Source organism: Flavobacterium reichenbachii (genome assembly GCF_002217435.1).
Lineage (GTDB): Bacteria > Bacteroidota > Bacteroidia > Flavobacteriales > Flavobacteriaceae > Flavobacterium > Flavobacterium reichenbachii.
Window position 1 is genome coordinate 1 of the sequence record NZ_MUHF01000003.1, and the last position, 230,686, is coordinate 230,686.

Here is a 230,686-nt window from a genome sequence, read left to right on the forward strand (position 1 = left end):
TTACTAAAACGTTTTAGTATGTTTGCTATGAATTAATATGTTAACATTACGAGTATATTTTTAACGATTGAATTTTGCCGGAACTTTTAATCGTTTAGAGAAAAATTTACAAGTATGTTTTAAAATATTTAATAAGGCTTTATAATCTTGAGAAGCCTTCATTAAACTTCAGTATTCAATTCAAAAAAGGCTAACTAACCAAAAATTTTCATGATGAAACAATCAAATTGCAGAAAGAAAAGGATGCTGTATATGCATTTTTTTCTCACAATTTTTCTCATTTGTGGCAGCTATCACCACCTTGCTGCCCAGAATCAAAAAACTCAAGTTACCGGAGTTGTTACTTCTCTCTCAGACCATTTGTCTCTTCCGGGAGTTTCTATTATTGATGTAAGCGATCCCAGAAATGCAGTTAATGCAGATTTTGACGGGCATTACTCCATATCGCTCAAAAACGGTAACACTACTTTACGATTTACTATGATTGGCTATAAACCAATGGAGGTAAAAGTGAATAACCGAAGTGTAATAAACCTCGCAATGGACTTAGATGTATCTGCTCTTGATGAGGTTGTTGTTGTGGGTTACGGAACCCAGAAAAAAAGAAAAGTCACCGGAGCAATAGACCAAGTGGCAAACGAAGCCTTTCAGGGAAGACCAAATGTAAATGCCACGCTGGCTTTGCAGGGAAAAGCACCGAGTTTGACCATTCAGCAGACCAACTCTGAGCCTGGTGCAGGATTAAACATTAATATTAGAGGTATAAGTACGTTAGGAAATAACAGTCCGCTGATTGTTATAGACGGTATTACAGGAGGTGATATTAACGCCTTAAATCCTGCTGATATCGAAAGCGTATCTGTATTAAAAGACGCTGGTAGTGCGGCTATTTATGGATCAAGAGCCAGTAATGGAGTAGTTCTTATTACCACCAGAAAAGGAAGTAAAAGCCTCCCAATGTCGGTTCAATACAGCAGTCTTACAGGATTTAATACTCCTAAATACTTTACTAAGCCCGTACACGGGTATGAAAATGCTATGCTGCGAAATGAAGCTGCATTTAATTCCGGTGAAACAACGGGTGTATTTACGACTGCTCAAATTGCAGATTTAAAAGCAAAAGGAGATACAGAATGGTTTGCAGAAGAAATTGTGAAACCGGCACTTCAGCTAAATCAAAACCTTTCGATTTCTGGCGGAAACGAAAACTCAACTTATTTAGTATCATTAGGATATTTAGATCAGGGAAGTACTTTTGTCGGACCTAAAAAAGGAATGGAGCGTTACAACTTTAGAATAAACCTTACCAATGAGTATGGCAAATTTAAACTTACATCGACTTTAGCTTATTCTAAACAATTAATTAATGATCACTCGTCAAACACCAGTACATTGATGGTGGATGCTTTTAGAGTTCCGTTATATTACAAGCAAAAAGACGAAAACGGCAACTTCCTTACCAACGATGTATTACAGCAGTTTAACTCGCTGGGAATTTTAGAAGAAGGTGGTTTTAGAAAATATGATAACGACGATGTATTTGGAGCTTTAAATGCCGAATTTAAAATCACAAAATCATTAAAAGCAAAAGGTGTTTTTGGAGGACGTTTATGGTCAGGTAATTTGTTTACTCGTGTGAAACAGGTTAATTTCCTTACGCAGGGAGTATACGGTGCAGATCGAGATACTAATGATGAATCTAAAAAAAGTCTTGACCTGAATACACAATTTATGTTAGAATATGCCAAAGCCTTTGGCAATCATAACGTAGGAGCATTACTTGGATATTCAAACGAAAATCACTCTGAAAGAAGATCTGCTTTATATACAAAATTTAATGATCCCGATTTAGGCACGCCGACTAGTGATACTGTAATCGGAAAAAATTCATATAATTCTAACGGAACAGATCCTGACGGTAATCCGGCTTCTTCAAAAAACAGTCTGAATTCGCTTTTTGGTCGTTTAACATACGATTATAATGATAAATATTTTGCAGAATTTAGTTTTAGATACGACGGTTCATCAAAGTTCAGCGAAGATTACAGATGGGGATTCTTTCCTTCTGGAACACTTGGTTATGCGTTGACAAAAGAAAATTTCATGGAAAGCTACAGCAATAATGTTGGTAATATTAAGCTGCGAACTTCTTACGGAATTCTTGGAAATCAAAACGTTGGAAACTATCAATATCAAACGACCTATTTTACTTTTCAAAATGCATATGGGTTTAACAATGCAAGTGTAAGCGGTACGGGATATAATTTCTCAAATCCGCAGATACAGTGGGAGAAAGCAGCAACTTTTAATGCAGGTATCGATGCAGATTTCTTTAAAGGTGCCTTGTCATTTTCATTCGATTATTTTGATAAAGTAACATCAGATATACTTGTGCCGCCACAGGTTCCGGGAGTTTTTGGTACGGCACTGCCTCGATTTAATGCAGCGAAAGTAGGCAATAAAGGATGGGAAATTACAGCTACTTACAGACATAGAGGAAAAGTATTAAATCATAGTCTGACCGTTAATTTTGGAGATTCTAAAAATAAAGTTCTGGACTACGACGGAGGAGATGAAAAATTAACAGGAGTTGAAGAGCTTCAGGTTATTCTTCGTGAAGGACTTCCTTTTAATTCATATGTTGGGTTAAAAAGAGATGGAATTTTTCAAAATCTGGAAGAAATACAGGGAGCTGCAGTTCCGGAAGGAATTACAGTACAGCCGGGAGACAATCGCTATGTTGATGTAAACAAAGACGGAAAAATTGACGATAAAGACAAGTTTATTTTTGGTAATCCATTTCCAAGATATACTTACGGAGCTACTTATAATTTAGATTATAAAAATTTCGACTTGAGTATTTTTATTCAGGGAGTCGGAAAAAGAACTATGATGATAAGAGGTGAGCTTGTAGAGCCATTTCATTACAATTATGGTATGACAATGTATACGCATCAATTAGATTACTGGACGCCACAAAATCCAGATGCAAGATATCCAAGACTTGCTAATAACGGTACACAGTCAAATACAAATAATTTTAGAAGAGGTTCTGATATGTATTTATACGATGGAGCTTATGCAAGGCTGAAAAATGTACAGATAGGGTATTCATTATCAGATGATGTTGCCAAAAGTTTAGGGATGAGTAAGTTCCGCATGTACATTTCAGGGCAGAACCTTTTTACGCTGTCTAAAGTGAAATTTGTCGATCCGGAACTTTCAGAATTCAACAACAGTATGGAAGTTAGAGGTGCTAACAGCGGAAGAGCTTTTCCAACGCAGGTTTATTACGGAATGGGTGTTGATATTACCTTTTAAAAAAAATGAAAATGAAAAATATATTCAATAAAATAAAATTCATACCAGTACTGCTCTTACTCTTAGTAAGCTGCGAAGATCTGGACCTGGCACCTGAAAATCAATTTACAGATTCGAACTATTGGACAAGTGTAGATAAGGCGCAGACTTTTTTGAACACCGCCTATTCGCAAATGCAGAAAAGCCAGTATTTCTTTTATAACGAAGCATTATCAGACAATGCTTATAACGGAAGAGGAGATAACGCCGGCGCAGCCTCGATTGCAGCGGGAATTTATGATCCATCTTTAGCAAGAATAAAAGAGGAGTGGAATGATCGATATGCCGGGATTAAAACCTGTAATCTTTTATTAGAAAACATAGATCGTGTGCCCAATGCAGATCCGGTTATAATTGCCAGAATGAAAGCAGAAACTCGTTTTTTAAGAGCATTTCAGCACTTTCAATTGACAACTTGGTTTGGAGATATTCCGCTTTTAAAGAAAGATCCCTCTTTAGAAGAAGCTTCAAAAATCAGCAGAACACCACATGCAGAAGTTGTTCAGTTTATATTGAGCGAATTGGATGCAATTATGCCGTCCTTACCAAAAAATACCCAATATGCTGCAGCAGACAGAGGTAGAATTACCGTAGGCGCTGCAGCTGCACTAAAAGCAAGAGTACTTTTGTATGAAGGCAGATGGGAAGAAGTGGCGCAGGTAACACAGCAATTTATGGCTTCTGCTTACGGAACATACAGCTTGTTTGCTTCTTACGAAGGTGTTTTTCTACAGCAGAATGAATACAGCAGCGAAGACATTTTAAGTTTACAATATGTACCGCAGTTTAGAATGTGGGGAGAATTCTTTGATATGGCACCGCTTTCTGCCGGAGCAAGATTAAATGCACTAGCTCCAACTCAGGAATTAGTGGACAGTTATTTAATGCTTAACGGAAAAAAAATAAACGAAGCAGGATCTGGATACAACGAAAATAATCCATATGTAAACAGAGATCCCAGACTTACTGGTACGGTAGTATACGATCAATACAATTGGAAAGAAGGAGACGGAAGTTCTCATATCATTTACATCAAACCTGGAACGTCGCAAGGAAGTGCGGCAGATGAATTTGTACAAGGATCATCATCAACATCTACAGGTTATTATACCCGTAAATATTATGATGTACAACATCAAACCTCTTTAAACTCAGGTCTAAATTTAATGTTGATTCGTTATGCTGATATATTGCTGATGCATGCAGAAGCTAAAAATGAGTTGAACCAAATGACCAGTGCAGTTTGGGATCAAACCATCAGGTTGTTAAGAAACCGTGCCGGGTTTACAGATGCAGCGGCTTTATCTTTTAATAGCACATTAGGACAAACAGGTCTGAGAGAAGTAATAAGAAATGAGCGCCGTACAGAACTTGGTATGGAAGGCTTAAGAATATTTGACATAAGAAGATGGAAAACAGCCGAAAATGTTTTGAATGGGTATGCCCACGGAGCAAAATTCGGAGTATTATCTGTAGACAATGGATATTTAAGAGTAAATCTAAGAACTTTTGATCCTGCCAAACATTATTTATGGCCAATACCAAGAGATGAACGCTTGATTAATACTAATTTATCTCAAAATCCAAATTGGTAAAAAGAACTAACTAACCTAAAAATAAAAACATGAAAAAGATATATTCAAAATTATTATTACTGCTATGTGCAGTAGTTCTAGTAAGTTGTGACAACGACGAAACAATGAGCCATACCAATGTAACCGCTGTAAATGCACTTTATTCTCCGGCAAACAACAAATTTTTTGATCTTGGTGCACAGAGTTCTGCCGTTTTTGAATGGGAAGGTGCTAAAGCAGAAGATAATGGAGTAGTGCTTTATGATGTGGTTTTTGACCGCGAAAGCGGCGATTTCTCTAAACCAATTTATGTAATGCCTTCTGATGGTAAAGGATTTCAAAGAACATTAAACATTTCTTTTACTGAGCTGAACAAAATTGCAGGTTTAGCAGGGATCGAGTCTCTGGCCATTGGAAAATTAAAATGGACAGTTTATTCGTCTAAAGGAATAAATGTTCAAAAATCGAGCGTTTCTGGAATAATCGAAGTACAGAGACCAGGCGGATTCCCGCCGCCAGATCAGTTGTTTATTACAGGTACAGGGTCTGAAACCGGAGAAACAGTGGCAGATGCACAAGCTTTTAAGAAAATAGGTACTTCAAAATTTGAAATCTATACGAAGTTAAAAGCAGGAACTTATAAGTTTATCACAAGAAAAAATGGTACTCCGGAAGTTTTTTACATTAACGAAGGAGATTTAAAAGAAGATGGTGCCTCGACTTATACAGGAGACAGCAAGGTCTATAAAATCAGCGTTGATTTTAGTGATGGCTCTACAAAGATGACCGAAATTAAAAAAATCGAATTATGGTTTCCTCCAAGAAGCGAATATCTTTTTGAATACACATATTCAGGTGGTGGAATCTGGAAAGCAGCAAATAAACAGATTGTATTTAAACAAGAATCGTGGGGAAGAGACGAGCGTTATAAATTTAAGTTTACAGTTGTAAATGGCGGCACAACCAGCGAAGAATGGTATGGCAGCGTAAACAGCGACAATAACAGACCAGACGGAAATGTGGCTGCTTCGTATTGGTACATGGTTCCCGTAAGCAGCGATTTTTGGGCTAATAGTTTCAAATTTGCCTCTGCGGTAGACAACAAAACGGTAAATGCAGAAATAAATTTTAGTGCAGCATCTCCGGCATATACTCACAGTTTTACAATACAATAAATAACCCATAACATCTCTTAAAGTGTTATTTAAGAGATGTTTATTAAATGAAATATATTATGAAAAAATTATTTTCAACACATTATACAATCTTATTGCTTTGCGTAGTAGGATTTGGGTTATTGACTGTTTCATGTGATGACGATCCAATTCCGCTGCGTGATCCAAATGCTGAGGTCGGACCAGAATTCAAATATACCTGGACGCAGACAGCCGATTCTTTACAGCTTTCAACCTATAATAATTACCTGGGATCAAACGGAACATTTGTACAAAACAATGCCGGAAACAGTACTTTTAATTATTGGCCCAATGCGCACGTTCTGGATGTTCTTGTAGACGGTTATTTAAGAACAGGCAGTGAAAATTATAAAACAAAAATGAAAGCCTTATTACAGGGCATCAAGGTAAAAAACGGAAATAATACCTATAATAATGTTTTTAATGACGATATGCTTTGGCTGGCAAATTCCTGTCTTCGAGCGTATAACGCAACAAACGATCAGGAATACAAAGATGCAGCCGATTTTTTATGGGAAAGAATAAAACTGAGCTGGAGTGATGTTTTTGGAGGTGGTATTACGTGGAAACAAAATACACCAAAACAAAAAAATGCAGTTTCAAATGCTCCGGCAGTAATTCTTGCCATGAGACTTTACGAAATAGACAAAGATGCAGATGATTTGGCATGGGCGAAGAAAATTTATGCATGGCAGAAAAGCAATCTTGTAGATCCGGTTTCGGGTGCCGTATGGGATAATATTTCAGAAGAAAACGGTGTTGTGGTTACCAATAAGGATTGGGTGTTTACCTATAATATGGGAACCTGGATTGGGGCTGGCATCAGACTATACAAAGCTACCAACGAGCAGACTTATCTCGACGACGCTGTAAAGTCAGGAAGAACAGTATTAACAAGCCCGAAATTAGTTTCTGAAGGAGTTCTAAAAGATGAAGGTCAGGGCGACGGCGGATTGTTTAAAGGAATTTTGGTACGCTATTTTACAGAACTGATCGAACAGCCCACTATTAATTCTACAGATAAAGAAAAATTTGCTGCATTTTTGAAATTCAATGCACAATCATTTTATAAAAAAGGAATTTTGAGACCTGCAATGCTTTCCGGAAACAATTGGAAAACAGCTCCGTCAGCCGGAGCAAGTGTAGATCTTACCACACAGTTAAGCGGTGTTATGCTGATAGAAGCAGCTGCAAAACTGGATAAAGAAGGATTTTTTGATTAATTAAGTTAGTAGTTTGTTTAGTAATTTTTGTAATACCTGAAGGAAATAAACAGCCTTCAGGTTTTATACTATTTAGCGGTTTGACAGAAATCATAAGCTGGAATTTCAAAAAACAATTGTAATGAAAAATAAAATCATAATTATACTTTTTCTCTTTGTATGCCTTAAATCGACTGCGCAATGGAAACCACAGGGAGATAAAATAAAAACAAAATGGGCAGAACAAGTAGATCCAAATCGTACGCTGCCGGAATATCCGAGGCCGATAATGGAAAGGAACCAATGGAAAAATCTTAATGGTTTATGGAACTATGCTATACAGCCCGCAGGACAAGCAGCGCCAAAAGTTTACGACGGAAAAATACTCGTTCCTTTTGCTGTTGAATCAAGCCTTTCTGGTGTAATGAAAAAAGCAGGATCAGAAAATGAACTGTGGTACGAAACCAATTTTACAATCGACAGCAGCTGGAAAAATAAAGATGTTTTATTGCATTTTGGTGCCGTAGACTGGAAAACAGAAGTTTGGATTAATGATGTGAAAATTGGCACACATACGGGAGGATTCGTCCCTTTTAGTTTTAATATCACCCCTTTCTTAAACAGTAAATCTCAAAAATTGGTTGTAAAAGTTTGGGATCCTACCAGCGACGGGACACAGCCAAGAGGAAAACAGTCTAAAAATCCTGAAAGTATCTGGTACACTCCAGTAACCGGAATCTGGCAGACCGTTTGGTTAGAACCAGTCAGCAAAAAGCACATTAATAACCTGCGAACCACACCAGATATTGATAGAAATACAATTAAAATAGCGGCAGAAGTTGAAGGAAGTACTGCTGGAGATATTGTCGAAATTACCGTATTTGACGGCAAAAAAATAGTGGCGTCTGAAAAAGCGGCCGCGGGTCAGTCTTTAGAAATTGTATTGAATGAACCAAAATTATGGTCGCCGGATTCGCCGTTTTTGTATGATATTAAAGTCAAATTAATCAGCAGTGGTAAAGTTAATGATGAGGTTAAAAGTTATTTTGCAATGCGAAAAATTTCTTCAAAAAGAGATGATAACGGCATTGTGAGAATTCAATTAAACAATAAAAATTGCTTTCAGTTTGGTCCTTTGGATCAGGGCTGGTGGCCCGACGGATTGTATACTGCTCCTACAGACGAAGCTTTGCAATATGATCTTATCAGAACAAAAGAGCTGGGTTTTAATATGATCAGGAAACACGTAAAAGTAGAGCCGGCAAGATGGTATACTCATTGTGATAAAATGGGTATCTTAGTATGGCAGGATATGCCAAACGGAGACGACGGACCAATTTGGCAGATGCACAAATATTTTGAAGGAACAGAGCTCAAACGAACTGCACAATCTGAAGAAACGTACAAAAAAGAATGGAGAGAGATTATGGATCATTTATATTCTTATCCAAGTATCGTGGTTTGGGTGCCGTTTAACGAAGCCTGGGGACAGTTTAAAACTGTAGAAATTACAGAATGGACCAAAAATCATGACCCAAGCCGATTGGTAAATTCTTCCAGTGGCGGCAATCATTTTCAAACAGGAGACATGTTAGATATTCACCATTATCCGGGTCCGGAATTAAAATTATACGATGCCCGAAGAATCACAGTTTTAGGAGAATACGGCGGAATTGGACTTCCGGTTGCCGGACATTTATGGCAGACAGATAAAAACTGGGGATATACACAGTTTAAAAACAATGACGAAACTACAGCCAAATACAAAGAATATGCAGAACAGCTCAAAACGCAGGCAAAAGCAGGATTTTCTGCAGCAGTTTATACTCAGACCACAGATGTTGAGGGCGAAGTAAACGGATTTATGACCTATGATCGTAAAATTGATAAAATGAACTTTTCTGAAGTAAACAAGATCAATAAAGAAGTAATTAATTCTATTAATAAATAACAAAGGGCTTCTGCCTTTAATTTTAAAATATACAACAATGCAAAGAAGAAGATTTATACAAAATGCAGCTTTATTTGGCAGTTTAGCCCTTATCGATCCTATGGAAATAATTGCAGGAACTAAAATGGTCAAAGATTTTCCTATCGTGAGAGTTGCAAAAGGTAAAAGAAATTTTGAAAGTGATTTTATTGAAAGAACAATTGCAGAGTTTCAAAAGAACGTAAAAGACAAAGAATTAGCTTGGTTATTCAACAACTGTTTCCCCAATACACTTGACACCACGGTAACCTATTCTCAAAAAAATGGAAGACCGGATACCTATGTAATTACGGGAGATATTGATGCAATGTGGCTCAGAGACAGTTCTGCCCAAGTATGGCCGTATATGGCTTTTGCAGGGAAAGATGTAAAACTAAAAAACCTGATTGCAGGCGTTATCAACAGGCAGACAGAATATATATTAAAAGATCCGTATGCAAATGCGTTTTACAACGATCCGAACAAAAAAGGCGAGTGGACCACAGATCATACCGATATGAAACCCGGAGTTCACGAAAGAAAATACGAAATAGATTCTCTTTGTTACCCAATCAGACTGGCGTATAATTACTGGAAAAATACTGGAGATACGGCTCCATTTGATGAAAATTGGGTAAAAGCTATTAAAACAACGCTAAAAGTATTTAGAGACCAGCAGCAGAAAAATGGTAAAAATCCGTATACTTTTCAACGAACAACTCAATTTGCCACAGATACAAGACCGCTAAAAGGATACGGATATCCTGTTAAACCAGTAGGTTTGGTTTGCTCCGCCTTTAGGCCAAGTGACGATGCAACCGTTTTTTCTTTTTTAATTCCGTCAAACTTCTTTATTGTAGCAAGTATGAAACAAGCGGCAGAAATGTTTGAAAACATTAAAAAAGATACTGCGACAGCCAAAGAATTAAAAGCTTTATCCGAAGAAGTAGACCAAGCAATTAAAGAACATGCAATTGTAAAGCACCCTAAATACGGAGATATTTTTGCTTTTGAAGTAGATGGTTTTGGCGGTCATCTGCTTATGGATGATTCTAATGTTCCAAGTTTATTAAGCCTGCCGTATTTAGATGCCATCGATGTCAATGACAAGATTTATCAAAACACCCGAAAATTTATACTTTCAGAAGACAATCCGTTTTTCTTTAAAGGAAAAGTAGCCGAAGGAGTCGGAGGTCCGCACGTAGGTATGGATATGATCTGGCCAATGTCGCTTGTTATGAGAGCTTACACGACATCAGACCAAAATGAAATAAAAGAATGTATCAAAATGCTTAAGGCTTCTCATGGTGATACCGGTTTTATGCATGAATCTTTTCACAAGGATGATGCTAAAAATTTCACAAGATCATGGTTTGCCTGGACCAATACATTATTTGGTGAACTATTGTGGGACACGTATCAAAAGCATCCAAAATTACTAGAACTGTAACTTATTTGTAACAAGTTTTAAATTTTTATAAAATGATAAAATTTAACAAGAATCTCGTTCTTGCAGCCCTTTCTATGTCAATTTTTGGCTTTAACATGGCGGCACAAAAATCTGGAGGCGGACTTGCAAAAGGAAAATATACCGCTTTGGTAAACCCATTTATAGGTACTGCACCTTTATTAGATACCAAGATAATTGGTTACACACCGCCATCAGATATGAGAGTTTGGGCAGGATTGGTTTTCCCGGGTTCATCAGTTCCAAATGCAATGGTGCAGTTAAGTCCAATGACAAAATACAGATCTGGTGCAGGATACGAATACGAAGACACCGAAATTTTAGGATTTACCCATACCAACAAAGGACATTGGAACCTTTGTCATATTCCGCTTTTGCCCGTTCCCGACGGAGCAGTATTTCCATACAAATCATCCTTTAGCCACGATCAGGAAAAAGCAAGTCCGGCGTATTATGAAGTATATTTAAAAGACTATAATGTACAGGTAAAATTAACTTCAACATTGCGTTGTGGTGTGCACGAATATACTTTTAAAAATAACAAAGCACGAAAAGTACTTTTTGATTTAGGAAGAGCAAACAATCATGTAGACGACTGGCAGATTAAGCAGGAAGGCACAAATGCCGTAAGCGGTTTTCAAAGAACCGGAGGCGAAAAAATATATTTCTACGCCGCATTAAGCAGTCCGATAGACAAGTTAGATATAAAAGATAGTGCAAAAAGCGGCGGTTATGCTTTGGTAAACATCAAAGATGGAGACATTAAACCCGTAACAGTAAAAATAGCTTTGTCTTTTGTGAGTGTAGAAAATGCAAAGGAAAATCTAAAAGCTGAGGTTGGAGATAAAAACCTTGCTAAAGTTTTTGAAGAAGGAAGCCTAAAATGGGAAAACCTGCTTTCTAAAATTCAGGTAAAAGGCGGTAACGAACAGCAGAACGTAATGTTTTACAGCATGTTGTACAGATCTTTTTTATGGCCGGCTTTACGAAGCGATGTAAACAAACAGTTTGTTGATGAAGCAGGAAAAATTCGAAAAGAAAATTACCATTATTATACACTTCCGTCTTTATGGGACGATTACAGAAATAAGCTTGTTTTGTTGAGCATTGTGTCACCAGATGTTACCAGCGATGTGATAAGTTCGATTATTAATGAAGGAGAAATTAAAGGTTTTATTCCAACATTCTTTCATGGAGATCACGCGGCATCATTTATTGCAGGTTCCTACATGAGAGGAATTAGAAATTACGATGTTAAAAAAGCATATCAATTATTATTAAATAATGCCTATAAAGAAGGCGGAACAAGACCTCATATTGCCGAATATATTGCAAAAGGATATGTACCGGAACAAGATATTAAAAATCCTGTAATAGAAACCAAAGCAAATGCCGGTGTTACAAAAACCCTGGAATATGCTTATGATGATCACGCACTTTCTTTATTAGCCAAAGAATTGAACGATACAGAACATTACAATGATTTGGTAAAACGTTCTAAAAACTATGCAAACGTATTTGATAAATCGACCACTTTTATGAGAGGAAAATTGGCAGATGGTTCGTGGGTTACGCCATTTAATCCAGAATTTCCGTATTACGAATACATGTACAGAGAAGCAAATGCATGGCAGGTATCATTTTTTGCACCACAAGATATGCCGGGATTAGTGCAGCTTTACGGAGGTGCAAAACCTTTTGAAGCAAAGCTGGATGAGTTCTTTACCAAACCATGGAATCCGAATTATATTGCCTGGAATATTTCTGGTTTTATCGGGCAGTACTGTCACGGAAATCAGCCCGATCATGAAGCGCCATTTTCCTATTATTTTGTAAATAAACCAGAGAAATCTCAAAAGAGAATCGACGAAATATTAGATACAATGTACGGAATCGGTCCAGAAAAACTGGCCATGTCCGGTATGGATGATGCGGGCGAAATGTCTTCCTGGTATGTATTTGGAGCACTTGGCTTGTATCCCTTATCTCCTGCAGATCCTGAATATATTGTAACGGTTCCTATTTTTAAAGAAGTTTCATGGACTACATCAGCGGGCAAAAAAGTAACGATTAAAAACCCGAATGGAAAAAGAAATCTGGAAACTATAAAAGTAAACGGTTCTAAAACTGACAGTTATTTTATTTCGCACGATTTGTTTAAAAATGGAGGTGAAATACAAGTGATAACAAAATAAAAAGAGTAGTAACTGCAGCAGCGTCCCGTTTTTATGGGACGCTGTTCATATAAAATCGATCGGAATGAAAACTATTAGATTATTGACAGGTTTACTTTTAGTATTAGGATGGAATAATTATGCCCAAAAGAAAAATTTTGAAGTTATTTCTCCCAATGGAGAGCTTAAAGTTTCGATTGTTTTAGACGATAAAATTTATTATTCCATACACATCAATAATGAAGAATTAACATCAAAAAATCATTTGGCATTACGTCTTAAAAATGAAATTTTAGGATTAAATCCCAAATTAACAGGCAGTAAATCAGGACACATAAAAGAAGTTATCAAACCTCTTGTTCCACTAAAATTTTCAACAGTTGCCAACGATTATAATTATCTGATTTTGAGTTTTAAATCAGGTTTTTCAGTTGAATTTCGGACTTTTAATGAAGGAATTGCGTATCGTTTTATAACTGCAAAAAAAGGGGAAATAGAAGTGCTTCAGGAAGATTTTGCAGTTCATTTTCCAGAAGATTACCTGCTCCATTTACAGCAGCCGGAAAATTTCAAAACCTCTTATGAAGAAGCCTATTCTCAGACAAAAGTAAAGGATTGGAAACCTTCTGATAGAATGTCGGAGCTTCCTGTTTTAGTAGATTCAAAAAAACAATACAAAATACTAATCAGCGAATCAGATCTTTCTGATTATCCCGGAATGTTTTTAAAAGGAACAGGAAATGGTATTGTATCGACTTTTCCAAAAGTGCCTTTAGAATTTGGTCCGGATGGCGACAGAAGTCTTAATATTTTAAAAGAAGCCAATTATATCGCTAAAACTACCGGAACAAGAAATTTTCCGTGGCGTTATTTTGTCATTACAAAAAATGACAAACAGCTCATAGAAAACACAATGACGTTAAAGCTTGCTCCCAAAAGCGAGCTAAAAGACGTGTCTTGGATAAAACCCGGACAAGCCAGCTGGGAGTGGTGGAATGGTGCATCTCCGTATGGTCCAGATGTTAATTTTGTTTCAGGATATAACTTAGATACGTATAAATATTATATCGATTTTGCCTCAAAATTTGGTGTAAAATATATCATTATGGATGAAGGCTGGGCAAAAAGTACAGAAGATCCATATTCACCGAATCCAAATGTAAATGTTCAGGAACTTATTCGTTACGGAAAAGAGAAAAAAGTAGGCATCGTTTTATGGCTTACGTGGCTTACCGTTGAAAAAAACATGGAACTTTTTAAAACCTTTAAAGAATGGGGAATTGCGGGCGTAAAAATTGACTTTATGGATCGCAGCGATCAGGTAATGGTAAATTATTATGAAAAGGTAGTAAAAGAAGCTGCTAAAAATCAAATCTTTGTCGATTTTCATGGCGCTTTTAAACCCGCTGGTCTGGAGTATAAATATCCTAATTTAATCTCCTACGAAGGCGTAAGAGGAATGGAACAAATGGACGGATGCAAACCGTATAATAGTTTGTTTCTTCCTTTTATACGCAATGCCGTCGGACCAATGGATTATACGCCCGGCGCCATGATCAGCATGCAGCCGGAAGTGTACCGATCGGAGCGGCCAAATTCGGCAAGTATTGGCACCAGAGCATATCAGATGGCTTTGTTTGTAGTTTTTGAAAGCGGTTTGCAGATGCTGGCAGATAATCCAACCAATTATTATCGGGAAAAAGAATGTACCGATTTTATAACTTCTGTTCCCACAACCTGGGACGAAACCAAAGCTTTAGAAGCTCAGACAGGACAATATGCTGTTGTAGCCAAAAGAAAAGGAACAAAATGGTTTATTGGAGGCATCACAAATAATAATCAAAAGGATAGATCTTTTGATATAAAACTAGATTTTCTAGCTGCAAAAAAATACAAAATGACATTTTTTGAAGATGGAATAAACGCAGGTTATCAGGCAATGGATTACAGAAAAAAAAGTGCAGTTGTTAGTAATCAGGATAATATCAAAATTAAAATGGTCCGAAATGGAGGATGGGCTGCAGTTTTAGAAGAAATTTAGAATATTAAAAAACGCTATTATGAATAAAATATTTTTATGGTCCATTACGGCAGCTCTGGCTGGATTTTTATTTGGTTTTGATACCGTTGTAATTTCTGGTGCCGATACCAAATTGCAGCAATTATGGCATACCTCAGATGTTTTTCATGGTTCTGTTGTTATGGCAATGGCATTGTGGGGAACAGTTGTAGGAGCACTTTTCGGCGGGATTCCAACGAATGCTTTAGGACGGAAAAAAACACTTCTTTTAATTGGAATTTTATTTTTAGTATCCGCAATAGGTTCAGCCTTTTCAAATGATCCTTGGACTTTTGCTTTTTTTCGTTTCCTGGGCGGATTAGGAATCGGGGCATCAACAATTGCAGCGCCGGCCTATGTGTCAGAAATTGCGCCGCCAAAAGACAGAGGACGATTGGTTTCTCTTTATCAATTTAATATTGTGTTCGGAATCCTGATGGCATTTTTATCCAATTATCTATTAAAAGATGCGGGCGAAAATGCATGGCGATGGATGGTTGGCGTAATGGCTTTTCCAGCTCTGTTTTACACCATAATTGTGTTGACAATTCCGGAAAGTCCAAGATGGCTGCTTTCTAAATCCAAAGTTGTTGAAGCCAAAGCTATTTTATCAAAAATTGATCCCGCAGCCAATATCGAAAATTTAATGCACGAACTTCACATCGGACAAAATGAAAATGAGAATCTAAAGAAAGAAACTATCTTTTTAAAGAAATATAGATTTCCATTAATGCTGGCATTTTTCATTGCGTTATTCAATCAATTTTCTGGTATAAATGCTTTTTTATATTACGCTCCAAGAATTTTTGCCGAAGCAGGTTTAGAAGAAAGTACTGCATTAATGAGCAGTGTCGGAATTGGTCTGACTAATTTAATTTTTACACTTATCGGTGTTTTTTTAATTGATGTTTTGGGGCGGAAAAAATTAATGTATATCGGCTCTATTGGTTACATTGTATCCTTAGGACTTGTGTCAATTGCCTTTTATCTAAAATGGCAGGGTATGCAGGTACCCATTTTTTTATTTTTATTTATTGCCTCGCATGCTGTAGGTCAAGGCGCTGTAATCTGGGTTTTTATATCAGAAATTTTTCCAAATCACCTAAGAGCAAGCGGTCAGGCATTTGGATCTTCAGTGCATTGGATTTTGGCAGCAATCATACCGTCAATGGTTCCTTTTTTATTTTCGACAATTGGACCAGGAACCGTATTCTTAATTTTTGCCGTGATGATGGTGTTTCAATTGCTTTTCGTAATTTTTATGATGCCCGAAACCAAAGGAAAATCCTTAGAAGAACTTCAGCAGACTATTTTAAATAAATAAGATTAGAATTAATAACGCATCATAGTCTATATTCAGTAATAAAATCTTTTGAGATTGAATTAAAATACATTCCTGATGATGCGTTGTTTATATAGTCATACTCTAAAATCTAAATCTAGCATCTAACATCTTGCATCTTGCATCTTTCCTCTAAAATCTAGCATCTATTCTCTAACATCTATTCTCTAACATCTTGTCTCTTGCCTCTTGTCTCTTCCCTCTAACATCTAAAAAAAACCACCCTCAATCCTTCAAATCCTTCCCTCCATTATTAATAAATTCAGAAGGCGACATCGAGAAGCTTTTCTGAAAATTTCTGCTGAAACTAGACTGCGAATTGTAACCCACTATTTCTGAAATTTCATAGACCTTATATTTGCCGGAAAGTAATAATGAAGCCGCCTTTTTTAAACGGGCATTATTAATAAGTTCGTTCGGACTTAAATTGGAGATATCCTTTATTTTTCGGTACAAAGTAGAACGGCTCATGTGCAGGATATCCGCTAACGAATCGACGCTTAAGTTCGTATCCGCCATATTCTGATCGATAATATCATCTAGCTTTTTAATAAAATCCTCATCGACTTTATTGTGAGCAATAGTTTTTAAATGAGAGAGAGGAGAGCTTGCATAAAACTCCATAACATGACGTCTGTTTGATAATAAATTATCAATCTGAGCCAGTATAAAGTCCATCGAAAAAGGTTTCGAGATATAAGCATCAGCCCCAGATTCCAGTCCCTTAATTCGGGATTGTACGGCACTTAAGGCTGTTAATAAAATTACCGGAATATGACTCGTTTCAATATTAGATTTAATGCGGCCGCATAATTCGATTCCATCCATTACAGGCATTGTAATATCACTGATTACAATGTGAATGGTCTGGTTATGAATTACTTTTAAAGCTTCTTCTCCATTCGCCGCTTTAAAAATTTTATACTCCTTGCTGAGTTCTTTGCTCATAAAATTAAGCAGTTCCAGATTATCTTCAACAATCAGAATCTGCGTTTTTATGTTTTTAGCTGTAATCTCACTTTCAAATTCTTCACTGGTTTCTTTTACAGTGTTTTCAGATGTGTCTTTATAAAGATGGAACTCACTTTGCTGGCGCAGTGGCAGCTGTAAAACAAAAGTATTCAGAGAATCGTCTAAAAACTGTAGTTTTAAAGTTCCGTTATGCAGTTCTGTTAATGAGTGCGCAAGTGATAATCCAATTCCGGTACCCGTCTGCGTTTCAGAACCTAATATTCTAAAGAAAGGCTCAAAGATTTTATTTTTAAGGTTTTTCGGAATCAAATTTCCATCATTCTTCACTATGAATTCCAACGAATTTTCATCTCGGAACAACGTTATAATCACTTTGCTTTTGGCATATTTTACAGCATTACTAATCAGATTACTTAGGATTTTTGTAATCGCTTCCTCATCAACAAAAGCATAAATGTCTCTTTCGCCCAATTCCAATTCAAAATCGATATTTTTTTCTTCTATTAAAGGCGTAAATTGAGATTGCAATTGTTTCACCAGCACCGAAATATTTGTTTCCACAAAAGTCAATCCCAAACCTTCAATTTCTGTTTTTCTAAAATCCAGCAGTTCATTAACCAAATTCAATAAGCGCGATGTATTTTTCTCCATTATCGATAAATTCTGCAGAATTTCCGGAGACTCATATGTTCTTTTGAGCAGACTTTCTAACGGACTTTTAATTAAAGTTAATGGAGTTCTGATTTCATGCGCAACATTCGTAAAGAATTCAAACTTAGCGTGATAAATTTCCTTCTCTTTCTCATTATTAAGAATAGCAATTTTTTGATTATTTTCCTTAATATTGATGTTGTGATACCTGCGTAAAAGCCAGTAAAGACAGCCGCTTATTATTAAAAAATAGAAGAAAAAAGCATAACTGCTGGCCCAAAACGGAGGTAGAATTGCAATGGCAACAACAGCTTCTCTGCTCCAGATTCCGTTGGCACTCAACGATTTTACTCTAAATTTATAATCACCCGACGGAAGTTCTGTAAAGAATACTTTATTGTTTTTGTTTAAGTAAACCCAGTCGTCATTAATACCGTCCAATTTGTACCAGTATTGTGTAAGTTCCGGCGCTGTGTAACTTAACGATGCAAAATCAATATTAAAATTAGATTGATAATTTTTTAAAGTAATCTTCTTGATATAAGAAACAGATTCATCAAGCGGAGAACCTTCATCATTTACTACAACATCCTGATTGTTTATTTGAAGTCCGGTAATAAATATGGGCGGATTATATCTATAGGTTCCGAAATTTTTAGGATTGAAACTAATCATGCCATTTAGATTTCCAAAATACATATCTCCATTAGAATCCTTAAAAGCCGAATTGTAATTAAATTGATCGCTCAGCAGACCGTTTGCGGTACTGAAGATTTTAACCGATTTCGCTTTATAATTAAATTTGACTAATCCTTTTGAAGTTGTAATGCACAGATTTTGTTTATCATCCTGCAGAATAGAATAAATCACATTACTGGGAAATCCATCTTTTGTAGTGAATTTGGTGAATTCTTTTTTTCGCGTATCAAATAAATTCAAACCATTTTCGGTAGCAATCCAAAGATTATGCTGTTGATCCTGGAAAATCGAAGTTATAAAGTCATTGCTAATACTTTTGTCATTATTAAAATCGTGTCTGTAAACTGCTTTTTCTTTAGTTTTTGAATTGTAATAAAAGAGTCCGTCACGATAAGATCCGGCCCAGAAATTTCCGTCCTTGTCTTTAAACATGCAGGTATAATGCGTAGTTTCAGAAAAATGATCAGAAATTTTAAAACTATCAGCTGCATCATCGTATAAATAAATTCCCAACGAAGTCACGACATATAATTTCTTTTCGGGAGTTTCGTAAAATGTCACAATAAAATCACTTCTTAAATTACTCGAAGTATGATCGTAATGTTTTACTACTTTTCCAGATGCGGCATCCATGATATCAAGGCCATGCTCAAAAGTTCCGATCCAGATTTTATTTTCTCTTGGCAGTACAGCATGGATATTGTAAAACGAAAGTCCTGATTTTGTTCCGTCGGGCTGAAAATTGATGAATTTCTTGGTCTGCAGATTAAATTTATTAATTCCTGCATCTTCGGTGCCAATCCAGAGATTTCCCTGATTGTCTTTATGAATTTCACGCACTGCACTTCCTACAATTGCATTTTCACTCTTTCGCGGAAAGTATTTTTTAAACTGGTCGTATTGTTTCTGATGGTAATTTACGCCGCCAAAGTAAGTTCCTATCCACACACCATTTTCTTTATCAATAGTAATGCAATATGCTGCATTGTCTGATATGGCATAAGGATCGCTCGGACTCTTTCGTAAATTTTTGATCCTTTTATCTTTTAAATTGTAAATAGAAACTCCCGATTCGCTGGCAATCCACAATTCATTTTTATTCTTTTTAAACTGTCTGATAAAAATTGGTCTTTCCGGACCGTTAATAAAAGTTGAGGTTTTTCTGCTCGGAATATCATATTTGTAAACCCCGTGGTCGCGTGTGCCAATTAAAATTGAATTTTCGTCTAAGGCATAAATAACAGAAATAGAAAAAGTGCTGTCAGGCAGTTGAACCGCAATTTTATCAAAACTTTGAGTAGCTTCAGAATAGCGGTACAAATCATCATAAGATGACGCCCAGATTACTCCGTTTTTATCGCAGGTTATAGAAGTGGCATAAAAGGAATTTCTGCCGTCGAACATTGTGGTTTGTTTTGTGTCTACATTATATTTGACTAATGTTCCGATAGAAATGAACCACAAATTATTTTTAAAATCGTTGTCTATATCATTAATACGATTATTAATTGCTTCGTTTAAAAAAGTAAATTTTTCTAATTTTTTATCATACGAATACAATCCTTTATCTGTTCCAACCCAAATAAAATTTTTGAATTCATGAAGCGACTGGATATAGTTTATTCCTAATGATGTTTTGGGATTGGCGCCGCTGCGGAATGTTTTAAAATGATATCCGTCAAAACGGTTCAAACCATCTTTGGTGCCAAACCATAAAAATCCATCTTTATCCTGAATCGAAGCCAAAACGGTATTGTTCGACATTCCGTTTTCTACCTTATAATGTTTGAAATAATATTCCTGGCTAAAAATTGTAGTCGACAAAAACAAAAGACAAACGAATGTCGCTAGTTTAAAAAAACGCTGCATGTAAATGTTTTTATTAATTTTTTATAAAAAAATAACTTCTTCAAATGTGTCATCAGAATACATTTTGATTTGTATTGCGGTATTGACAATGCTTTATGGGATGATTTGAATCATTTGAACACAATTGTGAAACAAAATGAGATTAAAATTATGTTGGCTATATCCTAATTTGGTCAAAAATTAAAATGATATTTTTTTAATATATAAATTATAGTATTGATAAAAAACAACCAAATTATTTTAATAGAAATCAAAATAAAGGCAAATTCAACCGATGCAATATTACTTATATTTTTAATAATACAATATGAAATTTTAAAAAGATATGTCTAAGTCTTAATAAGCTGTCTAATCTCAAAAACCAAGTTAAAAGTAAAACCAATGAAAAATAAATTACTAGCGATTGCTCTTTTTTCAGTGCTGCTAATGGGCTGTAACAAAAGCAAAAATGAACCAAAGCCAGTCGAAAATTCTGAAGTAGAAAGAACAGTCTGGACCAAAGAAAAAGCTAACGAATGGTATGGTAAACAACCATGGCTGGTTGGCGCCAATTTTACACCGGGAAGCGCCATAAACCAATTAGAAATGTGGCAGGCAGCTACTTTTGACCCAAAAAGAATTGATCAGGAATTAGGCTGGGCAGAAAGTATTGGAATGAATGTAATGCGGGTTTATCTTCATGATTTACTGCATAAAGAGGATCCTGAAGGATTTTATAAAAGGATAGATGAATATTTGACCATTGCAGATAAACATCACATTAAAACATTGTTCGTGTTATTTGATTCATGCTGGGATCCGTTTCCGAAATCCGGAAAACAAAGAGCGCCGCAACCCTTTGTACACAACTCAGGCTGGGTTCAGTCTCCGGGTCAGAAAGCACTTCTGAATGAAAAACAAACTCCGCGATTAGAAAAATACGTCAAAGAAACGGTAGCTCATTTTAAAAATGACAATAGAATTTTAGGCTGGGATGTTTGGAATGAGCCAGATAATATGACTGGACCTTCTTATGAAAAGGTTGAAATTGCCAATAAAGAAGAATTAGTTTACAAGTTGTTAGAAAAAGCGTTCAAATGGGCGCGTGCAGCTAATCCTTCACAGCCTTTAACTTCTGGAGTTTGGGCAGGCGACTGGTCAGAAAAAGGGATGAAACCTATTTTTAGGCTGCAGCTGGAACAATCGGATGTAATTTCTTTTCACTGTTATGATAAACCTGCCGATTTAATAAACAGAATAAACGAACTAAAACGTTACGGAAAACCATTATTGTGCACAGAATATATGGCGAGACCAAACGGAAGCACTTTTGAAGGCTTTTTGCCAATTGCCAAAGAAAATAAAGTAGCCATGATCAATTGGGGTTTAGTAGACGGAAAAACACAAACAAAATTTCCTTGGGACAGCTGGACGAAAAAATATACCGGAGCACCGCCCGTATGGTTTCATGAGGTATTCAATTCAGACGGAACACCTTATAAAAAATCAGAAACCGATTTTATAAAAAAAATTACCACAGAAGTAAATCAAAAAAAATAAAGACAATATCAAATTAAAGCAGAAATGAATAAATACCTAATAAAACAAACCCTGTTCCTGATCTTATTTTGTATTGGAAGTCCTGTTTTACTGGCACAGCAAACGTTTTCCAATCCAATTTTAGAATATGGTGCAGATCCTTACAGTACATACCATAATGGCTATTACTACTACACTCATACCATGCAGAATCATTTGGTTCTTTTTAAAACCAAAAATTTAGCCGATCTAAAAAATGCTGAAAAGAAAGTTATTTGGACGCCTCCAAAAAATACAGACTATTCTGCTGAAATCTGGGCACCGGAATTTCATTTTATTAATGGTAAATGGTACGTATATTTTGCAGCAGATAATGGTTCTAACAATACACACAGAATGTATGTTTTAGAAAACAGTTCCAAAAACCCGATGGAAGGCGAGTGGATTTTTAAAGGAAAAATCGCCTCAAAAACAGATAAATGGGCAATTGACGGTAATGTTTTTGCTTATAAAAAACAATTGTACATGATCTGGTCGGGCTGGGAAGGCGATACTAACGGGCAGCAGAATATTTATATTGCCAAGATGAAATCTCCCACCCAAATTGAAGGAGACAGAGTGCTTATTTCCAGTCCGTCAAAACCATGGGAACTTCATGGTGCATTGCACGACGATATAAATCCGGCGCAGGTAAATGTAAACGAAGGACCTCAATTTATTTCAAACAAAAAGAAAGCCTTTATAGTTTTTTCTGCAAGCGGCTGCTGGACGGATAATTATAGTTTGGGTTTGCTCACCTTTACAGGAAAAGATAATTTATTAGATCCTTTGGCATGGGTAAAATCAGACCAGCCAATTCTTGAACAATCGGATAAGAATAAGGTTTATGCTCCGGGGCATAATTCATTCTTTAAATCACCAAATGGCAAAGAAGACTGGATTTTATACCACGCAAATTCAAATCCCGGAGAAGGATGCGGCGAAAAAAGATCTCCCAGAATGCAGCAAATAAAATGGGATAATAACGGAAATCCTGTTATCGGAGATCCAATATCTGAAGGAACTGCGGCAACTATTCCAGCGATGTGATTAATATATAAATATTTATCATAAACGGCCCTTAATTGCATTTTTTATTAAAAATAAAGCAGTAATAAACGCAGTTAGCAAAATTATAACTAAAAAACACAAAATAAGTCAATATTTTTATTTTTATACTAAAACGTTTTAGTAGATTTGTGTGTATTGATTTATAATAGTTTGATAACATTAAAATTTTAATATGAATTTTAAAACTATATTATTTTCCATATTTTTTATTTCGCTGGGAATATCTAAATCCGCAGCTCAGGAAGTTCCATTGCTTAAAACCTCGTTGGTGGGCAGTAGAATTGTAGAATTTGTACCAAAAGGTTTTGATAAAAGCAAGACCCCATCATTAATACTTTCTTCAGAACCAAAATCTAAAGGGAAGATGCCTGCAGACTGGTCACTCATTCCGGAGTTTACATTCAAAAATAATAAAGCAAGTGCCGTTTTAAATCTCAAAGGAGAAATAAGTTTATACGGCGGAGGAGAGGTTACCGGACCACTTTTGCGCAACGGGCAATCTATAAAATTATGGAATACAGATACGGGAGCTTATAGTGTTGAGGGCGGTAAAAGGCTGTATCAGACGCATCCGTGGGTTATGGGTGTGCGTCAGGACGGTACTGCTTTTGGAATCATCTTTGACAGTACCTGGAAAGCAGAATTAATTACAAACTCAGATCAGATCATTTATAATTCTGAAGGCGCATTGTTTAAAGTTTACATAATTGATAGAAAATCGCCTCAGGAAGTAATAAAAGGGCTTTCGGAATTAACAGGAACAATAAAATTACCTCCGCGCTGGGCACTGGGATATCATCAATGCAGATTTTCTTATGACAGCGAAAAACGTGTTATGGAAATAGCAGACAACTTTAGAGAAAAGAAAATTCCATGCGACGTAATCTGGATGGATATTGACTACATGCAGGGTTACAGAGTATTTACTTTTGACAGTGTAAGATTCCCGAATCCTAAGATTTTAAACGACAATCTTCATAAAAAAGGTTTTCGCGCCGTTTATATGATCGATCCTGGTGTAAAAGTAGATAAAGAATATTCGGTTTATAAAACCGGAACAGAAAATGATGTCTGGGTAAAGAAAAATAACGGCCAGGAATATCATGGTAAAGTATGGCCGGGAGATTGTGCTTTTCCAGATTTTACAAATCCAAAATCGAGAAATTGGTGGGCGGGACTTTACAAAGATTTCTTAAGCACGGGAATTGACGGCGTTTGGAATGATATGAACGAACCTGCTGTAAATGATAATGATTTTCCCGAAGATAAACGATTAGGCACGATGCCATATGATACGCCGCACAAAGGCGGAGGAAATCTGCCTTCGGGTTCTCATTTGCTTTATCATAATGCATACGGCCGATTGATGGTAGAAGCATCTTATGATGGAATTTTAAAAACAAATTCAGCTAAGCGTCCTTTTCTTCTCACCAGATCTAATTTACTGGGAGGACAGCGTTATGCAGCAACCTGGACAGGCGATAACTATGCCGGATGGGATCATTTAAAACTTTCGGTACCCATGTCGCTGACCTTAGGATTATCGGGCCAGCCCTTTAGCGGTCCGGATATTGGAGGTTTCTTAGGAGATACAAGCGGCGATTTATGGGCAAACTGGCTTGGTTTTGGAGCGTTTATGCCTTTTGCACGCGGGCATGCATGTGCAGGTACAAATGATAAAGAACCTTGGGCATACGGAGAAGCAATAGAAAAAACGTCGCGAATAGCTTTAGAGAGACGTTATCGTCTGCTGCCGTATTTATATACACTTTTTTACGAATCCTCTAAAACCGGACTTCCGGTAATGGCACCCGTATTTTTTGCAGACAATAAAGATTTGCGCCTCAGAGCAGAAGAACAAGCCTTTTTACTGGGAGAAAATCTTTTGGTGGTGCCTGCATTTGCCAAAAATCCAGTTCTCCCTTCTGGTATTTGGGAAGAACTAAATCTTGTTGAAGGAGAAAAAGAGGATAAATATCAGGCTAAATTGAGCATAAAAGGCGGCAGTATTATTCCTGCCGGTAAGATTATTCAGAATGCAGGAGAGAATTCGTTTGATCCCTTAAGTCTTTTTGTTTGTCTTGATAAAGAGGGTAAAGCAAAAGGGGAACTCTATCTGGATTCTGGTGAAGGTTTTGGTTTTCAGAAAGGAGATTATGCCTTAATGACTTTTAGTGCTGAAAAAAAGAATAATGTTGTTATCGTAAGAGTTTCTGATACAACAGGTAAAAGAAATATCAAGGAGGAAATAAAAGAAATTAATGTAAATTTAGTCCTTGAAGGTAAAACATATAAAGGTTCTGGAACACTCAAAGATGGAATTTCGATTATTGTAAAGTAAATTTCAAAATAGTAAACCAGCAAATTGAATAATTAGATTTAGACATGAAAAACATTGTAGTAAAATTTTGTATCATCACATCCCTATGTTTATTTAGTATTACGGCTTTGAGTCAGAAAACGGTTAAAAAGTTTTCCGATTACGTAAAACCGAATATTGGAACAGCACACAGCCGCTGGTTTTTTTATACTCCCGGTGCAATGCCGTTTGGACTTGCAAAACTTGGCCCTTCGACCAACGGTCATCTGGGAAATGAGCAGGGATGGGAAGCCACTGGTTATGATGACAGAGATACTTCTATAGAAGGTTTTGCGTGTTTACATGAGTTTCAGATAGGAGGTATTGTGCTGGCACCGTCTGTTGGTAAACTGCAGACCATACCCGGCGCTCTCGATAAACCTGAAGAAGGCTACAGATCCCGATTTGATCGAAAGGATGAATATGCTTCAGCCGGATATTATTCAGTATTGCTTAAAGATTATAATATTAAAGCAGAACTTACAGCGACAAAAAGAGTAGGTTTTCAGCGATATACTTTTCCAAAATCAGCTCAGTCCAACATAATTTTTGATATTGGAAACAGACAAGGCGAGAGTGGCGCAGTTAAAGAATCAAAAGTTACTATTACAGAAGATGGAAGAATTGAAGGTTACGTTATTACAACGCCGGAATATGTAAAAAAATATCAGGCAGGTACCGAAGTGGCAATGTATTTCTCGGCCGTTTTAGACAAAAAGCCAAGTAGTTTTGGTGCATTTAATAAAAAAGGAATTCAGGCTGGTGCTAAAGAAATTGAAGGAGAAGGAGCTGGCATCTATCTCACTTTTGACACGCAGCAAAATGAAATGATTACGGTTAAAATTGGTTTGTCTTACACTTCTGTGGACAATGCAAGACTGAATCTTGATACCGAAGCAAAGAGTTTAAATTTCGCGGCAGCAGAAAAACAAAGTCTTGCTGTATGGAATGATTACCTTGGAAGGATAGCCGTAGAAGGTAAAAACGAAGCTGATAAAATTAAATTTTATACAGGTTTGTATCATGCTTTATTGGGTCGCGGGCTTGGCAGTGATGTCAACGGAGCATATCCTATGAATAATGGAAAAGTAGGCCAGATACCTCTGGATTCAAAAGGAAAGCCTCTGCATAACTATTACAATACAGATGCAATTTGGGGAGGATTCTGGAATCTAACTCAATTGTGGGCGCTTGCTTATCCGGAATATTATGCAGACTGGGTACAGGGACAATTGCTTGTATATAAAGATGCCGGCTGGCTGGGTGATGGTATTGCCAATAGTAAATATGTGTCTGGCGTGGGGACAAACTTTACAGGGCTTGCTATAGCATCGGCTTATAATTCGGGAATACGCAATTTTGATGTGGAAAAGGGATATGAAGCGGCGTTAAAAAACGAATTGGAATGGAAAAACAGAATTGAAGGCGCTGGAAAAATGGATGTTAAACAATTTGTAGAACTTGGTTATTCTCCTTATTTGGATAATATGGACTACAAGACTAATACAGAAGGTTCTGGATTTTCGGCTTCCCACACATTAGAATATTCTTATAGTGCTTATGCAGTCGCTCAGTTTGCAAAAGCATTGGGTAAAACTAAAGATTATGAAAAGCTTATGAAATTAGCCGATGGCTGGAAATTGCTTTATGATAAAGAAACAACATTTATAAGACCTAAATATGCTAACGGAACATTTATCAAAGATTTTGATCCGTCACAGCCATGGAGAGGATTTCAGGAAGGCAATGCATGGCAGTATACATTTTATGTGCCTCATAATGTAACTGAATTAGTAGCAACTCTTGGAAAAGATACTTTTAATAATCGTTTGGATGATATTTTTACAAAATCTCAAAAAAATGTTTTTGGAGGAGGAACTAAAATCGATGCTTTTGCCGGATTATCAGGTTTTTATAATCATGGTAATCAGCCAAACTTGCATATATCGTGGCTTTTTAATTTTTCAGGAAAACCGTATCTGACACAAAAATGGGTGCATGCAATCTGCGACGAATTTTATGGAACTGAAGGAATACACGGATACGGCTACGGTCAGGACGAAGATCAGGGACAATTGGGAGCGTGGTACGTTATGTCTTCAATAGGATTGTTTGATGTAAAGGGTTTGACCGATATTAATCCGTCATTTCAAATCGGAAGCCCGCTGTTTGACAAAATTACAATTAAGAAATTAGGAAAATCGCGCGATAAAAATTTTGTTATTGATGTAAAAAATAATTCTAAAACGAATGTTTACTTACAGGAAGTAAAACTAAATGATATTGATTTGAAACAGCTTTCGATAGAATTAGAAGCTGTTAAAAAAGGAGGTGTTTTAAAAATGAAAGTAGATGCGCAGCCCTCAACTTCCTGGTCAAATTAAATGATTTTTGTATGAAAAAAATCTTAATCTTTCTATTTGCTGTTTTTTGCTCAAAAGCAATTGCACAAACAGCAGTTTCTGATTCTTCAAAAAATAACAATCCTATTTTTAAAGGCTGGTATGCAGATCCTGAAGGAATTATATTTGACAAAACGTATTGGGTTTATCCCACTTTTTCTGCTCCTTATGAACAGCAGGTTTTTCTGGACGCTTTCTCTTCTAAAGATTTAACTCATTGGACAAAACATCCAAGAATTTTAGATACTGCAGCTGTAAAATGGGCAAAAATTGCAATGTGGGCGCCTTCGATCATTAAAAATAAAAATAAATATTTTTTGTTTTTTGGAGCAAATGACATTCAGAACAATGATGAGGTGGGTGGAATTGGTGTTGCCGTGGCTTCAAAACCCGAAGGTCCTTATAAAGATTATTTAGGAAAACCGCTGGTTGATAAATTCTATAATGGAGCACAGCCTATTGATCAATTTGTTTTTAGAGATAAAGATGGTCAGTGTTATTTAATTTACGGAGGATGGAAACATTGTAATATTGCAAAATTAAAGTCTGATTTTACTGGTTTTGTGCCTTTTGAAGATAAAACTGTTTTTAAAGAAATCACTCCTGAAAACTATGTAGAGGGACCATTTATGTTTATTAAAAACAACAAATATTACTTTATGTGGTCTGAAGGCGGATGGACTGGTCCTGATTATTGTGTGGCGTATGCTATTGCAGATTCTCCAATGGGACCCTTTAAAAGAATCGGCAAAATTCTGGAACAAAACCCTAAAATTGCAAAAGGAGCTGGACATCACTCCGTCATAAAAGCTCCTAATTCTGACAACTATTATATTGTGTATCACAGAAGACCACTCACTGAAACTCATGCAAACTCGAGAGAAACCTGCATAGAAGAGATGCATTTTGATGAAAATGGTTTTATAAAACCTGTTAACATAACTAACGAAGGAGTAAAAGCAGATTTTATAAAATAAGCAAAGCGGCTGTAAGTACTTAATAGTCCTGTGTTTTGGATTATTTTATTGTCTTACGGTCGTGTAACATTCTGTACTTCAGATAAAAACTGTTGTAAAACATTTTTCAGGGCTTCTTACTGTCAATCTTGATTGTCTCAATAGGAGATAAAAAATGTTATGCCTTTTACAACTGAGAAATTCTTTCTTGCGATCCTTTCAAAATAAACGATTTATGGATTAATCCGGTCTAAGCTATTCTTAAAGAATTGAGATTTATGCTGCCTTAAAATCAAAGATTATTCTTAAAAATAATGACGGTTGTTTTTATATGAAAGTTCTTTTTTTTTATGATCAACGAGATAATTTCCGCTTGTATTGGCTCTTTAATCTTTGAAAAAATTAAAGCCTGTTTCTGTGCAAAAACTAATTATTAAAGATGATGGAAAACTAATTTGCAATCTTAAAAATACGTGCGATTTAATCTTTTGTTTCAATAAGTTTTTCATCAGACTCACATTAAACAGCTGTTTTCTTTCATAATGCTTATTTACAGCGTTTTCGGAGGCTGAATGAATCATTTCAACATAATTTTGAAACAAAATGGGATTAAAATAATGTTATCATTACGCTAATTTGGTCAGAAATTAAAAGAGATTTTTTAAGGCATAAATTATAGAATCAATAAAAATAATATATAATTTTTTAGCATGTCTTAAAAATAACTGTATTAAATGCCATATCGATATTTACAGGATTGTTCTGAATGATGTTTAAAAAGTTCTTTAAGAGATCTTATTTAATTGAAAAAACTAACTAATAACCAACCAAAAAAAACTGAAATGAAAATTAAAACGACTTGGAAAACGTCATCCAGTCATCTGAGCTCATTTACATGGAGTAAATTAAAGTTCAGTACGAATGGATTGATTTGTTTATTGTTTCTAATGTTTTGTGCAGAAAGCAGTTATGCGCAGAACGATAATTCTGTGAAGATAACAGGAAACGTAATTGATACAAAAGGATTGTCATTGCCTAGCGCAACTGTACTAGAAAAAGGTACAAAAAATGCAGTTACAACAGACTTTGATGGAACTTTTACCATTACAGTATCTTCTCCTCAGGCGATACTTGTATTTAAGTTTATCGGAATGAAAGCAGTCGAAAGATCTTTAAACAATAATAAAAATATAACGGTAACCATGCAGGAAGAAACGAGTGATCTTCAGGCGGTTGTTGTTGTGGGGTATGGTACTCAGAAAAAAGCTTCGGTTGTTGGAGCCATTAGTACCATAAAGCCTTCGTTATTACAGGTAGGAACTTCTCGTACATTAAGCAACAACCTTGCGGGTCAGATAACCGGTGTGATGGCTGTGCAGCGATCTGGTGAACCGGGTTATGACCAGTCTGATATCAAAATTCGAGGCATCTCTACTTTTAAAGGAGGAACAAATCCGCTTGTATTGGTAGACGGAATTGAGCGAAACCTAAACGACCTTGATCCATCAGAAATTGAATCGTTTTCTGTTTTAAAAGATGCGGCCGCGAGCGCTGTGTATGGTGTTAGAGGTGCAAACGGAGTAATTTTGATTAATACCAAAAGAGGTTTTGTTGGCGCTCCGAGAATTCAGGTAAGAACAGAATATTCTATTCAGGAGCCTACCAAACTGCCAGAATTTATTGGTGCTGCTCCTTACATGACTTTACTGAATCAATTAGCCGCAGAACAGGGCAGACCACAATTGTATACAGAAGACCGAATTACAAAAACAGCCAGCAGATATGATCCTGATTTATATCCAGATGTAAATTGGGTCGATGCCATAACAAAAGATTATGCTTTTACGTCAAGATCTAATTTGAATGTTGCCGGAGGATCAGAGATTTTGAGATATGCATTGACTGCTTCCTACTATAGTGAAAACGGTATTATGTCTGCAGATCCAAAGCAGACTTACGATTCAGAAACAAGGTTAAACAGAGCTAATGTTCGTACAAACGTAGATGTAAACGTATCTAAAACTACTTTGTTAAGAGTAAATATTGGGGGTTTTTTGCAAAATCTTAATAAAGGAAACAGCAGCACCGATGATTTGTTTAACAAAGCTTTTGAAACCACTCCTTTTGTACATCCGGCTGTATACTCAGACGGAACTATTCCAAGAGTTTTTGCTCGCGAAAATCCATGGGCGATGAGCACGCAGCAAGGATATTATAAACAAGGCGGCAGCAAGATTGAAAGCCTGGTATCATTAGAACAAGATTTAAAAGGGATTACACCGGGATTAAAAGCCAAATTTACTTACTCGTTTGACTCCTATTCTGAAAACAAAGTGATACGCGGCAAATCACCGGATTATTATAACGTAGCGACTCAAAGAGATCTGGACGGAAGCTTAATACACGGCACTGTTCAGGCATATGGGCAGGAATATTTAGGATATAAAACGGAAGCCTCATTTGGAAACAGACGTATTTATCTGGAAGCAAATACCACTTATAACCGCACTTTTGGCAAACATGATCTGAGCGGTCTGTTTTTATATAATCAGGATAGTTATCAGGATGACAGGCCTCCGCAGGCTTTTAAACATCAGGGAATTGCCGGAAGAACCTCTTATACATTTGATCGAAAATATATAGGCGAATTTAATTTTGGGTACAACGGATCAGAAAATTTTGCTAAAGGAAACCGTTACGGATTTTTCCCGTCTGTCGCTATGGGCTGGATTGCATCTGAAGAAAAATTTATGGAACCTTTTAAAGATGTTTTTAATAAAATCAAATTTCGTGGTTCATATGGTTTAGTCGGAAATGATAACATTGGAGCCAATAGAAGATTTGCCTACTTAACAACAATTAGTGACAACAACAATTCTGATTACACATTTGGTACAGGAAATGGGGTAAAATTTGAAGGAATTGAAGAAGGTGAAATAGGAGTAAGCAATCTGACTTGGGAAAAAGTAGCAAAATTAGATTTTGGTGTAGAATTAGGATTATGGAATATGCTTGATTTGACAGTAGATATATTTCAGGAAAAAAGAAAGGATATTTTTATTTCAAGAAACACAGTTCCAACTCAGGCAGGATTTATTAATGCACCTTGGGCGAATTATGGAAAAATGGAAAACAAAGGAATTGAGGTAGCATTTAATTTGAATAAACAAGTAACTCCTGATTTCTTTATGAGCTGGCGTGCAAATTTCACTTTTGTTGAAAATAAAGTAACAGAAAGAGATGAACCAGACGCTGTAAAAGGAACATACCGTTCTGCAACAGGTATTCAAAATAATACATTGTGGGGGTATACCGCAACAGGATTATATACCAATGAAGATTTTACTTCGCCGGGTGTTTTAGCGCCGGGATTACCTGTACCAACGTTTGGAACTTCGCTGCGTCCCGGAGATATTAAATATCAAGACAGAAATAATGATGGAATTATAAGCGGATTAGACGAAGGTTTTATAGGCGGTACAACCGATCCTCAGATTATATACGGTTTTGGAACTAATTTGAAATACAAACAATTTGATTTGAGTTTTTTCTTTCAGGGAGTAGCAAAATCAGAACGAATAATAGGAGGTTCTAATTTTATTCCGGGAAGCGGCACAGGTACTTTAGGGAATATTTACAGCAACTACGAAGACCGCTGGACAGAACAAAATCAAAGTCAGGATGTTTTCTATCCGAGACTAAGCTATGGTCCAAATCTTAATAATTCTGTGGCATCAACCTGGTGGAAAAAAGACATGAGTTTTGGTCGTTTAAAGACTATGGAAGTAGGATACTCATTTGATAAAAAGTTACTGGAAAAGCTTTATTTACAAGGATTAAGAATTTATGTAAGTGGAAATAATTTATGGTATGCCTCTAAGTTTAAACTATGGGATCCGGAATTAGATACTGGAAATGGTTTAAGATATCCGTCAACAAGATCAGTTCTTTTTGGATTATCAATAGGGTTATAATTTTAAAAAATCTATTAAAATGAAAAATATATATATTAGATCGATATTCCTTTTTTTAGGATTATTACTATCATCATCCTGTTCTGATTATTTAGACAAAGAAAGCGATACCGAACTTACTTTGGATGGTGTTTTTGAGAGTAAAACGAAAACCGAGAATTGGCTGGCAGCCTGTTATTCGAGAATTCCTGATCCGACCTGGGGATATACCCGTAGTATAGGACAGGAAATTTTAGCCGACGATATGTCTCCGTCAGAGAGATGGCGTCAGTACGACTGGCAGGTAATACCATTTGCTCTGGGCGACTGGTCAGTGGGTTCACCATGGAGTCCAAGTTATTGGAATGGTTTACCGCAAAGAGTGAGAGAATGCAACATTCTTATAAAAAATATTAAGCCAATACCTGCACAAAATTTAACAGAAAATGAAGTTAGGTTAATGATTGCAGAATGTCGTTTTTTAAAAGCCTATTATTACTCCTTACTAATAAATACATACGGCCCGGTTCCTTTTAACCCTGACGAAATTACACCTGTAGACTATAACCTTCCGGACTTGCAGGTTGGTCAGACCCCATACGACGAAATCGTAAAATGGATCGATAAAGAATTGAGAGAAGTAGAACAGATTTTACCAGCATCTTATTCAGACGGAAGAAAATTTGGCAGAGCAACCTCTATTATGTGTAAAGCTGTCAGAGCCAGAATGCTTCTTTTTGCAGCAAGTCCGCTTGTTAATGGAAACTCAGAATATGCAGGTCATATTACAAAAGATGGGAAAGTATTATTTAACAGTACATACGATGCTAACAAATGGAAAATTGCTGCAGATGCAAGTAAGGATTTAATTCTAAATGCAGAAGCAGCAGGTCATAGATTGTATACAGAAATGAATGCTGCAGGAAAAATTGATCCTTTTTTATCGTGTCAAAATCTGCATCTTATAGAAGCAAGTAAAGGAAATGGAGAAGTACTTTTTGCCCGTGTAGCTGTTGAGTCTAAAGAATATGACAGACATACAGCGCCTACCGGAGCCGGAGGAGCTGGCGGATATGGAGTAACGCAGTCTTTGGTAGATGCTTTTTTTACAGCAAATGGTCTGCCAATAACAGATTCTAATTCCGGATATGTAGAAACAGGTTTCTCTACTCAGGACGGATACTGGCCCAACGGAATAACAAAATTTAATGAAGTAAAAAGCCCTGGACTTGTAACTCTTGCAGGAACCTACAACATGTACTGTAATCGTGAGCCAAGATTTTATCTGGCAGTAAATTTTGATGGAGCATGGTATACAGATGGTGACAATGCCGGAAAAGATAAAGGAAGAAAATTGGAGTTTTTTAATGGTAAAAAAGATAATAACGGTACTCATGATGCACCGCAAAATGGATATTTAGCAAGAAAAAGAACAGATCCGACACGAAATCCGATTAATGATTATTTTGCACCCCGTCACGGAATTTTATACAGATTAGGAGAAGCATATCTAAATTATGCAGAAGCACTTAACGAATCAGATCCAGGAAATGCTGAGGTGCTAATTTATATTAATAAAATTAGAGAAAGAGCAGGTGTGAGACCCTATACAACAGGTACGACAGATGCTCAAAATATACATGTAGACAATGATCAGGCAAGTTTGAGAAAAATAATCAGAATGGAACGAAGAGTCGAGCTTTGTACCGAAGGAATTCGTTATGATGATTTAAGAAGATGGAAACTAGCAGAAACCGTTCTGAATGGTCCTGTTTACGGAATGAATTTTAATGGTAAAGACGCATCCGAATTCTATAAAAGAACAGCGTATCAAACCAGAGTATATAGAAAATCCTTTTACTGGTTTCCTATTTACCTGGCAGAGATCGAAAAGAATCGCAATTTAATCCAGGCACCTTTCTGGGACAAATAATTAAATCAGAAAAAAAATGAAAAATATAAAAAATATTATCTCATTTATAATAATGAGTTTGATTCTTGTCTCTTGTGAAGACAAAGGACTTGAGAACGATGGCTGGCTTCAGGATCCTAATTTTCCGAATCCGTTAACTATAGATCTTTCAAAAAAAGAAGTTGTATTAGCAAAAGATAATGAGAACGCAAATGCCATAACTTTTACCTGGACAAAAGGAAATGACAGAGGAGCAGGAACAAGTCTGACCTACTTTTTCCGTATGGATATTCAAGGAAAAAATTTTAGCGAAGGTCTTACGCCAGATGAAACTACTGCAATTACAGAAGAAATTCCGGCGGGTGTTTTTACAAAATCTTACACTGTAAAAGAGTTAAATTCTCTGCTGCTGAAAAATTTTAAACGTCCGGGAGGTGTTGTCACCAATCTGGAAGTACAAATAATAGCAAGAGTTAATAATGGTGTGCAGTATCAAAAACCAGAAGTATCTACCTCTGGTTTTGCTGTAACAAGTTTTAGTCCGGGACCATTACCGCTTTTTATGGTTGGAGATGCAATAAGCGGCAGCTGGGATTATAGTACAGGTAAAATTCTGCCTGAAAAAACAGAAAGAACAATCTACAATTTCATTGGAGATTTTACAATTGGTTCATTCAAAGTTATCGAAAAACCAAGCAGCGAATTACCGTCTTACGATCCTATTGCTGGAAATAAAATCGTTTATAACGAAACCAGTCCAAGAACAGCCGATAATGTTTTTAAAGTAGCCGAAGCCGGCCGTCATTCCTTCTATTTGGATATTGATAAAGAAATCTATGCTTTTGGATATGTGCCTTACGAAAATGTCTATATGGTAGGAAACGCAATAACCGGCATTGGATGGGATATTGGAAAAGCGAAGCCAATGACATGGGATCCTAAAAATCCTGAAGTATTCATTTTTGCCGGACAATTTGATGCTGGCGAATTTAAACTTGCCTTAGATCTGGGGAACTGGGGAGGCAGATTTTTAATGCCTGCTGTAAATGGAACCGTAATAAAAGGAAATGCAAACGACAACACGACAGTACAATTAATGCCAAACGGATCGCCGGATAATAAATGGGTTATAGAAACCACTGGACAATATGAACTTACAGTCAATCCGGCGAAAATGACTATTGTGTTGAAAAAGCTTTAATAATACCATAATTGATTTTTTTCGAGGTAATTAAATTGCCAGCTAAATAAAAGAAGACAAAGCTTTTCAGTCCGCAAAGACTGAAGAGTTTTGGATTCTTTTTTCAAAAACTTTTTTATAGTTTTTTGAAAAGCATGGAGCAAAATCACCAAACGATTTATTAAAAAATAAGATCAAAAAACAGAAATTATGATACGAGTAAAAATACATAGTTATAATCTGATTGATAAATTGAGATTGCGTTTTGTAGTGTTTTTAATGTTTATAAGTTTTACTGCTCAGGCACAGCTCAGCGGTAATCCTCTGTTTACAGGCGCAGATCCCGAGATTCATTACTTTAACAATAAATATTACATTTATACTACCGCTATTTACGGCACACAGTTTCATGCGTATTCCTCAAATGATCTGACCAATTGGTACGACGAAGGTCTTATTTTCGATCTTTTTCCAGACAGTCCCTGGTCACAATATAACGGCTGGGCTCCCGCAGTTGTTTTTCGCAACAACAAATACTATTTCTATTATACTGCCGAAACCAAAATAGGTGTTGCAGTTGGCAATACGCCAATTGGTCCTTTTACAGATATAGGTGCGCCCCTTATCGGAACAGATCCTTATACCGATGATATTATCGATGCCAATGTTTTTATTGATGATGACGGACAAGCCTATATTTATTACGGAGGATCAGGAAAAAGCAGAATGGTAGTGCGTAAATTAAACGCCAATATGATTTCTTTGGCCACAGGACCAACAGATATAACACCGCAAAATTATACCGAAGCGCCTTATATGGTAAAACGCAAAGGAATTTATTATATGATGTATTCTAATGGATCTTGGTTTAATGATACCTATAATGTGCAGTATTCAACTTCCAATTCACCCATGGGACCCTGGACTTACAGAGGAAAAATATTGAGTTCGAATGTAGAAGATAAAGGTCCGGGACATCATGGCGTATTAAAAATGGGTAACTGCGATGAATATTACATCATTTACCATCGTTACGAAAATGGTACCTCAGGAGACAGAAAAGTTGCAATTGACAGAATGTATTTCAATGCCGCAGATTTAATTGAACCGATTAATATGACCAATTATGGTGTTGCACCCAGAATCCCAGATCAATCTTGTCCTACGCAAAGTGTTGTGTCGGGAGGGATTTATAAATTAACCCACAAAGGAACGAACCAATGTTTGGATGTTTTTAACAACGGAAGCCAGTCGGGAACCAATGTGCAGCAAAGTACAGACAACGGCAGTGATGCACAGCGCTGGGTTGTAACGCTCGAAGCAGATGGTTTTTATAAACTAACCCACAAAGGAACAAATCAATGTCTGGATGTTTTTCAAAACAGCAGTTTACAGGGAGCTAATGTCCAGCAATCGGCAGACAGCGGGAACGATGCGCAGCGCTGGAAAATCGAAATAATGTCAGACGGTTATGCAAAACTCACACATAAAGGAACTACTCAATGTCTGGATGTTGACAATAACAGCAGTCAGTCCGGTGCCAATGTTCAGCAATGGGCAGATTTAGGCACAGATGCACAGCGATGGAAACTGGATCTTATAGAAGTTCCAATTGTTTCCGGAGGAGTATATCGGCTGATTCATAAAGGAACTAGTCAAAGTCTTGATGTGAGCGGAGGAAGTACACAGCAAGGTGCCAATGTACAGCAATATACCAGTAATGAAACCGATGCACAGCGCTGGATTATTACAAAAGAATCCGATGGTTTTTATAAATTAACCCACAGAGGAACCAATCAATGTCTGGATGTTGATAACAACAGCAGTCAGGCTGGAGCCAATGTACAGCAGTGGAATGATTTGGGTACCGATGCACAGCGTTGGAAAATAGAACTGATGCCTGACGGCTATTTTAAACTGACTCACAAAAACACTAATTTATGTCTGGATGTAGTAAATAACCTTGCCGAGCCCGGAACAAATGTACACCAGTGGACCGATAATGGCAATGATGCACAACGCTGGAAACTCGATTTAGTAAAACCCACAACAAATTTAGCAACAGCCAAATTTTCTAAACCTTCATTAAAAAACGAAAACGAAACAGCTTTAAATATATATCCAAATCCGGTAAAAAACACCCTTTACTTTACTTCTGAAATGACAGGTATTCAAGTCAGTGTTTTTTCTGAAACAGGAAGCTTGGTTTTAAACCAAATCGTAAAAGCAAATAGTATTGACGTTTCAAGTTTGGCGACAGGAATTTATTTTACTGTTTTTGAGAAAGACGGAATGAAAATCACGAAACGATTTATTAAAAAATAAACATAAATAAAGAATATATACTTCAAATAGAATAATTAAAATGATATAAAATTCATGATTTTGATGAAATGATTTGAAGTATTTATTTTTAGATTAATTTTAAAGAGAATATGAAAACAAAAAAACTTTTAGTTGCAATTTTTTGTCTGGCTTCGGCAGCTTTAACTGCTCAGGAATACAAACCTGAAGCAAACCCAAAGGCAGTTGTAGTGTCAGGAAATGCCAGATTTACCGTGCTTTCGCCGCGCGTAATTCGTATGGAATGGAGTTCAGATGGTAAGTTTACAAACAATGCTTCGCTCACCTTTGTAAATCGAAACCTTCCGGTGCCGTCGTTTACTAAAAAAGAGACTAAAGGGGAATTGCAAATTACAACAGATGTAGTAAAACTTAAATATAAAACAGATTCTGGTAATTTTAATGACAAAAATCTAAGTGTAGATTTTATTGTAAACGGCAAACCAGTTTCCTGGAAACCCGGGTTAGCTAATACTAAAAATCTATTGGGAACAACCCGTACTCTTGACGGTGTTGACGGTCCTGCAAAAGAATTGGAAAAAGGTATAATTTCCCGCGATGGATGGTATTTAATAGACGACAGCGAGCGTCCGCTTTTTGACAATTCAGAGTGGCCTTGGGTGATGGCACGTCCGGGAGATAAACCTCAGGATTTATATCTTTTTGCTTATGATTCGGATTATAAAACGGCGCTAAAAGATTATACAGATATTGCCGGTAAAATAGCCATGCCTCCAAGATTTGCTTTTGGTGCCTGGTGGTCGCGATACAGAGAATATTCTGATACTGAATTTCGTGATCTTGTTGGCGAATTCAAAATGCACGATGTTCCTCTAGATGTATTTGTAATCGATATGGACTGGCACGTAAAATCACTGCCTGAATTTTTCAAAAACGGACAAAGACAAAGAGATCAGGCTGGAGAAGATGCAGGCTGGACAGGCTTTACATGGAATAAAAATTTATTTCCTTCTCCGGAAAAGTTTTTACAATGGACGAATGAACAACACCTTAAAACGTGTCTAAATTTGCATCCCGCTTCTGGAATACAGCCTTTTGAAGAAGTGTATCCTGAAATGGCAAACGCAATGGGAATTGATCCGGCTTCAAAAAAATATGTACCTTTTGATATTACCGATAAAAAATTTGCAACCAATTATATGAATCTGGTATTGCATCCGATAGAAAAAGCAGGTGTCGATTTTTGGTGGCTCGACTGGCAGCAATGGGGAAGTACCAATATTCCCGGCGTTAATCCAACGATCTACTTAAATTATGTTCATTACAGCGACATGGAGCGCCAAAACAAAGTGCGTCCGCTTATCTTTCACCGCTGGGGCGGACTCGGAAATCACAGATATCAAATCGGATTTTCGGGCGATACACACGTATCTTGGGAATCCTTAAATTATCAGCCTTATTTTACCGCTACTGCAGCCAATGTAGGATTCGGTTATTGGAGTCATGATATTGGCGGACATCAAGGTGATGCAGGTACTGCCGAATTGTACACAAGATGGATTCAGTGGGGTGTTTTTAGTCCAATATTCAGAACGCACGCTACCGCTGCGCCACAGCACGAAAGACGTATTTGGGCTTATCCGCTTGATAACTTTCTTATTATGAGAGAAGCTTATCTTACCCGATATTCTTTAGTTCCTTATTTATATAACGAAGCGCGCAATACGTATGAAACGGGAGTTTCTACCGTTCACCCCATGTATTACGATTATCCAAAAGAGGAAAACGCTTATGCTATACCCAACCAATATATGTTTGGTCGTGACATGATCGTGAATCCCATTACAAAACCAATCGAAAAAGGAAATGTATTTTTATCTCACCAAACCTGGCTTCCTGAAGGTAAATGGTTCGAATGCAGTACAGGAAGTATCATAAAAGGCGGTAAAAAAATTACGATGCCTTTTACATTAGGAGATATTCCGGTTTTTGTAAAAGAAGGCGCCATTATTCCGATGCAGCCAAAAGTAGAAAGAACAGATGAAAAACCTTTAAATCCGTTAATTCTTGCTTTTTATCCCGGCAAAAAAGGAACATTGAAACTGTATGAAGATGAAGGCAATAACAACAATTTTAAGAAAAATGCCTTTACTTACACGCCGGTAACTTCAGAGCAAAAAGGGAATAAGATGAATATTGTAATAGGAGCAGCAGAAGGATCATTTCCGGGAATGCTCACTTCCAGAGGTTATGAACTTCGTTTTCCGTGCTCATTTCCTCCGGCAGCAGTATCGGTTAACGGACAAAATATTCCTTATAGTGCAGAAGCTAAGGCTGGAAGCTGGTCTTATTCTGGAAACGATTTTGAAACACGCGTTTATTTGCCAGAATCTCCAACCAATACAAAAGTTTCGGTTGAGGTGCAATTCCCGGATTACGATCAACAGCTTCTTTCGGGTAAAAAAGGACAGATTAAATACATGAAAAATTTCGAAACATTTCGACTGTTAAACAGTTGGAATGATGGATTATACAGTCCTTTCGAAATCATGTCACTTTCTCAATTCGGCCAGAATCTGGAATATAATATTACAGATGTTAAAAAAGAAATTGATGGATTTGCTGACCGTTGGAACAATGCGCTTTTGACCATTCAATCTAGCAGCATAACAAATAAAGCATACAAACCGTATTATGAATTGCTTAAAATCTACGGTAAAATTGCCGAAAGACCTGAATTTAAAACCAATGAAAGTGTGTTGGAATCTGATGCAAAAGCAAAGGTTGAGTTCATTCAAAAAGACACCGATAAAATATATTATACAACAGACGGTTCTGTTCCAACACGTAATTCACAGCTTTACACAAAAGCATTTGAAGTTTCGGTTCCTGCACGCGTAAACGCTATCGCATGTCCTGAAGGCGACGGCTCTTGCAGCTCTGTTATTTCGAAAATATTTTATAATAAAAAAACAGGTTTAAATTATAGTTTGTACAAAGGAACGTGGAAGAAAATGCCCGATTTCAGTAAACTTTCTCCAGTAGAAAAAGGATATGCTCCAGATTTTGATCTGAACAAAATTAATCATGACGCCAATAATTACGGTTTGGTATATAATGGTTTTATAAATATTCCTGCAGATGGAAAATATACTTTTTATATAGCTTCTGATGACGGAAGTAAATTTTACATAAACGACCAATTGCTAATTGATAATGATGGATTACACGGTTTTGATGAGAAAAAATCTGAAATAACCTTAAAAAAAGGATTAGTGCCAATTCGGTTAGAATATTTTCAGGAAAGTTACGGCGAAGGACTTTCGGTTGAATTTTCATCAGACAAAATTGCTAAAACAAGTGTTTTTCCTTCTATTTAAATAACTAATATTTTAAATTAAAAACCTTCAAACCTTAATGGCTTTGAAGGTTTTTTTAGTTTTAAGCAAAAAAAGAAATCAATGATAAACTATTCCTGCTGCTGCTTCGGTATAGTTTCCTATACGCAGCTTAGAATCTATAAATGCATTAATTTCTAAATATTAATTATAAGTTGAGAGTATGGAATCAATAAATTAACAAGACTTCTTTTTCGTTTTTTAAGAATTTATCAAAGTATTTGAAATAAGAATGAAAATTCAATTAATAATTTTAGAAATTATTTAGTTTTGTACTGAAAACAACTCTTAAAAGCCGGAAATCTTTAATGAAAGATGAGAACAGAGATATTGATTTATGGAGTCAAATAAAAGAAGGAGATGTTCTGGCTTATCATAAACTCTATGATCGGTATATAGATATGCTTTTTACGTTTGGAATGCAATACACTAATGATGACGCTTTAGTGCAGGATGCCATACACGATATTTTTGTCGATCTTCATCGTTACCGCAATACCATTTCGTTAGACGTGGTGGTTAAATCCTATCTTTTTAAATCACTCCAAAATAATATTTTTAAAAAGCTGAAATCTCAGACCAAAATAGTTTCTCTGGATATTTTGGCAGAAGGCAATTATAAAACAGAATCTGCAGAAGACGATCTTATCATCAGCGAAACTGCCTTTACCAGAAATGCTGGTTTAGCTTTTGCGTTATCATCTCTGACCAAAAAACAGCGTTATGCACTTCATCTTCGTTTTAGCGAAGATTTGTCTTATGAGGAAATTTCTTCTACTTTAGAAATTAGTTTAGAATCCTGTAGAACTTTGATTTATAGATCATTAAGAGAACTTCGAGGCAAACTTTAAAAAAACTTTAAAAAAACATTATTTTTTTTGTCTATGTTTTGACCTTTTGATTCTTATAGAGATATAGAATCTAAATAAAAACATTTTGTACCCAAATTTCAAAATTTTATCAAAAAACAATAAAGCGGATTTAAAAGCTAGAATCGCAGAAAGTATTGCATTCGAAAAACAGCGTGTGCGAAGAAAAAGACTTCGTGTACTTTCGTGGAGTGCTGCTGCTGTGTTTTGCATTTTCTTAGGACTTGTAATTAGTTTTAAACAAGAACCGCAGTTTGTTACGGTTAGTTCGATTGAGCAATTTGCGATAAGTACTGAAAAAGATGGTTCTTTTGAAAAAAGTGATCAGGTTAAATTGGTACTGTCCAATCAGGAAGCCGTTACTATTGGCGACAGCACCACGATTGCTTATGATGCATCAGGAAATCGAATTCAGGTCAACAATAAGCAGATTAATCAAAAAAACAGTAAGGAAACACAGTACAATACCGTTTTGGTTCCTTACGGAAAAAGAGCGCATCTTAGCTTGGCAGACGGTACTTTGGTTTGGCTGAATTCAGGATCAAAATTAATTTATCCAACTGCTTTTAACACTGCACACAGAGAAGTATTTTTAGAAGGAGAAGGAATTTTTGATGTTGCTCATAATGCTGCAAAACCATTTTTTGTACGCGCTGCAAATAATTACAGTGTGCGTGTTTTGGGAACATTATTTAATGTAAGCTGTTACGCAGCAGATGCGAAAGTTTCGACAGCATTATTGCGCGGAAAAGTTCAGGTGGCATACGCTAAAAAAGGACTTTTTAGCAGCGATACAATTCAAACCATTCTTAAACCCGGAATGATAGCAGCTTTAGATAAAAAAAAGCAGAATATCGAGACCACTGTTCAGAATGTTGAACCTTTATTTTCTTGGAGAAAAGGATATTACGAATTTTCTAAAGAAAAACTGCCTTTGGTTTTAGACAAATTGACTCGTTACTATAATGTCAAATTTTTAATAAATAAACAAGTCAGCCAGCAAGAAACCTATTCTGGGGCTTTTAAACTTAATGATGATCTGGATAAAGTGGTAAAAACACTAGAAGCTACTACAGGTCTTGATTTTGTTTATGATACCGAAACCAGAGAAATTACTATTAACTAAATACAAATAACTAGAAATCAGGAAATGCCTATGATATAAGAGAAAAAATAGAATAATATAACTATAACCAACCAAAAAAAAACCAAAAGATGCTCGAACATCTTTTGGCTATGTAAAATTTTTAATTGCAGATGCAATTATTGAAATAACTAAAACAAAATTATGAATAAAAATCATGATATAGGCTTTCTATTGCCTAAAAAAATCATCAACCTTACTTTTATTTTATTTATGAGAGTATTCATTTTAGTTCTGTACTTAGGTCTAACCAGTATCTACGCCAATACCGCAAAAGCGCAAAATGAAATCTCTGTAAAAGTTCAGGGAGCCTCACTGCAAACGCTTTTTAATACGATTCAGCAAAAAAGTGATTATGTATTTTTTTACAATGATGATTTAATGTCGTCTACAAAAAAAATAAACGTAAATCAATACGGGACTGTAGAACAGATTTTAAACACTGCATTAGCCAATACTGGATTGTCTTACAGTATTATAGACAAGCAGATTGTCATTAAAAAAGCCAAAAAAATACAACAGGATCCATACGATATTACAGGTATCGTTACCGACAAAAGCGGGAATCCGCTGGTGGGAGTAAATGTAATTATAGTAAGTAATAAAGGCAATTGGGATATCACCCGCGAAAAAGGGGATTTCAGAATAAGAGTTATTGCTTCAGATTCTTTGCGTTTTGACTATTTAGGATATAAATCAAAAACCATTGCGGTAAATAACCAAAAATTCATAAAAGTAATTTTATCTCAAGATGTATTAGAATTGACTGGTGTTGAGGTTGTTGCTTCAAACGGTTATACAGATATTCCAAAAGAAAGAGTAACTGGATCTTTTGAAGTTATTGGAGCCAAAGAATTGGCACAAGTTCCAACTGTTGATGTTGCATCAAGATTAGAAGGAAAAATGGCAGGTGTAAGTGTTGATCCGAGAACAGGAACTATAACGGTTAGAGGAACTAATAGTTATGGAGCAACATCACCGCTTGTTGTAATTGACGGTTTTCCACAGCCAATAAACGATTTTAGTTTCAGCCAAAGAGGAGTTCCGGGAGCTTCTATTTTAAGTTACCTTAATCCTGATGATGTAGAAAGTATTACGGTTTTAAAAGATGCTGCTGCAGCTTCTATCTGGGGCTCTCGTGCTGCCAATGGCGTAATTGTAGTTGTGACTAAAAAAGGAAAAAAAGCAGAGCCTACCATTAATTTCAGCACTACCACTACAATTGGTGAAAAAATGGATTTAGGAAAACTGCGTGTAATGAATACGGCTCAATATATTGATTACGAAAAAGATTTAGTTGCAGGCGGATTTGTAGCAGACGACATTAGCAACTGGCAGGCAAAAAATCCGAGTGCTGCTCAGGAAATCATGTTTCAACAAAAAAGAGGTACTATTTCTATAGCAGAAAGAGATCAATTGTTAAATCAATTGGCTCAAAATGATAATCTGGGTCAGATCAATAAATATTTATTGAGAAATTCGGCCACCAGACAATATGATTTATCTGTAACCGGAGGAACTGACAAAAGTACCTATTACTTGTCTTTAGGTTATAATAAAGACGAAGCGGCAATGAGAAGCAACGAAGCTCAATCGTATAATATTACTTTAAACAACACTTTTCAACTTAAAAGTTTTTTAAAATTAAATACAGGGATCAATTACGTTTCTTCAAGTTTTCAAACCAATATGGTTGCCAATGAAGCTTTATCAAATGTCTCAAATTCTGCGCTGCGTCCTTATGATATGATTGCGGATGAAAACGGAAATGGTATTGACCGCTATATTCTTTTTAGACCAGAAGTAGCCAAAGGATTTGAAGCCAAAGGATATCTGCCTTTCAGCTACAATTATTTAGACGAATTGAATTATTCTAATGTAATTACAAAAGGGGCCAATATACGTTTAAATGCAAGTTTAACTGCGACTGTTACAAACTGGTTAAATTTTGAAGCCTCTGGAATGTATACTTCTATTGGCAACAAAACCAGATCGTTGAGTGAAGCAGATAGTTATTTTTCAAGAATTTATATTAACGAAGCAACTTCTGTAAATACTGCAGGAAAATTGGTTTATGGTGTGCCGGTAGGATCTTATTTGTATAATGCAAACGCTTCTAATGAATCGCAGAGCATGCGTATGCAGATGAATATCAATAAGAATTTTAATGAAAATAACAGCCTGCACTTTTTAGCCGGTTCAGAAATTAGAGAAGAAAGAAGAGAAAGTTCAAGCCAAAGATTTTATGGGTATAATACCGATACAAACTCAGGACAATCTGTAAATCCAACAACGTATTATACGACCATTTATGGATGGCAGACTTATATTGGAACGGCAGACAACAGCATCAGTAAATACAGAGACCGTTATTTATCGTATTACGGATTAGGATCTTATGATTTTATGAACAAATATCACGTATCTGGAAGTGTACGTTTTGATGATTATAATTTGCTAGGTGCTTCGAGAAAAAACAGAGCATTGCCACTTTGGTCTGTAGGAGGGAAGTGGGATATCAGCAAAGAGTTTTTCTTAAAACAGGTAAGCTGGTTAGACAATTTATCTGCAAGAGTAACTTATGGTAAATCAGGAAGTGCACCTGGAGGTGGTTTTGGAAGCCAAAGTGCTGTAATTTCGGTTGGATCTGTAGACTTTAATACACAATTGCCAACAGCTTCTATTTCGTTACCGGAAAACCCAGGCATTAAATGGGAAACAACAGCAACGCTGAATTTTGGTTTAGATTATGCTATTTTTAATAACCGTCTGCGCGGAAGTGCCGATTTGTACTATAAAAAATCAAAAGATATTTTAACCAATTTACCATACAACCCAACATACGGCTGGAGTTATTTGAACTATAATACAGCAACTCTAGAAGGGCATGGTATCGATCTTAATCTTTCTGGAACAATTATAAACTCAGGTTTTAAATGGAACAGCAGTTTTACTTTTGCGTACAATACAAATGAAGTAACCGATTCTCGTTTTAAAGCAACCGCTACAAACCAATATTTTGGATCATCACCAATAGTTGGTACAGCTTTAACAACAATTTACGCTTACAATTGGGCAGGTCTGGATGCAACAGGACAATCTACCATTTATAAAAAAGATGGTACAATTATCAATGCATCTCAAGGAATTGCAACAATTGACAAAGACGATTTGAAAAAAATGGGAACTACTGTTGCGCCTTATTTTGGTGGATTCATGAATGATTTCTCGTATAAGAATTTCAGAATGGGTGTTCAGATTACCTACTTTGCAGGGCATGTATTTAGAAATACAGTATTACAAAATTACCCATCGTATTCAGGAGTACAATATAGTGCTGTAGCAAAAGATGAACTTGTTGCAGATCGTTGGAGACAAGCAGGAGACGAAGCATTTACAAATGTTCCTGGTTTAGCCAACATTAGTTACAACAGTTTAAATCGCTACCAAAATGCAGATATTAATGTACTGCCGGCAGATAATATTCGATTACAGCAAATTTCTCTAGGTTATGATGTTCCTTCACAATATTTACAAAAGACTTTTATAAAGTCATTGAGTTTCAATTTTGCGGCTAGAAATTTAGGACTATTATGGGTTAAGAATGATTTGGGTATTGATCCTCAGTATTTGTCAAACAATAATTATAATACACTTGCACCGCAGCGTAATTATACTTTGCAGTTTAATTGTAGTTTTTAATTTTAAAAAATAGACTTTATGAAATTTCTAAAATTCACACTATATATCGTTCTTCCAATACTTCTTTTGAACTCTTGCAGAGATTATGTAGAAGTAGAACAGGTTGGAAACAACAGAGTTTTAAAATACACCTCAGATTACAGAGGTTTGGCAAATAATTATACAGATATGACATCTTCTGGCGGTATTCATTTGCTTGCCAGTGCCGATGTAGAATTTCCAACAACTTACCAAACAGGTGTTTCTACCATTTGGGGTAATAGTTATACCTGGCAGGAAAAAATTTATGATCCATCTCAGGGAGATGCAGATTGGAACGGTTTGTACAAAGCGATTTATTACAGCAATGTTATTCTCGATGGCGTAATGAGCAGCCAAGGCGGATCAGATGCCGAGAAAAAAGAAATTTATGCTGAGGCTTATGTTCACAGAGCCTTCGCATATTTGCAGTTGGTAAATGTTTACGGACCACAATTTGATCCGACTTCAGATAACGCAGCAAAAGCAGTTCCGTTATTGTTAAAACCAGAGTTATTTTCTTCTTTAGAAAGAAGTACGGTTGGACAAGTTTATGATCAAATTGTTTCTGATTTAAAAAGTTCCTTAGCAAATGACATTCAGGATACACCTCCGTTTAATGTTTTGCCATCTAGACGAGCGGCTTATGCATTATTAGCCAGAACATATCTATACATGGGATCGTATCAGCTAAGTTTAGACAATGCACAGAAAGCATTAAGTATGCAAAACACTTTAATCGATTTAAAAACATTTGCATCTGGTTACAGTTATCCAGTATTAATTCAGAATCCGGAAGTTATATTTTCTAAAACATTATTGCTTACTTATAATGGAGCTCCTTTGTCTCCGGAACTTTTAAATAGTTTTGAAACTAATGACCTTCGTTACAATTATTACACAGCGCCGGGCACAAGCTATTATCCAACTTATACCGGTAGAGGATTTGGTATCAATTTATACAGTTATACTAACGGAATTAATGTTGGAGTATCGGTTCCAGAAATGTATTTAATTTCGGCAGAATGTTATGCGAGATTAGGAAGTCCGGAAAAAGCAGTCGAAAATCTGAATATTCTGAGAGCAAAACGATATAAAACTGGTACGACTTATCAGGTTGCAGCGACAACAAATGCAGAAGCTTTGAATTTGGTATTGACGGAGAGACAAAAAGAACTTATCGGAAGAGGATTCCGCTGGTTTGATCAACGCAGATTAAATCTTGATCCGGCTTTTAAGAAAACATATACCAGAGTTTTTAAAGGACAAACGTATATTTTGGAACCAAACAGCGATGGTTACGTATTCCCAATCAATCAAAATTATATCGATTTAAACCCGGAATTGGGTAAATAAAAAACACCACAATGTTAAAAAAAATATCAAATATCAAATTACTGGTATTGGCTTTCTGCGCCTTTACCTTGCAAGTTACAAGTCAGGAAGTAAAGCAGAGATTAGCAGGAATGATCGATGTCCCTACACCGGGAACGGCTTTAAACATGACCTATGACGCAAAAGGCGGACCTTTGGAAAACATTAAAGAAATTAACGGTTATGCCTATGTTTTTAATGATTACAGATGGGAAATCGAAGATCTTAAGATGAAGAAAAACGGTGCGGTCTGGAATGTAAACTACACAGTTCCAAAAAACTGTGCCTTTATGGCTTTCAAATTTTATGGAAATACAGACAACGGTTTAGTAACCGATACAGGACAAGATACCGGTTATATTCTAGTAGTTTTTAAAGAGCCAAAAGTAAAAATGCCTGGTGCAGATTTGGCTTGGGCAACTTTTAGAAACAAAGATTTCAACAATCAGTTTGGCGGTTATTTTAAAGATTTTACAATTACAGGAGATGCAACAGAATATTGGCTGAAAAAAGAAGTTGCAGATCAAGGTCAGAATTTCCCGAAATTTATCGATACCTATATTAAAATATTAAAGGTTCAGAAACCAGAAAAATTTGACGAACTGGGACATCTTTTTTTAGGTGATTTTGTAAAGAAAATGAATGGTCTGCCAGAAGAGGTTTATGTAAAAGTGCACAATTTGTATTTATACGAACTTAAGGATAAAGCAAAAGGAGATTCTATTGAAACAGTAATTCAGAAACAATTTCCGAAAGGAGCTTTTATGCGCTTTAAAGCTTATCAAAAAATTGCTCCAATTGCAGATGCAGCAGAAAGAAATAAAGCTGTACAACAATTTTTAACTGATTTCCCATACACTTCAGAGGTGCCGGATTCTCAAAAATATTTTTACGATAATCTTGTAAAAATGCAGTTTGGATATTACTTCGAAAGTAAAGATTATAAGAGTATTTTGGCTATGATTCCAAAAATGAACTTCGCTAATCTAAACGACGCTTACCATCAGAATATATCTAAAGCATTGTATATTAAGTCTGTCGAGCCAGAAGTTATAGAAACTATGGCAGTGCCAATCATTCAGCAAATGCAGCAAAAAATAAATGATTTGTCGTACATGCAGGGAATTTACTGGTCGCCGAATCAAGCTGCAGAAAACGCAAAAGTGCAATTGAATAATGAGTTGGTAATTCAAATTCGTATGTACGATATTTTGAAAAAGCATAAAGAAGTTATCGAAACTTTTGAGCTGCTGCCATTTCAAAAACGTTATGAAAAAGCAAGTATAAACGACATTCATGTAAGAGCTTTAGAAGCATTGAATAAACCAACAATCGAGGTTTTAAAAAATGCTGCCAGGGCAAATGCTTTGTCAGAAGGATCAACGGCTAAGCTAAAAGAATTGTACTTAAAAGAAGGAAAAAAAGAAACTGATTTTCCTGCTTACCTCGAAAAATTAAAAAAAGAGAATAATTCAGAACAAAAAATTTTTTTGATGTCTCCGGTAAAAGCTCCCGCAATTAATGTGCAGACAGCAGACGGAAAACCAAAACAATTAGCTTTAGACAGCGGCAAAATTATAGTAATCGACTTTTGGGCAACTTGGTGCGGACCGTGTAAAAAAGCTTTTCCGGCAATGCAGCAATTAGTTACTAATTTTAAAGAAGACAAACAAGTTGAGTTTTATTTTATAAGTACCCAGGAAAACAAAGAAGGATATAAAAAAGAAGCTCTGGCTTATCTAAAAGAAAAAGGATTAAAGCTTGACACTTATTTTGATTTAGTAAAAAAAGGAGGCGGAACAAACAACGAATCATTTGCAAAATATGCAGCCCTTTTTAAATCAAGCGGTATTCCTAGAAAAGTCGTGATTAAAAACGGGCACATCAGATTTACATCTGAAGGATATTCTGGTAATCCGGGTCAGCTTGTAGACGAACTTACAGAAGTTATTAATGCTTTAAAAAAGGAATAATTTCCTTTTGAAAATCGAATCAATATGAAAAAAATAGTTTTACTGTGTATGCTCTCAATGGGCATACATAGTTTATCTGCACAAAAAAAAGCGGTTGACGATTCTGCTTACCAAACATGGAAAAGAATTAACAGCAAGTCTTTATCATACAATGGAAAATGGATGTCGTACAGCACTGTTTTTCAAGATGAGACAAAAGAAAACGAAAAGCAGATCATTATTCTGGAAACCCCAAAAGGGAAACGTTTGGTTTTTGACAAAGTCAATGACTTAAAGTTTATCGGAAAAAAAGACTGGATTCAGTATAGTAAAAATGACACTGTATTTTTGCAAAATCTAAAAACCGGCGTAAAAAAATTGTGGAAAACCAAGCACTATACCAATGCTCTTGAGGGAACAGATATTTTATATTATACACGTCCGGAAGCAGTAAAAGGGCAGTTTTTTCTACAGCGTTTGGTTTGTTATAATTTAGAAACCAATGACAGCGTATCTGTAAATAACATTAAATCGTCACGTTTTTTAAGAAACAAAGCGATTGTTTATGTGCAGATAGAAAAAGATAAAATATTTTTGAAACACGGTATTCCGGGTGGCAAACAACAAACCGTTTACAGTGGCAATGCAGCTGATTTTGGAGATTTTCAGTTAAATGGAAATGAAGATGGCGGAACTTTTACGCTTCGTGAAAATAATAATGCTGATTTTAACAGGGTTTATTATTTTAGTTTGAAAGATAATTCGGTTAAACCATTATTTAATTATGATGATGTAAAGCTGAATAATCCTGGATATTCCATTTCTAAAACAGCGTATGGATTAAATGAAAATTCTAACTTTATTCAGCTGCTGGTAAACTCAAATAAACGTCCTGAAAACACACAAATTGCAAAATCTGGAGTAGAAATCTGGAAATCAAATCAAGGAGCAATGGAGCGCAGACAGGAATTATTACGAAATTCGAAAACACTGCCAAGCGAACAAAAATTCCTTTATGATCTTAAAAATAACAAAGTTATTAAAGCAGCTTCCACAGGTGAGTTTGATCAGGTAGCGATACCAGAATCTGGTAATTTTAAAGGCGTTTTTGGTATTGATAAAAAACCGTATACAGTAGAGGTAGACTGGACATTTAATGAGCGTAATGATATATATTGGATTGACGCATCAACAGGAAAATCGACTAAAGTAGTATCAGGAGTTTTTGGTAATCCATCTTGGAATCCTCAGGGAACTTATGCTGTTATGTACGATGGAAAACAAAAAGCATGGATGGTTTTTGACAGTGCAGCAATGCAGTTTAAAAACATAAGTTCACAAATTCCTTTTCCAGTTTCTGATTCTAATGTAGATATGGCATCTGCCAACACGGCTTACGGAATCGCAGGCTGGCTGAATAACGGAAATACGATTGTACTTTACGATCAATTTGATATGTGGGCGATTGATCTTACCAATCAAAAAGCAGCCTACACGGTAACTAATGGTTTTGGAAGAAAGAATAAAATAGAACTCCGCTACAGCGAAAGCGGTTATATTGGCGATTTAGACCACAGAAAATCGATTACATTAATTGGTTTTGATATCGAACATAAATCTAAAGGCGTTTATAAATTAACCAATAATAATTCGGTTACTAAAGTATTTGCAAATCCGGATTATAATGTGAGAATAGAAGCTGTTTCCGGAGATAATACAAGTGTATTATTTACAAAGGAAAGTTATACTGTTTTTCAGGATCTTTGGTGGGCAACATCAAGTTTTGGATCACAGCAAAAGATGACGGATATCAATCCGCAGCAAAAAGAATATGCTTGGGGAACCTCAAAATTAGTAACTTGGACTTCCTTAAGCGGAAAAGAAAATCAAGGAAATTTATATCTTCCGGATCATTATGACAGTACAAAAACATATCCGGTAATTGTTCATTTTTACGAAAAACATACTGAGGATCTGAATGCGTATCAACTGCCGGAAGTCAGCACATCAAATATTAACATTCCATCTTATATAAGCAGAGGTTATATTGTTTTTCAGCCAGACGTGCATTACACCTACGGTGATCCAGGAAACAGTGTTTACAATGACGTAATAAGCGGTGTTGAATATTTAATTGCAAAAGGGATTACAGAAAAGGGTAAAATTGGAATTCAGGGACATAGTTTTGGCGGTTACGAAACGTCTTTTTTAATTACAAAATCAGATGTTTTCAGCTGTGCTATTGTCGGTTCAGGAGTAAGTAATTTTACTTCAAATTATCCTGTTATGCGTTCAAACGGTATTTCAACCATGTTTAAGTACGAAGCAGATCAATACCGTATGGGAAGTTCTCTATATGATAATTTGGATGGTTACATTAAAAACTCGCCTCTTTTTTCGGTTAAAAACATCAAAACTCCAGTGCTTATTTTTCACAATGAAAATGACCGTGCGGTGCCGTATCAAGAAGGACAGTCGTTGTTTTTTGCCCTTCGACGTTTAGGAAAACCTGCTTTATTGTTAAACTACAAAAAAGAAGGTCATACTTTAGAGGATGACGCAAATAAAAAAGACTGGACAATCAAAATGCAGCAATATTTTGATTACTATTTAAAAGGTGCAGCAAAACCAGATTGGATGTAATTCATAAAAAATAATTAAACACATAGAAACATAGATTTTCTGTTTTTCTTTAAAAAGATTAAAAAAGAAGCCAGCTTCCACACATAGCAGAATATGTGAATTTATAAAAGTGAAACGCCTTTTTTAGAATCTAAAATCTATGTTTCTATGTGTTAAAATCCTGCTTTTTAAATTTTTCTTATGAAACATTTAGAGAGACAGCAGGGAAATCCTATACCTTTTTCAAACTAAAAATCAATCAAAAAAAAGAAACAATAACGATCAGACAAGATGAAAGCAAAGATATTTTTAGTGCATTTTATGATCTTGGGTTTAGCTCAGGTATCCGCACAATTTAAAACCACAATTCCGCTGCGGAAAGACGTAGTACACGGAACTTTAAACAACGGCATGCAGTATTTTATTCTGCACAACGAATGGCCCAAAGAACGAGCAGATTTTTACTTTGTTCAGAATGTTGGAGCCATTTTAGAAGATGACAATCAAAACGGATTAGCACATTTTCTGGAACACATGGCTTTTAACGGAACAGAGCATTTTAAAGGAAAAGGCATTATCAATATGCTGGCAAAACACGGCGTAACTTTTGGGCGCGACATTAATGCGTATACAGCACACGATGAAACCGTTTATAATTTAAGTAATGTACCGGTTAAAAATCCTGCACTTTTAGATTCCTGTTTATATATTTTACACGACTGGTCTGGATTTTTATCGTTGAAAGATGCTGAAATTGATGCCGAAAGAGGCGTGATTCACGAAGAATGGCGTACCAGAAGAAATGCCGATCTAAGAATAGGATCGCAGTTGGAACCTGTCATTTACAATGGTTCGAAATACAGTAAAAGAGACGTTCTGGGCGATATGGATCTGATCGAAAATTTCAAATACAAACAATTAAGAGATTATTATAAAAAATGGTATCTGCCCAATCATCAGGCGGTGATTATTGTAGGAGATATTGATCCGGCAAAAATAGAACAGCAGGTTAAGAAAATAATGGGTTCAATTCCGATGCCTTCAAATCCTGCAGAACGCACGTACGAAAGTATTCCGGATAATGATAAATTGTTGTACAAACTGGCGGTAGACAAAGAAGCTCAGAAAACTTCTATTTCATTAAACTTTAAAAGAAACAAAACACTTGTTCAGGATCCTGCAGCTTTTGAAAACAGCATAACAGAACAATTAGCACTGCAAATGCTCAATAATCGTTTTAGAGAATATATCGTAAATAATGAAACTGCTTTATTATCTGCGGGAGTTAGTTATTCAAATTTAACGAGATTGTCTTCTTTTTTTACTTTAGAGGTAACTCCCAAAAACGGAAAATTACTAGAAGCTTTTCAGCAGGCGTATACAGAGTATGAACGCGCTATTCAAAATGGTTTTACTAAAGAAGAATTGGGCAGAGTAAAAGAAAACATGCTGAAAAATTTTGAAAACCAATTAAAAAACAAAGATAAAATCAGCAACGGAAACTGGGCTTCGCAATTGCAGAATTACTTTTTAGAAGCTTCTCCGGTAATGAGTTTAGAAGACGAATCTGAATTTGTAAAAAGAACTTTGGCAAAGGTTGATATCGAGCAGATCAATAAGGCATTCCGTGCACTTCCGACCGAAAAAAATCAGATTTTAACGGTTTCAGGACCCGAAAAAGAAGGCGTAATGTATCCAGCAGAAGCGGATTATACTGCCGTTATTAAAAAGGTAAAAGAACAAAAGTTAGCACCTTATACAGAAACTGTTAATAATGTGGCTTTGGTTACTGATAAATTGACCGTTAAGCCTATCACTAAAAAATTTGAAGTTAACGGAATAAAAGAAGCCAAAGGATATGTTTTAGAAAACGGAGCAAAAGTTATTATTTACCCAACGACTTTGTCTCAGGATCAGATTCTTTTTGCTGCTTTTAGTCCGGGAGGGAATTCTGTAGTGGCACAAAACGATTTGCCATCGGCTCAAATTGCCACTGTTTTGGCTAAAAATTCGGGATTGGGAGATTTTAAAGTTACTGATTTGCAAAAACAATTGGCAGGAAAATCAGTTAAGGTTGGTCCATATATTGGAGAATATTACGAAGGATTTAGCGGCAGTGCTGTAAAACAGGATTTAGAAACTTTATTGCAGCTGACCTATTTATATTTCAAACATCCAAGATTTGAAACTCAGGCTTACAAACGAATTATTGATCATTACAGCAATGCGCTAGAGAATGTAAACGATGATAACGGTAAGGTTTATGGCGACACCATAGCTTTGTTAGACACCAATCATAATAAACGCACATTCCTTTTAAGCAAAGAAAATTTGGCAGATTTAAACTTTGATACTGCTTCTAAAATTTTTCAGTCGCGTATTTCTAATGCCTCAGATTTTACTTTTGTTTTTGTGGGAAATATTGCGGAATCTGATATTGAAAACATCAATAAATATTTAGGAAACGTTTCAGGAAATCATACTCAGGAAAAATTTATTGATCATAAAATTGGAACTGCAAAAGGAGTTTCTAAAGAAAAATTAATCAGGAAAATGAGTGTTCCTAAAACGAGTATTTATGTTCATTACGAAAATAAAGACGTCGCTTTCTCAGATAAAAATCAAATCATGGCTTATATGTTGTCTCAATTGCTGGATAAACGTTATTTAGAAAAAATCAGGGAAGACGAGGGCGGAAGTTACGGTGTACAGACACAAAGTTCATTGTCTGAAAATCCGGCTCCGGTTTTCTCACTTCGCGTAAGCTTTGACTGTAATCCTGAAAAAGACAGTAAACTGCTTCAGATTGTGTACAACGAGTTACAAACCATTACCGTAAAAGATGTTGATGCAAAAGACTTATCAGACATTAAAGAAGATTTGGTAAAAAGCAATCAGCAAAATATAAAATCAAATTCGTACTGGTTAAGCACGATTACAAGTCAGCTGCAATCGGGTGATAAATATTTGAGCAGTGCGGCTTACGAAAAACTCATCAGAAGTGTTTCTGTGCAGGATATCAAAAAATATGCAGGCGAAGTGCTGCCAAAAGCCAATCAGGTTGAGGTTTTAATGCAGCCTAAAAAAGATTAATCCGTTTTAAAATAAGTCCAATCGATATACTTCTAAGAACGGCAATTCTTTACTGCAATTTTAATAGTCTTTAAAAGAAAAACCTGGTTTTTTTTAAAATTTTGAATTAGTACTGAAATTTGTAGACTAAAAAGAGCTGTCTTGCCGGACAGCTCTTTTGATTTTAAAATAGTTATATAAACTGTGAATCCGTTTCCAATCAGTATCCGCGCAGTCCAATACGATTTCTCGAATTAGAATTTTGAGACAATTATAACAATTATATCAATTTTTTTTTCGTTATATAGAGAAGATATTTTATAAAATAACTCGGAATAAAACAGATATAGCTTGGATCATAATATTGAAAGTATTCGGGAGTTAATTCTGGACTACATAGAACTCAGCGAACAAGAATGGGAGTATTGCTATCCGTTATTTAAGGTAGATCAAATTAATAAAAAAGAAATTGTTCATTTTCAGAATTCTGTCTGCAGAAATATTTTTTTTGTAGCAAAGGGACTTTTAAGAATTTATTTTGTCGATCATCGCGGCGAAGAAAGAACTTTTCATTTTTCTGTTGAAAAAACTTTTGCTACAGATTACGAAAGTTTTTTGAAACGTGTTCCGTCTAGTTATGCCATTCAGGCATTAGAAGATACAACAGTCATTACAATTACATTTGAAATGCTGCAGGATTTATATAAAAACCTTAGACATGGAGAAAAACTCGGCAGACTAATAGCAGAGGACTATTTTTTTATTATCAATGATAAAATAAAAGATCTATATGGACAGACGCCTCTGGAAAGATATAATAAGATGAACAAAAATTTTCCCAAAATATTACAGCGCATTCCCCAGCACTATATTGCTTCTTATCTTAATATTAGTTCTGTTCATTTAAGCAGATTAAAGTATACCAGTAAAGACTAATAAAAAACTGATAACATTTGTTATCAGTTAAAATAATTTTAGACCTTTTCTTTGCTTCATTAATAAGTTTGAAAAGTCTATTTTTCTAAAACTGAAAGATTTTGAAGGAAATTTTCAATTCTGTTGAGATTTCTGATATGTTCTGTTTAAGGATTAATGTTTGTGTAAAAGATTGACTTCAGACTTATTTGCAAAGTAATTTCAAATCAGTATTATTCTACAAAAATGACATCATACGCTATAAAAAACAACATTAAAAGTATCAGAGAGTTAAATAATTATACTCAGTATTACATGGCAGAAGAACTTGGAATAACACAAGCCGGTTACTGCAAATTAGAGAAAGGAAAAACAGATCTAAGTTTTGCTAAACTAGAAAAAATAGCCCAAATTCTGGAGTGTACGGTTGAGACTATTTTAAATTTTGATCATAAAGGATATGTAAACAGCTTTAAACAGGTTAAAAATAATGAAAGTATTCACCATCAAAATAGCAATGTGATGAAATTGTACGAAGATAAAATACAGCTTTTAGAATTACTGCTTAACAAGACAGACTTAGAATTGAAACTTTATAAAACTAAATACGGCAGATTATAGAGGAACTCGTTTTTGGCAAACTTTTTAATTTTTAGGCGGTAAAATATGTTTGGCTAAAATTTCAAAAGCCTGTTTCGCTTTATAAGATCCGTAATTTCCTTGGGTAAAAACAACGGTTAAGTTTAAGCGTTCTATTATAAAAATATATTGACCTCCATTACCAGATGCAAAGAGTACATTTTCTTCTATATTTTTGGTTTTTATAGTTTCGCGATACCAGTAATAACCATAATAAGCAGGCTGTGGAAATCCGACCTTACTTTTACTGGATTCCATATACGAAAAATCAGGAATTTTAATATTGCAGGCTGTAGATTGTTCAATCCATTTTTTTGAAATAATCTGTTTGCGGTTATAAACACCTTTATTTTCTACCAGCTGTCCAATTTTGAGCATATCCAGAGGTCTGAAATAAAATGAGCCGGCCGTCATAGCATTTCCGCTTGGATCAACGGTCCATCTATAAGAGGAAATACCCAGTGGATCAAAAAAGTATTTTTTTGCAAAATCCTTGACAGACATGCGGGTCGCTTTTTTTAAAATCCCGCTTAAAATCATCGGATTAACAGAGGTGTAAGCCCAGATTTCGCCAGGTTTATTTTTCATCGGAAGATTAAGCGAATATGCTACCCAGTCTTTGCTTAAACTCATAGTGTCTTCACAATCTTTGGTATCATTAAATTCTTCACAATCAAAACCCGACTTCATCTCAAGAAGATTTTTTATAGTCAAAAGCTTCTTCAGCGGATCCGTTTTAAGCGATGGATATTCGGGAAAAAATTCATACACCTTCTGGTTTATATTTTTAATAAAACCTTTGTCAACGGCTATTCCAACCAGAAGACTTGTGATAGATTTAAAAGAAGAACGAGAATCATGAAGAGAATCTTTTGTGTAACCATTAAAATACTGTTCATATATTAATTTATTATCTTTAGCAATAAGCAGACTATGAACTCCCTTGTAGCGATTATTTAATATAGAATCTGTCATTTGATCCAAACCAGAATCGTATTTTGTTTTCTGATTCTGTCCAGATATAATAAAGATATTGAGCATTACTACGATATAAGCAAAGTGAAATTTTTTCATATTTAACTTATTTTAAGTGATAAAATTTGATACGATGTATTGTAAAGACTGTAATTAGAAATTAAAGTTACAGTATCAAAATTTATGTATAACTCGTGTATCTATATTTCCTTTGTCAATCGATCCATTTCTTTTAGTAAAGTCGGAATTCTAAATTCGCCGGCCATACTTTCGACTTTTTCAAAAGCATCGTCCAAATCAATACCAATGGCCGTAACGTACAAAGGCTTTTTACTATCGCCTCTCACCAAAGCTTTTTTATCTTTCTCGATCGATGCAAAATTCGTTTTAGCAACGCCGATAATTGGAATTTCCTTATTTAATTTTTCATATAAATGTCCGCCCAAACCATATTTTTTATCATCATCCAGATAAACAAAACCATCTACAATAATAGCTTTAATGGTTTTTAAATCGATTTGATTTAACAAACTGAGAATACAAGGCAGCTCTCTGCGGTAAAATTCTCCGGGAATGTAGTCTTCGACATTCTCGATTATTTCAGTATGAACTTTATAATCTTTACTTTCATTCCAATTTAAAAATTCAAGACAAACAGTTTTGGCTTTTCCATCAAAATAATAAGTATCAAATGCCAGTATAGAAGAATTGTCGGTCATAATTTTTTTGGTTTAATAGTATCAGCTGTACTTAAGGAACTACTATTCTCAATAGGTTTTAGTGTCATTTATTTAGATATAAAGATAAAAATTAGGCTGCTGTACAATGCCAGGCAGTTTTTATATTGGCTAATATAAAAACTAATTTTAAGATCAGATAAATTATTTTGAGCCATACCATTTGATAATCTGCGAATAGCATCAAACCAAGGGCATCTATAAAATAAAACTCAGTAACAGTACGTCTTATTTAAATCGGGAAACAACGATATATCGTTGGTCTCAAAAAATGAAATTTCCTAATAATTTACTCCAATTTATCAATAACTTTGAAAATATTTTAATCCTTACAATTAATAGATGAAACCATCTGCCTGCACAGAATATTTTATCATTATACTTCTAATAATTGGTAATTCTTTAGGTATAAATGCCCAGATATCTTCGTATGCAGATAAAGAGATAAAAAATACCGAAAGTTACTTAACAGAAGTAGAAGGAATTGAAAAAATAAAGACTTTATTGAAATTAAGTGATCGGTATGAAACTCTTTATTTTAAGCCAAAAGAAATTCGAAAGGCATTTGACTTTGCAAACGAAGCCCTAAGACTTAGCCAGGCTTTGCATTCTGATATTTATGGAGGCAAAGCGTATCTGCAGCTTTCAATGCTTTATGAGCTGCAGAATAATGACGAGATGCTGGAAAGCTGTGCCAGAAATGCCATAGACTTATTAACCAAAACAGATCAGATAGATGATCTGGCAGAGGCTTGGGTAATGGTTTGGTCTGCCAAAATGCGAAGCAATGCACCACCAGAAGAGAAGTTTGTACCCATTAGTAAGGCTGCCGCTTTATTTAAATTGTCTGGAAACAATAAAAGGAGGAGTGACTGTTATAGAGAAATAGGAGCTTTATATTTTCGTTATAAAGATTTTCCTAAAGCCATGAGTTCGCTGGAAAAAGCAATGGTTCTATATAAGGCAGCAGATGTTGGAGAGAAAGATTATTATCCTGTTTCCTTCAGGCTGAATATCCTTTATGAAACAGAAAAAAAAAACAAGGATCTTATTATTCTTCGGAATAAAGCTTTATTGCAGCAAAACGAACTTAAAGCTGCCGCTTTTTTACGGAATTCCATGATCGTTTTTATGTTGCTTCTACTTATAATTTTTGGTTTATTATACAAGAGATTTAAGTTTAAGAAAGAAACAAGCAGGCTCTTGGAGATTCAGCAGGAGGAGATCAATCAAAAAAATATAACACTCCAGAATATGTTGATTGAAAAAGAATGGCTTTTGCGTGAAATTCATCACAGAGTAAAAAATAACCTCCATATGGTGGTGGGACTGCTTGCCAGCCAGGCTGAATTTTTGAAAAATGAAGAAGCAATTCAAGCGATCATAAGCAGTCAAAACCGAATTCATTCTATGTCATTGATTCATCAGAAATTGTATCAGTCAGAGGATTTATCCATAATTAATATGCCGTCCTATCTGTTGGAATTGTCAGAATATTTAAAAGATTCTTTTAACATTGGAAAATCAGTACGATTTATTCTGGATGTTGATAATTTTGATTTTCCGCTTTCTCATTCCATTCCAATTGGACTTATTATCAATGAAGCGGTAACGAATTCAATTAAATATGCTTTTCCATCTGTCTCTGAAGCAAGAATTGAGATCAGGCTTAAATCTGAGGATAATCATAAATTCATTTTAGTAATTCAGGATAATGGTATTGGACTTCCTTCGGATTTTGATCCTTACGATAACCCTTCATTGGGAGTAAAATTAATGCATGGACTTTCTGCAGATATCGGAGGAAAGTTTCTGATTACTAATTCAAATGGCACCAAAATAACTTTGGAATTTACTTTAAACGAAAATAATCTTCACTAATTTAATTCTGTAAAAATGGCAAAACCACTAAAAATTCTTATTGTTGAAGATCAGTTTGTTGAGGCAAATCATTTACGATTAATGCTGAAGAAAGCGGGACATTCTGTGATCGGAATGGCACGTTCTGTACCAGACGCTAAATATTATATTGCACAAGAAAGACCAGAACTGGTTCTTTTGGATATTTTTCTTTCCGGAAGAGAAACCGGTATTGATCTTGCCGAAATACTGAAAGAAGATAATATTCCATTTATCTATCTTTCTGCAAATTCTAACGAAGAAGTTCTCAGCAAAGCTAAATTGACACATCCTTATGGATTTTTGGTCAAACCTTTTAGAGAAAAAGATTTATTGGTAACAATTGAGATTGCAGAATATCATCAGGAACACGGAATTGAATCTTCTATTAGAAAAGAACTTTTATTTCAGAAACAATTAAAAACAATAATTACAAAAAACGGTACTTGGGACGACAGGGTTCTCAATATTATTACGTCTCTGCAGTCTCTTATTTCGTTTGATCTTGTAATGGCTGTTTTTTATTTGGACAATACGTTATCCAGCAGGGTTTTGGGATACGCAAGAACCGGTTTACACGAATATCAAAGAATAGGAATTGAAGAATTACAGAATATTACGGCCTTAAAAGAATCTGAAATAAATGAATTACGAAATAGAAGTAAAGTCGAAACCGAAGCCATTTTCTATAATGATCAGAATTTTATAAAAATATGCGATAAAACCCCCATTAAAAAGCTGATAGCCAATTCGATGAATATGAAGTCTAATTTCATGTTACCCGTTCCGCTTTCGCTCAGTGAAAACGGAGGATTGTATTTGTCTTTTTTCAGCAGGCAGTCTAATAATTACAATAAAAATCATTTAACGCTGTGCGAAAGACTTCAGGAACCTTTAATTTATGCCATCGAAAATTTAATCAGTCATGATAAAAAAATAGATCAAAAAAATACTTCACTAAATCATAATGCTGGAAAAAATATAAAAATATCAGGTTTTGAATCGATAATAGGAAAAAGCCCAATGCTGCTAAAACTATTTGATCATATTATACAAGTTGCCCCAGCCGACACAACGGTTTTAATTACCGGAGAAAGCGGGACAGGAAAAGAAAGTATTGCTCATAGCATCCAGCAGCTTTCGAATAGAAAAAATCAGCCTTTTGTAAAAATTAATTGTTCTGCACTGCCTCCAAGCCTTATAGAATCTGAGTTATTTGGACATGAAAAAGGATCTTTTACAGGCGCATCAGAAAGAAGAATCGGTAAGTTTGAACAAGCAGACAATGGTACTTTATTTCTGGACGAAATTGGTGATATGCCGTTAGAAATACAGGCAAAACTGCTTCGTGCGATTCAGGAAAAAGAAATTGAACGCGTTGGAGGAAATCTTCCCATAAAAGTAAATGTCCGCATTATTGCCGCAACAAATTGTAATCTCGAAAAAGAAGTAGCCGATGGTCGTTTTAGACTTGATCTTTATTACAGATTAAATGTATTTCCTATTCAGCTGCCTCCTTTACGAGAACGTAAGGAAGATATTGGTCTTCTGGCTCGTCATTTTATTGCAGTCTATAGTTCTAAAACGGGAAAAAATGTAACCGAAATAGCAGAAAGCGCTTTAAAAAGTCTTTTATCGTATCAATGGCCCGGGAATATTCGTGAACTCGAAAATCTTATTGAGAGAAGTATTCTTTTGGCAAAGAGTAACACAATTGAGCATATTCCGCTTCCTGTTATTGATGAAACTAAAATAAATAATAAGTCAAATGAGTGGTATTTTAAAACTATTCAGGAAAACGAAAGAGAGCATATTATCAATGTTTTGGAGAAATGCAACGGCAGAATACGAGGAACAGGCGGCGCATCAGAAATATTAGGACTTCCTCCTACAACATTAGCTTCCAGAATGCAAAAATTAGGAATAAAGAGAAGCCACTTTTAATTGTGAATTGTTAATTATGAATTGTAAATTTTATTTGTAAAAATTTAAAAGTGAATGAAATATTTATCTAAGTTTCTCCATTCACCATTTACAATTCACCATTTACAATTAAAAAGAACGATATTAAGTTGCTATATTTTCGTTGTACGACGAAATATAGTTCGTTTCAAATTATGTATTTTTATTTAAGTTATTAAAAATCAATAACTTGTAAATTAGGTTCGGTTTTAGTTTACACTTTGGCATAACATTAAAATATGTCTTATGCTAACTGAAAACCCTACTACAATACTTTTTATTACAGGTGCATTTGTCAGCAATAAATGCTGGGATGAATGGAAAGTCTTTTTTGAGAATAAAGGCTTTAAAACTCTGGCTCCGGCATGGCCATACAAAGACGCTCCGGCAACAGTTTTACGAGATCGTCATCCAGATCCTCAGATTGCTGGTTTGCGATTAACTCATTTAATCGAACATTTTGAGGATATCGCTAAAAACCTTCCTCAAAAACCTATTGTAATTGGGCACTCTATTGGCGGACTTACGGCGCAGATACTTTTACAGCGCAATTTGGCAGCAGCTGCAATTGCAATACATTCGGTTCCTCCACAGGGAATTATGACTTTTAAATTTTCTTTTTTAAAAGCCGGCTGGGGACCGCTTGGTTTTTTTACTTCAGCAAAAAAAACCTTTTTAATGAGTTTTAGCCAGTGGCAGTATGCGTTTACAAACGGAATGCCAGAAGAATGGCAGGACAAAGCCTATTGCGACTCTGTAGTTCCAGAATCAAAATTAATAGTTCGCGATACGATTACTTCAGCAGCAAAAGTAGATTTTCGCGCTCCGCATAAACCATTACTCTTAATTGCAGGATCAGCAGATCACACTATTCCCGAATCGCTCAATTATTCTAACTGCAAAAAATACACAGACAAAAATTCTATAACCGATTTTAAGGTTTTTCCAGAAAGAAATCATTTTGTTTTAAATCAGCCCGGCTGGCAGGAAATTGCAGTTTATATACAAGACTGGATTACAAAACTGCCTTCTTAAAAATATAATACCCCTTATTATTAACCAATTAAAAATTAATTATGAAAACGAATTTATTCAACACCGCTTTTTTTAACTTTAAAAGTAAAACAGCTCAGCTTTTAACCTTTAGTCTTTTACTATTGACTTTAATTTCCTGTAATAAAAAAACAGAAGAAACTCCTGCAGCAGTAACACCAGCCGAATCAGAAGAAACGGTTCAAACTGCACCCGCAAATCCGCCTGCTAATTTTAAACATGCCACTGCAGAGGTGAACGGAATCAAAATTCATTACGTTATCGGCGGTAAAGGAGATCCGCTTGTATTGGTGCATGGTTTTGGACAAAACTGGTATATGTGGAATCGTTTATTACCAGAACTTTCTAAACATTTTACAGTTATCGCTCCAGATTTAAGAGGAGTAGGCGAGTCTGATAAACCAGAAGGCGGTTATGACAAAAAAACAATGGCTTCTGATATTCATGAACTGGTAAAAAAATTAGGATACAATAATATCAATCTAGCTGGACATGATATCGGTCTTATGGTAGCGTATGCTTATGCTGCACAATACGGAAGCGAAGTTAAAAAAGTAGCGCTAATGGATGCCTTGCTTCCTGGAATTGAGCCGGTTTGGTCTCAAGTTTCGGCGTCTGCATGGTGGTTTGGATTTTTTGCATGGCCGGCTTCAGGAGACATTGTGAGTGGCAAAGAAAAAGAATTTTTAACGAGTTTTTGGCCTGTAGTTGGACATGTTAAAGATCCTTTTACAGCCGAAGAAACTGCAGAATTTATTAGAGCATATTCAGTTAAAGATGGTGCAAAATCAAGTTTCAAATGGTTTGGCGCTTTTCCACAAGACGGAAAAGACAATCTGGTTTTGGCAAAAACAAAACTAAAAATGCCTTTGCTTGCTATGGGAGGAGAATATTTTGCCGCAGCTTTCTTAAAAGACCACTCTAAATTGGTTGCCGAAAATGTTACAGAATCTAAAATTGCGGGTTCAGGCCACTGGTTAGTTCAGGAAAATACAGCTCAGGTGCAAAAAGATTTACTAGCTTTTTTTCTTGCTAAATAAATAACCCTTTGGGTAATTCATGTTTTTCTATTCAACACATAGCCAACTATGTTTATTTTAAAGAAGTGAAACACCTTTTTTAAACCTTCACAGAACTATGTTTCTATGTGTTGAAAAATAATTGCCCTCAACGGATTAAATAACTAAATCATGAAAAAACTACTGCTATCAGTATTGCTTTTTGCTGGACTTTTATCGCAAGCTCAGCAAAAAGCAGATCTGATTATTTACAACGGAAAAATTGCAACGATGCAGAAACAAGGCGAATTTGTTCAGGCAATTGCAATAAAAGACGGAATCATTCTGGACACTGGAACAGAGAAAACAATATTTTCTGCTTATAAAGCAACAGAAACAAAATTAATTGATGCTAAAGGAAAAACAGTAATTCCTGGACTTAATGACAGTCATATGCATGTCATTCGCGAAGGTTTAAACTATAATTCTGAATTGCGATGGGACGGTGTAAAAACCTTAAAACGCGCTATGGAAATGCTGAAAGAACAGGCAGCAAGAACGCCCGATGGTGTTTGGATTAAAGTAATTGGAGGCTGGAACGAATTTCAGTTTGAAGAAAAAAGACAGCCTACCATTGAAGAAATCAATGCTGCAGTTCCTGATAAACCTGTATTTATTACTTATTTGTACGGAAAAGCTTTCCTGAACAAAAAGGGAATTGAAGTTTTGGGATATACAAAAGATACTAAATACGAAGGAAGTGTTCTGGAACAGGATTCTAAAGGAAATTTAACGGGTTTAATGTATGCTAAAGAAACGCCAAAAGCTATTTACATGACGTTGGGGCTTACCACAAAACTAAGTCCGGAGGAACGTCTGAACAGCTCGATACAGTTTAATCATGAACTCAATCGTTTTGGACTTACGAGTATAATTGATGCAGCGGGCGGGAGCCAAAACTTTCCTGCAGATTATGTGACTTCACTGGAATTGGCAAAACAGAATAAATTGAGTCTTAGAATTTCCTATTACTTGTTTGCACAGCAAAAAGGCAGAGAGCTTCAAGATTATGAGAAATGGGTTGCAGAAACTCAAATCAATAAAAATGATAATCTGATAGTTGCAAATGGTTATGTAGAAGAAGGTGCCGGAGAAAATATAGTGGCTTCGGCAGCAGATTTTGAAAATTTTCTGGAACCGAGAATTGTGTTGTCTGATGAAATGGAAAAAGATCTTGAACCTATTATTCGGTTATTAGCAAAAAATAAATGGCCTTTTAGACTTCATGCGACGTATGGCGAATCTATTGACAGAATGCTAAATGTGTTTGAAAAAGTAAATAAGGAAATTCCGTTTAACGGATTACGATGGTTTTTTGATCATGCCGAAACTATTACAACACCAGAACTGGAACGTGTTAAGAAATTAGGCGGAGGTATTGCAGTGCAGTTTAGAATGTATTATCAGGGAGAATTGTATAATAAATTGTACGGAGCTCCAAAAACACAACTGCCTCCAATTAAAAAAATGCTCGAATTGGGGATTCCGGTTGGTGCAGGAACAGATGCAACCCGAATTTCAACTTACAATCCCTGGATGTCCTTGCATTGGTTATTGACAGGAAAAATAATTGGCGGTATGCAGTTCTGGCCTAAAGATCAGACTTTGGATAAATTCACAGCTTTACAACTGTATACTTCGGGAAGTGCATGGTTTTCTGGCGAAGAAAAAGATAAAGGAAAATTGATAAAAGGAATGTATGCTGATTTAACGGTTTTATCTGACGATTATTTTTCGCTTAAAGCGGATGATGTTAGAAAAATCGAATCGGTATTGACTGTCGTTAACGGCAAAATTGTTTTCGCTTCCGCGGAATATAAAGCGTTGAATCCAGAAATTCCTGCTGTAATTCCGGATTGGTCTCCGGTGAAATATTTTGGAGGTTATCAAAAATAATGGTGCACAGGTGACGCGGATTATACGGATTCGCTTTCGCGAAAACGCGGATTTAAACGGATTTTTTTATGCTCTCGTTTGAGCTGATTCCAAAAAAGCGATTTTTCTCCCTTTAGCCCTGATCGAAGCGGCATCCTTTGCTTTTTTCTTTAAAAAAGCAAAGATACAGCGAAGAGCAGGAACCATGAATCCAAAAAAGCCAAATGCATTTGCTCATAATAAAACTGAAAATTGATAAAAAATATACAATCATGAAAAAGAAAAACCACATCTTAATCAAGCTGCTATGTGTCATTGCATTTTTTGTAATGCACAGCACTTATGCACAAATGCCGATGCCGCCCGAAGTTCCAATTTGGGACGCGAATAAAGTGATCTTACAATTGCATAAAATATCCGATAATGTTTATGCCGTTTCGCCTTCAACAACTGAAACTGAAACCACAAAAGGAATTCCGCAGGCTACTTCTGCGGGGTTTATCGTGGGAGACAAAGGCGTTTTGTTAATAGAAACGATGCTGAGCAAAAGATTATACGACCAATTGTACAAATTGATTCGCTCTGTAACTCAAAAACCTATTGTATATGCAGTGAATACAAGTGATCACGGCGATCATTGTTTTGGAAATTACTTGCTTCCAAAAGAAACTATTTTGATACAAAATGAATTCTGCAAAGAAAACCTTGCTAAGAATTACGACGGAATTAAACAATTTATGATTATGCTTTTTGGAAAAGACCGCGGGATAGAGCAAAGTGTATATCGTCCCGCAGATCTTACTATTGCAGTAAATCAAAGTCTCAAACTAGATTTGGGCGGTGGCAAAATTGTAGAAATCATTAATGTAGGAACGGCACAGTCTCCGGCAGATTTATTTGTATTTCTTAAGGACTCGGACAAAAATGTATTATGGGCGGGAAATCCTTTTATAGCCGAAAGTCCGGCAATTCCATGGCTGTTTGACGGATATTTTTTAGAGCCGGTTCAAAACCTGAATAAGATTTACAACATGATTTCGGATAAGGATATTGTAGTTCCCGGACATGGAAGAATTACTAATAAAGCCGGAATTAAATATACTATAGATTATGTTACAGCTTTGCAGGCCAATGTAGAAAAGGCAGTAAAAAAAGGTTTGACTTTAGAAGAAACCAAAACTGCTGTAACTATGAAAGAATTCAACAAAGGCTATGTACTTTTTGACTGGCTGCATTTTAATTTCAATGTTCCAAATGCTTATAAAGATATTAAGCAAAACGGGGTTAAATAATTGATAATTGATAATTGATAATTTTTAGAATTACGCACAGCTATGTTGGTTTAAACAAGCGAAACGTTTTTGTTTAAAACTTTCAAAATCTATCCCGTCCCGAAGTTTCGGGATTAGGACTATGTGTTTAAATAATTATATCCAACGAATAGATAATTTAAAATTTGATTTATGAAAAACAAGATACTATTACTTGTTTTGTTGATTTCAATATCAGGATATGCACAACGGTATCCTGATTTTAAATCGCTTCGGTTTGATGAAAATTATAGTTTTCTTGAGAATGATACCGTAAGCAATGAGTGGTATAAAACAGTGAAATTCCTGCCGCTTTCTAGTTCTAAAAAAACATATGTCAGTTTTGGGGGCGACATACGGTTTCAGTACTTCTATGCTAAAAATGAAAATTGGGGCGATGGTCCGCAGGATAACGATGGTTATGTTTTGGGAAGATATTTATTTCATGCCGATTTTCATGCCGGCAAGTACTTTAGAACTTTTGTTCAGGTGCAGAGCAGCATGGCTGACGGGAGAATTGATCCAAGTCCTGTGGAACAAAACCCGCTCGAAGTACATCAGGCTTTTGCTGATATTAATATTGTAAATGATGGCAGTAAAAGACTTATTTTAAGAGCAGGAAGGCAGGAACTTACTTATGGATCGCAGCGTTTGGCTGCCGTTAGGGAAGGTCCTAACAACAGGCAGTCTTTTGATGGTGTGAAAGTAATGGTGTCAAAACAAAATTTTGCAGCTGATTTTTTTTACAGCCATTATGTAGTGGCACATGATGGTATTTTTGATGATGCATCCAATAAAGACAGACAATTTTGGGGAAGTTATCTGGTTTTTAATAAAACACCAATTATCAAAAATATCGATGTGTATTATTTAGGATACGAAAGAGCCAAAGCCGCTTTTAATGATGCAACAGGAAAAGAAAACCGACAATCGATAGGAACAAGAATCTGGGGAAAAACCGAGAATTGGCGATATGACGGAGAAGCAGTGTATCAATTTGGTGATGTCGCAGAGAAAAATATTACAGCCTGGACTGCTTCTATTAATGCTGGATATCGTTTTAATACGGTAAAGTTTCGTCCGGAAATTGGTTTTAAAGCAGAGGTAATAAGCGGAGATAAAAAGGAAGGAGACAATAGTCTGGAAACTTTTAATCCGCTTTTTCCAAGAGGCGCTTATTTTGGACTGGCATCGGTAATCGGACCTTCAAATTTAATTGATTTTCATCCTTCATTAAGTTTTGAAATTGCCAAAAATGTAGACTGGGTTATTGATTATGATATGTTTTGGAGGTACAGCAGCAAAGATGGTATTTATGCACCAAATACCTCATTGATCTATCCCGGAAATACTACAACGGAGAAAAAAATAGGGAATCAGTTAGAAAGTGAAATCATCTGGGAACCCAATCAATATGTTTATTTCAGGCTCGAAGCCACTTGGTTTCAGGCTGGAGATTATATCAAAGCATCGGGAACTGGTAAAAATATATTCTTTACAGGAATTACGATGCAGCTTCATTTTTAAGTTAGAAAAACATACGTTAAATTTAAAAAGAATAATATGAAACAAACTGTTATACAATCAAAAAGGAAAAAGGTACACTTAATAGCACTATTGCTGTTAATCAGTTTTTCAATACAGGCACAGGTAAATTCACAGGAAGAAATCAATACAAAGCAGACTGTAGATAAATTCTTTGGATATGTAGGAGCTAAAAACCCCGAAAAAATAGCCTCAATGGTTTCAGAAAATGTAGACTGGTACATTTTTGAATCTAAGTATATGCCATGGACAGGACACCGATCTAAGCGTGAAGAAATTTCAGAATTATTTAAAACCCTCTTTAGTTACTTTATTGACGGAAGCGAAAAACTCGAGGCGCAATCTATTTTAATACAAGGAAAAGAAGTAGCAGTTTTTGGTTTTGTCGAACGAACAGTGAAAAAAAATGGTAATCATTTTAAAATGCCTTTAGCAATTCATATAACAGTAGAAAATAATTTGATAAGCAAATTTTCACTCTATGAGGAAACTTTAATTATTGAAAAAGCGCTTAAATAAAATAAGAATAAAAGTATATGGAATCAGAGTCTTTTAATCTTATATGTGATTATCAGAATTTCGGCATTTATTAATCGCTGCTCTGTTTTTTGATAACTTTTAATGCTGTTACAATTCGTAAAATTAAAATTAAATACGTACATGAACGATAGAAGAACATTTATAAAACAAGCAGGTCTCGCTGGTCTTGCAGGCTTGCTTCCGGTAACCAAATTAGCATCAGGGAATTTAGCAGAGACATCAGACAATGATAAAAGTACTGCCGCAAAGTGGGCTGACGGCTCACGTTTGGTGGTATCGGTATCCATGCAGTTTGAAGCAGGAGGACAGCCTGTAAATGCTGAGAGTCCCTTTCCGCAGAATATGCAAAAAGGTTTTGTTGATCTTCCTAGTGAGACTTGGTATCAATATGGGTATAAAGAAGGAATTCCAAGAATGCTGGACAACTGGGATAAGCTGGGAATCAAAGTTACCTCGCACATGGTCGGTTCTGCAGTATTAAAGAATCCAGATCTTGCAAAGGAAATTGTCGCAAGAGGGCATGAAGCAGCAGCGCACGGTATGGATTGGGCAACACAATATTCTATGCCCTATGAAACTGAAAAAAAGTTTATTAAAGATGGAGCAGAAGCTATTAAAAAAATAACAGGTTTTGAACCTGTGGGCTATAATGCAAATTGGCTGAGACGCGGTACAAATACACTGGAAATTTTACAGGAGTTAGGTTTTAAATATCATATTGATGATTTAAGCCGCGACGAACCATTTTTGATAAAGGTAAAAGGGAATGATTTTGCGGTGGTTCCATATACAATTCGCTGTAATGATATTGTATTAATAGAAGGAAAAAATTTTAGTGCAGATCAGTTTGTGCGTCAGGTTATATTAGAATTTGACCAGCTTTATAAGGAATCTGAAAAAAAGCGCAGACAGATGTCAATTAGTTTCCATGATCGTATAGGAGGTACACCACAAATGGTTGCAGCAACTACAGAAATCATCTCGTACATTCAGAAACATAAAGGAGTCAGCTTTAGACGAAAAGACGAGATTGCTCAAATGGCTTATACGGATAAGAGCATCTTACGAGAATAATGATGCCGCCAAAAATAATTAACTGACTAATTTAAAAAGAGTAATCAAAAGTATAGTTCAACATAACAACAATTAAAATGAAGTATCAGAAACTATTTGAGCAGTACAATTTAAGCGGAAATCAATTAGAGAACCGTTTTTTAATGGCTCCAATGACTCGTTCAAGAGCTTCACAGCCAGGTGATATTCCAAATGCTTTAATGGCAGAATACTACGCCCAGAGAAGTACAGCCGGTTTGATAATTACAGAAGCCGTTCAGGTTTCTCTGCAGGGAAAAGGTTATGCTAAAACTCCCGGTATTTACAGTGAAAATCAAATTGAAAACTGGAAATTAATAACGGATGCGGTGCATGAAAATGGGAGTAAAATATTTCTTCAGTTATGGCATGTCGGTAGAGTAAGCAGTTCAAAAGTGAACGGATTACAGCCTATAGCCCCTTCTGCATTAACAGCCCAAAATACCAGTGTTTATATTTTTGATGGCGCTCCAAATGGAGATGCCACTTTTATTCCGGTAGAAGAACCTCGAGAAATGAACCAATCAGATATAGATACGGTAATTAAAGAATTTGTAAAAGGCGCTGAAAATGCAATCGAAGCCGGTTTTGACGGAGTTGAAATTCATGCGGCAAACGGTTATTTAATCGATCAGTTTTTACGCAGCAATAGCAATAAAAGAGAGGATGAATATGGCGGAACGAAGGAAAATAGAATTCGTTTACTGATTGAAATTTCGAGCGCAGTTGCCAATGCAGTCGGAAAAGAAAAAACGGGAATTAGACTATCGCCATTTATCAGCTTTAAGGATATGAATGATCCTGAAATTTTGCAGACTATAATGCTTGCAGCAACAGCATTAAACAAACTCGATGTTGCTTATATTCATCTTTGCGAGGCAGATTGGGATGACGCACCTCAGATTCCGATTGATTTTAGAATTAAACTTCGAGATGCATTTAAAAACACGATTATCGCGACAGGCAATAAAACTCCTGATGAGGGCGAGAAACTTCTTCAAGAAAACTTAGTCGATTTAATTGGCTTTGGAAGAAAGTTTTTAACCAATCCAGATTATCCTGCGAGGGTAAGACAAAATTTGAGCTTAAATGAAATTTCAGATAATCATACTTTATTTGGAGGAGGTGAAGCAAGAGGTTATACAGATTATTCTTTTCTGAGATAACGAAATAGATTTAATAATAAATACTCAAATCTTCTTTGATAAAGTCTGCACTTTTTCAAAGGTCTGTCAGAAAATCAAAAGCCTTTAAACGTCATTGTTTAAAGGCTTTTGATTTTTATAACTGTTCTCAATTTCAGTTCCTGTTTTTATCAGTTTTTATGTTTTTCAAATAGCCATTTTGGAATTTCCTCGGTTATTAAAAACGGAATCACAATGTTATCATGATTGAGATTACTTAAAGTTGTAAAAATCAAATTTTTGTTTGAAGATAATTTATTAAACAATTCAAAACTTCCGATATATGGATTCTCCTCGTCTTTTTCACCATGAATAAGCCATATATTTTTATTGCTAATTTTTTTTAGGTTTGAAAAATCAGGAACGGATGCAACAGAAACAGTCGCAGCAAATTTGTCTGGCATAATATTTAGTAAATTTTGTGCAGTTGAACCGCCCATAGAATAACCAATTAAGTAAATCCTGTTTTTATCAATATTTGGATATTCTTTTTCAATATTTTGAATTAACTTCAATAAGGCAAAAACATCTTTTGAAGGTTTTGAAATTTGAACCCCATCAATGTTTTTTTCATAATTTGAAGAACGGCTGTTAAATTGCGGTGCAATTACATAACATTGATATTTACTGTAAATTTCAGGTCTCAACCAAATTTTTGCAAAGGGTTCAAGTTGATTTTGATTATCATTTCCAATTCGGGTTGAGTTATGGAAAGTAATTACCAGAGGATATTTTTGACTCTTAATATTATTTTTCGGCGTTAGAAGTCTATAAGGAATTTGTATGTTTTCTTTAGTAAATATTTTTTTTGCAAAAACATCAGTATTTAAACTGTTTAATGTTTTTCTATTATTTACGAAAGTTAAACTGTCAACAGTCGTTTCTCGGAACTCTTTTTTCTGTGCAATAGCAAAATTTGCCGTTAAAGTCAAAAAAAGTATCGCTGGAATTTGTTGTAAATTTATTTTAAACATACGGTTTTTTATAAAGTTTTGGTTGACATTTAATGATCTTTAATTCCTAAAAAAAGTTCTTCCGTGATTTGTATTTTACTCAATGCTTTTTACGAGATGCTCTTTAAGAAATCTAAAAGCTGCATTTCTTTTTTAATTATTCTAACCATAATTAAACCGAACACTAGTAAAAAAACAAATCCGCTTGATACGACATAAAGGTAAAAACCTCTGGAGAAAGTTTCTTTAAAAATAGGCAATAGAAACGTAAATCCGGCAGTATACGTCAGGTAAATTATTGGTGTAAAAATATAGTGTATTTTTTTTCTCCATTGATAAAATTGGTTGGCCTGTTTACTATATTCAAGTAAGGTAACATCTGTTTTTAAGTTCTCTAATTTTTCCCCGCTAATCCACTCTAAAGCCACCCGTATTATTAACATTGTAATCATAATACATAATCCGAAACTAAATTGCGTTTGTTTGTAAGCACCTGCCCAAATATAATAAAAGATTAATATTATTACGGTTAAGCTCAAAATTGCTCTGGTCCAAAAATGATTGCGTTTAATTTTTTTAGTGTGTGCCTCTGCTTTTTCGATAACAGCTGCGGCGGCTGGTTTTGAATCGTATTCAGTCTGCTGATTCCAGATATTTTGTAAATCTTCAAATGTCTTCATTTTGTACACATTTAGTTAAAGTTTTTTTTATTCTATGGATTCTAACCCGAAGAGTCTCTTCGGTTATCCCGATTACTTCTGATATTTCGTTATATTCTATACCATCTAAGGTCATCAGGATGATCATTTTGTTGGTTTCTTCAAGCTTTTGTATACACTTATACATTTGTTGAAGCTGTTCTTCTTTTTCGTTAGAATAGATATCGGAAACAACTTGAGGCATTATAACTGTCCTGATTTCTTTTCTGGAAAATGATTTCCGCAAATAAAGAAGACAAGTGTTTACAGCAATTTTATAAATCCATGTGCTAATGCTGGATTCATTTCGGAAGGTGTCTAAATTTTCCCATACTTTGATAAAGATTTCCTGCGCAGCATCAGAAGCTAATGCAATATCTCCACAAAAATAACCTTTGCACAAACGAAACACTTTATTATAATGCTTGTTGTATATCTCGTTAAATTGGTTTTTTTTATCCACCTATTGTAATTCTAATTTTACTTTTTCCATAAACCACTTCGGTTGATCATACATTACAAAATGAGCCGAGTTGGCAGCATAATAAATTTTAACAGACGGTAGATTTTCATACTGCGCTTTATAGGTGTTTTGTACCGTGTTAAGATCTGGATTTGTTGCAGCTAAAATTACTACCGGAATTTTAATTCTAGCAATTTCTTTTCGTAAATCCAAATTAAGCATATCGATATAACCATAAACATAGGTTTTTCTATCGACAGTATTCATCCATTCAGTAATTGTTTTTTGCTTTTCTTTGTTTAGACACATGTACGAAATCGACTGAGAATTCATTGCATTAAATGCCTTTTGATCCATAGCCAGCATCATTTTACTCTGCGGATTGTCATAAGGAATTACTTCTCCTTTATAATTAGGAATCATTAAAGCTGCACTTGCCGGCAAAGCATCAACGATAATTAATTTTTTAAATAAATTAGTTTCTTCTGATGCCAGCCACAAACTTAAAGTCCCTCCCAAACTATGACCAATTAAGATAGCTTTCTTTAATTTTTTGTTTTTTACATATAAGATGACCTGCTCTTTTATCGTAGAAAGCCAAGGCCCTTCAATTGGAGCAACATTCCCAAATCCTGCAAAAGTAAAAATGTGACATTCGTAATTTTTAGAAAGTTCGGCTACAGTTTCATTCCATACCTCTCCTGTGCAGCCAAAACCAGGGAATAATAAAACAGGCGCTCCTTTACCTTTTACATCTACCTTAAAAGCAGTTTGAGAAATAACAGATTTTGAAACAAGAAGCATAAATAAGATAATTAAAATTGATTTTGTTTTCATGATGTTTAATTTTTTTAAAGTTTACCTTTTGATGCATTGCTCTATTATTTGTTACCTCTAAAAAAGCTTTTTTTAAATTTAATTTATAAATAACTGATTTTTAGTGATTTAAAATTAAAAGTAATATGGTATACTATCTGCTTGAAGTGAATTCATTTGAAATTGATATTAATCTCAGAGAAGCTTTAAAAAGAATCTTTCCGAAAAAGCCAGGATAATTCTGAGTATATTTATACTGTAAAGTTGATTTTAATTGCTGCTGAAAAAAACAATGAAAAGAAGACAGTGAAATAGACAATAGTTACTAAATTAGTATACAATATTTATATTTATGAGCGCAAAACATAACAACTTACACAGTAAATTAACGCTGGGAGGCTTATTTATAGCATTAGGTATAATTTACGGTGATATTGGCACTTCACCTTTATACGTAATGAAAGCCATAATTGGAATTCATAATATTGATAAAGATGTAGTTTTGGGAGGCGTATCAGCAGTACTTTGGACCTTGACTTTACAGGCAACCATAAAGTACATTTTCATTACACTAAGTGCTGATAATAATGGAGAAGGAGGGATTTTTGCACTTTATGCCTTAGTGCGACGAACTAAAGTAAAATGGTTAATCGTACCGGCAATTATTGGAGGAAGCGCTTTGCTTGCAGATGGAATTATAACCCCGCCAATGTCTGTATCTTCTGCAATTGAAGGAATGAGAACTTTATATCCTAAAATTGATACGGTACCTATTATTATTGCGATTTTAGCAGCACTTTTTGCCATTCAGCAATTTGGAACAAAGTTAGTCGGAAAATTTTTTGCGCCAATAATGCTTATTTGGTTTGGTATGCTGGCTGTCTTGGGAGTCATGCAAATAACCAATCATCCCGATGTTTTAAAAGCAGTAAATCCGTATTATGCCTATCATTTACTAAGAATTCATCCAGAAGGATTTTATGTTTTGGGGTTTGTTTTCCTTTGTACAACAGGAGCCGAAGCTTTATACTCTGACATGGGACATTGCGGTAGAAAAAACATTAGAATCAGCTGGATTTTTGTTAAAAGTGCATTGCTGCTGAATTATTTTGGACAAGCTGCGTATTTGATTCAGCATGAAGGAGAAACACTTTTTAGTCTTGGCGGAAAATATGCAAATCCTTTTTACTTAATGATGCCGGAATGGTTTATACCTGTCGGAATAGTAATTGCTACACTCGCAGCAGTTATTGCATCACAAGCTTTAATCAGCGGTTCATTTACTTTAATCAATGAAGCTATTAAACTGAACTTCTGGCCTAAAGTAAAAATCAAATATCCTACAGAACAAAAAGGACAATTGTACATTCCGTCTATTAACTGGCTCATGATGACGGGTTGTATCATGATCGTGCTTCATTTTAAGGAATCTCAAAAAATGGAAGCCGCTTACGGACTTGCAATCGTGTTGTGTATGATTATGACCACTTTGCTGCTTAATTATTATCTGATAATGAAAAGAATTCCGTGGTACATTATTTCAGCATCAATAACCATTTATATGGTAATCGAAATTAGTTTTTTAATTGCCAGTTTAAACAAATTCATGCATGGCGGATATGTTGCAGTATTTGTAGCCTTAATTCTGATTGCAGTTATGGCAACCTGGTGGAAAGCGAAATCTATCAGTAAAAGTTATACCAAATACGTCCCTATTGATGGCTATAAAAAAGTACTTTCTGAATTGAGTATCGATGAATCAATTCCTAAATATGCAACACATTTGGTTTACATGACCAACGCTGCAAGAACAACTGATATAGAGCAAAAAGTAATTTATTCTATCCTGCAGATTCGTCCCAAAAGAGCTGATATTTACTGGTTTATTCATATTAATATTGTCGATGAACCTTATAGAAGAGATTATAGAGTGACCGATATGATCAAAGATGATTTATATCGAATTGACTTTTACCTAGGATTTAGAGAACCGATGAAAACCAATTTAATGTTTAAGGAAGTGATTCGCGATATGGTGATAAAAAGAGAAGTAGACATAACAAGCCGTTACTTATCATTGAACAACAATAATATAATGGGAGATTTTAAGTTTGTACTATTTAAAAAAATACTCTCAATGGACAGCGATTTTACATGGTCTGAAAAACTAATTATGAACAGTTATTTTTTACTTAAGAAATTTAGTTTGTCCGAGGAAAAAGGTTTTGGATTGGATACCAGTTCTGTAAAAATTGAAAAGTTCCCGATGCTGCTGCATCTTCCGGGAGATTTTAAAATGACACGAATTTATAAGTAAGTTCTCAAACATAGAAAAATAAAAAAACCAGTAAGCTTGTATTTGCTTACTGGTTTAATTTTAATATAATTACATGCTGTTTTTAGTGACTTTCGCTATTTTCAAATCCAAGAATAGTGATCATATACGGTGTTTTTGAAACTTTTATTTTCTTTACAATTGCCATTGAAGTCAAATTAAGCTGCAATAATTCTCCTGTATTTGGAGAAGTAATGTATGCAAAATTCTCTGTTACTTGAATTTGCGGTTTCAAAGCGGCATCAGCTGCAGTTTCGGTAATAATTTTTCCTTCTTTTTCAGCCGTTAAAGTATTTAAGTTAAATAGTTTAAATTCACCAGAATGCAGTAAAATTCCAAGTTTGCTGTTATTGTAACTTACTTTACATTGCATAATCGTGGTACTTTGCAGAATTGGTTTAATTGTTCCGTTTACAACATCAATTAAATACGCCCCTTTTGCGGCAGTATATCCTACAAATTTTCCTTTTGTTGAAGTTTCTAAAATACTTCCAAACCACGCAGTTCCAAAATCTTCAGGAAGTGTAATTAATTTTTGTTTTCCTGAACTTTCCACAACAAGAACACCGCTTGCAGAACCAAAGACAGCATAAGTTCCGTCTGAAGCATTTCCATGAATTCCTTTAGTTTGTAATGTAGATTCAAAAAGTGTTTTGCCGGTATTGTCGATAATTTTTACTTTTTCAGGAAGTGTTCCGGTAATAGAATTATCTTTTTCTGTAATGGCATAAGTTCCGTTTGAAAAACTTGCCATTGCGCCGTGATGTGCCAAAAGTCCGGCATTTATTACTTTAAATTTAGCTCCAGCGGTCTTAATTTCAGATTCTTTTGCAACAGATAATGTACCATCGCCATCATTAAAAGTCATCAATTCGCCAATTTTACTTTTAAAATGTGTCGGCAAAAGTGACTGACCGATTAAAGCGCCAAATTGCGGAAGTCCGTCTACATCAACGTGGTCGCCATGACTTTCAAAACCGCTGTCAAAGGTTTCAACAGTATTGTCTGCTCTGTGAATAATTCCGGCGTATCGGCCAGATTCTGTCGTATAAAGCGCCGATTTTGCAAATTTCGCATTAAAAGAAGCAATTGTAGCATCGACTGGATTTACAAGTGTAATTTCGGTTGTTTTTTCGTCAGAAAGTAAAACTCTTAAGTATTTAAATTCTGAAAGAGTTTCCTCCGGAGTTTCAATAGTTGAATCGTCATCGTTGCTGCAAGAGATTACAAAAGTGGATAAAGCGAATAGGAAAATCAGTTTGAAATAATTGTTCTTCATTGTAAATGTATTTAAATTAATATTTGGGTTTAATTAGAAATTAATAGTAATTGGCATCGATTTATAGACGCTCAGGTTGTAGGTTGTGTTTTTATAAAGTATCACCCAATTGTATTGTCCCGACTGCCAGGATTTATCTGCAATTGTTGGTGTTGCAATAGCATCCTTATCTGCTCCAATGCTGATGCTTTCTCCGCCCCAAACCTCATTTATCTTTTGCAGCGTAGCAATTTTTGAAGCAGGAGCAAGGTCTTTATGTTCGACCTTAGAAATCACGATAACCTTTTTCAGATCCAGATTATCAATACTTTCAGGATGATAGTTGAGACTTTTTTTGATTAAAACAGAATATAAAATTCCGTCGCCCATAATCTGGCTGACTTGTGCATGCGCAGTAAGTAAGTCATTCTTTTTGAAGATTAATTCCGGCTCGACCCACGTTTCCATATAGTAAATCAGATCGTCATTTCGGGAAATCATATCTCTGCCAATTAAAGGATCAGCAGGCATGTTGGCGGGATCTAAAATGGTAATTTCTTCCTTAATTTCGAGTTGGCTTCCATTCTGATCTAAAACAATAAAATAGAAATCGAATTTGCCTTCCGGAGCATCAGCAGGAATAGTAAAATGTTTGTGTACATTGGTGTTTTTCGTTCCAATATATTCACTCCATTTCAATTCTAATTTCCAGTCTTTTTTATACGTTTCACCACTTTTTGGAAGTATTTTTAGCTGTACATCGGCAATTTTATCACCGGCAGTAACATCGGCATTAAAATGGAAATCACGACCTATTAAGGCTCGTTTATTATTTGCAGTTCCAATTTCAACATTTTCGGCTGTTGGTTTAGAAACTTCATTGTTCTCCTCATTATCACAAGCTGTAAATACAGTTGTGGCAGCAAAAAACAGAAGAAATAGTTTTAATTTTTTCATAAGGTTATAGAATTGATTAATTTGATTTATGGATTAAAAACGGAACTTTTAGAGACAGAATAATATTTCGGCTTGCTTCCGGAAGTTCTATTAATCTGTAGAAACTTGTGTGATTGAGGTATTTTGTATTCAACAGATTTTGAACCTGCAGGCTGATTATAAAATCCTGTTGTCCGGTTTTTAGTTTCGTTCCCAAAGCAAGATTAAAAATGTTACTGCTAGCGGTTTTCTTTTCGGGAGGAACAATTTGATTTTGCGCGGCGGTATAACGATAATCAAGTGAAAAATAAGTGTCTTTTAAATTCTTGATTTGCGGACTGTAATTTATCCCAAATAAAACCGATGCAGGCGGAGAAAAGGGTAGAGTATAGCCTTTTTTACTTCCTGATAATTGCTCCGAATAAAGATATTCTGCCAGAATTTCGACGCTAAGATTCTGTAGAAACTGATAACGTGTCTGCAATTCTCCTCCATAACGCATGACTTTACTTTGCTCATATTCAAACACCTGATTTCCTGCTCCATAATAAATATCATGTTGTGAAGTAGGATTCAGATAAATGTAATTTGGAAAATAATTAAAAAACGGACTCAGTTGAAAAGACCATTTATTGGCTTGCCAATCCATTCCAAGATCTAATTGATACGAACGCTCAGCGGCTAAATTTGGATCTCCTTTTTCAAATCTGAAGTAGTGATAATTAACGCCGTTTGAAGCCAGTTCTTTTGCAATTGGTATTCTAAAACTTGTTCCCAGATTGGCTTTTAAAGAAAGTTTTCCGGGTGTATAATTTACTCCCGCAGACCAGTTAAAACTATTGAAAGTTCGTGTCAAATCTTCTGAACGTTTTAAATATTGAGATGTTGTCTGACCATTTTCTGTAATTTCACTTGGAAACCAATCGTTGTATTGCTCCATTTCGATTTTGCCATAATCTAATCGAACAGCTCCATGAAGCAGCCATAATTCGTTGAGCTGCATTTTATCATAAGCAAATAATCCGGTATTAAACTGCGTAAAAGCTGGAATTAAAAAACTCCATCCATTAATGTCATTTTGTTGTTGTTCAGCATTAATTCCCACAGAAATCTGATGTTTGTTTAATGAAAATTCATCTTTAACAGCCACAGAAAAAACTTGTTTATCATACTGTCTTTCCAAATCTTTAGGCGCATACATAGCATCAGGATAGATTGGAGGCATAAAACCGTGATTGACATAATGGCTCCATTCGCGACGGAAATTCTTTTGAAAACCCAACTGCGTTTCCACTTGATGGTTTGCTAATTGAAAAGAGGTTGTATTACTAATTTTGGTATGCGTTACTTCCTGAAAAGGCATCAAAATATCACGGTTCGATTTGTCATGAAGTTCAGTATCAACATTACGCGGTTCGAGTCCGTGTGCATTGGCAAAAAAGCCGCTTTTACTGTAAACATTACTCACATAAAAAACCGATTTAAATTTTTCGGTCACATATCCCGTACTAGCGTGTAAATCCAGTTCCCGACCTGCTGTGTTTCGCAAATGATTTTTGTACAGCGAAACAGCATAATTGTAAACATGAACCGTATCTGTGGGAACACGATAATCGCCGTAATCCATAACCGTCATTCTGGTATCGAAAAACCATTTTTCATTGCGCCCAAAAAGATTGATTGATCCTCCAAATTGTTCGTTATTGCTTTTTCCGGTAAAATCAACGCTTCCGCCAAAAGTGTTTTTAGAAGGGGTGGGAATGGGTTTTATATTAACCGCACCGCCAATAGCATCAGATCCGTACATAAAAGAAGACGGGCCTTTGATAATTTCGACACGATTTACTGCATATTGATCAATTTCAAGTCCGTGATCTGCGCCCCATTGCTGGCCTTCGTGTTTAATACCGTTTTCGACGACAATAACCTGATTAAAACTCAAGCCGCGAATTAAGGGTTTTGAACCGCCGGAACCAATCGAAATAGTTTTTACGCCGGGAATTCTCTGCAGCGACTGCATAAGGCTTCCGCCGAGGTTTCTCTGGATAAAACTACTGTTTACGGTTTCGATATTGAGCGATTCCTCTTTTTTTCGGCGCAAGCCAAAATGATCTGTAATCACAACTTCTTGTAATTCTTTTATCTCCGGTTTTAGAAAAATATCAGGCAGTAAAATTGAAGTCTCATTTAGCGAAAGCTTCATTTCATAAGGTAAATAACCCGCATGATTTATCTTTAAAATCTTCGAATCTTTTGGAATATTATTAAAATAAAAATGGCCTTTTTTATCTGTAATTGTGGTTAAATTACCGGGCAAAATAATAACGGTAAGACCTTCCAGTGAACCCCATTCACTGGAAAGTACTTTACCTGATACACGAACTGATTGCGCTGCTATTTTTGAACCTATTATAAAACAAAAAAGCAGCGAACAAAAAATACGTAATCGATTTGATTTGGTTTTGTTCATCAAAATCAGTTTATAAAATTTTAATGCTTAAACCTTTAATAGTCTGCCAGCCTTCTTTATCCGTCAGGCGGATTAAAAAATGATAATCTCCCGGATCAATATCCTGCGGAATGTTGATTTCCTGAACGGCTTCATAACTTTTTTGTCCTGCCGGAATGGTAACAGAATTGATATAAAGCATCGGATTTATCGGCTTTTTAATAGGATCTGCCACACAATCATTGACTTCTGTACTATGTGTATGATGATCAAAATTGTGGTGAATGTCCAGACTGTAAGACCCCAATTCTGTATTATCTGTAAATTTTGTTCTGAACATTATTTTTTGTCCGCGAGTAATTTCACTGCATTGTACAGGAAATGTATTTACAGCCGAAATATCAATAACAGGATATTCGGTATCAATTTCCGGCGAATCACTGGAACAGGCTGTAAAGAAAAATGCCATTGAAATATGCAATAATGCAAGTTTTACTATTTTTATTGTTTTCATTTTTAATGAGATTTATGAATTAAAATTTCCGATTAAAGATTAATTGGAACCTCGATAGATTGTGAAAAATTGATGTTGTAAGTCGTGTTTTTGTAAACCACCATATAAACATACGTTCCAGATGCCCACGCTTTGGTTCCTGTTATGCCCTGAGCTGGTACATTGTTGTCTTTTTGTGCACCAATAAACAATTCAGGTATTTCTCTTAAAAAAGTATTATTGCTTGCGTTGAAAGGAACATTGGAGAAAGTCCCTACTTCGGCCATGTCTTTATGCTCATAAACATCATAAACAATCACTTTGGTAAAGTCGATTTGATCGACGCTTTCAGGCAGATGTTTTGCATTTTTATTGATTAATAACAAATACATAATTCCGTTTCCTTTTACTCCGGTAAGTGTAACCTGAGACATGACTTTATCTCCGGTCTTAAATGAATCTCCTTCTTTGTAATATTTTCCTTTTCTATAGAAAAAATCTTCATTTTTAAACAGCGTAAATGTGGAAGAAACGGGGTTTACAGGTAAATTTCCTGCAGCATAAATGTTTAGGGTTTTCTTTACTTCAAGCGTAGTTCCGTTTTGGTCCTTTATGATAATTATAAAATCGTATTTACCTTCTGGAGCATCTGTTGGAATATCAAAATGTTTGTGAATGGTTGTATTTTTTGCGCCTGTATATTGTGGCCAATTAATTTCATGCGACCATACTTTTGAATATTTTTCGGTACTTATTTGTGCAATTTTTATTTGCACACTTTCAATTTTATCTCCAGCAACAACTTCTGCATTAAAATGAAAATCTTCGCCAATAGTTCCAATTTCGTTGTTTCCCAATCCCAGTTCGATTTTATCGATCGTTGGTTTTTCTTTTTGAGCTTGTGTCTGATTATCATTGTCGTTGTCGCATGCTGTAAACGCAAAGGCGCTTATTAAAAAAGCCACCAGAATTTTTCTTGTTTTCATGTTCTTAGATCTGATTTTGATTGTATTCATAAATGTAAAATTGGGTTACTAGAGAAAATAATACAGATTAATAATGCACATCCATTTAGAAATGTAAATGGAAGCATTGACTGATTTTTATAAGGTTTTTGAATAGAATTATGCCCGAAAAGTATCTTGAGAAATAAGCTTTTTATTTTCGGAACTACAGAAGAATTCAATCCCAATTTAGGATTAGAATATATTCTGATTGTTTAAAAATGCAACGTACAGCATTTACCTAAAACAGTTTTAGGTTTTTATTTTGAATTGAATTTAGTATCGAATAATAAAAGCAAAACCAGCCTAAACAGACTTTATTAAAAAGCAAATAAATGCTTTTTAATAATTTTCAGTTACATTTTTGCAGCTGTATTAAAGACATGTTTTGCTGATGTTTTGTAATCTGAAATTAAATTTAGTACTAGCGAAATAATGAAAGAAATTAACTTTCAAAATAAATAAAGTGCTAAAAAAATAATCGGATTTTCGAAGGTTTTTAAATTCTAAATAAAAAATACGTTTACATTTCATAGTGAAATGACTGCTTATTTATTTAAATTCTGGGAGGTGCACGAAGCGCAAAAAGAGATCCTTTAAAAAAGGAAGAATAGGTTTTGAAATAAAAGTTAACATAGGGAGTAATGCTGTAACTTTTATAAAAATCAAAATGTATAAATGAAAAAGTACTAACCGGACTAAACTTAAAATGACAAATTGCACATTCTTCATTTGAATGATTGTGTATTTTAAATTCGGTTTTGTGAGTATGATTCTGAAAAGTAGTTTTATGATCAGAATTATGATTTTGAATGTGTTCGTAAGAATGTATCGCCGGAAATAGTATTGCAAATACTACCAGCAGCGGCATAAAAAGATTGATAAATTTAAATTTCTTTCCCATTTTTACAAATCAGCAAAAAGCTGAAGCAGGGCAAATATAAAATACTTATTTGTAAATGCAACATAGTTTCGTTAAATAATTATAAAAGGAAAGAACTTTTTACAGGGATTGTTGTATTTTAGATTCGATTGGTACTATTATCGTGCTCCAATTTTAAATATACTTTCTAATTTTCATAATGAATTGGATGGAGTCAGGCGAGTGATCCAATACTATAGAATTATATTTATTACCGTTTTGAATTTTGAGAAGTGAAAATTCTATAACACTTACACTATATGTTTTATGCTCCGTAAGCTTACATTTCCACATATAGCAAGCTTAAGCTGCTTGTACTAAGAAAGCTTTTGTTTAAATAATTCTTATAAAATATTAAAAATAGAATTTATAAACATAAATATGTATTATAAATTTTACTCCTAATTTTTATAGTTTTCTTTAAGTAATTTAAATTTTGGATGTCCCATTTGCCAGAAAGCAAATGCAAATTCATCGGCATAATCATTATATAATTGTAAATTTGAGCTATTTATTCCATGTCCAGCATCATAATTTACTGCAAAAAGAATTTTATTTGTAGAAGATGTAGTTTCAAGTTTAGCTACAAATTTGGCTGACATCCAAGGTGCAACTCTTGCATCGTTCATTCCGACAGAAATAAGGCAGGCAGGATAATTAACATCTCTTTTTAAATGATTAAAAGAATCAATTTCTGCTAACATATCATGTTCTTCTTTAATACTTGGATCACCTAACTCTTTCATATTGTTTGGGCCATTTGGCGCTTTATCAATTCTAAGTGGATTAAGATAACCATCATAACAAATCATTACTTTAAATAAGTCAGGGCGTTCAGTCATCGCTCTTCCTACCAGAATGCCTCCAGCACTTCCGCTTAAGATTCCAATTTTTTCTTTTTTAGTTATATTATTTTTGATTAAATATTCAGCAGTTGCAATAAGATCTTTCCAAGTGTTTGGCTTATTCTTTTTAAGACCACCTTCATGCCACATATCTCCTTTTTCTCCCCCACCTCTTACGTGTGGTACAACATAAACGCCTCCATTCATAACCCATGTTAAAACAATAGGCTGAAATCGTGGACTTTTTGAAATTCCATAAGCACCATATCCATCCATCATGATATAGTTTTCTTTATCTTTTTTTAAATTTTTGCTGTATATTAAACTAACTGGAACCAAAACTCCATCATGTGATGGAATTTCAATTTCCTTAACCTCTAAATCTTTAAATTCGGGATAGGAAATTATAGGATTGATTTTGTCTTCAACAAATTTATCTTTTGAAAGGTTATAGCTGAATCTTCTATTTGGGTCTAGCCATCCACTTGTGGTTATCCATAAGGCGGTACTATATTTGTCATTTGTAGATAGGGAAATATTGCCGGCTTGCACAGGTAAGTCAATAGACTTTATTTGTTTATTATTTTTAAAATATAATTTAGCCTCAACACCATTTTTTTTAGTTGTATAGAATATACCATTACTATTTACAACAAAATCATCAATAACTTCTTTTAAATTCTGTTCTACAATTATTTCAGGATTTTTAAAATCAGGATTATAAATTTTAGTTCTTATAATTTTATAATTTGATGCCTCATTTGAAGAAATACAATATAAATCATCATTAATTATTATAGGATCTAATAATCCGTCACTTTTTCTGTATAGTTCTTTCCATTCCATTTTCTGAGATTGCAAATCAGAAATAATGGCATAAAAATAGTCGAAATAATTTGTTGCTCCGCTTAATGCGGCTAAAATATATTTATCTTTTAAGTGTATTTTTTTTATTATTGGAAAATCAGCTCTGAGTATATTTAAATTGGGATTGTTTTTTTTTGAAAAAATCACAGTATGTTTTGTAGAAATATCTCCTATTCTGTAAATAACAGATTCCGTATCTAAAAGATAGTTAGGGTCTTTTGTGTTAATGACCGGAATGTTAACATAGATAATTCCACTATTATCAGGAAGCCAATTTATTCCTCCTAATTCTGAAGGCCATGAATTAGAAATAATTGTGGGTAATAAAGTTTTGTTTTTAACATTTAGAAATCCTATTTCCGCAATTTCCTCTCCATTTTTTGTAAAACTGAGAGCTATTACACTTTCATCCCAAGATGGTTTTATATAGGAAATTGCAAATACATTTCCAGTTTCTTTTTTATAATTGGCTGAGTCGAAAAGTAAAATTTCTTCTTGCCCTTCTTTTTTAAAATAAAGCTTATCAGAATTATCTCTGTCAGTCTTCTTTAAATAATAAAATGAATTATTTTCTGTAATTGTTAATAATGTTACACTAAAAGATTTTCTTTTTTCAAATTCAATAAATTGTTTGACAAATTCATTTCTGCCTGAAATATTATCTAATAAATCTCTAGCTCGATCATTATGTTGTTTAAACCATTTTTGTACTGAATCATTCTGTAAATTTTCTAAATATTGAAAATTATCCATGGTGTTTAGATTTGAATGTCTGGTACTTTTTGAATCTATGTTTAAATCTTGTGATAGAGCGGAAAAGGTAAAATTAAATATAAAGAATAGAGTGATTACTTTTTTCATTTAATGTAACATTATAAAATAATATTGACTCGAATGTTAATATTATAGACCTCTTACAGTTGGAGAAGTTGCTGGTGGATCTTGTTCACCAGGATAATTTCCTCCTGTGATGGCTTTTTTGTTTTTAATTTCTGCAATTTTAAATTTTTCTAAAGAAAGCTTCTTTTCGTTTGCTTTTTGATTTTTTTTCATTTTCAATAAATTTAGTAATTTTTAATATGTGCAAATGTATATTACCATAATAGTTTAAAACAGTACAAGCACTCGATATTTATAAATATCGACAAACTTTTAGCCTGATTGATTATAGTTTTCTTAATTTTCTTTTTCTTCAATTTTTTTTATAAAATATGAGGGCTGTATTCCGGTATTATTATAAAATGCTTTTGCAAATGATTCAGAATTGCTAAAACCAACTTCTTCAGAAATAGCTTTAATAGTATATTTTCTAAATTTTTTGTCATTTTTTAATCGATTTACAGCATGGTTTATTCGCATATCATTTATATATTGACTAAAATTTTTCCCTTTGTAAAAGTTAATGATCTTTGATAAATAGCTGCTATTAGTTGAAAATTCTCGAGCAAGATCTGTTTGTTTTAAATTTGGCAGTAGATATCCTTTATTGTTTTCAAATTCTGACAACTTGGCTAAAATCTGGTTCACCATCTCAAATGGCAAATCAATAGATTTTTCTTTTTCTTCTTGATCTTCTGCCTCATTTTTTAGATCAGTAATTTTTTGTTCATGTGATGTATTTTCTAAAAATTGATCATCCATTAACTCGCTAAAATTTTTCTCGAAAATTTTATTTCTATTTCTCACTTTTGCAGCATACAAAATACTGAATGTAAGTCCCATCATTAATAAAAATGAAATAGAACCGAAGAAATATTTTTCATTATTAATTTGTTTAATTAGATTTTCTTTTTCAGTTAATAAATTTGGTGTGTCATAACTATTGGTAATATTTTTTGTTAGAGTAATATTGTTGGCCTTAAAATAGTTATCAATTTCGATTAATCTATTTAAATAATGTAATTGCTTTTTTTCATTATTTTTCATCTTGCTAATCTCAATTAAGCGAATATAATTATCTCTTATATCACAAGAATATTGCTTTTTTTTAACTAGGATAGAATCGACTTTTTCAAAATAAAGCATTGCTTCATCAGTATTTTTATCGTGTTTAAAAATATTTTCTCCTTTATAATAATAGCAAATTGCTAAATTTAAAAAATCATCAGTCTTATCAATTATGCCTATGGCTTTTTCTAAGTATTTTTTACTTTGAACAAAATCTCCTTTAAGGTTTAAGCATATTCCTTTGTACATTATATAGTAAGGATAGTAAGGATTTGTGGTCTCAAGAGTTTTCAGTTCATTATCGATGAAGCTCAATGCCAAATCAACCTTATTTAATCTTATATAAATATCTGCTAATACCCATTTAATAAATATAACATCCAGTGTTTTATTTTTTTTGGTTTTAAAATAATCAAAGTTTTCTATAAATAGCGGCAAGGCTTCTTCTGGTCTTCCTAACTCAATCTTTATTAATCCAATATATCTTTTGATTAGTAAATTTTGTTCATAATTATTTCTGTTTTTAGAAAACTTCTCCGCAATTAATACATTTTTTAAGGCTTCATTTAAATTTAGATTTATTTGAAAATAATTAGCTTTTAGCATATATCCTCTTGCAGGATAAATAGAGTCTGGATTGTCTTTGGTAAGAGAAATTATTGAATCTGAATATTTTAATTGTACTGGTTTTCCAGCATAAATTAATGCTTTGGAATACATTGCATCTGAAATTTTATAGATATCACCAGATTCTTTTGCCTTTTTATAATATAAATCAGAGTAAAATATTTTTTCTTTTAAATTTAATGTAGAATTATTAATCTTTTCATCTAATTCTGCGAAACTTAAATTTTTGATCAATATTTTTTTTTGAGAATTATTTTGTTGGGAAAAAATTATTCCGGTAACAAAATAGAAAATCAATAGAGGAATTTTTTTCATTTTTTATATATAATATATTTATAGTACCTGCTCATAAAATCATAACATATCAGTTCATATTCTCTCTGCTTGGATCGAAATGTTCTATTGATATTCATATGAATAAATGATGCAATTAAATCTAAAATATAATTGTTATTAGTATTGGGTACATTATTTAAAATTTTTTTTATTGTTTTTATCTCTTCCAATTTAAACTTCACTATAGTATTAAGACCTTCCAAATATTGGGGATCACGGTGTTCTGTTAGAAGTAAAAAAAAATCTTGCTTATATATTGAAAATAATTTACCCATTTCCGCAACGTGTTCTTTTTTGATATCATGCTCCATTTTAAAATGCAAATGTCTTTCTGTTACAAACAACTTGCTTACATCAGTAGGGATTTCAAAATATTCTAACAAATTTGCAATCATATATAGCGAATTGAAAATTCTCGCAATTTCATCAAATTCAGGTGTCGTTTTACTAATCAATTCAACAATTTTTTTGCTATTATAGTAAAATAATTTTTCTGAATCGAGTATTGTATTTTCACCATATCGCTCTATTTCTCTTTTATAAGTTGGGAGGATAACATCATAAATAGTGTCATTTTTAAGTAATTTAGATAAATGAAATGTTATAATTTCGATTACTTCCGTAATAGCACTTAAATTAATTAGATGAAAACGTATTCTTAAGTGGAAGTCAGGGTCGTAATACCTTATAAAAAACCACTGATCAATAAGTTTCTTTTTAAATAATTTATTAACAATCGTTTCCACTTCGTTAATTAAAATTTTATCAGCGGTATAATTACCACAATAAATTTTATAATAGAGCCATTCTTCGCCTACAATAAAATTTCTTTTTATTTTACTCATTTTTTTAATTCATGTTTATAACATTTTAAACCAACTAAAAATTGATTTGAAAAGTGGCCATTTTTAGTTGTAATAATTTTTTTTGATGGAAATAAGAATTCCTCTAGTATAAACTTTTTTCGATTTTTAATAGTTGTAAATAACATTTGCAGACAAGTAATATTTTTCAGGTCTATTAACAAAGAGTTGTCTCCGTCTAATAATGACACATATTGAGGCAAAGAAATATTTTGTGCAGAAGAAAGCATATTGAAAGCAATGTAAGATGAATTTATATCATCAATTTTATATTCCTTATTTAAATAGTTAAAAAAACAGGAGTGTTGTTTTTCAGTAAATATCCATGTTGCTTTTGAAATTATGCAAATACCCGAGGTAATTCTGGGGAAATAATCATACAATATTTCTAAGTTTTTTTTATTTATTCCTATTGCAGATTTACAATTTTCAAATTGCATGTCACATAAAAAATTATAAATAGGGAGTGTTTTGTGTGAAAAGTTGTGAGCATTAGTTAATCTTGGTATGATTTCTTTATTGTGTTTTTTGCTCCACAAAATAAGACGGCCATAACGTATCTTTAAAATAATATCTTCAATAGTAATTTGTTTGGAAATCTCTAAATTTGATTGAGCTAAGTAAGGAATTTCATAATTCCTAAATGCTGGTCTTCGTAGAACATTCCCTGTTCTGGCTTCTGGCAAATGAATAATTTCAGCAATAAGTTTATCATCTAAATTTTCTGATTCATATTTTATAATTTCATTTGCAAAATCACTTATCTCTGAGCTGCCGTAACAAAATCTACCCAGCATATTTGCAGCGCTTGAACCTCCAATATGTTGAATAATAATCCATTCTTTTTCATTCTCTTCAACTATTTCAAAAATGCAGGAAAATGTGACTGCCAGGTTTTCATTTGAAAAGTTAACATCAGAAAAATCATTCGAAGTTATTTCAAAACTGTTTTTATTATTTATCAGTGCATTTTTTATTTTATTATGTATTATTTTTTCCGCATTATCTAAAATAATATTTTGTGAATTTGATTTACTTTTTATACCGATACTGTCTAGCAAAGGTGTTACATCAAAATCTTCATTTTCTGATCCATATCTAATACCAGTTTCAAAATCTAATGCTTTCACCAATGGTATTTCTTGCTCTTCATATCGTCTGCTAAATGATCTCTTGAAATTTTCTAAGGATGTTTTTTTTGGTTTTTCAGAGATCTGGTTCAAAAGCCTTATAGTTTTTAATAATTCACTTTTGTAATCTTCATCTAACTGAAATTTATTTGAATTTAAAAATAAATCTGTCTGAAATAGATATTTTTCATTAACAATAAGTTTGTTGTTTTTTAAAGTTTGAAGAATATTTTCATAATAATTATGCTGAAATCCTTTTTCATTGTCAATCTTTGACAGCTTATCGGATAATTTTTTCAGATTTAAGGATAAATCAGTTTGATGTAATTGATCGCCTATAACTTTTTTTGTTTTAGTTAAAGCAGACTCCTCTGTGTGGTTTTTTAAATTCTGTAAGTTTATTAGTCTATTAATAAAATCATCACCAGTAAGAGTTGTTTCTAATTCTGAAACCAATATCTGATGATCTATTAATTCTATAATAAAGTCTATTGCATCCGCTTCATCTATTTTTTTTGATGTTAAAATAGCAGCCAAATCTAATTTCGACACTCCATTGATTGATTTACTCAAAATCAAATCTAAATATGAATTTCGTTTAACTCCTTGAAGCGAATATTTTCGAACATCGAGATTTAGCGTGTAATGAATATATCTGTAAAAATTCCCCAATTGATATAAAGTTGTATTGGGATAAAAAAGTAATTCATTTTGAATTGATGAATTAGCTTGTATTTCATTTCCTAAATTTGCAAGGAACTGCATGTCAAAACGTGTTTTTCTATAGAAAGATCTTTCGGTATCAATATTGATTTTGGTTTGATTACCAAAAGTACCAGAACCACACGCAGAGAAAAGTCCAAATGGTGTACTTCTGGTCGACATACGAATTAGATACTTTAAAACCGAAAGTTTAAGTTTGTCATTTTTTTTAGGATTGTAATCATCAGTTATTATCCATTTAACTACTTCGTTGTAAAAGTCAGGCGATGCTAAATATAAAGCTTCACATATATTTTTGTCTTTTAATATTTCAACTATAACTTCACGTTCTATCGTCGTAGCCTCTGTAAGTTTAGTATAAAAATTAATAGGATATGATGGAGTTCTTACTACAAAAGAAGAAAAAAAACTATAACCTATTTCTGGCTTAGACATAAAATTAATATAAGAATCGGATGCCAAAAATAAATATTAATTTATCATTTTAGCAAGGTTTTTGGAAATATACTTGTTAATTTTAATAAAGAACGTTCAATTATAACAATAAATTGCGATTTAAAATTAAAAACCACTCTCTTTTAACATATTACAGTTACAAAAAAATATAATTCAGCTATTTATAAATCACGACTCGATATTTATAAATCTGGTTTAGCACTGTTTGGTTTGTTTATTTTCATGATATAGTTTTGGTTGCAGATAATTATAAAACCTTTTATGAGGATGCTTAAAACTTAGATTAAATTATATCTATTTCATTACATTCTTATAAATAAATGATATGGTCATGATATAAGTTTTTGAGAAAACCAGTATAGGGTGAAAATAATTAGAGCTAATATTAAAAATTAAAATGAAATATAAATTATCAAATTATTTAGTTTTTTCTCAACCAATAATTGCAAATAAGTTTGTTTTAGTATACTCTACTGTTTCAACTACAATGCTATTAATTCAATTTAGTTTGTATAATATTTTATTAAATAATTTTTTTACTGAAATCGATCCGGACGTATTAAAAGAATTAGTAAAAAACAAAATACTTGTTTTAGATAATTTTAATGAGCTAGAGTCTATAATTAAAGAAAACAAAGATGCCATTAAAAATGACGACCTTCTTTATCAGGTAATTTCACCATCTGCAAATTGTCAGCTCGGCTGTGGATACTGTGGGCAGGTACATACAAAAAATGGTTTGGATGAGGATTTAAACAAAAAAATTATTGAAAGGATTTCAATTAATTTAAAAGCAAAAGAATACAAACATTTAGGCATTAGTTGGTTTGGAGCTGAACCATTGATGGGCTTGATAAACATAAAAAAAATATCTGAAGAGTTAATAAAATTGGCGTTGAAAAACAATTGCAGTTATTCGGCTAAAATGATCACAAATGGATTGAGTTTAAAAAAGGATATATTTTTTGATTTAGTAGAGAACTATCACATAAAAGACTTTGAAATAACTCTTGACGGTACTGAAGAAAGTCATGATTTAAGAAGACATACTAAACTAAAAGAGAAAACTTTTGGATTGATTTTTAAAAATTTAAAAAATATAGTTCACGATCCAAAATTTGATCAATTAAACTGTGTTATAAAAATTCGCTGTAATGTAGACGAATCTAACTATAAGAGTGCGTTTGATTTAATTGAATTACTTGATAAAGAAAAAATTCTTGATAAAATATCATTTTATACTGCACCAATACATTCTTGGGGTAATGATGCACATTTAAATTCATTGTCACATGTTGATTATTCTAAGTTTCAAATTGAGGAGTATTTATTGTTAATGAAAAAAAATCATTCTATTAGAATTCTTCCTGGAAAGAAAACGAATATCGTTTGTACAAGTTTGCAGGAACATGCTGAGGTTTTTGATGCAGATGGTAACGTTTACAATTGTACAGAAATCTCGCAAGTTGATATGTATAGGAATGTCGATGCATTTAAGATGGGTAAACTTAATGACCAATCTTATGTTAATGCCAAAAGATCCTTTTCTTCATGGAACGATGATATTTTAAACGGGGAAGTTCCATGTACTACATGTCGCATACTGCCTATTTGTGGCGGCGCCTGCCCAAAATTATGGAAGGAAGGAATATCTCCCTGTCCAGCTATTAAGTATAATATTGAAGATAGGCTCTTGTTAGAATTTAGCAAAAGAAAAGAGGAATATTTATAATTGAACATATTGTTGTTGGTTAACATTAAAGGGGGGAAGTCGAAAAACCTAAAAAGAGTAGACAAATATTTAAATCATATAAACATGAGCGAATTCGAAAATTTGAAAAAAGAATTAGAAGTAATTGAACTTGAAGAAAGATTAGAAATGGTTCAATTATTTGCGGCAGATGGTCCGCAAAGTCCAAATGGCAACTCTAGTTGCTGCTTTTCATCAGGTCATTAAAATTTAATTCTAAGCACCTTTAAACAATTATAGTTTCTGAGGTGCTTAGGTTTTAACTATAATTGTTCTTAACAATACATTAGCAGAACTTTAAAAGAAAGTCATGCACAATGTTTTTAATATTTATGTTTAAAATCATCAGATTTATAATCTCTTACCGTAATCCATTTATATTGAAATTAGATATATGATAATGCCGCAGTCGTAGTAGTTGTTGCTTGTACTAAATATATTAATTGCTTAATAAACACCAAAAACAAAAATGTTGTAATATGGAGAATTACTTAAATATAATAAATGAAAAAGTAAATTCATTACAGTGGGAAGATGAATCTTCTGAAGCAAGAATTGAGTTTCTAAGAGTATCTGCGAATGGGATGAAGATAAAAGATATAGAAGAAGACTTATTTTTTAAAAATTACTCCATACAAAAAAGATTGACGATAAATGAAATTAATAATTTTTCAACATTATATAACGACGGAAAAATTAAGATTTACGGAGAAGAAAATTTAATTTTTAATGGCCCCGCTTTTTATGGATCATTTCATATTGGTCCATATATGACTATCCCCATTCTGTTAGCTTTGAAAAAAATTACTTTTTCAGTAGTGATGGACGACTATTCTTTTAAGAGAAAAGTTCGATATGAAAATCCTGATATTAATCCTAAAACATCCGGAATTGATTTAAATTTAAAAACAAATCCTGATTTTTTAAATGCTGAAGATACCAGATCAATTTTTAAAATGATAAAAAATATTAAGGAAAATAAGAGTCTTTTTTCTTATCTGGACGGAAATACAACAACAATTAATAATCAAAAACATTCTTTGAATGTAAAATGTATGAATGAGGAAATCAGTGCTCAAAAAGGGATTCCATATTTATGTCATTTACTTAAAATACCTTTAATTCCAATTTTTTCTTATAGAGAAGACAATCTCATTAAGGTGGTGATAAAGAAGCCTATTTATCCTTTAGAAGACAGAAATGCCTTTTGTGAGGAATCTTTAACTAAATGTTGGAGTATGTTTGAAAATGTTCTCAAAGAATTTACGGAGCAATATGAGTTTTTAAATAAAAATATTTTTGTGCCAAATGATAACATTTTAAAATTAAGTGAATTAGAATTCAAAGAAGCAGATTACAGGTATAAATTTAATTCTCAATTATATAATTTTTATATAAAAGGTGATGATTATCTCTTATTTAATAATGATTCATTGAATTCATTAAAAATCAATAAAGGAGTATACAATTTATTGAGAAAATTACATGATAAAAAAATAAGTATCAATGAGATGGAACTAATTGAGTTTATCCCGAACAAAAAATTTGTTGAAGCATTGATTCAAAATCAAATTTTGATTTAAAGAAAATTTTATTCAACATAAAAGCAATATTTTGATACAAAATGATAACCTATATGAAATTGAATTATTTAAAAATAATGAAAGTTATTTAATATTATTTGGTGAAAATTATTTTTCAATTAGTAAGTTATTCTATGAATTATTATATGAGCTGAAAAATAACAGTCATCAAAAAGAAAAATTCATTAAAGCTTATAAAATCAGCAACGAGGATTATGAGGAACTTTCATGCTTAGTAACGGATAAACTGGACCATATCGTAAGTGAAAAAAAAAGGAATAAGAGTTATATTAAATTGGCTGTCAAAATATTATCCGAAAAAAAAGTCATATATATATCTAAATATTTATCTTTTTTCTTTCAAAAATTAATTTTTAAGTTATTGTTTCCAATTACTGTTATCGCAGCAATTAGTTCTCAACTGATTCTTAATTTAAAATATCAAAATCATTCCTTGTTTGATATGTCATGGCGAGACTATCTATTTGTTTATTTTACTTTATCAACTATTTTATTTTTTCATGAACTAGGTCACTCATCTGCTAGTAAGTATTTTAAAGTTGAGCCCAAAGAAATTGGTTTTGGTTTTTATATAATATTTCCAGTTTTATATTCAAATGTAACGCGTATTTGGAAATTAAATAAAGCAGAAAAAATTATTGTTAATGTAGGAGGAATTTACTTTCAAGGACTGATAAATTGTTTTTTTTTGTTTTTTCTTATTATCAACAACAGCAATAATTTGCTTACTTATTTGATGCTTATTATAATTAAAACAAACCTATTCGTAATGCTTTATTCATTAATTCCATTTGTAAGAAATGATGGCTATTGGATAATTTCTGATTATTTTAATATAATCGATTTGAATAAAAAATCCTATAGTTATATTGGCGATGTAATGAAGGGCAAGGAAGAGCTCAAATATCCAATATTATTTTTTAGTGTTGGTCAGTATTTATTTTATACATACATATGTTACCATTTTTTAATAACTATCCCTCTTACAATGTCTAAGTTTATAATATATATTTTAAATAATAGTTTTTCAGCATTGCTTTCATCAAACATTGGATTATTATTTCATATGTTATTCTCACTATTTATTGTAGTTATATCTTTAATTGCATTCTACAAATTCATTAAAGCATTTATTAAAAAATGATGAAATACAAATTTTATTATTAATCTTTTTTAAATACATTATGATTATATTCTAAAGTATTCATTTTATTATTTAAAGAAAGAATATGATGTATGCTCCTTAAAAGACTCAATATTTTCGGAAAATTTTATAATGCATATTTTTTTATAAATGCAAACTCTTCTTTAATTTCAAAAGTCTGATCATTTTTTTTATCATATTTATACAGTGAGCATGTATTTTAATGTAATTCATATAATACTCACTTCTTTTTTAAGGTGTTGAAAAATAGATATTTGTACTTGTTCTTTTTGTCTTTTTATAAATATCGACACTATATTTATAAATGTCGATTACTTACGTTTGTTTACGATGACTCCTTCATCTAGTTTTGGTTTCCGTTACTTAAAATAATATATCATTCATGTATTGATTTTATTAAATAACACTTCTATTTGATTCTTTTAAATCGAAAAGGCGATGATTTGGGATTAATTGAATATGCAAAATATAAATAAAGTTAAGTTCAACCTATAATTAATTAATAATTTAATATGTTAAATTTATTAAATACATGGAGTCATGGGTATATTGTAATACCTGTGATTACTGCATTTCAAGATCACAAAGCATTTGAGATTTTATCTGATAAAATAATAGAAAAAGAAAATATAGGGCAGATACTAAATGGTAATGAAGGTTATTTAAAGGCTTCATTTCGAATACTAAAATCTTTAGGGTGGATAGAAGAAATTTCAAATAATGACAATAAGCTAATCCCCAGCAGAATTCAAGTTACCCCAAAAGGTCTGGTTGATCTAATTGCAAACGATAATACAAGTTCTAATGCAGAAATAGAACAAGTAGTAATCTTTAAAGATTTTTTACAGCAGCTTCGTGAAGGATGGGGAGTAGATGATCCGTTTTTTAGATCAATGCTTGATGGTATGTTATTAGCGCCGGTTTTTTTTTATTTGTACCACAAAAAAGAAAAGGGATCTCATAAATTTGATGAAAACTGGTTTCACTCTGTTATTAAACATGATCTGATTGATTTGTTTATAGAGAGGAATTGGTTAGTAATTGAGGAGGATCAGTTAGTGTTTTCTAGTTTTGGAAATGGATTTGTAGAGCGTAGCATGAATTTTGGAACTGTTATTTCATACAATTCCTTACTCCTTAATCTTGATAGTCTGATTTTTGATGATGCCAAAGAGGTTTTTAGCCATGATAAGGAAGGGCATGAAAATCATGTTGATCGTACCTTAAATGTTATTTCAAGTGGTTTTCAGCATAAAAAATATTTTGATGAAGTAGATAATATTATTATCAACCTATTTGATAATGAATTATTTTCAGAACAGCCCAAATACATTGCAGATATGGGTTGCGGTGATGGAACCTTTTTAAACAGAATTTATAATATTATAAAGAACCATACAAAAAGGGGGGAATTTCTAAATATTTATCCATTGACTCTCATTGGAATTGATTTTAATGAAAAGGCACTTATTGAAACACAAAAGACATTACAAAATATTCCCCATATAACTATTCACGGTGATATTGGTGCTCCGCAGAATATCCCCTCAGACTTAAAAAACTACATCACTGACCCTGAAAATATATTGCATGTTAGATCTTTTTTAGATCATGATCGTCCCTTTATTCCAGCCCGAAAAAAGATATATGAAGTCGATTCAGAAAGTTTCAGTATCGGTGATAAAGGTAGTTTGATAACACAGCACGAAAGTTTTGGAAGTTTGGTAGAGCATTTTGAAAGATGGGGATCTTTAGAATCAAAATTTGGAATGTTAATTCTCGAAGTACATTCACTTCCATCCAATATTGTAAGTAAATTTTTATCAGAATCTGAAAATTTGCATTTTGATGCTTATCATGCCTTTTCACATCAGCATCTAGTTGAGGCATCGACATTTATTTTGGCAGCAGCGGGAGCCGGATGGTTTGTAGATCGTGCTCAGTTTAAAAAATTTCCTGGACAATTACCTTACTCAAGGATAACCTTAAGCTATTTTAAAAAATACAATTATATAATCCGTACTTCAAATGCTCAAGATATAAAAGAGCTTTATGAGCTTGAAAAAAAGTGTTGGTCTCAAAATCTAAGGAAAAAGCAATCAATTATAAAGCAAAGGATTTTAAATAATCCCTTTAATCATCTTGTTGTCGTTATCGATAATAAAATAGTAGGAGCTGTATACACACAATTTATAGCTGATATAGATTTACTTAATGCTATTTCATTCGAAGAAATTGATCAATTGGCTGTTCAGAAATCACAAATTGTTCAATTGCTAAATTTAAATGTTGACCCAGAATATCAACACATGGCTTTGGGAGATCATTTGCTTAACTTTTTATTAGATCAGTTAAAATTAAAAAATAGTGTAACTCATGTAGTAGGGATAAGTCGTTGCAGAGATTTTAGTAAGCAGAAAGAATTAAAATTTGAGCAATACGTTTTTTCAAAAAATGACAAAGGAGAACCTGCAGATCCGATTTTGAAATTCCATGAATTGCACGGAGCGAGAATTGTAAAAGTGCTTGAGGGATATAGAAAGCTTGATATTGATAACATAGGAAACGGTATTTTGGTACAATATGATCTACGATCTGAAAATCAACGTAATGAAAATCAGTCAATAAAAGGAAATAAAATTTATTCTCAAAAAGAGATAACCAAAGATATTCAACTTAAAATACAAAAACTTTTAAGAAAAGAAGATCAATATCATATGACTTATCCATTAATGGAAATGGGGTTGGATTCTGCTGATCTAATGGAACTTGGTGTAATGATTGCAAATGATTACAAAATTGAAATAAGTCCGTCTTTCTTTTTTCAGTTTAATTCACCAAAAGCAATCATTGAAGAATTGATTAAAAATTTGGATTATCAAAATGAAATCACTTCTGAAGATAGAGAAGATAGAGAAAAACAAACTGAGTTAGAACATTCAAACGATGATATCGCTATAATTGGCTATCGTTTTCGATTTCCCCAAGCTTCCACTAAGGAAGAACTTTGGGAAATTTTATCTGAAGGAAAATCTGTTATTCAAACGATCCCTGAATCAAGGCTTAAATGGCCTGACTGGGTAGATGACCATCTTCAAAAAGGTCTAAAAATGGGTGGATTTATCGATGAAATTAAAACATTTGATCCTGCTTTTTTTAGAATAACTCCCAAAGAGGCAGAACTTATGGATCCTCAACAACGAATTTTACTTCAATTAACATGGGAATTGTTTGAGAATGCCGGTTACAAATCTTCTGATTTTAAAGGGAGTCAGACTGGAGTGTATATTGGAGCAAGTGGAAGTGATTACGAATTATTGTTAAGGGAAGATAAGGGAGAAGATTTATTAACAGGAACAGGTACATCCATGGCTTTATTAGCCAACAGATTGTCTTACTTTTTTGATCTTGAAGGACCTAGTATACAATTGGATACTGCTTGTTCTTCTTCATTGGTAGCGATTCATGAAGCTATAAAATCAATTAAATCCGGCGAATCTAAGCAAGTTATCGTTGGTGGAATAAATTTGATTTGTCATTCGGCTAGAAGCTTAGCATATCATAAAGCAAATATGCTGAGTGAAGATGCAAAATGTAGCACATTCGACAAAAATGCCAATGGTTTCGTAAGGGCTGAAGGTGCGGCTGTACTACTTTTAAAATCACTTCGCGATGCAATTGCCGATAAAGATGACATTAAGGGAGTTATAAAGGGCACCGCAATCAACCATGGTGGCTTGTCTGGTGGTTTAACTGTGCCAAATCCTGATAAGCAAAGAAAATTAGTAGAAAAAGCATATGAAAATGCTAAGATATCTATAGAAGATGTTAGCTACATCGAAGCACATGGAACAGGAACTAGTCTGGGAGATCCTGTGGAAATTTCAGGGTTAACACAGGCATTTAAAAACATGAAAAGCAAAGAGAATCGCTTTACTAGTTTTGCTGAAAAATTTTGTGGCATAGGTTCTATAAAAACTAATTTAGGACATTTAGAAGCGGCTTCAGGAATGGCAGGTATTGTAAAAGTACTGTTGTCGATGGAAAAAAGAATTTTGCCGCCCACAATTAATTTCAAAGATCTTAATCCAAAAATTGATCTTGGAAAGAGCCCTTTTTATATTACAGATACTTTAAAACCCTGGGAAGGAAAAGCAGGCAGCCAAAATGTTATAGCAGGAATAAGTAGTTTTGGTATTGGAGGCGCAAATGCACATGTAGTTTTAAAGAGTTATTATGGAGACAAAAAAAATCCTGTAAGGTCTGAAAGACAACTAGTTTTTATATTTTCGGCTAGAAACAACAACCAATTACGCGATTATGCAATAAAAATGAACTACTTTTTAAATAAAGAGGTTGATTTGTATAATCTTGCCTACACTTTGCAAGTTGCACGTGAAGAATTTGGCGTGCGTTTAGCGATTACATGTAGATCTATATCTGAATTGAAAGATGAACTTTTCGGCTTTCTTTCTGGTAAAACTTCTTCTTCTGTTCATTACGGAAAAGTGGCAGATAATATAGATATTGAGTCAGAAGTATTTAGTAGTGATCCAAATGAAATTGCCATAAAATGGACTAAAGGGTATAAAATTAACTGGAAAATTATTAATTCTGATGTAGAGCTTAAAAAAATTGAAATACCTAATTACCCTTTTTCGAAAGAAGAATACTGGATTCCTCAATTAGAGAGTACAACTCAAGATGAAAGCTTAAGACCTTTATTTTATCCTAAAAAAATGGATAATGAAGCAGGATTATTTTTGTCTGTTTTATCTGAAAATGAATCATTTTTAACGGATCATGTAATTAATGGCTCCAAAATTCTTCCTGGAGTTGTGTCTATTGAAATAGCGAGATATGCTGCTGAAATAGAGACTGGACGAAAAATAATGGGATTGAAGAATGTAAATTGGTTTAAACCTCATGTAGTAAATAGTCAACAAGAAATTTTCACAAAAATTTTTTCCGAGAATAATCAATTAAGTTTTGAAATTTTTACTGAAGGAGAGACTGAGATAAATTGCAGAGGATATTTTGATACGGGAGAATTATATTCTAATAAAACAATCAATATACAGGAGTTAAAACATAAACTTTCTGCACAGATACAAAAGGGATATTGCTATGATATTTTAGGTCAAAATAATTTTAAGTATGGTAAAACTTATTCCGTTATTGAAACTATTAATTACGGGATAACTGAAGCACTTTCTTTTATCTCTCTTAAAAACGAAGCTGGAGGAGAGGCATTACATCGTGTTGGCATTATGGATGCGGCACTTCAAACTTGTTTATTACAAAGCCTTTTGTCAGGTGCAGAAACAAATGTTGCTGTGCCTTACAGTGCTTCTAAGATAGAATTTTATAATATTATTCCGAATGATGCTTGGTGCTATGTACAAAAAAACAGCTCAACGGGCATTTTAAGTTACAATCTGCAGCTGTTTGACGCAAAAGGACATTGTCTGGCTGTTTTTAATGATTTAATTTTTCTTCAAACTAAAGTAAAACAAAATCAAATAAATCCACAAAAAATATTCTTTACTGAAACATGGAAGAGAATTCCAACTCAACATATTCAAAGTACTGATCATTTAAAAAGTGATATTCTCTTTAGCGGTGGAGAAAACTTAAAAATAACAGTAGAATTCGAAAAATTTCTTAAAAGTCAAGGTCATACTGTTATTCGTTGTAAAAAAGAAGAAGAAGAAAACTTTATAAATTTTGACGAAATTTATCTTTTTCAGGGAGTGGAAACAGAAAATAGAGTTCCTGAATTAAGCTTGTTTAAACAAATTAAATTCCTATTATCTAGCACTGCAAAAGAAAGAAATTTGGCGTTAACAGTATTCACGCAAAATACGCAACAGATATTTTCAAGTCAAAGAGTAAATAATCACGGAAGTGGTATTGTTGGAATAATAGGATCTCTTGCCAAAGAGGTGCCTCATTGGAAAATCCGATTAATAGATTTAGATATTCATCATACTGATTTTAATAGGCTTTATGAAGTTCCATTTAATGGACAAATAACAGCATTAAGAGAAAATAATGCATATCAACGCTTTTTAACTCCTTTGTCTTTAGTAAAACAACGTTCTTCTATTTTTGAAACCAAAAAAGTATACGTAATCCTCGGAGGTGCTGGTGGAATTGGTAAAACGACGACAAAGTATTTAGTGAAAAATTACCAGGCACAAATCATATGGTTGGGACGCAGTGCAGAAAATCAAAAGATTGTGGAAGAACTGGATTATATTGCTGAATTTGGTCCAAGACCATTTTACATACAATGTGATGCACGTGAACTCGATCAGGTAAAATATGCATATCAAATTATTAAAAGAAACTTTACTGCAGTTCATGGAATATTTCACTCGGCAATTGTTCTCAATGATAAATTGATTAAAAACATGAGTGAAAGTGATTTTGTAGATAATTTTTCTACAAAGAAAGCCACAAGTGAGAACCTGATAAAAGTTTTTAATAATGAACCTCTTGATTTTATCTGTTTTTACAGCTCTATTCAGTCTTATTGGACTGCTGTAGGGCAAGCCAACTATGCCGCTGGATGTACCTTCATAGATAGTTTTGCCAAAAGTCTGGATAACATAGTAGATTATCCCGTTTATGCTATAAATTGGGGATATTGGGGAGGCGTAGGTATCGTATCTGAAGAAAGTTACAGGCTTACTATGAATGCTAATGGTGTAGATAGTATTACAGAAGATGAGGGCATGCAGTTTTTAGAAATAATATTATCAAACAAAATTAAAAAAGTTGCAACGATCAAATTATTAACTGAAACTTCTCCGGTCATTGGGCCTTCTCTGTTTAACAATACAGGTACTATTGTTGATCAAAAAAGTCAAATATCTTATGTTAATCCTAAAAGAGAAGAATTTGCATTGAAAAAAAATATCAGAACCGATCTGGATAAAATTTGTTCCAAAGGAATTTTGCAGATTTTGTCAGGTATGGGGATCGAGAATATTCAACGTTCAGAAGAATCTTTAATGTTATGGGGATTTAGCAATAACAATCAATTCAAATATGAGAAGTTACTAACTGAGATTATCAGTAAGGCTATAGAATTTGGGCATGCATTTGAAGTTCAAAATAAATTAATACTAGATTACTCTGTTCGTGAAGAATTGATTCATTGGAATTGCATAAAGGAATTGGATTATTATGCTATTCAATATCCAGCCTTTACTGCTCATATTAATTTGTTAAAGCACTGCTTTGATTATTATGCAGCTATCTTTCAAAATAAAATAAGAGCTACAGATGTTATTTTTCCAAATGGCAGATTCGATCTTGTCAGTGATATTTACAAAAACAATTACCAATCCGATTATTTTAATGAATTATTAGGAGAAACTATTTATTCTATTATATCAAAAACAGGTCAAAAACAGCAACAGATAAATATTTTAGAAATAGGTGCCGGAACTGGCGGGTCGACAGATGCAATTTTTAGGAAAATAAACAATCTCAATAATAATTTAACATATTGTTTTACAGATATATCTAATAGCTTTTTGATAGATGCTCAAAACAAATATGGTAATGAAATGCCTTATTTGGAAATAAAAAGATTAGACATTGAAAAAGACATCCTTGAGCAAGGGTTTGATTACGGAACATTCGATATTATCTTAGGAACGAATGTGTTGCATGCCACTAGAAACATTACAAAAACACTATTTAATGTAAAATCTTTATTAAAGCAGGATGGTTTGCTGCTTCTTAATGAATTAACTGAATCCAATTTGTTTTTCACATCCACTTTTGGTCTTCTTGACGGATGGTGGCTTCATGAGGATGTTTACAGGCTGAAGGGAAGTCCTCTTTTATCTAAGGAATCCTGGCAACAGGTATTGTTGGAGACAGGATATGAAAATATTACTTTTTCAGCATCCTCTGAGGCAGGACAAGAGCTAATAGCAGCAAAAAGTAACGGTATTATTTTTTTAGAAAAAGAAGAAAATAAGGTTTTTAAACAAGAAATAAATAAAGAAAAAATACTTAAGACCAGCGAATACGGAAATGCAGAAGCATTTTTGAAAAAGATTTTTTCGAAGATATTAAAGATGAAAATCGACACTATCAATGAATTAATAAGCTTTGATCAGTTGGGGATTGATTCTATCTTGATTGGGAACCTGTCAAAAGAACTGGCGTTACATTTAGACAATATTACAACAACATTATTTTTTGAATATAGAAATTTAAGAGACTTGGCAACTCATTTATCGAATGTTTATCCTTCGTTTTTTGATTTGAGTACTACGGCTGACACAGCAAATTACCAAGCAGAAGGGCCAATTAAACTCCAGGAACCAAACATAGAAAAGACTGCTGTAAATGACATAGCTATTATTGGTATCGCAGGTAAATATCCTGGAGCAAAAAATCTAAATCAATTTTGGGATAATCTAAAATACGGAAAAAACAGTATATCAGAAATTCCTAAAGAAAGATGGGACAATGAAGTTTTTTTTAATGAAGAAAAAGGAAAAGAAGGTACGATAAATGGCAAATTTGGTGGATTTATAGAAGGTGTTGATGAATTTGACTCTTTGTTTTTTACAATTTCACCAAAAGAAGCAGAGCGGATGGATCCTCAGGAACGCCTTTTTCTACAAACTATTTTTGAAGCGATTGGAGAAGCAGGATATACTCCAGAGCAACTGTCTGCAAATGGAGATAAACCATTACAAACAGGTGTTTACGTAGGTGTAATGTATCAGGAATATCAGTTTTTGGGAATTGAGGAGAGTTTAAAAGGAACGCCGATTGCATTGGGAAAAACAGCTAGTAGCATAGCAAACAGGGTTTCTTACCAATACAATTTTACAGGACCTTCTATGGCAATTGATACTATGTGTTCCTCTTCATTAACTGCAATCCATTTGGCTTGTAACGATTTGTTATCAGGTACTTGCGATGTAGCTATTGCAGGTGGAGTAAATGTTAGTATTCATCCTAATAAATACCTGATGCTGAGTCAGGGAGCTTTTTTGTCATCAAAAGGAAGGTGTGAGAGTTTTGCTCAAGATGCAGATGGTTTCGTTCCTTCAGAAGGTGTTGGAGCAGTCCTGTTAAAACCATTGGATCAGGCAGTAAAAGATGGGGATCACATTCATGGTGTAATCAAAGCAACGACTTTAAATCATGGAGGAAAAGTTAATGGGTTTACAGTTCCCAATCCAGATGCTCAGGCGCAAGTTATAAAAAATGCAATTCACAAAGCCGGAATAAATCCGGAGGATATTAGTTATGTCGAAACGCACGGAACAGGAACCTCGTTAGGAGATCCAATAGAAATAAGAGGGCTGGTCAAAGCATATAATTCGCATAAAAAGCAATTTTGCAGTGTAGGATCTGTAAAGTCCAATATTGGACATTGCGAATCTGCGGCAGGTATAGCAGGATTAACAAAACTTCTTCTTCAATTTAAGCATGAGATGCTTGTACCATCGATTCATTCCGAAGATCTTAATTTAAATATTGATTTTAAAAATACACCGTTTAAAGTTCAGCAAAAACTGGAGCAATGGAAACGAAATAACAACAAGCCTTTAGTAGCAGGAGTGAGTGGTTTTGGTGCAGGAGGCAGTAATGCACATCTAATTATTCAGGAATATCGTGTAAACGAGCAATTTATAAATGCAGCAAAAACTGAACTTATCTTGTTATCAGCAAAAAATAAAGATCGATTATTAGCTGTTGTTTCAGACTTAAGGGAACATTTAGAAATATACCCTGATAGTAATCTGCAAGAAATTGCACATACACTTCAAAATGGAAGAGTGCATATGGAAAGCAGACTGGCTTTTTCAGTTCAGTCAGTAATGGAATTAAGGAATCTTTTGCAGCAGTTTTCAGAAGGTAATCTTTCTAATGTAATTGTAGGTGACTTAAAAAAGAAATCTTTTAACTTTTCAGGACATAAAACAGATAGATTGATTGTTTTAAGTCAAAACGAAGATTATGATGCAATTGCAAACTTATGGGTTCAAGGGGAACCAATAAGCTTTACTCAGTCAGAAATTTCAGAGAAACCACGCAAAGCGAGTTTGCCAACTTATGCATTTGAGAAAAAAAGATGCTGGATTACTATTTCCAAAAATGTAACAGATACGCCTCTCAACAATTCAGATAAAACTGCAGTATCTAGTCTCGAAGATCAAGTAAGAATAAAAATATTGGGTTGGATTAGTGAAATTTTAAAAATTGAACTGATTGATCTCGATACGGAGGAAGAGCTTGGAGAGTACGGATTTGATTCAGTTACATTAGTACAATTTTCAAATGCAATTAATCAGTTTTATGAATTAGAGCTTGTTCCGACAATTTTCTATAATTATCCAACTGTTGATCTTTTAACCTCATTTTTGATCAGGCAGTTTGGTGATGATTTAGTAAGAAATAATATTCAAACACAAGAAGTATTTTCAACGAAAAAAAGTTTAGAAGAGGAAAAAATAGATAATACCAACCACACGAATTTTAAAGAAGTAAGTACAAACGAAAATATTCAAGTAGCTGTTATTGGAATGAGTGCACGCTTTCCAGGATCATCGACAATTGATGAATTTTGGAAAAATCTAACAGAAAATAAAGATCTTATTTCTAAAATACCTTCTTCAAGATGGAAAGTAGCTGAAGGAGACATTCAATGGGGAGGATTTATTGAAGGCATAGATGAATTTGATCCGTTGTTCTTTAATATCTCTCCTGCAGAAGCTGAACTGATGGATCCACAACAAAGAATTACTTTGGAGACCGTTTTCAGAGCTTTGGAAGATGCAGGAATACAATCCAACAAAATAAAAGGAAGTGATACCGGTGTTTTTATTGGTTCCTCAAGTTCAGATTATGCGACTCTGATAAATAAGAACAGTAATGGTGAAGAGTATCAGGCACATTTTGCAACAGGAATAGCAAACTCAGTGCTAGCCAATAGGATATCATATTTGTTCGATTTTCATGGACCTAGCGAACCAGTGGATACCGCATGTTCTAGTTCTCTAATTGCTCTACATAAAGCTGTTCAAAATATCAAAAGCGGAGAATGTAAACTGGCAATTGCTGGCGGAGTTAATGCACTATTGTCTCCTGAGTTAAGTCGATCATTTAACAAAGCAGGAATGTTAAGTAAGGATGGCAGATGTAAAACATTTGATGAAAATGCCAACGGATATGTGAGAGGAGAAGGAGTGGGAATTGTGGTATTGAAATCGCTGGCAGATGCCCTTAAAGATGGTGATCAGATTTATGCCGTAATTGAAGGAAGTGCCGAAAATCATGGAGGAAAATCAAATACAATGACTTCTCCTAATCCAAATGCACAAAAAGATCTTTTAATAAAGGCATTTAATACTGCAAAAAAGTTGCCTAACCATATTAGTTATATTGAAGCTCATGGTACGGGAACACCACTGGGAGATCCAATAGAAACAGAAGGCTTAAAATTAGCTTTTGCAGAACTTTCAGTAAATCAAAACCATCAGGTAGAGCACGAATATTGTGCTTTGGGAAGCGTAAAAACAAATATAGGTCATCTGGAAGCCGCGGCAGGAATAGCAGGATTTATAAAATTAGTACTAGCAATTAAAAATAAAACAATTCCTGGTAATCCACATCTAAAAAAGCCAAATAAGTATCTCCAGTTAAAGGATACTCCCTTTTATTTGCAAAAAGAAACAGGCTATTGGAAAACCTCTCCAAATCTTCCAAGAGTTGGCGGAATAAGTAGTTTTGGTGCTGGTGGAAGTAATGCACATCTTTTGGTGTCTGAATACACGAATGAGAACAAAAAAACATATAGCGGAAGCCAAAAAGCAACTGTTGTTTTATCAGCGCAGAATAGAGAACGTTTAAAACAGAGAGCAACTGACCTCTGTTACTATATAGAGAATAATCCTTACGCAAATCTCCATGACATCGCATATACCTTACAGACTGGAAGGAATGAAATGGATGAACGTTTAGCAATAATTTCAGACAACATTCAGGAACTAAGCAATAAACTAAAGCATTTTATTAATGATGAAAATATAAACTTTGAAGAGGCAGAGATTTTTAGTACGAATCACACACAGAGTTTAAATAATGTAATATTTGATAATACAGACATTACAGAAATGATCAGACAGGATCGATTAGAATTAATTGCTGGCTATTGGGTTAATAAGAAGAAAATAGATTGGCAATTGCTTTATAAAGAAAACAAGCCCAATAAAATCAGTCTTCCAACTTATCCATTTGCAAAGGAGAAGTATTGGTTTCCAGTAAAGAATGAAAAACAAAATCAAAAAATGAACTTGCATCCACTATTGCATTTTGAAATAGAAGAATAAGTTAAGATCATAATCCAAGAACAAAACATTAGAATGAAAATAAGAAAATTTAAAAGTATTTTTTCCGGAGATGAATATTTTTTTACAGACCATGAAGTAAATAGCATGAAAGTATTACCTGGCGCTGCATATTTGGAATTAGCCAGAGCAGCAGGTGAAATTTGTTCAGATGAAAAGATAACCTCAATTCATAATGTGAATTGGATTGATATGCTTGAAAGTAAAACTAATGCAACCAAAGTAGAAACTAGGATTTTCGAGAATAAGGGCGTGTTATCTTATGAAATTTATGATGTTACCCAAGAAAAGGAAAGAATTGTAACATCTGGATATTTTGGTACAGCAAAATTAAAAGAAGTATCTCCTTTTAATATTGACTCCATAAAAAAAAGACTTGAAAATTTTAAATCTGGAAAAGATTGTTACAATCATTTTAAAAAAATAGGGATTTTATATGGAGCGCAATTAAAGGGAATTCAGGAATTATATTATTCAGATCATGAATCATTGGCAAGGATTGAATTGCATACTGCAGCAAATTCTCTTGTACTCACTCCTGAAATAATAGACAATGCTTTTCAGGCCTGTGTAGGTTTTAACTTTAGTGAAGAAAAGGGAATTGAAGTTCCATATAGCGTGGGAACAGTTGAAATTCATGAAAATTTAGACACTGAAATCTGGGCTTATATAAAGAAAGACAATCAGAAAGCAAATATTAATTCATATACTATACAAGTTCTGAATGGAAAAGGCGAATTATTAGTGAGTTTAAAAGATTTTGTTACACTTCCAATTCAAAAGGAAATAGACAAAAAAGAAACAGCAATTATTTACCATCCAGTCTGGAGTCGTTTGCCAATTATACATAAGCCAATTAAAAATTTGAAATCTGCACTCCTGATTACTGGGAAAGGAGCTAAAGATGAAAATTTTTTACACCAGTTACAATTAATTTTGTCTTTACAGTCAACACAAAGTACCATTTTAGAGGAGGTGCCTGACATCATTTTGGATGATACGGATATTTTTTTATTGAACGGTCTTTTTTCAACTGGAGATAAAAATTCATTTCTGGGAGCCGAAATAATAGTATTTGAACAAATAAAAAAAATACAAGCTGCTTACGGCAATAAATCTGTACGATTAACAGTCCTGACTTTGAAAACAGTACAGGTTTTTAATCAGGATTCTTGTGAAATTTATGGAGGAGGAATAGCAGGACTGATAGGATCGTTTGCGAAAGAGCAGACGAATTGCCAAGTTCGATTGATTGATCTTTCATCATTAGAATTAAAAAGTGGCGATATAGAAAAAATTAATAATTTCCCGTATGATTATAATGGAGAAATTATTGCATTTAGAGAAAATTTCTTTTACCAGCAAAAACTATATCCCATTACGCTTAACACCTCAGACAATAGCAAATTAAAACAAGATGGAGTTTATGTTTTACTAGGAGGATCAGGAGGAATAGGACAGGTGACCAGCCGCTATTTAATGCAAAAATATAATGCAAGAATTGTTTGGTTAGGAAGAAGTCCTTTGACGTCTGAAATTCAGTTGGCACAAAAACAATCCGCTGTAAATGGAATAGAGCCGCTTTATATTTGTTGTGATGCAAATGATGCTGTAAGTATGAAAAATGCTTATCAACAGGTTAAGCTAAATTATGATCAGATTAATGGTTTATTCCATTTAGCTATTGTTTTGCATGACAGGCTTCTGACCAACATGACGAGTTCGGATTTTGAGAAATCATATTTTCCAAAATCTCTCGGGAGTCATAATTTTATCGAGTCTTTTCAAGATAAAAACCTCGATTTTATCTGTTTTTATTCTTCAGTTCAGTCTCAATGGAGTGCGAAGGGACAGGCAAATTATGCATCAGGCTGCAGTTACAAAGATAGTTTGAGTCGTTTTATTAACCAAAACACCAAAATACCTTGCTATACCATAAACTGGGGATACTGGGGAGAAACAGGAATTGTGAGTTCGCAAAATTATCGTGAGAGCATGGCTGCTTTGGGAATTGGGAGTATTACGGCCTCAAAAGGAATGAAAGTTTTGGAGGAGACACTCAAACAAAATTTAAATCAGATTATAGCCGTAGAACTGAGTGATCAGATTAAATACCCAATGTATAATTTGGTTCAAAAAGAGGCAATGACCTCAATAACAGTTGAAACAGAGTTGGATGTTCAGTTAACCGATATTAAGCTTTATGATTATAGTGAAGGGGTTGAAGAAGCTTTTAGACAAATTTGTGTCAAAATAGTGTATCAGAAGTTATTAGAGTTTGGAATCGGAAATGGTACCAAAGTAAATACTCTCGTCGAAGAATTAGATATACAGCCAAAATATCGCAGATTGCTCACCGAGCTTCTAAGGGAATTATGTGCCGAAAACTATATACTAATTGCAAACGATGAAATTACCATAACTGAAAAAGCCCAGCAGGAAATTAACTTATTCAATTTTGATAAAGCACTTAGTACTTTCGTTATCAATAATAGTCAGTATAATTCTTATGCTAATCTTTTAAAAATATGTATGGCATCTTTTAATGAGATCTTACTTGGTTTTAAGAATGCTACCGATATAATTTTTCCTTTTGGCAGTATGGAACTTGTTAGTGATGTTTACAATAGTGGAGATCAGTCGGATTATTTTAACCAAATACTGTCAGAATCTGTTACAGATGGAATAGGAAAATTAAAAACTTCTCATAAAATCAGAATTTTAGAAATTGGAGCAGGAACAGGCGGAACCAGCCAGTTTATGTTTGAAAAACTTAAATCTTGCCAGCAACAAATTGAATATGTATATACTGATGTTTCACAAAGTTTTCTGTTGCATGCTGAGCAAAATTTTAAGGGAGATGCTCCATATCTAAAAACACAAATTTTTAATATTGAAAAATCTCCGGAACAACAAGGTTTTGAACTTGGAAGTTTTGATGTAGTGATTGGCTCGAATGTGGTACATGCAACAAAAAATATTGCAAGTACTCTGAAAAATATCAAACAGGTTCTTAAAAAGGACGGTGTTTTGATCTTGAATGAGTTAGCCAAGACAGAACTTTTCAGTACACTGACATTTGGACTTCTTGACGGATGGTGGAATTATAACGATGATGAGATAAGACTTGAGGGAAGTCCCGGACTCTCTTCTGAGAATTGGAAAACGGTTTTTAAAGAACTAGGTTTTAATAAGATTCAATCTAATTCTTGTACAGCACATTTACCACAACAAATCATTACATGTGTAAGTGATGGTAATATTACATTTGATTTGAATATTGTTGATAAAACCTTACCACAGCTGTCAAAAGTAAATAATACTATTACAGTAGAATTGGATCAAGAAAAATATAAGCTTAAAGTAACCACATATCTTAGAAAAATCTTTTCAAAAATTCTTAAATTGGAAGAAAGCCGAATTGGTCTCAATACGCCATTTGCGGCATTGGGTGTTGATTCGATCCTAATAGGAACACTATCGAAGGAATTATCAAATGAATTAGGAGAGGTATCTGCGACAAACTTTTTTGAATATGGAAATATAAACGAGCTGGCGGTTTATTTTTTAGAGAATCATATCGAATACTTTAGGGAAAATGAAGCATCAGAACAGCCTCAAAAGAAAATTATAGAATCTTCTGAAGAAAAACCTTTCTCTAAAGTACAAGAAAAGAAAGAAGAAGAAGTACAAGCATTAAATAACAATGAGCCAATCGCTATTATTGGAATTAGTGGTAAATATCCGAAAGCCGATTCAATTGAAGAGTTTTGGGAAAATTTAAAATCAGGCAAAGACTGTATTACCGAAATTCCGACTGAAAGATGGAATAATGAAAATTATTATGATACTGAAAAAGGGAAAGACGGCACCATTAACAGTAATTATGGCGGTTTTTTAACCGGAATAGATCAGTTTGATCCTTTATTTTTTAATATATCCCCACTAGATGCAGAAAGAATGGATCCGCAAGAGAGACTGTTTTTACAAACAGCCTGGGAGTCTATTGAGGATGCAGGATATGCAGTAGAGAAGTTAGCCGAAAAGAAAACAGGAGTTTACGTTGGAGTAATGTACGAGGAATACCAATTATTTGGTGCTGAAGAATCTTTAAAAGGAAACCCTTTAGTTTTAGGAGGAAGTGCCAGCAGTATAGCCAACAGAGTTTCATATTATTGCAATTTTAGAGGACCAAGCATGGCAGTTGACACTATGTGTTCCTCTTCTTTAACAGCAATTCATTTGGCATGTAATGACTTAAAGTTGGGTCATACACAAGTGGCAATAGCTGGTGGAGTTAACATCACAGTACATCCGAACAAATATTTGATGCTGAGCAGAGGCGCTTTTTTATCCAATAGAGGGAAATGTGAAAGCTTTGGTATTAAAGGAGAAGGCTTTATTCCTGGTGAAGGAGTTGGTGCGATTGTGCTAAAAAAACTTAGCGACGCACTGTTAGATGGAGATCGTATCTATGCGGTTATAAAAGGTTCATCTGTAAATCATGGAGGTAAAGCCAATGGATATACGGTACCTAAACCAACAGCACAAGCTGATGTAATTAGCAGTGCAATTAAAAATTCAGGTGTAGACCCCAATGATATAAGTTATATTGAGGCACATGGTACAGGCACTAGCCTGGGGGATCCGGTAGAAATAGCAGGTTTAGAAAAGGCATTTGGAACTGCCAAAAAGCAATTTTGCAGCATTGGTTCTGTTAAGTCGAATATTGGACATAGTGAATCTGCAGCAGGAATTGCTGGAGTAACAAAGATTATATTACAGCTTAAGCATAATTTATTAGTTCCATCACTACATTCTACAGAATTAAACCCCAATATTAATTTTCAAAAAAGCCCTTTTAAGGTACAGCAAAAACTGGAACAATGGAACAAGATAGATGATAAGGCAAGGCTTGCTGGTATTAGTAGTTTTGGTGCAGGGGGAAGCAATGCACATCTTATTATTGAAGAATTTACAGCTCAACCTGCCAGAGTAGAGACCAGCAAAGAAAATCTGATTTTAATATCGGCAAAAGATACAGAGCGCTTGAGAGAGCTTGCCTATAAATTACAAAAATTTGTTGAATATAGCGAAGACGTAAGTCTTGATGATATTGCCTACACTCTACAAGTTGGAAGAACTGTAATGAATGAGAGATTAGCTTTTGTAGTGGCTGATAAAGCACAACTTATACAAAAAATAGAAGATTATATTGCGGGAGACAAGACAAACCTGATGCTTGGAAATTACGCTTCAAGTGGTATCGATTTACTAATTGACAATGAGGCAGGGAAAACTTTTGTAGATACAATTATTAAAAATAATGAAATAAGAACTTTAGGACAACTATGGATCAATGGGGTTACCATTGATTGGAGTTTGCTTTATAATTACCAAAAACCCAATAAAATAAGCTTGCCCACTTATCCATTTTCCAAAGAAAAATACTGGTTCCAGTCCCTCAAGATGAATGTATCCTTAGCGACGAATACTAAGCATCTTCTCTTACATGAAAATACTTCAACCCTATATAAATTGGGATTTACAACGCACTTTACAGGTAAAGAACAGGTAATTGAAGACCATATTGTAAGAAAAAAGAAAATCCTTTCCGGAGTTGCTTATTTAGAAATGTGTCGAGAGGCAGGAGCACGTGTAGCTCAGGAGAAAATATCTGTTATTAAAAATGTAGCATGGTTGCGTCCGGTTGACATAGACGATATTGCAGTAGCAGTTCATACTAATCTTTTCCCTTTAGAAAATGGATTGTCTTTTAGTATTTATTCAACAGAAGATATTGAACACTGCACAGGTCTGTTAACTTATGATATACCAGAAATCAAAGAAAATTTTAATTTGTCTAAAATTAAAAGCAGGCTGAATCAAACTAAAAAAGGATCAGATTGTTATGATTTTTTCAAATCTCTTCAATTAGAACATGGTCCAAGCTTCCAAGGTATTCAGGAGTTACATTTTAATAAAAATGAGGCACTTTCTAAGATAACGCTGCCATTAAATGGGCAATATGTTCTACAACCTGGAATTATGGACAGCGCTCTGCAAACCTGTGCAGCTTTTAGTTTTAATAAAGAGAATATATCATTGTTTTTACCTTTTAGTTTAAAAGAAATCTCTATTCATGCTGAGTTAAAAGAAACAGTTTGGTGTTATGCTATTAAAAATGAGACAGAAAATGAAGACAGAATTAGTAGTTATACATTATTTATTTTGAATGAATCCGGAGAAGTACTGGTTAGTATGAAAGATTTTGTAACGCTTCCTATTGTCAATAATGATGAGCAAGAACAGACTTTATTTTATACAAACGTTTGGAAAAATGTACCATTAATCCAGAATAGTAATTTAGAGATTAATAAAAATAGCTCCCTGATCATTCTGGGAGAAGATTCTGAATTTGAAAAAAAAATAAGCGAATATTTTACAGAAGAGATTTTCAATTTTCAAGAGCCTAATGAGTACGAAACCTTTTTCAGACTGTTGAATCTGATTCAGAAAAAAAATAAAAGTAAGATTCCAGTTCATCTTATATTGCTATTTGATGTGGCAAACGAGATAAAATTCAGTTTTTTAACAGGATTGCTGCGTACAGCAAAAATAGAAAATATTAACCTGGATTTTAGAATAATAAGTTTAACAGGAATTAAAAACAGATCTGCAGAACATGTTTGTAATATTATCCATGAAGAATGTTCACAAGAAGCATTGGAAGTGCGATATGAAAATGATCTGAGAACAGTAAAAGTTTTAAAACCTATCCACTTGCAGAGTGATAACTATATTAATCAAATAAAAGAGGAAGGCCTTTATGTTATAGCTGGAGGATCTGGAGGGATAGGAAGAATAATTGCAACAGAAATAAGCAAGACAAAAAAAACTAAAATTATTCTTTTAGGTCGTAGAAATGAAATAGGGGATTTGCCAGATTGCATAAGTGATTCTGCCAAAATTAGCTACTTGCAGTGTGATATAGAGAATAGTATACAAGTACAGAATTGTATTGAAAAGATAAAAAAAGACTTTGGAGCCATAAATGGAATAATTCATAGTGCAGGAATAATTAGAGATAGTTTTTTAAATGATAAAACAAAAGAAGAAGCACAAATTGTCCTCAATGTAAAAATCCAAGGAGTCAAAAACCTAGATGAAGCTACAAAATCTGAAAAATTAGATTTTATGCTTTTATTCTCTTCAATAGCGAGTATTACAGGAAATGCAGGACAGGGAGATTATGCAGCATCAAATGCCTATTTAGATGCTTTTTCCCTATATCGTAATGAAATGCGGGATAATGGTGAACGATACGGAAAGACTATAAGTATTAACTGGCCATTATGGGAAGAAGGCGGCATGCAATTACCGGATAGCATTAAGAAAGAAGTGAAAAAATCATGGGGAATAGTTTCACTTGGTAATAATAAAGGTATAGCCGCTCTGCATAAAATACTTAACACTGATTTTAATCAGGTAATTGTTTATTATGGAATAAAAGACATAATAGAGAAAAGATTGTATACGACTCCTAGAAACACAGATATCAAGGTAAGAAATAGTTCCAAAAATGTTAACTTCGAGACATGGCGTGATAATGATTTAAACTCTAAAATTGAGAACAGCATTCTTGCCATCATATCAAAACTAATCAAACTCGATCCAGATAAAATCAAGAAGGAAGAAGAATTTGGCACCTATGGTTTTGATTCGGTTTCCCTAACGAAATTTGCAAATGAATTAAGTCAATTGTATAAATTAGAGATTACCCCGACGGTATTTTTTAATAGTTCAACAGTCTTGGATTTAACCGTGCACCTAATTGAAAATTACGGAATAGAAATAGGTTTGACCTATGAAATTGAAAAAAGCAATGAAACAGTATCGAATCAATTTTCTGAAGATAATAAGAAAACAAATGAGAAACGAAGCGGCTTGATTTTAGCAGAAACTCCTCGATTCACGAAGAGTAAGATAATTGAGTTCGAACATCAGCAAGAAGATCCAATTGCTATAGTTGGAATTAGCGGAAGATTTCCGGGAACAAAAAATTTGGAGGATTTTTGGAATAGTATCAAAGAGAATAAGGATCTAATAACAGAGATCCCGGTAGAGAGATGGGATTGGAAAGCTATTTATGGTGATTCATCCAAAGAAAAAAATAAAACTAAAGCTAAATGGGGAGGTTTTATTGAAGAAATAGGGACATTTGACCCTTTATATTTCAATATTTCTCCAGCTGAGGCAGAACTAATGGATCCTCAACAACGCATTACGCTTCAGGCTGTTTATAATGCCTTGGAAGATGCAGGAATACCAGCAAGTAAAATTAAAGGTACAAATACTGGAGTATATATTGGATGTTCGAGTTCTGATTATAAAACGCTAATAGCAAAAAATACAGACATCAGTAACAGTACGCTAGCGACTACTGGAAATTCTCAGTCTGTTCTTGTTAACAGAATATCCTATTTGCTTGACCTTCATGGTCCAAGTGAGCCAATTGATACAGCTTGTTCAAGTTCATTAATAGCAATCCACAGAGCAATTGAAAATATACACAATGGTGACTGTGAAATGGCAATTGCTGGCGGAGTGAATGCTTTGCTAACTCCGGAACTCACTTTGTCTTTTAGTCAGGCAGGAGTATTGAGCGAGGATGGAAGATGTAAAACATTTGATGAAAAGGCAAATGGATATGTACGTGGAGAAGGAGTAGGTATCGTCATTTTAAAAAAATTAAGTAAAGCAAAACTCGATGGAGATCCTATTTATGGACTTATTAAAGGATCTGCTGTAAACCATGGAGGAAAAGCCAATACAATGACTTCTCCAAACTCTAATGCACAAAAAGAATTACTATTAAAAGCCTATCGTACAGCAAAGATAGATCCAAGAGATGTTGGATACATTGAAGCACATGGTACAGGTACACATTTAGGAGATCCGGTAGAATGTGAAGGACTGAAATTAGCATTCAAACAACTTTATAAAGATAATGGATTGCCATTGCCTTCTGAGCCGCATTGCGGTTTAGGAAGTGTGAAAACAAATGTTGGGCATCTTGAGGCTGCTGCGGGAATAGTTGGTTTGATAAAATTGTTATTTGCAATTAAAAATGAGACCATTCCAGGAAATGTCCATTTAGAAGTTCCCAATCCTTATTTGAACTTTACTGACACGCCATTTTATCTTCAAAAGGAGACTACAAAATGGGAAAGAAGACAGGGAAAGCCAAGAATTGCTGGAATTAGCAGTTTTGGAGCAGGAGGAAGTAATGCACATATTGTAATAGAAGAATATATTCCTGAAAAAGTAGTACATATTAAGGAAGAAAAAGGACCATTTCTAATTTTGCTTTCTGCAAAAAATTTATCGAGATTAAAAGAGAGGGTTAAGGATTTACTAAATTATTTTGAAGAAAAACCAAATCTTAGTTTGCAAAATGTAGCTTATACTTTGCAGGTAGGTCGTGAACATATGGACGAGAGATTGGCTTTTGAAGCAGTTGATTATCATATGGTTATTGATGTTCTTTCAGCATATTTGGTCGGTAATAATGAAAACATTACAACCGGTAATATTCGGAAGCCGGCTCTTGATTTTCGATTAAAAGATATTGAAGAAAAGGAATATGCTGATAGTGTGTTAGAACAAAAGGATTTTCAATCTCTAATTCGATTATGGATAAATGGTGTTGCTGTTGATTGGAATACTCTTTATGATAACAATTTCACTCCAACAAAAATTAGTTTGCCGACTTATCCTTTTGAAAAGAAATATTTCTGGGTAAGCACCTCAGATAATGGTATTGCAAATCAAACATATGCAGAAAAACTTCATCCTTTAGTGCATCAAAATGAATCTACTTTAATAAAGCAGCATTTTACAAGTACCTATTTTGGTGATGAACCATTTTTAAGAGATCATCAGGTTAATGGAGAAAAAATGCTTCCGGGAGTAGCTTATTTAGAATTGGCAAGAGCGGCAGGAGCATTATCTCTAGATAAAAAAATAACAGGACTCAGAGATGTTACATGGTTGACTCCCATAAGTGTAAAAGGGGTATCTGAAAAGATAGGTATTACTATTCTAGAGAAAAATGACGTCATTGGTTATGAAATTTATAGTGAATCTGAAGGAAACTTAAAAATACATAGTCGAGGAAAATTCCAAACAAAAAATGAGGGTTCAAAGAAGAAATTTGACCTTACATCTTTAAGAGGAAAGCTCACGAATAATCGCGATCAGGAGGATTGTTATCTTCATTTCAAAAAATTAGGACTCGATTACGGCGAAACCTTTCAGGGAATAAAAAAGTTGTATTACAGCGATTCTGAAGCTTTATCACAAATTATACTTCCAAAGACAGAAGAAGGTTATTTATTACCTCCCGGAATAATGGATTCAGCACTTCAAACGTGTGCAGGATTTAGTTTCTTAAATAACATGCAAGGTCAGGAATTGCCGTTTAGCGTTAAAGAGGTTAACATATTTGATTCCCTTCAAGGAGAATTGTGGTGTTATGTTGAGAAATCACAAAATAAAAATAACAAAGTTTCTTCTTATCAAATCCATCTCTTAAACAGCGAAGGAGAAGAAGTACTGAACTTTGTTGATTTTACAGCATTACCAATAAAACAGTTACAACAATCAATTCTGGAGAGCTCTGCAAAAGTTCAATTATATCACTCTGTTTGGAAGTCAGGGATTGAAAGTAAAAGGCAAAATGAATGCAAAACTATTGTTTTACTCAATGAAGGTAGTTTATTACTGGCGGAAAAATTACAAGAAGAATTAGAGATTGAGGTGATGTTATTTTCTTCTGCTAATGAGATTGAAAAATGGTGGGAAATAAGCACTATGATTAAGAAATACAATAATCAGGGAAGCATTCAATTGTTACTTGTGTATCAAAACAGTGATTATTTACAGGTTGATTTTCTGAGTGGATTATTAAAAACTGCCAAATTGGAGTTTCCAAAAATAAACGGAAAATTATTAGGTTTAGATTCCATAACTATTCGGGATTTGGACCAAATAACAGGATATATTGAAGCTGAAATTGGCAGAGATGAAGATGAAGTAAGATATGTAAACGGAGTACGAGAAGTAAAACAGACAGAATCTTTTTTATCAATAGAATCTGGTAAAGAATGCAGAATAGAAAAAGATGGAGTTTATATAATTACGGGGGGATTTGGCGGACTTGGTCAGATCATGGCAGAATATATTACTAAAACAGAAGATGTACGTTTAGTGATTCTTGGAAAATCTAAGCTGGATGCAAACCGTAAGGTTCTGTTAGAGAAATGGAATAATGCCAGCTACTATAATTGTGATCTCAACAATAGGGAAGATGTTTTTAAATGCATCGGGGAAATTAAGCAAACTATTGGTGCGATAAAAGGATTGATTCATTGCGCTGGGACAACTCAGGATAGCTTAATAGTAAATAAAACAAAAGAAGAAATTGCAACTGTTTTTGCTCCTAAAATAAATGGAGTAAAATTCTTAGATGAAGCTACACAATATGAAGCATTAGATTTTATGGTGCTGTTTTCGTCCATAACTGCTGTAATTGGAAGTGCAGGTCAGGGATGTTACAGTGCTGCCAATGCTTATCTGAATAGTTTTGCAAGACATAGAAATGAACTGGCAGCAAAAGATAAAAGGAATGGGCATACGATTAGTATTGACTGGCCATTATGGGAAGATGGCGGAATAAAAATGGCAGATCAAAACAAGGTTTTTCTGAAAAAGAAATGGGGTATGGAGCCTCTTCCAGCTCAGGAAGGTGTGATTGTTTTTGAAAAATTATTAACATGCGATCTTGATTATTGCATCATAACTTTTGGTGAATCTCAAAAAATAGAAAAAGCACTAATTTCTAATCAGACTGAAAATCAAATTATTCAAGTAGTCCAAGAGGCAAAACATTCAGTAAAAGAAATCCAAAAAATTCTCAAAGAAATTTGTGGTTCACTTTTGAAAATCGAAGAAAAAGATATCGATATAGATGTTGATTTTACAGAATACGGGGTAGATTCAATCATGATGATGAGTATTCTTAATGCTCTCGAAGAACGTTTTAAGACTGTTATGGAACCAACTATTATTGTGAATTATCCTACTATTGAATTACTAGCTGATTTTTTAGAATCAGAGAACATAAAAAAACCGTTAGTTGATCTTGTTTCTCAAGAAATGATAAAAGAATCATTTTTAGAAAAGGCAGATTTTCCAGATATCAAAAAAAGTACTGAAGAAACTAAAAAAATCATAACAGAAGAATCCTCTGAAAATGAAAAAAAAATAGCCATTATAGGAATGGCTTGTCATTTACCCGGATCAGACAATATCAAAGAATTTTGGGACAATCTTAAAGCAGGAAAAGAGCTTATCTCAAACACACCTAAAGAACGTTGGGATATGAGTGATTATTTTTCTGAACAAGAAGAACTAGATAAAACCTACACAGATAAAGGAGGTTTTATAAATAATCCAGGATTATTTGACGCTGTATATTTTAAGATAAGTGATGATGAAGCACTTTCAATGGATCCGCAACAAAGACTTACCCTAGAACTGACACGTCAGTTAATAGCAAATTGCGGCTACAATAAAAAAGAAATAGCTAATTCTAATACGGGTGTTTATGTTGGAGCAAAAGACAATAATTATGTACGTAATAATTACCATTTACTTCCCAAAGGAACGCATCAAAATGTAATTGTGAACAATATCAGTAATATGATTGCTGCAAGAGTTTCTGATTTTTATAATTTCAAAGGAGCAAGTATGGTCATTGATACCGCTTGTTCAAGCTCACTTGTTGCTATTCATCATGCTTGCGAAGATATTTTAAATGGAAAAATTGAAATGGCAATTGCAGGAGGTATATCGATACTTGTTGATGCCTTTGGGCATATTGCGTTTAGCCAGGCAAAAGTGTTATCCAGAGATGGACATAGTTATGTATTTGATGAACGGGCAGAAGGATTTGTTTTAGGCGAAGGAGGAGGATTGGTTATGCTGAAAGGATATGAGCAAGCCAAAAGGGATGGAGACAATATACTGGGTGCCATTATAGGCTCAGCAATAAATAATGATGGGAAAACAATGGGATTAACAGTACCCAATAAAGAGGGGCAGAAGGAAGTAATTCAAAAAGCATTAGACAAAACATCTATCTCTCCTGAAAATATTTCCTATTATGAAGCGCATGGCACAGGAACACTTTTGGGTGATCCGATCGAGGTGAAGGCGGCAACGGAAATTTATCAGCAATACTCATCACAGAAAGAATTCTGTGCTCTTGGATCAGTAAAAAGTAATCTAGGACATAATATGACTGCTGCGGGAGTAACCGGTCTGATTAAGATTTTACTTCAAATGCAATATGATCAGATCGTACCCACAATAAACTGTGAAAACCCACATCCAAGATTTAAGTTTAGTCAGTCGCCTTTTTATCCTAATACAAGTTTAAAAGATTGGAATGTAGAACATAAAATTGCTGCTATTTCAAGTTTTGGTTTTGGAGGAACAAACTGTCATTTGATTATTGAAAATAATAAGAATAAAACTGAATCTCTGCGAAAACCATTAGTAGTTGAACGACTTTCAAATAAATCATATTGGCTTGGTGAAGAAATAAGGGAAATAACTAATAAAGAGCCATTAGTAAATTCGCTAAGTGAGGTATTTTCATATCAGGAAGCTTATTTGAAAGATCATTTAATAAATGGCAATCGAGTACTCTTAGGAACAACTTTTTTAGGATTGGTAACTAATCTGTTATTTACAAAGTCGGAAAAGGCGCTTGTTTTATCTCGCATTTTATTTAAAAATCAAGTTATTTTAAATAGTAATGAGCAAATTAAAATTGCGGTCAGTTTAGCAAATGATACGTTTAGTGTTTCAAGTGAAAGTACAGATACAGATTCTATAATTGATATTGCTGAAGGAAAACTAGAAGAAAATCTTCTAATAATGCCTCTCAATTGCCTTTCTGAAATTAAGATACTAAAGGAAAATGCAGCTTTGACCTTAGAGAAAGAAGCTTTTTATCAAAAAGATCTGGAAAAAGGAATTATGCAAGGAGAAAGCCTGCGGGTTATTGAAAAAATTTTTATTGGAGAAAATAAGAGTCTGGCTGAACTAAGACTTCCAGAACAGGAGGGAATTCATGAGTATAAGCTAATTGATCCAGTGCTATTAAATGGCGGATTGGTAACAGCACTGGCATTGATTAAAGATATGGATACTGCTTTTCTTCCATTAATGATAAAGGAATTGAAAATATATGAAAAAATACCTAAACAATGTTTCGTGATTGGAGAAATTGTAAAAACGAACAGGGAAATTATTGAGGCTGATTTTAAATTTTACTCACTTAAAGGAGATGTTATTGGAGAGGTTACTGGTTTTGTGTGTAAGAGAACAATTTTTACAGATTCAGAAATTACCAAATTATCAGAACATAGTGAAGAAATTAAGAAAGAACAGGCCGAGTTGTTTTTAAGAAGAGTACTGCAAACGAGCAGTTCCAAAGATATTTCGAGAATATCATCCGAAAAGAATTTCATGGATATGGGAATAGATTCTTCTGAACTAATTGCATTAGTTAAAATTATGGAAGAAGAGCTGGGTGCAGAATTATATCCAACATTGTTCTTTGAATATCAGAATTTAAAAGAACTATCTGAATATCTCGAGGAAGAATATCCAAATCGATTCTCTTCTAAAATAGTACATGAAAAAATTATCAACCATCAATTAAGATAAACGAATGAAACCATTACAATTTGGTAAACATAAAAACAGTATAATTACTCAGGAAATCAGTAATGATATTGCCATCATAGGTGTACATGGGGTATTTCCAGGAGCTGATAATCCGCAGGAATTCTGGAATAAAATTTATCACAAAGATAACCTGATAAAAGAAATCCCACTAGATCACTTTGATTACAAACCATGGTACAATCCTGAAAAAGGAGTAGAGGACATGCTGTATACTAAATGGGGAAGTTTTATTAATAATGTTGACCAGTTTGATGCAGATTTCTTTAATATATCTCGGATAGAGGCTGAAATGATGGATCCACAATTACGTTATTTAATGCAGGTTCTTTATCACACAATTGAGGATGCCGGAGCTATTAATGTTATTAAAGGAAGTAATACCGGACTTTATGTAGGAGTGTGTTTTCATGATTATGGTCAGGAGATAGATAGAATTAATCTAAAAGTAAATCCACATGATGGAACCGGGAATGCTGCAACAATGCTGGCCAATAGACCATCTTTTTATTTTGATTTGAAAGGACCCAGTATTGTCATTGACACCGCATGTTCTAGTTCTTTAATCGCAATTCATACAGCATGCAAAGCCATACAGAATAAAGAATGTAATCAAGCACTGGTTGCAGGTACCAATTTACTATTGTCTTCTGTACATTATCGTTATTTCTCCAGTATTGGAGCATTATCAGCTACAGGCAGATGTCATAGTTTTGATAGCCAGGCAGACGGGTATATTCCAGGAGAGAGCGTGGCAGCCATCATGCTAAAATCGTTGGCTGAAGCTGAAAAAGATGGTGATTTTATTTATGGTATTATCAAAGGAAGTGCTACTAACCATGGGGGATATACACCATCAATCACAGCACCCAGCGTTGACGGAGAGACAGATGTTTTGCTAAAAACATGGAGGGATGCCGGAATATCACCAGAATCACTTGGCTATATTGAAGCCCATGGAACAGGAACAAAATTAGGTGACCCTATAGAGATAAACGCGTTAAAAAAAGCATTCAAAAAACATACTCTTAAAACAGACTTTTGTGCAATAGGTTCAGCAAAGGCACATATTGGGCATGCTGAGGGTGCTGCCGGCATAGTAGGAGTCATAAAGGCATTATTTTCCATAAAAAACAAGATTATACCGGCAATGCCACAATTTAAGGAATTGAACCCATACATTAATTTGCAAAATTCTCCCTTTTACATCAATAAAGAAGCTCAGGATTGGAAAAACGAAGATGGAAGCCCTCTAAGAGCAGGAGTTAGTAGTTTTGGATTTGGCGGCGCCTATGCTCATCTAGTACTTGAAGAATATAAAGTTAAAGCAAAAAATAATTATACCAGCAATAAGTCGTCCATAATAGTTTTGTCAGCGAAGAGTTCGAAAGTACTTCAGTCTATTGCTAAAAATTTAATTAAATTCATACTTGAGAATCCAAATATAAGCATACATGAAATTGCTTATACACTTCAGATAGCAAGAGAACCATTTGATGTAAGAGCTGCGTTTGAGGTAAAGGATATTGAGGAATTAAAGGTAAAATTAAAATCAGTATCAGAAAATGAAAATTTACCAATTAGCGCAATAGAAAGAAAAGTATATTTAAGTGATACAGAGGTTAATATTTTAATTCAAGAAGATAATTTGGATCTTTTATTAGAAAAATGGAAAACTGGAGCTTCTATAAATTGGAAATTGCTGTATCAAGACGACAGTCCAAACAGATTGCTGTTGCCTAACTACCCGTTTGCAAAAAAAAGATATTGGATGCCCCATCCTAATAAGAAAGAAACTAAGGAAAGTGATTTTGGACAACTTCATCCTCTGGTACATCAGAATCAATCGACTTTGAATGAAATAAAATTTAAAAGTTCTTTTAATGGATCGGAGTTCTTTTTAGCTGACCATTCTGTTATGAATGTTAAAATACTTCCAGGAGTAGCTTATATTGAATTAATAAGGGCCGCTGCGGAAATCAGTGTAGAAAAGAGAATTACATCTGTAAAAAATATTACATGGATGAATCCAATCGCTGTTGATACAAATTCAGAAATAGAAATTAAAATATCCCAGAATTCTAATGAATTGAAAGCGGAAATAAAAAGTAATATTTCTGAAACTCATCTGATTCATTGTGAAGCTGGAATTAATATTACTTGTTATTCGACTGTAAAAAATGAGCTTAATTTAAATGACTTTATATCAAATGCTTCAAGGATCATTACCGCTAAAGAACTTTATAATGATTTCTCCAATGCAGGATTGAATTTAGGAAATTCTTTTCAACTTGTAAAAGAAATTTATGTCAGGGATAACGTGGCACTTGCAAAAATAAAAAACGAGCAAAAGAGTGGGTTTTATTATAACCCGGGTATTCTTGACAGTGCATTACATACGATTTATGGTTTGGTTATTTTACCTGGACAAAATTATTCACTTGCTTTTCCTTATCATGTAAAAGAAGTTATATTTCATTCTGTGATAACTGGCGATATGGAACTTTGGGCAATGGCTAAAGAAAGTCAGAATGCAACGAGTCACGTCGCTTCCTATGATGTTGATTTATTTAATAGCAATGGTGAAGTACTATTGCAGTTCAAAGAATTTATGGCAATTCCATTAAAAGAGGAGGCACCAGTAATATCAAATACAGAAAATACATATCTTCCAGTATGGAAGCGTATGGCCCCAAATGAATTTTCAGAAGAAAAGGAGACTAAAGTGTTGATTTTGACAGGATCAGGAAATCAGGATGTACTTTTATTAAAACCATTGATTGAACAATTTAAAGATCAGGGAGTCAGCATAAAAATAGCGGAGGAAATTACTTCAGAAGAAGAGGATATTGATACTATTTATTTTGTTCATGGCCTTGTAAAAGAGCAGGAGGATAAACAATTTACCTTAGAAAAAAAATTATTTGACAGCTTGAAGAAAGTATCAGATACCGCTAAAGATAAAAAAATGAATCTTTGTTTTTTTACAAAAAATACACAGGCTGTTTATAGTAGAGAACAAGTTAATTCTTCAGGTAGCGGAATTATTGGTTTAGCGGGGTCGATTGCCAAAGAATATCTTGATTGGAGCATCAAAATTATAGATTTAGGAGCAACAGATTGGAATTCTGCTTTTATAAAAGAACAGCAAAAGATATCTTATCAGGAAACTGGTGTGTTACATGTTTATCGAGATGGTTTTTTTTTCAAGCAGGTGCTGAATCCAGTAAAACTTACTTTGACAAAAAGCAAATTAAAGAAGGGGGGCATTTATGTGATTCTTGGAGGGGCAGGAGGTATAGGAGCCGTTACAACAGAATATCTGGCAACAGAATATCAGGCACAGGTAATTTGGTTAGGTAGAAGAGAATTAAATAAAGAAATACAAAAGATACAGGATAAAATAGCTGAATTTGGACCCCGCCCTCTTTATTTGCAATGTGATGCGCTTGATTCTAATGCAGTATCAAAAGCTTTTGCAGAAATAAAGATGAATTATGGTAAGGTAAATGGTTTGTTCCATTCTGCAATTGTACTAAACGACATGCGTTTTGAAAATATGAATGCAGTCGATTTTGATTATTCATATCTTCCGAAATCATTAGCTAGTAAAAATCTTGTAAATTCATTTAGTCAAGAGCCGCTAGATTTTATTTGTTTTTATTCTTCGATCCAATCGCAATGGAATGCTGCTGGACAATCCAATTATTCTGCGGGATGTACTTTCAAGGACAGTTATGCACGTGAGACAGAATCAATTTTAGATATTCCTTCTTATACCATTAACTGGGGGTATTGGGGGGAAACTGGCATCGTGAGTGGCGGTACATATGCAAAGCGCATGAATGGAATGGGCATTGGCAGCATTTCCAATAGAGACGGAATGGCCATATTAGAGGCAGTATTATCGAACGAAATCCGTCAGGTTGTTGCCATAAACTTGTCTGTAAAAGCGAAGTCATTGGTCAAAAATTTGTTCGAATCAGAACAATACCATATTACTAAAAAGGCATCACCTAGTATAGTCTGTTTAGAAACACTAACAACAATTTCATACGAAAGGCATCATGAAGGAGAGGAATTCTTTCAGGATATTTGTGAAAAAGGACTCGTACAATGTTTATTGAAAATGGACTTGTCTCATGAAATTAACTTATGCAAAAACCTTGAGGATCTACAGCTCAGATTAGGTATTCAAAAAAAATATACCCGTTTGTTTGAAGAGCTTATTCAAACAATGATTTCAGCAGGTTATTTTTCTTTCAATGGTGATTTTTATGAATTAACTGCAAAAACTCAACAGCTGCCAGAGCATTTTGATTTAGAAAAGTCATTGCACTATCTAGTCGAAACAAATAAAGATTATGAAGCACACAGTGCTTTATTGAAGCTTTGTCTGCATAATCTTTCAGCTGTTTTAAGGGGTAATATAAAGGCCACAGAATTATTATTTCCTGAAGGAAGTATGGAAAATGTAAATGGAATTTACAAAGGGAATAAACAAGCTGATTTCATGAATGAACTCATAGCAGAAACAGTAGTTCAGCTTGTTTCTAATGCGTCAAAAAGTCTTGTACCTGGAGAAAAAATCCGAATCATGGAAGTAGGAGCTGGGACGGGCGGAACTAGTGAGTTGATTTTTAATAAATTAATTCCTTACAAAGATAACATTATCTATACATATACAGATATTTCAAAAAGTTTTCTGCTTTATGGAGAATCTAAGTATAAAATATTGGCCCCTTATTTGGAAACTAAATTGTTTAATATTGAAGAATCAGCAGAAAACCAAGGATTAGAATTAGGGTCTTATGATATTGTTTTGGGAGCAAACGTTGTGCATGCTACTGCAAATATCAATAATACAATAAACAATATTAAACAGGTTTTAAAAACAAATGGACTTTTACTTTTAAATGAACTGGCTACCACAGAATTGTTTACCACTGTAACATTCGGATTGTTGGATGGATGGTGGCTTTATTCTGATTCTGAAATTCGCCTGCCGGGAAGTCCTGGACTTTCGGGTAAGCTATGGAAGCAAGTTTTACAAGAAGAAGGTTTTACGGATGTAAAATCGTATCCTGAAAACCAAAAATTGCCACAACAGATGATTATAGCAAAAAGTAACGGTTTAGTTAAAAGTAAAATTGAAATAACTAATTCGGAAAATATAATTTCCAGTAATAAATCTGAAAGAGAAAATCAAAATAAAGGTAAAGATAACCAGTGGCTGATTGAGGAATTGATTAGAATTGCTGCCTTAACAATTAAACACAGCGAGGAGACATTTGACATTCACAGGCAATTTATGGACTATGGATTTGATTCTATTTTAGGTGCAACACTGATTAAAAATATTAATAAAAAACTGGAGATTACTTTAAGTCCGACTGAAATTTTCAGTTATCCCAACATAAATGAGCTTGCAAATTTTATACAGTCTAATTTTTCGTTTCAAATAGAGCAGAAGATACAGAGAAAACCAATAGTATCTTCTACTGTTGAACTTCCTAAAATAGCAGAAGAAAATTATCAGGCTTCACCCCAAGCAGTTAAAGACGATATTGCAATTATAGGAATGAGCGGACAATTTGGTTCTGCAAATGATTTGAATGAATATTGGGAAGCATTGCGTGAAGGAAGAAGTCTGATTGAAGAAATTCCATCTCAAAGATGGGATAAAGATATTCATTACAGTGCTGATCAAAATGCTGCAAATAAATCGTACAGCAAATGGGGAAGCTTTTTGAAAGATGTGGATAAATTTGATCCGCTTTTTTTTGGAATATCCGGAGGAGAAGCTGAGATGATGGATCCACAACAAAGACTATTTCTGCAGCATGCATGGAAATCTATTGAAGATGCGGGCATAAATCCTAAAACACTTTCAAATAAGAAATGTGGTGTGTATGCTGGAGTAAGTACTGGAGATTATCTTGCTACTGCAGAAAATAAGCCTGCATCTGCATTTTGGGGTAATTCCTCTGCAATACTTCCATCAAGAATTTCTTATCTATTGAATTTAAAGGGACCTGCATTGTCAATCGACACGGCTTGCTCCAGCTCATTAGTAGCTCTTGATTTAGGATGTAAGAGTTTAATAAGTCAGGAGAATGATATTGTTATTACAGGAGGAATTACAATCATGAATTCACCTAATTTCTATAAACTTTCCAGCAAAGCAGGAATGCTTTCCGCCGACGGAAAAACCTATGCCTTTGACCAACGTGCAAATGGTTTTGTACCAGGTGAAGGAGTTGGAGTCTTAGTACTGAAAAGGTTGGCAGATGCAGAAAAAGATGGAGATGTAATTCATGGTGTAATTAAAGGTACAATGATAAATCAAGACGGAACCTCAAATGGCATATTAGCACCAAGTATTTTATCGCAGGAAAACTTAGAAAAAGAGGCCTACACTAAGTTTAATATTGATCCCAAAACAATAAGTTATATAGAAACGCATGGTACCGGAACTCCTTTAGGTGATCCAATTGAATTTGAAGCCTTAACCAAATCGTTTAATGCCTTTTCATGCCCAAAACAAAATTGTTCTATTGGAAGTGTCAAAACTAATATTGGGCACACTCTTATGGCAGCCGGTGTGGCAGGGATTATTAAAGTTCTGCTTTCTTTTGAAAAGCAGCAACTGCCTCCTTCACTTAATTTTGAAAAAGCAAATTCATTGATTGATTTTGAAAATAGTCCATTTAGACTTCAGAATAAGCTTGAAAAATGGGAGACTGAAAGAAATATTAAAAGAAGAGCAGCAGTTAGCAGTTTCGGATTTAGTGGTACAAATGCACATATTATACTTGAAGAGTACATACGACCTGTACAAAATCAATATTTAGGTCCCGTTCTGATCTTACTTTCTGCAAAAACAGATAATAGTTTAAGAAACCAGGCGCAAAATCTAAAAAAATATGCATCGGAATCATCGTTTACAAATTTGGCAGAAATGGCATATACGCTCCAGTCAGGCCGAGAAACTATGCATCATAAGCTGGCTTTTATAGTAGAGACCAAAGAAGAACTAATACAACATTTGTCCGACTTTATAGAAAATGAGAATAGATACAAATATCTGATAGGGACGAGTAATTCTAAAAATCAAAAATTAAATCAGATCCTTTTAGAAAACGTAATAAGTGAAATCTATAAAGACAAGAATCTAAATACTCTAATGAATTATTGGATAGAAGGTATTACGATAGATTGGGAATTGCTTTATCAAGAAAATGTTCCTAAGAAAATAAGTTTGCCAACCTACTCATTCGAAAGACAAAGATACTGGAGACCTGACGAACAAATCGGAATCCAAAACTTGGAATCAATACCAGTGACTGCTGCCTCAAGAGATGAAGTATGCTTATTTGAAGAAAAGTGGAAGAAAGGATTATTAGAAGCTGGTGAGAAATCAGAAGGAATAATACTTATTGTTACTAATGGATCAAATCCTGCATTGCTTCAAGTTCTACAACAAAATTTAGAAAATTCAAGAATAATATCAGCAACAGATGCGACTATTGAAATGGAAAATGTTAGCGGATTTATTGATTTAAGTCCGTTAGAACATCATAGCGAAGGAACATTCGACTGGTTATTGTTGTTACAAACGATTATGAAAGGAAGTAAAACTTTTCCTTTGACATTGATGATCGTAAGTAATTCAGAAGAGATGAATGTTGATTTTGCACAGCATTTTGGCTTATTTCAAATGTTGCAGGCAGAATATTCAAGGGTAAATAGTCTTTCTCTTGAATTAGACCAAACAAATCCTGTAACTGCAGCTCAGGTTATAACCGAGGCTTATTATAGTGCATCAGGTTTTACGAAGGTTAAATATAAGCAAAGCAACTGGTATTTTCCGTTTTTGGAAAAATTGCAATACAAAGCAATCAACAAGAAATTATCCATAGAAAATCCTATCCTCATTACAGGAGGAACAGGGGCATTAGGAATAGAATGTGCACAGCATCTCGCATTCAAACATGGTTTCAAAAAAATTATTCTGCTGGGAAGAAAAGAAATGCCTGCAAAGAATAAATGGAATGAATATAAAAATGAGCATAGTAACACTGCCAATAAAATTAAAGCCATTTTGGAATTGGAAGATAAAGGGTGTCAAATAAAGTTCATTGCTGCAGAAACGCTAAAACAAGGAGATCTTGGAACTGTCTTATCCCGAATTGAATCTGATTGGGGAAAGATAAGAGGGCTTTTGCATTGTGCTGGGACTATAGATACAGATAGTCCTGCATTTGTAAATAAGGAGTTATGTACCATAGAATCGGTATTAAATTCGAAAATAAAATTAATAAACGAGCTGGACAAGCTTTTAAATCATAATCAATTAGATTTTGCAATTCTGTTTTCATCTATTTCTACTTTTCCGCTATTGGGAACTGGTCAAAGCGATTATGTAATGGCAAATAGCTATTTAAATTATTTCGCAAAATTCCAAAAACAAAAAGGGAAATTATATACAAGCATTCAATGGCCCAATTGGGAGAATGCTGGGATGAAGAAAATTAAAGGCAGTATTTATGATCAAATTGGATTAGCTTCAATTACTGTAAAACAAGGATTAGAAATTCTTGATAAAGTAATAATGGCTGATCAATTACCGGCGGTTATAGCTCCCATTGCTTTTACTAACCCTCATTTTGAGTTAAATCAGTTATTTGAAATCAAAAAGAAAAAGATGACAGAGAAAAAAAATATAGTAGTCGAAAAGAATACTTCAGATTGGGTGAGAGCATTAGTAGCAAAGGAACTGAAGTTTCCAATCGAAGTATTGGATATTAATCTGCCCTTTCAGGACTTTGGAGTAGATTCGGTAATATTAGTACAATTAATAAAGGCATTGGAAAAAGAACTTCCTGGGGTAAATATAGATCCCACTGTACTGCTTGAAAACCCAACAATAGCTATGTTAGGGAATTATATAGAGATGAATTTTCCTACTGCATTGACTGTAATTAATGCTGGCCAATTGATTAATGATAATGATAAATCACTTTCGAAAAGCATAAGTACAGTAAGCCTTAAAGAAAATAAAGAGAAAGAGTACAAAAAAAATATGCCGATAGCCGTTGTAGGTATGGCTTGTCATTTTCCGGAAGCAGCAGATATAAAACAGTTTTGGGATAATTTAAAAAATGGAATAGATGCTATTAGTGAAGTTCCTGAAAGTAGATGGAATACTAGTAAGTTTTATAGTTCTCAAAAGGATGAACCGGGAAAGAGTATTAGTAAATGGGGAGGATTTATTAAAGATATAGAAAAATTTGATCCAAAATATTTTGGAATAAAAGAAGAGCTGGCAAGTCAGATTGATCCTCTTCAAAGGCAATGGCTTGAAGTATGTACCGAAGCAATTGCTGATGCGGGTTATCTCAAAGAAGATTTGTCAGGAAAAGCAGTAGGTGTTTATGCAGGAAGCAGATTAAGCACTTTTAGAAATAAAATAAAGGAGCCATGTCGAGATTTCATTATCGGAACAGGACAAAACTTTATAACAGCACATTTGTCTCATATCTATAATTTAAAAGGACCCAATCTAGTGGTTGATACTGCTTGCAGCAGTTCTTTAACTGCAATTGATTTGGCAGTTAAAGATTTAAGGCTTGGAGAAACAGATATGGCTTTGGCGGGTGGGGTAGATATTATTTTAGATGAAGAAATCTTTATTTCACTTTCCCGACTGAGTATTTTATCGCCAAGCGGAAGAAGTAAAACATTTGATCAGACAGCAGATGGGACCGGTTTAGGCGAGGGATGTGGAGTAATCATGCTGAAACGCCTTGATGATGCAATAGCTGCAGGAGATAAAATTTATGGAGTCATTGAAGGTACAGCAGTCAATAATGACGGTAGGACTATGGGAGTAACAACACCTAATCCTGCTGCACAAGAAGAACTAATTGAGAAAGGGATTGCAAATGCAGGAATTTCTACAGCTACTATAAGTTATATAGAATCGCATGGTACAGGAACTCTTATTGGTGATCCAATTGAGTTAACGGGAGTAACACGTGTATTACGAAAACACACTAATGAAAATGCTATTTGTGGAATTGGAAGTGTAAAAAGTAATATAGGACATCTTTTAAGTGCAGCAGGAATAGCAGGTGTGATTAAAACCTTGCTTGCCGTTTCAGCTGGGAAAATTCCACCAACACTTCATTGTGAAACTCCGAATATTAGATTCAATTTTGACAGCTCTCCAATATATCCGGTAACAGAATTAAAAGAATGGGAAGGAGTTGATGGAGTCAGAAGAGCAGGAATAAGTGCATTTGGTCTGGGAGGAAATAATGCTTTTGTATTAATAAGCGATGAAGGTATTCCAGAACGTAATAAGGTAGAATTACCTTTCAAACAGCCTGAAATTGTTTTTAAGCGTTCTAGATATTGGCCTCAGGAAGATATTGTTTGCCAAGACGAACAGTCTCCAAAAAAGAATAACAAAGTATTTGACAACTTTTTGAATTTTGAAATAAAAGAACATGAATAATAAGATTATAACCATAGATTTTTTACACGATAATTATATACTTAGAGACCATAAAGTATATGATGTAAGGATCATTCCAGGAGTAACCTATCTGGATTTAGTATTAAGATCATCTAAAAAGTTGTTTAATAAAGATTTTAGTCTCAGCAGGATTTTATTTGTAGAACCATTGTCTACAACAGAAGATTACGACCGTAGGCTGGAAATAACATACAGTACAGGTAACCAGTCAGAATATGAGGTTGTTATACGATCTCAGAAGATAGATCATAACGGACAAACATTTGGAGAATGGATAAGGCACATGAATTGTCGAATTGACAGTGTTGAAAAGTTAAGTTCGGAGATCACATTTGACGTGGAAAATTTTATAATAAATAGTGAAAAAGACTATGAAATGGCAACCGTATATCAGGAAGCCAAAACAATAGCAATTTGCCATGGCGAATTTATGCAGACACACGGAAAAATATACCAGCGAGGAGATGAAGAACTTATGGAACTTCATTTAAGTGAGCTGGCTGAAGAGTACCGTGAAAAAATGACAGCTCATCCCGCTTTTCTTGATGGAGCTACATTTGCTGGCAGCTCATTTAAGTTAGACGATCGTGATGATTCAATAACAAACGGTGTCCCTTATATTCCATTTTCAATACAGAAATTTGAGAAAGTACTTCCTTTTCCATCTACTGTTTATGTATACAGTAAGAGACAACCTGTAACTTCTGACAAACTACCAGAGATTATTCATAATGATATTATGCTTTTCAACAGAGAAGGTAAGTTTCTAGCTAGTTTTGAAAAGATAGCAAGTAAAAGAATCCGTGACCCAGAATCTATTAAAAAACTATTGGAAAAACCTGATTTATTATCTGAAACTAAAAGTCCGGAATTACAATATAAAACAACAAATGTTTTACAACCACAAAAAAAACAAGCCAAGACTATTGAAGATAAAATAAAAGATTTTCTAAAGGAAAAAATAGCCGAAAAACTAGATGCAGATCCTATAGAAATAGGTGAAAATATAGGATTTTATGATCTAGGACTTGATTCTAACTCTACGATGGCACTTGTTCGTGAACTGGAATCAAAATGTCAGCATGATTTTTATCCTACACTTTTATTTGAATATCAGACAATAGCTGAACTAGGCGAATATTTATTGCTTAATGAAAAAGAACATTTCGCTGATTTTGAAAGCAAAGAATTCATAATAGAAGAAGAAGCTGCCAAGGATGAGGTTTTTTTCACAAATGATTTAGTTGGAGATTCCACAGTGGCAGATGAACCAATAGCCATTATTGGAATTAGTGGCAGATACCCAATGGCGAAAAATATTTCAGAATTTTGGGAGAATCTGAAAGAAGGAAAAAATTGTATTACAGAAATTCCAACAGACAGATGGGATACAGACGATAATGAAAAGAAGGTTTATAACTGGGGGGGATTCTTGGATCAGATAGATACGTTTGACCCTTTATTTTTTCACATATCACCAAAAGAGGCAGAAAATATGGATCCTCAGGTCCGACTATTTTTAGAAGAAAGCTGGAAGACTCTTGAAGATGGAGGCTACACGCCTGAAGAATTGTCAAAAAAAGAAAAAGTAGGAGTTTTTGCAGGGGTTTTTTGGACAGATTATCAATTATATCGATCAGAGCAAAGGATTGATCCAGTTTACCCAAGCAGTTTTGTATCTCTTGTTGCCAATACAGTTTCATCCTCCTTTGGTTTTCATGGCCCAAGTCTAGGAATAGATACACAATGTTCATCATCTTTAACTGCACTTCATTTGGCTTGTGACAGCATAAAAAAAGGAGAGTGTACTGTAGCACTAGCCGGTGGTGTAAATTTGACATCACATCCTAGTAAGTATAACTGGCTTTCTAATTCTATGTTTTTATCCTCAAAAGGAAAATGCGAAAGTTTTGGAAAAGGTGGTGATGGATATGTTCCTGGTGAAGGTGTAGGTGTGGTATTATTAAAATCTTTGAGCAAAGCAATAAAAGACGGAGATCAGATTTATGCTTTGATCAAAGGAACTGCAATAAACCATGACGGCAAAAGCAGCGGTTTTACTGTCCCTAATCCAAAAGCTCAGGCATTAGTTATAAAAGAGGCAATTGCTAAGGCAAAGGTTGATATCAAAAACTTTAGTTATATTGAAGCTCACGGGACAGGAACTAGTTTAGGAGATCCTATTGAAATAGCTGGTTTAGCAAAGATCTTTAATTTAGAAAATAAGCAATACTGCAGGATAGGATCTGTTAAGTCCAATATTGGTCATTGCGAATCTGCAGCAGGAATTTCTGGAGTGACAAAAGTAATATTACAATTAAAACATAAGCAATTAGTTCCGTCCATTAATTCAACTACACTTAATCCTCATATTGATTTTAAGAATAGTGCATTCAGAGTACAACAAGAATTGGAAGAATGGAAGGCAGTCAATGATCAGCCTAGATTAGCTGGTGTAAGCAGCTTTGGGGCTGGCGGAAGTAATTCTCATATTATTTTAGAAGAGTATATTCCAAAATCACGAAAGATTTACACTGCAAATTTTCCGGCAATTATTGTTTTATCAGCCAAAAATAAAAACAGATTAAGAGAACAGGTTTTGAACTTAAAAGAGCATTTAGAGTCTGTGTCGGATCAAAATCTCTACGATATTGCTTATACGCTTCAGATTGGTCGAAAAGCGATGGAGCAACGATTGGCAATTGTGGCAGAGAACAAAAAAGAACTTCTTGCATATCTTGATGATTACTTAAATGAAATAACAGAGAACTGTTTCGAAGGGAATGTAAAAAATAAGACAATAAATTTTGAATTGAATAATGATTCGGAAGATATTTATGTTGGAAGTGTTTTTGCGGACAAAAATATTGAAGAAATTGCTAAATTATGGATTAGGGGACTGCATAATAACTGGAAAGAACTTTATGGAAATGAAACACCAGTAGTTGTAAGCCTGCCTACCTATCCTTTTGCTAAAGAAAAGTACTGGATTTCGACGTCTATAAAGTCTAATTCTGGTAAACTGCATGCATTAATACATCAAAATACTTCAAATCTTCAAGAACAAAAATTTACAAGCGTTTTTAACGGAACGGAACCATTTTTTGAAGACCATAAAATAAAAGGCGAGAAAATTTTGCCCGGAGTTGCCTATGTTGAATTAGCAAGAATCGCAGGTAACCTGTCTTTGGATAAAAAAGTATCACAAATCACGGACATAACTTGGTTGCATCCTATAAAAAGCAAAAATATTGAAAGTAAGATAAGTATTGAAATCAGTCATGAAAGAGAAGAATTTGGTTATGAAATTTATTCGGAAGATGAAAATCAGATAGTTCATGGTCACGGAAAATTACATACTCATGAACTAATGTCTCCTGATAAAAAAAATCTTGATGATATTAAGCAAAATTTAATTGAATCTTTAGATAAAAAGGCTTATTACAAGCTGTTTGAAGAATTAGGATTTAGTTATGGAATGAGTTTTCAAGGTATAGAATCTCTTTCTTATAACGAGTCAGAAGTATTATCAAAAATTTCTCTGCCTAAGCAAAAAGAATATTTATTTAATTTAGGAATGTTAGATAGTGCTTTGCAAACCTGTGCAGTACTTGGAATTAATAAAAAAGATCAGGAAATTGCCCTTCCTTTCAAAATTGGTGAAATTAGTTTTTACAAAGAACTTTCAGAAATTGTCTGGTGTCATACCTATTTAAGTGATGAAAGCAATAAACCAGAATCAAAAAAATATAATATTGATCTGCTAAGTGACACCGGTGATATATTAATAAGCATAAAAGACTTTGAAGTGCTGCGTCAATTCAAAAAAACAGCATCAGGTTTAGCAATTGAAAATGAAAAAGAAGGAATGTCTCTTTTTAAAAATGTATGGAAAGATGCACTTAAAAAAGAAGCTGAGACTGTAAGCGGAACAAATTCACAACTGATTCTTTTAGCCGGCGCTTCGGCAAATCTTGCAGATAAACTCAGAGAAGACCTTGTAATTGAAGTAGAAAGTATTATTTCAAATTCGGAAGAAGAATTTTTTATCGCTGTCTTTGAAAAGGTGCAGGAAAAAATAGCAGAAAAAACACCTTGCGATATCACGATCGTATATGAAAATCAAGACTATCTCGAAAAAAGTTTCGTATCGGGACTGTTAAAGACTGTTAGTCAGGAAACATTAAAAATTACCGGACGAACAATTGGTGTTGATGACTTATCTGTTAATCAAAGTGAAGAATTGTCTAGAATATTAGAGTGCGAAGCTAGCTTGAGTGATGCTGAAGTTAGGTATATAAATGGACAAAGACAAGTTAAAAAAGTAGAAGATTATAATGAAGAGGATGAGAAAACGGAAAGAGAAGAGAATGTAAAAATAAAAAAAGACGGAGTATATTTAATAACCGGAGGTTTAGGAGGACTTGGGATTGTTTTTGCAAAATATTTATCTGAAGATATCGGAGCTCAAGTAATTTTGACTGGAAGAAGCGAGCAGGAGCATGAATTATTAAAGCTGCAAAATTGTAATTACTATCAATGTGACATTAGTGATAAAAAAGCGCTCGAACAACTTATAGCCAAAATTGAAAATAAACATCAGAAACTTGATGGAATAATTCATAGTGCTGGTGTGATTAGAGATAGTTTTATTCTAAAAAAGACATCGCAAGAAATTCATCAGGTTTTTTTGCCAAAAATTGAAGGAACAAAAAATTTAGACGAAGCCACTAAGCATTTGCCTTTAGACTTTTTAATATTTTTTTCTTCAGTATCCGGCGTTACAGGTAATATTGGACAGGCAGATTATGCTTCAGCAAATGCTTATCTAAATAATTATGCAGAATTTAGAAATAACCAAAGAGATAATGGATTAAGAAAGGGAAAGACACTAAGTATAAACTGGCCATTATGGAAAGATGGAGGTATGCAAATAACAAATGAAGTTTTAGTGCATTTAGAAAAAAAATGGGGATTAATTCCATTACCTCAATCTGAAGGACTGGAATCTTTTCATAAACTTTTAAATAGCAAACTGAATCATGGAATTGTTATTTATGGAAAGAAAAAAGGAATTTCGGAAAAATTTATTGGCAGTTTAAATGGAATGACTGTTTCCGGAAAATCAGTTCACGTTGCACAAGTCAGTAATAAAGAATCTCGGGAAAATGTAACTCGTTTTTTAAAAAAACACTTGGCAAAAGAATTAAAAATAGATCAGGAAAAATTAGAATTGGATGTTGCTCTTGATGAATATGGAATAGATTCTATAGCCATCAGTAACATTAACAATAATTTAGGTGAGATTTTTGGAGAAATTCCTTCTACTTTATTTTTCGAGTATAAGACATTAGGTGAATTAGTAAATTATTTTGAAAGAGAGTATGAAGCAGCATTATTTCATACAGATGAAAAAGTAAACCAAACATCTAATGATTTGGAGTTACCGGTACATAACTATAACTCTAAACATCATGCTAAAAAGAAAAGGTTTTATACACAAGAAGCGCCACAGCAAAAAGATATTGCAATTATTGGATTAAGCGGAATTTATCCGGGTTCACGAAATATAGCAGAATTTTGGAAAAATCTTCAGGATGGAAATGACCTTGTGTCAGAAATTCCTGAGGAGAGATGGGATTTAGAAAATTTTTATGACAGAGAGAAAGGTAAAAAAGGAAAAAGTTACAGTAAGTGGGGAGGTTTTATTGAAAACATAGACAAATTTGATGCTGATTTTTTTAATATATCTCCATTTGAAGCAGAGATGATGGATCCTCAGGAAAGATTATTTATGCAGGTTGTCTGGGAAGTTATAGAAGATTCCGGTTATACAAGATCGTCAATCAATAAACCCATTAGAGTAAATTCTACTACAGAAGAGACTGAAAATACTGTGGGAGTGTATGTGGGAGTAATGAATCAGGATTATCAACTGCTTGGAATAGAAGAAAGGCTGAAGGGTAATTTTATTACCCCAACTAGTAATTCGAGCAGCATTGCCAACAGGATATCCTATTTTTATAATTTTAGCGGTCCAAGTATAGGAATCGATACGATGTGCTCTTCATCGTTAACAGCTATACATTTAGCTTGTGAAAGTATTCAAAATAACAGTTGTAATCTAGCTATAGCAGGTGGAGTCAATATTATTGCTCATCCTAATAAATATTTTATGCTGAGTCAGGCGCGATTTATGTCTAGTGAAGGAAAATGTAAAAGCTTTGGTGTAGGTGGTGATGGCTATGTGCCAGGAGAAGGAGTAGGGGCTATTTTATTAAAATCATTGGAAGAAGCTAAAAAAGACGGAGATCAGATTTATGCTGTCATAAAAGGAAGCGCGATAAACCATGGAGGAAAAACAAATGGCTATACAGTCCCAAATCCTAAAGCACAGTCAATCGTAATAGAGAAAGCTATTAATAAAGCCGGAGTAAAGCCAGAAAACTTTAGTTATATAGAAGCACATGGGACCGGGACGTCTTTAGGAGATCCAATAGAGATATTGGGACTAAATACCGCTTTTCAGGTTGAGGAAAAACAATATTGTAGCATAGGCTCAGTAAAGTCTAATATCGGACATTGTGAATCTGCTGCAGGTATTGCTGGGGTAACGAAACTGCTTTTACAATTAAAATATAAACAACTTGTTCCGTCACTGCATTCTTCAGTTATAAATCCTAATATAGTTTTTGAAAAAACACCTTTTAAAGTACAACAAAAGTTAGAGCACTGGCAAACAACTAATGATAAGCCTAGATTAACTGCAATAAGTAGTTTTGGAGCTGGCGGCAGTAATGCTCACATCATTTTAGAAGAATTTATAAAAGATAAAAGTCTTTTCACAGTACCTTTTGTTATAATTGTTTTATCCTCTAAGAGCAGGTCTCAGTTAAGGATGCAGGTCTCTAATTTGTACAGAGAACTTGAAAAAGAAGATTTAAATATTACAGCAGTTGCATATACATTACAAACTGGACGAGAAGCAATGCCTTACAGACTTGCAACGGTAGTTTCGGATATGGCAGACTTAAAAGATAAGCTATCCTCTTATTTAATTGGAGAGGTTACAGGTTTTTTTGAAAACACTGATGAGCTAAAAGCTGTCAAAGATGCTATTGAAGTAAAGTCTTTTAAAAAATCTTCGAAAGAACATTACGACCATTTGGCCCAACAATGGGTATTAGAAGGAGTGCAGATCGATTGGAAAGGATTGTATGAAAATATTCCTGTAAAAGTCAGTCTGCCTACCTATCCGTTTGTAAAAGAATCTTATTGGATACCTATTGAGCCCGCGGCAACAATAAATATTAATTCAAATGAGAAACAACTTCACCCTCTTCTACATCGCAACGTTTCAAGATTTTCAGATCAAAAATACGTTAGTTTATATACTGGCAGCGAGGGGTTTCTTTCAGATCATAAGGTTTTAGAAGAATCTATATTGCCAGGAGTTGCTTACATAGAATTACTGCGAGCTGCAATTGCAGAAAGCAGCGGCTTAAGAGTTATGAAAATAGAAAATTTACTATTACTTCATCCTTTAAAAGTAAACAAAGCAACAGAGGTGTTTGTTGAATTGCAAAAAAAATCAGATAGTATAACCGGAGAAGTTTATAGTTTTATTAACGGAGAAAGAACTCAACACTGTCAAGCAGTGAGTCGTTTAGGGGATATAAAGGCTGTTAAGAAATTTGATATTGAAGCTTTACTTACAGAAAGTAAAGAAAAACTACAAGGTTCATTATTATATGAAATGTTGAAATCTGCAGGCTTATCGCTAGGGAACAGTTTTCAAGGAGTTAAGGAATTGCATATCGGTAATAACTATTGTTTATCAGAACTTAGATTACCAACAGAATTAGGATATGAATATTCACCAGGTATTTTAGATAGTGTTTTACATACTATATTTGGCTTAAATCGCAAAAAAGAAAACCAGTCCCAGTTGTCATTTCCTTATCATATAGGGAGCATAGAGTTTTATAAAAATCTGGAGAATACTAAATCTCTTTTTGGATATGCAGAATTTAGTTCCAAAACTAACTCAGCAGATCAGGTGAAAAGCTATGATGTTTATCTTTTAAATGAATTGGGAGAATCATTACTTTTTATAAAAGACTTTGTCGCTTTAACTGGATCAGGCAACAAAGAAAAGGATAGTATGCCATTAAAAGAAGTATTAGACGTTTCATCTATGAGTTATCTTCCAAGCTGGCGTAGAATATTAACTGAACATGAAATAAAATCATCACAAGGATTTCATTTATTAATAACTGGAACACAGCCAATAGATTCTCATGTTTTATCTGATATAAAATCTATATTGAGCAAAGATGGAGATAAGGTGACAGAATCAATAGAATTTCCGTTAGTTTCTTTTGATGAAGTGCCAAAGATTTATTTGTTACATGGTCTAACGACATCATCGACATCTGATTATATTAATGTCGAGAGCGAAGTATTTGCCGTAGTAAAAGAGCTGTCTAAACGATATACAAATCAACCATTGCAAATAACTTCCTTAACAATTGATACACTGGGAGTTTATTCAGAAGAAAAAATTTCATTTTATGGTAGTGGTATCTCCGGTTTTTTAAGTTCTGTGTTAAAGGAGGAACCTAAATGGAATATTCGTATGATTGATATGAAACGTCAGGATTTAAAACCTGCTATATTGGAGTCCATCTTTAGTCTTTCCCCATCCTTTTCAGGAAAACAATTTTGCTGGCGTTCAGGAAGCTTCTATGAACTGGATTTAGTTCGTTACAAATTAGAACATAGGTTAGGTAAACTAAAAAAGGGTGGTGTTTATGTTTTATTAGGAGGACACGGAGGATTGGGACGTACCACTACTGATTACCTCATAACACATTATGATGCCCAAATAATATGGCTGGGTCGCCGTTCTTATGATGCCACAATAAAGAAGGACCAAGATATCTTATCATTAAAAGGGAAACGTCCATATTATTATCAATGTGATGCTCTTTCAGATCAAAGCATAATGGAGGCTTATACGCAAATAAAGAACTTATATGGTACAGTAAATGGATTGTTTCATTGTGCAATAGTATTAGAAGATTCTTTATTAGCGGAGATGAGTTTGGATAAATTTGAACGTTCATATCTGCCAAAATCAAAGGGGAGTCATAATTTAATAAATGCTTTTAAATCAGAACCATTAGATTTTATTTGTTTTTATTCTTCGTTCCAGTCTTTTTGGAACGGAATGGGACAATCTAATTACTCAGCAGGTTGTACGTACAAAGATAGTTATGCCAGGTATGTAGAAGCCAGTACTGGAATTCCAAGTTACAGCATAAATTGGGGATATTGGGGAGAAGTAGGGGTAGTTAGCGATTCCCGATATAAAATCCTAATGAACTCAATGGGTGCAGAAAGTATAAGTTCTAATGAAGGTATGCAGATACTTGAAGAAGTTCTTAGTGGAGAACCTCGTCAGGTTATTGCAGTAAAATTGAAAGGAAAAGAAGTATTTAAATCGCTAGAAAGATCTGCGTGTGAAATAAGTGTGATAAAGACAATGAGCACAGTTTCTTTAAATGAAGTTAAGGAAGGAAACTACGAAACAAAAGGAGTTCAGGATATTGATGTATTTAAAAACATTAGCCGTCGTTTATTACTTGGTGTTTTGTTAGATATGGGTTTGGAAACAAATGCAATAAATTGGATTTCTATAGTAAATCTTCAAGAGAAATTACGTGTAATAGGATTATATAAACGCCTATTTGAAGAAATAGTATCAGAATTATCAGATGCTGGTTATTTGGAGAGAAAGGGAGATGAGGTTCGTTATTTAAAATCTGAAAACTCAGATTTTAATATTGCCAATTCTTTTGAAAACTTTTTAGAAAATTCTTCAGAAAATTATTTGCCCCAAGTAACTCTTCTAAAGACATGTCTAGATAGTTTTTCATCCATATTAAGTGGTCAGATACGAGCTACAGATGTACTATTCCCAAGTGGAAGCCTGGATTTAGTAAGCCCTATTTACAAAGGTAATGCTCAAATGGATTATTTTAATGAATTAATATCAGACTCTATCGTATCTGCAGTTGCCAGTGGAATAAATTCTTTGCCAGTTGGATCTAAAATCAAACTATTAGAAGTTGGAGCAGGTACAGGCGGTACAAGCGAAATTTTATTTAAAAAATTAGAAAAATACAAAGATTTCATAGAATATAAATATACAGACATTTCTCATGGATTTTTGTTTTATGCAGAGGATAAGTATAAAGAAATGGCCCCGTATTTAAGTACATGTATCTTTAATATTGAGGAATCACCAATTCATCAAGAAATTCCTTTAGGGGAATATGATATAGTAGTAGGATCTAATGTAGTTCATGCAACTAAGAACATTCTTAATACACTTACCAATATAAAGGCAGTATTAAAGCAAGGAGGCATGTTGTTTTTAAATGAAATTTCAGGTAAAGAATTGTTTACTACTTTAACCTTTGGATTATTAGAAGGTTGGTGGTTGTATGACGATGAAGAACTTAGATTAACAGGAAGCCCCGGATTACTAAAATCATCATGGGATAAAGTTTTAAAGGAGGCGGGTTTTAAACAAATTAATTTCTTTCCTAAAAAAACGGAATCCTCATTAGCGCAACAAATGATCGTAGCAAAAAGTGATGGAATGGTAAAAATATTTAAAGATGAAAAGGTAAAAGAATCAGTCTCATTACCTTCAGAAGCAGCTGCATTAAAAACTTTTGATGAGAAAAAAGAATATACTCAAAAATTAAATCACGAAATAAATAAGGAAGAGTTGATTACAGAAATAACAGCTATAGTGGCAAGCACTATAAAATACAGAAAGGAAGATTTTGATATAAATAAATCTTTTATGGATTATGGTTTTGATTCTATATTAGGAACCACACTAGTAAAAAATATTAATGAAGCATTTGACATAGATTTGAGCCCAATAGATATTTTTAATTATCCTACTGTTGCGTCATTATCAGCCTACATAGAATTACAATATAAGGAAATACTAGAAAAAAAATTAAGCAGTAATATTGCTTTGGGTCAAAAAAATCCTATAGAAAATATTGAGGAATTACACAATCAAACTAAGGAATATCAAAAAATAGAAGAACCATTATTGGATTTGAGTATATCATCTGGAAGTTCGTATATTTTAGATGATGAAATAGCGATTATAGGAATGAGTGGACGCTATCCAAAATCTAAAAATCTGGATGAATTTTGGAGTAATATTTCTCAGGGAATTGACTGTGTGGATGAGGTTTCTAAAAATAGATGGGACCTGAATGAACATTATAAAGAAGGAGGCGAGAAAACCGGAGAATTGTATTGTAAATGGATGGGAGAATTAAGTGATGTAGATAAATTTGATCCATTGTTTTTTAACATATCGCCAACAGAAGCTATCCTAATGGATCCACAGCATAGAATATTTCTGGAAGAATGCTGGAAATCGTTTGAGGATGCAGGATATCAACAGGATGATTTAAATGGGATTAAATGTGGGACATATGCAGGAATCATGATAAATGAGTACACTCATCGCATTAAAGAATCCGGAATAGATAAGAATCAGGCACAAATGATGACAGGAAATTCAAATTCAATATTTGCAGCACGTGTGGCTTATCTCTTAAATTTAAAAGGACCTGCAATAGCTGTAGATACGGCATGTTCCAGTTCTTTGGTGTCCATTCATTTAGCCTGTCAGGCTCTTAGAAGCAAAGAGGTAGATATGGCTATTGCAGGTGGAGTATCTCTTTATTTGAGTGTAGAGACCTACAAGCAAATGTGTGCAGCAGGAATGTTGTCGCCAACAGGTAAATGCAAAAGCTTTGATAACGATGCTGATGGTTTTGTTCCCGGAGAAGGAGTTGGAGTAGTAGTACTAAAAAGACTAAAAGATGCTATTAGAGATAATGATGATATCAAAGGTGTGATTATAGGATCCGGAATAAACCAAGATGGTAAGACAAACGGGATTACTGCTCCCAATGCCAACTCTCAGTTATCGCTAATGAAGGAAATTTATGAGCGCTATAATATTAAGCCAGAAACAATAAGCTATGTCGAAACCCATGGTACAGGTACAAAATTGGGAGACCCTATAGAGATAGAAGCATTAAAAAAAGTATTTGAAGTTTCAAATACAAAGAATTATTGTGGAATAGGCTCCGTAAAAAGTAATATAGGACATACCTCTGCCGCTGCAGGGATTGCTAGTCTTGCAAAAGTTATATTACAATTAAAACATGAAAAAATAGCACCAACTATTAATTTTGAAAATGAAAATGAATTATTAAATATTAAAGAAAGCGCTTTCTATATCAATAAAGCTTTAAGAGACTGGCAATATAATGAAAGTAAGCCAAGACGTGCAGCTATTAGTAGTTTTGGTTTTAGTGGAACAAATGCTCACATTGTAATAGAAGAGTATAAGTCTAAAGAAACCTATCCATCACATTTGGGAGCGGCTATTTTTCCGATATCTGCAAAAAATACAGAAAGTTTAAAAAATCAGGTAAAAGATCTGAAACAATTTCTTATAGAGAATCCAGAGGTTCAATTGCATGACATAGCCTATACGCTGCAAGTAGGAAGAACGCCAATGGAAGAACGCCTTGTCTGTATTGCAAGCAATGTAGAAGAATTGAAGCTAGAACTCTCAAATTACCTAGATGGTAATACAAAAGAAATGTTGCAGGGAAATATTAAAAAAAGTGGTACAAAATTTTTCATAAAAGGAAAAGCAGGATCTGCCTATATTAAAATTTCTATAGAAGAAAAAGAGTTAGATTCTTTAGGTCAGTTATGGGTAAGCGGTATAAAAATAGACTGGACTTTATTATATCAAGAAATTAAGTTTCCAAAAAGAATAAGTTTGCCAACTTATTCTTTCATAAGAGAAAGTTATTGGGTTGCTGAAAAAAAATTAGAGATAAAAACTGAAAAAAGTACATTGCATCCTTTGCTCCATACAAATTACTCCAGCCTAAAAGAGCAAAAATTCATTAGTAATTTTTCAGGAGAAGAATTTTTTATTAAGAATTATAAAATAAAAAATAAAAATGCCATTCCGGCAGGGGCATTATTAGAAATGGCAAGAGAAGCAGGATTTCAGTCTCTGATAGAAGATGTTGTTAAAATTACAGATGTCAACTGGCTAAGCCCTGTTTATATAAATAAAGATTCAAATGAAGTAGCGATCAATTTGTACCAGGAAAAAGAAGAAACAGTATATGAAATATACTCTCTTAAAGATGGAAAAGAAGATTTGCATAATACGGGGAAATTAAGTAGTGAAGTACCTAAAGAAAGAAAAAATATTACTTTAGAATCAATAATAAATAGAGCTACAGGATTTAAAAACGGAAAAGAACTTTATGGAGAACTGAACGATATAGGATTATATTACAATGAAAGTTTTCAAGTAATAAATAAAATTTATTACGGAAGAAATGAAGCTATTTCACAAATTAAAAGAAATAAAAAAGAGGAAAGTTTTATTCTGTCACCTGATGTAATTGATGCTGCTTTTCAAACCTGTATGGCTAATATTTTATATCACAAGGAAGATTTTGTGTTAAATGCTTTAAAATATATACAAGAAGTTGATATTTATAAAAGTTTAAAAGATGCATCCTGGTGTTATGTTGCAAAAAATAATACAGAGAAGGATTTTGATGTTGCGTTCCTTAATGAAGAAGGTGAGATACTTGTTTATCTTTCAAATTTTTTATTATCCAATGAAGAAACCTTGCCCGATTATAGAGAAAATGCAGATGAGAAAAATAAATTGTTTTACCTTGAACCAAAGTGGGATAAGGTTTTATTATCTGAAAAAGCAAGAACTATCTCAAACCACCTCGTGATAATTGTTGGAGAAAATCAGATAAAAACAGAAGAAATATCGTCTATTCCTAATACTACTGTAAAACAAATAAATACGAAAGATCCAATGGAGTTTAGTAAGTTATTGTTTGAAGAAGTATCCATTATAGCAGCACAGGATAAATCAACTAAAATAACTGTTCTTCATGAGAATCAGGATTGGTATTATTATAGTTATGCAACTGGAATTTTTAGAACATTTCAGCTTGGAAATCATCAATTACAAGGCCAATTATTGGGAGTAGATTCATTTTTAATGAACGATAATGAATTGTTTGAAATTATAAAATCAGAGTTTCAGTCAACAGATATAGAAGTTCGTTATCAAGAGAATGAAAGAGAAAGCAGAACATTACAGCCAATTCATACAAACCAGATAGTTAATGAATCTTTTAAAATAAAAGATGATGGAGTGTATATAATTACTGGCGGAGCCGGTGGATTAGGCAAAATATTTGCACAATACTTAAGTTCAAAAGCAAAAAAATGCAAGATAATACTTGTTGGAAGAAGTGTTTTATCAGAAGAAAAAGAAGCTGAAATAGCAAACATTCAAGGAGCAAAATATAATTTATGCGATATAACAGATGAAAAGAAACTCAAAAAACTTATTGACGAGATCAGGGAAGAATTTGGATCTATAAATGGAATTATACATGCCGCCGGAGCTGTTACGTCTAGAGAAAATACGAATCAATTTTTAAAATCTATAGAATCTTCAGAAGTATTATTGCCTAAAATAAAAGGAACTCAATACCTTGATGAATTCACAAAAGATGATTCTTTAGACTTCGTTATTTATTTCTCATCAATATCTGGTGCTTTAGAAGGTGCTGTATCTCTAAACTTATCAGACTATGCATTAGCCAATGCTTTTTTGAGCAGTTTTGCAAATCAGCGTAATAAAAATGTTCTTGAAGGAAGAAGAAAAGGAAAAACAATTAGTATTAACTGGCCAGTATGGAAAGATATTGGCTTATATAATGTAAAAAGTGAGCAATGGACAGAAGAAATCCTAGGAATAAAATCTCTGCCAGCCGATAAAGGATTAATCGCTTTTGAAGAAATACTTCGCCATGATAGCACACAGGTAATGGTGTTGTATGGAGAGGAAAATAAAATAATTAAGCATTATAAGGACGAGGGCAGAAAAGAAAAAACAACTCAGAATATTTCTGCTCTTACTGATCAAATTACACAAGAAATCATCAATATAACAGCTGAAATATTAACATTAAAACCTACTGATATTGATAAAAGTGAACGATTAGCAGAATATGGTTTTGACTCTATATTATTGACAAAATTTGCACAGTCAATTAACAATTTTTATGGTTTAGATATAATGCCCATTGAATTTTTTAATCATCCAACTATTGAGGAGATAGTGCAATTTCTTGTAGATAACTACAGTGAAACCTTATCGAATAATAGTAATTTAGAAATAATTGACGAGAAAATTTTTGCACAACCGATTAAACAGAATTTTAGCGACACAAAAATTATTCCGAGACACAGGAATAAAAAAATAAATGTTCCTGACAATTATAGCTCTTTAGCAACTGATGATATAGCGATTATTGGTTTGGGTGCGGCATTCTCAGGAGCTAAAAATTCAGCTGAATTATGGTCAAATATCATAGAAGGAGAACTACTTACCACCACTGCAAGTAATTCTTTGCATTATGGAGAGACAACAGTAAATTACGAAGAAAAATATCTTGGGAATTTAAATCTAAGTGAAGAAAAATATAAGTTGTTAAGCCGTCAGCAACAAATGATGTTTAGCGTATTGGGTCAGGCTATAGTAGAAAATCAAATCTCTTTAAAAGAACTTTCATCATCTTCTACTGGAGTTTTTATTGGTGCTCAACAAGTTTTTATTAATGATAAAGAACTTAATGAAATGCAAAATTTTCAAGATCAGAGATCTTACCTTATACCTAATAAGATCTCATTTCATTTAAACTTGAAGGGACCAAGTGAAGTTGTAAATACTTCCTGCACAAGTGCGTATGTTGCATTGCATAGAGCTATGCAAAGTATTTCTTTAGGTGAGTGTGACCAGGCAATTGTTGGAGGGGTTAATATCATTCCAAAAACAGAACTTCAGAAGATCAACCTGACAGAAATTAAAGAACTTTTAAGTAATAGCAATACAACAAAGAGTTTTTCAAATGAAGGTACAGGGTTTATAAGCAGCGAAGGAGCGGGAGTAATTATTATAAAATCTCTTAAAAAAGCTAAAGCAGACCATAATAAAATATTAGCCTTGATCAAATCGAGCGCAATTTTTCATGGAGGAAAAGGTTTTTCTTTAGAAGCTCCAAGCCCTTCAGGAATTAGAGAAGCTGTAATTATGAGTTTTCGAAAAGCTAAAATAAACCCTGAAACAATAGATTATATTGAAGCACATGGTATTGCAAATCCGTTTGCTGATGCAATAGAGCTGCAAACATTAAATGATGTTTATAAAGAGTTGAGTTCTAATCCAGATAAAAAATGGCATATTGGCAGTATAAAACCAACTATCGGACATCCCGAATTTGCTTCGGGGATAGCATCATTAATTAAAGTGGTAAAGGCTTTTGAAAACAAAAAAATTCCAGGAATATCAGGTTTAAGTAATATTAACAATCAGATTGAAAATGATCATTCTTTAATTTTAAAAGATAAGGGCTCTATCTGGGAAGAAAAACATTACGCAAGAAGGGCGGCACTGAATGGGTATGCGATTGGAGGTGTAAATGCTCACATTATTTTAGAGGAGTATATAGACGAAAGTATCATTCCACGAGATGAATTTAAAAATCTGGTGATACAAAAAAGTGAACCAATAAAAAATAGCATTGAAGCTAGCACGCAGAAAGTCAACCCATCTGTGGGTGTTAATGAAATTAACAAAGAAAAAATAGTTTGGAATGAAGGCGAATTAAATATAATAATTGAAGAAGAGCTAAAAGTGATATGGGCTGAAGTTTTAGAGTTGGAAAGTGAGATAATTAGTGTTGAGAAAAGTTTTTTTGAATTAGGCGGGCATTCATTAAATGCTATGTATTTATTAAATCAAATTAATGAAAAATTCACTGTAAAACTTTCTTTGCATCAGATTTTATCACTCAATACAATTGAATTAATGAGTGAATATATTAGTGAAAAAGCACTTCAAAATAAAGACCTGCCAATTTTTAGAGATCAGGATGACCTCAATAATAATGAAGTTAATCATGTATTTCCAAAACTAAATATTTCAACTGTAAAAGATCATGGAGATCAGCAATGGTTCGAAGCCTTTCACCAACAGGAAAAAATAGTCATCAGAAAAAATATTCTTGAGGAACATTGCTTTAATATGTCATTTTTAATAAGATTTAAGCAAGTTGATGCGAAAATTCTAGAAAGAGTAATACAGGAGCTTTTAAAAAGACATGAAAGTCTAAGAACTTCGTTTAAAATTATAGATGGTCATGTTAAGCAGTATGTTGAAAAAAATATTCCTGAAATTGCTATTGAATATATTGATATTTCAAATGATATAAATAAAGATCAATTGATAGCACAAATTCGTAAAAGCAGTAATAATGTTAGATTTGATTTAGAAAAACTTCCCCTTTTTCATCTAAAAGTAGTGAAATATTCTGAAGAGATGTCCGGGCTGTTATTTACTATAGATCATATTATATCAGATGGTGTTTCTATGAATATACTTAGTAAAGAAATTCAACAACTTTATGTAGCATTCTCAGAAGGGAAAGAAACACCCTTGGCACCTGTAAAATTTCAGTATAAAGATTATGCGCTATGGGTAAATGAATTTTCGAAAAGTGAAAAAGCACTATTATTAAAAGAAAAATATTTAGACAAAATTAGAAATAGTATTAGTAAAACTAATGATCAATATGATTTAACATATAAAGAAAAATTAAGTTCAGAAATACAAATTGCAGCAAAAGGCAGACCTATAGATAAATTTTCTAATGCCTATGGAAAGGTTGTAAATCTATATCAAGAACAAGGATCTTCTTATAAGATTTTTGTGAAAGGGACAAATTATGAAAACCTGCAAAAATTGACCTCAAATAATGGGTCAAGTATATTTATGAATATAGTTTCGGTATTTATATTGGTATTTTATAAAATTAACAAAACAAATCATTTGAGATTTTCAGTTCCCTATTCGACAAGGATATTTAAGGAATTTGAAGAAATGGTAGGATGGTTTTCAACATCTATAATATTAGCTCTGGATATTAATGATTCCTTATCATTTAAAGAATTTGTATTGTTGGCTACAGAAGAAATGTTTGAAACTTCTCAAAACAGATTTTACCCACATGAAGAAATTTTAAATGATTTAGATGTTCCATTAAGAGTATTAACACCAACTTTTTTTAATTTTATTACTGGAGTTTATACAGAAATGGATCTAGAAAATTTTGGAGAAGGCCATAGCAAAGATGGCTCAGGGCATTTTAACCTGAAAGGATTGTTTGTTCCATTTAACAGTGGAATATTATTTAATTTAGAATATAATCGCGAGGCTTATTCTGCAGAAGATATCGACTATATTATTCAAAATTATTTTATTATACTGGATCAGCTTGTTAAAAATGAAGGTGCTCCAATATCCGAAATTTTGAAAAATATTCCTCAAAATTTGACTTTAACTAATTAAAATCTAATGAAAAAATTTATAACAGTTTTGTTTCTTATTATTATATCACTAATAGGAACATCAATGACTTCTTTTTCATTAGGAATCTGGATGTTAAAAACCTCAAATACTACATTTTATTATGCCTTAATAGGATTTTTAACGATTTTTCCACAGATTCTGTTTAGTCCCTTTATAGGAAGTATAATTGATCGGTTTGATAAGAAAAAAATTATTATAACAGGACAGATATTTGCTGCTTTAGGAAGTTTTATTATGATCCTATTATATCATTTGAATCTTTTGAAAATAGAATATATATTAATGATCACTTTTATGAGTTCTGTAGCAAACGGCTTTGTTTCTAAAGCCTTTTATGTTTCTACTGCTTCATTGGTAAAAAAAGGAGATATAGGAAGGGCAAAGGGGATCGAAAGTACCGCATATGCATTAACAACAATAACAGTTCCAATAGTTGCCCCATTAATTTATACCATAATTGATTTAAGTGGAGTATTTTTAATAGACGTTTTTTCGTTTTTAATATCAATTGCGGGTTTATTATATCTCAATTTTAATATAAAGCAAGTCGATAAAGAGCAAGTATCTTACAAAAAAGATGTTCAGGTAGTATCTCAGTTTTTAAAATCTGGAAAGGGACTTCAGCAATTAATTATATTCTATGCATGGATTAGTCTTGTTTTAGGTGGATTAGGTATTTTGACTACACCAATGATCCTTGGGTTTTCAAACGAAACAGGACTTGGTATTGCAATGACTTTTGCTGGTGTTGGAGGAGCATTGGGAGGAATTATAATGAGTATCTATAAAAATGTAAAATTACCTATTAAGAATGTTATTTTACTCCTTCACTTATTAGGATTTATTTTATTGCTCTTTATCATAATACCCATTAATATTATTTCTGTTGGAATTTTACTTTTTTCTTTTGCATTTATAACTGCCATCATGATGATTAACGATCATATATTTTGGCAGAGGATTGTTCCTTATGAAATACAAGGAAGAGTATTTGGATATAAGGATTTAGTCATAAAGATATGGACTCCGATTTCGTATTTAATAATGAGCGTAGTAATAGACAATTTAGCAAAACTAATTGTTAAAAATATTCCTGTAAATAGAAATTATTACCCTGGTTCAGACAGAACATTTGTGATTTTAGTAATATTTTCTTTCATTGGTTTTTTAATTTTATTAGTGTCTTACGTAATTAAATGGAGCAAAATTTTTGCAGGTTTAGATATTTTATTTTCTCAAAAAAGAAATCAGGAATAGTATTTTTTATGCCATTCAAGGTTGGTCATTCATCTCATTAAATTTTAACAATAACAATATAACAGCAGTAATAAATGAAAGCAATTATTTTTCCTGGTCAAGGATCCCAATATAAAGGAATGGGGAAAGAATTATTTGATATTTTCAAAAATGAAACGGCAGTGGCATCGTCTATTCTCGGGTATGATTTAAAGGAACTATGCCTAGAAGATCCTGATCGTGTTTTGGGATTTACACAATTTACCCAACCTGCATTGTATGTAGTAAACGCCTTTCGTTATTATAAAATACAAGACAGAAATAAGCCAGATTACCTTTTAGGACATAGTTTAGGAGAATACAATGCTCTTCTAGCTAGTGGTGCCTTTGGATTTGAAGATGGTTTAAGAATGGTCCAGAAAAGAGGTGCCCTAATGGCAAAGGCTTCAGGTGGAGGAATGGCTGCTGTTTTAGGTCTTAGTGAAGAACTTGTAAAAGAAAAATTAGAATCAGGTGGATTTAATACTATTGATGTTGCTAATTATAACTCTCCAACACAAATAGTTATATCTGGTGAGAAAACGGATATTGAAAAGGTAATAAAAGATTTTGAAAAACAAAATATAACCGTGATACCTTTGGCCGTTAGCGCTGCATTCCATTCCAGATATATGCAGCCTGCTGCTAATGAATTTAAAGATTTTTTAGAAGAGATATCCTTCTCAAATTTAGAAATTCCTGTAATTGCCAACATAACAGGAAAACCATATCTTGATAGTGAAATTAGAAACTATTTAAGCAGACAAATTTCAAGTTCTGTGCTGTGGACTAATAGTATTCGTTTTTTGATGGGAAAAGGCGTTGGAGATTATGAAGAATTGGGAAGCGGAATATTGACCAAAATGATTAATGAAATTAAGGAGAAATCAACTCCTCTGATTTTTAAGGAAGAACAAAGTAATGCTGTTACTGGAATAGTAGTTAAAAAACAACTTGATGAGATTCAAAATAATCTTTTGGCTGCTAAGCTTGGCAGCACTACTTTTCGGAGTGATTATAATGTACAATACAGTTATTTTTCCGGAAGTATGTATAAAGGGATAGCTTCAAAAGAGTTAGTTGTAAAAATGGCTAAAACTAAATTATTGAGTTTCTTAGGGACAGGAGGTATGTCTTCTCAAGAAATAGAAGAAAATTTGACTTATATTCAAAACTATTTGACCAATAAGGAAACATTTGGGGCAAATCTTTTACACCAGATCGGTAATTTGGAAGCTGAAATGAAAATTGTAAATCAATTTTTAGAATACAATGTAAATGTAATTGAGGCGTCTGCATTTATGCATATGACAAAGGCATTAGTGTATTATAGAGCTGTTGGTATGGAAAAATTGAGTAATGGAAATATAAGGGCTGGTAATAGAATAATAGCAAAGATATCCAGACCTGAATCTGCAGAAATTTTTATGCGCCCAGCCCCTGAAAAAATTATCAATCAATTACTTGAAGAAGGATTAATAAGTAAAATTCAGGCTGAACTTTCAAGTAAATTTGCAATGGCAGATGATATTTGTGTAGAAGCTGATTCAGGAGGGCACACTGATTCCGGAGTAGCGTTGGTTCTATTTTCAGCAATTAAGGAACTCAATGAGCAAATGCAAAAAGAATTTAATTATAAAAAGGTAATTCGTGTAGGTCTTGCAGGAGGAATTGGAACTCCCCAAGCCGCAGCTTGTGCTTTTATTATGGGAGCAGATTTCATTGTTACAGGTTCAATCAATCAGCCCACTGTTGAATCCGGTATGAGCGATACTGTAAAACAAATGCTGCAGGATATCAATGTGCAGGACACTACTTATGCACCAGCCGGAGATATGTTTGAGTTTGGAGCAAAAGTCCAAGTCCTTAAAAAAGGAGTATTGTTTCCTGCCAGAGCTAATAAACTTTACGAATTATATAAACAATATGATTCATTAAGTGAAATACCACCAAAAGTTTTCGAACGTTTAGAGAAAAACTACTTCAAAAAAAGCATAGATGAAATCTGGAGTGAAACAAAAATATACCTTAAAAAGAATGGAAACGAAAGTGAAATCTCTAAAGCCGAACAAAATCAGAAATATAAAATGGGTTTAGTTTTTCGTTGGTATTTTGGCTATAGTACGCAAAAAGCTTTTAGAGGGAATCCAGATTTTAAAGTTGATTTTCAGGTTCATACCGGACCTTCTCTTGGAGCTTTTAACCAATGGGTAAAAGGTACCAAGTATGAAAAATGGCAAAATCGCCATGTAGATATAATAGCTGTTAAATTAATGAAAGAAACAGCATTGCTATTAGAAAGAAGATTAAAAGAAATCCTTATCTAATAAAAAAATCATAGTGAACATTAAGCTGGTCTCATGTTGTTTTTGATAATAATGCAATAAAAAAAACCTGGATTTATGTAAAAAAAAAGCACAATTCCAGGTTTTAAAATTATTGATTATCAATTTTTTTAGTCATATTTTATCACAAACTCTTCTGTTGGGATCCTAACTTTTTTGAGATGTGCCAGCCAATCGTTTTCGCTATCCCGATACCCTAGAGTTAGTATTGTTACACTTCTTAATGCTTTTGCTTTTAAACCAAGTAAATCATCTAAGGCATCTGCAGAAAAACCTTCAACAGGAGTGCTGTCTATATTTAAGGCAGCTGCTTGCGCAATTGCTAATCCAAATCCAATATATGATTGCTTTGCCGTATGGATGAAATTTTCCTCCGCTGTTTGAGGCAAATATTCCGATTTTAATTTATCGGTATAGGCGCTAAATCTTCCTTTAGGAAGATTTCGTTCTTCGGTAGTAAAATCATACATTTCATCAATACGTTCTTCAGTGTAGCGGTCCCAAGCTGCAAATACTAATATGTGAGAGCATTCAGACATAATTTGTTGTCCCCACGCAATCGGAACAATTTTTTCTTTAAGGGCTTGATTTTTAATAACAATTATTCTAAATTGTTGTAATCCCGAAGAGGTAGGAGCTAGTCTGGCTGCTTCAATAATTTTATCTAAATCTTCTTGCAATAACTTTTTGGCAGGATTGTACCTTTTTGTAGCATAACGCCATTTTAAACTGCTAATTAATTCCATAGATGTTTATTTATAAATTTAATGCATCAATTGATGCGGTAACTGTAATTATTGCATTAGCATTGTAAAAATGTCTAAATACTGGATAGCTTTTGAATATTTTTAAATTGAATTTATCACTTTACATTCAACTTAATACAACAGACCTATTGAGAACAAAATATTATCTTCGTAAGATCAAAATTATATAATTTAAATGAATAAAGGAAAGATTGAACTCAACAGAAACAACAAAAATTTTGAAGCGGGTTATTGTTTTATTAAAAAAGAGTTGGACTCATTGCTAAAATACTATAATCTTCTTAGTTATAATGAAAAAAAATATTATGATGGTTTAAAGTTTGAAAGGAGAAAAGAAAGTTACCTATTAGGAAGAATCACTGCTAAATATGCAGTTTTTGAGATTAGTCAGAATGATCTTAAATCAATATCAATTGAATTTGGTGTTTTTCATTTCCCAGTTGTCAAAAATTGTTCTGCACAAAACATTCAGGTTAGTATAAGTCATTGCGATGATATTGGTGTTGCCTTGGCATTTCCGGAAGAACATCCAATGGGAATTGATATTGAAAAAATAGATTCAGAAAAGGTGGTTACTATGAAAACGACGATGTCTATAAATGAGATTGAACTAATAGATTTTCATTCGGATTTAACTTTACCAATTGGATATACAATTATTTGGACTGCCAAAGAAAGTTTAGCCAAAATATTCAGAACTGGTTTAACAATCGATTTTAAAATACTTGAAATTGTATCAATAGAGAAAATACAAAGTTGTTATGTTAGTCATTTTCGAAATGTTTCACAATACAAAGCTATTTCATTCCACGTAAATCAGTATATTTGCTCTCTTGTAATACCTAAAAAAACTATTATTGATTTAGACTTTTTTTTGAAAATTTTCACTAATAACTTTTATGATCAAAATTAAAATTTTTAAAACATCTAATTTTTCAATTATTAATCAATGCTATTTAATATATAAAAATAATATTGGAATTTTAGTTGATCCTTCTTGGGATTATAACCTAATTGATACTTTTTTGATTGAAAATGAGATTGCCTTAAAAGGCGTTTTACTGACTCATTCTCATGATGATCATACAAATCTCGCTAATGAATTTGCTGAGAAAAAAAGTGTTCCTGTTTTTATGGCAGCAGAGGAAATAGAGTTTTCCGGATTTAAATGTCAAAATCTTCAAAGTATTACGAGCTTAAATGAAATACAAATTTTAGATTTTAATATTACTCCGATTCTCACTCCTGGACATACACCAGGAAGTATTTGCTATTTAATAGAAAATAATATTTTTTCAGGAGATACAATTTTCATTGAAGGAGTTGGTGTATGTAGTACAAAAGGAGGTGATGTTGACAAAATGTGGGAGTCAGTGCAAAACCTAAAAAATATTTTGCCGGAAAACACGTTTTTTTATCCCGGACATTCTTTTGGAGAACTACCAGGTAAGAATTTAGTATTTCTTTTAAAAAATAATATTTATTTTCAAATAAAAGATAAAGCTCATTTTGTAAGTTTTAGAATGAGAAAAAATCAGCCTAATTTATTTAATTTTAAATAACCTAGGTCTAGTTCAAATTGACTTCAAAAAAACATTTACCTCTATTTCTATATATTTTCTTATATGTTAGAAAGATTATATATGTTTAATGCATTTTATGAATAGTTGACAAAGTATATTTATAGTTAAATCTATTCTTATAGTCAACCTTCAATATCATTATGTATACCAATCTGTCTTAAAATAAGCTTATATTAAGGCATTCTTCCAAAACGGTAATCTCGTCTGTTTACTTTTGTTTTTTCGTGCAAGCACTGTCTTTAATAACTTTAAAGAAGCCTTAGTATCCATTTTAAATGATTCATTGTATTTTTTTCAGCATTCAACTTACAAAGATCAATTGAATTTTTAATAATCTTCTCCTTTTCGAGTTTAGGAACATTTCTAAGGTTGCCGTTAAAGACCTATCGCTCCTTGGAAAATCAATTTTCAAGTACCCATTGAAATTCTTTTACCTTCTAAACACATGGACAAAAATTGGCGATTCACCGATTTTGTTCACTTTCTACTTTCAGGCGAGAGTATGTGTTTAAAGGCTTTTGATTTTTAAAGTTTCTTTTGAAACTTCTACTGGCGGAGAAAGGTGGATTCGAACAAAACCGTCATTTTCCGCTTTTGTATTCCATTTCTTATACTTTTTTCTGTATTGCGCCACGATTCTGTCACAAACTTGGACTAGTGATATATATTTAAAAAACGCCCCAGCTTTTTGTAGCAAATAAAGTATCCATTCCAAACTGATTTTATTTATAAATAAAATAGTTTAATTGTATCTCGTTTTTCATTTTTATTAAATTTTATCTTAGCTAAATATAGAGAATCATCTAATTGTAAAATAATATTTAGTATTAAACCAAACTTTGCTTTTTCCATAAATTGAAATACTTTTCCTTTTTCTCTAGTAAATTATGATGATTCCCTGATTCTACAATTGTACCTTTTTCCATGACTAAAATAGTATCAGCATTTGAAATGGTACTTAACCTATGCGCAATTATAATAATGGTTTTACCTTGCGTCTTAAAATCGTCTATAACTTTTTTTACTATCATTTCAGAATTTGTATCTAATGCAGAAGTTGCTTCGTCCATCAATAAAATATCAGGATTTTTATACAATGCTCTAGCAATAGCAATTCGTTGCTTTTGCCCTCCTGATAGCATTGTTCCGTTTTCGCCAATCTGTGTTTCGAAACCATTAGGCAGCTTTTCAACAAAATCTGTAATTGCTAACTGTTTGGATAAATCTATAATTCGTTTAATATCAGGAAAAGAATCTCCCAAAGCAATGTTTTCTAAAATATTACCTGAAAACAAATTAAGTTCCTGAGGTATAACACCAATAGATTGCCTTAAACTTTTGTAATGTATGAACTGCGTGTCATATTCTCCAATAAAGATCTTACCCTCATTAATAGGGTACAAATTTTGAAGAAGTGAAATTAGAGTTGTTTTACCGCTTCCGCTTTCTCCTACAATCGCAGTTGTTTGATTTTTTTTGAATACAGCATTGAAGTTTTTAAAAACTTCTGCTCTAGAACCATACCTAAAACTTACATTTTCAAATTTAATATCACCTATATTTTCTTTTTGAAGCTCTATCTTATTTTCAGTTTTTTCACGCTCCAAATCCATAATCTCAAAAAGTCTGTCGGCTGCGATTAAAGCATTTTGAACTGTTTTGTTCATTCCAATTATAGAAGCTACAGGAGATGTAAAATATCCTATCAAAGCATAAAATGAAAATAATTCTCCTGGTGTAATAGCTCTATCAATTACATAACCAGAACCTATCCACATTAAGACAACTGTAAAGACAGATGCTAGAAATTGTGTCGAACTACTAGAGAAAATGCCATTTAAACCTGACTTATAAGTGGAAAATAGTAGTTTTACAAATTTATTTTCTGTTTTAAAATTGGAGAATTCCTCAATACCAAATTCTTTTACGGTTCTAATATGGGTTACACTTTCTACTAATTGGGTTTGAAGTTCAGCGGCTCTTTCCATTATATTTCTTTCTACCTTTTTATTGAATTTATTCAACAAAAAGTAAACCAGACCATAAAATGGAATAATACATAAAATTACTAATGCCAATTTCCAGTAATACGTAAACATTAAAGCAAATGAGAAAATCACAATAAAAACATTGACTATCAAATCAATTGCGACTTCATTTATAAAAGATCTTATTTTGACAGCATCGTTGATACGGGATATAATTTCTCCGATCTGCATTGTATCAAAAAAACGTTGTGGTAAATGCAGTAAATGTTTGTAATACCCTAAAATTAATTTTGCATCTATTAGCTGTCCTGTTTTTAATACAAAAATACTTTTTTGTGAACCTATAAATCCTTGAAGAAAGATTATCCCAATCATAAAGACACTTAATAAATTGAGAAGTTTTCTATTACCTTCAACTAAAACATAATCTGTTATTTTTTGAATATAAACAGACATTGCAAGCCCTAATACTGTAAAAATAATTGCCCCTGTAAGCGCTTGTATTAAGATGCTTTTATGTGGCTGTACCAGATGCCAAAATCGAGTAATCGGAGAAATTTTTTCGTTGTAAGTTCTAAAATCATCATTTTTCGCAAAAAGAATTAAAACTCCTGACCATATTTTTTGAAATCCTTCATATGTATAGGTTTGCATTTTTCCCAATCCGGGATCCATTACCGTAATTTTAGATGCACTTTCTACCTTTGCTTTCTCTACTTTATAAATTACTACATAATGCTGCAATTGATTATCTAATATTACATGAGCAATTGCCGGCAGAGGAATTTTATCTAAGGAATCAAAGCCTCCCTTTACACCTTTTGCAGAAAATCCCATTTTTTCAGCAGCTTCAATAATACCAAGAACATTTGTGCCTCGTTTATCTGTATGTGCATATTGTCTAATTCTTGCTATGGGCAGATTAACCTTGTAATGATTGCCAATAGATGCCAAGCAAGCAGAACCACAATCTTTAATATCATGCTGTTTAATTTTTATTGATGCCATTTATAGTATTAATTCTCTATTGATAATTGTTTTGGATTTAACCAGTCATCTACTTTGTCAAATATTAAATCGAACAAAGTTCTTCTCACTATGTAGTATCGCGTAGTAAGCGTCATTCCTTTTGAAACCTCAGTCTTGTATCCGGATTTAAGTTTCAATTGTGTCGAACATAATTCGCTTCGCACTTTAAAAAAAGTCTGATTATCTTTAATTGAAATATTATGGTCTATATCTACCACCTTTCCGTCAAGTAATCCCCATTGATTATAATTGAAAGCATCCAATTGAAATTTTACTTCCTGATTTTTATGAATAAGTCCAATATCACCTGGAGAAACCATGCTTTCGACAATTAAATGATCTGATGCCGAAATATTTGCAATAGATTGAGAGGCATTTAAAAATGAGCCTTGTTGTAAGCCTGTAAAACTTTCAATTGTTCCGGAAATTGGGGCTATGATAACATAGTTTTGCTCTTCAACATTAATTTTTTCAATACTTCCGTTCAGATTTTTTATACGTTCCTCGAGATCTCGTTTTTGATTTTCCCAAGCTGATTTTTGTTCGCTTGTGTAACTTTTCAGAGCTTCATTGGCCGAGCGCAATTCATAATCGTATTTTTCATACTCTACTTTTGAAATAATATTCTTATCAAACAGACCTTTATTTCTATTGAAATTTACAGTTGCCTGCGAGACCTTACTTTCTAATTCGCTTTTACGGGATTGAAATTTTGTGTACTCTTCTCTGGCAGTTGTAGTTTTTAAAGCAGCCGTTTTATTGGATAAAATGGAATTTATATCCCAAAAAAGTTCGGTAATAGAACCTGAAACCAAATTTTGTGTATGTTTTTCCGTTTCAAGATTTTGCTTGGCAATTTTTACCAATGTGTCTCCTTTTTGTACTACAGCATTATTTTTAAGATCAATCCACAGAATTCGGCCGCTTACTATTGCTGTAACAGGAACATTATCTGTCGTGCTGCGAATAATCCCTCGGCTTTGGCTTGTAATATCAACCTTTATGACTGGAAGCAGCATCAAAAAAATAATAACCGCAAAAGTAATTACTAGATATATAGAAGTACTTTTACTATTATTTTTTGAGATTAAATTTTCGAGGGTGTTAATGGGGTCAGAACTGAAGTTCATAACATAAATTTTAATTTTTTTTAAAAAAAAAGGTTAAAAAAAAAGAATTAAAAATGGAGATTTATTATTAAAAATTCTCAAAATTAATATTCTTATTCGATAAAGTTTTGCGTAAAATAATTTCCTTTTCAAAGACATAAATTCAGTAAGAAACAAAATAATTATTATCATTGCTTAGCGTAATCTGTAAATTTTACTTTTAATTTAATTTGGCAAGTTATATATTAGATAAACCGATATTTAGCCGCCAAATACCAATAATGGCATAATACAAAAGCTGTATTATACTTCTTACATTGCAATTTTTAATTTTATTGATTTCTTTTATTAAGCTTAAATCTTATTTTTAATGATTCGGAAAATAAAGAATATGGCCAAAAGTTTTTCCTGCAAAATAATGCATCAAGAAAACTAGTATAATAAATTATGACCAATAATTTTTGTATGCTTCTTCCTAAAAAAGATATTACTTTTTTTATTTTATATTTTTTGAAAGAATTTGAGAAATAATTTTGTATTAGTTAAGAAACTTAAGCAAAATTCTCCTTCTAATACAAGAAGGAGAATATTGCTTGCTTAAGGGATAAAATTATTTTTTATAAATAGAACCAATAATATAGCCTAATAAATATATAAACAAGGACAACACTATTACAATTCTTACTGTTTTTAATAATTTTGATGATTCCATAAGTGATTTTATTAGTAATGGATTTTTATTTAAACACTTCTTTTAGTGTGACCCATTATAATAACCCAAAGCCAATAGGCCTGGACCGAATCCAAACATAAATGCTCCTATAACTACTAATTTGTCCATTGGTATGCTTCCTCCTTCTGTTAGCATCATTTCATTGGATGTTAGCTCAATAACTTCGATTTCTTTCTGATCTAAATAAGTTTTCATGATTTTTTAATATTAATGTTTTACAAAATAGCCTACTGCATAACCTGTACTATAGAGAGCTCCTCCAATTGCAATAAGTAAAGGAATAAAACCACCGTCAATTTCTTGTACTTCTTGAGTATTAAGCTCTACTAAATTTAAACTTTCTAAATTCATATTTTATGTTTTTAAATTATTAAACATTGTGTGATAATTATTTTATCACTTCGATTATTTGTAATCGGCCAATTACAGTATAGAAAAGAATTTGTTTTCAACAGCGACGTCTTACTGTAGAAAATGTCTCACTTTTCTGAAGCCAAAACTAGATAAACATCACACTGTCCACAAATGTTGATTATCGAAATTCAGGAATGTCGATAGGGAATTCGGGAATTTTATTAAACAATATTCATAACTATCAATATATCAGACGATTAAATTGAAAATAAAAAACATAGTATTAATAACGCTTTTTTTTTAGTTATGCTATTTTTGTCAGAAACAATGATATATGATTACCACCAGATTATTAAAAGTGTTATTAATATTTTTATTTCCGTTTTATTTATTCGCTCAGGTTGACCAAAATCATCTTAAAAAATTATCTTATCATAATTTGCAAGATTTGTATTTTAAAAATATAGGAAATCAAAAGAAGCAATTACTATATACGAATGCTTACATGGCTAAAGCAATACAGGAAAACAATAAAATTCGAAAAGCTAAGGCTAATTATCAAATTGCACTTTTCTACTATCAATCTGATAAGAATAAAGCAATTCAATATCTTGATAGTGTTATCAAATATTCGGAAGGATCAAATGATAAATTTTTCCCCGCAGCTGCTTACTGTGAAAAAGCCGATTTTCTTAAGTCTCAATTTAAATTTAAAGAAGCGATTCTTAATTATAACAGAGCTGAAAAAGTGGCACTTCGGACTAATTTAGACTATTATTATGTAGTAAGAGAATATATAGCAATTACTAAATCTGAAGACTTAGAAGAGTATAATGAAGCCTTAGAAACCTATAAGGAATGTTATAACTATTATAGAACAAAAGATTTTAGAACAGAAAAATACGCTGACGATTACCAAAGCGTAATTTTTGGGATTGCGGATTGCTTTAAATCTTTACATAATACAGATTCAACTTCTTTTTATAATAAGTTAGGTTATAAAGAGTCTGCCATAACAAAAAATGAACTTTTTAAATATCTTTTTACATTAAATGAGGGGGCAAACCAGATATTAAAAAAGAACTACACGGCAGCGCTCGACAGTATTAATATATCATTACCAATGATGATCGATCATAAAGATACAGCCAATGAACTTGCAGCATATTATTATTTAGGAAAAGCTTACGATGGGCTGGGTAAAAAAGAAAAAGCTGCTGAAAATTTTATTAAAGTGGATTCTATTTATAAAGTCACAAAAGAAATTAGTAAAGAGTTTATAGGCGGTTATCCTTATTTGATTAATTATTACAAAGATTTAGGAGAGAAAGAAGAGCAGTTAAAGTATATAACTGTTTATATGAACATAGACAGTATTTTGCAGAACAATTACCGAAAATTAAACAAATTAGTAAAAATAGAATATGATACACCACACTTAATTTCTGAAAAAGAAAACCTGATTAATTCACTAAATAGTAATATAATAAAAACCCGTTGGGGGCTTGGATTCTTATTTTTGACGACCCTTAGTGTGGGAGGATTTGCATTTCATCAATATCGTACAAAAAAACAATATAGATTAAGATTTGAAAAATTAATTAGAAAAAGAGATACAGCCGAAAACCAAAAAAAGATCATCGATGATGAACGCAAAATTGATCACAATAAACTTGAAGATATTGGTATAAGTGGAGAAGTTGTAAATCAAATTTTGGAAAAACTAAACCAATTTGAAAAGCAAAAAGAATTTCTAACATCAAATATAACAATACAGATACTATCCACCACATTTGAAACTAATAGCAAATATATCTCAAAAATTGTCAATGTATACAAAGAAAAAACATTTACTCAGTATTTAAATGATCTGAGAATCGAATATGCCATACACAAATTAGAAGCAGATAGTAAACTTAGGAAATATACAATCCAGGCACTTGCATTAGAATTCGGTTTTAACAATGCAGAATCCTTTTCAAGTGCATTTTTAAAAAAAACAGGTTTAAAACCAACTTATTTCATTAGGGAAGTGGATTTGGTAAAGAAAATATAAATAGCTAATTATCATATAGTAAGAAAAATAATATAACTCGGAATTCATGAATTTCGATAAGTACAATAATTTATTTTTCTAGCCGCAAAAATGGAAACCTATATTTGCAGCATTAATAATAGATTAAAAAAATATAAAGATGAAAATGAAAAAAGAAACAAAAAAAGTACAGAAATTTGGTCTTGAAAAATTTGAAGTAGCTAAACTAAAAAAACTGCATTTAATTGTTGGCGGAGGCATTGCTGCTGATCCTCTTACGGGTCATACGGATCATAATAAAGCAAACTCCTCTGCAAGGTGTCAAGCTGAAAATGATTAATACTATAGAAGGTGTAAGAACTATTCAGGATCATAACAAGAATTCTTGTGGCAAACAGAAATAACGAGATTGGAATAAAAAGGCATAGCAGATGTCAAAATTATCTAAATATTTCTCCTTCTGGAGATGAGCCTGATGATAATTAATATTTCGGTTGGAAAAGAGTCTTTCATGAATAAAGATTAGTGTCAGATGCTTTTAAAGCTGCCGAAGAAAATAATGTTCTTTTGGTCAACAGTGCTGGGAACGACAGCGAAGATTTAGACATCATGTAAAGTCCTTAATGTTTATAATGCCATGCAACTTGCCGAAAAGTTTAGCAAGAAAAGAAATGAAACCACAATTTAAAATTTCACATTTTCCAGAATATATTCTGAGAACTCCTTTATTTCCCATTTCATTTTATTTGGATCTTCTCAAAAATTACAATTATGAAAAGACAATTTCTATTTACAAAAATGCATTAGTAAAAGAAGCGTTAAATCTGGCATCGTCAGAACTGGTAGATGAGCTTAACAAATGGGAAAGTTTTAAAGATCATTCTTTTAATAAAAAAAAAATAGCTTTAGAATTTACATTGCTACGATACATATCAAGAATGTCTTCAAGGTGCACACCTTTTGGTCTTTTTGCCGGATGTTCGGTCGGGAAAATGGATGTTCATAGCAATATTATATTAGAACTGCCTGAAAAACACAAAAGATTTACTCAGTTTGATATGCAGTTTTGGGTAGGATTGCTGCAAAATATAACTAAACGAGAAAAACCAATTTTTAATTTAAAATATTTTTCCAATTCTTCTATTTATGAATTAGGTGATTTTTATAGGTATATTGAATACAAATACATAAAATCTAAGCGGGAACATAGCATTGCATCCTTACGAAAAACGGATGCTCTAAAAGAGATAATGCTTAAAACAAAATCAGGAGCAACTATAAACGAAATGATTTCTGTTTTAGCAGATGATGATTCTCAAAAAGAAGAAGCTCTTGAATTTATTATGCATCTTATAGACTTCCAATTTTTAGTGAGCGAACTAGATGCAGCTCTAACTGGCAATGATGAATTTGATAAGGTTTTATCAATCTTAAAAAATATTCCTGATCTAACAGCTGAGTACCAATTCTTAAAGAAGCTGAATAGTCAAGTTTTAGATTTGGATGTTTCTCTGATTCCAGCAGAAAACCAGTACAAAGAAATCAGAGAAAACATTCTCAAAAAAGGGTTTGAATATGATAAAAAATATCTTCTTCAAACTGATTTAAATACAGCTTATAAAACAAATAGTTTAAATGTCAACATTGCAGAAAAAGTCAGCAGGGGACTTTATTTTTTAAATGGCATTCAGCCTAAAATAGAATTTAATAATCTCAAAATGTTTATCAAAGCCTTTTCTGAAAGGTATGAAGAAGAGCAAATGCCTCTTATGTCTGTTTTAGATACTGAATGCGGATTAGGCTATCCAGCAAATCATGAAATGAATGACTCGCACGAAATCCTCGAAGATTTTACTTTTAAACTTAAAAAGAGTAAAAATGAGACTCAGAGTTGGACTTCATATGATCTTATTCTGGAAAAAAAACTTCAGGAATGTCGCTCAAAAAATAAGACCAAAATAGAATTGCATGAAAGTGATTTTCCTGATTTTGATGCAAATCTGGATCAGCTTCCTGCTACATTTTCTACACTGATTGAGATTTACATTGATCAAAAGCTGACAATTGAATCTTCAGGAGATGTTAGCGCCGCAAAATTAATGGGCAGATTTTGCATCGGAAATACTGATATTCATGAACTTACTAAAAAAATTATACAAAAAGAACAAGAGTATCATAATGATAAAATTTTGGCTGAAATTGTTCATATTCCTCAGTCTAGAACGGGAAATATTTTGCGCAGACCAGTTTTAAGAAAATATGAAATTGCGTATCTGGCGAATTCAGGCACTGACAAAGAAAATACGATTGAGTTAAGTGATTTATTTATTTGTTTGAGAAACGATAAGATTAAACTCTATTCTAAGAAACTTGATAAAGAAATTATTCCCTGTCTATCAAATGCTCACAACTTTAGGAATAGTTCGCTGCCCGTCTATCATTTTTTATGTGATTTGCAGGCACAGAACACAAAACCAGTATTTAGTTTTAGCTGGGGAATTTTAGAGTCTCATTACAATTATTTTCCTAGGGTAGAATACAAAGAAATTATACTTTCAAAAGCGAAATGGAATATTGCTAAAGAAGATATAGTCCCGTTTTTAAAATTAAGCGGGAACGATCTAACTGAAGCATTCTCACTTTGGAGAAGCATTAGAGATATTCCATGTCAAGTAAATTGGGTGAATTCCGACAATACTCTACTTTTAGATTTTCAAACAGAAATTGGAATTCAATTGTTTTTAAAGTCAGCTGGGAAGAGAGATAAAATTATTTTGGAAGAATTTCTATTTACGGAGGAGTCTTTTGTAAAAAATAATAACGGCGGAGGATTTACCAATCAATTTATATTATCATTTTTTAAAGAACAACTATAAATGCAAAGAAATTTCTGTTTAGGCAGTGAGTGGCTGTATTATAAAATTTATACAGGAGTAAAAACAACGGATCTAATTTTACTTGAAAAACTATATCCTATTATTTTCCATTTAAAAAAAAGAAAAATTATCCAAAAATGGTTTTTTATTCGATACAAGGATACCGATACGCATTTTAGAATCCGATTTTTACTTGAAAATAAAAAAGATTTATCAAAAGTGATTCATATGCTTTATCCTATTTTAAATGATTTGCTTCAGGAAAATTTAGCATGGAAAATTCAAACGGATACTTATAAAAGAGAAATGGAAAGATATGGTAAAGCAACTATGGAAGATTCCGAATTTTTATTCTGGAAAGATAGTGAAATGATGATAAAATATCTTTCACTAAAGAAAACATTTCAAAAAAAAGAAATGGCGCTTTTATTCAGTTTTTGCTCAATCGATTCTCTTTTAAACTCTTTTTCTTTGTCTCCGCATGATAAATTCGTTTTAATGCAAGCTTTACAGCATTCATTTAAGGAAGAATTTGAGGCAGATAAAATATTAAAAAAAGAACTTGATAAAAAATATAGAGAATTATCCAACGAATTAAAATACTATTTAAAAGGAGAAAATAGAAATAATATCCCAGATTTTTACGAATTAATTGAAGAAAAACAAAATCAAACCACAAAGAAAATATCAGAACTAAAAAATACAATTCAAATCGATCTTTTTGACTTTTTAGCGAGTCATATTCATATGATGATTAACCGTCAATATAACTCTAAACAAAGAATGTATGAACTTATTATTTATGATCATCTACACAGATATTATAAAACTTTAAATTATGAAAAAACAAATTTTCTTAAGCTAATAAAGTAAATGATTTACTCGCTATTCGTTCTTTTTAAATCATCATGAAAATGGTTCGAGAATTTCCCTGTAGGGTAACTTACAATTACAATTGATTTATATTATAGCAAATAGTCTAAAAAAACAACTTCGTCAACCTTTTCTAATTTTAAAGCGTCTATTATTACAAAAGAGAATTCTCTAATCAAATACTTTTTTTTATTTTTAATTTGATGAAATCAATTAGTTATTTGGTTTTGCCGCAAAACTTATTCGGGCGAATATCCTAAAAATCGCCTTAAGTTTTTGTAACAGAAAAGGTATCTCCTCCATTGAGAATGCGCCAAAGTTTTTTAGTATTTTTATAATATTGAAAAACAGCATAAAGAAAAAACCCTACAAATTTTTAGATTTACAGGGTTTACCGATCTTTTAGGCCTTTTTAAAAAGTTTGAAAACTCTCTTTTTAAGCCTTCCGCGGAGAAAGAGGTTCTTCTCTAAATCGCTTCAAGCCAATGAATCCAATGGATTACGAAAATATATTTTGCAGGGTACCAATTAGGGTACTAATTAAAACTTCAAAGTAACATTGATTACAAATATATGCTTTTATTAAGATGATTAAATAAAAGGATATCCATATTTTGATATTCTTTTATTTAATGATTTATTGTAAAGTTAAATCTTCTTGATTAACAGAAAAAATATCAATTAAATATTTTTCAATGCTTGGAGCAAGGTTTCTGTAAAGTGGTAAATTCTCTTTTGGTACGTCATCTTCCGAAATACTCAAAAAATGTATTACGGCAATTGGTATATTTAAAACCTCACTAAGCTTTTCAAGTGTGTCTGATTGAGGTTTGAAAGTACCGCTTATAATCTGTGATAACGCAGTAGGACTTTTGCCAATTAACTTAGCGACTTCTACTTGTTTCATACCTCTTTTTTTGATTAAAAGTTTAATTACTTTACCTATTTCCATAATAAAATTATTTTCATTGAAACATGGATGCAATATTTGCTACTGTAGTTATTGCATCCACTAATTTAAGTGCTATTTTAAGTTTTTCTTCCTTTGTTTTAGCTTTAGGAATTTCTTCCCTTAGCATCATAAACAATTCTCTAGTAACATCATTCATCTCTACATTTAATAGAGCATTATCTATTTGAGATATAATCTCTTTATTTTTATTTCTCATTTCTTTAATATTTTTAATTTTTAAAATTTAAAATATTAAGGTTTAGAAAACCATTTTAAACCTTAATCCGCCTAAGCTGTTAAAGAAAATGAATGGTATTCGTCATCTAGGTTCTTGAAATGAAAGCTATTAATTTTTCTAAAGAAATCTCTTTTATTTAATGCGTCTTTTTTTCGACTATTAGATATAGAGATTATTATTTTGTTTAAAAATTTTAATTTTGATGCAGAGTAATTAATTGATTCATCTAATTCATCAATCTTAGTAAAGTGAGTCCAAAGAAAATCTTCTAAGCCAACTGTATATGTAAAACCAAAATCTCCACTAATAATGAAGTTTTTAAAATTTTCTAATTTTTGTTGATGGGAGAAATCTAGATTTCGACCTCTATTCAAATAAGGATAAAAGTTGTTGGTCTCAGTATTGCTATGTGGTATACCTCGTAATACTTTTTCAATTTTCTGATTTATTTGACTCTTTAAAAGCTTACTTCTTAAAATGTCATGCTCAGCAAAAGACTTTAAATTAGCATAGTATTCAAAATCATTGAAGCTTTTTTGGAATTGCAACTTGTCAAATTCAACCCATTTTGACTGAAAATTATTTTCATGTCGAAAAATAGAAGAATTCCTCCTAAATATTGAATGTTTAGAGTTTCCTAAAAAATAGAATGAAGAACTATATTTTTCTAAATTTTGTTGAGAACGAACAAAATTTTGAAGGGCAATCATACTTTGTGACATTCCGCCACTATTTAAAGACTTAATGATTTTTAATGGTGTTGAGACAATATCTTCAGACTTTAAATCAATAGATTTAGCCAAATTTTGATATCGAGAAAATAAATCATTTACTTCCGTAACTCTTGAATTTATTGTTGTGAGTTTATTATAGGACTCATTCGATTTGCTAAATTGAGATTCAATCTTAATTATATTAGAGAATTTCTCAGTTGCTCTTAATTGAGCATTAAGTGTAGAAGAGAAATTGAGAATATTTTTTAGAGAATCATTCATGTGTGTAAATTTAAGCTAAACTTAAATAATACACAAGTTTATTTTTATTTTTTAGATTAAATTTAACAAAATGTTCCTCTTAGAAAAAAAACATATAACCTTTAAATAGTAATTTTTGTAAATAAAGCTTGTAATATTTAATGAGATTATGTAGATAATATTTGTTTAATTAACTCGTTCGTTTGGTTACTGAGAACTGCACTTTCTTTTGTGGTAATAACTTTTTCATAAACCCCAAGGTTTTTAAATATTTCTTTCTTTTCTTGCCAATTCTCATTGTACTTTTCATTGCCTAGCAAACCTAAATGTTCCCAATACCAAGTTTTACCGTTGTGTCTAATTGTAAAATCGGGCTCCTTCCATTGCCTTGCATTGTAATAAAGTTTTTCTTCGTACTGGAATTTAATATTAGAATGAAATAATATGTTTGCTATAATAACTTCTGATTTTGAGCGTACCCAAATTCCACTTTCTGTTTTATGAATTTTACCAAGTAAGTGTTTGCTTACACCTAAATAACTACCAATTTCTTGATGCAGGAATTCCGAACTATCAAAATTGTCAAGAAGATAAACGAGGTAATCTAATAAGTTGTGTTTGTATTCCCTTTTTATTTCTGTTTCAGCACTTATACTATTAATTTGTTCTTCATTTAGTTCTGCTTCAGAAGTACTAATGATTAAACATTTGTCAAGAGTTTTACTTAATGTAGCTTCACCTTCAACTAATGCTTTATATGTAATGTTAAAAAATTCCTTACATGATAAGTTTAAATTTTCCTGCTTTAAAAATAAAGGAATGACCATACCTGTTTTTGAAGAATCTATCATAGATTTTAATTTTGGATTGGTATTAGTCTTAAAAACTTTAAGACCTGTAAAACCTTTACCTTCAATCGTAATTGCTTTACAACTTAAAAAATAAGGAAGTGCATTTTGCAATTCTTCTTCTACGAAATATTGTAATGTCTTTTTCCCAATTTCATTGTTGCTTGCTTTTTTAAATAGGTCTTTTATTTCATTACTTTTTGGAAAAGACTTGTTTATAAAATGTGTTTTACGAACTTGAATGTTTTTGTTTGAATATAGCATATAAGAAGTTGCACCATTTTGGTCTCTTCCCGCTCTTCCAATTTCCTGATAATATTGTTCAATTGATTCAGGTAACATGAAATGGATGACAATACGAATGTTTGGAATATCTATTCCCATTCCAAAAGCATTAGTTGCAAAAACTAAATTTGTTGAACCATCTCTATATTCAGAAATGATTTTTTGTCTTTCCCCGCTTGTCATATCGCCATGAAATGACAATGCATTAAAGTGCATTTTATTGGCAATGTCACATAAATCTTCAGCTCCGTTTTTGTGATATTTACGATATAAGTAAACTAAGGTTTTCTCGTCTTTATGTTCTTCTATTATTTCCCAAAGTCTCTTTAGCTTTTCTTCCTCAGTTAAGAATTTTTCAACTTTTAAATCAATGTCAAATCGTAATAAAACATCATCTTTTAGAATTGATTTTTTATCAATTTTTAAATCATTTGTAATATCGATTAGCTCCTTTGGATTGATGGTCGCGGTTAGTCCTAAGATGTTTGGCCATTGATTAGAGAAAACCGAATTTAAAAATACTGGAATATGTTTATAAAATGGCCTAAAATCAAACCCCCATTGACTTATACAATGAACTTCATCAATTACCACTAATTTTATTTTGTTTTTTTGTACAGAAATACAGTACTCAAAAAATCCATCAGTAGCCATTCTTTCAGGGCTTGCAAAGATGAAATCAGGATTAATTTCTCCCTTTGCAAACTTTTTGAGTTGTTTGATTTGTTCTGAAGCTTCCATACCACCATGAATTGCCAAAACGTTGAGTCCTTGTTTTGTAAGTTTTTCGGCTTGTTCATCAATTAAGGCAATAAGTGGAGAAATGACTAGGCAAGTTCCTTTTAAAGCTTTTGCAGTAACCCAATATATTAAAGACTTTCCACCTCCTGTTGGCATTACTGCTAGCGTTGAGCCACTTCTAATAACGTGATTAATTACTTTTTCTTGAAAAGGTTTTAATGGAAAATTATCTGCTAATACAGGAAATTCCTTTTTAAAAATTTCAGCCGCGTTAGTAGTCATAATGATAATTTTGTGAATTTTGTTTTAAAAGATTTATTTCATTTTGGTGGCTTCTTGAAATAAATGACAGAAACCCGTCCACAGCTACAAATCGATATTCAATTGATAGAATGACACCATTTTTTGCATAAAGTTCTTTCAACTTATTAAAAATCCTTAAAGCGTAAAAAGCAAAAATTCCATAAGGATAAAAATAATTTTGCTGTGTGGTTCCTTCATTTGAATTAATCATTAAGAATTGAGATTCTTCTTTGCAATCAAATTTTTTTTTATTGCTTAAATAATATAATGCCCAAACTGCTTCACGGCTTCTACTGGGATACATTTCAGGGAATAGCTTAAAAATAAAATGACTTTTTATACCACCTCCGATAACGCCATAAGCAGTATAAGTTTCTTTATCCAAGTCATAATAGTCTAAGTCATCACATTTGTTTATTTGCTCAAATTTCTTTCCATCATATCGCTCATTTTTCCATTGATTAGCCAATTTTATGATGTTTGAAGTTACTTCAAATAAATGCCCTGGTTGCGCATTGTTGAAAGCTTCACGAAATTTATCAAGCTCTTTTGCTTGCTTATTTTTAAGTGTCTTACGAATAATTGGAATTTGATTTTTTAAACTGTGTTTTTAAAAGAATTTACGTCATATTTATATTCTTCGAGAGATTCTAAGTCAAGAATTTCTTTATAGGACTCTCTTTCTTTTTCAAATTCAGCAATTGTCTCACTCAACAATCTTTCAAGTACTTTTTTTATATCTTTTTCTTTCTTTTTTGGTTTTGATGTTGAGCCGAATTTTTCAGCAAGTTTTTCAGCTAAATTTCCTTGAATAGAATGTCCACCTTCTGTGTCCACATACTGTTGAAAATATTTTGGAATATTTTGTTTAATTTCTTCCCAAACGTTGTCAATATGTTCTTGTTCATAGCAAATTTGTTCAATAGCGTTCGGATAATACATATTTATTTTTACTATTTAGTGATTAATGATAGTATTCTCTAGCATAAGTTTTTTTAAAATACTAATCGATTTATGAAAACAGATGTATAATTAAAAGTATGATTGAACATATTACACCTGAAATGAAAGAGAGTCGAGATTTTTTTTTTGCATCCAATTGTTTGTCATTAAATTTCTTTTTTAATTCTATGTTTTCCTCTCTTTTGTCTTGTTTCGTAGAGTCATTAATATTTGCTAAGAAATAATTTTTGCTCGAATCACTTTGCATTCCTGAAATTATAAAATAAATTGTTAGTCCAAAACAAATGATAGAAATTATTATACAAACTTTTATAAAAATGTTTAAATGCTTTTCATTAAAAGCTAGAATAAAGAATGCGCCTATAATACCCGTCGATAATGATAAGAGTTGTCGATTTAAATCTCTAGAAATATTTCCCGCTTTTTCATGAAACTTTTCCGATAACTCGTCTGAATTTTTTTCTTCAATATATTTTGCATTCTCTTCCATATAGATTTGTTTAGCTATTGATTTTTCTAATTTAGTAATTATCGATTTATTACTTTGCCTTCATCGATAATAGCTGTAACCTCTTTGATAAAATATCTTGCTAATTGATATTCATTCCATTCAATTAATTCTATAATATTTTTTTGAATTGATGGTTTGGTTGTTGTATTTAATTTATCAACCCAAATATTTATTGATTGCAGTAATTTTAAAGCTACGTCCTTTTTACTTTCTTCATTTGATGTACCAGCCTTTATTGAAGTAAAATGTAGTCCCCATATAAAATATATGTTTTCATCGTTTGTTCCTACTGTATTAATTAAAGCACTTTGCAATGCGCCTAAAATTGTACCATTGAATAAATCACTATAAAATGATTCAGCGGTTCTTTTTGCAATATTGTTATTTATACCCCACAAAGTTCCAATATATGCTCTTGCGCCTACTTCAATAAATTTATGAGAAATATCAGAATATGACCAGCAAGTGTTATTGAAGATGATGGGGGATTGAGAGCCAGCTAATAAATTAAACATTGCTTGATAACTAAAATCAAAGCATTTTATGGCACAAGAATTAGGAACTTTACTCTTTGGTATTCTATTTTTGTTTTTGTTTTTGCGTAATTCATTTAGCATATCTGAAAATACATGATGTGGAAAGTTTGCTTCTTTTAATTCTTTACTTTTCCAATGATAACCATCAAACTTTCGCCATATCATTTTAGTAGTTACGGGAATTAATTTCTTACCACGGGAAGGAGCGAAACTTACAATTTCATCATATTCAACTATATGTGAATTACCATTACTGTCAATGAATTTTTCTGTTATAGAATATCCATTAATTTCGCCTCCATGACTACAAATATGTAAAAAATCAAAAGGATATTCTTTTACATGATTATCTATATTATATACAGTGGCATCTTTTCCTATAAGTTCTTTTACATAGTAGTTGTTTTCTGAAAATTTAGAAATTACATAATCCGTTTCCTCATCGTTAAATTCTAAAGGAGAGAAAACTATTGCGGATTTAATTTCGTAATTATTTTGAAAGTATAAGTTATTAAAAATAAAGAAATCAGGGTTCAGATATAAATGGACATGTGTAAATGGAATAATATTTTTTAGTATTAATGAGTAAGGTGCTCCAATAGTAAAAAAAGTTGCATATCTATAATTGAGAAAATTTATACTTTCAACATTGGGATAAATATTAGCGCTTAAATCATTAAAAGAATTAGCATCTCCATCCTGCCATTTTTCTATTAATTCATAAATTTCTCTTTCATTTAATGTAACGGGGTCAATTATTTTTAGTGTCGCATTAATTGAAATTGCATAATTAACCGCAATAATTGTTGATACATAATTGATTTTTTCGATTATTATTATGCCGTCTTTATTATCATTAATTTCAATTTTTTCTGCCGTTTCATCTATCTTTAATAGTAGGTTGTTTTCTGAAGCGTAATACAAACCAGCATATATATCATTAGAAGAACAATTTAAGTATTCTGTTTTGTTGGAAGCATATCTTAGATATATTTCTACATCATGAATATCTTTAATTTCGACGATAGTATATTCTTCTAAAAATGTTAAATATGACTTTTGTGCTTCAGATAAATCTATTAACAAAAGAAGATTACATCCTCCAATTCTTTTGAGTGTGTTTTTTATTTTTATATTTAATTCAGTAGCTCTAACTCGGGATAATTGGTGCTCATCTATTTCTTCATCAATCTTATCCGCTTCGTTGTTTGCTGATGTAACAGATGAAAACTCAAACATTGGTAAATATTTTCCAAATTTTGACACAAAGCTTGAAACTAGTGCAGAAAGAATTGGATTATCATAGTTTGCAATACAAAAAAACTCATTATCTATTTCTGGTATTTTTTCTTCCATATCATTGGTAGTTATTAGCTTGCATATAAATTATTTTATTTTTTTTAGTGAAATACAGTCATCTGATAAGGTATTTTTTTGCATATGATTGTGGTAAACTTCTGCAAACTTATAAAGTACATTTCTTATCATGAGTATTTCTTCATCAGTATAAAAAATTCCGTTCTTGTTTAATTTCTTTTTGCATTTTGTAAGTGATAGCATTTTAAAAATATATTTGATTAATAAAGCTCCAATCTCTTTAAGTGGATGTTACCGCATTGAATTATTTTGTTTTCTTTTTTGATTTAGTCTGTAATAATTTTCCAAAAATATTAATATGATTATTTATTTCATTGATTGCTTTAACTATTGGTTGAACAGCATTTTCAGAAAACACAACTTTATGCGTTTTGTCTAGTATTTCCACCCAAATAAATTGATTAAATGTCTTGTTTATTTTTGTTTCGTCTGGATTTTCGATTGGTAATTTTTCATCATTAATCCATTTTAGATGTTTAAAGACAAATTTTAACTGATTTGATGTGAAATTATAGTTACAATGATGTTTTATTTTTTCTAAAAGACTCGAAAAATAAATAAAATCCCTAGGTGTTTTGCTTTTCAATTCTCCAACTATTTTATAAATTGGTTTGCCTTCATCATTTGATATTTTTCCAATATCTCCAGCCGAAATTGCGTTTAATATAATATTAAAAACTCCGTTCTCTGTTTGGTCAATATCTATTTCACTGCTAGAAAGTAAATTATCTTTTGAGTTGTAGCCATATACAGTATTGTTTTTTGGATTTAATATCAGAACTTCTCTGGGATTGATGTCAAAAATTTCGGGTAATAATTTTGACCAAATTTCCATAAACTCTTTGTTTTTTTCATTAGCTTTTACTTGAATGAAACGATTGAAATCTTGAGTCGTTGAATTGGCAGTTTCGTTTTTACCTGAAACACGATAAATAATTTCGCCTTTCTTTATATTATAATCAGGGAAATCATTTATGGGGATTATTATTTGATTTTGTTTTTCAATTAGTATATAAAAAAATTTTCTAGTACCAGATTGAAAGTGTTGTAAATCTAAATCAACACCAACTTTTGCTATTTTATCGAATTTTTGAGAGATTTTATTTAAATCAATTTTATTTAGTAAATCAAAATTTTTAATATCTAAACCAGTATCTTCAAGCTCTCCTGTGGACTTTTCTTCTTTTATTCCAATTAAAAGAATTCCCCCATTTGAATTTGAAAAAGATAGAATGTCTTTAGTAAAATTTCGCATGAAAATTTCAACTGGGTCAGTTTGACCATAAAAATTTAATTCAAGTTTGTAATCATATAAATTATTTTCTTTTGGAAACTTCCCGTGGTCTTTTAGATTATCTATAGTTATTGAAACCTGTTCTTTTAATAATTTTAAATTCATAGTTTTTTATTATTTAGATTAGGTTTCTTAATGATTCAATTTCTTGTTAGGCTCCGTCGCTCATATTGTTTGAGAGCTAACTAATCCTTTGTTTCATTAGATTGATAAAAACAAATATATGTATAATCAAATTTGATTTTTAATTTCATGTAAAAACACGTATTTATACCTGTTAGTAATTGTTGATTACAATTTCATGTTGCTAAAAAACAAATATCATTTTTTAATTCATAATTAGATTACGGAAAACCATATTTTCTAAAATACGGAAGAAGTTAGAATTTAAAAAGAAGATTTTAATCTCAGCATCTATGGATTTATATTAATGACAATTGTTTTATTTGGGGAAAGAGAGTCATTAGAAGAAGTGTCCTTATACATATGGTTATGGTACACTTCAGCAAACTTATAGAGTATATCTCTTGTCATAAGAATTTCTTCATCAGTGTAAAAAATCCATTTTTATTTAAAATTTTCTTGCATTAGTGATTGATAGCATTGAACAGATTTAATTATAGTTAGATTAGGTATAATTAAATTTTTTATGGTTAATTGATGGAAATTATTTTTTATGGAAGAGATGTATACTACTATTTTTTTAGAAGCTAAGAGTTACGTATAATTAGACTTTGAATAAATTATTTTTTTAATTTCATCTTCACTTAAGTCATAACTATCCGTAAAGCTAATTTCTCGTAATTCTAAAGCTCTATCTTTCATATATCGGAAGTATTCACTAAAACTACCAACCTTTAATGTTATGATAACTATTTGAGTATTATTTTCAAGTTCGTGCCTTATATCATCCACGTAGAAGTAATTAATTGGGATTAAAGCACTAACAAAAGGTAAGCTTATACTATCGCCAATTCTTGGTAAATGGGTTAGATAATCAACAGTAAATTGGCAACTATAGTCAAAATAACTTATATAAAAGTGATACAAAAATTTTTTAAAGCTTAAATTTAATTTACGTTCATAAGTAAAAATCTCACTATGCATTTTTAATAAAAGCTTCCTTAAAATGTGTAATTTCAATCCTGTAGCTACTTCAGCATCTTTTAATTTTGGGTATTGAATATTTAAATCTTCATTTAGATAGTCTTCAGCTAATATAAATTCAATTATGGATTGATATTTTTTTTTGTCTTTAAAAAGTTCTTTTAATTGGTCGCCTATATAAATGAAATCAATGATTATTTGTTTAATAGATACTTTCGGATTCATAATAATTACTTTTTAGAAATAAAAGTAATAAAAAAGCAGTATTATTAGTAACTAATTGAATAATAAGTTTTTATGTGTTTATTTTAAAGCGGTTCGTTGTTAATTTAGTTATCAAAGTTGACAATTGTTGACTTTGAATGGGTATGGACAACTTGTGTATGTAGTTTTGCATCATATTAATAAAATATTTTAAATATGAAAAATCAAACAACCATTGGAGAAACTAATATTGTAAGCATGAGGTTTCCAAAACTTAAAATGAAAAATGTTAAAAATTTAGGTAAGAGCTATATAAATACTCTAAACAAGGCAATAACAGGAAAAAAATTAACTGACAATCAAGTAGAAAAATTATATTACATGCATTTAGTTGGAGAGGATTTTCCAATAGTGTCAAATTCGATAGTTTTACAGTTAATATCTGCCTATGAAAAAAAATTAGATTACTTCGTAGAAAAGGAATACTATGAAAATGCAATCGAATTCAGAGATATAATTACCTCATTAAAAGAGACAAAAACTGTTAAGTAATTGCAAAGGGGTCATTGTTATCCTCAAAAAGGGAGATGTTAGTCCAAACATCCTAAATATTCGATTTAATTGAAGTAATAAAAAACCTTGCTTTCTTTTCAAAGCAAGGTTCTAATATTTTTGTCTGTGCTAATTAATAAGTAATTAATCATCACTTATTTTCATAGTACTTGCTATTTACAAATAAAGCTTTAACCCGCATTTTGGTACATATCCTGTTTACTTCAACACATGTAAGCTTATTAGCATCCTTTACTTTAAAAGTATAATAGATTTTATCCTCTTGATGTTGAATTTTAATTTGCATAGCTTCTAATTTTGCTTTTGAAGAACACTTATAACTTTTTTCACTGTATTTGGAGAAACATTCGTTAGGGTTCCAATTTTTCTTAATGATAAATTTGGATTTGCTTTTAGCTCTTTCACCACTTTTTTATGCTTTGCTAAAATTACATCATCCGATTCAAAGGTGTCTTTTTCACGCCCTTTATATACTCCTCTCAAACGAGCTTGAATTATCCCTTCAGTTTGTCTTTCAAGAAGAGAAGATTTTTCCAAACTCGATAGCTCTGATAAAATAGTTGTAATTAGGTTAAATACTGGATTAGCTTTTCCATTTATCATTGACTCAAGCCCCAAATTATCAATCTTAACAATCACTCCTTTATCAAAGAAAAATTTTAGTGTTTGTAAAACATTGATAGTTGACCTTCCTGCTCTATCGATAGCATGGAATGAAACGTAATCTACTTCTCTAGCTTCAACGGCTTCGATAAGTTTTTTTCCAGCGGGTCTTTCATTAAATGGAATAGAGCCACTTATTGTATCAATGAATAATATTTCATCTGGATGGGCTTTTGCCAACTGGCGCAGGTTAGATTGTTGAGCCGTACTTTGTCTGACATACCTGCCTTTTTTCATAATCTGTTGTTTTTATGTGCAATATTAGAATGGTGTATTTTGCACGGTTTTTTTAATGAATTTATTGAGCTTAAGTTTTACAGTACCATTCAAGGATAAAGTATAATCTAATTTTGCACAGGATTAAGATTACTTTCCCTCAATCCAATCTATAACATCGACCAGCATGTCACAGTAAGCACCTTCAAAAGTTCTAACTACCTCACGATTTTTATTCATAAATATTATTGTATAGTCATCAACCCAACGAAGACAAACTTTAACCCAGCCTTTATGTAGTAAACCATTAACTTGAAAAGCCAATCCGCCTTCAAATTCTTTGCTCTCACTGATTGCTGAAAAGTTTTTAGCTCCCCAAGCCATTAAGGCAGTTCTGTCTGTATGTTTTATTTGTTCTAAAATTGTTTGAGCTATTTCCATTGTTCTTGATGTAGTTTCCATGTTTTTCTTTTTTATAGTTTAGTCTAATGCTCCAAAGCTTCTTATGAATCCTTCTGTTGAAGTTTGATTATAAAAGCTTTCAAATTGTATTGCTGTTACTGATTCTGTTTTGATTAATTCAGCAAGAGCTTTAATTGATTTTGCTCCAACGATACCAGCTTTAGTCCAAACTTGATTGATACGGAAATCATTTCCTTTTTTCTCTTCTTCTAAGATTGCATTACCAAAGTCCTTTAAATTGAAGTATGGTCTATAACCTTTTGTATTAACCAACTGAAGTGTTAAACCTCTCAGGTTTTCTTTGATGTCTTTAATCTCAGTTTTAAATTCCCTTGCTTTCATAAATCAAGTTTCGCTTCATTATTACAGTACAAAGTAAAGCTATGTTTTATTTAAAAGCAAATTATACTTGATTTATTTTTAAATAAAGTAAGTGTTGCTTACTTTTTGTGTATCTTTGAAAAAAAATAAATATGGAAATTCTACGTTTAAAAGAAATAATGAATCAAAAGGGAGTGAGCAGAGAAGAGCTTGCTAGTAAGGTTAGTGTTAGCATGACTACAATAAGTAATATTAACTCTGAAAAAAATTTACCTACAATAAATTTACTATTACAGATTGCTGAAGCTTTGGACGTTGATATAAGAGAAATGTTTGTATCAACGAAAGGAAGCTCAGTCACCCAAAATGAAGTTGACCAAGCAAAAAGGTTGTTTGAAAAAGGACTAAATGTTCTTAACGGTGTGGTTGATTAAAAAACACACCTAAAAACTACTTCTTTTCTTGATAAATAAAAGATGCTGTTGCGCCATTCATATTTAATGATTTGCAACATGGAGGTATTCCAACTTTGTCTAGAAGCATTCGCATCTGTGACTGTCTAAGTAAAATTTTTAGTTTCATAATCGCTGTTTATAATAAATATCAGCTTCAGAAATTTTTTTAAAAAAAACTCCAACAGCACGCTTAGCATACCGATTAAAACATCGTTTTTTGCTAGAAAAAACTAATAATGACTGGTTAGCCATCTGAATGAATACATGCTAACGTAGTGCATTTTAAGAACAAAAGGTACGTTTAAACTGATATAAAAATCGCCTTTTTTTAGGTAAAAAATTTAAAAAATATTTTTTCAAAATATCAACATAAAAAAGTATCGTCAGAAAATTTACCAATTTAGTGCTTATATATACGCCATCTTGATAAAAAGGAATCTCACGGGGAGGTAACTTAGGCATATTTATACAAAGGTTAAAATCATTAACCGGGGGAGGACTCCTATTGGGAGGGAGGATTACCCTGCAATTCCATTTATAAACGTGTCTACAAAACCTATTATTTTGCTTAGAATTCTGTCACCTAGTTTCTTTCTCTGTAAAATAGTTGGTTTTTCGCCTTCAATCAAATCTAATATTTCATCTCTCATTGGTTCTCGCTCCGAAAACAAATAATTCTCTATTAGTTTTTCTGTTTTTTCCTGCGATAGATTTTCATCTTTTACCAGTTGATTAAAGGCATTTTGTTGTTCAATACTCCAGAATTTTTCAAATTCCTGTGTTACATCATCTGTATCTTCAATAACTGGAAGGTTTTCTTTGATGAATTTTTCAATCAATTCACGTTTGCTTCTTAAATCGGCTTCGGTGTTTAATAGGTTGAAAATCTCTTTTTCAGTTTTGGAAGTATCCTGTTTTGTATTGGCTTTCAGTTTGATTAAAAGCTGTACAATATAAGTTACGTTGATATCGTCACGATGTATTAACTCTAATTCAAAATCTACATCTTCCAAAATGGATACTTTTTCCTTTTGATGGTCTGTTTTTACTTTGTCGTATAAGTCTAGGTACTTACTTTTATAATCTTCAAAAAGCTGTTCATCCATTTCCAAATCCGACCAGTCAAAATCAGAAAACGAATGCATGATATTTCGTAATCTCATAAGCTCCCTGAAAGCCTTGATAAATTCCAATTCATTCTCTTCAGTTTGCAATTCGTTTACACTTTCAACTGTTGGTGTTAGCTTTATTAGCTGGTCATATGCGTCGTTAAATTTCTTGGTGTAATCTTCATACGGTTTCATGACAATTACATCAATTGCATCTTTATTACTAAAAAGCGTTATAGCTTCATCTGTTGCATTCTTTAGGTTTCGGAACACGACAATGTTTCCTTGCGATTTTTGCTCATTCAAAACCCTGTTTGTTCTGGAATATGCTTGTATTAAACCATGGTATTTCAGGTTTTTATCTACATATAATGTACTAAGCGTTGGACTGTCAAACCCAGTAAGGAACATATTTACTACTAGTAAAATATCAATCTTACGTTCTTTTACTTTTTTAGAAATATCATTGTAGTAGTTGTAAAAACTTTCGCTGTCTCTGGTTGAATATTTAGTATCATACATTTCATTATAATGACTAATAAATTCATCCAATTTTTCACGGCTGTGAACGTGTAAACCGTATAAAGCTCTTGGTTCTTCTACTACTGATACTTCTTCGGGTAAAAATCCGTTGGCATCACTATCATCTTCATTAGCTGAATAACTGAATATAGTTGCAATGTTTAGATTGTGTTCTCCAGCAAGTTTTTTGCTGTGGAAAATATCATAATATTTGATAAGGGTTTCAACACTAGATACACAGAACATACCTGTGAATTCTCTATTATGAGTTTTACGGCTATGGTTGTCAATGATATAATCAGCAATCTTTGTCAATCGTTTCGGGTCTTCCATCAACTCCTTTGTGTCAATGTCTTCTACTTCAATATCAACTGCGGTTTCTCGGTCTGCTTTCTGCTTATATCTTCCCACATATTCCACTGAAAACTTCAATACGTTTTCGTCTTTAATCGCATCCGTAATAACGTATTTGTGTAAACAATCACTAAATAGTTCTGAAGTGGTTCTTCTTCCTAAATCATTTTTTACGGAATTATCAGCAAAGATTGGTGTTCCTGTAAATCCAAACATCTGGATGTTGTTAAAAAATGCTTTAATGCGATTATGTGTGTCGCCAAATTGACTTCTGTGGCATTCATCAAAGATAAAGACAATGCGCTCGTCTTTCAATTTATCCATTTTCTCCAAATACTGCTTTTTACTGATAGCGGTATTTAGTTTCTGAATAGTGGTCACTATCAACTTAGTATCATTCTCAAACTGCTTAACCAATGCTTTGGTATTGTCGGTTCCGTCAATACTTCCTTTGCTGAAACTGTTAAACTCTTTGGTAGTTTGGTAATCCAAATCCTTTCTATCAACTACAAAAACTACTTTTTTGACCTCTGGCAAATTCATTATGATTTGACTTGCCTTGAAGGATGTGAGTGTTTTTCCTGAGCCAGTGGTATGCCAAATATATCCGTTTTTAGTGCTGTTTTTTACACGGTCTATCAATGCTTCAACTGCATAAAATTGATAGGGTCTCAACACCATTGGTATTTTATAAGTTTCGTTCAAAACGATGTATTTGCATATCATTTTAGATATGTGACATGGTTCCAGAAACTCACTAGTGAATCCGTTCAGGATATTAGTAAGTCGTTTGTTTTCTTTATCAGTCCAATAAAAGGTTTGCTTAAAAGATTGTTTTTTGTTGTTGGCGTAATACTTTGTATTGACTCCATTGCTGATAACGAATATCTGAACATACTGAAATAAAGCTGAATTGTGACCAAACGAATGTCGCTGATAACGGTTGATTTGGTTGAATGCTTCTTTAAGCTCCAATCCTCTGCGTTTTAGTTCGATTTGAACCATTGGCAAACCATTTATCAGCAGGGTTACATCATAACGGTTTTTGTATTTACCGTCAATTAAGACTTGGTGTGTAACCTGAAATTGATTTTGGCACCAATGTTCAGTATTGATGAACTCGAAATATAAGTTATCACCATTATCTCTTACGATGTGTTGCTTTTCTCTTAGATTTTTAGCTTTTTCAAACACCGAGCCTTTGGCTAATATATTCAAAACTCTTTCAAATTCGGTTGCTGAAAATTTAGCATTTGCCGTTTTTAGGAGTGCTTGTCGATTATGGATTTCTAATTGATGCTTTAGATTTGTAGTAAGCTCATTTTCGTCTTTTAAAACTACTAAACCATATCCTAACTTTTGAAGTTGAACAACTAACTGGTCTTCTAATACTGCTTCGGGTTGTTTTGACATTAGTTAAAATATAATTGGTAATGTTCTTCTATTTCTTTTACTTCTTCTTCAGTTAATGCTGAAAATTCTTTTTCTAATGCTCTTTTAGAAAGTTTACCATTGTTTTGTTCTAGAAAACGAATAAGTAAGGCTACCATTTTATCAGGCATTTGAAAAATATCATCCAGATAACTTTTCATTTCATCGTACTTTTGAAGATAGTCTACTTCCTGCGGAATGACATTTTCAATTGTATCATTTACACAGTCATATAAGAACTCAGCTTGTTTAGTAGCATCAAAATAACGATAAAAATCTATAGTGTCATTTAAAACTTCAATATTATTAGACTTCGTTTTTTTCCATTCAATGAAATCTAATATTGGGTGTGAATAGGATTCTAATACTAATCTATAATCATCTATATGATTCAAAATTGAAGCTGATACTGGAAAAATAATTCCTTGTTGTGCAAACTGCATTTTAGATAATATGTGATGCATCAAATAGCGATGAATTCTTCCGTTACCATCAACAAATGGGTGAATGAAAACAAAACCAAAAGCTATCGTTGCACCAGCTAACACAGCATCAAATTTTGATTCCTCCATTTTTTCATAAGTAGCGAACAAGCCATTTATTAGAATATCGATGTCTTCCCACTTAGCCGAAATATGTTCAGGAATGGGTTCTCCAGTTGTACGTTCATGTTCACCTACAAAACCACCTTCTGTTCTAAATCCCATTTCAATAAAACGACTGTTTTCAATTACTATTTGTTGTAAACGAAGTAGTTCTTCTTTGTCCAAAGGTTTTGAACCAGCCTGCCCAATAGCTTTTCCCCATCGAACTGCACGTGTATTAGTTGGGTTTTCTCCTTCTATTGTAAAAGATGCTTTTGAATCCTTTAGTAATAAAAACGCTGATGCTCTTTGTAGTACATCTTTGTGAATAGCTTTTAAATAACTATTCTTTTTATTGGAAAGATTTTCGTTGATATAGTTGGTTAACTTTTCCGTTTTATGGATTAACGGACAAAAATCAACTGTTCCTGGCAAATTGTTTTTGATACGATGTCTGCTGGAATTAGTGCTTGTTGATAATCCAAATTGGATATCTTCATCTATTAAAGTAACAAAGTTTCCTTTTTCTAAATCAGGGATAGGCAATGTTTTTCCTGATAACCATTCATATAGAAACCAAATTTTACGGCTGTACTGTCCTTGTGGTTCTATCTGTACCAATGCCGTTATCTCTTGTTCGGTAAGTGTCTCAAATAATTTTTTAAAGAATAATAAATTAATTCCTTCGTATTTTAAAGCGAATACAAGTTGTTTGTATAAGGTATCTTCTGGCTCATGTCTTGAAGTTAATACTTGCCAATTCTCACTTGTATATTGACGTTTTTTTGAACTAATAAGTGCCAATTGATTAGGTATTGGCATTGATAATGAATAGGCTTCAATTAAGGCTCCATATCCTACCAATGTTCCTTCTTCGGGTGCTTTAATACCGTGAAAAACACTTATCTTTAGTGAAAAACGCTTACTATCCATGTTTTAAAGTGAAAAATGATTATTCAAAAATAGTGAAAAACGCTTATGAATAGTGAAAAACACTTATAAATTTTTAATTTTTAGACAAAACACTTATTTGATATTGTCTATTCATTTTTTATAGTTTTAATTTCTTTCAAAAAGATATAACTCTAATTCTGCTATGGATGAATAAGGCTTACTGGGCAACAAATCCTTGGCTACTTGAATAACTCTGAGATATTCCTCAACATTAGTCATCTTAGTCCAAGGGGTTGGATTAACTATCTTAAGATGTTTTTGAATAATACTATCTACAGGAAAATGTGGTGGTGCACTTATTTTGTCTAAGCACCAAAGATATTTTAAATATAAGTTTAATAATTTTTGACTTATGCCAATGTTGATTCGACCTTGTTTCAATATAGAACTAAATTCAGTTGTATATTCAGAAAGTGCAATAATATTTTGAATGTGATTTTCTTCAGTCACTTCATCTAAGTACTTTGTAATTAAGCTGTTTTCTATATAGCCTCTTAATTTAGTCCTGAATTGTTTACGTTCAGTTTCAGTGACTCCATCTTTGTAAATGTTTGCTCTCTGAAAAGCTCCAAAAGTGCTTAACATCCAAATCTCATGTTGAATGAATTCATTTCGTTTTATCATACAGTTTTTTCTTTGTATCTAAAAACTAAATCATAGGATTCACAATAATTTTCAAAGTCCTTTAAAATTTCAATTGTTGTATCTTCTGAGAAGAAATTTTCTAAAGCATAACTTTTAAAAATCATAATCTCGTCTCCCGAATCTATCTGGCCTGTTTCGTTCAAAGTAAAACTTGTGTAACTCCAAATTTTTGACCACTCAGTTCTGTTTTTTTTGCTTGCTACAAAAATTAATTTGGAGTTAGAGTTTTCTGAAGATTCAAATGCACTAATTTTCTTTTCATGTATTTTCTTTTCTTGAAATTTCGCTTCATAAAAACCTGTGTCATTTAATAAAAAGACAGAAAAATTTATTTTTGCCAACTTTCTGGTAAAGTTAAATTCGTAGTAATACATATTTAACCAATCCCATGCCCAATTATCAAGTCTGCCTCTTCCTTTATTAGGTGAAGAATTGCTAAATCTTGGATAACCTCCTTTATACTTACACTCAAAAGAATCACCGATGAATCCCATAAGGTCTAAAATTCTAGCTTGATATTGGAATAATAAACGATAAGATTTACGAACTTCATACAGAATGTTATTGGTGTTTTCTTGCATAAGAGAATAAGGTTTCTATAGATTGAGTTTGATTTGATTTGTCTATTTTTAAGTCTTTAAGCCATTTTTTTTGGTAATAACGATGGAGAGCAAAACCATTTATGGTATCTTCAAGAATTCGAATAAAAGCAAACTCAATTGAAGATGTTTTTTCTTTTAATCTATTGTTTTCTATAACTATTTGCTCCAATAGCTTTGTCCAGTCAGTCTTGCAAATTTTAACTTCCTTATCCTCAAAAGAAAAGTTTAATTCATCATTTTTATGATGTAATCCACCTAATTGAATAAAGTATAAAGTCTTTTTATCTTCTTGAAATTCATTATAATATGCTTGAATTTCATTTTTCATTTGATTAATACTTTGTTGCTTCACATCAAGTCTTTTAGCTTCAATAATTACATCGAATTGATTGAATCGTAAAAAAACATCTGGCTCAACGAATTTAGAATTACTAGTATTTTCTGAATTCCATTTATCCCAAAATGAAATAGACAGTAATTCTCCTGATACTGTAGGTAATTTGTCAAAGTAGAGCGAACGTTTAATTATTGACCAAAATATTTCAGTAGGCAAATATTTCAACGTATCAAAAACAACTGCTGTTAAGCTATCCTCGCAAGTAATTAATGTACCTTTTCTTCTATGGAAAAATGAAACCATAACTTATTTTATTTACACAAACATTTGTTGCAACAACCCTTTTTTCCAAACCTCTGTTTTTTTAATTTGTGATTGACAATGATTAATTTTACTATCAATTGCCGATAGAAAATTGGTAATCTTGGTTTGTTCTTCTAAAGAGGGAAATTCTATTTTAATTTTAGTCAGTGATTCGTAACTCAAAGTATTTCTAACACTACCTTCAAAAGAACTATTCATTTGTCTAGTGAATTTTTCAGTGAAGAACCATTCTAATAAAAAATTATCATTTAGATAGTTTTTATCAGTTTTGAAACTAATATACAATGGGCTAATAACTGAAGTTTTATTGTCAAATTTGTACGCCAGTGAACCAACATCTATTCGTGATGGATTATATGCAAAATCCCCTTTTTGAATTACATAATAATTTGATAAATCCTTACTAGCTATTATTCTATCTTCAAAATATTCATCTTGATTTACAAACCCATGTTTATTACTAACACTTTGAACTAATTTGAATTCTTGATTTTTATTTTTCTTAGAATTTTTTTTCAATACTTCTCCCAACTTGTTTTCCTCCCAATCTGAAAAATAATTTCCACTATCATCTTTAAATCTCAATTCTTGCGAGAATATTTTTTGCATCACGCCTTTCTTGTATTGCTTCAAAAGGTTTTTCTTGTGTTTTAAAGCTTGTATTTTTTCATCTACTGCTGTAAGGAATGTGGCTATTTTTTGTTGTTCAATAATGGTTGGGAATGTAAAATCAATATTAGATAATTTTTCTTGATTTAAATTATCTTGAGCCGCACCTTGTGATAAACTTTGAATTTGAATTTTAAATTTATCAAATAAATGTTTTACAAATAATACAGTTGTTTCATTTTCTTTTGGAATTAATCCAATTATACTATCAGGGAAACATGCTTTAATTTTTAAAATTGCAGTTTCAGCAATATTAGCAGCAATAGTAATGCATAAAGTATCTTCATCCCATAATTTACTTTGTTTTAAACCATCTTCAGAATATGTTTGAGTAAAACTTGTCAAATATAATTCGGTTTTTCTGATATCACCTGTTTGTATAAATGGGTATTTTCCTCCATAAAGGAATTCTGCATCTCTAGGTCTATGCTTAGATTTTCCTCTTCCTATTTTTGCTACTTCTTTAAGTTTTTTATTTTTCCACTCCTCTTTAAACTCAGGAAACCCTAAAATTGGTCTATTTTGTTTATCTATCATGATTAAAAAGGAGTTACTATATTCAATTGTTTACAAAAATTAGTCAGTATTTTGTCCGTATCAGAAATGCTTTTGTCTAACGCTTTTATTTCATTCGCAATAGCGTTAATGTCAATGCTATCTTCGGCTTCAAAGGTATCTACGTAACGTGGAATGTTCAGGTTGTAATCGTTTGTGGCAATTTCGTTCAAAAGAATTCGCTTGCTGTATTTTTTTTCTTCGCTTCGGTTTTTATAGGTTGAAACAATTTTTTCGATATGTTCCTCACGCAAAATATTTTGCGTTTTTACCTTTTCAAAATGTTGGCTGGCATCTATAAACAAAACATCTTCAGGGTTTTCTTTACATTTCTTGAAGACCATTATACACGTTGGTATAGTTGTTCCGTAAAAAATATTAGCTGGCAAGCCAATAATGGCATCTAGATAATTACGGTTTTCAATTAAATACCTGCGAATGTGTTTTTCGGCACCACCACGAAACAAAACACCGAGTGGTAAAACAATAGCCATGGTTCCATTATCAGCCAGATGATGAATCATGTGTTGTACAAAAGCAAAATCAGCCTTACTGCTAGGTGCCAGTTTTCCATATTGTGAAAAACGGTCATCAGTGGTAAACAAAGTATTAGCACTCCATTGTGCCGAAAATGGAGGATTGGCAACAATCGCCTCAAAAGTCATCTCTCTATGTTGAGGATGTTCTAAAGTATCTTCTTGTTTTATATCAAATTTTCGGTAATGAACACCATGCAAAATCATGTTCATACGAGCTAAGTTGTAGGTAGTACGATTCATTTCCTGACCATAAAAATCACCAACATCTGTAACTTCCTTAGCTACTCGAAGTAAAAGTGAACCAGAACCGCAAGTTGGGTCATAAACAGATTTAAGTTTTTCTTTTCCTGTAGTTACAATTTTCGCAAGTATCATACTCACTTCCTGTGGAGTATAAAATTCACCAGCTTTTTTACCCGCATTACTTGCAAATTGACCAATTAGATATTCGTAGGCATCTCCTAAAACATCTAATTCAGTATGTTCCAACTTAAAATCAATTTTATCCAAATGGGACAACACTTTTGAAATAATTTCGTTTCTGGCTTCTGGTGTTTTTCCTAATTTGGTACTGTTTAAATCCATATCCTCAAACAAGTTGTCAAAATCTTCCTCACTTTCGGTGCCCATCGTACTCAGTTGAATGTTGGTAAGGATTTTTTGCAAGTCCTCTAAAATGAAGTTGCTGATACCTTCAACATCGCTGTTACCGCGCTTAGCAACTTCGGTGAAGAGTTCATCGGGTTTCAAAAAGTAACCTAGTTTATCCAGTGCTTCTTCTTTAACCGCTTCAATTATTTCAAGCGTATTCTCATCTGAACCAGTAAGATTTCTGAACTTGAGTTTGTCTTGTTTTAATATATCATTGGCGAAAATTTCCATTTTCTCCGCTAGGTACTTATAGAAAATGAATCCCAATATGTAATCACGAAACTCATCGGCATTCATTTTGCCACGTAAAGTGTTGGCTATATTCCAAAGTTGTTGTTCGAGTTGTTTCTTATGGTCTTCTGACATTGTTAAGGCTAAATTTAGTAATATGGGCGAATTTACATTTTTTAGCCTTAATCTGGCAGATAAATTGAATTTTAAACTTGAACTATTTGATTGATTTTTTCCAAAACTTCATCTGTAATTATAATCCCTTTATAATCATTACGCTTTTTTTCGCTATGAAGTCTTTTAGCTATGCCGATGAATTTTTGAAAATCCATTGAAGTTGAATTTGCTTTTTCAATAAAATCCACTACATCTTCTGGTTCTTCATATCCTAGTTGACCCAAAATATCATAGACTGAAATTGTGTCATCCAATTGATGTTTAGTTAGTATGTTTTTACTTGACTTACCTGTGTTGATTTCTATATTGTAATTGCTAACTTCTTCATTTGAATCCTCATTTTGAGTAGCAGTCGTTGATAGAATAGATTGACTTATTTTTTGTTTAGTTGAATCGATGTTTTGAATCGATTTTTCAGGAGTTAAAAAAGCATCAAGTTTATCAATATTAACCGTAATTTCATGTCCAGAGGTACCCGTTTTCTCATTATAATCCTTTTTTACGGAACTGAAAAAATCTAATTTGTTTAATTCTCTTAAAACTGACCTGATTCCACTATATTTCAAGCCGAATCTCAAGGCTAAGTTATTATTAGTTTCGAAACAGATTTTTCCATTCTTTTGCCATCCTAGGATGTAGGAAACAAATAATTTTTGGGTTGAAGATAGTTTTGTTGTCGCTAGTAAATTGTAGGATACTTTTACGAAGTTTTTCATTTGTTTTTCTTTCATATTTATTTGATTTTAAATTGTTTTTACTTGTTTTATTTCAGCAGGTGATGCTGTTTTGAACGCAGTGGTATGATGTTATTACAACGGCACCTGGTTCCAAAAGAGCAGGGGGATATTGTTGTTAAAGCAGGAGGGATGTTGAATGAAGCTCTATCAACTAGACTATTACTAGATTAAATAAGAATAGATATTAAAATAAAACTAGTACTAACTATTATATTCATGTTCAGCACGCTAATAGGTTTTATTTGTTTTTTTATTCTTTTAGAGAAACAAGAATCAATTTAGCTTTCAATTATTAAAATTAATCCAACTGAAAATAGAATAACATCAACGTATTTGAATTGCGAAGCAGTTGACATAATCATAGTTTATTAGAATTAATTTTAGGAAAACAAACTTCAACTCAATATTCTGCGAAGCATTTTATTTTTCTTTCTAAAAGAATAATATCAACGTTGCGGAGCTTTGCTTTTTTTTAGTCAAAACAATATCTCAACTAAAAGACAAGTTTAGGCTCCGCTCAATTGCCACCCCCCAATTCCGCTCACCCCCCTCCAAGAATTTAGTTGCTAGTTGTTAAGATTATTAGGAAACTCTCTAATTATCAAATCATCAGGAATAGCTTGTATTTTATCTATTTGTTTGAAGAAAAATGGTACTTGGTGCTTTATGCAGTCATCACGTAATTTTCTTCCCCAATCAGTATCAAATGGTCTTTTTGTATGACCGCTCTCGCCACCATTGATAATCCAATCTATCGAGCTTATCAAAGGAGTACCTGTCTCCTTGGCGTTAACCGTTAGGTCTATCATCTCTAATTGAGGTTCAATCGAAATGAATCGTTTGCCTTTTACTTTTGCTAGTTGTGGAATTAAATCATTTGCTGTCTTCTGACTAACAGGTGACGTGCCAAACATCACGTTTGCTGGAGGATTTTCTTTCCAACTCTCAGGAACATACTTATTGATATTTGAAGGTCTTTTGGTTAATAATAGAAATGTCAAGTTTGGTGAATTTGGAACAACTTCGTTAAAGAATTTGTCTCGTAGCTGTCCAGTATTCCAGAACTCAGCTTCGTCTTCTTTGATTGGTTCTCCTTTGTGATTTACTAAGGATTTTGGTTTTTCAAAAATGTCCATCATTGAACCAACAAAGACTTTGTGGATTTCATTCTTTTTTTCTGCTTCTTTTTGGAATTGGGATAATTTCTTCCACACATCCGCAATCATTCTTCTTGGTTTATCGTCACCCCAAACATCATTACCTACTCTTTTTGCGAAGGTCAATGCATAACAGTTATCACATCCAGTGTGTACTTTTGTACATCCCCACCATAAATTTGCCGTGTGATTCGTCCATTCAATTTTGCTATTTTCAGCCATAATTTTATTGTTTTTAAATGTTAATATTTTTAATTTTTAGTCGTAGGAAGTGCTGTACCCAATTGCTGGGCATAAAAGCATTTCGTTAAATTTTTAATTGTTTTATCTATTCAGAATCGAATAGGTAATGAGGTAATTCACTGATGTCTTGATGAACTGATTGATGACCAATGAATTTAGGTTGTATTTTTTTAAATTTCTTTAAGATTTTTTGAATGATATCTTTATATAGATTTTCATTTTTAAATTCTTCATCTTCAAGTATTTTAATTATAAAAAATCTCTCCTCATTTGAGAATTGAACAGTACTTAAAACTTCCCTTTTACCATCATCGTGTAGTAAGTATCCTTTAGACTCTGGATAAGTTAAGGTTGCTAGAATAAAAAAAAGCAAACCTCGTATTCCTCCTTCCGTTGCGTCTTCAAAGCTTTCATCGTTTCTAATCAATCCTAGTTTGCTATTTATCTCCCAAATTAGATTGTATAAATAGTTCAATTCTTCATTTGTTAATTTTACTTTCTTCATGTTTTTTGCCATTTTTATTTTATTTTTTTATGTTATACGTTAAGTTTGGGGTGTTCTCTTCCTGTCCATATTCAAATGGATTTTTTTTGTTTTACTATTTTTTGATTATTTACTCTCCAGATTAGGAAAGACTTTGAAGTTTATGCGCTTTGATTTAATCGATTATTCATCAAATCAAAATTGCTGTTCTTGACTAAAATGCTCTCTATCTCAGTAATTGGATAATAATAGATATCTCCAATCTTAGTAAAGGGAAGTAAGTTTTTGTCACGGTAACTTAGTATAGTATTATCACTAAGTCCGAAATACATTTTAAGGTGCTTGTTTCGATAATATCGCTTAGGAGATTCGATATTGTCAATTTTAGTTTTAAGCTCTTCTAATAGCTTAATAACTGGCTCGAAGGTTTCGTTTGTTTCTTTCATAGTATCAATTGTTTTGTTTTGATACTGCGAAGGTCTAAAAAATTGTTGCCAACAAATTTTTGAAGTTAACAATTGTTAAGTTTAGAATTCAAATAGATGAATAGTGTCGTTTAATTTATTTAATAGTTTCTCTAAAATCTTATTGTTAGAATCTGACTTATGTCCTGCTCTTAAATTTGATATTTCACTACGAACATCCTTCATAAGTGAAACTTGACCATTATTGCCTGCATTGTCTCTTATTTCAGTGAAACAAAAATTATTTTCAATGAATTTAGATATTTGTCCATCACTTTCAAACTTTATCAAACCTGTTTTTTCAAGGATATAAAGTAGCATAATAGATTCTTTTTTGCTCAGATTGAAAATTGCTCTATCAGTAATTCCATTTTTCTGATTTTGATTCAACTCTGACAATGTGTTTGAATTATAATCAAAATCAGTACTTATCCTGTAATCAAAATTTGCAATTTTTATAATCAAATCTCGTTTTAAATCTGTTAAAACGTCAAGTTTTGAATCAATTAATTTGCATAGGATTGGAATAGACTTTGTGTAAATTGGATTTGAATCATTTGATTCTGATAATTTTCTTCTATATTTATGATAAAGTGTGTGCAAATCTGCACCATTCGTATCTATAAGCTTAATAAATTTTTGCAAAAGCTCAACACCACTTTTTTCTTTTAACTGAATAAGAAGCTTATGGTTTAATTCTTCATTAGAGTCTTGAATTATTTTCAATTGTGATTCTAAAATTTCTTCACCTCTCTCTGAATATTCGTTTAAATCAGTATTTTTATTAAATTCTCCAATTTTATTTATTAGGTCTTGAATTTGAATTACATTCATGTTATGATATATTATGGTTACTCTGTCTAAATATAATTTTGCGCTTAATTTTCGTTAAATATCGGAAAATCTTATAAATTTATAGCATATTTGTGAAGTAGTTAAATAAAATAAAAGACCTAATTTTTGAACTCAATAAAATTGGAAGTTTTATTTTAAATAACAAATTGCATTACAAAGATTTATCTAAACACACTTATGGAAGAAGAAAATTATGGTTATATAAAATTTGTTATTGAACATACTTTTAAAAACGAAAAATTAGAGAAAGACGTTTTCTACGATGAAATTCCAGAATCAATTATATCAGTATTCAATGAAAGTTTAGATTTTGATTTTAAGGAAAATATTGAATATCTCCTTTTTTATAATGATTCATTAGATAGAACAGGAAAAGATGGAATTGCAATTGTTAAAAAAGCAGAAAATTACTATTTGATATTAAAAGAACATAGAAATAAGCCATCCATTTTTTTTCTCCATTCTGAATTTGAAAGCTGGGAAATCGAGCGACTACATTTTAATGAAATTGATTATACGTTCAATATTGCAACTGAAAGAGATGCTAAAGTTATTAGTGAAAAATATTATTACGCCGTTGGAGATGATAGTAGATTATATATTTTTAACTTCTATAACAGAAGATTTCTAGGATTGTTAATTGAGATATGTGAGCAAATAAATAATGAGTGTAATTAGAAATTATAAAGAAACAGGGCAATTAGCCCCGTTTCTTTATACAATGGATTCAAACAAAGCTTTCGCTTAATCCTTTCATGTGCTGTTTTATAGAGCCATCCATCAATTTGGCATAATGCTGGGTTTGGGTAATTCGTTTATGCCCCATAATCTGGCTAATCACTTCCATCGGAATATTATTTGCCAAAGCGACTGTAGTTGCGAAAGTGTGCCTCCCAACGTACCATGTTAAATTTTTATCGATACCACACAAATCTGCAATTTCTTTGAGATAAGCATTCATATTAGAATTACTTCGATTTGGAACCAATCGGTTTTCCTCTACACATTCTGGGTCGTCTTTGTATTTGTCTATAATGCGTTGCAAAGGAGGAATGACTAAAACATTTGTCTTTACTTTGGTTTTTTGTCTTTTAGTATGAATCCAACTGTCTAAATCATTATCTAAACTAAAATTACCTTGACGTAGGTTCATCACATCAACTGGAGCATAACTGGTATAGCAACTGAATAAGAATATATCTCGTGTTACATCCAATCTTCGATTTGAAAAAACTTTATTCTCTATAGTTCTTAGTTCTTCAAGAGTTAAAAATGTGGTATCAATATCTTTTAATTTACCATCATATATTGAAAAAGGATTATGAGTTACCAGACCAACAGTTATTGCATGATTTATCATTGAAGAAATATTTCTTAGGTATTTCACAGTAGTATTATTTCCTAAACCTTTATTCTTACCATGTATCCTTTCGAATCTTAAAAACTCATCGAGACTGTAAACAAATTGTCTATGTACTTTGTCAAACTGAATATCTTTTACTCTATGTTTAGATTGGAGAAAGTCTTTAATGACGTTTGCCATTCTTTCGTATTTTTCAAGTGAACCTTTAGCACGGTCACCTTTTGCTACTTGCTTTTTGAAATATTCATTGTGTTTGTCTATAATTTCTATCAATGTGATTTTATGTTCAGTCTTTTCGTTGAAGCAATAGTTTTTTAAATACAAAGGAGTTATTTCTGTATTATCAGGATTGTTCCGTATTAGCTCATTATATTTATTCTCAATACCATCTACTAAAGATTTTAAATAATTCTTTAGGTTAATTTCATTATCCACTCTAACTACGTTTCGAAGATTGTTGGTTTTAGACCAACGTTCTTGTAAAATGTATTTGGATGTTGAAAATGTAGAGTAGAGATTTCCTAAATAAATTTTAGCATAGATTGCCGTTTCGCCATTCTGATTTTTTTTGTCGCCTTTCAAATAAAAGCTCACTTTTAGTTTTTTCATATTTCCGTTTTTAATTAATACAAACGTACTATTGAAAGTTTCCAAGCCCCCGTTATTGTTAACAATTGTCAACTTTTGGTACCCTAATTTGAGGATTCATTCTCAGGGTACCAAATAGGGTACTTGTCGAATAAGATTTAAAGGTTAAAATGAAAATGAACTCATTTCATAATTTAAATCAAAACGACTCGTAAGTGCTGTAAAATATAGGATTTTGTAAAGTAAGGAAAGTATTGAAATGTAAAAAGCACCTCTTTGAGGTGCTTTCCGCGGAGAAAGAGGGATTCGAACCCCCGGACCTGTTACAGTCAACAGTTTTCAAGACTGCCGCATTCGACCGCTCTGCCATTTCTCCAGTATGTCGCTATCATTTTGTGATTGCGAGTGCAAATATAAGATGCTTTTTCGGTTATAAAAACTTTTTTGGAACTTTTTTTAGAACTTTTTTTAAATAATTTTCAAGTGTCTAATTATCAGTATTTACGAAAAGGAGTTTTTTATAATTATTCTTCTAAATTGTCTAAAATCGGAACAGGATTCTTGTTTTCGTCTACAGCAACAAATGAAAAAGTTCCTGAAACTACCGTTTCGCGAAGTTCGGAATACATTTGTTCCATAAAAATATCTACGTGAATTTTGCAGCTTGTTCTTCCAACACTATCTACCTTTGCCACTAATTCGATTAAAGTTCCAGCTGGAATTGCTTTTCTAAAATCAATTTGTCCTGTTGATATTGTAACAACTTTTTTTCGGCTGAAACGAGTAGCACAGATAAACGAAACTTCGTCCATGAGCTGTAAAGCTGTTCCTCCAAATAATGTGTCGTAATGATTAGTTGTATTAGGAAATACTGCTTTAAAAATATGAGTTTCCGATTTTACTATTCTTTCTTCTAATGTTCCCATATTAATAATTTACATATTCGGTTATTTCAAGTCCGTAACCGATCATGCCGACACGTTTTGTTTGTTCTGTATTTGATACTAATCTTATTTTAGAAATATCAATGTCATGAAGGATTTGAGCACCAATTCCGTAGTCTTTGCTGTCAATAATTATTTTAGGAGCTTTTAGTGTTCCTTGAGACTGCAATGCTTTAAGCTCAGAGATTCTATTTAAAAGATTCACGGCTGTCATATCCTGATTAATAAAGATTACGGCACCCTTACCGTCTTCATTTATCACTTTAAACATATCATCCAATTGCTGTTCGGCATTATTAGTCAAAGTTCCAAGTAAATCATTATTTACTTGTGAAGAATGTATTCTGGTTAAGATTGGTTCTCCTAAGTTCCAGGTTCCTTTTGTTAATGCTATATGAATTTGCTTGTTTGTTGTCTGTTCGTAAGCTCTTAATCTGAAAGTACCAAATCGGGTTTCAATATCAAAATCTTCTTTTTTAACAATTAAGCTGTCGTGCTGCATTCTGTAAGCAACCAGATCTTCAATCGAAACCAATTTTAAGTCAAATTTTTTAGCGACTTCAATTAGTTCCGGCAGACGAGACATTGTTCCGTCTTCGTTCAAGATTTCGCAGATTACACCCGCTGGTTTAAAGCCTGCTAATCTTGCAAAATCTATAGCGGCTTCTGTATGACCTGTTCTTCTTAGAACGCCTCCTTGTTTTGCTACCAATGGAAAAATATGTCCTGGACGTGCTAAATCATGCGGCTTAGTATTTTCGTCAACTAATGCCTGTACAGTTTTGGATCTGTCAGCGGCAGAAATACCAGTGGTAACACCGTTTCCTTTTAAATCAACAGAAACAGTAAAAGCTGTTTCCATATGGTCGGTATTATTGCTTACCATTGCGCGCAAATCAAGTTCTTTACAACGGCTTTCTGTAAGAGGTGTACAGATTAATCCGCGTCCGTGTGTAGCCATAAAATTGATCATTTCAGGAGTTACTTTTTCGGCTGCGGCCAAAAAATCTCCTTCATTTTCGCGATCTTCATCATCGACTACAATGATTACTTTACCTTGACGAATATCTTCTATAGCTTCTTCAATGGTATTCAGTTGTATTTTTAATCCTGACATAATTATTTTTTGTTTTGAACAGGGAAAAACCGTTCGGAAATTTTTTGAAATAGTTGCGAGATTGGAGTTGTAATTGCGTCAAAGTTGATTAACCCGTTATCGTTTGTAGCACGATAGGTGAGCAATACAGCCAATGGAGACAATATAAATGATGACATCCATGATCCCATAAAAGGAGTCATTCCGCCTTCCTGAGAAAGTCTTTTTCCAAAAGTATTAATGAAATGGAATGTAATAAAAATCAAAACGGCAAATACAATTGGTAAACCAAGTCCGCCTTTTCGAATAATCGCTCCTAATGGCGCGCCAATAAAAAACATTAAAAAACAAGCAAATGCAATTACGAACTTCTCGTACAATGCGCTTAAATGTTTATTAATATCCCTTTGTTTGTCTTTTAAATCTTTTTGAGTTGATTCGATAGAATAAATATTGCTCGTCACATTGCTGGCGGCCATTTTTAAAACATCAGACTTTTGCTTGTTTGTATATAAAGACAAAACATTATTAGGCAGAGCTTTTTTCTTTTGGTCTTTTTTTACAGGTATTGAAGATTTTTTAATTCCAACACGCTGATTTATGTTTTCTGAGAAAGAAACGATCTCGTTTTCAAGATTTTTGTTTAAAGAATCTAAAGTATAACGCAGTTCATTTACATTCAGCATTCCGTTTGTGCTGTTTACACTTTCCTTACTGTCATCAACTTTGTTTAATTCTGATAAATCAATATTAATAATGTGTTTTTTAAATTCAGCTTTTATAAAAGGCAGCTTAGCACGATCTTCATATTTTTTTGGCGTAACATCCTGATAGTAATAACCGTCGTTTAAGACAAGTTTTAAAATACTGGAACTTTCATTGCTTATCAATTCACCATCTTTAGCTTTAATAACAGTTTTGTTTTCACCAACATTATTTGCTTTTTCGTGAATGGTCACTCCTGTTAAGATATTTCCGTTTTCACCAGATTTTTTATTGACTTTAATATTATAAAAGCCGACATCATTAAATTGGCCTTCCGCAATGGCCATGGCTGGCTTGGCTTGGGCGATATTCTTTCTGAAATTAACAAATTTGTATTCTGCGTATGGAATTACATTATTGGCAAACCAAAATGCAACAAAACTTAAAATACATATAAAAATGATAAGAACCCGCATTGCTCTTTGCAGCGATATTCCAGAAGATTTCATAGCGGCAAATTCATAATTTTCCGCTAGATTTCCGAAAGTCATTATAGATGCCAGTAAAACCGATAAAGGTAAAACAAGCGGAATGATTCGCGGCATAGAGAAAAGAAGGAATTTTACAACCAATATTAAATCCAGATCTTTTCCTGCAAGCTCAGAAATAAAAAGCCATACAGTCTGTAGAATGAATATAAAAAAAAGGATTACAAATACCGTAGTAAATGTAATCAGGAATGTTTTTAGTAAGTATTTGTCTAAAATTTTCAACCTTGTAATTAGTCTAATTTATTGATGTAGTATTTCGGGTATTTACTCGCTACAAATGTAAATTGATTTTTTGACAATGGCTGATTGGTTTTAAAAGAATTAACTGTTAAAGTGGTTTTTGTTCCATTTTTTCCAGTTTCAATTAAATTATAAATGTGTTTTGTCTGAACATCAATTCCTAAAAGAATCTCTTTTCTTTGATCTTTTGCATTTGTCGGAGCTAATTTAATGTATTGAATTTTTCTTCCTTTTACATTTTGAACAATGTCCATGTTGTATTTGTAGCCAGAATTAAAGAAAGTAAGCATTTTTGAAGGTGTGATAGCGTTATCGTCTTTTTCGTTTACTTTAGAAACTGTAACTTCTTCGTCTTCAGGATTTATTGTGTATGTTTTTTGTCCGTCGAATATTTTTGTAACTCCCATAAAATTCAATACATATTGATTTCCTTTCATGGTTACATTTCCTTTGCTGTCCTGATTGATGTTTTCTTTAGCGTTGTTCAAAGAGTATTTAAAATCAATAACAATATTATCGTAGTTTTTTATTTTTGTAGTTACTTCGTTCAATAAATCTTTGGCTTTTTTATCTTGAGCTTGAATAGAAGTGAAGCTCAAAAGCATTAAAAATGCCATTTGAAAACACTTTTTAGTCATGTTTGTGATAGAATTGTTTGTGATTTCCTGAATTTTTGTTTTCATGATGGGTTAATTTTGTTCATTATTAAAAAATTGATCCAGAGCACTTAAATCGGAGATGTTTACGCTGCGGGCTTTACTGCCCTCAAACGGACCGACAATTCCGGCAGCTTCAAGCTGGTCTATTAAACGACCGGCTCTATTGTAGCCTAATTTTAATTTTCTTTGCAGTAAAGAAGCAGATCCTTGTTGTGCATTGACAATAATTTCTGCAGCTTCTCTAAATAACGTGTCTCTTTCGGAAATATCCATATCAAGATTAATGCCACTTTCTTCTCCAACAAACTCAGGAAGTAAATAAGCAGTTGCATAAGCCTTTTGTCCTCCAATAAAATCGGTGATTTTTTCTACCTCTGGAGTATCAATGAAAGCACATTGTACACGAACAACATCATTTCCATTAGTATATAATAAATCCCCGCGACCTATTAGTTGATCGGCACCCTGAGTATCAAGAATGGTTCTTGAGTCAATTTTAGAAGTTACTCTAAAAGCAATTCGGGCAGGGAAATTCGCTTTAATCAAACCTGTAATTACATTTACAGATGGTCTCTGTGTTGCAATAATTAAGTGAATACCGATAGCACGGGCTAACTGGGCTAAACGAGCAATCGGAATTTCGACTTCTTTTCCGGCAGTCATAATCAAATCAGCAAACTCATCGACAACTAAGACTATATAAGGTAAAAAACGGTGTCCAGCTTCTGGATTTAATTTTCTGGATTTGAATTTTTCGTTGTATTCTTTAATATTACGAACCATCGCATCTTTTAATAAAGAATAACGATTATCCATTTCAACACAAAGTGAGTTTAAAGTGTTGACTACTTTTGCATTGTCTGTAATAATGGCATCTTCTGTATCTGGAAGTTTGGCCAAATAATGTCTTTCAATCTTATTAAAAAGAGTAAGTTCTACTTTCTTTGGATCGACCAAAACAAATTTTACTTCTGCAGGATGCTTTTTGTATAAAAGAGAAGTCAGGACGGCATTCAGTCCGACAGATTTTCCTTGTCCTGTTGCACCCGCCATCAATAAGTGAGGCATTTTGGCTAAATCGACTACAAAAGTTTCGTTAGAAATAGTTTTTCCTAAAGCAATAGGCAATTCCATTTCTGCTTCCTGAAATTTAGCTGAACCAATAACGCTTTTCATAGAAACCATTGTTGGATTCTTGTTTGGAACCTCTATACCAATGGTTCCTTTTCCTGGAATTGGTGCAATAATACGAATTCCTAAGGCGGAAAGTGATAACGCAATATCGTCTTCTAAACTCTTAATTTTAGAAATTCGGATACCAGCTTCCGGAACAATTTCATATAAAGTTACCGATGGACCAACGGTTGCTTTTATTTGTGCAATTTCAATTTTGTAGTTACGAAGTGTGTCTACAATTTTGTTTTTGTTTTCTTCTAATTCTTCCTGATTGATCGTAATTCCTCCTGTCGAATATTCTTTTAATAAATCGATCGTTGGGAATTTGTAATTTGATAAATCTAAGGTTGGGTCAAATAAACCGAAATCAGCCACTAAACGTGATGCTAAATTTTCTTCGATAATATCTTCTTCTTCCGCTTTTTCAATAACAAATTCTTCGGTGTGAACCGGAGTTTCTGTTACCGGATTGATATTCATCTGAACTGGTTTTAAAACCGGATTCAAATCAATTTCTGATGAATTTGTGATAGTTGGTTTTAAGGCTTCTTTGTTGATTTCAAATTGAGTGTCAACAGTTTTTAAATGAATAGTGTCTAATTCTTCATCTGCTTCTTCAATAGCAAATTCTTCTAGATTATAAGCAGATTCTGGCTGTGTTACAGGTTTTAAAGTGTTTAATTCTGATTTTAATTCCTTTTTAGTAGAATCAAAATAAGATTGAATTTTTTCTGGCGATAATTTTATTTTAAAGATCAAATAAACAATCAATCCAAAAAGCAGCGTCAATAAAGTTCCTGTTTTTCCTATATAATCCTGAAGGAAAAAATTAAGTTCATATCCAATTGTTCCGCCTAGTTCTGGTGCTGAAGTTGCAAAGAATCCGAATAATATTGAAACAATTATAATGGCAAATAAATCCCAGAACCAGATGTTTTTTAATTTGCTGGTAGAAAGTTCTAATGCAAAAAACATTCCGGTAAGGAAAAATAAACGGACAAAAATAAAAGAGGCAAGTCCGAAACCTTTATATACAATCAAATCGGCAAGATAAGCTCCGAATTTTCCGAGCCAGTTTTGTACAACTTCTGTGCGATCGCCAAGCTGGCTTACTGCACTTTGATCATACTGCCATTGTCCGTTGACATAAAAAGAAATGAACGCAACTAATAAGGCGACTGAAAAGAGTACCAAAAGACAGCCCAAAACAAATTTTTGTTGTTTGGTGAGCTTCCAAGATCTTTTAGTCTCAGTTTGTGATTCTTTTTTTTTGTCTGAAGTTTCTTTTTTGGTTGTTTTTGCCATTCTTGCGTTTACTGTTGCCTATAAAAATTTGGGGATATAAATGATCAAGCCTATTGCAATTGCTGTTAGTGCGGCAAAAAATACCGCGCCTGCAGCAATATCCTTAATAAAACCAATTCTTTCGTGATAATCGGGATGAATAAAATCTGCTACTTTTTCTACCGCTGTATTCAAACCTTCTATGCTTAGTACCAGACCAATTGCAAAAATTTGAAAAAGCCATTCTTCATGAGAAATATGAAAATAGAAACCAGCAATAGTCATTAGTATTCCTAACGAAAACTGTACCATAACGCTGTGTTCGGTAGTTATCAATTTTACGGCACCCTTAAAAGCGTAAGTAACGCTTTTAAGTCGGCCTTTAACAAAAGTATTGTCTTTTTGGAATTCCATTCTCTAATTTATAGTGCTGCTAATGCTGCTTCGTAATTTGGTTCGTTTGCGATTTCTGCAACTTGTTCTGTATGAAGAATTTTTCCATCAGCATCAACAACAATAATTGCTCTTGAGTGTAAACCTGCTAATGGTCCGTCAGTGATTTCTAAGCCGTTTGCTTTACCAAAAGCTCCTGCTTGAAAATCTGATAAGTTTACTACGTTTTCTAAACCTTCGGCACCGCAAAAACGTTTTTGAGCAAAAGGCAGATCTCTAGAAATACATAAAACAGTTGTGTTTTCTAATCCGCTTGCGCTTTGATTAAATTTTCTAACAGATGCTGCGCATGTTCCTGTATCAACACTTGGAAATATGTTTAAAACTAATTTTTTTCCGGCAAAATTGCTCAATGAAGCAACAGATAGATCATTTTGTACTAATTTAAAATCAGCTAATTGTGATCCAACTGCTGGTAATTCGCCTGATGTATGAACTGGATTTCCTCCTAATGTGATAGATGCCATGTTTTTTATTTAAATTTAATGAGGTTCAAAAGTAAGGATTAATATTTGAATCTAAAAGTATTTGTTGTCGCTAGTAAGAACAATTAGGCGAGTTTTAAGACAATGAATTTTATGTAGATTTAATACGCTATTCTCATTTTGCATTGCAGCGTGATTTGCTGTAATAATGTTAAGCCGGAAAATAAAATTGAGAACGAAATATTTTTTTAAACGTTTGCCCGCGAGAGGGATGGGAGCAAGCTACCGAAGTAGAGCGGATAGCCCGACAGCATTAGGGAAAGGGGCTTATGGAGGCAAAGTATATTTGGCCCCTTTTTCTAATGGTGGCTCGCCCAAAGTATATTTTGAGGCATAAAAAAAGCGTCTCTTTTCAGAAACGCTTTCTCCGTCATGTTTTTTTGTTTTTTTTCTTGAAAAAGAGGTCGATTATTTATCGATTGAACCCAAAACACGTTTCATAAACGTATTCAAAGCTTCTTTTTTGTCGGTTCCCTGAGCGACTAATTTTTGTACTTCTAAGGCACCGTACATATTCGAAATCAATTCGCCGATTACGTCTAGTTCTTCGTCTTTTAGAGAAGAAATTTCAGTCATAGCTTCGAGAACTTCGATAGTTTCTATTATGTAATCCTGATCGTTTTCTTCTATAAACTGGGTTAAGTGTTTTATTACTGGTAATTTCATGTTTAGATTTCTTAGATTATTAGACATTAGACGTTTAGACTTTTTTAAAATTTAGACAATATCTGAAGTCTAAAAATCTAAGCAAGTCTAACGAATCTATTTAAGCAATTGCATTTACCAAGTCGATTAAAACTTCTTGTTTGTTAGTCTGCGTTTCGCCAACTAATTTTCCGTTTACAAAAGTGGCGAATGTAGGCAGATTGCTTACATTGGCTAATTTTCTTGATTCAGGAGAATTTTCTGCATCAACCAAAACAAAAGTTACAGCTTCATTTTCACTAGCTAATTTTTTGAATTTTGGTTTCATAATACGGCAGTTTCCACACCATGAAGCTGAATATTGTACTACTACTTTTTCGTTTTTAGCAACTAAATCTGCTAACGTATCTTCGTTTAAGTCGATTAACATAGTTTTTGTTTTTAAGGTTCAAAGTGGCAAAGGTTCAAAGGGACAAAGTTTTTGGAACTTTTTAAAATGTTGTAACATTTTTATGTTACATAATCTTTGCCATGATTTTTGAGAGATTTAAAGTATCAAAGGTTCACAGGAAAAAGTTTAAAACTTTGTAGATAGCAACAAAAAACCTTTGCAACTCTGTACCTATGAACCTTTGTACCTCTATAAAAAAATTAGTTTGCGCTCAAGTACTCAGCAGTACTAACTCTGTCTGCAGACATAGCTTCTTTTCCAGCTTCCCAGTTTGCAGGACAAACTTCACCTTTTTCCTGGATGTGTGTGTAAGCATCAACCATTCTTAAGTATTCGTTTACGTTACGTCCTAATGGCATATCGTTAACACTTTCGTGGAAGATTTTTCCAGTTTCGTCAATTAGGTAAGTAGCTCTGTAAGTTACGTTTGAACCTTCGATAACTACTGAATCAGTTTCTTCGCTGTAGCTTGTAGATTCGATATCAAGAATACCTAAAATGTTAGCTAAATTACGGTTTGTATCAGCCAAAATTGGATAAGTTACACCTTCGATTCCACCGTTGTTTTTAGGAACGTTTAACCAGGCAAAGTGTACTTCGTTTGTGTCGCAAGATGCTCCGATTACGATAGTATTTCTTTTTTCAAATTCTGGTAATGCAGCTTGAAAGGCGTGTAATTCAGTTGGACATACAAAAGTAAAATCTTTTGGATACCAGAACAATAGTACTTTTTTGTTGTTGTTTACTGCTTCTTCAAAAATGTTGATTTTTAAGTTATCACCCATTTCTGAGATAGCATCTACTGCAATACTTGGGAATTTTTTTCCTACTAAAGACATATTTTTCGTTTTACGTTAAAAATTTATTTCTGATGCAAAAGTAGGGTATAAGTAAGGTTTCTTACAATAAGATGTGATTATTAATATTTATAAGTTGATAGTTTTTGACTATTTTAAGTTTTAAGTTATTGAATGTCAATATTTACCGGAAGAATTCCAGTGTAGGTAAAATTTTCTAAAAATTGATTTCCGGCTGTTTTTTGAAATTCATCAAAATCCTGATACACCTCAATTAATCCTGAAGCCTTTTTAAGATCGGGAATTAAAGGTAAAACGTATGGATTTCCGAAAACGTAAACGATGCAGTTTTTAGTATTTATAAGATTCGAAATGTACTTTATAATTCGATCGTCTATTTCGAAATTATTCATTGGTTTTGCCTTCGGAACAAATAATGAGATTATAATAGTTTCAAAAAGTTCTAAATTTTTTGCAATTGCTTCAATATCCGAAACTTCTGAGTTTTCAAAGGCAAATTCTGGCGAAGGAAGCTCTGAATTTAAAGTTTTAAAGAAAGTATTTTCGGTGTTTTTATATAAACTAAGTTTAGCTAGTTTGTTGTTTTTTTGAGATTTACAAGCCAATTCAAAAATACCGTTGTCGATAATTTTCGTGATACAGTTTTGGGCAATTTCAAGGTTTAATTTTGAGGCATTTTCAAAGTTTAATTCGCCCGAAGTAAAATTGTCATTTGAAAGTATTCCTGCTTTTTCTTTTGCTTTTCTGATTCTTTCATAACTTTCGAAGATACGGTCTGGTGAAGCATTTTTATAGATTGCTTCAATTCCTTCCGGAACATTTTCGGCAAAACATAAGATGTCGTTTCCTGCATTAAAAGCTTCCCATTCTAATTGTCCTTTGGTTTCGTACAATTTAGAAACGCTGTGCATGTTTAAGGCATCAGAAATTACCAAACCATCATAACCTAATTTGCCACGCAAAAGATCCTGAATAACCGCTTTTGATAAAGTCGCTGATGTATCTTTTCCATCATTTAAACTCGGAACGGCTAAATGCCCGATCATAATCGAATCGACGTTATTTTCGATTCCTTTAATGAAAGGATATAATTCGTTTTCTAATAATTCTTCGAGAGTTTCTTTTAAAACCGGCAATCCTAAATGCGAATCGACATTGGTATTTCCGTGTCCGGGAAAGTGTTTCAGACAGCCCAAAACACCAACTTCCGACATTCCGTTTAAATATTCAACGGCAAAATTGGCGACTTTTTCTTTATTTTCACCAAAAGAGCGATAACCGATAACGGGATTATTTGGGTTATTGTTGATGTCTGCCAAAGGCGATAAATTATAATGAATTCCGGCTGCTTTTAGATCCAGGCCAATTTGTTTTCCAACTTCAAAAACCAAATTTGATTTGTTTTCTGGCAAAGCGCCAAGCGTAATGGCGTATGGGTATTGCGGCGTTTTTTCGATACGCATGGCCAAACCCCATTCGGCATCAATACTAATTAAGAGTGGAGTAGTTGCAACTTTTTGGTAACGTATAATTAAAGCTTTAATTTTTTCGTAGCTGTCATCATTAAAAACAACTTTTTTCTTGCTTTCATAATTCGTTGCAGCACTGGCACGGCTGTGAAAAAATGTCAGTCCGCCAATATTATGTTCTTTTATAAGGCGTTCTGTTTCCTGAATATTTTCTTCTGTATCGTTGATAAAAACGGCAGGAAAGAAAAATTGTCCTATTTTTTGGCGTAATGCTTCGGCTGTAATTTTCATTATTATAAAGTCTTTTTCATGCAGACACTATTATCCATTTCCTCGTAAGGCGGATAATTTGGAATTATGGTATAATTTAATTTTTGGTATAAGTTTATAGCTTCCGGCTGATTTTTGCCTGTTTCCAGAACGGTATAAGTATAACCTGCTTCTTTTGCCCAGATTTCAAGTTCTTTTAAAACGGCAGAGGCAATTCCTTTTTTTCTGTAATCAGGATGCACATACATTCTTTTGATTTCGGTCTTGTCGCTTTCTTTTTCGCGAAAAGCGCCACAGCCAACAGGAATATCATTTTCGTAATAAACAATAGTATGTTTTATCTTATCGATTTTATTAAACTGATTGTAAAAAGCATGATCTTCACCGTCTCTAATCGCTAAATCCTGATCTAATGAAGCAACCAGCTTTATAAAATCGATATCGTCTGAATTGGTACGTTTTATATTTATCATGAATTTAGTGTTTTGATACTGAATATTATTTTATTGATAACCCTTTCCTGTAAACCAGTCGTAGCCGTAAATTTTTGTGTATTCTTCTGGTACTGAATTTAGTCGCTTTATTACTTTTTTACCATCATTAGAGTTTTCTTTTGTAATAGTTATTTTTCCAGTTTTTTTACCATTCTTGTTTTTTTCATAGCTTACAAACTCAACATTTTCAGTTGTTTCGCCATTCCATTTTTCTTTATAAAGGTCAGTTTCTCCAGATTGTCCATAACAAACACCTCTAATTATTTTTTCTTCAGGAGAAAACGTAGGATTGATAAAGTCAAATCGTTTAGAAAATGTTTTTTTATCCTGTTTAAGCAGATAAACGGTGCTATATGCTTTTAGGTTCATACCATTTGCGCCGTACCAGTTTACAACAAAGTCTTTTAATCCGTCTCCGTTAATGTCTCTTATTGTATCGTTTTGATAAGTGATCGGCGATTCATCGTGAGAAAGTATTTTTTTAAATTTATTTCCCTCTTTTAAATAAATATCTATTAAAATACCACCTTCGTCAGATCTATGAATAATTAAGTATGCAGCATTTTTCGTAAAATGATTGTCTAGATTTAATTCCACTTCAACATTATCGGATGTTTTATACTTATTTTGAAATTTATTTTTGCCACTGTTTTGACTGGCAATTTCGAGAGCATCAGCTAAAACTTTTGGAATAGAATCTTTTTCAATTACAGCATCTTTTTTCTTTTCATTTGATTTTCCGCACGAAAATAATAGCAGTAAAATCGCAGCTATTGACAATATTTTTAGTTTTAGTGTCATGCAGTACAGAAAGATTTAAAATGGAATTCAGTTTTTTATTTTAGTTTTGCTTTCTTTTGTTTGGCTAATTGTTTTTTGGTTTCAATTGCTTTTTCCAATCGGTTTTTAAAGCGGAATAATTTTGGAAGTCCTTCTAATCGGTCTTCGATGGTAATTTCTTCAAAAACAATAATGGCTTTTTCTAAAACCCGAATTTCGTTTTCAAGATCCAGCTGGTTTTTGTAAATAGTTGCCAGCCGATCGTAAGGATGATTTCCTTTAAAGTTTTCGGCAACATTTTCTTCATACAGCTCAATTGCTTTTTCAAGATCTCCTGTTTTCTCGAATTCGGTTCCTTTTAAGTTGCGTTCGTTCTGTAAATTTTCGTTGATTTCCATAGGTAAGATGTTTGATTTGGGATTAAACTTCTTTTGATTTTTTCCCAAAATCTTTCGGGAAAATTAAAAAACGTGATAATATAAGACCTGGAATTGTTGCTATAAAAACCCAAATAAAGAAGTTTTGATAGCCTAAAAATTGTTGTATAAAACCGCTTAACATTCCCGGAAGCATCATTCCTAATGCCATAAATCCGGTTGCAAGTGAATAATGTGCTGTTTTTGATTCTCCTTCTGCAACATGAATTAAAAACATCATAAATCCTGTAAAACCAAAGCCATAACCAAATTGCTCCAGTATAACTGTAATACAAGTGTAAAGATTAAGAGGTGAATTTATTTCGAAAAAATATAAGTTTATATGAAGATGAAAAAGTTCTTCGGGCTGAAAATGCGCTAATCCTATAAACCCAAGAATTGGCAGATGCATTGCCAAAAACATTGGAAGCATCCATTTGGTAAGTCCGTGTTTAGAAATCGCAATCCCGCCCAAAATCCCGCCGATCATTAAGGCTAAAATTCCTAAGGTTCCGTAAATAATACCTACAGATTCCGTGTCTAGCGCCATGCCTCCCAATCCTTTTTTGTCTAATAGAAACGGGCTCAGCATTTTTAATAACTGCGATTCACCTAATCTGAAAACTAAAATAAATGCTAATACGATACCAATCTGTTTTTTCTTAAAGAAACTAACAAATACAGTACTTAAGTTTAGATGATGATCTGCATTGCTTTCAATTACATTTACTTCATTTTTTGGAGTAAAAATAAAATTATAAAGCGTTATAAAGGTCATTAATAAACCAGTAGCGATCATAGTATAAGACCACGCTTTGGTGTTGTCACCATATTTATGTTCTAAATACCCTGCAAACAATACAATTAATCCATTTCCGGCAAGCATTGCAAGTCTGTAAAAGGTACTTCTGATACCGAGAAAAAATGATTGTTGATCTGCGGGTAAAACCAAAAGATAAAAACCGTCACTGGCTATATCATTAGAAGCAGAAGCAAAAGCAGCAACCCAGAAGAGTGCTAAGGACATAATGAAAAAACCGTTCAGCGGAATAGTAAATCCTACTGCCAAAAATGCAATCGAAATAAGTAATTGCATGCTTACAAACCACTTTCTTTTGGTTCCGTGCAATTCAATAAAAGGACTCCAAAGCGGTTTTATAACCCATGGTAAGTATAATAAACTGGTGTAAACCCCGATATCTTCATTAGATATTCCCAGATTTTTATACATAGTTCCCGAAACATACATGATTACGGCATAGGGTAAACCAGATGCAAAATTAAGAAGCGGAATCCAAAACCACGGTTTATTATCTATTTTCATTTGGCTGAGCAGGTGAATACGTTTTAAATGTCTTTTTTAAGTCGATAGTAGTCGGCGTACTTTCGTTCGCAAAATAATCAATAAATGTCACAGCACAAGCTTTATACTGATTCATTTTTTGAGCAAGAACAGAAAATACAAATTCGTTATTTACTTCACGTACTCTTATTTTTTCGATAATCTGCGAAGCGTCGCCGGTATTGATTTTTGAGATATGATCTGCTCCATAAACTACCATATAGCGCACTCTTGTATTTAATGGCGATTTTATGCTGAAGGTGTAAAACGAACTGTCTTTTGCAAATTCGTTTACAGTTGGAATATCAATAACGATTCGTTTCAGGTTTGGAACTGCAGATGGAAGCGCCGGATATTTATATTGGTTTTCTTCTAAAAGACGAACCAGATCAAAGTTTTTACCGCTAAACCATTTTGCACTAAAATAAGCACTGCCGCTTACGTTTTTAAAACTTCTGGCGTAATCAATCTGGGTTGGAATTTCGTTAATATAATTCCAGCTTTTATCTCCGTCGGCTCTAATTTTATAAGAAGCGTGACCAATATAAACAGCTGTATTATTGGAGTTTTCTGCCCACCATTTTACCAGTTTCGAATATGAAGCTCTCGGATTATTCATGCTCCAATACAATTGAGGCAGGATGTAATCGATCCATTTTTGATCCATCCACAAAACAGGATCTGCATACAAATCGTCGTAATTGGCAGTAGACTGCGTTTCTGAACCTCGAGGATCTACAGATTTATTTCGCCAAACCCCAAACGGACTGATTCCGAATTGTACCCAAGGTTTACTGGCTTTAATAGTGGTAGAAATCGTATGAACAAAATTGCTCACATTGGCACGGCGCCAGTCTCCAAGACTTAGACCGGCTCCATATTTTTTGTACGATGCGGTATCGTTAAATACTTTTCCGGGAACGGCGTACGGATAAAAATAATCATCAAAATGAATCGCATCAATATCATATTTATCGACTACTTCTTTTACCACTTTTGTCAAATGTGTCTGAACTTCCGGAAGCGCCGGATCGTAATATAATTTTCCGCCGTATTCAATCATCCATTCCGGATGTTTAAAAACATCATGAGTCGGGCTTAAAAGGTTTTTGTTTAAATCGAAAGTCGCACGATACGGATTCAGCCAAGCGTGAAATTCAAATCCTCTGCTGTGTGCCTCTTCAATCATCCAGGCCAAAGCATCGTAATACGGACTTGGAGTAACACCTTCTTTTCCGGTTAAAAAACGCGACCACGGTGCCAGCTCAGACGGATAAAATGCGTCACCAACACTTCTTACCTGAACAATTACAGCGTTAAAATTTAGTTTTTTATAAGTCTCTAAAATTTCAATATAATCGGCTTTTTCTTTTTCAACGTTGTCTATGCTGGCTTTTGGCCAGTCAATGTTTACAACAGTTGCAATCCAGACTCCTCTAAATTCGTTTTTAGGGTGTGTTGTTTTTACTTGTGCGTCAGAATTCCAAGCAAAGAAAAATATAAATAGAAGAGAGAATATTAAGTGCTGATTTTTATGCATTTCAATGTTTTTTAACAAGAACCAAAAATAGTTTTTTTAGCCGATTATAATAAATAATTAATAAATTATAATTTGAACGATATTTATTTGGTTTTCATATAAATGATTTTGATTTTTTATTAAATGTATTACAATAAAATATAATTAATATACGGTATGTAATTTTTTTTGCTGCGAATTGTACTAATTCCCACAAATTTGAATTCAAAAAATTCGTTGCAGCTATTCCTTTAATCAGGAAACGAAATCTTACCCATTGTTACCGAGGGAATTGCTTTACTGTTTCCGAAATTGTAATTTCCTCCTGCAACTGTTTCGTTGGCCAAAACAGCAAATAAAACCGCTTCTTTAGCATCACTTAAAATTCCGAGATCGTCGCTGAGATGAAACTGGCACGGCAATAATTCTTTTAACCATTTTACCAATAACGGATTATTGGTTCCGCCTCCCGACATATAAATATGAAAAACTTCGGGTTTGGTATTCGTTGCATTTATGGTAAAAAGAATTGCTTCGGCAATTGTCTCCGCGCTAAGGCGTGTTAGAGTGGCAAGCAAATCTGATGCCGAAATAGTTTCTAAGCCGGTTTTTGAAAGTGCATTTTGTACAAATTCAAAATTAAAAACTTCCTGTCCAATTGATTTTGGAAAACTTTTACGAAAGAATTCATCATTTTTTAATGCTGCCAAAAGCGTTTGATTTACGGTACCATTTCGGGCAATTGCCGCATCTTTATCGTAGCTTTTTTCAGGAAAATAATGTTTGGTGTAAATATCTATTAAAGTATTCGCCGTTCCGGTATCGGTAACAAAAACGTCACTGGCTTTTTGAGAAGCGGGGAGATACGTATAATTGGCAATCCCGCCCATATTGAGCATGATTCGGTTTTCTCCTTTTTTGCTGAATAACAGATAATCTCCATAAACCGCCAAAGGCGCGCCTTCGCCACCCGCAGCAACATGTTTCTGCCTGAAATCTGATAAAGTGATAATTCCGGTTTTTACCGCAATATGATCACCGTCGCCAATTTGTAAAGTAGCATTCGGAAATTTTTCCTGCTGGTGCAAAAACTTTGGCGCGTGTAAAACCGTTTGTCCGTGCGAAGCAATCAAATCTACTTCGTTTGCGGGAATATTCCATTTGGCAAGACAGTCGTTAATCATTTCGCTGTGTAATATTCCAATCCATTCATTCAGTAAAGCCAAATGCTGAAAATCGATTGTTTTCTGTGCAAACACTTTACGGATTTCGGTTTTAATTTCTTCGGTATAATTGATGGTTTCGAATTCCAGAATTTTCACAACCGTATTTTCACCCGAACCAGAAATTGCACAAAGCGCAATATCAAGTCCGTCGAGCGAAGTTCCGGACATTAAACCTATTATTTTTCGGGTGCGTTTTTGAGCAATTTCATGCAGCGCACTTATATTTTTATTCATTAAAATGAAGTGTTTTGTTTGGTAATGCTAAAATGGGATTTATTTGGATATAAATTTAGGGAAAGTTGGGGATTTTTTGGTTTAGGAAAAACAGGTATATGTACTTGGTTGTTTAGAATTGTTAATTGATATTTTTGAGATATATAAATTTTGATTTGAGAAAAAGGTTTTCCGTAAAAACTATACAAATCAATATTTTACATTTGAAAACTAACTTCAAATATAAATTATGGCAAATTTTTTAAAAACAGAGATGTTGTATGAAAATCAATACACATGGAGACGCGATGGAGGAGATGGGCCTTATATAGGTAAAATTGATCGAGATAGGTTAGATCGAGATGAAGGATACGAAGTTTTAGATTTTGCAAATTTATGTTTAGCTGAAAATTCATCTATACAAGATTTACATAAGTTTGAAAGGTTATTACAAGAAAAATTGTCTCCAAGTGTCGTAATGAAAAAAGAAATTGTCGAGTTTTTAAAAAAGAATTGGCATTAGCTGATACGAAGCTTAATAATATTAGGCTTTTGTTTTAAGTTTTATTTTAAAATAAAATAAATATTTTTTTATTGTTATTAAATAATTAATAAATTTGATAAAAAATAATTTAATTTTTAGTTAAATTATTGATTTTTAATTATAATTTATTAAAAAAAACATTGTATTTATAATGCTTTAAAAATAATCATATATGAATATTGAGAAAATCTACGAATTAAGGAAATCATTTACTATTATCGCTTTAACTGGTAGAAAAGGCTCTGGATGTAGCGATATAGCTAAACAATTAGAAAATGGATTTAGTGATAATCCAGATATTTTTAGATATCCTGAAACTAATTCAGTAACTCATAATTCATATAGAAAGTATCGAATAGTTTATGAGTATAGTAAAGTGAATTTTAAAAAGCATATACTTATTTCTTATAAGGATATATTAATAATTTTCGTCCTAATGAAAGATTGGGATTCTTTCATCTCATTTTTAACCTGTGATAATTTAAAAGAGGAATTTTATAAAAGTAACCTAGGACATTTATCTGATTTTAAAAAAGAGATTGAAAAATTAAATTCTCTAAAGGAAGAATATAATGCATTACATGAAAAGGTAGTTGAATATATTAATTGCAGAAGAGCAAATGAAAGATTAAAAAGATTGAGAGAAATTTACTCTTCAGATTCATTTAAGTCTTTTTGCATAAAATTGCATTTAATGTTAGAATTAGTATCTAAAGTTAAACGTAATAAGGTTTTGCAGATTATAGGAAATAATATAAGAAAATCTGGTAGATATGATGATGAAACAAATGTTGATCTTAACAATATTTTTACAATAGCTGATTTAATAAACACCCTTATTAAAGCCTATTCAAAAGAAGATAAAAAAAAATCGACAGAAATAGTTATTGATTCTCTGAGAAATCCTTTAGAGATTATGTTTTTTCGTCAAAGACTTTCAGCTTTTTATTGTATGGCTATTAATAGGGTAGAAGAAAATAGAAAATTGGAGATTAAGGAAAGATATAAAAATGATAATTACGAAGATGTTGAAAAATTAATAACTGAAGAATATAACGGAGCAAAATCCAAAGATTTTTATAAGATCAATGTTTCACAATGTATTCAAAATGCAGATATTCATATCTCTTTTAAAAGTTATGAAGATGTGGATTTTTTAAATAAAGAAATTAAAGAAAAAAAAGAGAATGTTTCGCCTTATTTTTCTTGGCAAATGCAACTATTAAAATTTCTTAGTTTAATTGATCAGCCAGGTATTGTAACACCATCTCCAGAAGAAAGATGTATGCAGTTAGCTTTTACTGCAAAGTATAATTCTGGATGTATATCACGACAAGTTGGTGCTGCAATAACAGATGAAAATTATGCCATTAAGGCTATAGGATGGAATAATACACCTGAAGGGCAAGTTCCTTGTAGTTTAAGAAATGCAGATGATTTGTTAAATAATGACGGAGATATTGAAGCTTTTACATCATACGAGAAAAGTAATATAGATTTTCAAAGAGCATTTAGAAAAAACTTCGAAAATGACTCTGTTAAAGCTAATCATAAGGATTTAAAGGGAAGAAATGTTTGCTTTTGCTTCAAAAGTTTAATTAATTCTTATTCAGATGGTAAAAACCAAGTCCATACAAGATCTCTACATGCAGAAGAAAGTGCTTTTTTACAAATTACAAAATATGGAGGACAAGGCATTGAAAATGGAAAATTATTTACAACGGCGAGTCCCTGCGAATTATGTTCAAAAAAAGCTTATCAATTAGGTATAAAGGTGATTTATTACATTGATCCTTATCCAGGTATATCCTTAGAACATATTCTAACAGCAGGATCTAAAGAAAGAAACCCTACAATGCGTTTATTTCATGGCGCAATTGGAAATGCTTATCATTGGTTATATGAGCCTTTTATGGCTTACAAAGATGAATTAGGACTTATTTTAGAAAATAAAATTACAGATTTAGCTTCTTTAAAAGAGCAACAATTATCAAAGAAAACAGAAGAGTTGCTTATAAAAGAAGATGAAATACAGAAACTGAAAATTGAGAATGAAAAACTTAAGATATTATTAGAAAATAAAACTAATTGATAATCTTAATTATACTAAAATTAATTTTTTGATATGAATAAGTTTGGAGGAGATTGGACAGAGAACAAAATAGAGATTTTAGTAGAATATGCGAAAGCATATCTTACTATAATGAATGGCTTTGCAAAAAAATATGATTGGAAACTACTATATTTTGATGGTTTTGCTGGGTCTGGATTTATCACAAAAGGAAATGCAGAGAATCAAAAAATAATTATTGGTGCTGCATATAGAATTTTAGAAATAATTAACCCTAGAGAATTTGATTTGTATTATTTTGTAGAAAAAGATTCAGATAACATAAATCTACTAAAAAAGAATACAATAGATGTTTTTCCAAATAAAATAATTCATGTTGTCGAGACTGATTGTAATGAAAAAATAGAATCAATGAGTAAGTTTTTGGCAAGTATTAAAGGGAAAAGATATAAAACGTTGGCTTATATAGATCCTTGTGGAATGCAATTAAATTGGAGTTCTTTGCAAACTTTAGAAAAACTTTCTGTCGATGCTTGGATACTTATTCCAACTGGAATGGGTGTAAATAGATTGTTAAAAAAAGATGGAAAAATTTCTGATGCATGGCTTAATAAACTTGAAGTATTTCTTGGAATGGAGCAAAAAGATATTCTGTCTTATTTCTATAAGGAAAAAGTAACACCAACACTTTTTGGCGACGAAATTAAAGTGCAAAAAGAAGAAGCAATTGAAAGATCAGCAGAATTATACCAAGAAAGACTGAAAAAATTATTTAAATTTGTATCAAAACCTTATATTTTGAAAAATAGTTCAAATTCAGTAATGTTTCACTTTTTGATGGTTTCAAATAATCCATCTGCTGTTAAAGTTGCAAACGAAATCGTTTCGAAATATAATAAAGCATCATAAATAATGGCACAATCTAGTATTGAATGGACAGAAATGACATGGAATCCTACAACAGGCTGTGATAAAATATCAGCAGGATGCAAATTTTGTTATGCCGAAATTATGTCCAAAAGACTTCAGGCAATGGGTATTGAAAAATATAAGGATAATTTTGAAGTAAGAACACATGAAGAAGCTTTAAAAACACCTTACACATGGAAAAAATCAAAAGTCGTTTTTGTGAATTCAATGAGTGATTTATTTCATGAAGATATTCCACTTGATTTCATTCAAAAGGTTTTTAAAGTTATGAATGAAAATCCACAACATGTTTTTCAAGTACTTACGAAAAGGGCTGAAAGACTATTTGAAATTCATAAGGAATTAAAATGGAGTCATAACATTTGGATGGGAGTTTCTGTGGAAAATGAAAAGGTAAAAAATAGAATTGACTATCTGAGAAAAACAAATGCAAGAGTTAAATTTTTATCATTAGAACCTTTAATTGGCCCATTAAAAAAAATAAACCTAAAAAATATCGATTGGGTTATTGTTGGTGGAGAAAGTGGTCATAAGCCTAGAACTATGAATCCTGATTGGGTAATTAATATTCATGAGCAATGCATAAAAAACGATGTTCCTTTTTTCTTTAAACAATGGGGCGGTAAAAATAAAAAAGCTACAGGAAGATTGCTAAACGGCAGAACTTATGATGAAATGCCGGAAATTGAATTGCAACATAGTGTCTGAAGTTTAAATAATTATATGCGAAGTCTTTTGACTTCGTCCCAGCTCTTCAAAGTCTTCTAAAAACCAAAAATATTATTAAAAGTTGTGCGCTGTGCGAAGTCTCCCGACTTCGTACCCGTTCCAATAATCTCTAGATATTTCTTTTATATTTCTTTAAATCTCATTGTCGGTACGAAGTCGGGAGACTTCGCAGAGCGCGTTATTTGGGATTGAAGGGTTTCTTGTTTCCTCATCAATTAGGATAAAATGAATATTATCATCTGATTGAAAAATATTTTTCTTAAATTAGAGAAACAATTAAATTCAAAAAAACATGAATCCATCAAAAATAATAGGAATAATTCTAATCGTTATTAGTCTCGGTGTGGGATATATAGGTATCAACAAAATAGCTGATAATACAAAAGAAATTAATTTTTTAGGACTAAAAATTAATGCGTCCAACGAATCCGGTAAACAACAGGGATACCTTTATTTAGGGCTGGGCGTCATTTTACTTGTGGGCGGAATTTACACTGTCAACAAATCAAAATAAAGTGCTGTAAGCAGGGATTGTAAATATTGCATGAGAGCATTGTTGGGTAATGATTTCTTGTCAATTAATTTTAGACAAAACTTCTTATGAAAAAGAGTGCCCTAGCCCTGATAGAAGTGGAAATCCTTTTGTGTCCGCCGCGGCGGACACAAAAGATTGAAACGAATAGCAGGGTTCGGCACAAAAGATTGGAACGGATAGCAGGAATAGCTTCTAATTAAAGTCTAAATTCTAACTAATTATAAAAATAATTTATTTCTTTTTGAATTTATATTCTCGTTCATTGTTTTTTGGGTTGAGGTCAACAAAATCATATTCTTCAAAATCTTCAAAATTGTTTTTAAAGAAATCTGTTGCTTTTTCGAGTGACCAGTTTTTTGGGTAATGAAAACCATCAAATTCAACATTTTGAAGATGAAGCGAAAAATCGTGATTAAATTCAGAAGATCCGTAATAGGTTTCAGCAATTTTACCAGACCATTCAATTTCAAACTTGTTTTTGGCAGTTTCTTTGATTTTTATTTCATGATTGGCACAACTATCGTGACCTAGTAAATAAATTCCAAAAGCGACTTCATTGCAATTAAAATCATCAAGAGGGAAAGTGTGGGCCAATAAAGGTTCTTTTATAAAATCATTAAAAACAGCTTTTGATGTTGTTTTGTTGATTTGAATTCCCTGATCTCCCCAACGAGTTGAAGACATTGTACATTGAACATAATTAGCCCACATTCCTTTTGCTTCCCAGTTGCTTTTAGATTCTTCTTCTTCTTCTTCTTCCACCTCTTCATTATATTTGTCTTTACCTTCCTCTTCAGCATAATAAGGATCTGTTTTTAAATGAAAGTCAAACCACATAGATTCGTCTTCTTCGATTCTTCCGCTCCATAAAAATTCTTCTAAAGTGTGACCTTTTGGATATGGATTTCCTAAAAAATAGATTCTGTTTGGCTGATTCATGTTTTTATATTTTATCGGCTAAAGATATAAATAAAAAGTATTTTCGTGATTTATTGAAAACAGAATAGCTTCTAAAATCAGGATGATTTAATTCCAAATTTCAATTCAAAAAAGCCAAAGAAAAGAAAACCTTTGAACCTTTGTCACTTTACACCTCTGAACCTAAAAAATACCTATTTTTGTAATTCATTTTTAGGCCCAAAATTCAGCTATAATGTCAATAATTAAAGAATTACAACAATTATCGGATTCGTTGGAAGGAACACTTTTATACGATGATCTTCATAAAACGCTTTATTCGACCGATGCTTCGGTGTACCGGATTAAACCAAAAGCGGTTGCCGTGCCTAAAACGATAGCAGATATTAGTAAACTGATCCGGTTTGCGGCGCAGCATCATATTTCGATTACGCCACGAACTGCCGGAACTTCGCTTGCCGGACAAACGGTTGGCGACGGAATTGTGGTCGATGTTTCGAAAAACTTTACCAAAATCCTGAATTTTGACCCGATTAAAAAAATAGTTACGGTTGAGCCTGGCGTGATTCGCGACGAACTGAATTTGTTTCTGAAACCTCATGGCGTGTTTTTCGGACCGAATACTTCGACTTCAAACCGCTGTATGATTGGCGGAATGGTGGGAAATAATTCTTCCGGAACAACTTCGATTCGCTATGGTGTAACGCGCGATAAAATTGTCGAAATCAAAGGAATTTTGAGCGATGGATCTGAAGTGGTTTTTAAGGAACTGACTTCGGCTGAATTTATCGAGAAAACCAAAGGAGATTCTTTAGAAAATAAAATATACAAAAGCCTTTACGACGAACTTTCGGTAAAAGCAACGCAGGATGAAATTATAAAAGAGTTTCCGAAACCGGAAATTCACAGACGAAATACGGGTTATGCCGTTGATCTTCTACTAAAATCAGATTTGTTTGGCGGAACTGAACCGACAATTAACGTTGGAAAATTACTTTGCGGAAGCGAAGGAACTTTGGCTTTTACCTACGAAATTACTTTAAAAGTTGACGATTTACCGCCTGCGAATAATATTATGGTTGTGGCGCATTATCACAGCATTCAGGAATCGCTGGAATCTGTTGTGGTGGCGATGAAACATCATTTGTATACTTGCGAAATGATTGACGATACGATTCTGGATTGTACGAAAACGAATCGTGAACACATTAAAAACCGATTCTTTTTGGTTGGAGAACCAAAAGCGATTATGATGTTTGAAGTGGCTTCGCACGATGCAGAAGATGCCGAAAATCAGGCAAATGCTTTGGTTGCCGATTTAGAAAAAAACAACTTTGGTTACGCGCTCGTAAAAATTTACGGAGCGGATATTGAAAAAGTAAACGAACTTAGAAAAGCCGGTCTCGGACTTTTAGGAAGCATTGTTGGAGACGACAAAGCAGCCGATTCTATTGAAGATACGGCCGTAGAATTGAGCGATTTACCGGCTTATATTGCGGAGTTTTCGGCCATGATGTTGCGTCACGGACAAGGTGCGATTTATTATGCGCATGCCGGAGCGGGCGAGCTGCATTTGCGTCCGGTTTTGAATTTGAAGAAAACATCTGACTTAAAATTATTTAGAACCATCGCGACCGATGTGGCGATTTTGGTTAAAAAATACAGAGGCTCGCTAAGCGGGGAACACGGCGACGGAATTGTGCGCGGCGAGTTTATTCCGTTTATGATTGGAGAGAAAAATTACGAACTTCTCAAAAGAATCAAATTGGCTTTTGACCCGAATTCGGTTTTAAATATCGGAAAAATTGTCAACGCTCTGAAAATGGACGAAAATCATCGTGTGATTTCAGGTCGCGTAGAACCGGATATTAAAACGTTTCAGGATTTCTCAGACAGTTTAGGAATTCTGCGTGCAGCCGAAAAATGTAACGGTTCCGGCGACTGCAGAAAAATGCCATCGGCAGGAGGAGCGATGTGTCCGAGTTATCGAGCGACACGAAATGAAAAAGAAACTACTCGCGCAAGAGCAAATGCACTAAGAGAATATTTAACGTATTCTGAAAAAGAAAATAAATTTGACCAAAAAGAATTATACGAAGTTTTTGAGTTATGCGTAAGCTGTAAAGCCTGCGCCAGCGAATGTCCGAGTAACGTGGATGTCGCCACTCTTAAAGCCGAATTTTTATATCAATACCAAAAAGCAAACGGATTCTCCACCCGAAGTAAAATTTTTGCCAACAATGCAAAACTGAATAAAATGGGAAGTTTGTTTCCGTCGATTACGAATTTTATTTCGAATCAATCGCTGGTTAAAAAATCAATGGGAATTGCGCCGGAAAGACAAGTGCCGCTTTTGGCGAAAAAGACTTTTAGAAAATGGCACGAAAGTCAGAAACCAAGAAATAAGGATTTTCTAAACGGACAAGTGTATTTGTTTGTAGATGAATTTACCAATTATTACGACGTAAATATCGGAATTGACGCTTTTGAATTGTTAACGAAATTAGGTTACGAAGTTTTAATCGTCAATCACGAAGAAAGCGGCAGAACGTATTTGTCGAAAGGATTTCTGGAAGAAGCCAAAAAGATTACCGACATTAATATCCATATTTTTAAGGATATAATTTCGAGTAATGCGCCATTAATCGGAATTGAACCTTCTGCGATTCTGACTTTTAGAGATGAATATCTGAGACTGGCATCGGACAAAGAAAGTGCGGAGAGAATTTCGCAAAATGCATTCACAATCGAAGAATTCTTCAAAAAAGAAATCATCGACGGAAAAATAACACCTGATTCATTTTCTGAAGAAACCAAAGAAATTAAAATTCACGGACATTGCCACCAAAAGTCATTAAGTTCTGTTGAAGCGACTTTTGCCATGCTTAATCTTCCAAAAAATAATACGGTTACCATTTATAATTCGGGTTGCTGTGGTATGGCAGGATCTTTTGGTTACGAAAAAGAACATTATAAAGTGAGTATGCAAATGGGTGAGGATACGCTTTTCCCTAAAGTACGTAATACAGCCGAAAACGTAAAAATTGCCGCTGCAGGAACAAGCTGTCGTCATCAGATTTATGACGGAACAAAACGAGAAGCGCAGCATCCGGTTAGTATTTTAAGGAATTGTTTATTGTAATTTCTTCAAGGGATATTTAAAAACACTTAATTAAATTAAAATGAAGTTTTATTTCTATGTAATGTTATTTGTTACTTTTTCTATTAGCGGACAAAATCTGCTGGATTGTTCCAAATGTTCTTCTGAAATTATTGATGAGAGTAAATTAAAAAATGAGAGTATTTTTTCTTTGAAATTATTAAAAAATGAGATTTATGCCAGAAAGGGCTATGTCTTTTCTAATTCGGAATATTCAAATATTTTTAAAAAGTACAATTGGTATAAACCTGTAAAAGACAATAAAAGTATTGTTTATTCTGATATAGAAATTAAAAATATTGCTATTCTTAGTCAGAGAATTAGTGAAATATCAGAATATCTGATTAACGAAAAGAACAGCAAATACAAAACTTTATCTGAGGAAAAAATTAATCAAATTTTTACAAAAGAGAAAAGAAAAGAATTAGGAATCAATTTCGTTATTTGGAAGGTTTATAATTATAAAGATAAAACTGGTGAGTATTATTTAGTGCTGACAGAAGATAAATTTAAGGAAACAGTTGGTGGAAATAATTTCAACAATGCAATAAAGGCCTTTAATTTTAAGATTGAAAATGATCATTGGACAAAAACTTTCGAAACAAATGATTTTAAGGAAAGCCATGAGCAGAGTATTTGGTTTTGGTCAAGATATATTTATGTCGAAGATTTTGATAACGACGGCATTATTGATCCGATTGTAATTTATGGTACCAGCGGGCCTAATTCGTATGATGATGGAAGAATTAAAATCCTATTATATTATAAAGGAAAAAAAATAGGAATCAGAATTCAAAATGGAGTTCTGGATGATGAAAGAAATTTTACTATAGATGCTAATTTTTATACACTGCCAAAGAAAATACAAGATAAAATTATAGAGCAGATGAATTTGATGGTCGAGAATAACCATTCGATTTTGCCTCATGGATGGCAGAAAAAGATGGCAAAAAAAATGACTTCTATAGCAGAATAACCATTTATCGATTGATTATAAAAAAGGCTTTATTGTTTGCCTGATACTTGGGCAGTAATAAAAAAAGCTTGCCAAAAGTATTTAAAACAAAATCGTTTTATATATTTGAAATCAGGATAAAAATTGCATTATTTGCAAAATAAAACCACAATGACCGAATTAAATTAATTTATAACAGCAAAACATATATGGCATTTTCAAGCTTATTCCGAAAGAAAACAGTACAGGATATTCTGAGACAAGTTGCTCAGAACGAATCAGACGGTCATAATGCATTAGGAAAACATTTGACTACTAAAGATTTAACTGCATTTGGAATAGCGGCTATTGTGGGAGCAGGAATTTTCAGCACCATAGGAAAAGCCAGTGCAGATGGTGGTCCAGCTGTTATTTTCTTATTTTTATTTACCGCTTTGGCTTGTAGTTTTGCTGCTTTTGCTTACGCCGAATTTGCTTCTATGGTTCCGGTATCAGGAAGTGCTTACACGTATTCGTATGTTGCTTTTGGAGAAATTATTGCCTGGATAATTGGCTGGGCCTTAATTATGGAATATGCCGTCGGAAACATAACTGTCGCCATATCTTGGAGTGATTATTTTACAGGACTGCTCCAGAGCGGCAGGATAAATTTACCGCAATGGATCCAGATGGATTATTTAACCGCTTCAAACGGATTTAACGATGCCGAGGCTTTAATGCGAGGCGGAAAATCTTTCAAGAATTTGAGTGCAGCATTACAAGCTGCTCATACGGCCTGGACAACTGCACCAACAATAGGATCATTTCATTTTGTAACAGATTTACCGGCATTATTTATTATTATTCTGATTACCGCTTTGGTTTACAGAGGAATGAAAGAATCTCGTAACGCCAGTAACTTAATGGTTGTGGTAAAACTTTGTGTGGTTCTTTTGGTAATTGCTGTAGGTGTATTTTATGTAGATACAGCAAATTGGGACCCGTTTGCTCCAAATGGAGTTGGCGGAGTTTTAAAAGGAGTTTCTGCAGTTTTCTTTGCTTATATTGGTTTTGATGCCATCTCGACAACCGCAGAAGAATGTAAAAATCCGCAGCGCGATTTACCTCGCGGTATGATGTGGGCAATTATCATCTGTACTATTTTATATATTGCCATTGCCTTGGTTTTAACCGGAATGGTGCGTTATAGCGAATTAAATGTTGGAGATCCTCTTGCCTTTGTTTTTGATAAATTAAACCTTAAATGGATGTCCGGAATTATTGCCGTAAGTGCAGTAGTAGCAATGGCCAGCGTTCTTTTGGTTTTCCAAATGGGACAGCCTCGTATCTGGATGAGTATGAGCCGTGATGGTTTATTGCCAAAGAAATTTTCTACAGTTCACCCAAAATTCAAAACACCATCTTTTGCTACAATTGTAACTGGTTTTGTGGTTGCGGTTCCCGCTTTATTTTTAAACTTGACGATGGTGACCGATTTATGCAGTATCGGAACTTTATTTGCCTTTGTCTTAGTTTGCGCCGGAGTTTTAGTATTGCAAAACAAGCCAGAAATTCCAAGAGGAAAATTCAAAACACCATATGTAAATTCAAAATATATTTTGCCTGTTCTAATGATTGCAGGATTGTATTATGCTTTTGCTTTTAATAATAAAGCGACAATGACTTTTATTAATAACGATGCGCAGATAAATGATGCAACAACGATCGTAACTTCTTTAGATAAAGCAGAATCTGAAAAGGTTTTTAATTATTTAAAAGGCATAGAAGTAAATAATAAAACGGCTGAAACTTCAGATTTAGAGCATTTATTAGGACAATATCAAGACGATGAGGCAAAATATACTGAAGTTGTAAAAGGATTGCCAATCAATGATTCATTAAAATACGAATCAGGTTTCAGTTTGTTCAAACATAAAATACCAATGTGGATTTTCTTATTCGTTTTGGTTGGATTAGCAGTGTGGTCGTTCAGACAAAATTTATCTTTAATTCCGCTTTTAGGATTAATCTGCTGTCTGTACATGATGGCTGAACTAAGCGTTTGGAACTGGATTTACTTCACGATCTGGTTGTTAATCGGGTTATTGATTTACTTTACGTACAGTAGAAAAAATAGTAAGTTGAATGTAGTGAAATTATAAGTAAGAGTTATAAATAATAAACGAAAAGCCGTTCTTAGATTAGTAAGAACGGCTTTTGTATTTTTTAAGAGTTCCATAGGAACGGTGTATATTTTAGGGATGGATTTTAATCCGTCCATCGAAAGAAGTATAATAATCCGTTCTGAGAATAATTTCAGAACGGCTTTTTTTTGCCATAGATAAAATGATTAAAAAGATTTTTTCTCTCGTAGATTTGGCAGATTTAGCTGATCTTTTCTTAAATAAAAATAATCTGCATAATCAGCTAAATCTGCAGGAAAAACTTAGTTAATCTACGCGAAAACGCAATTGTTTTTTGTGAAATAACTCTATTTTAGTTAGATTTTTTTATAAAAAATATTCTCATAATTATTAAAGCTTTTTCTTAGGTTTGTGTTTTACGAAGTTTAAATTTAATTTTTAATAAATGGGTTTTCTTGACAAATTATTGGGTAAAAAAGATACTCTAATAGAATCTTATAGTGATTTTTGGAATTGGTTTCTAAAAAATGAAAAAGAGTTTTTTAAAGTTGTTCAAAGTGGGGAGAATATACACCCTGGTTTTTTTGATAAACTTTCACCCAAATTAGACGAAATTCATAATGATATTTATTATCTCACAGGAATGTTTGATGATCAAACTGCTGAATTAGTTCTAACGCCTGATGGTGTGGTTAGAAATATTTATGTAATAGAAGATTTAGTAAATGCCGCTCCAAAAATTGAAGGATGGAAATTTACTGCCCTAAAACCAGCATCAGATATTAAAGATGTTAGTATTAATTATAAAGATTTTAATTTTGATTCAGATAGTTTAAAATTTTGCCCCAAGCTCCATAGCGATTATCCGGATGAAATTGATTTAAATATCGTATTTGAGGATTTTAAAGAAGAAGAAAAAGGATTTATTGCAAATGGGGTTTATCTTTTTTTGGATAATTATTTAGGTGAATTGCATTCTCTTACTTTAATAGATAATATGAAAGTTGTTGGAAAAGACAAAATTTCTGAAGAGCTAATTCCGATTGAAAAATTAAAAGATTATTTAATTTGGAGAGAAAAAGAATTTGTAGAAAAATATGAAGGCACCAGACACAATACTGAAAATGATTGTTATGCCAATTTTGAAGGAAAACGCCAGAGTGGAATAATTGTTTTAGCAGTAATTAATACAACACTACTAGAATGGGATAAAAAAGCATCACATCCATGGATTTTTATTGTATCTGTTCCATTTAAAAAAACAGATGAAAGTGGTTTGCCTGATGATGAAACCTACAAATTATTAGATGAAATTGAGGAAGAAATAATGCTTAGTCTTCCAGATTTAGATGGATATTTAAATATCGGTAGAGAAACGTCAGATGGTAAAAGAGAAATCTTTTTTGCTTGTAAAGAATTCAGAAAACCTCCAAAAGTTTTAGATCAGATAATAAAAAAATACAATCAAAAATTTGATATAGATTACGAAATCTATAAGGATAAATATTGGCAGACTTTTAGACATTTTGAGCAAAAATAAATAAGGAAAGCCGTTCTGAAAATAATCTCAGAACGGCTTTTTTATTTTGTTATCGCATTTTGTGTCATTTTGACGTAAGGACAAATTATACTCGTAAATGGACAAAGATTAGAGATATAGTTTGCGAAATTTCGAATTAAACCAAATTGTTCTAAAGTTAAATCGCCACGAATTCACGAATTAATTGTCTTAAAAATTCGTGAATTCGTAG

General features: G+C 33.0%; 135 protein-coding genes and 1 tRNA gene. 67 read left to right on the forward strand and 69 right to left on the reverse strand.

Annotated features, from left to right (window positions below; translation table 11 throughout):
* The first annotated feature begins 252 nt into the window (after positions 1–252).
* The 9 genes from B0A68_RS03550 (at position 253) to B0A68_RS03590 (ending at position 16,326) form a co-directional block, all read left to right on the forward strand.
* Entirely contained in the window at positions 253–3,321 is a 3,069-nt protein-coding gene (locus B0A68_RS03550) for a SusC/RagA family TonB-linked outer membrane protein (RefSeq protein WP_205623785.1), read from the forward strand.
* An 11-nt stretch (positions 3,322–3,332) separates the two neighbouring features.
* On the forward strand, positions 3,333–4,955 hold the full coding sequence (locus B0A68_RS03555; protein ID WP_051892797.1) for a RagB/SusD family nutrient uptake outer membrane protein: 1,623 nt from the start codon (positions 3,333–3,335) through the stop codon (positions 4,953–4,955).
* Positions 4,956–4,984: 29 nt separating this feature from the next.
* Entirely contained in the window at positions 4,985–6,109 is a 1,125-nt protein-coding gene (locus B0A68_RS03560) for a SusE domain-containing protein (RefSeq protein WP_035684689.1), read from the forward strand.
* A 59-nt stretch (positions 6,110–6,168) separates the two neighbouring features.
* Positions 6,169–7,353 carry a glycoside hydrolase family 76 protein gene (locus tag B0A68_RS03565; RefSeq protein WP_035684685.1) on the forward strand — a complete coding sequence of 395 codons (1,185 nt, stop codon included), beginning with the start codon at positions 6,169–6,171 and terminating at the stop codon, positions 7,351–7,353.
* A 121-nt stretch (positions 7,354–7,474) separates the two neighbouring features.
* On the forward strand, positions 7,475–9,283 hold the full coding sequence (locus B0A68_RS03570; protein ID WP_035684683.1) for a glycoside hydrolase family 2 protein: 1,809 nt from the start codon (positions 7,475–7,477) through the stop codon (positions 9,281–9,283).
* Between the two features lie 37 nt (positions 9,284–9,320).
* Complete coding sequence (locus tag B0A68_RS03575; protein WP_035684680.1) at positions 9,321–10,751, forward strand: glycoside hydrolase family 125 protein; 1,431 nt, start codon at positions 9,321–9,323, stop codon at positions 10,749–10,751.
* Positions 10,752–10,783: 32 nt separating this feature from the next.
* The gene (locus B0A68_RS03580) at positions 10,784–12,964 is read left to right on the forward strand and encodes a GH92 family glycosyl hydrolase (RefSeq protein ID WP_035684677.1); all 2,181 of its coding nucleotides are present in this window, start codon (positions 10,784–10,786) and stop codon (positions 12,962–12,964) included.
* Between the two features lie 64 nt (positions 12,965–13,028).
* Entirely contained in the window at positions 13,029–14,984 is a 1,956-nt protein-coding gene (locus B0A68_RS03585; protein WP_035684674.1) for a glycoside hydrolase family 97 protein, read from the forward strand.
* A 19-nt stretch (positions 14,985–15,003) separates the two neighbouring features.
* Positions 15,004–16,326 carry a sugar porter family MFS transporter gene (locus B0A68_RS03590; protein ID WP_035684671.1) on the forward strand — a complete coding sequence of 441 codons (1,323 nt, stop codon included), beginning with the start codon at positions 15,004–15,006 and terminating at the stop codon, positions 16,324–16,326.
* Positions 16,327–16,569: 243 nt separating this feature from the next.
* On the opposite strand, the gene B0A68_RS03595 is transcribed toward B0A68_RS03590, so the two are convergent.
* Complete coding sequence (locus B0A68_RS03595) at positions 16,570–20,535, reverse strand: hybrid sensor histidine kinase/response regulator transcription factor (protein ID WP_089069685.1); 3,966 nt, start codon at positions 20,533–20,535, stop codon at positions 16,570–16,572.
* Positions 20,536–20,916: 381 nt separating this feature from the next.
* Here B0A68_RS03595 and B0A68_RS03600 point away from each other — a divergent pair, with 381 nt between their 5' ends.
* The 19 genes from B0A68_RS03600 to B0A68_RS03695 all read left to right on the forward strand — a co-directional run bounded on the left by B0A68_RS03600 (position 20,917) and on the right by B0A68_RS03695 (position 57,916).
* Positions 20,917–22,074 (forward strand): endo-1,4-beta-xylanase, encoded by a 1,158-nt coding sequence (locus tag B0A68_RS03600; protein ID WP_035684666.1) that lies wholly within the window; start codon positions 20,917–20,919, stop codon positions 22,072–22,074.
* Positions 22,075–22,098: 24 nt separating this feature from the next.
* Positions 22,099–23,142 (forward strand): glycoside hydrolase family 43 protein, encoded by a 1,044-nt coding sequence (locus B0A68_RS03605; protein WP_035684664.1) that lies wholly within the window; start codon positions 22,099–22,101, stop codon positions 23,140–23,142.
* 193 nt (positions 23,143–23,335) lie between these two features.
* Positions 23,336–25,504 carry a TIM-barrel domain-containing protein gene (locus B0A68_RS03610; protein WP_035684663.1) on the forward strand — a complete coding sequence of 723 codons (2,169 nt, stop codon included), beginning with the start codon at positions 23,336–23,338 and terminating at the stop codon, positions 25,502–25,504.
* A 44-nt stretch (positions 25,505–25,548) separates the two neighbouring features.
* Complete coding sequence (locus tag B0A68_RS03615) at positions 25,549–27,906, forward strand: GH92 family glycosyl hydrolase (RefSeq protein ID WP_035684660.1); 2,358 nt, start codon at positions 25,549–25,551, stop codon at positions 27,904–27,906.
* 11 nt (positions 27,907–27,917) lie between these two features.
* Positions 27,918–28,901 carry a glycoside hydrolase family 43 protein gene (locus B0A68_RS03620; protein ID WP_035684657.1) on the forward strand — a complete coding sequence of 328 codons (984 nt, stop codon included), beginning with the start codon at positions 27,918–27,920 and terminating at the stop codon, positions 28,899–28,901.
* 821 nt (positions 28,902–29,722) lie between these two features.
* Positions 29,723–32,854 (forward strand): SusC/RagA family TonB-linked outer membrane protein, encoded by a 3,132-nt coding sequence (locus tag B0A68_RS03630; RefSeq protein WP_240475248.1) that lies wholly within the window; start codon positions 29,723–29,725, stop codon positions 32,852–32,854.
* Positions 32,855–32,873: 19 nt separating this feature from the next.
* A complete protein-coding gene (locus B0A68_RS03635) occupies positions 32,874–34,766 on the forward strand; it encodes a RagB/SusD family nutrient uptake outer membrane protein (RefSeq protein WP_035684647.1) in 1,893 nt (630 codons plus the stop codon).
* Between the two features lie 16 nt (positions 34,767–34,782).
* Complete coding sequence (locus tag B0A68_RS03640; RefSeq protein WP_084679061.1) at positions 34,783–35,946, forward strand: SusF/SusE family outer membrane protein; 1,164 nt, start codon at positions 34,783–34,785, stop codon at positions 35,944–35,946.
* 189 nt (positions 35,947–36,135) lie between these two features.
* The gene (locus tag B0A68_RS03645; RefSeq protein ID WP_084679059.1) at positions 36,136–38,250 is read left to right on the forward strand and encodes an RICIN domain-containing protein; all 2,115 of its coding nucleotides are present in this window, start codon (positions 36,136–36,138) and stop codon (positions 38,248–38,250) included.
* A gap of 110 nt (positions 38,251–38,360) precedes the next feature.
* Positions 38,361–41,609, forward strand: a complete 3,249-nt coding sequence (locus tag B0A68_RS03650) for a TIM-barrel domain-containing protein (protein WP_051892610.1) — start codon at positions 38,361–38,363, stop codon at positions 41,607–41,609.
* A gap of 326 nt (positions 41,610–41,935) precedes the next feature.
* Complete coding sequence (locus tag B0A68_RS03655; protein WP_051892608.1) at positions 41,936–42,478, forward strand: RNA polymerase sigma factor; 543 nt, start codon at positions 41,936–41,938, stop codon at positions 42,476–42,478.
* A gap of 85 nt (positions 42,479–42,563) precedes the next feature.
* On the forward strand, positions 42,564–43,622 hold the full coding sequence (locus tag B0A68_RS03660) for a FecR family protein (protein ID WP_035684645.1): 1,059 nt from the start codon (positions 42,564–42,566) through the stop codon (positions 43,620–43,622).
* A 162-nt stretch (positions 43,623–43,784) separates the two neighbouring features.
* Positions 43,785–47,342, forward strand: coding sequence for a SusC/RagA family TonB-linked outer membrane protein (locus tag B0A68_RS03665; RefSeq protein WP_051892606.1), 3,558 nt, complete (start codon positions 43,785–43,787; stop codon positions 47,340–47,342).
* A gap of 18 nt (positions 47,343–47,360) precedes the next feature.
* Entirely contained in the window at positions 47,361–48,716 is a 1,356-nt protein-coding gene (locus B0A68_RS03670; protein WP_035684644.1) for a RagB/SusD family nutrient uptake outer membrane protein, read from the forward strand.
* Between the two features lie 11 nt (positions 48,717–48,727).
* Entirely contained in the window at positions 48,728–50,707 is a 1,980-nt protein-coding gene (locus B0A68_RS03675) for a TlpA family protein disulfide reductase (RefSeq protein WP_035684642.1), read from the forward strand.
* A gap of 24 nt (positions 50,708–50,731) precedes the next feature.
* Positions 50,732–53,329, forward strand: coding sequence for an alpha/beta hydrolase family protein (locus B0A68_RS03680; protein ID WP_084679057.1), 2,598 nt, complete (start codon positions 50,732–50,734; stop codon positions 53,327–53,329).
* Positions 53,330–53,599: 270 nt separating this feature from the next.
* Positions 53,600–56,401: a M16 family metallopeptidase gene (locus tag B0A68_RS03685; protein ID WP_084679054.1), complete on the forward strand. Its 2,802-nt coding sequence runs from the start codon at positions 53,600–53,602 to the stop codon at positions 56,399–56,401.
* 330 nt (positions 56,402–56,731) lie between these two features.
* Positions 56,732–57,316, forward strand: coding sequence for a Crp/Fnr family transcriptional regulator (locus tag B0A68_RS03690; RefSeq protein ID WP_051892603.1), 585 nt, complete (start codon positions 56,732–56,734; stop codon positions 57,314–57,316).
* 225 nt (positions 57,317–57,541) lie between these two features.
* Positions 57,542–57,916 carry a helix-turn-helix transcriptional regulator gene (locus tag B0A68_RS03695; RefSeq protein ID WP_035684635.1) on the forward strand — a complete coding sequence of 125 codons (375 nt, stop codon included), beginning with the start codon at positions 57,542–57,544 and terminating at the stop codon, positions 57,914–57,916.
* 24 nt (positions 57,917–57,940) lie between these two features.
* On the opposite strand, the gene B0A68_RS03700 is transcribed toward B0A68_RS03695, so the two are convergent.
* Entirely contained in the window at positions 57,941–59,008 is a 1,068-nt protein-coding gene (locus B0A68_RS03700; RefSeq protein WP_035684633.1) for a serine hydrolase domain-containing protein, read from the reverse strand.
* A 101-nt stretch (positions 59,009–59,109) separates the two neighbouring features.
* Complete coding sequence (locus B0A68_RS03705; protein ID WP_035684632.1) at positions 59,110–59,628, reverse strand: endonuclease V; 519 nt, start codon at positions 59,626–59,628, stop codon at positions 59,110–59,112.
* A 360-nt stretch (positions 59,629–59,988) separates the two neighbouring features.
* Here B0A68_RS03705 and B0A68_RS03710 point away from each other — a divergent pair, with 360 nt between their 5' ends.
* The 10 genes from B0A68_RS03710 to B0A68_RS03755 all read left to right on the forward strand — a co-directional run bounded on the left by B0A68_RS03710 (position 59,989) and on the right by B0A68_RS03755 (position 73,146).
* Complete coding sequence (locus B0A68_RS03710) at positions 59,989–61,527, forward strand: sensor histidine kinase (protein ID WP_051892601.1); 1,539 nt, start codon at positions 59,989–59,991, stop codon at positions 61,525–61,527.
* 15 nt (positions 61,528–61,542) lie between these two features.
* On the forward strand, positions 61,543–63,489 hold the full coding sequence (locus B0A68_RS03715; protein WP_035684629.1) for a sigma 54-interacting response regulator: 1,947 nt from the start codon (positions 61,543–61,545) through the stop codon (positions 63,487–63,489).
* Positions 63,490–63,753: 264 nt separating this feature from the next.
* A complete protein-coding gene (locus tag B0A68_RS03720) occupies positions 63,754–64,542 on the forward strand; it encodes an alpha/beta hydrolase (protein ID WP_035684626.1) in 789 nt (262 codons plus the stop codon).
* A gap of 41 nt (positions 64,543–64,583) precedes the next feature.
* Positions 64,584–65,600, forward strand: a complete 1,017-nt coding sequence (locus B0A68_RS03725) for an alpha/beta fold hydrolase (RefSeq protein WP_051892599.1) — start codon at positions 64,584–64,586, stop codon at positions 65,598–65,600.
* Positions 65,601–65,750: 150 nt separating this feature from the next.
* On the forward strand, positions 65,751–67,514 hold the full coding sequence (locus B0A68_RS03730) for an amidohydrolase (RefSeq protein ID WP_051892597.1): 1,764 nt from the start codon (positions 65,751–65,753) through the stop codon (positions 67,512–67,514).
* Between the two features lie 251 nt (positions 67,515–67,765).
* Complete coding sequence (locus B0A68_RS03735) at positions 67,766–68,785, forward strand: MBL fold metallo-hydrolase (protein ID WP_165571339.1); 1,020 nt, start codon at positions 67,766–67,768, stop codon at positions 68,783–68,785.
* A 171-nt stretch (positions 68,786–68,956) separates the two neighbouring features.
* On the forward strand, positions 68,957–70,330 hold the full coding sequence (locus tag B0A68_RS03740; RefSeq protein ID WP_035684624.1) for an alginate export family protein: 1,374 nt from the start codon (positions 68,957–68,959) through the stop codon (positions 70,328–70,330).
* Between the two features lie 36 nt (positions 70,331–70,366).
* Positions 70,367–70,867, forward strand: a complete 501-nt coding sequence (locus tag B0A68_RS03745; protein ID WP_035684622.1) for a nuclear transport factor 2 family protein — start codon at positions 70,367–70,369, stop codon at positions 70,865–70,867.
* Positions 70,868–71,008: 141 nt separating this feature from the next.
* A complete protein-coding gene (locus tag B0A68_RS03750) occupies positions 71,009–71,962 on the forward strand; it encodes a polysaccharide deacetylase family protein (RefSeq protein WP_051892795.1) in 954 nt (317 codons plus the stop codon).
* A gap of 77 nt (positions 71,963–72,039) precedes the next feature.
* Positions 72,040–73,146 (forward strand): alkene reductase, encoded by a 1,107-nt coding sequence (locus B0A68_RS03755; RefSeq protein WP_035684620.1) that lies wholly within the window; start codon positions 72,040–72,042, stop codon positions 73,144–73,146.
* A gap of 149 nt (positions 73,147–73,295) precedes the next feature.
* Here the strand turns inward: B0A68_RS03755 and B0A68_RS03760 are convergent, their stop codons facing one another.
* The 4 genes from B0A68_RS03760 to B0A68_RS03775 form a co-directional block, all read right to left on the reverse strand.
* The gene (locus tag B0A68_RS03760; protein WP_035684618.1) at positions 73,296–74,138 is read right to left on the reverse strand and encodes a carboxylesterase family protein; all 843 of its coding nucleotides are present in this window, start codon (positions 74,136–74,138) and stop codon (positions 73,296–73,298) included.
* Between the two features lie 89 nt (positions 74,139–74,227).
* Complete coding sequence (locus tag B0A68_RS03765) at positions 74,228–74,797, reverse strand: hypothetical protein (protein ID WP_035684616.1); 570 nt, start codon at positions 74,795–74,797, stop codon at positions 74,228–74,230.
* Positions 74,784–75,278 (reverse strand): RNA polymerase sigma factor, encoded by a 495-nt coding sequence (locus B0A68_RS03770; RefSeq protein ID WP_035684614.1) that lies wholly within the window; start codon positions 75,276–75,278, stop codon positions 74,784–74,786. Before B0A68_RS03770 ends, B0A68_RS03765 begins: the two co-directional genes overlap by 14 nt.
* Positions 75,279–76,115, reverse strand: a complete 837-nt coding sequence (locus B0A68_RS03775; RefSeq protein WP_035684612.1) for an alpha/beta fold hydrolase — start codon at positions 76,113–76,115, stop codon at positions 75,279–75,281. It abuts the gene before it with no gap.
* 331 nt (positions 76,116–76,446) lie between these two features.
* Between B0A68_RS03775 and B0A68_RS03780 the strand changes: the two genes are divergently transcribed.
* Positions 76,447–78,411 (forward strand): KUP/HAK/KT family potassium transporter, encoded by a 1,965-nt coding sequence (locus B0A68_RS03780; RefSeq protein ID WP_035684610.1) that lies wholly within the window; start codon positions 76,447–76,449, stop codon positions 78,409–78,411.
* Between the two features lie 82 nt (positions 78,412–78,493).
* On the opposite strand, the gene B0A68_RS03785 is transcribed toward B0A68_RS03780, so the two are convergent.
* The 11 genes from B0A68_RS03785 to B0A68_RS03830 form a co-directional block, all read right to left on the reverse strand.
* The gene (locus B0A68_RS03785; RefSeq protein WP_035684606.1) at positions 78,494–79,708 is read right to left on the reverse strand and encodes a hypothetical protein; all 1,215 of its coding nucleotides are present in this window, start codon (positions 79,706–79,708) and stop codon (positions 78,494–78,496) included.
* Positions 79,709–79,741: 33 nt separating this feature from the next.
* A complete protein-coding gene (locus tag B0A68_RS03790; protein WP_035684602.1) occupies positions 79,742–80,644 on the reverse strand; it encodes a DUF4625 domain-containing protein in 903 nt (300 codons plus the stop codon).
* A 16-nt stretch (positions 80,645–80,660) separates the two neighbouring features.
* Entirely contained in the window at positions 80,661–83,093 is a 2,433-nt protein-coding gene (locus B0A68_RS03795; protein ID WP_051892593.1) for a TonB-dependent receptor, read from the reverse strand.
* Positions 83,094–83,103: 10 nt separating this feature from the next.
* The gene (locus B0A68_RS03800; protein ID WP_035684600.1) at positions 83,104–83,586 is read right to left on the reverse strand and encodes a DUF4625 domain-containing protein; all 483 of its coding nucleotides are present in this window, start codon (positions 83,584–83,586) and stop codon (positions 83,104–83,106) included.
* Positions 83,587–83,618: 32 nt separating this feature from the next.
* The gene (locus B0A68_RS03805; protein ID WP_035684598.1) at positions 83,619–84,551 is read right to left on the reverse strand and encodes a DUF4625 domain-containing protein; all 933 of its coding nucleotides are present in this window, start codon (positions 84,549–84,551) and stop codon (positions 83,619–83,621) included.
* A 574-nt stretch (positions 84,552–85,125) separates the two neighbouring features.
* Positions 85,126–85,473, reverse strand: a complete 348-nt coding sequence (locus B0A68_RS03810) for a hypothetical protein (RefSeq protein ID WP_035684596.1) — start codon at positions 85,471–85,473, stop codon at positions 85,126–85,128.
* Between the two features lie 419 nt (positions 85,474–85,892).
* Positions 85,893–88,064, reverse strand: a complete 2,172-nt coding sequence (locus B0A68_RS03815) for a prolyl oligopeptidase family serine peptidase (protein WP_035684594.1) — start codon at positions 88,062–88,064, stop codon at positions 85,893–85,895.
* A gap of 42 nt (positions 88,065–88,106) precedes the next feature.
* Positions 88,107–88,256, reverse strand: a complete 150-nt coding sequence (locus B0A68_RS24395) for a hypothetical protein (RefSeq protein WP_165571338.1) — start codon at positions 88,254–88,256, stop codon at positions 88,107–88,109.
* Positions 88,257–88,379: 123 nt separating this feature from the next.
* Positions 88,380–90,092 (reverse strand): helix-turn-helix transcriptional regulator, encoded by a 1,713-nt coding sequence (locus tag B0A68_RS03820; protein ID WP_035684592.1) that lies wholly within the window; start codon positions 90,090–90,092, stop codon positions 88,380–88,382.
* Positions 90,089–90,958: a thiopeptide-type bacteriocin biosynthesis protein gene (locus B0A68_RS03825; protein ID WP_035684590.1), complete on the reverse strand. Its 870-nt coding sequence runs from the start codon at positions 90,956–90,958 to the stop codon at positions 90,089–90,091. Before B0A68_RS03825 ends, B0A68_RS03820 begins: the two co-directional genes overlap by 4 nt.
* The gene (locus tag B0A68_RS03830; protein ID WP_035684589.1) at positions 90,955–93,264 is read right to left on the reverse strand and encodes a lantibiotic dehydratase family protein; all 2,310 of its coding nucleotides are present in this window, start codon (positions 93,262–93,264) and stop codon (positions 90,955–90,957) included. Before B0A68_RS03830 ends, B0A68_RS03825 begins: the two co-directional genes overlap by 4 nt.
* A gap of 418 nt (positions 93,265–93,682) precedes the next feature.
* On the opposite strand from B0A68_RS03830, the gene B0A68_RS03835 reads away from it, so the two are divergent.
* The 10 genes from B0A68_RS03835 to fabD all read left to right on the forward strand — a co-directional run bounded on the left by B0A68_RS03835 (position 93,683) and on the right by fabD (position 157,771).
* The gene (locus tag B0A68_RS03835) at positions 93,683–95,017 is read left to right on the forward strand and encodes a radical SAM/SPASM domain-containing protein (protein WP_035684588.1); all 1,335 of its coding nucleotides are present in this window, start codon (positions 93,683–93,685) and stop codon (positions 95,015–95,017) included.
* Positions 95,018–95,101: 84 nt separating this feature from the next.
* Positions 95,102–95,242 (forward strand): hypothetical protein, encoded by a 141-nt coding sequence (locus B0A68_RS24400; protein WP_165571337.1) that lies wholly within the window; start codon positions 95,102–95,104, stop codon positions 95,240–95,242.
* A gap of 272 nt (positions 95,243–95,514) precedes the next feature.
* Complete coding sequence (locus B0A68_RS03840; protein ID WP_035684587.1) at positions 95,515–96,618, forward strand: lysophospholipid acyltransferase family protein; 1,104 nt, start codon at positions 95,515–95,517, stop codon at positions 96,616–96,618.
* 31 nt (positions 96,619–96,649) lie between these two features.
* Positions 96,650–97,783 (forward strand): zinc metalloprotease, encoded by a 1,134-nt coding sequence (locus tag B0A68_RS03845; RefSeq protein WP_035684584.1) that lies wholly within the window; start codon positions 96,650–96,652, stop codon positions 97,781–97,783.
* Positions 97,784–98,316: 533 nt separating this feature from the next.
* Positions 98,317–110,178: an SDR family NAD(P)-dependent oxidoreductase gene (locus B0A68_RS03850; RefSeq protein WP_035684581.1), complete on the forward strand. Its 11,862-nt coding sequence runs from the start codon at positions 98,317–98,319 to the stop codon at positions 110,176–110,178.
* A gap of 33 nt (positions 110,179–110,211) precedes the next feature.
* A complete protein-coding gene (locus B0A68_RS03855) occupies positions 110,212–124,998 on the forward strand; it encodes an SDR family NAD(P)-dependent oxidoreductase (RefSeq protein ID WP_035684579.1) in 14,787 nt (4,928 codons plus the stop codon).
* A 4-nt stretch (positions 124,999–125,002) separates the two neighbouring features.
* Entirely contained in the window at positions 125,003–135,538 is a 10,536-nt protein-coding gene (locus tag B0A68_RS03860) for an SDR family NAD(P)-dependent oxidoreductase (RefSeq protein ID WP_035684578.1), read from the forward strand.
* Entirely contained in the window at positions 135,531–154,148 is an 18,618-nt protein-coding gene (locus tag B0A68_RS03865) for an SDR family NAD(P)-dependent oxidoreductase (protein ID WP_035684577.1), read from the forward strand. The genes B0A68_RS03860 and B0A68_RS03865 overlap by 8 nt, the downstream gene beginning before the upstream one ends.
* 6 nt (positions 154,149–154,154) lie before the next feature.
* Positions 154,155–155,426, forward strand: coding sequence for an MFS transporter (locus B0A68_RS03870; RefSeq protein ID WP_084679049.1), 1,272 nt, complete (start codon positions 154,155–154,157; stop codon positions 155,424–155,426).
* A 74-nt stretch (positions 155,427–155,500) separates the two neighbouring features.
* Complete coding sequence (gene fabD / locus B0A68_RS03875) at positions 155,501–157,771, forward strand: ACP S-malonyltransferase (RefSeq protein ID WP_035684574.1); 2,271 nt, start codon at positions 155,501–155,503, stop codon at positions 157,769–157,771.
* Positions 157,772–157,899: 128 nt separating this feature from the next.
* Here the strand turns inward: fabD and B0A68_RS03880 are convergent, their stop codons facing one another.
* On the reverse strand, positions 157,900–158,535 hold the full coding sequence (locus tag B0A68_RS03880; RefSeq protein WP_035684572.1) for a nitroreductase family protein: 636 nt from the start codon (positions 158,533–158,535) through the stop codon (positions 157,900–157,902).
* 196 nt (positions 158,536–158,731) lie between these two features.
* On the opposite strand from B0A68_RS03880, the gene B0A68_RS03885 reads away from it, so the two are divergent.
* Positions 158,732–159,469, forward strand: a complete 738-nt coding sequence (locus B0A68_RS03885; protein WP_051892589.1) for a 4'-phosphopantetheinyl transferase family protein — start codon at positions 158,732–158,734, stop codon at positions 159,467–159,469.
* On the forward strand, positions 159,456–160,118 hold the full coding sequence (locus B0A68_RS03890) for an MBL fold metallo-hydrolase (protein ID WP_051892587.1): 663 nt from the start codon (positions 159,456–159,458) through the stop codon (positions 160,116–160,118). The genes B0A68_RS03885 and B0A68_RS03890 overlap by 14 nt, the downstream gene beginning before the upstream one ends.
* Before the next feature lie 529 nt (positions 160,119–160,647).
* Here the strand turns inward: B0A68_RS03890 and B0A68_RS24305 are convergent.
* From B0A68_RS24305 to B0A68_RS03905, 5 genes are all read right to left on the reverse strand, one after another.
* Positions 160,648–160,854, reverse strand: coding sequence for a hypothetical protein (locus tag B0A68_RS24305; RefSeq protein ID WP_123947473.1), 207 nt, complete (start codon positions 160,852–160,854; stop codon positions 160,648–160,650).
* A gap of 112 nt (positions 160,855–160,966) precedes the next feature.
* Positions 160,967–163,135, reverse strand: a complete 2,169-nt coding sequence (locus tag B0A68_RS03895; RefSeq protein ID WP_035684570.1) for a peptidase domain-containing ABC transporter — start codon at positions 163,133–163,135, stop codon at positions 160,967–160,969.
* A gap of 8 nt (positions 163,136–163,143) precedes the next feature.
* The gene (locus tag B0A68_RS03900; RefSeq protein WP_035684568.1) at positions 163,144–164,286 is read right to left on the reverse strand and encodes an HlyD family secretion protein; all 1,143 of its coding nucleotides are present in this window, start codon (positions 164,284–164,286) and stop codon (positions 163,144–163,146) included.
* Between the two features lie 733 nt (positions 164,287–165,019).
* The gene (locus B0A68_RS24405) at positions 165,020–165,193 is read right to left on the reverse strand and encodes a hypothetical protein (RefSeq protein WP_165571336.1); all 174 of its coding nucleotides are present in this window, start codon (positions 165,191–165,193) and stop codon (positions 165,020–165,022) included.
* A 12-nt stretch (positions 165,194–165,205) separates the two neighbouring features.
* Positions 165,206–165,349, reverse strand: a complete 144-nt coding sequence (locus tag B0A68_RS03905; RefSeq protein ID WP_084679047.1) for a class IIb bacteriocin, lactobin A/cerein 7B family — start codon at positions 165,347–165,349, stop codon at positions 165,206–165,208.
* A gap of 337 nt (positions 165,350–165,686) precedes the next feature.
* On the opposite strand from B0A68_RS03905, the gene B0A68_RS03910 reads away from it, so the two are divergent.
* The 4 genes from B0A68_RS03910 to B0A68_RS03925 all read left to right on the forward strand — a co-directional run bounded on the left by B0A68_RS03910 (position 165,687) and on the right by B0A68_RS03925 (position 171,136).
* Positions 165,687–167,408, forward strand: a complete 1,722-nt coding sequence (locus tag B0A68_RS03910) for a helix-turn-helix domain-containing protein (protein ID WP_035684566.1) — start codon at positions 165,687–165,689, stop codon at positions 167,406–167,408.
* A gap of 145 nt (positions 167,409–167,553) precedes the next feature.
* Positions 167,554–167,727, forward strand: coding sequence for a hypothetical protein (locus B0A68_RS24410; RefSeq protein WP_165571335.1), 174 nt, complete (start codon positions 167,554–167,556; stop codon positions 167,725–167,727).
* A gap of 331 nt (positions 167,728–168,058) precedes the next feature.
* Positions 168,059–170,263, forward strand: a complete 2,205-nt coding sequence (locus B0A68_RS03920) for a lantibiotic dehydratase family protein (RefSeq protein ID WP_165571334.1) — start codon at positions 168,059–168,061, stop codon at positions 170,261–170,263.
* Complete coding sequence (locus B0A68_RS03925; RefSeq protein ID WP_035684559.1) at positions 170,264–171,136, forward strand: thiopeptide-type bacteriocin biosynthesis protein; 873 nt, start codon at positions 170,264–170,266, stop codon at positions 171,134–171,136.
* 637 nt (positions 171,137–171,773) lie between these two features.
* On the opposite strand, the gene B0A68_RS03930 is transcribed toward B0A68_RS03925, so the two are convergent.
* The 10 genes from B0A68_RS03930 to B0A68_RS03970 form a co-directional block, all read right to left on the reverse strand.
* Positions 171,774–172,088, reverse strand: a complete 315-nt coding sequence (locus B0A68_RS03930) for a helix-turn-helix domain-containing protein (RefSeq protein WP_051892585.1) — start codon at positions 172,086–172,088, stop codon at positions 171,774–171,776.
* Positions 172,089–172,101: 13 nt separating this feature from the next.
* A complete protein-coding gene (locus B0A68_RS03935; protein WP_035684557.1) occupies positions 172,102–172,305 on the reverse strand; it encodes a hypothetical protein in 204 nt (67 codons plus the stop codon).
* 71 nt (positions 172,306–172,376) lie between these two features.
* Positions 172,377–173,321, reverse strand: coding sequence for a hypothetical protein (locus tag B0A68_RS03940; protein WP_035684555.1), 945 nt, complete (start codon positions 173,319–173,321; stop codon positions 172,377–172,379).
* Between the two features lie 146 nt (positions 173,322–173,467).
* Positions 173,468–175,456, reverse strand: a complete 1,989-nt coding sequence (locus B0A68_RS03945; RefSeq protein WP_035684553.1) for a RecQ family ATP-dependent DNA helicase — start codon at positions 175,454–175,456, stop codon at positions 173,468–173,470.
* Positions 175,446–175,946, reverse strand: coding sequence for a hypothetical protein (locus B0A68_RS24605; RefSeq protein WP_205623784.1), 501 nt, complete (start codon positions 175,944–175,946; stop codon positions 175,446–175,448). Before B0A68_RS24605 ends, B0A68_RS03945 begins: the two co-directional genes overlap by 11 nt.
* 128 nt (positions 175,947–176,074) lie before the next feature.
* Positions 176,075–176,419 carry a hypothetical protein gene (locus tag B0A68_RS24610; RefSeq protein WP_205623783.1) on the reverse strand — a complete coding sequence of 115 codons (345 nt, stop codon included), beginning with the start codon at positions 176,417–176,419 and terminating at the stop codon, positions 176,075–176,077.
* Positions 176,420–176,489: 70 nt separating this feature from the next.
* Positions 176,490–176,930, reverse strand: a complete 441-nt coding sequence (locus B0A68_RS03955; RefSeq protein ID WP_035684551.1) for a hypothetical protein — start codon at positions 176,928–176,930, stop codon at positions 176,490–176,492.
* A 38-nt stretch (positions 176,931–176,968) separates the two neighbouring features.
* The gene (locus tag B0A68_RS03960) at positions 176,969–178,843 is read right to left on the reverse strand and encodes a hypothetical protein (protein WP_035684550.1); all 1,875 of its coding nucleotides are present in this window, start codon (positions 178,841–178,843) and stop codon (positions 176,969–176,971) included.
* Positions 178,844–179,108: 265 nt separating this feature from the next.
* A complete protein-coding gene (locus B0A68_RS03965; protein ID WP_035684548.1) occupies positions 179,109–180,263 on the reverse strand; it encodes an ATP-binding protein in 1,155 nt (384 codons plus the stop codon).
* Positions 180,264–180,875: 612 nt separating this feature from the next.
* Positions 180,876–181,490, reverse strand: coding sequence for a hypothetical protein (locus B0A68_RS03970; RefSeq protein WP_035684545.1), 615 nt, complete (start codon positions 181,488–181,490; stop codon positions 180,876–180,878).
* Between the two features lie 195 nt (positions 181,491–181,685).
* On the opposite strand from B0A68_RS03970, the gene B0A68_RS03975 reads away from it, so the two are divergent.
* A complete protein-coding gene (locus B0A68_RS03975; RefSeq protein ID WP_035684543.1) occupies positions 181,686–182,021 on the forward strand; it encodes a UvrB/UvrC motif-containing protein in 336 nt (111 codons plus the stop codon).
* Positions 182,022–182,333: 312 nt separating this feature from the next.
* Here B0A68_RS03975 and B0A68_RS03980 read toward each other — a convergent pair whose 3' ends face one another.
* The 3 genes from B0A68_RS03980 to B0A68_RS03990 form a co-directional block, all read right to left on the reverse strand.
* Positions 182,334–182,942: a recombinase family protein gene (locus B0A68_RS03980; protein ID WP_035684540.1), complete on the reverse strand. Its 609-nt coding sequence runs from the start codon at positions 182,940–182,942 to the stop codon at positions 182,334–182,336.
* Between the two features lie 129 nt (positions 182,943–183,071).
* Entirely contained in the window at positions 183,072–183,383 is a 312-nt protein-coding gene (locus B0A68_RS03985; RefSeq protein WP_035684537.1) for a hypothetical protein, read from the reverse strand.
* Between the two features lie 18 nt (positions 183,384–183,401).
* Positions 183,402–183,725, reverse strand: coding sequence for a hypothetical protein (locus B0A68_RS03990; protein WP_035684535.1), 324 nt, complete (start codon positions 183,723–183,725; stop codon positions 183,402–183,404).
* 131 nt (positions 183,726–183,856) lie between these two features.
* Here B0A68_RS03990 and B0A68_RS03995 point away from each other — a divergent pair, with 131 nt between their 5' ends.
* Entirely contained in the window at positions 183,857–184,138 is a 282-nt protein-coding gene (locus B0A68_RS03995) for a helix-turn-helix transcriptional regulator (RefSeq protein ID WP_051892582.1), read from the forward strand.
* A 539-nt stretch (positions 184,139–184,677) separates the two neighbouring features.
* Here B0A68_RS03995 and B0A68_RS04000 read toward each other — a convergent pair.
* From B0A68_RS04000 to B0A68_RS04055, 12 genes are all read right to left on the reverse strand, one after another.
* Entirely contained in the window at positions 184,678–187,557 is a 2,880-nt protein-coding gene (locus B0A68_RS04000) for a type I restriction endonuclease subunit R (protein ID WP_035684534.1), read from the reverse strand.
* A complete protein-coding gene (locus tag B0A68_RS04005; RefSeq protein WP_035684533.1) occupies positions 187,557–189,092 on the reverse strand; it encodes a Fic family protein in 1,536 nt (511 codons plus the stop codon). The genes B0A68_RS04000 and B0A68_RS04005 overlap by 1 nt, the downstream gene beginning before the upstream one ends.
* Positions 189,093–189,218: 126 nt before the next feature.
* A complete protein-coding gene (locus B0A68_RS04010) occupies positions 189,219–189,737 on the reverse strand; it encodes a hypothetical protein (protein ID WP_035684532.1) in 519 nt (172 codons plus the stop codon).
* Positions 189,734–190,339 (reverse strand): hypothetical protein, encoded by a 606-nt coding sequence (locus B0A68_RS04015; RefSeq protein ID WP_035684530.1) that lies wholly within the window; start codon positions 190,337–190,339, stop codon positions 189,734–189,736. Before B0A68_RS04015 ends, B0A68_RS04010 begins: the two co-directional genes overlap by 4 nt.
* Positions 190,320–191,000 carry a hypothetical protein gene (locus tag B0A68_RS04020; RefSeq protein WP_035684529.1) on the reverse strand — a complete coding sequence of 227 codons (681 nt, stop codon included), beginning with the start codon at positions 190,998–191,000 and terminating at the stop codon, positions 190,320–190,322. The genes B0A68_RS04015 and B0A68_RS04020 overlap by 20 nt, the downstream gene beginning before the upstream one ends.
* 12 nt (positions 191,001–191,012) lie before the next feature.
* A complete protein-coding gene (locus tag B0A68_RS04025; RefSeq protein ID WP_051892580.1) occupies positions 191,013–192,227 on the reverse strand; it encodes a restriction endonuclease subunit S in 1,215 nt (404 codons plus the stop codon).
* A gap of 2 nt (positions 192,228–192,229) precedes the next feature.
* Complete coding sequence (locus B0A68_RS04030) at positions 192,230–193,801, reverse strand: type I restriction-modification system subunit M (RefSeq protein WP_035684528.1); 1,572 nt, start codon at positions 193,799–193,801, stop codon at positions 192,230–192,232.
* 71 nt (positions 193,802–193,872) lie between these two features.
* The gene (locus tag B0A68_RS04035; RefSeq protein ID WP_035684527.1) at positions 193,873–194,574 is read right to left on the reverse strand and encodes a hypothetical protein; all 702 of its coding nucleotides are present in this window, start codon (positions 194,572–194,574) and stop codon (positions 193,873–193,875) included.
* A gap of 572 nt (positions 194,575–195,146) precedes the next feature.
* Positions 195,147–195,959, reverse strand: a complete 813-nt coding sequence (locus tag B0A68_RS04040; protein WP_035684526.1) for a DUF5131 family protein — start codon at positions 195,957–195,959, stop codon at positions 195,147–195,149.
* A 106-nt stretch (positions 195,960–196,065) separates the two neighbouring features.
* The gene (locus tag B0A68_RS04045; RefSeq protein WP_123947474.1) at positions 196,066–196,485 is read right to left on the reverse strand and encodes a hypothetical protein; all 420 of its coding nucleotides are present in this window, start codon (positions 196,483–196,485) and stop codon (positions 196,066–196,068) included.
* Between the two features lie 140 nt (positions 196,486–196,625).
* Positions 196,626–196,910, reverse strand: coding sequence for a MerR family transcriptional regulator (locus tag B0A68_RS04050; protein WP_123947475.1), 285 nt, complete (start codon positions 196,908–196,910; stop codon positions 196,626–196,628).
* An 81-nt stretch (positions 196,911–196,991) separates the two neighbouring features.
* Positions 196,992–197,762 (reverse strand): hypothetical protein, encoded by a 771-nt coding sequence (locus B0A68_RS04055; protein WP_035684522.1) that lies wholly within the window; start codon positions 197,760–197,762, stop codon positions 196,992–196,994.
* A 198-nt stretch (positions 197,763–197,960) separates the two neighbouring features.
* Between B0A68_RS04055 and B0A68_RS04060 the strand changes: the two genes are divergently transcribed.
* Complete coding sequence (locus tag B0A68_RS04060) at positions 197,961–198,461, forward strand: hypothetical protein (RefSeq protein ID WP_035684520.1); 501 nt, start codon at positions 197,961–197,963, stop codon at positions 198,459–198,461.
* A 49-nt stretch (positions 198,462–198,510) separates the two neighbouring features.
* On the opposite strand, the gene B0A68_RS04065 is transcribed toward B0A68_RS04060, so the two are convergent.
* From B0A68_RS04065 to B0A68_RS04160, 19 genes are all read right to left on the reverse strand, one after another.
* Positions 198,511–199,755: a site-specific integrase gene (locus B0A68_RS04065; RefSeq protein ID WP_035684519.1), complete on the reverse strand. Its 1,245-nt coding sequence runs from the start codon at positions 199,753–199,755 to the stop codon at positions 198,511–198,513.
* A gap of 270 nt (positions 199,756–200,025) precedes the next feature.
* Positions 200,026–200,110, reverse strand: a tRNA-Ser gene (locus B0A68_RS04070).
* Between the two features lie 148 nt (positions 200,111–200,258).
* Positions 200,259–200,660 carry an acyl-CoA thioesterase gene (locus tag B0A68_RS04075; RefSeq protein ID WP_035684518.1) on the reverse strand — a complete coding sequence of 134 codons (402 nt, stop codon included), beginning with the start codon at positions 200,658–200,660 and terminating at the stop codon, positions 200,259–200,261.
* A 1-nt stretch (position 200,661) separates the two neighbouring features.
* On the reverse strand, positions 200,662–201,795 hold the full coding sequence (ribB, locus tag B0A68_RS04080; RefSeq protein ID WP_035684516.1) for a 3,4-dihydroxy-2-butanone-4-phosphate synthase: 1,134 nt from the start codon (positions 201,793–201,795) through the stop codon (positions 200,662–200,664).
* 2 nt (positions 201,796–201,797) lie between these two features.
* Complete coding sequence (locus tag B0A68_RS04085) at positions 201,798–203,252, reverse strand: LptF/LptG family permease (RefSeq protein WP_035684514.1); 1,455 nt, start codon at positions 203,250–203,252, stop codon at positions 201,798–201,800.
* 8 nt (positions 203,253–203,260) lie between these two features.
* A complete protein-coding gene (locus B0A68_RS04090) occupies positions 203,261–203,953 on the reverse strand; it encodes a LolA family protein (protein WP_316930978.1) in 693 nt (230 codons plus the stop codon).
* A gap of 6 nt (positions 203,954–203,959) precedes the next feature.
* Positions 203,960–206,410: an FtsK/SpoIIIE family DNA translocase gene (locus B0A68_RS04095; RefSeq protein WP_035684513.1), complete on the reverse strand. Its 2,451-nt coding sequence runs from the start codon at positions 206,408–206,410 to the stop codon at positions 203,960–203,962.
* A gap of 18 nt (positions 206,411–206,428) precedes the next feature.
* Entirely contained in the window at positions 206,429–206,803 is a 375-nt protein-coding gene (locus B0A68_RS04100) for a diacylglycerol kinase family protein (RefSeq protein WP_035684512.1), read from the reverse strand.
* 8 nt (positions 206,804–206,811) lie between these two features.
* The gene (gene tpx, locus B0A68_RS04105; protein WP_035684511.1) at positions 206,812–207,309 is read right to left on the reverse strand and encodes a thiol peroxidase; all 498 of its coding nucleotides are present in this window, start codon (positions 207,307–207,309) and stop codon (positions 206,812–206,814) included.
* Positions 207,310–207,735: 426 nt separating this feature from the next.
* Complete coding sequence (locus B0A68_RS04115; protein WP_035684509.1) at positions 207,736–207,993, reverse strand: DUF6952 family protein; 258 nt, start codon at positions 207,991–207,993, stop codon at positions 207,736–207,738.
* Positions 207,994–208,093: 100 nt separating this feature from the next.
* Complete coding sequence (locus B0A68_RS04120) at positions 208,094–208,402, reverse strand: thioredoxin family protein (RefSeq protein ID WP_035684508.1); 309 nt, start codon at positions 208,400–208,402, stop codon at positions 208,094–208,096.
* 221 nt (positions 208,403–208,623) lie between these two features.
* Positions 208,624–209,262, reverse strand: a complete 639-nt coding sequence (locus B0A68_RS04125; protein WP_035684507.1) for a peroxiredoxin — start codon at positions 209,260–209,262, stop codon at positions 208,624–208,626.
* Positions 209,263–209,387: 125 nt separating this feature from the next.
* Positions 209,388–211,001, reverse strand: coding sequence for a glycoside hydrolase family 3 protein (locus tag B0A68_RS04130; RefSeq protein ID WP_035684506.1), 1,614 nt, complete (start codon positions 210,999–211,001; stop codon positions 209,388–209,390).
* 2 nt (positions 211,002–211,003) lie between these two features.
* A complete protein-coding gene (locus tag B0A68_RS04135; protein ID WP_084679041.1) occupies positions 211,004–211,453 on the reverse strand; it encodes a GNAT family N-acetyltransferase in 450 nt (149 codons plus the stop codon).
* Positions 211,454–211,483: 30 nt separating this feature from the next.
* On the reverse strand, positions 211,484–212,275 hold the full coding sequence (locus tag B0A68_RS04140; protein ID WP_035684505.1) for a hypothetical protein: 792 nt from the start codon (positions 212,273–212,275) through the stop codon (positions 211,484–211,486).
* A 35-nt stretch (positions 212,276–212,310) separates the two neighbouring features.
* Positions 212,311–212,652 (reverse strand): hypothetical protein, encoded by a 342-nt coding sequence (locus tag B0A68_RS04145; RefSeq protein WP_035688118.1) that lies wholly within the window; start codon positions 212,650–212,652, stop codon positions 212,311–212,313.
* Between the two features lie 22 nt (positions 212,653–212,674).
* Positions 212,675–213,994: an MFS transporter gene (locus B0A68_RS04150; RefSeq protein WP_035684504.1), complete on the reverse strand. Its 1,320-nt coding sequence runs from the start codon at positions 213,992–213,994 to the stop codon at positions 212,675–212,677.
* Positions 213,981–215,552, reverse strand: coding sequence for a glycoside hydrolase family 10 protein (locus B0A68_RS04155; RefSeq protein WP_035688116.1), 1,572 nt, complete (start codon positions 215,550–215,552; stop codon positions 213,981–213,983). Before B0A68_RS04155 ends, B0A68_RS04150 begins: the two co-directional genes overlap by 14 nt.
* Positions 215,553–215,782: 230 nt before the next feature.
* Positions 215,783–216,991: an anhydro-N-acetylmuramic acid kinase gene (locus B0A68_RS04160; RefSeq protein ID WP_035684503.1), complete on the reverse strand. Its 1,209-nt coding sequence runs from the start codon at positions 216,989–216,991 to the stop codon at positions 215,783–215,785.
* A gap of 229 nt (positions 216,992–217,220) precedes the next feature.
* On the opposite strand from B0A68_RS04160, the gene B0A68_RS04165 reads away from it, so the two are divergent.
* The 5 genes from B0A68_RS04165 (at position 217,221) to B0A68_RS04185 (ending at position 221,758) form a co-directional block, all read left to right on the forward strand.
* The gene (locus B0A68_RS04165; RefSeq protein ID WP_035684502.1) at positions 217,221–217,493 is read left to right on the forward strand and encodes a hypothetical protein; all 273 of its coding nucleotides are present in this window, start codon (positions 217,221–217,223) and stop codon (positions 217,491–217,493) included.
* Positions 217,494–217,686: 193 nt separating this feature from the next.
* Positions 217,687–219,606, forward strand: a complete 1,920-nt coding sequence (locus tag B0A68_RS24655) for a cytidine/deoxycytidylate deaminase family protein (RefSeq protein ID WP_084679038.1) — start codon at positions 217,687–217,689, stop codon at positions 219,604–219,606.
* A gap of 33 nt (positions 219,607–219,639) precedes the next feature.
* The gene (tcmP, locus tag B0A68_RS04175; RefSeq protein WP_035684501.1) at positions 219,640–220,494 is read left to right on the forward strand and encodes a three-Cys-motif partner protein TcmP; all 855 of its coding nucleotides are present in this window, start codon (positions 219,640–219,642) and stop codon (positions 220,492–220,494) included.
* Between the two features lie 3 nt (positions 220,495–220,497).
* Positions 220,498–221,223, forward strand: coding sequence for a DUF5131 family protein (locus B0A68_RS04180; protein WP_035684499.1), 726 nt, complete (start codon positions 220,498–220,500; stop codon positions 221,221–221,223).
* A 313-nt stretch (positions 221,224–221,536) separates the two neighbouring features.
* On the forward strand, positions 221,537–221,758 hold the full coding sequence (locus B0A68_RS04185; RefSeq protein WP_035684497.1) for a hypothetical protein: 222 nt from the start codon (positions 221,537–221,539) through the stop codon (positions 221,756–221,758).
* A 252-nt stretch (positions 221,759–222,010) separates the two neighbouring features.
* On the opposite strand, the gene B0A68_RS04190 is transcribed toward B0A68_RS04185, so the two are convergent.
* Positions 222,011–222,718: a hypothetical protein gene (locus B0A68_RS04190; RefSeq protein WP_035684495.1), complete on the reverse strand. Its 708-nt coding sequence runs from the start codon at positions 222,716–222,718 to the stop codon at positions 222,011–222,013.
* A gap of 214 nt (positions 222,719–222,932) precedes the next feature.
* On the opposite strand from B0A68_RS04190, the gene B0A68_RS04195 reads away from it, so the two are divergent.
* From B0A68_RS04195 to B0A68_RS04210, 4 genes are all read left to right on the forward strand, one after another.
* Positions 222,933–225,839 (forward strand): FAD-binding and (Fe-S)-binding domain-containing protein, encoded by a 2,907-nt coding sequence (locus B0A68_RS04195; protein WP_035684493.1) that lies wholly within the window; start codon positions 222,933–222,935, stop codon positions 225,837–225,839.
* 40 nt (positions 225,840–225,879) lie between these two features.
* Positions 225,880–226,833 (forward strand): YARHG domain-containing protein, encoded by a 954-nt coding sequence (locus B0A68_RS04200; protein ID WP_035684491.1) that lies wholly within the window; start codon positions 225,880–225,882, stop codon positions 226,831–226,833.
* 188 nt (positions 226,834–227,021) lie between these two features.
* Complete coding sequence (locus tag B0A68_RS04205) at positions 227,022–228,953, forward strand: amino acid permease (RefSeq protein ID WP_035684489.1); 1,932 nt, start codon at positions 227,022–227,024, stop codon at positions 228,951–228,953.
* A 427-nt stretch (positions 228,954–229,380) separates the two neighbouring features.
* Positions 229,381–230,475 (forward strand): DUF695 domain-containing protein, encoded by a 1,095-nt coding sequence (locus B0A68_RS04210; protein WP_035684487.1) that lies wholly within the window; start codon positions 229,381–229,383, stop codon positions 230,473–230,475.
* The last annotated feature ends 211 nt before the right edge of the window (positions 230,476–230,686 follow it).

Bases quoted from the DNA above. Each gene is read 5' to 3' on its own strand.
- B0A68_RS03550 (WP_205623785.1), top strand. From the start codon at position 253: ATGCATTTTTTTCTCACAATTTTTCTCATTTGTGGCAGCTATCACCAC.
- B0A68_RS03555 (WP_051892797.1), top strand. From the start codon at position 3,333: ATGAAAAATATATTCAATAAAATAAAATTCATACCAGTACTGCTCTTA.
- B0A68_RS03560 (WP_035684689.1), top strand. From the start codon at position 4,985: ATGAAAAAGATATATTCAAAATTATTATTACTGCTATGTGCAGTAGTT.
- B0A68_RS03565 (WP_035684685.1), top strand. From the start codon at position 6,169: ATGAAAAAATTATTTTCAACACATTATACAATCTTATTGCTTTGCGTA.
- B0A68_RS03570 (WP_035684683.1), top strand. From the start codon at position 7,475: ATGAAAAATAAAATCATAATTATACTTTTTCTCTTTGTATGCCTTAAA.
- B0A68_RS03575 (WP_035684680.1), top strand. From the start codon at position 9,321: ATGCAAAGAAGAAGATTTATACAAAATGCAGCTTTATTTGGCAGTTTA.
- B0A68_RS03580 (WP_035684677.1), top strand. From the start codon at position 10,784: ATGATAAAATTTAACAAGAATCTCGTTCTTGCAGCCCTTTCTATGTCA.
- B0A68_RS03585 (WP_035684674.1), top strand. From the start codon at position 13,029: ATGAAAACTATTAGATTATTGACAGGTTTACTTTTAGTATTAGGATGG.
- B0A68_RS03590 (WP_035684671.1), top strand. From the start codon at position 15,004: ATGAATAAAATATTTTTATGGTCCATTACGGCAGCTCTGGCTGGATTT.
- B0A68_RS03595 (WP_089069685.1), bottom strand. From the start codon at position 20,535: ATGCAGCGTTTTTTTAAACTAGCGACATTCGTTTGTCTTTTGTTTTTG.
- B0A68_RS03600 (WP_035684666.1), top strand. From the start codon at position 20,917: ATGAAAAATAAATTACTAGCGATTGCTCTTTTTTCAGTGCTGCTAATG.
- B0A68_RS03605 (WP_035684664.1), top strand. From the start codon at position 22,099: ATGAATAAATACCTAATAAAACAAACCCTGTTCCTGATCTTATTTTGT.
- B0A68_RS03610 (WP_035684663.1), top strand. From the start codon at position 23,336: ATGAATTTTAAAACTATATTATTTTCCATATTTTTTATTTCGCTGGGA.
- B0A68_RS03615 (WP_035684660.1), top strand. From the start codon at position 25,549: ATGAAAAACATTGTAGTAAAATTTTGTATCATCACATCCCTATGTTTA.
- B0A68_RS03620 (WP_035684657.1), top strand. From the start codon at position 27,918: ATGAAAAAAATCTTAATCTTTCTATTTGCTGTTTTTTGCTCAAAAGCA.
- B0A68_RS03630 (WP_240475248.1), top strand. From the start codon at position 29,723: ATGAAAATTAAAACGACTTGGAAAACGTCATCCAGTCATCTGAGCTCA.
- B0A68_RS03635 (WP_035684647.1), top strand. From the start codon at position 32,874: ATGAAAAATATATATATTAGATCGATATTCCTTTTTTTAGGATTATTA.
- B0A68_RS03640 (WP_084679061.1), top strand. From the start codon at position 34,783: ATGAAAAATATAAAAAATATTATCTCATTTATAATAATGAGTTTGATT.
- B0A68_RS03645 (WP_084679059.1), top strand. From the start codon at position 36,136: ATGATACGAGTAAAAATACATAGTTATAATCTGATTGATAAATTGAGA.
- B0A68_RS03650 (WP_051892610.1), top strand. From the start codon at position 38,361: ATGAAAACAAAAAAACTTTTAGTTGCAATTTTTTGTCTGGCTTCGGCA.
- B0A68_RS03655 (WP_051892608.1), top strand. From the start codon at position 41,936: ATGAAAGATGAGAACAGAGATATTGATTTATGGAGTCAAATAAAAGAA.
- B0A68_RS03665 (WP_051892606.1), top strand. From the start codon at position 43,785: ATGAATAAAAATCATGATATAGGCTTTCTATTGCCTAAAAAAATCATC.
- B0A68_RS03670 (WP_035684644.1), top strand. From the start codon at position 47,361: ATGAAATTTCTAAAATTCACACTATATATCGTTCTTCCAATACTTCTT.
- B0A68_RS03675 (WP_035684642.1), top strand. From the start codon at position 48,728: ATGTTAAAAAAAATATCAAATATCAAATTACTGGTATTGGCTTTCTGC.
- B0A68_RS03680 (WP_084679057.1), top strand. From the start codon at position 50,732: ATGAAAAAAATAGTTTTACTGTGTATGCTCTCAATGGGCATACATAGT.
- B0A68_RS03685 (WP_084679054.1), top strand. From the start codon at position 53,600: ATGAAAGCAAAGATATTTTTAGTGCATTTTATGATCTTGGGTTTAGCT.
- B0A68_RS03695 (WP_035684635.1), top strand. From the start codon at position 57,542: ATGACATCATACGCTATAAAAAACAACATTAAAAGTATCAGAGAGTTA.
- B0A68_RS03700 (WP_035684633.1), bottom strand. From the start codon at position 59,008: ATGAAAAAATTTCACTTTGCTTATATCGTAGTAATGCTCAATATCTTT.
- B0A68_RS03705 (WP_035684632.1), bottom strand. From the start codon at position 59,628: ATGACCGACAATTCTTCTATACTGGCATTTGATACTTATTATTTTGAT.
- B0A68_RS03710 (WP_051892601.1), top strand. From the start codon at position 59,989: ATGAAACCATCTGCCTGCACAGAATATTTTATCATTATACTTCTAATA.
- B0A68_RS03715 (WP_035684629.1), top strand. From the start codon at position 61,543: ATGGCAAAACCACTAAAAATTCTTATTGTTGAAGATCAGTTTGTTGAG.
- B0A68_RS03720 (WP_035684626.1), top strand. From the start codon at position 63,754: ATGCTAACTGAAAACCCTACTACAATACTTTTTATTACAGGTGCATTT.
- B0A68_RS03725 (WP_051892599.1), top strand. From the start codon at position 64,584: ATGAAAACGAATTTATTCAACACCGCTTTTTTTAACTTTAAAAGTAAA.
- B0A68_RS03730 (WP_051892597.1), top strand. From the start codon at position 65,751: ATGAAAAAACTACTGCTATCAGTATTGCTTTTTGCTGGACTTTTATCG.
- B0A68_RS03735 (WP_165571339.1), top strand. From the start codon at position 67,766: ATGAAAAAGAAAAACCACATCTTAATCAAGCTGCTATGTGTCATTGCA.
- B0A68_RS03740 (WP_035684624.1), top strand. From the start codon at position 68,957: ATGAAAAACAAGATACTATTACTTGTTTTGTTGATTTCAATATCAGGA.
- B0A68_RS03745 (WP_035684622.1), top strand. From the start codon at position 70,367: ATGAAACAAACTGTTATACAATCAAAAAGGAAAAAGGTACACTTAATA.
- B0A68_RS03750 (WP_051892795.1), top strand. From the start codon at position 71,009: ATGAACGATAGAAGAACATTTATAAAACAAGCAGGTCTCGCTGGTCTT.
- B0A68_RS03755 (WP_035684620.1), top strand. From the start codon at position 72,040: ATGAAGTATCAGAAACTATTTGAGCAGTACAATTTAAGCGGAAATCAA.
- B0A68_RS03760 (WP_035684618.1), bottom strand. From the start codon at position 74,138: ATGTTTAAAATAAATTTACAACAAATTCCAGCGATACTTTTTTTGACT.
- B0A68_RS03765 (WP_035684616.1), bottom strand. From the start codon at position 74,797: ATGAAGACATTTGAAGATTTACAAAATATCTGGAATCAGCAGACTGAA.
- B0A68_RS03775 (WP_035684612.1), bottom strand. From the start codon at position 76,115: ATGAAAACAAAATCAATTTTAATTATCTTATTTATGCTTCTTGTTTCA.
- B0A68_RS03780 (WP_035684610.1), top strand. From the start codon at position 76,447: ATGAGCGCAAAACATAACAACTTACACAGTAAATTAACGCTGGGAGGC.
- B0A68_RS03785 (WP_035684606.1), bottom strand. From the start codon at position 79,708: ATGAAGAACAATTATTTCAAACTGATTTTCCTATTCGCTTTATCCACT.
- B0A68_RS03790 (WP_035684602.1), bottom strand. From the start codon at position 80,644: ATGAAAAAATTAAAACTATTTCTTCTGTTTTTTGCTGCCACAACTGTA.
- B0A68_RS03795 (WP_051892593.1), bottom strand. From the start codon at position 83,093: ATGAACAAAACCAAATCAAATCGATTACGTATTTTTTGTTCGCTGCTT.
- B0A68_RS03800 (WP_035684600.1), bottom strand. From the start codon at position 83,586: ATGAAAACAATAAAAATAGTAAAACTTGCATTATTGCATATTTCAATG.
- B0A68_RS03805 (WP_035684598.1), bottom strand. From the start codon at position 84,551: ATGAAAACAAGAAAAATTCTGGTGGCTTTTTTAATAAGCGCCTTTGCG.
- B0A68_RS03810 (WP_035684596.1), bottom strand. From the start codon at position 85,473: ATGGGAAAGAAATTTAAATTTATCAATCTTTTTATGCCGCTGCTGGTA.
- B0A68_RS03815 (WP_035684594.1), bottom strand. From the start codon at position 88,064: ATGAAAAAAGTAATCACTCTATTCTTTATATTTAATTTTACCTTTTCC.
- B0A68_RS24395 (WP_165571338.1), bottom strand. From the start codon at position 88,256: ATGAAAAAAAATCAAAAAGCAAACGAAAAGAAGCTTTCTTTAGAAAAA.
- B0A68_RS03820 (WP_035684592.1), bottom strand. From the start codon at position 90,092: ATGAAAAAAATTCCTCTATTGATTTTCTATTTTGTTACCGGAATAATT.
- B0A68_RS03825 (WP_035684590.1), bottom strand. From the start codon at position 90,958: ATGAGTAAAATAAAAAGAAATTTTATTGTAGGCGAAGAATGGCTCTAT.
- B0A68_RS03830 (WP_035684589.1), bottom strand. From the start codon at position 93,264: ATGTCTAAGCCAGAAATAGGTTATAGTTTTTTTTCTTCTTTTGTAGTA.
- B0A68_RS03835 (WP_035684588.1), top strand. From the start codon at position 93,683: ATGAAATATAAATTATCAAATTATTTAGTTTTTTCTCAACCAATAATT.
- B0A68_RS24400 (WP_165571337.1), top strand. From the start codon at position 95,102: ATGAGCGAATTCGAAAATTTGAAAAAAGAATTAGAAGTAATTGAACTT.
- B0A68_RS03840 (WP_035684587.1), top strand. From the start codon at position 95,515: ATGGAGAATTACTTAAATATAATAAATGAAAAAGTAAATTCATTACAG.
- B0A68_RS03850 (WP_035684581.1), top strand. From the start codon at position 98,317: ATGTTAAATTTATTAAATACATGGAGTCATGGGTATATTGTAATACCT.
- B0A68_RS03855 (WP_035684579.1), top strand. From the start codon at position 110,212: ATGAAAATAAGAAAATTTAAAAGTATTTTTTCCGGAGATGAATATTTT.
- B0A68_RS03860 (WP_035684578.1), top strand. From the start codon at position 125,003: ATGAAACCATTACAATTTGGTAAACATAAAAACAGTATAATTACTCAG.
- B0A68_RS03865 (WP_035684577.1), top strand. From the start codon at position 135,531: ATGAATAATAAGATTATAACCATAGATTTTTTACACGATAATTATATA.
- B0A68_RS03870 (WP_084679049.1), top strand. From the start codon at position 154,155: ATGAAAAAATTTATAACAGTTTTGTTTCTTATTATTATATCACTAATA.
- fabD (WP_035684574.1), top strand. From the start codon at position 155,501: ATGAAAGCAATTATTTTTCCTGGTCAAGGATCCCAATATAAAGGAATG.
- B0A68_RS03880 (WP_035684572.1), bottom strand. From the start codon at position 158,535: ATGGAATTAATTAGCAGTTTAAAATGGCGTTATGCTACAAAAAGGTAC.
- B0A68_RS03885 (WP_051892589.1), top strand. From the start codon at position 158,732: ATGAATAAAGGAAAGATTGAACTCAACAGAAACAACAAAAATTTTGAA.
- B0A68_RS03890 (WP_051892587.1), top strand. From the start codon at position 159,456: ATGATCAAAATTAAAATTTTTAAAACATCTAATTTTTCAATTATTAAT.
- B0A68_RS03895 (WP_035684570.1), bottom strand. From the start codon at position 163,135: ATGGCATCAATAAAAATTAAACAGCATGATATTAAAGATTGTGGTTCT.
- B0A68_RS03900 (WP_035684568.1), bottom strand. From the start codon at position 164,286: ATGAACTTCAGTTCTGACCCCATTAACACCCTCGAAAATTTAATCTCA.
- B0A68_RS24405 (WP_165571336.1), bottom strand. From the start codon at position 165,193: ATGAAAACTTATTTAGATCAGAAAGAAATCGAAGTTATTGAGCTAACA.
- B0A68_RS03905 (WP_084679047.1), bottom strand. From the start codon at position 165,349: ATGAATTTAGAAAGTTTAAATTTAGTAGAGCTTAATACTCAAGAAGTA.
- B0A68_RS03910 (WP_035684566.1), top strand. From the start codon at position 165,687: ATGATTACCACCAGATTATTAAAAGTGTTATTAATATTTTTATTTCCG.
- B0A68_RS24410 (WP_165571335.1), top strand. From the start codon at position 167,554: ATGAAAAAAGAAACAAAAAAAGTACAGAAATTTGGTCTTGAAAAATTT.
- B0A68_RS03920 (WP_165571334.1), top strand. From the start codon at position 168,059: ATGAAACCACAATTTAAAATTTCACATTTTCCAGAATATATTCTGAGA.
- B0A68_RS03925 (WP_035684559.1), top strand. From the start codon at position 170,264: ATGCAAAGAAATTTCTGTTTAGGCAGTGAGTGGCTGTATTATAAAATT.
- B0A68_RS03930 (WP_051892585.1), bottom strand. From the start codon at position 172,088: ATGGAAATAGGTAAAGTAATTAAACTTTTAATCAAAAAAAGAGGTATG.
- B0A68_RS03935 (WP_035684557.1), bottom strand. From the start codon at position 172,305: ATGAGAAATAAAAATAAAGAGATTATATCTCAAATAGATAATGCTCTA.
- B0A68_RS03940 (WP_035684555.1), bottom strand. From the start codon at position 173,321: ATGAATGATTCTCTAAAAAATATTCTCAATTTCTCTTCTACACTTAAT.
- B0A68_RS03945 (WP_035684553.1), bottom strand. From the start codon at position 175,456: ATGACTACTAACGCGGCTGAAATTTTTAAAAAGGAATTTCCTGTATTA.
- B0A68_RS24610 (WP_205623783.1), bottom strand. From the start codon at position 176,419: ATGTATTATCCGAACGCTATTGAACAAATTTGCTATGAACAAGAACAT.
- B0A68_RS03955 (WP_035684551.1), bottom strand. From the start codon at position 176,930: ATGGAAGAGAATGCAAAATATATTGAAGAAAAAAATTCAGACGAGTTA.
- B0A68_RS03960 (WP_035684550.1), bottom strand. From the start codon at position 178,843: ATGGAAGAAAAAATACCAGAAATAGATAATGAGTTTTTTTGTATTGCA.
- B0A68_RS03965 (WP_035684548.1), bottom strand. From the start codon at position 180,263: ATGAATTTAAAATTATTAAAAGAACAGGTTTCAATAACTATAGATAAT.
- B0A68_RS03970 (WP_035684545.1), bottom strand. From the start codon at position 181,490: ATGAATCCGAAAGTATCTATTAAACAAATAATCATTGATTTCATTTAT.
- B0A68_RS03975 (WP_035684543.1), top strand. From the start codon at position 181,686: ATGAAAAATCAAACAACCATTGGAGAAACTAATATTGTAAGCATGAGG.
- B0A68_RS03980 (WP_035684540.1), bottom strand. From the start codon at position 182,942: ATGAAAAAAGGCAGGTATGTCAGACAAAGTACGGCTCAACAATCTAAC.
- B0A68_RS03985 (WP_035684537.1), bottom strand. From the start codon at position 183,383: ATGGAAACTACATCAAGAACAATGGAAATAGCTCAAACAATTTTAGAA.
- B0A68_RS03990 (WP_035684535.1), bottom strand. From the start codon at position 183,725: ATGAAAGCAAGGGAATTTAAAACTGAGATTAAAGACATCAAAGAAAAC.
- B0A68_RS03995 (WP_051892582.1), top strand. From the start codon at position 183,857: ATGGAAATTCTACGTTTAAAAGAAATAATGAATCAAAAGGGAGTGAGC.
- B0A68_RS04000 (WP_035684534.1), bottom strand. From the start codon at position 187,557: ATGTCAAAACAACCCGAAGCAGTATTAGAAGACCAGTTAGTTGTTCAA.
- B0A68_RS04005 (WP_035684533.1), bottom strand. From the start codon at position 189,092: ATGGATAGTAAGCGTTTTTCACTAAAGATAAGTGTTTTTCACGGTATT.
- B0A68_RS04010 (WP_035684532.1), bottom strand. From the start codon at position 189,737: ATGATAAAACGAAATGAATTCATTCAACATGAGATTTGGATGTTAAGC.
- B0A68_RS04015 (WP_035684530.1), bottom strand. From the start codon at position 190,339: ATGCAAGAAAACACCAATAACATTCTGTATGAAGTTCGTAAATCTTAT.
- B0A68_RS04020 (WP_035684529.1), bottom strand. From the start codon at position 191,000: ATGGTTTCATTTTTCCATAGAAGAAAAGGTACATTAATTACTTGCGAG.
- B0A68_RS04025 (WP_051892580.1), bottom strand. From the start codon at position 192,227: ATGATAGATAAACAAAATAGACCAATTTTAGGGTTTCCTGAGTTTAAA.
- B0A68_RS04030 (WP_035684528.1), bottom strand. From the start codon at position 193,801: ATGTCAGAAGACCATAAGAAACAACTCGAACAACAACTTTGGAATATA.
- B0A68_RS04035 (WP_035684527.1), bottom strand. From the start codon at position 194,574: ATGAAAGAAAAACAAATGAAAAACTTCGTAAAAGTATCCTACAATTTA.
- B0A68_RS04040 (WP_035684526.1), bottom strand. From the start codon at position 195,959: ATGGCTGAAAATAGCAAAATTGAATGGACGAATCACACGGCAAATTTA.
- B0A68_RS04045 (WP_123947474.1), bottom strand. From the start codon at position 196,485: ATGAAGAAAGTAAAATTAACAAATGAAGAATTGAACTATTTATACAAT.
- B0A68_RS04050 (WP_123947475.1), bottom strand. From the start codon at position 196,910: ATGAAAGAAACAAACGAAACCTTCGAGCCAGTTATTAAGCTATTAGAA.
- B0A68_RS04055 (WP_035684522.1), bottom strand. From the start codon at position 197,762: ATGAATGTAATTCAAATTCAAGACCTAATAAATAAAATTGGAGAATTT.
- B0A68_RS04060 (WP_035684520.1), top strand. From the start codon at position 197,961: ATGGAAGAAGAAAATTATGGTTATATAAAATTTGTTATTGAACATACT.
- B0A68_RS04065 (WP_035684519.1), bottom strand. From the start codon at position 199,755: ATGAAAAAACTAAAAGTGAGCTTTTATTTGAAAGGCGACAAAAAAAAT.
- B0A68_RS04075 (WP_035684518.1), bottom strand. From the start codon at position 200,660: ATGGGAACATTAGAAGAAAGAATAGTAAAATCGGAAACTCATATTTTT.
- ribB (WP_035684516.1), bottom strand. From the start codon at position 201,795: ATGTCAGGATTAAAAATACAACTGAATACCATTGAAGAAGCTATAGAA.
- B0A68_RS04090 (WP_316930978.1), bottom strand. From the start codon at position 203,953: ATGAAAACAAAAATTCAGGAAATCACAAACAATTCTATCACAAACATG.
- B0A68_RS04095 (WP_035684513.1), bottom strand. From the start codon at position 206,410: ATGGCAAAAACAACCAAAAAAGAAACTTCAGACAAAAAAAAAGAATCA.
- B0A68_RS04100 (WP_035684512.1), bottom strand. From the start codon at position 206,803: ATGGAATTCCAAAAAGACAATACTTTTGTTAAAGGCCGACTTAAAAGC.
- tpx (WP_035684511.1), bottom strand. From the start codon at position 207,309: ATGGCATCTATCACATTAGGAGGAAATCCAGTTCATACATCAGGCGAA.
- B0A68_RS04115 (WP_035684509.1), bottom strand. From the start codon at position 207,993: ATGAAATTACCAGTAATAAAACACTTAACCCAGTTTATAGAAGAAAAC.
- B0A68_RS04120 (WP_035684508.1), bottom strand. From the start codon at position 208,402: ATGTTAATCGACTTAAACGAAGATACGTTAGCAGATTTAGTTGCTAAA.
- B0A68_RS04125 (WP_035684507.1), bottom strand. From the start codon at position 209,262: ATGTCTTTAGTAGGAAAAAAATTCCCAAGTATTGCAGTAGATGCTATC.
- B0A68_RS04130 (WP_035684506.1), bottom strand. From the start codon at position 211,001: ATGAAAATTACAGCCGAAGCATTACGCCAAAAAATAGGACAATTTTTC.
- B0A68_RS04135 (WP_084679041.1), bottom strand. From the start codon at position 211,453: ATGATAAATATAAAACGTACCAATTCAGACGATATCGATTTTATAAAG.
- B0A68_RS04140 (WP_035684505.1), bottom strand. From the start codon at position 212,275: ATGACACTAAAACTAAAAATATTGTCAATAGCTGCGATTTTACTGCTA.
- B0A68_RS04145 (WP_035688118.1), bottom strand. From the start codon at position 212,652: ATGGAAATCAACGAAAATTTACAGAACGAACGCAACTTAAAAGGAACC.
- B0A68_RS04150 (WP_035684504.1), bottom strand. From the start codon at position 213,994: ATGAAAATAGATAATAAACCGTGGTTTTGGATTCCGCTTCTTAATTTT.
- B0A68_RS04155 (WP_035688116.1), bottom strand. From the start codon at position 215,552: ATGCATAAAAATCAGCACTTAATATTCTCTCTTCTATTTATATTTTTC.
- B0A68_RS04160 (WP_035684503.1), bottom strand. From the start codon at position 216,991: ATGAATAAAAATATAAGTGCGCTGCATGAAATTGCTCAAAAACGCACC.
- B0A68_RS04165 (WP_035684502.1), top strand. From the start codon at position 217,221: ATGGCAAATTTTTTAAAAACAGAGATGTTGTATGAAAATCAATACACA.
- B0A68_RS24655 (WP_084679038.1), top strand. From the start codon at position 217,687: ATGAATATTGAGAAAATCTACGAATTAAGGAAATCATTTACTATTATC.
- tcmP (WP_035684501.1), top strand. From the start codon at position 219,640: ATGAATAAGTTTGGAGGAGATTGGACAGAGAACAAAATAGAGATTTTA.
- B0A68_RS04180 (WP_035684499.1), top strand. From the start codon at position 220,498: ATGGCACAATCTAGTATTGAATGGACAGAAATGACATGGAATCCTACA.
- B0A68_RS04185 (WP_035684497.1), top strand. From the start codon at position 221,537: ATGAATCCATCAAAAATAATAGGAATAATTCTAATCGTTATTAGTCTC.
- B0A68_RS04190 (WP_035684495.1), bottom strand. From the start codon at position 222,718: ATGAATCAGCCAAACAGAATCTATTTTTTAGGAAATCCATATCCAAAA.
- B0A68_RS04195 (WP_035684493.1), top strand. From the start codon at position 222,933: ATGTCAATAATTAAAGAATTACAACAATTATCGGATTCGTTGGAAGGA.
- B0A68_RS04200 (WP_035684491.1), top strand. From the start codon at position 225,880: ATGAAGTTTTATTTCTATGTAATGTTATTTGTTACTTTTTCTATTAGC.
- B0A68_RS04205 (WP_035684489.1), top strand. From the start codon at position 227,022: ATGGCATTTTCAAGCTTATTCCGAAAGAAAACAGTACAGGATATTCTG.
- B0A68_RS04210 (WP_035684487.1), top strand. From the start codon at position 229,381: ATGGGTTTTCTTGACAAATTATTGGGTAAAAAAGATACTCTAATAGAA.